We start from the raw sequence: 230,686 nt of genomic DNA, 5'->3' as shown, positions 1-230,686 counted from the left end.
CGTATATACGGGAACACTCAATCGTCAAAAACAAACCGCACAAGGAATCATCGAAAGTTTTTCAAAGGATCAGTTTTGTATTCCGGAACCAGGGGTAAATTCAGCCTGGGACGAATTTGATTCCAAAATGTGGCTCGGTCTTGCAGCTAAGATTCGTCATGCGAATGATAACTTTGCCAAATTATATGAATCTTATAAAAAAGCCTGGGAAGAAGGAAAAGAGGAAACGAGAGATTATTTCCAGGAACTCATCCAAATTGTTTTGAATGATTGGGTTCATGGAGTTTGGGATCCTGTAGAACCCTATACTTTTCAAGAATACGTGGAAAAAGTTTCTTTTGGACCAAAGGAAATTCCAAAAGATGTAAAAAGTACACTTGTTGTTTCTTCGAGTACACCCATTGCGATTATGATGGGTCTATCTTGTAAAATGCAACCGGTTGAGTTCCCGGTCTTTATGAAATCGATTACCAATTCTTCCCTCAGTATTTTTAGAAGAGAAAAAGATCATTGGGAACCTGTAAGTTGGAACAACACACCTCATTTACAAAATCCTGATTTGGTTACCTTAGTATAAACTATTGAGCAAAAGAAGAAAGCAGTTTCATTCTATTTTTTGCTTTTTGTCCCCAACCGGTTCGTGGAAAATTTTTATACAAATGTTCCATAGCTGCCAGTTCTTCTTCGTTAGTTTTACTTTGGCGAACTGTAATTTTTGGTTCTTCTTGGAATTTAAAATCAACAGTGACATGAAAACTTCCAAGAAACACAACGGTTCCCGGTTGTAGATCCACTCGAGATTTTTCAATGTCCTTTCTATCAAAATCGATATCAATTTTTGTAGGTTGTTTGGTACTACCGAAAGCAAAGTCGGATGCACCACGATTCAAAAGATGTACGGCATCATGAATTTCATATTGCCCTTCTTTTAAATTTTGAAAGTAATAGTAGTGTTCCGAACTTTCATTGTATTCAAAAGTTTTCTCCCCTTTTTTTAGGGTTACCTTTTGAAACCTTGGATCTATCAATTCATCTAAAATCATCTCGTCTTTAACAATTGTCATGTGGACAATGATAAGACTGCTCTGTGCATTTTTAGGACCAAAACTGGAACATTCTGGAAATAAATAGGTAATTAGAAATAAAATCAAAAGTTTTCGAAAGATTCCCGAAGTGATCTTTTCAAACTTTGAAATTTTTTTCTCCGATGGATTTGATTCTCCACCGGTATCAGCTTTTTTATCTAAATGATCATCGTAAGAATTAGAACTCATTGATTTTTATTACCTTAACCCATTGGGTATTGGATCTTCTTAGAAACAAGATTGATTTCCGATAGAATTTCCTCAGACAAAACGACATCTGTTGCTTTTAAAGATTCTTCAAGTTGAGCTACCGTATTGGCCCCGATGATAGTGGACGCAACATAGTCATGTTGTTTGCTCCAAGCAACAGAAAGAACGGTAGAACTCATTCCATATTTTTCCGCAATTTTCATTAGTTCTGCAGTCGACGCCAAAGTGTTTTCATTTAGGAATCGGCTGGCCATTCGTTTTTGTCTCTCGCCCTCGGCCATATAACGAACAAATCTAGAACCTTCTGGAGGAACAGATCCGTTGTATTTTCCTGTGAGGACTCCACCAGCAAGTGGTGAGTAAGGTAATAAAGATACACCTTCTTTTCGACAAACTTGCGCTAACTCATCTTCGAAACGACGATTCAGAATTGAAAAATTATTCTGAATGGAATCATACCGAATCAGATTGTATTTGTCTGAAGTCCAAAGGCTTTTCATTAGCCCAAAAGAAGTTTCATTCGAACAACCGGCATAACGAATTTTTCCTTCTTCTTTCAGCTCAGTCAGTGCTTCCATTGTTTCATCATAGGGCATGTCATGGTCTGGCCAATGGGTTTGATACAAATCAATGGTCTCTACACCTAATCTCTGTAAGGAACCTTCAATCGCACGGCGGATATGGTATTTGTCTAATGCAGTTTTTCCTTCGCGGAGTGGGGGACTAAACCAACCGTGGCCAGGACCCGCCACCTTTGTTGCGAGAATGATTCCATCACGAGGTTTTGTTTTGAGCCACTTACCAAAAATTTCTTCCGTTCTGTGAACCCAAGATTTTTGAGGAGGAACAGGATAAATCTCCGCAGTATCATAAAAATCGATTCCGGCATCGTAAGCACGATCTAAAATACGGAACGCCTCATCTTCGTTACACGAGGAGCCAAATGTCATGGTACCCATACAAATTTCGGATACCACCATTCCTGTTTTTCCAAGTCTTCGTTTTTTCATGTTATTTTTTGATCAAAAATGTTCTGAATTGATTTTTGGGATCACTCCATTCAATGACATGATCCTTTACTTTTGCTTTAGTGGGTCCACGTTGCATGGCTCTGTACAAATCTTCTATAAAAAGTTTGTCACCTTCTACAACCGCTTCTACTTCCCCATTGGGTAAGTTTTGAGTATAACCTTTGAGTCTCATCTCTTGGGCTTTTTGGAGGATATAGTAACGAAATCCGACCCCTTGTACAAATCCCCGTACTAATATTCTCGCTCTTGCTTCTTCTGATTTTCCCAAAGATAGTCTCCTTTCTAGAACTTACTTGGATTTTGAATTCTCTGCAATGTAATTTTGGATGGCAGATTTAAAAAGAGGAACAAACTTCGCATACACTTCTTTTTTGAATTCCACAACTGATTGGATGGTATCTTCGATTTCCATAAACTGTATGGTTAAAAATTCTTGTTCGTGGTGGACTAAATCACATTCTTCCAAAGTCCCATCCCAATAGAACAAAATCCATCTTTGTAATTGGCCACGAAATTTTTGGAGATGGGAATTGAGACCGAGGGAGTTGGGAAAGTCGTAAGGAATCCAATCAGGATATTCCGTTACATAGGTTGCTTTTTTGACCCCAATTTCTTCATATAATTCTCGTTTAGCGGCCTCTAAATAATCCTCACCTTCATCTATCCCACCTTGTGGGAATTGCCATGAACCTGGGAATTGTACTCGTTCCCCTACAATCACTTTTCCAGAAGAATTAAAAACCACCATGCCTACGTTTTTGCGGTAGGGTTTGTCTGTCATAATCCTTAGAATGTCTCCATCATCCATTTTCGCAAGAAATTCCTTAATTTTTTGTTTCTCCGCTAGTCCGAAGTTCCAATCTTGGACTTAGGAAGTATTATGAAGATCATTTTGGTTCGTCACGGTGAGGCTGAAAACGCAAGTCCAACCATTTCTGATTCGCAACGAGATCTAACCGACAAAGGTGTCAGTGATATTCATAAAATCGGAAGATTTATTAAAAACTCTGCTTTATCAGTTAAACAGGTATATTATAGTCCTTATAGAAGAACCAAACACACAGCAGAAATCTTGTCGGAAGAATTAAAATACGGCTGCCAAATGTTAGCCTCAGACGACCTAGTTGCTGGAAAAGGTTGTACTGACATTATTTCCTGTTTAGTAAATTTTACAAATTCCGACACAGTTTTGTTAGTTGGTCATAATCCAGACATCACTTATTTTGCCGCAAAACTTTTGGGAAATTCAGGCGCTGCTGAAAATTTAATTTTTCAACCTGGTTCCACCATCGCCATCAATGTAGCCAGGGAAAAATTTGCACATGGTCAAATTATCTGGGCCATTTCACCAGACAATCTCGGACTTTGAATTCTTAATTTATCAGTAAGACTTGACCCAACATAGTTGGTAAGGTTTTTGGATTTCAGAACACGGGGTGTAGCGCAGCGGTAGCGCACTTGTCTGGGGGGCAAGGGGTCGCCGGTTCAAATCCGGTCACTCCGAAGTTCAGTTTAAAAAACCCAGCAGGCCTGCGAACAAACCTGCCGGAAGAAAATTCAGGATGGTGAGATACAAAAAAACTAAAAACTTAAGAAGGTTTGTTTTCGTTTCCTTCTTTTACTTTATCTAAATACTTAACAACATTATCTTTGATTTCGTCAAAACGAACGATTCCCCAAGCAACACCCATTTTTACTTTTAAGGCATTATCACTAGTATCACTTTCACCTTGTTCTTTTAACTTTTGAAAGTTGGTTTCGAATTTGCTTTTTTTCTCGTTTAGGTCAACTACCAGTTTCTCCCAGACTTCTTTGGAAGTTTTAACGGCGCCAATCCCAGCATTTACGATATCTTGTAGCTTGTTTTCCACATTGCTCATCGGATGTTACTCCTTATGTTTCCATTATTTTGCAGTGCACAATAATGTCTAGAAAGATTTTTCTGGAGGAATCTGAAATCCTGGGCTAAAATGGTCGGATGCGCGTAAAAACTCTATGGACTCTTCTTTCCCTTTCGACCCTAGTTTTTCTGTTTGTGAACTGTAGTAGCCCTATCCAAGAAAAACCTATCTCTGGATGCGAACGAATTTCAGGAACTCCTGGCCCTGAAGATTTGGATCTCATCCGTGATACTTCCACTGTCATTGTTTCGTCCCATGAACGTCGCAATGGGCTAAAAGACATTGGAGCTTTGTTTGAGGTTTCGTTGGCAAATCCGAATGGAAAGTTAGAAGCCAAAAAAATTGAAACGAATTATCCTGAAAACTTTCGTCCACATGGAATTAGTTATGCGAAAGTGAAAGGTGTCGATACATTGGCTGCCATCTCGCATACGTTAGCCGATGAGAATCCACATACCATTGAAATTTTCGAAAGATCTGCATCAGGTAAATGGTCACATACAAAAACTTTGAGTGATCCCACCCTTACAAGTCCCAATGATATTTTTATGAACGAAGCCGGAGAAATTTTTACTTCTAACGATAATGGAACCAGCAATACCTTTCGTAAGTATTGGGACATGATCATCCGAAGTGGTCGGGCCGATATATCTTATTATGACGGAAAAACATTCCAGGCGCTAAATGTTCCCGTGATGTTAGGAAATGGAATTTACATTCGTAAAAAAGGAAATGATGAGTTGTTGTATCGATCCGTATTTTCAGAAAAAGCCATTCGGGTCTACCAAGTGGATCGAAGTGCAGGAACGATAAATCTCAAGTATTTGGATTCCATAAACATCGGTGCCGGTCCTGACAATATTTTAGAAGATGAAAATGGAATGTTGTGGCTTGCAGCCCATGATTCCACTTATAAATTCATTCGTCACGTAATGAACCGAACCAATTTAGCACCCACTCGTGTTTTCAAAATCAATCCAGAAACAAAAGAAGTTACGGAAGTGTATGCCAATGAAGGGGCAGAAATTTCTGCAGGTAGCACGGGACTTGTTTTTAAAAACAAACTTTTGATTTCACAAGTGTTTGAAGATTTCCTTTTGGTTTGCCCAAGGCCGTAAAGAAATGATTTTTAGTTAGATTTTGGATACGATGGTCTTGGGTAGGCTGTCGTATTTGTGTTTAACGGGGCTTCGTTGTTGATACTTAGCAGCAAAAGATAAAATATTTATAAACTTGTAAAACGTTCCGATTCAATGTCTAAATTACGTTTATTTTTCCTTACATCATTTTCATTGATTGCCTTTGCAGCAAATTCTCTTCTCTGTCGATTGGCTCTCAAGGGAACCGAAATTGATGCATCAAGTTTTACCAGTATAAGATTATTTTCAGGAGCTTTTACTCTTTGGTTATTAGTTTGTATAACTCAGAGACAAACTATAATATCAGGGAATTGGAAATCAGCTTTTGCATTATTTGTTTATGCTGCTTGTTTTTCTTTTGCTTATGTAGGTTTGACTGCCGCGACAGGTGCACTTTTGTTATTTGGTACAGTTCAAATTACGATGATTGGTTTCGGAATTTGGAAGGGCGAAAGGTTAGATTTTACAAAATTTTTCGGAATTATATTAGCATTCGGAGGTCTGGTTTACTTGTTACTGCCTGGGATTTCATCTCCTTCATTGTTTAGTTCAGTATTCATGATGATAGCAGGTCTTGCATGGGGTATATATTCGCTGCGCGGTGGTGGAAGCAAAAATCCAACTGCTACCACTGCTGGAAACTTTATCAAGGCTGTCCCTTTTTCAATTATATTAAATATTTTTACATTCGAAAAAATCAATATAAACAGTTATGGGTTTATATTTGCCATTTTGTCCGGTGCCCTAGCCTCCGGTGTGGGATACGCAGTTTGGTATTCTGTGTTGCCATTTTTAAAATCCACCAAAGCTTCTGTAATACAGTTAATTGTTCCAGTGATTGCCTCTTTAGGTGGAGTGATTCTTATAGCGGAGCCATTAACATTAAGAATAATTGTTTCATCTGTTTTGATTCTATTCGGTATTGCTCTTGTATTCTTTGATAGATTTCAATCGACTTTAAAATCTTAGTTCTTCTCTACACCACTATGAAATACATCGCACTACTCAGAGGAATCAATGTCGGAGGAAACAGAAAGGTCGAAATGAAAAAACTTCGAACGCTTTTAGAGTCCTTGGGATACACAGAAGTTTCTACCTATATCAATTCAGGGAATATCATTTTTGAATCAGAAGATGATAAAAAAACAGTTCTTCTAAAAATACAAAAGGCTTTTGAGATAACTTTTGATTTCGAAATCCCCACTCTTGTGAAGACAGAAAATGAAATGAAAAAAATTGCGAATGCGATCCCGCGAGGATGGCAAAACGACGCCACTCAAAAGACAGATGTTGCGTATTTATTTCCAGAAGCCGATTCCAAAAAAATCATTGAGGAACTTCCTCTCAAAAAAGAATTTTTGGAGATTCGTTACATTAAAGGTGCTATCATTTGGAATATCAAAAGAGAAAATTTGAGCAAAAGCCAACTAACAAAACTAATTAGTCATAAATTGTATAAAGGGATGACAATACGAAATGTAAACACCGCCAGGTTTCTAGCAGGAGAAAAAGAGTAAAAAAATAAAACAGAACTGATTTTCTTTTTTAGTGATCAGTGGAAAGTTACGTTTCTAAATGGATCACTATCTCAACCGAGTCCCTTCAATACTGCTTCAATCGTATCCACTAACAACGGTTCTCTATTTTCATCCGAATGTTGTGCCACAAGTTTCGGGTGCGTGAAAGCAGTCCCTGCAGAGATCAAAATTTCTGCCACAAGGTTTACATCACGTTTTTTGATTTTTTTTTGGTTAATGGCTTCGGTAACCAACTTCGACATTTGGGTGTGCATATTGGATAAATGAGTTTGGATGAAAGGTTTGGACTCTTCCGCGGCCATATCGAATGCTTTATACAATTCTGGATCTAGTTTCACTTTTTCCAATTTCATTCGGTGGAGGTTTTGAAACCAAGTAAGGATCTTTTGGATGGGGTCTCGTTTTTCTTTTACAAGCAAATCCTGTTTTTCATCTAATTTCACAAGCCAACGTTCGGAAACAGCATCAAAAAGAGCTGTTTTATCTTGAAAATGAGAGTAGAGGGCCGCGTGGCTAATCCCCATTTCTTTGGCCACATCTACCAAACGAACCTTTTCAAAACCCTTAGCCCGCATTTCGCCTATGGCAATTTCCACTGCTTTGTCTTGGATTTCCGTAGCTGTGAGACCGGTTCTTGGCATAGGGAAAGGATCGGATTTGGAACCGGGTGGTCAATCTCAAATTACAAAATGAAAAAAATGTTAGTTTTAAAACTTACGGACTTGACTTTTTGTAACTTACAAAATATCATAAATGTAATCAAGGAAACGGTACAAATTTATGCAATTGAATGGAAATACAATCCTCATCACTGGGGGAACAAGTGGGATCGGCCTTGCTCTCGCCAAACGATTTTCCGATTTAGGCAATCAGGTTCTAGTCTGCGGAACCAGCGCAAAGAAAATGGAAGAGATCAGGAAATCTTATCCTAAATGGGGAACATATCTTTTTGATATCTCTCGCCCAGAAGAGAGGGAAAAGTTGTTTCAACAAACCACAAAGGATTTTCCTGATCTCAATGTGTTATTCAATAATGCAGGCATACAAAGGTATCCAAAACTAAATGAACTAGAACCTTGGGCAGACTTAGGAAAGGAAATTGATTTAAATTTAGGAGCTCCAATCCATCTCTCTATGTTATTCGCTAAACACTTGTTTGCAAAGAAAAATGCAGCGATTTTGAATACAACCTCTGGATTGTCACATATTCCTTTGGCTTATGCGCCTATATACAGTGCGACAAAAGCGGCCTTACATTCCTTCACTTTGACACTACGATTTCAGTTTCGTAACCAACCGATTGAAGTGATTGAGGTTTCGCCGCCAATGGTGGATACAGATTTAGGAATCCCTAACACACATACGGCGGGACTAAACTTAGATGAATATGCTGATAGTGTTATGGAAGGCTTGCGAAATGGAAATTTAGAAATCACCACTGGATTTTCTACCGTCTCTGCTAATGCAAGTCGGGAACAAAAGAATGAAATCTTTTTGTCTATGAACCAAGCAAGGAGTGTTTCAAACTAAAGATCGACCCACAAAGGCACAAGCGATGGCGTCCCATGAGTCGTCGTGGCCTTTCAGATCTTTAAATCCTAAAATCATTTGGATTGCTGCTCTAACTTCTTTTTTCGTGGCATTCCCTTTGGCGGAGATTCCTTTTTTGATTTGTGTGGCGGTTAAAGAAACAACCGGTATTTGTTTTTCTCCGAGGGAGAGTAGAATGACCCCGCGAGATTCGGAAACTTTCATCCCGGTCGTCGTGTTCTGAACAAAGAACAGTTCTTCTACGGCCGCAATTTCTGGCTGGAATTCTGAAAGAATGTCCATCAGTTCCTTTCGAATTTGGAGGAGGTTGTCGGGAGAAGGAGTCTTCGGAGCCACTTCAATCGTCCCGTAAGTTAAAAGCGCTGGATTACGACGTAGGCTCTCAGGAAACGAAAGAATCGCATACCCTACACGGTGGGATCCAGGATCAATGCCTATGATTTTCAATAATTTCTTTCCTTAACCCCAACTTTTGTCCAGTTTGAACCTCCCCGACCCAAAACCTAGTCTAAAAATGAAAATGACAAGGTACTTTCTTTCCGTATAGTGGAAGAAAACCACCGCAGGAACGTTAAACACATGACCGCAACGGCAGTGAAACTCGAAAAATCCCAGGCGGAGAAGGCTCTTAGTGCCCAAGCCGCCCTCCTTAATGAAGTTACCAAACGACTAGCTCAGAAAAATTCCGATAACGGCAAAGTATCCGTAAGCAAAATGGACAAAACACAACATGTGTTTTATCAATTGGCTTGGATGACGGCTCAACAACGTGTTGCTGAGAACTTTATCGTTTATGCTTGGGATGCGTCCAAGGGAACTGGTGAAATGGAACAGAAAATGGCTCTTACTTTTGTAGCCGAAACTGTTTCTAACATTCGTTCTGAACTGGCAGCTCGCCCTGCTGAATATGAACTCACATACCAAGAACTATTCTCCAAACTTTTTTCTGATGAGATCAATGCTTACGTTGAAGCTGCATCAAAAATGGAAAACTACGAAGCCATTGTAGACAAGATCGTTGATCTTGGACACTTCGGTGCGTACGGACTTTCCGAAGACCATGAAAACTTTCGCGGAATTTTCAAAGATTTTGCTGAAAATGTAGTGGTTCCACATGCAGAACATGTCCACAGACATGACGACCTAATCCCACAAGAAATCATCAACGGTTTAAAAGACATGGGTTGTTTTGGACTTTGTATTCCAGAACAGTTTGGTGGAATCCAACCTGATGACCGTCCAGATAACATTTCTATGTTAGTGGTAACGGAAGAACTTTCTCGTGGTTCACTCGGTGCTGCAGGGTCACTCATCACTCGTCCAGAAATTATGTCTAAGGCTCTCCTCAAAGGGGGAACCGAAGAACAAAAAAATAAATGGTTACCACTACTTGCTTCCGGTGAAAAATTCGCTGGAATCATGGTAACAGAACCTAACTACGGTTCTGACGTTGCCGGAGTTTCTGTAACAGCAAAAGAAGTAGACGGTGGATTTGTAATCAACGGTGTAAAAACTTGGTGCACATTTGCAGGTTATGCGAACCTCCTACTTATCCTTTGCCGTACAGAATCTGACCCAAGTCTGAAACACAGAGGTCTTTCCATCCTACTGGCTGAAAAACCTTCTTTTGATGGCCATGAATTCAGTTACAAACAAGACGGTGGCGGAACCATCCAAGGAAAAGCAATCGGAACTATTGGTTACCGAGGAATGCACTCTTACGAAGTATCTTTCGAAGATTACTTTGTTCCTAAAGAAAACCTTCTTGGTGGAGATGCTGGACGAGGAAAAGGCTTCTATTTCCAAATGGAAGGATTTGCTGGTGGACGTATCCAAACAGCAGCTCGTGCCAATGGTGTGATGCAAGCAGCTCTTGAAGCAGCTCTTCGTTATTCCCAAGAACGTAAAGTATTCGCAAAACCAATTTACGATTATACTTTAACAAAGTTCAAAATTGCGAAGATGGCAATGATTGTCCAAGCAACTCGCCAATACACAAACTATGTAGCAACACTACTCGATGAACACAAAGGTCAAATGGAAGCAACACTTGTTAAGTTGTATGCATCCAAAATTGCTGAGTGGGTCACTCGAGAAGCAATGCAGATTCATGGTGGTATGGGTTATGCGGAAGAATATCCTGTATCAAGATATTTTGTTGATGCTCGTGTATTCTCTATCTTTGAAGGTGCGGAAGAAGTAATGGCACTTCGTGTAGTTGCGAAAGACTTACTTGACCAAGCATTAGCTTCTTAATTAGAAACCAAAGTTGAGTTCTTTGTCGAATGGGTGTAATATCCATCGGCAAAACAAAGGAAAAAGCCCGAGAAATCGGGCTTTTTTTATGCCTAAAGACAGGGATATGATGGATGATAGGCATTTTCATTTTATCTTGAACTATTCTCATTTGCTTGTAGATTTGCATTCTTCAGGTACGTCACAAAAATACTGGATCATGTATACATAGCCATCAATGTTCGTACAAATATTAACGCCTAATTTTCGATAACGTTCGGCATCTGGACTTTTTTCGCATGCAAGAACAGTGGTAAGTAAACATTCATAAGACTTTTTCTTTTCTTTGTCACAATTTTTATTCACCTTAGCAATTTCAGAACCACAACTTGATAATAATAAGGCTAAGAAAAGAACACAGTACCTTGTTTTTCTCATCTGTTTATCTATCCATTTTAAAAAATTTCAGTTAATTTGTTAAACATGATGACTAAAATCACATTTATAATTTAGAGCAAATGACTCTTGTTTTACGAAAGAATTCTGTTTCTTTGGAACTAGTCTACATTAAATCTAACTTTCCAGAAAAACAATTTAGAATCTGACTTTACTTAAGGAAGATGTTTTTGAACCTTGGATGGCCCGATATGTAAAACTGGCAATTTATTAAAATTTGGATAGAATATAAAAGTATAAATTTGTATCAAATTTCAATTTTAATGTCTAATATGAGTAATAAAATCTTATCTATGTTAATTGTAATTTTGTTTTACCGATGCTTACAACGTTAGTTTCATGAGAGTTCACAGTATTACCAATTGGAAGATTAAAATTTAAGTAAATATGAATCTAAAATTAATTTCTCCTTTTCTTATTTGTTTGGCTTTAAATCTTTCTTGCAAAACACCGATGCCTGAGTTGAGTTCGGAAGCTAAAATTTCCAAAAATAAAATGATTTCTATTCGATGGACAACTACGGATCCAATTTTAGCCAAAGTATTTAATGAAATTTTTCCAGTACCACCGGCCATCCTTTTAGATGAAAATGCAAATGTAGTTGATTTAACAACAGTTCCTCTCGCAGAACCAAATCCAGACCATGCCCCCAAACCAAAACAAGAAAAACCAATCAATCCTAACGAACTGCCAAGATGGGAACGTGGATTTGAGTTGACCAATATAGAAAACCTTACCATTGTCATCCGAAAAGAAAGTCAAAAACCATTTTATAGTATTGGAGCCAGTCTTCTCGCATTGACAATGTTATATTATGGAACGATGGAAACCGAAGCGGAACTAGTTTGGACATCAGGTGAAACCAATTTGCATCGAATTTCATTTTTATCTACTCATGAATCTATTTGGGCCCCCATGCCATTTTATATTGGGACTGTGTCGAGTATCCTTTCCCCTGCGTTCAATTCTAACCGTTACCCTTCTATTTTACAGAGATATTGTACGCAAGAAAAACCAAGTAAACTAAGAGAGTCATTAAACCAGTCGCAATCAGACAACTGTAAAGAATATGAAACTTTCTTAAAAAGATTATTCCTTCAAAATTATGACAACATTCATTTGCAATTGAAAGAATGGGAACAGAGAAACCAAGATTGGTTCCAACCATAACTAAGGGACAATTCATTTGATTCAGATAAAAAAGATCATATTCCATTACTTTCGTAAATTCGTTGTGATTGGATCTTTCGTTTTCTTGTTTACTACTCTACCTCTAAAAGATCTAAACTCGGTTTCTATTCCAAAAGAAAACTGGAATTTAGTGATGTATGGAGGGATTTTTACCACTACCGATTTGATCCCCATTGTGTTTCGTCAAAAAACTGACTATAAAGACTCTTATATTGGTAGTATAGGAATCTCAAGGCCTTTTGATTATAGGATTCGTTGGTTTGATTTTTTGTGGGAAGGTAATGTTACCAAACATTTCGGTGAGATGAATCATTGGGAAGTAAATGGATTTTATATCGTAAAAATTGACAGGATGTATGGTTCTCCATTCAGTTTATCGTTAGGTGAAGGGTTGTCTCTTGCCTCCGAAAATCCAAAATTAGAAAATAAAGCCAAAGGATATTATCTGGATGGTTTACAAAAGGATGCCATTGAATCCAGATCCTTACTTAACTATATGATGGTGGAATTTAGCTCTTATTTACCTTTCGAAAGAAAAACTGAAATATTTTTACGAGTCCATCACAGATCAGGAATTTTTGGTCTGTATTGCCCGCCGGATCCCAATTGTGGATCGAATTTTGTCAGTTATGGATTTAGGACTGCGTTTTGACTTCAAAGAGAAACTAACAAAAGTTTACTGAGAAGCCAAAATTTCGATTCGGGATATCTAAATAAATCGGCAGTTTATACTAGTTTTTGATAGGTTCTTTAATCCAATCAAATTTAGCATCCTTATGTTTTCCCTCTTCCACTAAAGTTTTTAAATTCAATAGTGATTCATAAGGTGTGTCTGTTAAAACTAAATTGATCACCGATTGGGGAACGGATCCACCTGGTTCAAAGTGAGCTTGGTACTCAATTTTTAGTTTTCCATTGGCTTGCGGAATGATTCGCCAAACACCTTCAAAGTTTTCCATACGAGTGACTCCAGAAGGAACTGCTTTTGCATTGGAATCAAGCCGTTTGATTTTCATCACGGTTGCTAAAGTTTTTTCGTTTTGTTCAAAACTTCGATCCATAATCAAATCTCGATCATTCACTGGCCAAGGTGCACCATTACGAAGATAAACCACGGACTTTTTTTCTGAACCCGATAGAACGGTGAGTTCTTTACATTGGTGATAAAGATTTTTACAAGAACTTGGGTCGGTCAACAAAGTGATGACTTGGGAAATAGAAGCATCCACTTCCGTTCGTCCTAAAAATTCATCTAAGTTAGAACCGGCAAAAGGACGAGTGAATACTTGGATTCCCTTTTTCTTTTTAGACTCGGACCATTCTGGTGACTGAGCAACAAGATTGGATACATTGGATAGGATAGAAATTCCTACCAAAGTGAGTGTGAGGATTTGTTTTTTTGTCATGGTTACTTTCCTATTTGAGTATGTATGAGTGGTCGCACCGTTTCTGCAAAGAATAATGAGGTTGAGGAAGCTGGTAACAAATTCAATCCATTTTTTCTTCCAATATTATTGACTGCTAAGATGGCCATATAACTTCGATTTTTATCTACCCATGGATAGAATCCGTTGATTCCAATGCTATGAGAAATGAGGTCTTTGTCACATTCGGCTGGGACATCCGTTGCGGTACAAAACCTCCAGTTGCCGAGACCGTACTGCCATTTGTATCCGAACGCCGAAAACTGGGAGTATCCAATCTTTGCTCCTTGGTATTGGTCAGCTAAAATTTCTGTCACCGAGGTAGTGGATAAAAAATTGGCGATATTTCCTCCTGATGCATTTTTTGCCGTTCCGTTTGTGAGAAGTGCATTTAGCATTCTCGCATAGTGTTCTGGAGAAATGGAAAGCCCATAAGCACCAGATAAACTTCCATCAGTTAGATCACTAGAGCGAATGTTTCCGCTCCAAACCGCTTGGTTTGCATCCCATCCCAGAGGAGTGAGAATGAGTTGGGTGAAAATGGTAGTCCAAGTTTTTCCACATGATACCTCTAACATACGTTGTGCGACTGCCATATGATTGGAATTGTATTGGAATAAAGCACCTGGTGTTCCTGTGGATTGGTCGCGAATTTCGTTCACACAAGTATCTTTTTGTGTCCCTGTGGCTCCAACGGGTAGGGTAGAAATACAAGCGACTTGTCCAGATCCATTTCCCCCTCCCGCATTCAAACCCGAGGTAAAGGATAATAATTGGCGGAGTGTGATGGTTCCTTTGGTGCCTGTCCATCCAAGAATTTCACCCGTGGTTCGGCTTAAAGATAATGTCCCTCCAGTGGCACAAGTACCTGTTGTTACTGTTCCACAGTTTGCATAAGTCCCACTATTGGAATTACAATCAATGGCACGCATAGCAGTAATGGCAGTCACCCATTTAGAGCCAGAAGCAATCGGACGGTAGCTGCTATAATCTAATATAGATTGCCTCGCATAAATTCTGTTACCTGTGCTATCATAAACTTGAAAACTGGCGCCTTCATCTGTAGTTTTCGCATATTGATCAAAACAAGTATCAATACTAAAACAAGAACCGGCAATCCCTGCGAAAAGTAAGGATTGTGCACCTTTATCTGTAGAAACTGATTTTTGGCAATTTGCGAAAAAGCTAAATGATAAAAGAGATACTAATATTAAATAAAATTTGAATTTCATAAAACTCCTCACTTAAAAACGAACCGGTTCGATTGTGATAATTTTCCCTGTTTTTTCTAAATCACAGGAAGCAAATTCTGGGAGTAATAATGCATCCCGTACCACTCCCCCAACAGTTGTTAAACTATCATAAACACTACCCAGGACTAAAGCACCTTTAGTACGAATATCTGATTCACATTGTAAAACGGAAGATTCCATATAAGACTGGCCATCCTGGATATCCGCGAGATAGGAATAAACGGCCTTTGTCAAAAATCCGTTGATGAGTAACAGTGGAGAAATTGGTCCCTGTCCTCCTTTCATTCCCGTTTGGGCCAACCAATACCCAGAAGCAGTGGATTCAGCCTCAAAAACGGCATCGGAAATTCGTTTTTTTGCTTCTGAACCTTTGATCGCGCCGTAAGTAGGAATTCCAATTCCTTCTGTCACCACACAATTTGTCAAAAAGACAAAGAAAAGAATGGATAGAAAAATTTGTTTCATGAGATTTTTATCCTTAATAGAGAATGAAACGATCTGTAAACTTTTTCTTTCACCACATGGTTCGGATTCCCGAGCCAGAACTTATGGAAGACCCTACTCAAGTAGAATCTTACGATAAGGCTGACTTTGAAACGGCTCATTCGTTTCTCATTCGTAAATTTCAAGACAGACTTCCCCAAAGGTTTTTACCTGAATCCATTTTGGATTTAGGATGTGGCCCAGGTGATATGTCTTCGAGATTGTATTCACAATTTCCGAATGCAAATTTTACGTTTCTAGATGGTTCCGAATTCATGTTGGATCTTTGTAAGAAGCGTATTGACACACTTGTGTCAAAAAAAAGATACAATAAAATTAATTTTAAAAAAGAACTCGTTCAGGACTTTGTTCCCGAATCAACTTATGATTTGGTATTTTCAAATTCTTTATTACATCATTTGTTAGATCCTTTTGAGTTTTGGGGTGCGATTCAAAGATCTATTCATAACGATAGTTTTATATTCATCTCTGATTTGATACGACCTGATTCTCTGAATCAAACCAATCAACTAGTAGAACGTTATGCGAACAATGAGCCGGAAGTGTTAAAGACAGATTTTTATAATAGTTTGCTTGCGGCGTATCGACTGGAAGAAGTAAGAGAAATGTTAGAGATCGTGAGGTTGGATCAAAAATTAAATTTGGAACCAATCACAGATCGTCATTGGATTTGTTATTCTAAGCCAAAACTTTGAGTTTTTAAACAGAAACAATTTTTTCGAGTAACCAATCATTCACTGGGATCTCTTTGTTACAAAAAATACAATGAGTAACATCCAATTCTGGAAATGAGGCACCACAATTTTGACAACTTGTTTCTGAAAAACCAAAAGATGGGGTTTAGTTTTTTTTCAGAAGCAGCACTACAACGAACTTCGCGAACAATGGTTTTTGGCGTAGACTCCATGTCCCATTCTACAAGGTGACAAGATCCGATCCATCGAATTGAACATGAACTTTGTATTGGTGTGTCCGTGTAGCAAAGTAAAGATCGAGAGAAGGGCCAGTGTTAGCGGTGTAAGATGAAGATCGATAAGAATCTCCCATCCCTGGCCTTGCCTCTAAAGATAAGAAAACAAAGTGAAAATATAGGAGGATGCAGAATCGATTACACAAGGTATTTTTTTTCGACTCTGACTTTGTCCATATGGCTGATTTTTAATTCGACCGATAGATCTTCCAAAAAACGTATTTCTTCCTGGTTTAGAGAACCATCGGAGGCAACAATACAGACGGCGTCTTCAAAAAAATTCAATGCATATTCATCGTTATCCGAAACCACTTTGGTAATGGTTTTCATCGGGAGTGGATTTTCGAAGGTTTTGGAAAGGATTTCTAAAACTTGTTTTTTTTGCGCTTGGAATCCACTGAGGAGGCAATCGGGTTCAAACAGTACGTTCACAAGTTCGCCTACAATTTCCCCTTCTTTCTTTTTGAACTGTCCGTCTGCATGACAAGCGTAGGACCATAAACTTAAAAGCACTTTGGCATATTCAATATGAAGGTCACTTTCGATGTCCAGAGTCGATTTGATGGATTCCGGATGTTTCTTTTTGTTTCCCTTGACTTGTTTCAAATTTTGAACGATTTTCTTTGCCATAACAATCAGGAATTTTATTGTCTCGGATTCTCTCTTCAACTTCATTTTTTTGCTCTTTTCTTGATTTTTCCCAAAAATGGGCTGAATTGGAACTTCGAATCAGGAAACTGGAATTAATCTATGTCGAAAAACATACTCGTTACAAGTGCACTTCCTTATGCAAATGGTTCCATCCATCTCGGCCATGTTTTGGAAGCAGTCCAAACAGATATTTGGGTACGTTTCCAAAAGTTAGTTGGGAACAATTGTTATTTATTTTGTGCCGATGACACACATGGAACTCCCATAATGATTGCCGCTAAAAAAGCAGGCAAAACTCCAGAATCCATGATTGAAGAAGTTCAGGCAGAACATTATAAAGACCTAACGTCTTTTGGTGTTTCGTATGATAACTATTATACTACCAATTCAGAAGAGAACAAAAAATTTTCCGAATCCATCTATCTTACTTTGAAGAAAAAAGGTCATATTGTTGCTCGTAACATTGAACAGTCGTATTGCGAACATGACAAGATGTTCCTTCCTGATAGATTCATTAAGGGAACTTGCCCCAAGTGTGGATCCAAAGACCAATATGGTGATTCTTGTGAAGTATGCGGGACTAGTTATTCTCCAAAAGATTTAAAAGATTCTTATTGTTCAATTTGTGGAACAACACCCGTACTCAAAGAATCCAAACATTTATTTTTTAAACTTCAAGACTTTCAATCCCAACTCCAAACTTGGATCGAAGAGGGAAGTCGTATGAATGAAGGTGCTCAGAAAAAGTTAAAGGAATGGTTTACCTCTGGGTTACAAGAATGGGATATCAGTCGTGATGGCCCTTACTTTGGATTTGCGATTCCCGAAGAAGAAAACAAATACTTTTATGTTTGGTTGGATGCACCGATCGGTTATATGGCGTCCGCTATGAACTTTTTAAAAGATGAAAAGAAGTTCAATGAATTTTGGAAAGACGGAAAAGGGGAAATTGTTCACTTCATCGGAAAGGACATTTTGTACTTTCATGGCCTTTTTTGGCCAGCGATGCTTATGGGATCCGATTACCAAACTCCTTCCCAATTGAATGTTCATGGATTTTTAACTGTGAACGGAGAAAAAATGTCCAAATCAAGAGGGACATTTGTCAATGCTTCTACTTTTGCCAAGTATTTGGATGTAGAACATTTCCGTTTTTATCTCGCCTGCCGTTTGGGTTCGGGAATGGAAGACGTAGATATTTCTTTTGATGATTTTGTATCCAGGGTCAATTCGGATCTCATTGGGAATCTTGTGAATTTGGTTTCCCGTGTTTCCACTTCTATTTTAGATAAAATGGATCGTAAGTTAGGTGCTCTTTCAGTAGAAGGAAAATCATTGGTTACGGAACTTTTATCCAAAGAAGGCGAAATTCGCGAGGCTTATGAGTCACGTAATTACTCTAAGGTGATGAGAGAAATCACAGGCCTTGGTGATAAAGTTAATAAATACGTAAATGATTATGCTCCTTGGAATTTAATCAAAACGGATGTGGAAAAAGCAAGAGAGGTGGTGACTACTTCTCTCAATTGTGCAAAGATTTTATTTACATATTTGGCACCAGTCACTCCAAAAATTGTAAGTTCTGTGGCTCAACTTTTCCAAGTAGAAAATTTGAGTTTTCTAAATTTGAAAGGGACACTAGAAAACCAAGTTCTAGGGCCATACCAAATGTTATCGAAACGTGTAGAGGAAAAAAATATTTCACTTATGATTGAGGAAACAAAAGAGGCATTTCTCAAAGCAAATCCAGAGAAAACAAAATCTGAACCTGGAAAAACAGCTCCCACTACAGCAGGTGCAACGACAGTTTCGGAAGATGGGTTCATCACAATTGATGAACTTGCAAAAGTGGAACTTCGTGTGGGACAAATTATAGAAGCAAATCCTGTGGAAGGCGCCGACAAACTTTTGTTCGTGAAAGTAAATCTCGGAGAAAAAGGAATCAAAAATGTTTTTGCAGGTATCAAAGCCAGTTATACGGCAGAAGAGTTGGTAGGAAAAAAAGTTGTTGTGGTTGCTAATTTAAAACCAAGACAAATGAAATTTGGGTTATCAGAAGCTATGTTACTGGCATCAGGAAAAGATAAAACTTTATCTCTATTTGTTCCTGATCGAGATGCAGCTCCAGGAGATCTTTTAAAGTAAAACAATGGCAACAAAGTCAGAACAAATCTTAAGAGAGAAGGAAATCGAAGGGATTAAATTTAGTCTCTATGGTAAAATTATTATCTTTTCCCTTTTGACTATTGGGACTTTCTTTGTTGCCCAGACTCTATACGAGTTATTAACGATCACTTCTATTTCCCTAGTCTTAAATTTAGTCCTTTATATTTTGTCCAAATTTTTGAAACGAGGAAAGTTTGTTTCTTTTATTGGACTTTTTTGTGTGGTCATCGATTTATTCATCATCACCATCCTTCCCTTCATTTGGTACAATGCGGTTGGCGGTGAATCACAAGTTCCACGAACCTACTTAATCAAAACCTATTTACATTTTATCATCGCAGCAACCTTAGTGATGAATGCCTTTAGTATCCAACCGATTTATCCTATGATATATGCTTTGGGAGTTGTGATAAGCCAGGCAGGGATTTTAGTATATGCACAACAAGATCCTCGGTTTGTCAGCACAGAAAGTTTTAAAGAGGCCTTTCTTGGGCCAGCAGCACATGTAAACAATTACATCATGTCTATGGGAATCATCGGTGTACTTGGTTTTTTTCTCGCATATCTCACTTATCGTGTTAGACGAACTGTTCTTTCCGCAGTGACAAATGAAATCAAAATGTCCCAACTTTCTAGATACTTCTCACCCAATGTGGTGAATCAGATGGGCCAGGCTGAAGATGATTTTTTCAAACCTGGGGGAAAGGAATCTACTGTAGCCGTTTTATTTTGTGATATAGCAAATTTCACACAGATATCGGAATCCTTAGGCCCTGAAAAAACCATGTCCTTACTTTCCGAATACCATAGTTTTATGTTGGAAATTGTTTTTGATCACAATGGCACACTCGATAAATTCATTGGTGATGGGATGATGGTGACTTTTGGAACTCCACTTCCCTCAAAAGATGATGCTACCAATTCCGTAAGAGCAGGGATAGCGATGTTACAAGCTTTATCAATTTGGAATCAAAAACGAGAATCCAATGGTGAAAAATCTATTTCCATTCGTTTGGGAATTCATTATGGGCCAGTCATCGTGGGAAATGTGGGTGTAGAGAAACGGTTGGAATACACAGTCATTGGTGATACAGTAAATGCAGCCAGTCGCCTCGAGTCTTTAGGAAAAGAATTAAGAAGAAACTTTCTCATCTCAAAAGAATTGTTCGATCAAATTTCTTTGGAATTGAAACAAAACTTAAAGATTAAATCTATGGGCACTCTTTCCCTTCGCGGAAAAACGAAAACTACTGATATTTTATCTGTGGAGACAATTTGATGATCCAACTTCCCAAAGAAAAAGAGATCACAATCATTTCCAAACCAACATTAAATTCAAAAGATGTTAGTTTAAAAGTGGTAAACTCGAAGATTGCCCAGAAATTTGTAAATCAATTTGAGTTTGGCAATAAGCAGTTGTTTGTTGATTGTGATGAAGATGCATTACTCGAAATCGATCCTAGTCTAAACGTTGTAAACAAACGTCTGTTATGGGAATCTGGAAGTTTAAAAATAACGGAAGAAGAATGGCTTTCTTTTTTAGAAACCATTCCTCCTCTTTCTCCTTTTTTGGCCCAAGATATCTCGGGAAAAGATTTGATGTTGGCATGGGGAAAAAAGGAAAGTCTTATCTCAGCAGTGGAATCTGGACTTGGAACTTACTATAGCAGATCCAGAAACGGAAAGTGGGTGAAAGGGGAAGAGTCTGGCCACCTTCAAAATTTATCTGCGATTTATGTACATTCTAATCCCTTTTTCATCCAGTATATTACAGGTCAAATTGGGGCCGCATGTCATACAGGTTATTATTCTTGTTTTTTTCGTGAACTTGGTGTGAATGAATCTATTTCCTTCGTCTATCCTAATAAAGTAGGGGAGTAATTTTTGAATCGCATTGTTATTATCGTTTTAGTTGTTATTTGTGTTATCTTTCTTGTTTATAAATTAAAATCAGTGTTTGGCGTAAACCAAACCCAATTGAAAGAAAAAATTGATGCCGGTTCATTGGTTGTGGATGTAAGGACCGTAGCTGAATTCCAATCAGGTCACTTTCCAGGCGCGGTTAATATTCCGGTAGACCAAGTTTCGAAACGATTGGATGAATTTGGGGATAAAAACAAAGCGATTATTGTGTACTGTGCATCCGGTGGCCGCAGTGGGAGTGCGAAATCCTTTTTGGAATCAATCGGTTATACCGATGTTACAAACGCTGGTGGCCTCTCCAATATGCCAAATCCTTAAGGCATACAAAATAGACATCAAATAGGGAAAACAATTGGATTTGCGTTAGAAACCAATTTGAATTCCCTATTTAACCAACTAACAAACTACATACGTTTTCTCTTCATATACAATTGTAATCCAGTCACTGCTTCTTTTTTTACCTTGTTTCCAAGAGCTGGCCACCAACCAAGTAGGTAACCCACAGGGCCCATGGCCATCCCGAGCCACTTCCACATAGAAAACTGATCTTTGTGAGTTAGAATTTTTCCATCTTTAAACGTAAAGTTTGCATGGATTTTGTTTTGAACCAGTCTACCGGTTTTACTAAAACTATAATCTGCTTCCCAATCGGCAGAACCTTGCGAGTCGTCTGCTTTGATATTGGAAAATCGAATGGTTAGATTTTGGCTTTTTTCGACTAACATAAGCCACATAGCTCCAGCTTCTTTCCCTTTCAATTGACCAAAGGCAGGATCTTTGAATTCGATATCGGAGTGGTAACAACCCACCATGGTTTGTGCGTCCTTGTTTTGGAAGGCCGTGTAAAACTTTTGAATTAACTCTTCATTTGCATGCATTGTGGAAAAGATTATGATTGATCAATCTACGACATAGCAAGAAAAAAAGTTATGAAACGAATCGTCCTCTTTGCTTTTGGTACCAGCTTTTTACTCATTGGTCTCGTTGTTCTTTTTTTAGCAGTCGGCTTTTTCCAAGATCCCAAATTCCATTCCGAAACCAGTGAATGGTTGAAGGCAGAACCAGAAGACATCTGGGTTTATATCACCGATGTTCGTGACCTCCCCAATCGCCGTAAGGAAGTGGTGGCGATTAAAATTTTAGAATCTAGGCCTGACGGTACGATTACAAAATGGGAAGAAACACCAGATATGGGTGGGTATATGATTTTCGAACTTCGAGAATCCATTCCAAATAAACTTTGGAAAATTGAGCTAACGGATGCGAGTTTTAAAATGCGTGGGACTTGGACTTATACCTTGGAACCAAAAATTCCTGGTACTGTGATCACCATCACGGAAGACTCAGAAATCACAAGCATTCCTGTGAGAGGTGCTTATTTTCTTGCCGGTCGGGATGCCACCCTCCAAAAAGAGATGGAACTCATCCACAACCGGTTTAGCGGACGTTAGGGGAATATTGAGATTATTTTAATCCTTGGATCCATTCATCGATCCCTTTACAAATTTTTCTGACTGTTTCTCCATGAAAAATGATTCCAAGGTGGCCTTGTTCGTAATAAGTGATCACCTTGTTTTCTGATTTCAGGTCTTTTAGTTCCGTTAAACTTTCTTCGGGAACAATTTTATCAACAGTACCAACCACACTGTAAATGGGCATATTGAAATTGTTTAGAAAGTTTTCGGTATAATTGATACGACCATCGTTTGACCAAAAACTTCTTTCGTTAGAGATTTGGCTTTGGAAAAACTGCATAATCACAGAAACCGATTCTTCGCAAAACACATCTTCCATGAGGAAATACCATTCTGGAGGAGTGATTTCTTTATAACCCACAAAGTCTTTGATGGTTAAAACTTTGGTTCCAATATTATAACTAAAACTTCTTAAACTAGAATGAAGGTTCAAAATTAATTTAAAGAATTTTTTTAAGTCAATGGTTTGGATGGTGGCTTGCATGGAAAAACTAGCCATACTCAGAATCATATCCGATATCATTTTGTGTGGAAGCATACTAAATCCACGTTTCAAAGTATCAAGGCCAATGAAGTTGGATTTTAAGCTGATATAGTTAGGCGAAGTGATCGAAACAATTCCTGCAATGTATTCCTCTGGTTGTGGCAAATTGAACTCTTCTTTGAGTTCTTTGATTTTTTCGTAAGAAGATACATAAAAACGAGGAATCATTCCCCCCATACTGTGACCAAGTACCACTGTCCTTTCACTTGGATAGTGCCAACGAATCCAACGTAAAATTTCAGGAAAGTCATCCTGGATGTAATTATCAACCGTCCATCCTTCTTTTTTTCCATGTTTAGGCATGGTTTGTCTGGATCTTCCTCGCATATCCATGAGGAAAACTCGGTATCCATATTTGAGTGCGAGTTCTTTTGCCAGTTTGTCCATCACGGATCGTCTGCAAAAAAATCCAGGAATGAGTAATAGGTTCTTTCCTGTGTTGTTTAATTTCTCAGGTGTAAAACTTTTTAAGGAAACCGCATAACCATCAGTTGTTGGAATGATGAAAGATGCATCCATTCTATATTCGATATTATACTGGTGAGATTTGAAAATGATGGAAGTGACAGGTTCTTTTTGGTCTTTTGTGGTTGTGTAAAATAAGTTTCTAGAATTAGAAACAGTATCCGCTTTTTCGATATTTTTTTGAGCAATGTAATGGTCGTTACCCGATTCCATTTCTTTTGCTACCACAAACTCAATCACATCAAACAAAGAATAAAGTTGGAGAGTGAGGGGGCGAACTTTGTCAGCAGGAATTGGATCCTTTGTGATTCCCCATAAAATTCCGATTGGGTTCTCATTCACAAAAAGTGGAATCCCGATGGCATGATTCATTGTTTCTGAAAGTAAAACTTTTTTCTCAGGATGAATTTCTTCTTCTTTGAGATTGATAAAAATGACTTCGGGTCTTAGACCTTTATTAAAATCTATGATGGATTTACGAATGAACCTGGCTGATTCATTTCTTGGATCTGCCAAATGGATGGGGCGAGATTTTTTGATGTATTCTTCGATCCCAGGAATTCTGCGGCGTTCTGCAATTTCTTTGAGTTTGAAATGGGTGGCTGTGGCCACAATTTTCATTTCTTCTTGGTCAATGACTTCAAAAATAGAAAAATTAAAAATGGGATCATCGTTAAAGTCCACGAGGGAAACCATTTTATTTGTGAAGGATTGCCAAATATTTTCCAGAAATTGGAAGGTAGGTTTTGGCACCGGAAAAATGTAAATTTTATCCGGATTTACCATGAGACTTTTATTGCTGTCTCGGGAGGAAATTTTGATCAGTCGATCTTCCAATGAATTTTCTTCAAGTGCCATTTAGCATCCTTTCTATTTATAAGGCAATACAGTCCGTTATAACTCTATTTTCGACTTTTCATATGCCTGTGAACTAAAAAATAAAGCTAATATGCAACAATCTGATTTCGAATCCATTTCAAGAGTATCCGTTCCCGAATTAGACTCCATTTTAGGAAAACCATTTCCGGTATTGGATGATGGGTTTGTCAGACTCGTTGATTATATGGGATCTGATGAATCAATCGTTCAAGCAGCACGCGTTTCGTACGGAAAAGGCACAAAAAAAGTAAGCGAGGATCGTGGACTCATTCGTTATTTGATGCGCCACCGCCACAGCACTCCGTTTGAAATGTGCGAACTAAAGCTACATGTTCGTGTTCCTATGGACACTTGGCGTCAGTGGATCCGCCACCGTATGGCAAATGTCAATGAATACTCTACGCGTTACTCCGTAGCCATTGACTCCGCACAAACAACTTTGCCAGGTGAATGGAGAGTTCAATCCGTTGGTAACAAACAAGGTAGTGATGGATTTTTAGATATATCCAAAGGTAACCACCTAACAAAAAGAGAAACTGAATTTCAAAAGTTTGCAAATGATCTTTATAATGAAAGATTAGAAATGGGTGTGGCCCGTGAACAAGCTAGAAAAGATTTGCCACTTGCTACTTATACAGAGGCATATTGGAAAATTGACCTTCATAACTTACTGCACTTTTTAGCACTCCGTATGGATGACCATGCCCAATTGGAAGTTCGTCTCTTTGCCAAAACCATTGGGGAACAAATTGTTAAAAAATGGGTTCCAAACGCTTGGGAAGCATTTGTCGACTACCGTTTGTCTGCGCTCAATTTGACTAAATATGACACACTGATCATCAACGCTCTCAACACTTCCGGCAAAGAAGGTGCGAAAAAGAAAGCAATCGAACTAGGTTTGTTAGATGAACAAGGTTCCACTGCTAAAAAAAGCAGAGAACGTGAGGAATTGGAGTACAAATTGAAAGATATGGGTTTTGCCATTCCTTGGTAAAACAATGAGAACATAAATTTATTGATAAAATTGATTGATAAATTTTTTCAATGTGGTTGTTAGAAGGATTATGAGCCTCAGAATCTTTCTAACCCTTTTTTCCATCCTACTAACTAGCGTTTCCCTTTCTGCGGAAGAATTTGCAGTTGCAACATTTACCCGGGGTAAGGTGAGTTTTTTAGCTGCTACTGATTCCTCTAAACTTTGGAAAACTCTCAAAGTTAATGATGTACTGAAACCAGGGGATAGAATCAAAACTGGGAATGGATCTAAAGTGGATTTTTTCTACAAAGAAACAGAGATACGCATCCAACCAAACACAGACTTTACGCTAAAAGAATGGGATTCCGATAAAAAAATTGCAAAAGCTTATGTAGAAAAAGGAGCCGCTTGGTTCCGAGTCAGCAATTTTAAAAAAGGAAGTTTTGAGGCCTCTACTCCCACAACGACAGCAGGTGTACGTGGAACCGCTTTCGGAGTGTTCTACGAAGAAAAAGAAAAAACAGGATATACTTGTGTTTGTGAAGGTCTCGTAAATGTGAATGGAACCGAATTTGCAAAAGGAAGTGGCGGTGCTATGAAAGTGGGAGCTACTGAAATTTCTAAAAACGATTACAAAGAACTCATCACCGAAGACGGTGCCACTCTCAAGTTCAAAGAAAAACGAAAAGACAATCCCATGTTATCTCGTTGCCTTCCTTGCCACAAACCAGTAGGTTGGGAAGATAATAGTTTTACTCCGGACGAAACTTACGGTAAAAAGTGAAATTTGTTTTTAGATTATTTTTCGTATCAATACTCATCACCAGTTCATTGTTTGGTGATGAGGTAATCACAACAAAAAAAGATGAACCAGATGGTTACTATGGATTAAAACTAGGAGCCATCCTCACTCCCACAGTTTCCTACCGAGTTCGAGACAAAGCTTCCGGAACCACAGATTTAACTCCATCAGACAAAGCAGGATTTTCACTCCCCTGGACAATGATTAGCATGTCGAAAGAATGGGAAGAAACTGGAATCAAAGCAGAGTTTTGGGGTGAAATCCTCCGAAATGATGCATTAACCAATGATACTTTAGCCGGCACAGGCAACAAATCGAATCCATATGTATTTTTAGTTAGGCGAGCAAATCTCGGGAAAACCTTTGAGATAGGAAATACAAAACACCAAATTCAATTGGGAATGTTTGAACTACCACATATGTTTTCTGTTTGGTCGGGGAACTATGATTGGCGTTATTTTGATAAATCACCATTGGAGTCTATGGGTTTTGCAAAAGATCCTGTAGATCTTGGAATCAATTATATCCTTCGTTGGAATTCATTTTCTGTCCAAACTGCTATCGTTAACGGAGAAGGTTACCGCAATACACAAAATACAACCAATACAGGTTATGATGTCATTGGAAAAGTAGGTTGGGAACCCACTTGGTCAGAAGATTTAAAAACTGGGTTTCATGTTTTAGGAAGAGCTTCGAATGCTTTTGGTTATGCGAGTGATGAATGCCGAGAAGGAAAAACCAGTTGTCTTGCCAGTGATGGAAATCCAGCCACTAGAAAACAAGGAACGGTTTCTCTGAACCAAGAACAAGTTGTTGCAGTGGAAACCCATCTAGTTTGGAGAGAGATCTTAAATTTAGGACTCGGGGGTATGGCCAAAAAACGCCTTGGGGGTGAAATTGTGGATCGTCTGTCTCCTTACGCACCTGCGGTAAAAGTCCCAGAAGCCACAGGTCGCGGAGCTTACCTTTGGATCGGACTTGGGAACGGAACTCTACGCATTGTCACTCGAGGAGAGATTGCCACTGGTGGTCCCGCGCCCGGCCTTCAGGCTACAGAAACAGTGGAAAAGGAACCTTGGGTCTGGTTCAAACCTGGCACTGCCGATCCCCTTTATTCCAACCAGTCTTATTACATCTCACGCCAAATTTTTGGGGAATGGTTTATGACTCCATCAGCCAGGTTAGCTTTGGGGTATACGGAGGTTCGTTCGTATGATTCTAAAGGAGAACCAAATAAATGGTATGTAGACAGTACCGGTGAGGCATCAAATCGTGTCGAATATATAGAACAGTTTTCAAAACCGGTAACACATCCCATCTCTGAATACGGAAGATTGGATCGTAGTATTGTTTTGAAAGCCACAGCTACGTTCTAAGAATGAGAGTATGGTATCTGAAATCCAAACCTTTATAGAATCACAATTATCTTCTGGTACTTTTTCGATTTATAGTTTTTTCTTTCTGATTTTGGGAGGATTCCTTGCAGGGCTTTTACCTTGTGTTTATCCTCTGTATCCCATCACAGCGGGGATATTAAAGTCTCGTGTTTCGAAACACAAATGGTCGCATCCGCTGGTTTATTATGTGGGTCTTGCGAGTATGTACGCCGTGTTTGGTCTGGTTGCTGGTTTTAGTGGAGGGGCGTTCAATTCTTTTTTACGTTATCCTGAAACCCAAGTTGTACTTTCCATTTTATTATTTATCTTGGGGCTGAGTGTTGCTGAATTTTTATACTTTCCTTTTTTCTCTGGTGATCTTAGAAATTCGGTAAACGTAAGTTATGCGAATACTTTTTTTCTGGGTGCAGGGGCTGGACTTCTCTCTTCCCCTTGTGTTGGCCCTGTGGTTGTTTCCATTCTTGTCCAACTGATCACTTACCAAACAGAGGGAATCAGTATTCTACCCATCTTATTTACTTCATTAAAGATGTTTGTATTTGGATTGGGACTTGGAATTCCATTTTTGCTGATTGGAGTTTTTGGATTTGCCTTACCAAAATCAGGAAAGTGGATGAAGTTTGTCCAATGGATTCTTGCTCTAATGATTTTGTATTTTTCTTATACTTATTTAGAGAAAGCTTTTGGTCTCTGGGGTTTTGATTCAGGACTTTCCATCAAAGTATTTATCCTTTGGACTTTGGCTTTAGGTTTTTTGTTTTTACAAAAGAAAGACGGCCTTCCTTACGAAAAAATGAAATCGGCCCTCCTGCAAATGGGGGTTTATACTTCTCTCATTGTCCTCATCATCATTTTACTAACGGCTGTATGGAAACAACAAGGAGGAAGTTCGGGCTTTGAAATAAACTTGGTTCCCACAGAAATACATGGAAATTTAGAATGGCAAAGGTCAGAAGTAGAGACATATCGGATCGCCAAAGAAACCGGGAAACCGATATTCATTGATTTTTATGCGGATTGGTGTACGAACTGCAAAGAGTTTCAAAAACTAACTCTCACCCATAAGGAATGGAATGAAACCTTTAAAAACAAAGCAGTCCTTTGGAAGGTTTACGATACAGATCCCATTTTTGAAGAGTTTGCAAACAATCCCAATTATCCTGAATTAAAAATAGGATTACCTTTCTTTTTAATATTAGATGCAGATGGGAAAATGATTTATAAATCGAATGATTATTTAGATACGAAAGGAATGATCGAAGCTGTTCGAAAATTATAGATTGTTAATTCAATTTTGAATTGGATGATTTTGCTTAGAGAACCGAAAAAAATTTTAAATCAGTTTTAAGGCTTCCTAATGCGAACCGGTCGATCTAACCGATTCGCATGATCTTTGTTTAGCGAGGAAGGTTGTTTACCGTCTCTAAATACTCACTGGCAATTTCTTTTACAATTTCACCTGCTGGTTTTACTTTTTCGATCTGTGCTACACCTTGTCCAGCAGACCAAATATCTCTCCAACGTTTGTATTCTTGTTCAATGGCTTTTTCCCCACCAGCATGACCAGCGGCGATTTTTTTCGGGCCATCTTCTAAAATTTCTGGAGATCGTTCCACAGATTTTGACAGCCAATTGGCTGGGATTCCTGAGATTTTTTCTGTATAAACAATTTCATCAGGACTAGAATCAATTAACATTTGTTTGTATTCATTCTGTGCTTTTGATTCTGGTGTAGCAATAAATCGAGTTCCGATATAAACCGCATCTGCCCCTAATGAAAGAGCTGCGGCCATTTGTGAACCGGTAGAGATGGCACCAGCGGCAATCACCGGTAAACCTACTTCTTTTTTTAAATAAGGAATGAGAGCAAAAGGAGTGATGGCACCGGCATGTCCACCTGCACCTTGTGATACTGCAATGAGTGCATCTGCTCCGGACTTTGCTACGATGTTCGCATGTTTCAGTGTGGTCACATCACAAAACAAAGTGGATCCATTGGATTTGATTTCTTTCGCAATGGTTCGTGGAGTTCCAAGACTTGTAATGATAAGTTCTACTTTTAAATCCATAACCACTTCGAATTGTTTGGCCCAATTGGGGTTATGTTCTTTGTGTAGGATTAAATTGACACCGATTGGTTTTTTGGTTTTGGAGCGAATTTCCAAGATACCCTCCCGAAGCTGTTCTGGGGTTCTGTAGTTCAGGGAAGGAAAACATCCAATTCCGCCGGCTTCCGATACTGCGACCACTAACTCCGGATAGGAGACGAGGAACATGGGTGCTGCGATGATCGGTAGATCAATTTTCAGCATTTCACTGATTTTTGTTTTGATTTTCATAAATCTCCTGTTATACGATTATGGTTGAGTCGGTTTTGGGGTTAGATTGGGCAACTCGGCAGGATACCTTCCTGTACGAGGGATACAACTCATCGCAAAACCTTGGATAATGTAACAGATGGAATCTTTAGAAATACATTTCAAAGATTTCTGGTATTCTTGCCCGTCAATTTCCGTGGCGAGGGAATAACATTCCAGTTTGTCTTCCACGAATTGTTCTTGGGGAGTTTTCTCTTGGGCCACAAGACCGGTAAGAGACGATAATAGAAAGGTGAGTGGGTAAAAAAATGATAGGAATCGATTGCGATTCATTGAACGTATCATGCTAATCCTATAGGAATCAAATTTTGAAAGAAGTCAAATCATATAAATCGATTCATATTCTCTTACAGTTTGTTCTTTATTTAGGGTTTGTGATTTTATTTTGCGGGTGTTTGGATCTACATTCGGAAACCAAAGCAGATGAGAAATTCCAACAATCCGTTTACCTTTTGGATCGGTTTTACTTTTGGTCATCAGAGGAAATTAGCGACCCAAATTCGATTCCAAACCAGGTTTGGCAAAAATTAGCACCAAACCAATTAGGCCTGTACCCGAAAGAAAATCAGTTTTTATATATCAAATTTAGTGATCAGTTTGTTAGGCAACTCAAAAGCCCTGTCCTTTCCATTGGGATTGGTTTAGAACAGTTTAAACTTTTTCAAGGAGAAGAATTGATCTTTGAATCAAAACTACAGGATCATATTTTTCCTTACATCATTCCTCTCAAACAAAATCCCTCGGGTTCTCTCATCTTTCAATTTCGTTCAAGATACAAAAGTTTTATTGGAATGGATCGCGAAGTTTATTTCAAAGATCACTCTCAAGCCTTAGTGGATTTGTTTTTAGATAATTTTTCTGAAACTTTTTTTGCTCCCATTTTGTTAATTCTTTCTTTTATCTTTTTTGGATTTTATTTTTTAAGGAAAAGAGAAATTATATTTTTTAATTTTTCGATTCTATTATTTTCCGCTTCCCTTATTGAAGTTTTGAATGGGTTTGTTGGTTTTTCCTTAAGTCAGTTTTCTTATTTGATAGTTCCTATTACTTATCTAAATTTTGCTTTTTTTCCCTTTGCTCTTTTGCTTTTTCTAATTGGAATTTTTCCTCCATTTTTTCGGAACTTATTTAAGATACTCGCTGCTCTTCATTTAATTGTTTTTTTTATATCCTTAGTAAATAATTTTGAAGATGGAATTTCTTTCCTTAATAGTGAAAGTGATTACGAGTGGATGATTGCCGTTGAAGGGGTCGTAGCCATTTTTTCTGCTGTTTATGTTTTAATCAAAGGAAACAAAAATCTTCGTACCATAACCTTAGGATTGCTTTTTATTGTCGTTGGTGGACTTCACGACATTTTAGTAGATCTTGAATTTTTAGATTATGGGGTTCGACTCATCCATTATAGTTTTATTTTGATGATGGTATTGTTTGGGTTTTATGTTTTCAAACATTATTGGCAACTTCTACAATCCATCAGTCGAATGAATGCGGAGCTACGCACAAAAAATAAGGAATTACAAAGACTCATCCAAATAGATAAAGATTTAGCATTAGCCCATGCCCTTCAAAAATCATTGTTATCATCCAAATATAATGAAGACGATCGAATTCGGATCATTGGGTTTTCGCAAAACTTAGAGTCGGTGGGTGGAGATTATTTTGACCATACAAAAGATAGTATGGGAAATTGGGCCATTCTGATGGCAGATGTTTCTGGACATGGAATTTCTTCTGCGATGGTGGCAGCTATGTCTAAAATGGCCTTTGTGGGTGCGAGTGCCTATTTACAATTTCCCTCACGAGTGTTTCATTCAATGAACAGACATTTGGTGGGTAAAACAAAAAACTTATTTATCACAGCATCGTATGTTTTCATTGATACAGAATCTTATACAGCTACATTTAGTAACGCGGGCCATCCAGGTTTTTTTCTCATTCGAAATTCAGAGTCAAATATCATTCATTTGAATGTGAAAGGAAAACCATTAGGTTTGTTTTCTCATTTGCCTTATGCGGAAGAAACCGTAACACTCCAGCCAGGTGATAAAATTTTACTTTATACCGATGGAATCTTTGATTTGTTAAATGAGGCAGGTGATAGTTTTGGTGAAGAAAAACTCAAATCGTTGTTATGGGATAACCGGTATCAAAAATTCCAAGATTTGGCCAAGGTCATCCAAGATTCTCTTTTTAAATTCTCGGTTGGATGGAAATACCAAATGGATGATTTGAGTTTCCTACTTTTAGAAATTAAATAAAATAAAACAAATCAAAAAATCCAAAACTTATAATTCTGGATTGATGATGAAGCGAATCGGGTTCCCTTTTTTTTCTTCCAAAGCATGTAAATATTCATTGGTATCTTCCAACTTATGAACTCCACTGATGGATTTAGTAAGACTTAACTTTTTATCCTGATAGAGTTGGATGAGTTCAGGAATGGCCCTTCTGTCCGAACCATAAGAACCTGTGATCCGAATTTGTCTTTCTATTAGAAAAAATGGCATCGGGATTTCTAATTTGTTTCTGCCGATTCCCACGAGGACAATCCGCCCACCACGGTTCATGGCGCGGACTGAATTTTCGATGTTAGGCATATAACCAGAAAAATCGCATAACAGATCAATACCGCCAGATTTTTCTTTTAAAACCTTACCTACTTGCATATTTTTTTCTACAAGTATCAGTTCGTCGGCACCATAAGCCTTTGCATTTTCTAATGACCCACTATCAATATCGACAGCAAAAATTCTTCCAGCTCCTAATGCTTTAGCGATGGCAACCCCATGGATTCCGAGTCCCCCGCAGCCAATGATGGCAACAGTGTCACCAGGTTTGATTTCTCCTTGGTATTTGACAGCATGGTAAGGAGTTGAAACTGCATCTGCAAGTATGGCACCTTCCGTAAATGGAATTCCCTCAGGTAAATGATGGAGGTAACGTTCTTCGATTTGTAAATACTCGGCAAACCCACCTCTTTGGTTGAAACCAAGGACTCCAATTTCTTCGCAAAGATTTTCACGTCCCACCAAACAATGTTTACATTTTCCGCAGGAAGTTCCTGCACTAACAACCACACGATCCCCTTTTTTGAATTTGGTGGTTTGTTCTCCAACTTCTTCTACAACACCGGAAGTTTCGTGGCCAGGAACACAGGGTGTGTAACTTGCTTTCATTTTGCCATGAAGAACCAAATGAATGTCGGAACCACAAATGCCACAAGCTTTGACTTTGATTTTTACTTGGTTTGGAAGTAGTGGTGGAAGATCTAATTCTTGAATTTCAAGAGATCTTGAACCTTGTGGGAGAACTGCTGCTTTCATTGAAAAATTCCATCTAACTCCGTCAACATGTCACTCGCATCAGTTTCGTTTAATTGTTCTAATGTGATTTCGATTGTATCGGTGAGGTAATATTTATAATTTTTATATGTACTTAAAAAATCTTTTAGTTTTTCTTTTTCTTCATCGGAAAGCCTATTTTCCATATTGAGTTTGCATAAAGCCAAAACTCCAAAGGCAGACTTCAGTTCATCCATGTTGGAAGCGATGGTAAACAATTCACGAATGTCTAGTTCTTCAAAAGTAGGCAATAAATCTGAGATAAGTTCCATGGCACCAATGGGGATGGCTCGATCCAAGGATTTGACATAATTCAATAAAACCCGATAACTTTTGGAATCACCTACATAAGAGAGAAGGTAAACCATTCCAGAGAGTAATGGTTTATGATACCCCCAACTGAGTCGACCTGAGTCGGCTTCTCGTATGATTTGGTAGATCAAAGCCCAAGTATTTTTGTCACCATCGGCTGCAAGTTTCATCAAATCTAAAAGACGTGATTCCCAGACCGGTTGGTTCATTTCGGACTTAAGGAGGTCAATGGCTTCCAAAGGGGAAGTTGGTAGTGTTCCTAACTTTTGCACAGGTTCCTCTCGACATAATTCTAAAATATGAGACGTAGATGTCTTTTCTTTTTTATCATGCTAATGTTTTCTGTGTACGGCCGAAACTATTTTCATAGATGAAACGTTTTTCGGTAATATTATTACTCTTCCTCACTGCAATCGGAGAGATGACACCGGACCAGTCCAGTTCTAAAGCTACCCAGTTAATTCGTGTTAGCTACGGACTTAAGGACAACTACGAGTTTCTACGCATTTTAAATTCCACAATTAGCAATCGAGGAACAGAAGACCAAAAAAAATACTTCAAACGTTGTGTCCAACACCATATCGAATCAGAAATTCTCCATTTACAAATGGATTTAGGAAGATCATATTCTGAACTCCGAAGGACACAAAGCCTACTCATCCAACTTTACATTTTAGTTTTAGAGGATGAAATTGAGGAATTAGAAATTGAACTAGGTCGTCTGGCTAGGTTTGCCAATGGAAAAGAAAAAACAGAAACCAAATTATACCTTCGTTTAGGGTATCGTGAGATTGCGGTTGCTAAACAGAAATTACTGGTAGGAAAAAATATCAGACCTTATTTGTATTTGATGAAACTCCAAGAGTTGGCATATTCCTTAAAGTCACTCAAACAAGCAGAAAAATACATTGTCCTACTTGGGTTGTTACATGATTCCATTGGTGACTTTGATAAAGAAACTCGCACCTTTACTGAAATGGTTCATGAAGTAAATCGTATCATTTTTAATGATCGTGAAAAGTATTTACGTTTGCTCTATGATAGCAATTTTGATTCTTATGGATCCTTGGATTATTATGAACTCATTTGGAAACAACCAGATTTACATGAATTGGCATCAGGAATTCCCGGATTTGATCCGTCCTATGTAAGAAATCCAGAAGAAGCCACACCACCAAAATTTCAATAGTTATGCGATCATTCATTTGGGAATTTCCCCTCACTGCCGGATTTTCATTATTCTTATTTTTATTGTATCCGATTGTTTCCATTTTTTTTCCAGATTTGGTAGGGGTTTATTTTATAGCCACTCCCGGTGAATTTGCACCCATCAACTGGATTCTATCTACTTTTTTCCATGGATCGGGAGCTCATTTACTTTCTAATTTATTTTTCCTATTACTGCTCGGTCGCGTAGTGGAAAATCGTGTTGGTAAAGAAAGGTGGTTATTATTTTATTTTATGGCGGGTTTATTATCTGTGTTAGGCGATTCATTGGTTCGGGGTTTGATTTTGGGTGATCGAACTCCGATTGTCGGAGCCAGTGGTGCCATATCTGGTTTGGCTTCTGCCGCAACTTTACTTTCTCCGTTTCGTTTTCCCTTATCCAAAACAAAATCCATTCCTTTTCCGGTATTTTTATTCGGTTGGATGATGGTTTATTCTGATGTGACCAATTTGTTTGCGCGTGACCAAGTGGCACACTGGGCACATCTTGGTGGTTTTTTCTCAGTCTTTGTTACGAGTTATTTACTTGGTGATAAAGAAAGGCGAGAAATCAGGCAGGGCTTTCTATTAAACTTTACCTTTTTTACATTGACTATCATTCTTCTTTTTTTTATCAACAATAGGTAATGAACTTAAAATTTCGAGCTAAGGATTACAAATCCGATGACTCGTTTGAATCTGCAGAATACGAGTATTTTGGCAATGAAACAGAAGGTTGGGAAATCAAACGGAACGGCCAACCCTACCTACATTTAGGCCCTGGTTACATTCCTCTCAAAACCATTTCTTGTGGAGTTTGTTCCACTGATATAGACCGACGTTTTTTACCTTTTCCTTTGCCCCAAATCATTGGCCACGAAGTTCTTGCTGAAGGATTAGGTGAAAACCAAGGCAAACAATTTGTAGTCGAAATCAACGACACCTACGAAGCCAGGGGAGACCAAAACCCTGACCAATTTTGCAAGGAAGGAATTCCCACACATTCACCAGAAAGACGAGTTTTAGGAATCGATAGACTTCCTGGTGGATTTGGTCCTTATATTTTGGCGCCAATTCACGCGGCCATTTCTCTCGAAGGAGTATCTCCCAAAGCAGCTGTTTTAATGGAACCATTTGCGGCCGCCTTACAAGCCATCCTTGCCTCGCCTCCGAAACCAGGTGACCATGTAGCAGTACTTGGTCCACGCAGATTGGGGAGTTTGATTTTAGCGGCACTTGCATCTTATAGAAAAACCAACAAATCTGATTTTCGCATAACGGCAATCACAAGGCATGACCATTTGGTTACCCTATCAAAATCTATGGGGGCAGACGCCGTTGTTGATCTTCGCAAAACAGACATTAGTAACCTGAAAGATCAATTTGATATCGTTTACGACACAACTTCCACAACTTCAGGATTTGAATCGGCAATTCAAATTGCCAAAAGGGAAGTCCATTTAAAAACAACCAATGGACAAATTATGGCGGGGATTGCTCATCTGACAGAACTTGTGGTTGATGAACTTTCGATCCTTCCCTATTCAGATGCCAATGCACGTTTCCATTGGAAAAAAGAAAATCGTCATAACCAGAACGTATTTTTGTTTCCTGGTGTTTCAGAATCCATCAAAGAGAACTTAAAAAAACAATTCACTGTTTTTGAAGGAAGTGCTTCTGATGCTGAGAACATATTAAATTCGGAAAAATTTTCCAATCATTTGCCTCGATTTGATCTGGTAGTTGTTTCAAATCCAGAAGAGTTGAGTTTGGCAATTCGTCCCAATCCCAATCATGAAAATTCATTGGTTCGTCCAAGAGGAGCCATCCTCGTGGATACTAACAATGAAAACAAATGGTCAGAAGAAACAAAACTTGTTTCCAAGTTTTTTTCTGAAGGAAAAGAAATTCATAGCTCCCGTTGTGGAGACTTTCATATGGCGATTTCTTTACTTCGAGACAATCCAGAAATCACCAAGGCTTTAGAAACCAATTTGATTTCTCATCGTTTTTCTTCTGACCAATTGGAATTGGCTTATGCTACTGCAAAAGATCCTTCCAGTGTCAAAGTAGTGGTCGATTTTAATTAAGTTTATGCCAGAAGTGAAAAAAATCCATACATCTCTTGGCCCTGTTCTGAATTTCGTTGAAGATGGGCTTTGGGAAATTGATCTTACCAATCTCAGAATTTTTTTTGGTCTATCGATTTTATCTCGTACCATTGGAGAAGAGATCGGAAACCAATTAAACTCTCTTCCTGGTGATTTGTCTTTTACCTACAAAATCAATCCTAATATCAATCACGAGTTGGTTGATATGCACATCCAACATGTGCAAGTATTTGCCAGAGCCGGAATTTTAAAAGATTGGGTATTGTTCCGAGAAGAATTTGAAGAAAACCTAAGGTTTGTATTTGGTTCTTTCCAACAACAGTCAGTTGCCAAAAAAATTCATCCAGAGTTTTACGGTGAAGATCCAAATAGAAATGCATCCGTTGCTCTTTTATTTCCATTTGAAACTGAGTTTATCCACGAATCTGGGTATTACATATTAATGGAAAGAGTTGCCAGTCAATATCGAATTGGTGATTTTTTTCTTCGCATAACAATTGATACAAGAGAAGACGGATGTTTGAATTTAAGTAATATTAAACATGAAATCATTAGCGATGCGCATACAAGGACTTATATTGCCGGTGCTTCCAAAATTAGTGAATCACTCAGTACTGGAATTATTAACGCCGCACAAAAAGGAGAAACTTTTTACGAAGAGGAAAATAGCCACTTTAGTAAGGTATTTTCACAAATTGAAAAAACGCCTTTGGGCAAACTCACAAACATTAATTTTTATTGGGAAGAACAATACAGAAATTTGATTTTAAGTTCGGATCCAAGTGTTCCTCTTTCGATTCTTAAAAAATTGTTCCTACTTTTGGAAGATTCTTCTGCCTCTAAAAAAATCAAAGAAGGAAATACAATCCGCGCTATCATTGGAAAGGTTTCAGTTTATGTTGATCTTTCGCGTTTGGATCGTGTATTAAATTTTAGTATTAACGGCAAAAGAACCTTACTTGATTCCAATTTTTATCTAAAACGAATGCCTCTTTTGGAAGAGATTGCCAATGGGAAAGGGCATAACTTTAATTTTTATGGTGTTCATATTTTTTTAATCCATCACATTACTTCCGAAATCATTTCTCTAATTGAAACGTTCAGAAGGTTAAAAGTAAGTTCGTTGGATGTCGCCTTTGTTAAGTATGGTGGTAATATCCCACCAGTGTATTTGGATATTTTATTAGACATTCCGACCGAATCTTTCTTTATGGCAGGTCTTGAGTTTAAACTGACAAAAAACAACACTCCTTACTACGGAGTATCTCCTTTGTATAGTGGCTTTGAAAATCATTCTACATTCCGCCACAAATTAGAAGAAGCAAAGTTAGGTTTTTTCGATGCTATGCGAAGATTGGCCATATTTTTGTTTTTAAACAAATTGTTATCCATCATTTCCAAAAATGGAAAAATGCTTTTGATTGAAGATGGGGGTTATGTAGCACCTATTCTAAATGAACGTGCGTTAGATGGTATTTCTTTTGGAGCTGTTTTGGATGAATTTTGGGTAGAATCAAAGGATAATACATTCAGAAACAAACCATTCGGTGAAATTTTAAAATCTTATGTGATTGGAACAGTTGAACACACCAGAAATGGTTATGATCGTTTGGTAAAAGTCAAAGAAGACAAAAAGGAATTATTTTTGCCTGCTTTTTCCATCGCCATTTCAAAAGAAAAAACTCAAGAAGAATCTAAGGAAGTGGCACGTTCGATTCTGAATGCCTTGGACAATACTTTACATGGAGTTGGAAAGGTTCTATCTAAGAGAAAATTACTTCTTCTTGGATCGAAAGGAAACATCGGTGGGTTTTTGAAAAAATACCTAATCGGCGGATTTCTTCACGAAAATAATTTAGATATTTTGGAAGTAGATAAAAAGTTCGAATCTGAATCCACGTATGTGAAATCAGATTTTACTCATGTAACGGATCTAGAGTTTGCCGAGATAGATTTGATCATTGGTGTGACAGGAGAATCCATCATTACGCCAAAACATTGGGAATCTTGGCTTTTGAATAGTAAACACAAACAACTGTTCATTGCATCTGGTTCCACAAAAACTGTAGAGTTTGCCGGTCTGATCAAATGGACCAATGAACTGAATCTTTCGCACGATCCAATGTTAGGTGGTGAAAAAATGGAAATTTCTTTTTCAAGAATTTTAGATCCACAAACTCAAATGGATTTAGGTTCTCGAATTTTATTTAAAGTACCAAAAAAAGAAATTCAAAAAGAAGTATTTTTAATTAGCGATGGAAGTCCGGTAAACTTTTTATTTTTCGGTGTACCGACAGAATCCATGGATCCAATCATTTCTCAACTTGCGAGTGTATCTTTAGGTATGGTAAATGATTATAAAACGAATTTGCTTCCAAAAGCAGATTTATATGCCGTCGACCATCAAATCAATGTTTGGGGAAAGTTTTTGTGAGTAAACATGGATTTTTTCAAATCACTCAGAAGTTATTCCTTCGTAATGGCGAAAACTTACTCGTTTTACGTGATAGGAAATCTGGGCATGGAGATCTTCCTGGTGGCAGGATGAATGAAGATGAATTTTTTACAGACTGGTCTGAAAGTATTTTCCGCGAAGTTTCAGAAGAATTGGGTGAACAAATTAAAATTGATGTAAACCCAGAGCCAATTTTTATTCATAAACATATGGTAAACGAGGGAAATATCCCTTGTGTCATTGTTGCTTATACTGCCAATTTAATTGCCGGTGATATTCAATTATCAGAAGAACATGATTTTATGGACTGGGTAAATATAAAAACCTTTGATCCATCTAAACTTTTTTCGGAGTATATGTTGGAAGCAGTCCAACTCTATTTAAAAAAATATGCATAATTTATACGTTCCACCTTATAAAATTCTTCTATTCATAGTTTTGTTTGGATTCGGTTATTTTTCTGCTTCTTTATTGAAAAATGATCAGACCAATTTGCCGAAGTTTGATTTACCTAAACCAGACATTAGTTTTGATTTTAACATTAATTTAGATTTCAATTTTAGCAAACCAGAAGTTGATGAAGAAATTACAAAACCAACAGTTCCATGGACACAAGTATCCATTCAAACAAACGGAACGGATCGAAAGTATGGAAACTTAGTTGGGATTCAATTAGTTTTAAAACCGGAAGATTTTGTAAAAGAAGAATGGTGGAAAGAACGAATCGAAGAAACCTTAAACAAAGGTAAAACTTCTGGAATTTTTGATCGTAAAACTATCGTTATCTTTCCTGAACATACTGGTACAGGATTATTGTATCTAGATGAAAAATCTAGATTTATAACTGCAGATTCTTTGGAATCAGCTTTAAAAACCAAAGGAGAAAATTTTACATTTTCAGATTTGGTTTATTTAAAAGCCGAAAAAATGGTAGAAGTTTATGTTCGCACTTTTTCTGCATTGGCGAAACAATACAATGTTCCTATTCTAGCTGGAACTATTATTTTACCAAATCCTAAAATCGTAAAAGGTAACCTAGTCATTGATCCAAAAGGTCCGTTGTATAATGTTGCCATTCCATTTTCAGCAGATGGGAAACTTATGGATCCGCTGGTTAAAAAATCCCTTCTTACAGAAGAAGAAATAGGTATTTTTTCCCCTGGTGAACCAACACAAGATCGGGTTTGGATTGTACCTGGATGGAAGGTTGCAATTTTTATTGGCCAGGAAGTTTTTGATCAGAACCTTTACAACCGACTTGTCGGAAAACCAATTGATGGTTTGATCTCACCTTCTTCCTCATTTCCAAATATGAAATGGCAAAACTTTGATTTAGAAGATGTTAATGTTTGGAAACGAGAAGGGATGTCAAAATACATTAAATCAACAAAAGCCCAAGATCTTGTACAAGTGTTTATGTCTGGGCACTTATTTGGAAAATCTTGGAATGGAAAAACATTTAACCTCAGGGACTTTTCCAATGAAGACCAGGTGGGATCGGTAGAAAGCCCTACAATCTTAAATTTGTACTTTTAGTTTTCTGGGCATTGTTCTGGTTTTTTAGATTTTTAATTTTAGGACCAGGCCTAAAATCGATTTGACAGGGCATTCCTTTCCCCAAAAATTTTCAGAGTTATGCCACAGAAGTCCCTTCCCAAAAATGAGTTCTATGTAAAATGCCCTTTGTATTCTAAAGGACTCTCTATTTGTCCTAGTTCCAAAGATCGTTTACAAACAGAGGATTTAGAAAGGCTAACTTCACACTGTATTACGGATACTTACAAAACTTGTGATATCTTTTCTGCTAAAAAAGAAAAGGAACAGGCAGCCTAACCATCACTCAGTTTTCTTACTTTTTTGAAATAGTCGTAAATCATCCAGTCTTCTGCTGAAAAATTAAGATCGTCTAATACTAGTTCGCCTCGTTTACTTTCGTAAACGATTCTATCACCAGCAACTCCCCATAACCTTTCAATAAAAAATGGAAAATGTTCCTTTTTCCCAGAAACCTTCCATTTCATTGGTTGGTTGGGATCGTTTTGGTTGGTGGCGATAAATTCATCTTTTCCACTCATTCTCCAGGAGAAAGCTTCACGAGTGACAATCGGAATTCCTCGATTGATTGAGGGATTTTTTCCCTGATGGTAGATGACTTCTTTCAAATAAAGATCACCAATTTTTCCCCCAACCACATATCCGGAAATTCCATTATTATAATAAAATCTTGGTAAGACAATGTCTTTGGAAAGGAGGTTCACTCGTTTGGATTCTAAGTTTAAAAAAAATAAATTATACGATCCACCAATCCCTGACCAAACCAAAAATTCATTACCAATTGATGTTATGTGAAAATGTGTTTTGAGTTTTGGGTAAGGAGTAGGAAATACATCCCCTACAATATATTTTTCTGGTTTAGAAATTTTGTCTGTTTTTTCGACAAACAATTGGTTTTCAAAAAAATACAATAACAAGTCACCTGAATTGGTAATCGCCATTCCTGTTTTACAAGGGATGTGAACAATTGATTCATGTTCTAGTGAAGAATCAGTAGTGGAATAACCAAATAAGGCACAACCCCCATATTGTTTTAGGGGATATTGAACCGCCACAAACTTTCCGTTAGCTGATATTTGTATCGAATCTGGCCTTAGTTTTAATTCAATGGAATTGCGACTGTCATTTACCAAATCTTTAAAATATAGAGTTTTGTTTTCTGTCCAAATGATTTTGGTTCTATCTTCGGAAAGTGCGAACAAACGAGGTTGGTTTGGTTTATTTTTTGATAGGACTTCTGAGGTTGGGCGATTGGCTGAGAGTCTATCTTGTAATAGAGCCAGGGCTTTTTCGTATTTTTCTTTTGAAATTAAATCTTCGATTTCCGAGACTAAGGATTCATGTTTGGATTGGCAAGAGAAAAGAAATAAAACAAAAACAGAGATTAAAAAAGAAAATAATTTCACTGAGACTCCAAAAATTCTCGAATTTCTTCGGCATGGATTTCTTTAGAAAATAACTCCATAGCAGTTTTGCCAACACGTTTTGTGTCATAATAGGCAAATGTCCCTGTTACTACTGCGCCACCAATCGGAATCCAACGAGCAAATTGTTTACGGATGATGGATTTGGATATCATTAAACCCAATTTTTCCAAAACAGTTTGAAATGCCCTAACAGTCGTTGGGCGAATTAAAATTTTAAGGGACGATTCTTCTATGATTTTTCGAAATACCTGTGTTCCTCCATGTTTGAAAAGACAGTAGAGTAACAATTCTTTTGTGACTTGGACTTCCTTTCCATAGAGGGCAGCAATGTCTAAAATCAAATGCCCTTGGATTCGGTACACCAAAAGTAACTCAGGGAGAATACTGAGAATCCCCAAAGGGCCAGGAGGGAGAGAACATGTGGCGCTCACGAGCCCCGATTTAAAAGAAGCATTTTGAACCAATTCTTGGATGAGATTGTCTGGAGGTTGGATTGTGGGCGCATAAGGACTTCTGTAGTCCTCTAGACCTGCAAATAATTCAATTAGACCCTCTAAAAAACCTTCGGATTTGACCTGAGATGGTGTTTCGTTCACGGGTTTCTGAATTCCACGTTAGATTTTGGTTTATCAAAAACAGGCATTCTATATCCTTTCCATAGACATGATAGATAGATTGAAAAAAATTCAAGAAAAATACCTGCGTATCGAGGATGAGCTCGCCAAAGCCACCGCATCTGATACATTGAAGAATCTATCGAAAGAAAGATCTCGCCTAACGCCCGTATATACAAAAGCTGATGAATATTTAAAAATAACTAAAGATTGCAGTGATGCAAAATCACTTCTTGAATCCGAAAATGACCCTGATATGCATGCCATGTTGAAATCGGAAATCGAAGAAGGTGAAAAAAGGTTAGAAGAGTTAGCCAAAGAACTTGAAATCATGTTATTACCTCCAGATCCAAATTCAGGAAAAAGTATCCTAGTGGAAATTCGTGCTGGAACTGGTGGAGAAGAATCAGGATTGTTTTGTGCAGATTTATTTAGAATGTACAACAAATATGCTGATAAACAGGGAATTAGAGCAGAAATCATCGATGCCAGTCCGACGGGGATCGGTGGATTTAAAGAGATTGTATTTTCATTAGATGACGATAAAGCTTATGATTTATTCAAATTTGAATCAGGCACCCATCGAGTACAAAGGATTCCTGAAACAGAGTCTGGGGGAAGGATTCATACTTCCGCAGTAACGGTTGCTATACTTCCAGAAGCAGAAGAAAAAGAAGTAGAAATTAGAGAAAGTGACCTCAGAATTGACGTATATCGGTCGTCAGGTGCTGGTGGTCAGCACGTCAACACAACGGACTCTGCTGTTAGGATCACACATATTCCTACTGGCATCGTAGTTGCTTCCCAGGAAGAACGTTCTCAAATTAAAAACCGCGATAAAGCAATGCGGGTTTTACGTGCAAGGATAGTTGACCAAATGGCCGATGCCGCAAAACAAAGCGCAGATGCTTTGAAAAAGGCACAAGTAGGGTCAGGGGATCGGTCAGAACGAATTCGAACGTATAACTTTCCGCAAGGACGTTGTACAGATCATAGAATTGGTTTTACAAGCCATAATTTACCTTCCATTATGGAAGGTGATTTAGATGAGTTGATTGATGCTTTAGTACAAGAAGACAGATCCAAACGATTGGCAGAAGCGAAAGCGTAAAAATCTTTCCAAATTTTCTTGGAATTCGATTGATTCGGGCCGGTTGAATGTTATATAAAGTAGGTCAGGAAATTTCTTAAATGAATCAATTGAAAAGTATAATCGTTCTTCTTCTTTTCGTAAGTTTTTTATTTGGGAATTGTAGACCTGTCGATGACAATGATCCATTAAGCGATAACCTGGTTTATTTTCTCCTTTTGAATGCAATTGCCAATGGGAGGGAAGAAAACTGTTTTTTTTCTCCGAATGGTAGCGGAGATGCATTGTATAATGACCAGTGGCATTTACGAAATATTGGTCAACTTGGTGGCACTGTTGGTGAGGATGCTAATGTCAATAGCATTTGGAATCAAGGAACGTCTGGAAACCAAGTCATTGTCAGTGTTGTAGATGATGGTCTGGACATTCGACATGAAGATCTATCTGCAAATATTTCTGTCACCGCTCGCGGGTTAAATCTTCTCAATAGTACAATTTATCCCACACATTCTTATTCTACAAGTTTCCATGGAACTGCTGTTGGTGGAGTGATTGCCGCTAGAGGTAATAATGGGGTTGGTGTTCGTGGAGCTGCCCCTTGCTCAAAGTTAGTTGGTGTTAATATTTTAGAAAAATCTACAATTTATTCTTCTGATGAATATAGGGCTATGATCAATGAGGCGGCTCGCGTTTCCATTTCTAATAATAGTTGGGGTTCACCTGATGGATATGGTTGGCTTTGGCCTGCAAGTTCTCTTTGGCAACAAGGTGTGAGAGAAGGTTTACTCACAGGGAAGGCTGGAAAGGGATCTGTCTATGTTTGGGCTGCAGGAAATGGAGCCAACGGCGGAACCGTTGCTTCACCAGTTCTTGTGGACAATGCGAATTATGACGGCCAAGCGAATTTTTATGGTGTGATGGCCATTGGTGGGATAGGTCAAGATGGAAAGAAGGCCAGTTACTCAGAATCCGGTGCCAATCTTTGGGCTGTGGCACATACACAAGGAAACAATGCGACTGCCTATACCACTGCTATATCAACGACGGATGCAACGGGAAGTTTTGGACTCAATACGGGAGCTAGTTCCGGAGACTATTCACAAGCAAGTTATACAAAAAAATTCAATGGAACTTCATCGGCGACACCTTTGGCAGCTGGAGTGATTGCTCTTTTGTTAAGTCAATATCCCAATTTATCATGGCGTGATGTAAGAGAGTTGGTTGCTTATTCTGCCAGAAAAAATGACCCAACAGATACTGATTGGAGTACGAATGGAGCTGGTTTAAATATCAATCATAAGTATGGTTTTGGTGCAGTAGATGCTACAAGTTTACTCTCAAGGGCTAGTACTTGGACTCCCATCACAGCAAATTCTTCTTCTATTACTTTGACAGCACTCACACCAAATACACCTATTCCTGACAATGATTTAGTGACAGGAGCCACGGTAAACTATCCAGTGAGTACGGGTTTTTCTTATACTGAATATGTTGATCTTGAATTTACTTCAAATCACACATACTTTCCGGAGTTGTATATCCTGGTTATCTCGCCAAGTGGAACGATAAGTTTTTTAGCAGAACCACATGGTTGTGTCAATCCATATAGCAATACTTTTTGTTCAACAGGAAACACATCCATTGCTACGATGACAGGATCTTCCACTTACCGGTTTGGGTTGGCTCGAAATTTAGGAGAGAATCCTAATGGAACTTGGATCATTCGAGTTTATGATGCAAGTGCTACCGATACAGGATCAATTAATTCAGTTCAATTACGAATTTATGGAAGGTAAACCAATGGTTATGTTAAGATCTAAAAACAAACTTTTTAATTATTGGATTTTCCTACTAATATTAGTTTGTTCGACTTTTTTTTCGGTAGGTGCTGAACCGAAAGAACCACCTAACTCAATTACCTTTATAGAAGGTGGAGTTCGGAAAACATTCTATCGAAATCCAAATGTAACTGCTGAATTTGTGACGCCCGAGCAAACACAGAACAACCAACAAAAAAACCAAGGAAAACAGGGAATCAAATCAGGGTGGAATGTTCGACCTTCAGGAAAGGAACTTTTTCCAAAATCATCTAAATCTTCAGTTACCACTAAAGTAACTGAAGTATATACCACTTCTATCGGTTCTGGTCCAAGTATTGTGTTACCTGGAGTTTTAATTGTTACCTTTGCAAGGGATCAAACACCAGAGTCTTTGGAACGAATCTCTAAAAAATATGGAATTCAAATTCAACATCAGTTCTCACCGAAACTCGTAAGTTTTCAAACGGAACCAGGATTTTTGTCTCTAGAAAAAGCTAATGAAGTTCTTTCTGAACCGAATGTATTAGAAGCTTACCCAGATACAGCTGTTGAAAAAAGTCTGAAATAATTTCGCATAATAAGAGTTTGGCTACATTGCTAAATAAAAATACATCAACTTCAAAATTTCCTGTTTTCGGACTGGTTTTGATACATAAGATGTAATCCCAGCTAAAAAACTTTTGCTAATATCTTCTTTTTGAACATTAGCGGAAATAGCAATGATAGGAATGGAATTGGTTGCAGTTGTTTGATTCGCTAATTCAATTTTTCTAATTTCTCTAGTTGCTTCTAACCCATCCATTTCTGGCATTTGCATGTCCATTAAAATGATATCAAACTTCTGCGACTTAAAATTTTCTAAGGCTTGTTTCCCATTATAAGCCGTAATAATTTCAATTGGGTATTTACGAAAAAATGTTTTAATGATAAAAATATTTTCTTCTGAGTCTTCTGCCAACAGGACTTTACAAGTTGGAAAATGTTCAGGTTCTGGTAATTCTAAGTTCAACCAATGTTGGTTGATTCCTGATATACGTTTGATAAATCCTTCGTATGGGATTTCGAAAATAAAGTTGGATCCGGCACCAACTTGGCTGACTACAGAAATGTCTCCGCCCATCAGTTGGATTAATTTTTTTGTGATGGTAAGTCCAAGACCAGTCCCACCGTACTTTCTAGTCGTAGAACTATCTACCTGTGTGAAACTTTCGAATATAGATGTAATTTTTTCTACAGGAATACCAATCCCAGTGTCTTTAACTGAAATTTTAAGATTTTTTTTGTTTTCGCATAACGAAGTAGTGACTGTAATTTTTCCTTTTTCAGTAAACTTCATTGCATTGCCTAATAAATTGATAAGTACTTGTTGTAACCTAGTAGAATCTCCCGCAATACTTTCTGCAATGTCATCTTCCACATGAAATTCAATTTCGATTCCTTTTGCCTTAGCTTTCATTAAAAATAAAGATATAGTTTCACTCATTAGATTTCGGATAGAGAAATGGATATGTTCCATTTCAAATTTACCTGATTCAATCCGAGATAAATCTAGTATATCATTAATGATATTGAATAAAGCCTTTCCTGAATTACGAAGAACGGTTAAATACTCTTGTTGTTCTGTTGTTAACTCAGTTTCGTTTAAAGTGTCTGTCATTCCTAGAATTGCATTTAAAGGTGTTCGAATTTCATGGCTCATCGAAGCCAAAAAATCTGTTTTTGCTTGGGATGCTTTTTGGGCGTCAACTTCTCTTTGGTTGGCTAAAGACATCTGTTCCCGCAAAAGTTTTTCTCGAACCACTTGTTGCGAGACATCAGAAATTTGAATCATACAAAAACGATCTGTTTCACCTTCTATGGAAATAGGAATGATATGTAAATATTGATAAATTCTTTCATTTAGTTCTCTTTTTTTATCGTTATCATAAAGAGGAAATGGAAAAGGATTTAAAGTATGAGTCAAAATAGAGTATTGAGAATAATTTAAACAAAGTTCAATAGACTTGAATGTTCGTGTATCTTTGAGTCCAGGAAAAATATTCAAAAAAGAAGAATGTTCTAGTTCTGCTTCATTGAATCCTGAACTTTTTAAAAACCAGCTATTTGCTAAAACGATATTTAGCTTTTGATCCAGAATTAGAATGCCAATTCCGGATTTTTTTATTATTGTTAATAAGTGTTTTTCGCTAAGAGAATTCACTGTTTTAACTTTTCAATGAGTACTCTAGAAAGGTTTTTGATACTATCGAAGTTTAAGATAAAAAATATATAGCCTTTGATATCTTTACCTTTGAGTTTATAATCAATAAAAACCAAAAGGATGGAATTGTCTTTTTGAGGGCTACGTTGGATGATCAGATCTTGGTATTTACCAGTGAAAAATTCTGGAACCTGCGTTTCTATATTATAATTTGAAAGTTTGGCCAAATTTGATAATATCGCATTTAGGATGATGTTTCCAATTTCACTCAGCGCATCTTTTTCAAACTGAGATACTTCATTTAATGCAATATAATCTTTCATCATCATCCTGACAATTTCCAAACTAGCACTTTTATGAAATAATAAAAAAGCCGATCCGTCTCCAATACCTCCAACAAACTTCTGTTCAATGGTGCATACATCTTGGTTGTATAGATGTTCAATTTTTTTAGCCTCATCGGCTGTTATCAGTTGTAAACTTGGAACAGTAAGTAAAATTTCGTCAGATATCATTTCCCCCATTAATTTTGCGGCACCACCCAAACTGATATTGAATAATTCGCATAACGAGTCTTTTTCTAGAGGTGATAAGGATTTCATGTTAGTCCAAATGTGGGAGAATTTTTTCTGGCGATACTGGTTTTTCTACAAAATCAATACCTATCGATTTTGCCCTATTTTTGATCGCATCCTGTATGTTAGCTGTTACTAAAATGATTTTTGTATTTTTATAACTTTTTTTTAAATCTTCTGCCAAATCCAATCCAGAAAGTTCACCGGGCATATTTTGGTCTAAACTAAAGAAGTCAATATCTTCGTGATTCGCTACCATGGTTTTGGCAGCATCAGCCGAATCTGCCTCTAGAATTTCCCAATTTGGGAATTTATCCAAAATAATTTTTCGAATCATCAAACGAGTGACCGTGCTATCGTCTACGATTAGCGCTTTTTTTTGTGACATATGGATTGCCTTAATTCCGAACTTGTTTATATATGAAATTGCACCTATTAATTGACGGAAAAAATACCTTATCCCCGACCATACATGCGATCCAAAAACTTTATATTTTTATTTTTATACCTCTTTTGCTTTTGTAAGTCGAACCAAAAAATCTGTGAAGGGGAAAATTGCAGAACTGGAAAGTTTCAGGTAACCTATGAAAATGGCGATCGTTTTGATGGAGAGTTTTTAGAAGATGTCAAACACGGTTCAGGAATTTACCATTATTCCAATGGTGATATTTTTGAAGGAGAATATCAGTTTGGTTTTAAAGAAGGATCTGGAATTTATCGGTATGGGAATGGGGATCGGTTTATCGGATCTTACTCCAAAGGGAAAAGAAATGGATCTGGAAAGTATATCTTTGCAGATGGTCTCGTGTTAGAGGGGAATTGGGAGAATAATCAATTGCAAGGCCAGGCCAAAATAGTAAATGCAAAAGGAAGCCTGGTTCTAGAAGGAATTTGGAACAACAGTCGGTGGATGGGTATCACACCGACTTCTCCCTCAACCAATGGTGTCGAAATTTCGAATCCCGAGTGATTCGTATATTTTCCTAGTCGCCTTAGATTTGTTAAGCGTATACATATGAATGCCAGCAATTTTGTTGTCTAATAAATCTCTGACTTGTTCTGTTGCCCAGTGGATTCCCACATTTTCTGCATAAGAATCATCTTCCGCACGGGAAAGAGATTTTAAAAGTTTTGCTGGGAAACTTGTCCCTAAAGACAACTCTGCCATTCGTGCCATTCCTTTTCTGGAAGTGACTGGCATAATTCCAGCAATGATGGGCACTTTGATTCCTGCAATTTCACATCGTTCTACAAAATCATAAAAGTAGTGATTGTTAAAAAACATTTGCGTACAAATGTAATCGGCACCTTGGTCTACTTTCCATTTTAGGTATTCAATTTCTTTCAGTCGATTGGGAGTGGAGGGGTGTCCTTCTGGAAATCCAGCGATTCCAATTCCCATTTTTGGAAATTCCTTTTTGATAAAACCTACGAGTTCCCCTGCGTAAGCAAAACCGTTTTCCGTTTGTTGGAATTCGGTTTGTCCTTTTGGTGGATCTCCTCGGAGGGCCATGATATTATGGATTCCGCTTTTTTCATACCGTTTAAGGATTTCTTTGATTTCATCTTTGGTTGAACCAACACAAGTAAGATGACTAACAATCGTTAACCCTGTTTCTTCTTGGAGTTTTACCACTAAGTCGTGGGTAAGGTCTCTTGTCGATCCGCCAGCCCCATAGGTCACACTGACATAGGCTGGGTTCATTTGGGACAATTCTTGGATGTTTCGGAACAAATCCGCTGAGGCTTCCTCATTTTTTGGAGGGAAAAACTCGAAGCTGATGGTTGTTTGTTTTTTACCGAGTACCTGAGAAATATGCATAAAACCTATCCTCTAAACAGGAATATTTTTCTCAAGTCCCTTGTTTGCCAGAAGCCAACCTTTTGATGCTTTTGTTTTCACTGCCAACCAGAGAGAAAATTTAGGAAACAAGGCTGGAAGGATGACAATTGATGCTCGTAAATAAGAAGGAACCATCACTTCTCCCGGATTCTTTTTGATCGCATAAACAATCGCGTCTGCTACCTGAGGTGGTTCGATCACTGGAGTGAAAAGGGAAGGTTTGACACCGTCAATCATCCTTGTATTGACCATCGTTGGACAAATCCAACTAACGCCAATTTGTGTTTCATAAAGTTCCATTTTTAGAGCTTGGGAAAAACCAACCATGGCATGTTTGGTCGCGGAATAAGTTACCGTTCCTTCTGTACCAAACTTTCCAGCAATACTTGCCAAATTGATAATCGCGGCTTCCTTTTGTTTTTTTAAGATAGGAAGAGAAAGATATACCAATTTCATTGGTGCGCTCACATTGATTTGGATGGCTTTACTCCAAACAGAAAAATCCTTTCCTTCATAAGCACCGCTTGGTGCTATCCCTGCGTTGTTGATTAAAATTTGATATTCTAATCGTTTTTTTTGGATTTGTTTGATGAGAGATTCAATATCAGATTCTTTAGAAAGATCACAAGCGAACCCATAAAATTTTCTGCCGTAAGATTCTACTTTGTTTTGAATTTCATTTAATAATGGTAATTTGATATCAACACCAATGATATCATTTCCTTCTTTTGCCAATCGTTCTGCTGTCAAAGCGCCGATTCCCATGCCACAACCAGTGATAAGAATAGTATTTCCAGAAAGTTTCATATCTTAAAACTAAGTGATTTTTTACTTTCGTCAATCCGAATCGAATGAGAAATGGACGCATGGAATATAGATTGTTAAAAACGGAATTGGGCCAAAGACTCTCCACGGTCACCTCCACAAACGAATGGATTCGTGATGTTTCCATTCCTTTTGGTTCATGGGTGATTGCCGATGAACAAACTGCTGGTAAAGGTCGTGGTCAAAATGTTTGGCAATCGTTAGGCGAAGATCCATTGATTTTTTCAGGAAAAATTAGGATTTCTGCTGCGGAAATTTCCCTTCCCTTATTATCTATATTCGTTTCTTCCGCTGTATTAAAAACTATCTATCATTTTTTCCCAGAACGAGAAGCAGATACCACAGTGAAATGGCCCAATGACATTTATCGTCAAAATAAAAAAGTAGGTGGGATATTGGTTCAGTCTGAATTCATCAACGGAGTTTTTGATATTGTTGTAGGAATTGGTCTTAATTTTTTTGGAACTAGTGTTCCTGAAACTTTAAAAGACAAAGCTACTTTTTTGTGTGAGAAGCCTCTTGAGGAAGGAGTTTTAGAAAGATTCGCAAATCATCTAATCCTAGACCTAAACCAATCTGTGATTTCTTTACTCGACCAAGGACAAGTTTTAAAAGATTTAGTTTGGATTGAGGATCATTCTTTATTAAAGAACAAAGTCATTGAAACAGAATGGTTATCCAGAATGGTTCGTGGCCGTGTTTTGGGAATTGATGAATTAGGATTCCTTCTCATTATGACGGAAACCGGCGAAAAGATTGAATTGATGGATACTTCACCAAAATTTCGGATTATATAAATGTCAGAATCACCATTATTATTAGTAATCGATGTAGGAAATACAAACACCGTATTTGGTGTGTTTCGTGAAGGAGAAGATACTCCTGACTTTCATAAAAGGACAGTCACTCGTAGAGACCGAACTTCTGATGAACTTGGCCTTTTTTTAAAAGGATTTTTGACTCAGGAAAATGTGAAAGCAGATCGGGTAAAAAAAGCAATCTATTCCAGTGTGGTTCCATCTTTAAATCCAATCGTAGAGCGCATGTTAGAAGATTGGTTTGATGTAAATCCTTTACGTGTTCACTACCAAATGAATCTCAACTTTGGAATTAGTTACCCTCGTCCTTTCGAAATTGGTGCCGATAGGCTTGTGAATGCGGCCTACTGTGCAAAAACCTATCCTGGGAAAAAGGCCATCTTAGTGGATTTGGGTACTGCTACCACCTTTTGTGTAATCAGTGAAAAACCGGAATATGTGGGGGGAGTGATTGCTCCCGGTCTTAAAATTTCAATGGATGCCTTAACACGAAACACAGCACAACTTCCTCCAATCGTATTTGGATCTCCAAGTCGTGTGTTAGGCGAATCGACAGTGGAGTCCATCCAAGCAGGGTTTTTCTTTGGTTGGATTGGTCTATTGAAAGAGATTGTAAGAGCGATCAAAGAAGAACACCCAGGAGATTACGTAGTTGTCGGAACAGGTGGTCTGGTTACAACCATTCATGCTTCGCATAACCAAGTGTTTGACGAAATAGATCCTATGATGACTTTAAAAGGTTTAAAAATCCTCGCGGATTTAAATTCCTAATATTTTTTTACGATAGGCCTCACCCATTAGCTCGTAACCAATTTGGTTGGGGTGGATGGGGTCAGAAATTGAGTATAGAGGAAGATTCCCTGAGTAGGACTCAAAGATGGATTCGATCTCCACTAGATCAATCCCAGAGTTGCCGGTTTTTAATTGGCGTAAGGTTTGGTTGTTCGTTCGGATGGTTTCTCGGATAGAACTCATATTGGTCAAAGGGATGGCCGTCAGTAAGACTTTTGAGTTTTGCGAAGATTCTAAATAAGAAATCAATTCTTTGGTTTTTGACTCATACGTGTTTGTTCCATACACCATGGCATCGTTGGTTCCCAGTTCAATGATCCAAAGATCAGTGGGGATTTCATTCATTTGTTCTTTATTTTGCAACCAATCTTCTGTTGTGTATCCCGCCACTGAAATGTCAGTGACTGTAAATTCGGATCCAAGTTTTGTTTTCAGTCCAAAACCATCCGACCATTGACCTAAAGAATCTCCTACAATTGTAATACGGCGTTGCAATGAAAATCCTCCGAGTAATGATAGATACTGATTGGTTGGTTTATCGGAATGATAACACCCAAAACAAAAACTGAAACTAATAATTGGAATTAGAAAGGTTTTGAGAGAAACCAGAGTTTTCATTTTTTTGTGTACACAATGGTTTTATAGTGTAACCAATGATTGCCAGGAACAGGAATTTCCCATTCCTCCCTTTTCCAAGATGACTTTTTTAAAAAATCTTTGATCACGGAATTCATCAATTGGTCATCATAAAAAACAAAACTATCTCGTGATTCAATTGTTCGAATGTATGACTCAGAAGGAATATCCAATTCTCCTGGAATGAATTCTAAGATATCGAGGTCAGGTCTTTTTTTTCTTAAATCGAAATAGGGATCGGGTAGGGCCTGTAAGTAAACAGATTTTGAATGCGCCAAACTCATTTCTAAATTTTGGAAATGTGATTCTAGAATTTTTTTGGAATCTGTTTGAAACCAATGGATATGGTTTATATAAATTAAACTAAGAAGAGATAACAATACACCAACAATTGCTACTTTGGAACCATTCCCCTTGTTTTCGTATAACAAAGACATGCCGAAACCAAGAGGAAATAAAATATGAAAGACATACCATCCTTCGGATGAAGTATACAAAGATACAAAAACCGATAAAATCCAAATCCAAAACAAAATCCATTTTTGATCTAGTTTTCCTGATTCTTTTATAATTCGATAGGACAGTGTAATGAGTAAAACAATTTCTGAAAGGATGATTAACAATCGTAATTTTGAAAATCCAAATCCAAAAGAAAATACTTTTACTTTATCTAAGAGAGTAAAGGTTCCAAGCAAATTGCGTTTTCTGGTGAGTTGGGCACCAAATTGGATTTCAAACCAATTCCAATCGGGATGGATATAATACAACCAACCGAGGATTGGTAAAATTCCGCCCAGAATAAACCACGGAAAAGATTCGAATCCAAAGTTTCTCCAAACTAAATAAGCGGTCACTAGTCCAAAAGAAGCCCCAATGGGATGAGAAAGCGAAGACAGGGAAAGAGAAACTCCCGCTAAAAAAACATAATATAACTTTGATTTGTCTTTGTTCGTTGCAAATAGTAGACTTAAGATAAAGAAAAAAGCAGTGAGACCTTCCATTCGGGCCGCAGTTCCAAAACGAAAGAGAAGAGGTTCCCATAAAACACTTGCAAAAGCAATTTGGCTTGCGATTGGCGAAATAGATTCACGACGTAATAATAAATAAAAACAAACTGCTGTTAGGTAAACGATTGTTACATTGGCTAGGCGAACTGTAGTGAGTGTGTCAGGGAAAATGGATAAGGAAAATCCAGAGAATAAAAAATAAACAGGTGGCATCCAGAGAGTTTTGGATTCCATCCCTGGAATGAGACCTTTCAATACATCGGTTTGTAAACGGCTGTCCCTGGCAATAGACAAGGCTGGTGAAAAAAACAAAACTTCATCCGGCCAAACTACAGGGAAAACATCCAAGTTGATCCAAACCTGGAAAAAAAACAAAGCGGAGATGATGAGAAACGAGGCGTAAGCCACGTGAAATTTATTTAGAAAGGGAATTAACGGCTTCTTGTTCCGTCTCAAAAACTTCAAACAAATCCAAAAGTTCCACTACATCGAATACCTTTTTAACAGGCGGTGTGATGCAGCAAAGTTTCAACTTTCTACCTTGTTTGTCCAACTCCCGAACCATCCCAACAAAGATACGAATTCCCGAAGAAGAGATATAAGAGATGAGTTCTAGGTTGATGATGATGTCACCCTCGCCGTTCTGCACGTCGTCGGCCAATTTGGCCTCCACTTCATCCGAATGGGTAATGTCCAAACGACCGTTAAGGTGAACAAGTGTGTGCTTTCCGATTTTTTTGGTCTTTATTTCCAAAGCGAGCCTACTTGGTGACTAGAATCTCTGAAAACACCAAAGGTTCAAGAAATTTTTACGCTGCCTGGTTTTTGTTTCGGTTAAAAAGTCGCGGATCTGTTCGTTCTTCGACCGGAATGTGTAATAATATTCGTAGCTTTGTGGAACGAGCAGTTCTATGTCCCAAAAACTCTTGGATTTCCCATACAGGAAAACCTTTCTTGAAAAGGTCTAAAGCAATGACATCACGTAAAAAAGGAATGTGGATTTCCTTTGAGATCAAACGACTTGCTGTCTTCAGAATTTTTTGAATGGTTCTTGTTCTTAGTTTTCCGTAACGACCAGGAAATAGATAATCGGAAGGTGAAAAATCGGAGGAATACCGATACAGTTCTAATGCTAAATTGGGTTCAAGAAAGATTTTACGTCTCCGCAAGCGACCACCGTTCTTTAATTTGAATATTGTTCTTTCGGGGTTAAAGTCGGAGATTTTAAGATGAATGATTTCAGGGAGTGATAACCCTGTACAAACTAAAAATTTGATGATTAAATAATGCAGGTAATTTCTCGCCCGAAGTCGAAAGAGTAACGTCCGCACTTCCACTTGGTCAATCAAACGATTGTCAAGTGTCATGGCATCAACCGTCAATACTTGTGGGAGGAGGATTGGTAGATTCAAATCTTGATTTAGCATATTTTTTCTCGCAGGAATGTATCAGTTATAACAATCTATGCAATCAAATTGTCACCAAACTGTGGTTTTGGATCAAAAATTTTAAGAAATAAATTTACTAGTTCATGTTTTCACACCTTCCCGTTTTCTGCTTGATTCATATTCTAAAAACGATCCTATCTTTGGAAGAAAAGGTAAAGGACAGATATTTATGGACTCTTTGGAACTGAAAACGAATGACCCCGAACTCCAACTCACAAAGGAAGATTTACAAAAAGTAGAAGAACTGACAGGGCAAATACAACTCAACAATCCGAATGATATAGTTTCTTACGGTGCCTCTGCCCAAGCAAAAGTTTCTGAATTTGCAGATAAGGTTTTATCGGAAATCAAAACCAAGGATTCGGGTTATGCTGGGGAACTTTTAAACAACCTTTTGTTCAAAATTACAGATTTGAATTTGGATAGTTTTGCAGGCGAAGGGAACACTCTGTCCAAAATTCCGCTGATTGGTGGGCTTTTTGATGCTTCCCGGAAATTTCTTGCTAAGTTTGAAGACCTACAAACCCAGATTGAAAAAATTGTCGAAGAACTTCATACCGCTCGAACCAACCTAACAAAAGACATAACTTTATTACAGGCATTATACGAGAAAAACTTGGAGTATTTTAAGGAAGTTCAAGTGTACATTGCTGCGGGAGATAAAAAGGTTCAGGAATTACGAGACAAAATCCTCCCCGATATGCTCGCAAAGGCAAAAGCCCAAGGGGACACCCTCGCTTCCCAACAATACCAAGATATGGTACAAATGGTGGATCGGTTTGAGAAAAAAATCCACGATCTAAAACTCACACGTATCCTTTCTTTACAGACTGGGCCGCAAATCCGTCTCATCCAAAATGGGAACCAGGTTCTTGTTGAAAAAATTCAAAGTTCAATTTTGAACACAATCCCTCTTTGGAAAAATCAAATTGTAATCGCATTAGGTTTGTTACGCCAAAGAAAGGCTTTGGAAGCACAAAAACAAGTTTCGAAAACTACCAATGACCTAATCCAAAAAAATGCAGAAATGTTAAAAACGGGAACCGTAGAAATTGCCAGAGAATCCGAAAAAGGGATCATTGAAATTGAAACTTTAAAGACGGTAAACCAACAATTGATTTCAACCATCACGGAAACTTTGAAAATTCAGGAAGACGGTCGCCAAAAACGAAAGTTAGCGGAACAAGAAATGATCAAAATTGAATCAGAAATCAAACAAAAACTTTTGGAATCAAAATAGAATGAGCGAAGTGCAATTAGAACAAAATGTAGAGGAAAAAAAATGGGCCAGACGCGCCCATCTTTCTACAATTTTAACTTATCCCATGGCATTGTTGCCATTTCCATTTTTTATCTCATCTCTTGGGGCAATGGTTTATCCCTTTGTCATGTGGCTTTCTCGAAATAAATCTTCTTATTCCGCCAAACAGTCATTAGAGGCAATGTATTTGCAAGCTTTGTTGTCACTTGGATTTTTTGGATTTGGAGCAAAGTTCGGTGATGATCGAGTGTTACTTGTATTTTCTTATGTGTTAATGGCATTCCTGCATGTAGTTTTTTTAGGAATTGCTATTTACAGAACAACGATTGGTAAAGCACATCATTACCCATTTAGTTTTTTCCCTCTCCTTTTTTCTTCCAATCAAACGAAAGAGAATTGGAATGAATTAAAGAAAAAATTTGAAGATAAAGTCGAGTTTACTGAATACAAATCTCAGATGGAACGATTGGATGGCTTTCGTTCTTCTACAGAAAAAGAATCCAAAGCACTTACGGATGGGTCACTACAAGGCTTATGTAATGAATACTTACATTCTTTATCTGATTTACGTGTGAAGCTCGCCGAAGACCCACTTTCTTATCGAAAGGCAAAACAGTTTTTAAATTATTTTCCTGAGACTGTTTCCAAAATATTAGGCCAGTACAACAAATTGAGTGTAGGTTCTCCTGATGCAGAAAAAAGGAAAACGGAACTAAATTCCTTACTGAGTGAAGTGATCAAAACAACTGAACAAGTTCGAAATAAACTCAAAGCAGATGAAACTCTAAATTTAGATGTTGAGATCACCGCGATGAAGAAAAACATCGAATTTGGTGGGTATTGATGCAATCTGAGTTACTGGATAGGTCTTATCATTTTTTAAATTTTCTTCCCAACGTTTCTGACTTCCTTGTGCAAAAACATAAAGAATCAGGTCTCAAGGTAGATGAAAAAAGTTTATACAATCTTGTGACGGAAGCTGATTTAAAAGCAGAGTCCATGATTTTGGATGAGATTCAAAAAAACTATCCAGGTGACGGAATCCTTTCGGAAGAACGAGGCAAAATAGAAGGTAAATCCGGATACACATGGGTTGTGGATCCATTGGACGGAACTACCAATTATACTCATGGACTTCCGTTATACGGTGTTTCTGTTGGGGTAGTCGAAACAGATACGATGACCCCGCTCATTGGGATGGTTTTTTTTCCAGAATTAAATACTTATTATCATGCCATCAGAGGCCAAGGGGCATTTCGAGAAAAAACTCCCATCCAAGTTTCAAGGACAAGTTCTCTAAAAGATTCGTTATTTGTTACTGGATTTCCTTATGATCGAAATTTATCTTTAGATACACTCATGCAATATTATAAATCCATTTTGCAGAAATCTCGAGGCATTCGGAGAACTGGAGCAGCAACTCTCGATTTATGTTGGTTAGCCGAAGGGAAATTTGAAGGATATTATGAACTTGGCCTTAAACCTTGGGATATGGCAGCGGCAGGTCTCATTGTTTTAGAGGCAAAAGGAAGAATCACATCCATGGATGGTAATGATTTTTCAATTTTAATTCCGAGTTTACTCGCAACCAATGGACTTGTGCATGAGTATCTTTTGGCAGAATTTGAAGGTCAAATCAATCGAGTAGTGTACTAACCATTTGGTTTAATTTTTTTCGAATTACTTCTTTGCTGAAATTTGCCAAAACATATTCTCTTCCATTTCTACCTAATTGATTGGCAATTTCACGGTTCTCTAATAAAAAATCCAACGTCCGTTGGAATGAAAGTGAATCTGAATAAAATAGCCCACCTTGGCTTCGTAAACAATGTCCTCGCATAACAGAAGATTTTGCATTAACGAGGACGGTTTTTTCCTGAATCCACGCCTCCATTATGGAAATTGAAAAACTTTCAAAGGCTGATGGATTGAGAAGAAAAAAAGATTTTTGAATTTCTGATATTTTTTCTTCTTCGCTGACAAAACCCGTAAAATGAATTAATGGATCTATTGGTACTTCCATGGAAGCAACCGATCCTAGCGATTTAATAGTCACATCAGTTCGATGAGAATAAGTTTTCCAACTTTGAAAGTAATGGAAAAGTTCGGGATATCCTTTTGCAGGTTCAATCCTACCAACTGTGATCAATTGATTAGAATTAGAATTTCCAAAAGAATTTGGATGGTTTGGATTTATTGGAACCAAATGATCGTTGATATAGGTTCCAATTAAAAAGTAAGACTTAACTTTTTGTTTTGTATACGTTTCGTAAACTTCCATCTCTTCCGGCGCATTGAAGCTGTAAAAAAAACGATTAGCATACGTTTTACGATACATAGGAAGGCGGAATGGTGGTTCGTCATGAAATGTAGGCACAATGACAAAAGGAATTTTTAAATTAGGAATAGATGCAACAACTGGATAATATAGATATCCAATGAGAATTGCTAAATCGAAGTTTTTTTGTTCTTTGGTAACGTATTCCACTAAGTCGGGACAATATGGTCCTTGTTCTTTTAGAAATTCGTATTGTTCTTTTTCTGAAACAGACTCACCTTTTTTCAAACAATGATTTAGTAGGTGATTCATTTTGTTTATGTTTCTCGTTTGTTTCGTAGGAAATCGAAGGATACAAATGGAGTTTTCTTTGGTTTCTCCTTTAGGTAATTCATTTTTCCAACTAACATAATCTTTTGCGGTTGAAGTACAAACAGTGACTTCATTTGATTCCGATAAAATGGAAGCATAATCATAAGCCAGTTTTTCTGCCCCACCGGATGCATGTTCTAAAAACCGAGCAGTGATGATGAGAATTTTTGCCATTCCTAACTTCTTGCCACTTCCAAAATGGGGAGGATACTCGTTGATTCCAAATATTCATCTAATCGAATGTTTTGTGCACCAATGATAGAATTTCGGAAATCTGATTTTTTAAAAACTGCATCTACCTGAGAGACTATAGAATCAAAATTTTTGGATTCAAATAAAATTCCAGAATTACCTAAGGTTTCCGGTACAGCACCTGCAGCAAAGGCAACTACTGGTAGATGAAAATAAATGGCTTCCATAAGAGGAACACAGAATCCTTCATGTTCACTCATCGATAAAAACATATTACTTTCAGCGTAGATTTTTTTTAACATCGAATCATCAACGTAAGAAATGATTTTCACTTCGTTTGTGAGATCTAAGTGGTGAATCATAAAATTGAGTTCATCTAAATAAGATTGTTGGTTTGGATTACAAAACCCCAACATTCGCAAAGAAAATTGATTTCCCATTTTGGATTTCCATGTTCTTGCAAAACGAATTAGATCATCTTGTCGTTTATTTGGCGCTATGCGACCAACGAATAAAAAAGAAGGAAAATCAAAGGATTTTAATTTGAAATTTCTGGGAACATCTTTCCATTTTTGAAAATTCAAATGCAGCGGAAGTAACCGTGCATGATTAAATCCAATTTCTTGTAATTCATTTAAGTTAAAATTTGAAACAGCAAACGAGTGGTGAAACGTATCACGGATGATTTCTAAATCTTCACGACCTTTGCGTAATAGATAGGAAAATTTAAGATCGTACCCTGAGAAAAAATTTTCAGGTGTTACATTGTGATAAATTAGGATTTTTCGATTTGGAAATTTTAGAACAAAGTCTAAAACATCACTATGAATGGAGTGATGATAAACTAACACATCATTTGGTTTGATTTTAGCTTTGGTAATTTTTTCTGCATACTTTCTGTCATAAGAAAAAACGTTTTCTGCAAAAATTTTTCCGTTGTATCCTTCTTTGCCAAGCAAACGTTTTATCTCTAACATTTCTTGGGAGATGGCGTCACCTAATTGGAATCCTGCAGAAAATTGATGTATGTTCATTGGATACCAGTTTTTAGAATTCCAGAAACCACTTCAGAAAATGGAAACTGATTGTATGATTCCAATACTTGGTATTGGTGAGAAATCAAGGAAGCCCGTTTTTCTTTATCAGTTAAAATCTCTTTTATCTGTTGTATGATTTTTGGATAATCCTTTGTTTCCAATAGAACTCCTGCGTCTTTCATCGTGCCAGGAATGGCTCCTTTTGCATAAGCAAATACAGGAATGCCAGAGCCAAATGCTTCTAAAATCGGCAAACAAAATCCTTCATGTTCACTCATGGAAACAAAAGCTCCTGATTCCCTTAAGATTGATAATACTTCTATATCCGTTTTCCCAGTTAAAAATTGAACTTTATCTTCCAATCCAAATTTTCGTACAATTTCCGTTAGTTTATTGAAATATCCATCAAAAGCACCTATGATAGATCCAATACACAAACATTTGGCTTCCGGAAATTCTTTTGTCCAATAAGAGAATAATTCTATCAAATCTTCCCATTTTTTTTGAGGAGAATATCTACCAACAAATACCAAAGATGAATTCCATCCTTTTGCATCTGATTTTATTTTTACATCATAAGATTTACAAATTGGAATCACATAAGGATTTTTGAATTGATATCCAGCGATCGTTTGGAAATTGAAATCTGAATCACACCAAATCGAATCGCAAAAAATAGATAAACTAGCAATTTCTAAGTAAGATAAGGATTCAAATTTTTCCATTGCAAAAAAAATATCGGATGTTGTGGTATCTTTGTAATAGATAGCTGGTGTTATATTGTGGAATCTTAATATTTTTTTGCCAGGTAAATTTTGGAACAAATGGTAAGGGTATCCGGCTCCACCGTAATGTAAAATATGAATATCATCTGGCGATGTTGGATGGTTGAAAGAATTTATCGAGTGAAACTGACTTGGTAAAGGTTTGCCCTTTCTTTCTATTCTGGTAATAAAATGTGATTTGTATCCAAGAGATAAAAATACTTCTGAAAGTCCAATTGCATCATTTCCAACACCATCAGAATCTTTGAGTTCATCTAAATGTTGAAAAACATTCATGTATCGAGTTTTGTATATTTGTAAACTTTCGTATCTTCCGTTGTGGAAAGATCTCGAACTTGTTTGAAACCAAGAGTTCCTAAATATTTTGGTAAAAGATCCAAATCAATTTCGGAAACTTGTAGATCGCGGAACGGACGATTGGCGTCTGTTGGTTTTGTGGAAACGGAAAAATACAAATGTTTTCCAGTATCAATGGACATTGAAATTTCAGCAAAAATTCTTTCGATCCAAAAAGATGGAAATCTTCCTAGAGGTAAGTAGACTAAAACATCAGAAGATGAATTTAGGATTTGTTTTAATGGAAATAGTTTTTTTTCCAATTGGATCGTGGCCGTAATTTTACTTTGAATGAACTTAAACTCTTCTTCATGCGATGTGATACATTGGAAGGGAATTTTGTTCATAGAAAGTTGTTTGAGAATGTCACCCCATTCAGGAAACAATACGGTGATTTTATTTGATTTAGAAATATCTTCTAAGGCAAGTTTCCAACTGGGATTGGATCCTGCGTCTGTAAAATAAGAATTCACTGCCCAACCAAAGTTAGGCAATTCATCTGAAGAACCATTTAGCAAATGGTCTCGATAAAAACCGTCAAATCGATTCTCAATTTGTTCTAATCTTTTCCCTAACCTGACAAGTTCATGCAAAACAGAAAAAAAGGCACGGATCCGATTTTCAGAAAGTTTTTTGTCGATGAGTCCGTAAACAGAGATTAGGCGAGTGATGATGAATTTTATAGGTCCTTTGATGAACCAAAATTTGGGATTAGAGAACTTAGGACTGGAAATCCCTTTTTCAAATAGATGGGCCGTACCAGCAGGATCAAATTTGCGAAAACCCTGAGGTGATTCAGGTTTGTAACTGACTTTTGTGAGTTCTAACCAATCGGGTTTTTGTGTTGGATCGAGTGGGATCTTCGATTCGATTTTTTGTACCAATTCCGATACATTCAACTGTGGGTCGCGGATTTCGACAAAGGGGGAGGGATTGAAATTCTTTTTGTCTTCCACAGTTTTCTTTCTTTTGTTGAGAGGATTTGAAAATTTGGAAGAATGGCAACTAAATCTTAGGGCCGAATCGGAAATTTCCCTTTTCTATGAAAAAAAAACATATTTTAGTCACCGGAGCCACTGGATTTGTCGGAAGTTACCTCCTTCCTGCTCTCGAATCCCAAGGAGAGTCCGAAATCCATTGTTTTCAAGGTGATATTCGTGACCGAAAGGCCGTCACAAAAAATTTAGAAGATATCCAGCCGGATACTCTCATCCATTTAGCGGCCCAAGCTTTTGTACCGATTGCCATAGAAGATCCTTGGGAAACAGAAGAAATCAATGTGGGAGGGACACTCAACCTTCTAGAGACCTTACACCGTTTGCAAAGACCTTGTAAAATGTTGTATGTTTCTTCGGCAGATGTTTATGGAAAACAGGACCTCTCCCTCCTTCCTTTACAAGAATCCTTTTTACCCAATCCAGTGAACCCCTATGCCGGTAGTAAATTGGCAGCCGAAGCATATTGCCGGCAGTACGCGCAGTATAGCCCGTACGTATCAGTAGTGATCGCAAGACCATTTAACCATATTGGAATTGGGCAAAGGAAAGAGTTTGTCATACCTAACTTTTGTTCCCAAATCATTGAAGCCAAACATACAGGAAAAAAAACCATTGCTGTTGGTGATTTAGATCCCACTAGAGATTTTTCTCACGTAGAAGATATTGTGAGCGGTTATCTCACTTTAGTGGAAAAAGGCCAGTCTGGTGAAATTTACAATATCTGTTCTGGAGAAGAAAGAAGCATTCGTTATATGTTGGAAGAGTTGGTTCGATTTTCGGGAGCGGAGATCCAATTTGAAGTGGATTCCACAAGAGTACGCGCCTCAGAAACTTCCAAAGTTTATGGAGACAATTCTAAACTAAAAAACCTTGGTTGGAAAAACAAACATAGCTTAAGCGAAACTTTGAAACAAATTTACAATCATTTAGAATCTGATTTTTTAAAATCTAAACAGACGGACTGAACTTCTTTCCAAGTATTATCCGACACCACTTTTTTGATAGTTCCTTTTTTGCCTGTACGAATCAAAGATTCTAATGTTTTCATTCTTTCTTCTGTTGCAGGATGGGTACTTAAAAAATCGGTAATTGATTTGGTGACCACTTGATCATCTTTGGCATTACTTTCTTTAGGGTTTTCTTCTGATTTGGTCATTTCCTTCTCTAATTCTTGCATCCTTTGGAAAAAGGTAAGAAGACCCGAGGTAGATATATTTTGATTTTTTAAATATTCGATAGATGTGATGTCGGCTTCTGTTTCAAAATCTCTTGAAAACTTTAAAACTAAAATTGTTGATCCAATTTCAGTAAAGGTTTCTAAAAATTCCATATTCCCAAGTCCGGGGCCGATCACCAAACTAATAGCAAGCGAAGTGCCACCAGCTTTCACCAAATTTCTCATATGGTGTCTTTTTTCCACGTGCGCAATTTCGTGAGCCAAAACTCCAATGACTTCTTCTTGTGATTTGGCATCGTTTAACAATCCGGAAAAAAAATAGATTTTGCCATTAGAAAGAGCAAAGGCATTCGGGATGGTAGAAGCAATGACGGAAACGGAAAACTCGTGATGGCTACCTTTAGGAACGACTTTTTTTAAGGCTTCCGCAAAAAATCTGTCTGTGGCTTTGGTATTACATGCTTCAAACTGAGCATCCATTTTGAGTTGAACGGATTCACCTAAAGATTTGTCAGCCGATAAAGGAATGAAGTTGGTTACGAGTTCTAATCCTTTAAAATAGAAAAAACCAATGATGGATACGATGAGGATGGATAAAATTCCAAGCACAATTGGATTCATTTCTCTAATGGAGTAGAAAAAAGCATGGCTGTGGCTTTGGGACTTTTTGGTTTGGATCCAAAGGGATTCTAATTGTTTCCCTTCTTGTTTAGAACAATAAATTTCTAAAACAGGACTTTCTTTCACTTCATCCGGAAGTAGAACCAACTTACAACCCTTATGCGTCAAAGTGAGCTCTGTAAATTGGGAAAGGACAAGTTTGTGATTGGTATCACCTGATGAAAATTCTAAGGTTTGGCCGTGGATCAGAACGGTTCCTTCTTCAGGAACCGCTGATACTCCGTCAAAATATCGGGATGTAAATGTTTGATTTTGAAACAATGTTTATGATAGGAAGGCTTCTAAAGTTTCCGCAATTGCTTCCAATCCTTCCGCGGTAGCGTTTGCAGTTGCATCTGGTTGCGCTGAAATAGTGGAGAAATCAATCTCTGCCTCCAAACTGACCGACTCAATAAAAAGTCTAGTCAATCGGACTACAGCCCAAGCAAATCCAATTCCTAAAGTAAATAGGATGATTAAATATGCGATGAGAAAATTTACAAAAATTTTGCCACCTGTGATATCAGATCTAAATTTTTTCCCTTGGAAACTGGTCCTATTCCAAATGTAGTTTTGAACGTCTGCCAGAAACCAGGAATAGTAAATTCCAAGAGTCACAATGCTCAAAAGGAATCCTTTTAAGTAGAGAAAAAAAATCTCCTTCCCCTCTGCGGAAAATCCAAAATTTGTATTTCCGTATCTAGTTTTGCTTTGGATGTATGCTTCCTTTTCTGCAAAAAACCAAGGATAGTAGATTCCTAATGTAATGATTGTTAGTAGGATTCCTTTTCCGTAAAGTTTTGCCACTTCCAAAATTTTACCATCAAATCCAAATCGGAGATTACGGTAACCAGTACGAGAAGTAAGGTACTTTCTTCCACCTACCACGATGATTGGAACGAGAGCTAAAAACACTCCTAATGTCAGAAGATACCCAACGATCATACCAAAGTAAGGAATGGGAATGAAATTTAAGATGGTTTGGATGATGTAAATTCCAATATAAAGAACTATGAATATTCCTAAAGCCTTGAGAAATCCTATGAATCTCTCTTTTCCTGTTCCATGGAAGGAAAAACGTTCGCCAGCCCATTCCAAATTTTCTGCCATAAATTTTTGAACATTGGTTCTTGCCCAAAAACTATATATTCCTAATGTAACTACGGTCAGAAACATGTTCTTCAACAGTAGAATGAAGAGTTGCCCTCCCGTTGCGTGGTATTGTAATCTTGTATTGCTCATTTGTCTCCCCAAAGGTGGATTAGTGGGGAGATTATATAGGATTCAAGAAATGGGTAAAGAAAAATATTTCCTATCCATTAGAAATACAGATTGCACGATGGAATCAACTCTCGCTTTATTAGAGGAATCACTGAACTTGTCCCTCACACGGCCAGTCTATTTGTATAGAATGCGAATTATCTTCCAACTTATTCTAGTATTTGTAATCTTTGTCTCAGAAAGATTTGCCGATTCAAGGCAAGAATTACCACCTACATTGGGAGATTTAAAAGGACAGGATAAATCGGTGCGTCAACCGCCTGATCGTAAAGACAAAAAAGGATGTTGCAAAATCAAATATCCTGCAGGTGGATATGATTTTTTCCTCGCAACAGAGGATGATTGTCGTGCTAGTTTATACTTTGATAGATATTTAGGAGAAAACAATACTCTATGCTTTCGATGGGAAGGGGAATAGAATTTGGCAATTTTATGGGCGTTCGAGAACAAGTTTTACAAACATTAGTCAAAATCTTTCCTTCCTATGATGTCTCTCTTGCCATTGCTGGTGGTGGCTGTAAGGCATTTTATGCACTCGGTGTGGGAAAAACCCTGCGTGAATGGGGTGTGCGGTTCACAGAACTTTCAGGAGTTTCTGCTGGTGCAGCGATGGCACTTTGTATCCTTTCCCAAACAGAAGAAGAGTCTGTCGAATACTTTGAAGAAATCACAAAACGAAATTCGCGTAACTTCCATTTCTCGAATTTTCTTCGTGGTGAATCCACTTTCCCCCATGAAGATATGTACCGTCGTACCATTCGATTTGGAATGAAGTTTGATAAGGTTTTGGAATCGGGGGCCAAAATTTGGATCCATTCGGTGAAGGCCCATCCCAAGGAAGATTCCTTAAAGAATAAGTTTCGTTTGGCGAGACTCATTTCTGAAACAGGACGAGCTTTTATTCTGGACGATCGGGATCGGTCGGAAGGAATCCCTGCCAATCGAACTGCCGAAATGATCAAAAAATGGAATATGGTAGATGTGGATTTTACAGAAAAAGATTTTGTAAATTCCGAAACTATCGAACAATTCATCATGAATTCTTCCTCCATCCCTCCCATTGTTGACTTTCAATCTGTGGGGAATGAGTATTATTTAGATGGCGGTCTCACCAATAATATGGTCATCGAGACTTTTTCGCATAACGCGAAAATCATTGGAATTCATTATGAACCCAATACCATTGTGGGTAAAGATCCTGATCTTTTGGCAAGATCTTATTTAATCACTCCTTCGAAACCTTTACCTATCACCTCCTTTGACTATACAAATCCCAAAGGGGTTAGAGAAACTTATGAATTGGGCAAGGCGGATGCTTTGGCCCAAAAAAACGCAATCATTGATTATTTGAGAAAGGATTGAAGGGCCGATAGTCCATTTCGTAAAATTTCTTCGTCAGAAATTAAACTAACTACAAGAAAACTCCTGTTATGCGAAAACCCATACCAAGATCCTGGGTGGACAAAAACCTTGGTTTGAGTCAAAATTTCTAGAACTATATCTTCATCTTTTTTTTCCAAATCCAATTCAAATAAAAAATACCAACCGGCTTCCATTCCTGATTTATTTATGATTTTTAGGTTTTCCTCTGAAAACAAAATACACTGAGCCATGTTTCGCATAATTCTTGTTCGAATCCGATTCTGAATCATGGTTTTCCAAGGCAAAAGTTCGGGTGTAGCTAATTGTACTGGTGCGTTGACAGAAAGGTATGTATCGGCAATGAAATCTAAGTTTTTTTGAATTTCGGATCTATATGGCTCTGGACTTTGAATGAGAATCCATCCTAGTTTGAATCCAGGGAGTGCCAACATTTTGGAGAATCCGTTGCAGATGAGTAGAGGGAAGGTTGGTGTTTCTGGAATTTGGTGAGGTTCACCAGAAAATTCGTAACCTACAAAAACTTCATCCAGTAATATGGGAATTTTAATTTCTAAAGCCTCCCATTCCTTCCAAAACTGGGCTGTGGTTTTAGAACCTGTTGGGTTTGCGGGACTCACAAGAACGATGAGTTTTGTTTTTGTGCTAATACAATTGGCAATGGCTTCTGCTGAATACACCCAGTTTCCGGTTTCAGGATCTTCTTTCAGTGGGTAGTGGACTTCTTTTAAATTTTCGAGGCCAATGAGAAAGCTAAATAACGGATAACCAGGGTTTGGTGTTAGTATTTCATCCCCTGGGTTTGCGAATAGTTTAAAAATGTAGGAGTAGGCTTCCGAGGTACTTGCCGTCAAAATCAAATGGGACAAGTCGGTTTGGATGCCTCGATTTTTGTAATCGGAAACAATTACTTGTCTAGCGGATTCCAACCCTTCGGCTTGGGGTTCATATTGACTAAGATCCAAGTTGGAAAAAATATGGGAGAGGGCGGAAGGTGGAAATTCCAACCCTAGTTTTGTAGGATTGGAACTGGTGAGATCAATGATTTCATTTCCCGATTTTTCTAATCTTTGTTTGGTTTGGTGGATTTTGTTTTCTGAGTTCAAATCACCTAACAACTTAAATCGGTTAGAAAATGAAAAATGAGATTCGGTCAAATTATCCTGCTTGGTGTAAAAATTTCGCAATTTTACGAACGAGAAATCTTGGTGAAATTCGAACGGACTGTGCCACGAGAAAATTCATAAAACCTGGAATTTTGATTACTTTCTTACTAAACAAAGCATCGAGTCCACTATCAACTACATCTTGTGATTTCATAATGAGAAACGAAGACTTTACCAAATTGATTTTAGTCATATTGGCTCTTTCAAAAAATTCCGTTTGTGTTGGTCCTGGACAAAGGCAAGTGACGGTAACTCCATAATCTCTTACTTCTTCTGCTAATCCTTCACTGAGCGAAAGGACATAGGCTTTGGAAGCATAGTAACTCGACATGAGAGGGCCCGGTTGGTAGGCGGCAGTCGAGGCAACATTCAGAATATAACCATCCTTTGCTGCTACCATATCTTGCAAAAACAAATGGCAAAGTTCGGAAAGAGTTGTTACGTTGAGTTGGATCAGTTGGGATTCTTTTTCGAAAGAATTTTTATGGAATTCCCCATTGATACCAAAACCAGCATTGTTCACCAAACAGTGAATGGATAATTTTAGTTTTTTAACCGCTTTGTATAAAACCTCTGCGGAATTTGGTTTTGCTAAATCTTGGGCAATGACAACACTTTGGATCCCGAGTTTACTTTTGATCTCAGCAGCCAATGCCTTCAATCGATTTGAGTCTCTAGCAACTAAAACAGGAGTGTATCCTTTTTTAGCCAAAGTCAGAGCAAAATCTTTTCCAAGTCCAGTGGAAGCACCTGTAATTAACGCGTATTTCATAGAGGGAAATTTATTACGGAATGTAAAAGTTGGCAATTCGAAACTAAATAGTTTTGGAAATTTTGAACGGCTGGTCAATATTAGTTTTATGAGCCAACCTTCTACCCATCCGCTTCATACCATCCAAAAAGAAAGAGCCATCATCTTCATCCTCGCCGCCCTCCAATTTTTACACATTTTGGATTTTGTCATCATGATGCCGCTAGGTCCAGTCTTTATGGAAAGTTTCAAAATCGATTCGGCAGCTTTTGGGTTACTTGTTTCTTCCTATTCCATCAGTGCTGGTGTATTCGGACTCATTGGAGCTTTGTTTTTGGATTCTTATGATCGCAAAATGAGCCTTCTTGTATTGTTTTTCGGATTTTCTTTTGGAACTTTACTTTGTGCTTTTGCTCCCAATTATGGATTTTTACTTTTTGCCCGGGTCGTAGCTGGTGGGTTTGGCGGAATGATCGGAGCAACCGTTCTTTCCATCATTGGAGATATCATCCCTGTATTCAGAAGGGGAACAGCAACTGGTGTTGTGATGAGTTCTTTTTCTGTCGCTTCTGTTGTTGGAATTCCCATTGGTTTGTCTTTGGCAAATAAGTTTGGATGGCATTTCCCATTCCTTTCTTTGGCTATAGCTGGATTTTTAATTTTGCCAATCGGATACAAGGTATTACCATCCATTCGTTACCATTTGGATTCGGATGTTCATCCCAAACAGTCTCAACTTAAATCTCTAAAACAAGTAATCACTAAAAAAGACCATTTTGCCCCATTTATCTTTATGGTGTTTTTGATGTTTGGTGGTTTTACCATCATTCCATTTCTTAGTCCATTTTTGGTCTCTAACGTTGGTTTAGCGATTGGTGACCTTCCTTATATTTATTTTTTTGGTGGGTTGTTTACTTTTTTTACAAGTCGATTCATTGGAAAATTATCAGATCGTTATGGAAAATTAATGGTTTACCAAATCATTTCTATTGCTGCAGTGATTCCCATCGTGATTGTGGTGACATTAACAAAAACCTCATTACCTGTTGTGTTAACAGTCACAACTTTGTTTATGATTTTGGTTTCAGGAAGGATGGTGCCTGCTTTTGCTATGATCACATCGGCAGTGGAACCTAGAATTCGTGGTAGTTTTATGTCTGTCAATTCGGCCATCCAACAGATTTCATCTGGGGCCGCTTCTTATGTTGCCGGACTGATATTGGTGCAGTCTCCAGATAACCAACTTGTGAATTACGAACTTGTGGGAATGATTTCTGTATTTAGTTTGTTGTTTAGTGTATATTTAGCGAAAAAAGTTAAAATTGCAGGATAAAGTTTCAAGTATGTAGAATAAACTAGCGAACGTTAGCTTATTCTACAATTCTAATTTACCAGTGTCAAGAAAATCGATGATCATTAGTTTTTGAGATATAGTGACCATTTTTTTTTCGAGTAGTTGGTTTAAAATTTCTGCAGCTGTTCCGATTTCCATTCCATTCAATTCAGAAAAAATAAACTGAAAGTTTTTATCGATTCTGTTTTCACCAATATAGTTAATCAATTTTTCACTTGTTTCTAAAATCAATTGTTGTCTATGAATGAGCCCTTCCATTGTGGAAAGGATAATCGAAACCTCTGGATCTTCGGCAAAGAGTTGCATCATGTGATCATAGATTTTTGGAGATTGGAGTGGTAGTTCGTAGATAGAATCACCAAGAGCTGTGTATAAGGATTTTTCTTCTTCGAAATCGAGCCCGGTGTATTTATTCAGATTGGATACAATTTCTGAAGGTAAAATTACAATAAACTGACAAGCATATTCTGGTTCTTTTAAGTAACGAACAAAATACTGAATCAAATCACAGATTCTCAAATAACTGACAAAAGTCCAGTATTTGAAACTACGAATATCAAACATATGTTTAATGGATTTTTCTCTTTTGATAGAATCACGAATGTTCATATAGTTTTCAAAATCACATTTAAAAAGATAACTGAGAGTGTGATTTGAAAACGATTCGATGATTTCTCTTACAAGAGTAGGCTCACCAATATAAAGAAAATAAGAGATTAATTCTAAATTGTCTTTGGAATTCCAAATGAACTTTTCTAGAGTTTTTGCAGGAATCTGTGAAAAAGCAGAAATTCCAATTTTGAATGTGACTCTATCTTGTAAAAACGCCTCGAGTTTTTCCTTAGCAATACAATCTTCATCTACGTCTTGTTTTGCGAATGTTAGCCTGCAACTGGGAGGGCATGCTTCATAGAGGGATGTACCGAGGAAACATTTTGGCATAGTTTATTGTAATAATTCTCCACAATCTCTCATTTCAGGAGCGTATGGATTTTTTACTTCTTTTCCTGTCATTACCCAAGATTTATCGACCATTGGACAGTAAAATCGATTGTACCGAGATTGGTTTGGCACCTCAGTTTTGATTTGAATCAATATTTCTTGAATTTTGGAAATTTTTTCATAACTCGTTTCCAAATCACTTCCCGCAGCAGGAATCAAAGTACCCAAAGATTCACTCCAGGCTTTCAATTTTGGATGTCCATTTGCCGCTAACGCAGTATTGGCTTCTGAAAAAGTTTTCCAATTGGGTTTTGGATCGTCTTTTAGATACTCTTCCAGAAGGATTTGGTTCTCCGCTAGGAGTTTTGCAGCAAGGTTCTCGTGCGCTGGTTCAAAGGGAACGACCGCTTCCTTGCAAGAAAGGGCAAAAAAGGCTAAAACGATGACTGAAATCCGAAATACATTCATATTTTGATTCTTTTTTCCTAAGTGGGAATTGAAATTCAAATTTTAGTTTCGAGTTTGTGATGGGACATTGCTTTTTTCTCGACAAAGCCGGTTTTTCAAGCATGATGACAGAAAAGTTCACGAAGGTGTAATTCCATTATGATTATTGTAGAAGGCATTGGCCACGTCAGTATCCCCGTCTCCCAACTCGACACCTCTATCGATTTTTATCGGGACATTTTTGACTTCGAATTGGAGACAAAGAAGGCTACTGAGGCGATTCTTTCTCTAGATGCGTTTCGAATTCGTTTGGTGGTAGCAGAGGTTCCGGATAGGACTCTCCCTATCCTTAGTTTTGTGATGGATGTGGATGATTTCACAGAAGCCATCAGCGAACTCGAGGAAAAGAATGTAAAGATCATCAAAGGGCCAGAAGGAACTGATTCTGGGGAAGGTCTTACATTTGCAGACCCAAGCCAAAATTTAATCGAGATTTTCTATTCCAATTAAATCCTGTTGATTTTTTAAAAATCTTACTTACTATCCTCTTGGTATGTCGGCAGAGAACCAAGGGGGTGGGAACGAATTAGACCTACTTACCGATTTCAAAAAAGGTTATGTGTACTTCCTCACTGGATTCCAAAGTTTGGTGGGAAGTTTTCTTCAGTTTCTTAGCACTGGACTTTCGGAAACCAACAAACGCGAAATTTTACCCTTTCGAAAAAACCTAGACCAAGAATTAGACAAAGCTCAGAAAAAAATCAAAGAAATCATCTTTAACTTAGATGAAAAACATATGTTTGCCCTAGTGCGAAAGGAATACTCACGTTATTTTTCGCGTAATATAGATGAGGCGAGTCGAGACGATTATGTTCAGTTTCATTTGATCTTTGAAATGCTTCGTTACTTTTATATTGAAAGTAAGGAGGCATGGGTTTATTTACGTGAAGCTGTATTGAATGCGAAGTTTAGCGAACCTGATTTTCAAACCAATGCCCTTTTAAACTATAGAATTTTGCCTGCATTGGAAAGGTTGAACCAACTTGAGATTTTTCTCAAACGAATGAGTTTTATTTTACAAATTGATAATCCCAATTACTTAACCGAATTCAAACCTACCAAACCAAAGTTTCGTGATCGTATTGTTTACCGACTTTCTTCCGTTTTTGATGAATCTTTATATGATAAACCACCTTCTTTGGAACCAGAAGATTCAGGAATTGTTTACAAAGCCGATGAAGTCATTCAAAAAAATGAGGACGATTCGAATCAAAAAAAAGTTTGGGCAGCACAAAAATCAAAAATAAAGGAAGAGAGTGTTCCTAATTATATCCAAGCCTATGGAAAGTATACTTGGAACTCCGACCAACATTATTTTTTCAGGTACGAACTGGATAAATATTTAGCAGAAAAAAGTTTATTTAAGTCAGCCATTAGTTTGGATTTACATCTTGGGGCCGATGAACAAGTCCTTCGTGCAGAACTCATTCGTTCTATGACAAGTACAGAAAAGAAAAATAAATCTGCTGAAGATTTTGAATTAGAATACCAAAACTTTCTAAAGCAGTTTTTTCTATTTTGCGAAAACATTATTTTAATGAACATGATGATCCCTAACCAAGTAAAATATGTGTTTTTATTTCATTTGGGGCCTTCTCATTTTTATATGATTGCCAAAAAGTTTTTAATGGAAGTAAACACAGGTTATATCCATGCACGCGGAACGGATGGTAAAAAAGTAATTCGAGTGATTCCAGGGGAATATGTAAAAAAACACATAATTGATTATTGGAATGAAGTGATTTTACCAAATGTTGGTGAAGAAAAAAACAACCTGGCTTTATTAAAGAAGCTAACTGAAATGATTGAAGAAAAATATAAAGAAATCTCTAAGTTAACGATTCAAAAGTATGATGAATTGGATGAGGATACGAAAAACTCAAAACCAAGAGATTTAATCTTTCGTGAACATATGAACGAGTGGATGGGTGCTGCAAATATAATCATCTTTAAAAGATTTGTAAAAAATAAATCTTATTAAAGGACTAAACTACAAGTTTTTGAATCTGCTGTGATGTAAAACTGTGTCGCAACTCCCGCGGGAAATGGGATGATTGGGTCGTTTTGTAGAACATAGTCGGTAGCTTTACATGACCGATCAAACACTCGGACGGTCACTGTACTTTCGCATCCAATAGTCAGATTTCTAGAAGCTAATAAGGTATCGGTATGGAAAGCTTTGGTTTCTTGGCCGTCAAATTCAACAGACAAACTACTTCCTTGTTTTAATTCAATTTCTGGGCCGTACTGTTTGCCTGTAACCGCATAGCAGTCGATAAAGTATTCCATTCCAGCACAGTTCACACCTGTTTTTGAGTTTGGCAAACAAGAACCACCTGATTTGGAAACAGTAATAAATCCCGAGTAAGCACCATCGGGAACTTTAGTGTAGAGTTCTGTTCCAAGATTGAGAGTGATGGCGGCAACAATATCGTTAAAACGGACAACGGTATCCACGCCAAAATTTTCTCCTTTGATCACAACTTCAGTAGCAGAATAAAAGGCATTCAGGTTATTTTGCGCAGGAGTACCAATCTGTGGAGTGACAGAGGATATCACCGGTGGTGAAGTGAGGAGAGCGGCCAATGGATCTTCTGAAGAGGAGGATATACAGGAAAAACTGCTTCCAAGTACTAGTGAGAATCCGATTGTGTATAAAATCCTTCTCATGACGGCTACTTCCATTATCGGAAATTCAAAACTGTTTTCATTTCTATTTTTTTGTCCTGGAGAAATTCTATGAACACTGTCACCCTTCAAATTCATCATACTTATGTAGCATTAATAGAATTAAATCGACCAGAAGCAAAAAATGCGATTTCCATCCAACTTCTGGCGGAACTACGAGAGAAAATCCAGGAAGTGAAAGGAAGTTCAGCAAGGGCCCTTGTTCTTATCGGGAAAGGGGATTCGTTTTCATCGGGTGCTGATTTAAAAGAAAGAAAGTCTATGTCTGACTTACAAGTAAAACAGTTCCTAAAAGATATCAACTTATGTTTTTCTGAGCTGGCAAATCTTCCGATTCCTACAATTGCGGCCATCAATGGATTTGCCTTTGGTGGGGGTTTGGAGATGGCAATGTCATGTGATATTCGTTATGCGAGTGATTCGGCACAAATGGGACTCACGGAAACAAAACTCGGAATCATTCCAGGGGCAGGGGGAACCCAAAGACTCGCTCGTATTGTGGGAGAGTCAACAGCTATGGAATGGATATTTTCAGGTAAAAAACTGACGGGGAAAGAAGCAATGGCTCGAGGCCTTGTTTCGCAAAGTTTTGAGCCAGATCATTTAAGGGAATCTTCTCTTGCCTTAGCACGGGAGATATCGGAATCTGCACCTATCGCTGTTTCTGCTGCCAAAAAGGCGGTACGCCATGGGATGGAATTACCAATGAAGTCTGCCCTAGAGTGGGAAAGATTGTGTTATTTTGAGACAATAGGCACTAAAGATCGAGTAGAAGCCTTGCAAGCGTTTGCTGAAAAAAGAAAACCTAATTTTAAGGGAGAATGATCCGTGATTTTAACCGGAAAAGAAATTTTAAAAAGACTGGGTAGCGATATCAAAATCGAACCATACGATGCGAATCTATTAAACCCAAATTCATATAACTTACGATTACACGAAGATTTATTAGTTTATTCTGAATTTCCTTTGGATATGAAAAAACCAAATCCAGTTCAGACCTTAAAGATTCCAGAGGAAGGTTTGTTATTAGAACCTGGTAAACTCTATTTAGGAAGGACAATCGAATTTACAGAGACTCATAACCTAGTTCCTATGTTAGAAGGTCGTTCTTCCATTGGGCGGTTGGGAATGTTTGTTCATATCACCGCTGGATTTGGAGATGTAGGATTCAAAGGATTTTGGACTTTAGAAATCCAAGTAACACATCCACTTCGGGTGTATTCTGGAGTACAGATTTGCCAAATTTTTTACCATACGGTAGAAGGGGAAATCAGCGAATATAAATCAGGTAAGTACCAAGCCAACCAAGGCATCCAGCCATCTTTGTTGTACAAAGACTTTGAAAAGAAATAAGTTTTAGAAGTTCTTCGAAGAGGATTGGAAGGGCCGATTTAAAACCTGCCTCCGAAAGGATGGCAGGTTTGTTAAAGAATGATTATTTTTTAGCTTTGAACGTACAGTCCCATTTCGGGTCATCAAGATTCAAACCACCTAGTTTCACCCAGTTGTTTGTTTTTCCAATAAAGGTAATGGAACAAAGTGTTCCTTTTAAATCCAAACGATTTCCACCTTCAAGGGAAGTAAATTTTCCACAGTAGGTTTTTCCATCACGTGGGTTGTAGATCTTTCCGTTTTTATAAACACCTTCTCCGGCGTAATCAAAACCTGTGATGAAAACCATGCCAAGGTTTGGTCGGTTGCGTAACTTTGGATCTTCGTTGTTGTGGTCTAAATAAGGAGTCCCGGGAACACCTTTGTCTTTTTCTTTTTCCTGGTAAGCATTGTCTTTGATACAAACTGTTTTTCCGCAGTATTTATCACCACATTTGAAAATCTCGATGACTGAGTCTTTTTCAGGTGGAAGGTATCTTCCCACTGCAACGTCAGCCTCTTGGGCAAGTAGAGAACTTCCTGTGAAGAGGATGGCCGTCCATACACTTAAAACAAGTTTTTGATTCATATAGATCCTTATTCTATAAAATTGGGTTCAATCATTCTGACAGAAATTTTTTCTCTGGCAAGCTGGTTTTTTGAAATTCACAGCTACAATTCAGGAAAATACCAAATTGAAACAAATCGGCAAAAGATATAAAAGTATTATGTTTCTTATTCAATCGAAAGATCCTGTTAGAGTATTTCTAACAGGATGTGAGAGAAGAAAGGTTACAGTTTAAGGACTAACCTCAATTAATTGAGGCTAGTCGCTTTTTCTAACAACTTAGAAAGTTTGAGAACGTTTTTGTTTGTTGGGTCAATGGACTGTGCTCGAGTTACATAAGTTACGGCACGGTCAACATTTCCAAGAAGTCGGCTAACGTCTGCAAGGTTAATTAGGTTTTGGAAATTTTCAGAGTCATACTTGAGTGCTTCTTGTGCCGCTTTCAGAGCACTTTCGTAATTCCCAAGTTTTTTCTCAGACATTGCTAAATAATACCAATACTCGCCTGAACCTTCGTTTTCTTTTAAGAATTCAGTTAAAACTTTTGCGGCAATATCGTATTCTTTCCCTTTGTAACTGACAAGTCCAAGAAACTTGTTTAGTTTTTGGTTGGAAGCATCTCCGAAGAAGGCTTTTTTCATGACCGTGATGGCTCTTTCTATTTCGCCATTTTGGTAGAGAACTTTTCCTTCTTCAAAGGCACCGGATGTAGTGAGTGCTTCGTCCCAATCATCACCAGGAGTATCGAAGAAATCATCAACGGATTGGTTTGATAGATCTTCTTTTTCAGGGCTGTGAGAAATAGGGGATTTTTCACTTTTGAAGACAACACTTAACATTGAGATATCGTCTGTCACATCACCAGATTTTTTGACTAACTTTTCAACTTCATAAATATCACCATCAGCTTCTTCCACAAATCGAAGTACCATGGTTTCATCTTCGTTGATGGTTCTTACGTCTTCATCTGGTGTTAAGTCAATATCATCGCGTCCATCGGAACCAAGGATCAATTGGTCACCAGGTAACAGTTGGAAGGTTTGTACTTCGAATGGATATTCAGAATCCAATCCTAGTTTACGTAGTTTCAATTCATCTTCGATGAAACTAGCCTTTCCATCTCGGTATAGTATGCTATAAGGGTGTTCTGCATTGAAATACCAGATTTTTCCTGTTTCATCGTCAATCAACATGACAGTTGCAGAGATGACCATAGTACCACTAAATGATTTGAATACGGCATTGACTTCTTCATAAACGTCTGTTAGCCATTCTTCTGGAGTACGATTGAGAATTCTCTTGTTACCTGCAGACCGTGCCATAATGGAGTTCATGACCACACCCATTACGAGGGAACCACCAGCTCCTTGCATGGATTTCCCCATGGCATCTCCGTTCATCACCATCGTATAACGACGGAAATCTTCAGGTTTTCCTAATTTTAGGTTTCCTGTGATACAAATATCACCACCTAGATCTCCGGTTTTATTCCGGAATTCGAAGGTTTTCTTTTGGTGAACAAAGAAGTCACAACGGATATTATCTGACTTGTTTGCGTTAAAAAATAGCGGTTTCGCAAGAAGTGAAGTGAGGAAGTAGTCACCATCTTGTTGCACTTTCAAACGGTGGATCTCATCCATTTTTTCTTGCAGTTCTTTGGTTCTTTCTTTAACTTTTTCTTCCAAGTTTTCTGCGTAGTCTTGGAGTTCTCGTCTTGCATCTCGAATGGAGGACACCATCCCGTTAAACGATTCTGCCAAATAACCAATTTCATCATTTACTTTGATAGGAACTTCTACTTCTAAATTTCCTTGGTTTACTTTTTCTACCCCAGCAAGGAGTGAATAAAGAGGATTAACAAGTGCTGATCGGAAAAATAATGGGAAAATGATAAGCAAAACAAACATCACAATCGCTAGAATGATAAGTTCTAACTTTGCTGACTTGTGCATGTATGCACGGTAATCGCGGTAATTAAAACCTACTTCCCTGTTGATTTTTTTCTTCGCATCATACGTCATATAAGCAATGTAATGCGAAACTCCGTCTAAATCTTTTCTATAATGTCTAGTTAAATCCGGTTTGAAATAACGGAAGAACTTCAACATCTCAACACGAAGATCCCGTCCTGAAATTTCTTTTCCGTCCCATTTGCAATCATTGACATGTTTGAGAATGGCATCACGGAAACTGTCTACGTTTTTGACTTTTTCAACGTATTTAACACCTTCTTCGCAAAACTGTTCTGGTAAAATGTCTCCCAGTTTGTTTGTGTTGATAAAGGTTCTGCGATTGAGTTTCTCTATTAGTTTAGAAACTTCCGCTTTTAGTTCTGCACCTTCCGAATCCGGATTTTCTTCCAAAAACTGAATGATCGCGTTTTTATATCCTTCAAAATAATAAGGTGTCTTTGCCAAACTGCTTTTGAGTGAATTTCGGTAATCGGCTTCACCAATGGTAACCACTTCATCGTACAAAGCAGTGTTGTAAAGATCTGCTTGAACCAGTGGAAGATCCATATTTACAGAAGATGGTAAATAGGCTTTTTTCAGATTTTGGTTGGACAAGTCATACTCAATGACAAATAAAATGTCCTTCGACCTTTCCCCACCTTCGGCCACACGCAGTGCCTTTTGTATAGCGGTACTGTCATAAGAAGTTTCCTTTTCTTGGTCCACTAAGTAACTGAATGCCTGCATGATGAGTAGGATGGTTACAAAGGAAATTCCTACAATTTTCACCATAAAGGTAGTTCGTTCACTACTGTTGTTAATAAAGGTAATTGTGATAATGAAAAATGTTAAAGTGAAAAGTAATACAAGAGCTGTGAGATAAGTGGAACGTTCCATGGCACCGTCACGGCTCATCACGTTCGTGATGTTTGGTACTACAGCTGCAATGAGAGCAGCAATCAACATGATAAAAAGTGTTCCTCGTTTATCTTTGTTTAGGTGAAAAATTCGATAACCAGGAAGAACTAGGAAGTTGACGAATGAATAAGCTGCGATGAATAAACTTAAAATCCTACTAGCACCTTCGGAATTAAAATCCCAATGGTGCGCAGTGAAGTGGTATTTTCTTTCACCTTGTGATACTGTGACAAGGAACCAAAGAACAACTACGATTGCTACTGCATGAAGGATCGCCAGCATGATGGATGCGGCTTTTGGATTCTCATTATCAGGAAATCGAAAGAAAAACTGACCGAAATGGGTGATCCCAAAGAGAATAAACCCACCAGTGATCCAACGATGGTAGGATGCGATGGGATGGTAATAAAAAGCACCGAGTAGGTATCCAAATTGGAACAAACACAAAAACAGACAGGCGAGAGCCATATGTTTAGTGGAAACGGTTCTATCTTTTAGCAGGAAAAAGAAAGTAGTCAAGACCGCAAGGAGGACAGTGACAATTAAACTACCGAATGTATAATAATTTGTTAGTATGTGGTCAACGGATAATATGCTTTCACTCATAGGGTCTTCTAGTTGCTAATTTAATACGAAATCGTAACAGGCGCAAGTAACGAAATCAATTCATTTTCCTACCTTCCCGAGCAATTCGGTGGAACCACCAATTGCCCGGAAAAAGGGGAAATTTAACGGTTTGCGATGAAACAATCAATCCCATCGTATTTCAATTTAGATTTGAGAGATTCGGCTTTTGTACGGTCTGCAAAATCCCCAACTTGAACTACAAACTTTCCATCTCTGGGAGTCACGAATACGGCTTGGTTGTATTCAGATTTCATGTTTTCTTGGTATTTGATTGCTCTTTCTTTTTCCTGAAACACGCCTACTTGGACAGTGAATCCCTTCCCGGCTGCAATTGGTTTTACAGCACCCGGTTTTACCGGTGTGAGTTTTTCTGGTTTGGTTGGAGCATCATCCAAAAGGTCAGCGTCATCTAAATCATCTGCCAGATCATCTTCGCCTTTTTTGAGAACTTTGATTCCAACTTTAGTAATCCCTTTATCTTTGAACTCTAATAGTTCCGCAGTTTTTTCGGATACATCAACAATACGTTCATCTACAAATGGCCCACGGTCATTGATACGTACCACTGCCTCTTTATTGTTTTCTAAGTTTTGGATTTTGACCACAGTTCCAATTGGCAAGGTTCTATGAGCCCCTGTCATTTTCATTCGGTCGAATGGTTCCCCACTGGCTGTAGGTCTACCTTGGAATTTTTGTCCATACCAAGAAGACAATCCAACTTCATCAAACTGGATTGCCGGTTTTTTTGTTGGAATGGCCGCAGCAGTCACTGGCGCTGCATTTTTCGAATTAGAATCTAAATCATCAATGATGGACCGGGCCACTGGGTCTTCCGACTTTGTGTTGCTCGTCTGTTTTGACTTTCCTGAACGTTCAAAAAATATATCTTCCGGATCGCCGGAAGCGCTATAATCTCTTCGGGTAGCATCTGCAGAACTGCAGGATACTAACCACAATATCATGGATATAAGAATGAGTCTTTGCATAACTTTCCCCTTTCCTCTGGACTCTTGTGTGTACCTTTCGGATGGTTTTTCCAATCTCCTGATAAATTTTCTTTGGGGAGAATCATTTCTGAAACGATAATGGGTCTGTATGGCACAAGAAATCCAATCTCTATTCAATGAGGCTGTCCGTTTAGAGCGAAACGGAGAGTGGGATCGTGCCGAGACCCAATACAAAGTTTTACTGGAAAAAGATCCAAATTATCATTTGGCCTTACAAAACTTAGGGGTTATATACGCCAAACAAGGAAAACATGCAGAAGCCATTCCTTTGTTTTCTAAAGCCTACAAACTCCACGCAAATGTTAAAAATTGTTATAATTTAGCAGTTTCTCTTTACAAACATGAGGAAACAGAAAAAGCCATTAGTTTTTTAAAACAAACACTGACTTTTGAAAAGAAGTTTATTTCTGCGCATCTACTACTCGCACAAGCCTATCAGAAGTTAGGCAATGATGAAAAAACCGAAGTATATCTCACCAATGTCATTAAAATCGAACCAGATCACAAATCAGCTTTAGGAGGGCTTGCGATGTTTTATTATGAAAGGAATCGTTTTCCAGAAAGTTTAAAAATGATTGAACGTTATTTGATTCTTTATCCTGGAAATGCTCAATTAAAAATCATCCAATCCGAAATCCTTTCGAAACAAGGAAATTATAAAGCATCGGCTACTTTACTTGCATCTATGGTAAAAGAAGATGTAGGATTTACAAATTTTAATGATAGTTTGCAAGCAGCTTGGAAAGAAGAAGAGGGAGTGGCTCACGAAAGTTTGGCTCGGATCCAAACCAAAGCAAAAAAGAAATTAAAAGAATTCCAAACCAAATTAGAACTTTCAAAAGAGAACCCAGAAGAGTTTTCCCCGCCCGATGCACAGGAGGCTTTGGATTTAAGTTTGTTATATCTTTTCAACGGCAATCCAGAAAAAGCGATGCAATATTTGGTATTTGCACAAAAGATGAAGGAAACCACAGATCCCGACAGGCCATCTTAGATTGAAATTTCGTATCCCTTATTTTCTATTTCTTTGTTATCTTTTATTTTTATTTGGATGTAGGTATCCCATAGCCAAACAAGATGAATTGGAAACAGATACCTTATTTTTGGAACTCGCAGGTTCCAAGGCCGCTGACTGCAATGCGGAAGGGATTCGGTTGTCCAAAGCCATCCAATTGGACCAAGCGGAAACTGTTTGGGATCAGTGTATCCAGACCAATCCAAACGAAGTGGTTGTTCATTTGAATCGCCTTCGATTCTATTATTTGTTAGATGAATACGAACATCTCAAACAAAAAATTACAAGAGAAGCTCCTTCTCGTTCCTCAGTCACTTACACAACAATTCTAAAAGAATTAGAACTTCGTTTACGAAATGAGGAAAGGGTTGTATTACTGGATGCACTTTCCCGACTGAAAGGTTGGGAGTTATACTCTTACGAAGAACTAGCCAATTATTACTTACAAACAGGTAACTTTGTTTATGCGGAAGGTTATTTTAATCAGATTTTAGAAGTGGTTCCTTTCCATGAAAATGCTTTGTATGGAATGGCCGATATCCAAGTCCAAAAAAATAATTGGTATAGTTTGTTAGATTATGCAAAATCTCTTGAAGTAGCTGCCAAAAAAAATAAAGAATTTCATTATTATTTTGTAAAAGCCAATTACGAACTTGGACGTTATGAATTGGCACTCAAATGGGCGGAGTCAGCAACATCGGAAGAAAAAACACAGGTAGGTTTTTTAGAAGTTTGGCGTGATACATTACTTGTTTTAAAGGATTTTCCTAGGTGGGACAATCTTTTGCCTTACTACCGTAAGGCGGTCGAAAGGGGATACTCCGTCCCTGAGTCCGTTTTTTTTCCTACTTTATCGAAAGAGGGAAAGGATATCCGTAAGGCTTCTCGTTCCGGAAGAAGTTAAATTTAAACTTTTAAATTCTATTTGAGCTATGGATTCATTCCCTTTCCTGGCATAAATTCCAAATTTTTTCTGCTTGCCTGAGCTTAAGAACGTTATGCGTCCGAATGAATGGAATTTTATACCTCAATAGATGAATTTCGCAGGCCAAAGAGGCAAACTCTCTATCTGGAATTGGTAATTCTCCCAAAACATTTCCAAGGAAAGATTTTCTAGAAACTCCTACCATGAGCTGTGGGAATTCTAATTTTAAAATTTCTAATTCTTGTAGGACTCGAAAAGAAACCATAGGATCTTCACTTAAAAAAAATCCCATCCCTGGATCGAAATAAAGCGCCGATTCTGGAATTTCCATGGCAACCAAATCGGAACGACGGTCACGAAAAAAAGCCTGGATTTTTCTAACTACTTTTTCGGACGTTAGGTTAGATTTATTTTTCGCAATATTTCTGTTATGCGAATGCATGATGATGAGTTTTAATTCTGGGTATTTTTTTGTATAAGAACTGAGAAAACTTCGGTCACCTTCGTATGTAAATCCTGAGATGTCGTTGATACACCGAACTCCTGCCTCAATCCCTTTTTTCTGCACTGAAGGGCGGAAACTATCCAAACTGATCCGAACACCTTTCGGAACAAAATGGCGAATCACTGGTTCCACTCGGTTCCATTCTTCTTCTTCGGAAACCAAACTTGCATTGATGTTAGATGACTGACCGGAGACGTCCAACCAATCGGCTCCCTCTTGTAATAGTTTGTTTCCTTGTTGGATAGCATCGTCGGGATTTAAGAATTTTCCCCCGTCACTAAATGAGTCTGTGGTTATGTTTAAGATTCCGAAGATTTCGGCCATGAATGAGAAGGAATATCACGGAACCTACCCCTAAAAGCCTTATTTTTCCCTTGGCAGAAAATTCCGACCTGCCGATACATAGGAGAGACGGCAGATGAAAAAATACCTTATTTCCTTAATCATTTTGGTTTTCCCACTTCTGGCCCAACCTTTACCGAAAGTGAAGGATGTAAGGTTTTACCAGCCTCTGAACACTCAAAATGTGGAATATAGCCCCATCATTTCCCCTACGGGTCGGTATTTGGTTTTTCAATCCAATCGTCCCGGTGGCGAAGGGGGAATGGATATTTGGATTTCAGAAAATTTAAGTTTTCCGGATCGAATGAAATTACCTGTTTGGTCTCCGCCCAAAAATTTCCGTGAACTCAACACTACCAATTTTGAAGGGATGTTTTCCATACTTTTTGATGAAGAGGAAAAACCGTACGAATTGTACTTTACATCAGTTCGAGATAAATCACAAGCCGATCCGAAAAAAAACCGTGAAGGTTACGATGGTCTTAATTTATATTATACAAAAATAAATCAAAGAACGGGTCTTTGGTCAGTGCCGATTCATTTGAATGAGGTAAACTCTCATTTTGAAGACAAAATGCCTGCAGTTTCACCTGATGGTTGTTCGATGGTATTTTCCTCGAACCGACCAGGGGGAATGGGAGGTTTTGATTTATGGATTTCCAAACGAGAGCCAACAACGGTAACAAAAGAAACAAATCCCGATAAACCTAAAATTAGATGTAGGGATGGGGTTTGGCAAAAACCTATTTCAGTGGGAACGGCCATCAATACAAAGGATGATGAAATTAGTCCCAGTTATCACTGGGATGGATTACGTTTGTATTTTAGTTCCAATCGGGAAGATAAAAATCGTAAATTTAGTTTTTATTATTGCGAATACAATCAAATTCAAAACATATTTGAAACTCCGATCCTTTTAGGTTCACCCTTTAATACCAAAGTACAGTTGTCAGGCGAATCGACAGGATTTCCTTTTGATACACCGGCAGATTATTCCACTTATAGTCTCTGGGAAGAAAGTGATAATGAAGGAATTTCTGTTACCTTTGATGATCTATGGTTTTATTTTTCTTCCAACCGGCCAGGTGGCGAAGGTCAATTCGACATTTACCGCACGATGGTTCCAGAAGATTTACGTCGTACTTATGAATTTGTTTTTCGTGGTTTGGTTTTGGATGGATCGGAAGCCATTATGATCGGCCTCGATTCTACACTCAAAATTTATGATGATACAAGACCGATTCAAGTGATTACTTCCAAACGAATTGGTGGTGATCTTAGCACGAGTGATGCCGAAAATTTTAGAACCACAATCAAAACTGGGAAATTATACCGGGTGGAAGTCTCCTCTCCAGGATTTCATCCCACAGAGATACTTCTGGACTTGCGAGGAAATGTAGGAAAGGAAAAAGAACAATACTCTCAAATCATTCTACAACCCATCCGTCCTACAAAAGACGAACGACCTGATAAAACCATCCAAGGAATTCGATTCATCGTTAAGGATAAAAAAACAGATTTGGTGATTCCGAATGCCATTTGTTATTACTTTGATGATCTCACTAGAAAGGGAAAATCATTAGAATCAAAAGACAGCCGTTTTGATTTAGAAAAATCTCCGACTATGGATTTTGAAATTTTGGTCCGTGCCAAGGGGTTTAAGGAAGAAACTTTCCTTTTTTCCAAAGATAAAATTACGGCCATGGAAGGAAAAGAAACTGTACTTTACCTCAGAAATTTAAATGACTTTGACAATTTGTACAATACAATTATTTATTTCCCGTTCAATGAACGAACGTTGAGTGATGAAGATAAGAAAAAATTGGATCTTTTTGCAGACTTCCTCATCCAACATAAGAATGAAAAAGTTGAAATTGGTGGACATACTGATAATGTAGGGAATAAGGAATACAATATCAGTTTGAGTGAAGATAGGGCACTTTCTGTGTATCAGTACTTACGACTGAAAGCTGTTCCTAAGGAACGAATGAAGGTGCAAGCGTACCATTATTCACAGCCGATCGCTGAAAATGAAACGGAAGAAGGAAGATCACGAAATAGACGTGTGAATTTCAAAAAAATAGATTAGTTATGATCAATCGTGTAAAAATTCATTTCGACCAAGAAAGAGATTACCTTCCTTTGGAAGCGGTACGTACTTTGCCTGAGTTTTTCAAACAAATGATGATTGGAAATGGATTGTATCTAAAAGGTTATGATACTTTGATTCGTGTGAAGTTCAAAGGGGAAAGACCGGACGGGGCACATATTTGGGAACTGGAAACCATTCCTGAGTTAATCGAAACTATTTTTACGATCCAAGCCACCCCTCAATTTCATGTTGAAGTGGATTATGAATTGATCAACCAAAAGGACAACCTCCTTCTCGGCAAAATCATTGATAGAAGACAAACGTATACAACTAGACAAGATCCTCGAAATGAAAAGGTTCGTGGGAATGCTGTTGCATCCAATTTTTTAGTTGCAAAAACAAATATAGATTTTTCAAAACTAACTGGCGTTAGCTCGCAGGTAATCCTTTCCGATATCCAACGAACAGTTTTAAAAAATTATCCTCAATCAAAAGTGGTTTTTCTTTCAGGGACAATTCATAGTGATGAAATTGATTTGATGAAGGAACATAAAAAACCTATTTTTATTTTAGATACGGAAACATTCGAATCTTATCCTTCTGAAGATGTATTCGATCCTAAAAAAACTTTTGAAGATGAGTTTTTGTTGGATGATAAAATCCAAGAATACAAAAAGAAAAAAATAAGTTCCTATATTTATTATCCTTTATTCATCCAAATGAAGGACATGCATTTTTTTGCATATCTTTCGCTAGAAACAGAACGGACGGGGATTCCTAGTGAAGTTTTGGATTTGTTTAAAGAGGTTGAACGTACGTTTCAAGAAAGAATTATGGACTCAAACACCCATATTCTTGATATCAAACAAAACGTACTCAATGTTTCCAGAGGCGGAGTAGCCTTGGAAGTCAACGATATGGAAATTATCAAAGCACTGAAAGTGAAACCAACATTTACCCTGGATATCAATTTCAAATTGCAGGCACCGATTCGGATGGCGATAGAATTACGACATCTAGAAGAGGTGAATGACTATTATCGATTGGGTGGAAGGATCACAGGTGTCAGCGGAGATAAAAAGGCCAAAGAGATTTACCACAGTCTCATTGAATTTTTTGGCTGATCTAACGCGGGTTCAATAGGGGCCAAAATTGAAAGAACAAAAACTAACAACAGAAAACTATAAAGGCACTCGGGATTTTTACCCTGAGGATATGCGCCTTCGAAACTACTTATTTTCAGTGATGAAAGATGTCGCGAGGTCATATGGATATGAAGAATATGATGGCCCAATGGTCGAATCTTTGGATTTATACAGGGCTAAAACTGGCGAAGAAATAGTCGGAAAACAGATTTATAATTTTATCGATAAGGGAGATCGTGAAGTAGCGATTCGACCTGAGATGACTCCAACTGTAGCAAGGATGGTGGCAAAAAAATTACGCGACCTTCCTCGTCCCATTCGTTGGTTTTCCATTCCTAACCTTTGGCGATACGAACAACCGGGCCATGGTCGCCTCCGTGAACATTGGCAATTGAATGTCGACATGTTTGGTGTGACAAGTCAGAGGGCTGAATTAGAAATTTTATCTTTAGCTTGTGATATTCTTTTTGCATTTGGTGCACCCAAAAATAGTTTTAAAGTGACTATTTCCCATAGATCCCTTCTCGATGAATTTTTGTTAGATGGTCTTAAGGTAAGTCCGAACCAAGCTCATGAAGTTTCCAAGATTTTAGACAAAAAAAATAAAATTACAGAAGATGAATATACGGCTCTTGTTTCGAAAACCATCCCTAACGACCCAACAGCAGTTTCAAAGATAAACCTGTTTCTTGCAGCCACCACGGATACTCTCGGCCAAATTCCTGGAATCAAAGAAGAAACTAGAAACACAATCCAAACATTGTTTGAGGATTTAAAAACCATTGGATTGGATGATATTGTTTATTTTGATCCTTCCGTTGTTCGTGGTTTTGACTATTATACAGGTTTTATTTTTGAAATATTTGATACTTCTCCAAAAAACAAACGTTCGTTATACGGTGGTGGAAGGTATGATAATTTAATTGGTTTGTTTTCAAACGAAGAACTTTCTGGAATTGGATTTGGACTTGGTGATGTAACCCTTCAGAATTTTTTAACTGCACACAATTTGTTACCAAACTTTGCGAATGATTCTACTGTTTATATTCCTCTTTTGGATGAATCTTCTTTTGCAGAAAATCATAACTTTGCAAAAGCACTACGTAAAGAAAAGATTGCAGCTGAGGTGTCCTTAGTTTCTCAAAAAATGGGAAAACAACTTTCTTATGCCGAAAAAAAAGGATACCGATGGATTTTACTTCGAGGTGAAGATGAAATCAAAGCAGGCACAGTGACCTTAAAAGATATGGCGACTCGCAACCAATGGACTTCTTCTTTTTCGGAAGCACTTCAAAAGATAAAAGAAGAGCTTTCTAAATGAATTTGATTTCTGCTATTGATTTAAAGTTTTCGACTTGGATCCAAAAAAATCTCCACCACCCAAAACTCAGTTGGGTTTTGTCTCGGGTCAACCGTGGAGAAATGTTTGCTCTTGTTTTGTTGCCACTTATGTTTTTAAGTGATCTGTACAAACCAGTTTACATGAGTTTACCCTTTGTCTTGGTTTTTACTTACTTAACCGATCGTTTGGTTTTGGTTCTAAAAAAATACTTCGCTAGAAAACGTCCCCTAGTCAGTGTTATGGGAAAAGTGGATTCTAATCCAGATATGAAACATTCTTTCCCTTCGGCACATAGCGCAAATTCTATTGTTGTCTCAACAATTTTAGTTTTTGCCTTTCATGAGACCCCGTATTTCTTTTTTTTCAGTTTGTTTGCTGGTGTGGGTAGACTTGTTACCTTACACCATTTTGTGAGTGATATTGTGGGAGGATGGATCATTGGTTTTGGAATTGGACTGATTGCCGTTTTAATTCATTTTTACCTTTGGTCTTATTGTTTGACTTTATGAAACAGATTGGATATTTTCTTTCCTTTTTAATTGTTTATTTATTTTATTTTCCATTTAAAATTCTTCCGTATAAATGGTGTTTGGCGTATGGTGTTTTTTTAACCAAACTGATTTATCCTCTGGATAAAAAACATAGAAAGGTCGCAGCGGATAACATTCGTTTTGCATTTCCTGCTTATACTGAAGATCAAATTTTTAACTTGGTGAATGCTCATTATCGTCATTTGGGTATCCTTCTTGCTCATACACTTTGGGCACCACGAATGACTAGAAAGTGGTTACAAGAAAACTTAATTGTTGATGCTGAAAGTTTAAAAATTGAAGAAGAAACTAAAAAACAAGGAGTTGGAGTGATTTTGATTTCTGGTCACTTTGGCACTTGGGAAATTTTAGTTCAATTTTTAGGAATTCGTATGAAGGGTGGGGGAATTTACAAAAAAGTAAGAAACCCTTTCGTGGATCAGTTACTCCGTCGGATGCGTTCTAAAAATGGAGTGGTACTTGTTCCCGTCCAAGAATCTACTCAAGTCATTAAACTTCTCAAACAAGGTTATTGGATTGGATTTGGTGCGGATCAGAATGCTGGGAAAGCTGGAATTTTTGTTCCGTTTATGAATAGACAAGCCTCTACTTTTGTTGGTCCAGCACTTATGGCATACTTAACCGGTGCTAAGATGTTATATTATTCTGTGTTAGCTGGCGAAGGTGGAAAGGTGATTGTTCGTGTTAAGGATTTAGGTTTTGTTGATAAAAAACTCTATCCTTCCAAAGACGATGTGATTCGACATTATACAGAACTTTGGACAAAAACTTTGGAAGAAGAAGTGAAGTTGTTTCCGGAACAATACTTTTGGGTTCATCGTCGTTGGAGAACCCAACCACAAGTCACCGAAAACAACCAATAACGGAAGGGAAAGATTAGAATTTTAAAAGTAAAAGCCTAATCTTTCCAAAGCCAATCTTAAATCTCGGAGTTATTCTCCGAGAAGTGCGAGTGTAGGTTTGTGACGAATGACTCCATTATCAGCAATCATACATGCATTGATGATTTCGTCTTCTAAGTTGATGTTAAATTGTTTTTCCTTATTCACAAAAAGTTTTAGGAAGTTCACAATGTTCTTTGCATACATTTTACTTGCATCCATTGGTTGTGTACTTTGAAGGTTGGAATTTCCAATCACAGTGATGCCTTTGTAAACAATCGTTTTATCGTTTTCAGTCACTTCACAGTTACCACCATTCACAGCTGCTAAGTCAACAATCACAGAACCTTGTCTCATTTTATCTACCATATCTTTGGTGATGAGTAGAGGAGCTTTTTTTCCAGGAATGAGAGCTGTTGTGATAATGATATCTGCTTTTTCAGCATACTTTGCAATGGCTTCTTTTTGACGGCGTTGGTAATCTTCCGATTGTTCAACCGCATAACCACCAGTATTCGATGCATCAGCTGCACCTTCTACTTCCACAAATTTTGCACCTAGTGACATACACTGTTCTTTCACTTCTGGTCTTGTATCAAATACATCAACCACTGCTCCTAGTCGGCGAGAAGTCGCAATGGCTTGGAGTCCTGCAACACCGGCTCCAAGGATAAGAACTCTAGCGGGAGTAATGGTTCCTGCAGCTGTTGTTAACATCGGGAAAAAACGGCTATAGTTGGATGCGGCAAGTAATACTGCTTTGTATCCAGAAACAGTTGCTTGGCTACTCAGAACATCCATGGATTGTGCCCGAGTGATTCGTGGGATTGTGTCCATTGAGAAAATTTTAAACGAAGCGTTTGCGATTTCTTTTACTTTTTTAGGAAAAGCAAGAGGAGAAAGTGTAGCAATGTAGAGTTTGTCTTTCCCAATTTTTTTCGCACTGGTTTCATCCAATGTATGGATAGAAACAACGATGTCTGATCCTGAAAGAATTGAATCTCTGGATTCTACTGTTGCTCCAACATCTTTATAATCTTGGTCGGAGAAAAATGCATTGTCCCCTGCAGTTGTTTCAACGGAAACAGTGAAACCTAACTTTTTTAAAGGATCAACAACATCCGGAGTGATTGCCACTCGGTTTTCATACGATGGTTCTTTGATTACGCCTATTTTCATTTTATACTCTTTTGCTAAAATATTCGATGGTTTTTTTTACGCCTTCCACGAGCGGGACGGTCGTTGAATAATTCAATTTTTCTTTCGCCAAACTTAAGTTTGGTTTTCTCCTGGTTGGATCATCTTGAGGGAGTGGAAGGTAAATGATTTTTGACTTACTTCCTGTTTCTTTGATCACAAGTTCTGCCAATTCCTTTACTGTGAATTCACCTTCATTTCCTAAGTTGACTGGTCCAATGAAGTTGTCTGTGTTCATCATAGTAATGATCCCACGAACTAAATCATCGACATAACAAAAGGAACGAGTTTGGCTTCCATCACCGTAAATGGTTATGTTTTCTCCACGTAACGCTTGTACGATGAAGTTACTCACCACACGGCCGTCGTCAGGAATCATTCTTGGGCCATATGTATTAAAAATACGAATCACGCGAATGTCTACACCATGTTGGCGGTGGTAATCGAAACATAATGTTTCAGCAACACGTTTTCCTTCATCATAACAACTGCGAATTCCTATGGTATTGACATTACCCCAATAGGATTCTGTTTGCGGGTGTTCGAGAGGGTTTCCATAAACTTCGGAAGTACTGGCTTGTAGGATTCGGGCCTTCACTCGTTTGGCAAGTCCGAGCATATTGGTCATACCCAAAACATTGGTTTTGATGGTTTTGATAGGATTACTTTGATAGTGTACGGGAGAGGCCGGACATGCCATATTGTAGATCTCATCCACTTCCAACTTGATGGGATCCGTGATGTCGTGGCGGATCAGTTCAAAGTTCGGATTTGAGAGAAGGTGGGTGAGGTTTTCCTTTCGTCCGGTGTGGAAATTGTCCAATACAATGATTTGGTTCCCAGCGTTCAAAAGAGTTTCTGCTAAATGAGAACCGATGAATCCGGCTCCACCTGTGATAAGGATTCTTTTTGCCATTGAGATTCTATATTTATGAAGTCGGTGTCCTCGGCAAATGAAAATTTGTGAGAAGGACTAGGGGTTGTTGTCTTTGGGAGGGAAGTCCTGGAACAAATTGGGGGGCAAAACGATCCCACTTTCGGGATCCACACCGCGTTTTTCCAACCAAAGTTTTGCTTCTGGAGATAGATCACCCGGGAACCTTTCGAACGACTCTTCCATTTCCGGAAAATCATGAGATTCTTCGTGGCCGAGCGAACTTCGTAGAGACATAAAAATAATTCCGATGCTAAGAAGTGACCAAAGTGTCGCGATCATATAACCAAGTACCACAACCACAGTGGGAACTTCCTGGTTTTGTAAATCTTCTGGTCCAAGACCCGCCATCCAAAAGGCAAGGATTCCGGCGTCGGTTTCTGTTAATCTTTCTGCAAAATCAGAGAGATCATAAAGGGAATAGAGAGAGATACTAGTTCCTAAAAAAACTAAGGAAAGGATGGAAATGGTTTCACCTAACATTCCAGTGACAAGAATTCCCACTCCCCAGAAAATTCCTGTGAGATAAGCAAGGTCACCTAGTTTAGAATAAAGGACACTGACAGAGATCAGAAACAATCCTAACAAAATCATTGTTTGGCGAGCATGGCGGCCTTGGAATCCAAGGCGTAACAAAAAAGCTCCGACAAGCGAAGAACCAATGTAACCGGCAGAAACTACTAAAATAAAGGAACCGCGAAAGGAAGCAGGAACAGCTATGGTTTCCCCACCTTCATTTCCATGAAGGGCGATTCCTTTGACAACACCCCCACTAAATAAGGCTGCTGTGGCATGACAAATTTCATGTATGAGTACAACGAATTCTTTGAGGTAAGAAGTGAATTGGTGATCCCAAAACGCCACTAAACTCAAAATCAAAGAGAGAAAAATGACAAACTTAACCGGTTTTTCTGCCATCATCTATTTAAATATCGGCTAGTTGGGTGTAAAAGAAAGACCAATAAATGTAATATCATCCGATTGTTCCCTGTTCCCGCGAAAATTTGTCATTTTTGTTTCGAGTAGGGGAGGGATTTCTTTTACAGTTTTTTGTGCATTAAAATGTAAAAATTCAATTAAAGTTTCTTCACCAAAAATCTCATCTCGTTCACTAAAGGCTTCGGTGATCCCATCCGAATAAAGGAAAAGTTTGGTTCCAGGGATTAATTTTAATTCTTGGGCATGGTAATCCGTTTCTAAAATTCCGAGAACACGCTGTGTTTTAGAATGTAATTTGATTTGTCCATCGGCCCGCATCTCAATGAGAGAAAGATGACCTGCATTGACATACTTAAAAATATTTTCTTTGGAATCAAAAATCCCACCGAGGAGAGTCATAAATTCGTTTCCTTTATACCTTGCGCGGAAAAACGAATTGATTTCACGAAACAATCCTTCGAGTGAAGTCCCATTTCGTAATTGTTCTCTCACAATTCCTTTGATGGCACTGACTAAAAATCCGGTTCCTAGTCCATGTCCCGCAACGTCACCTAACAAAACAATCATTTTGGTTTGGGAAATAGGAATGATGTCTAAATAATCTCCTGAAATTCCTACAGCAGGTTTAGAAATATATCCGTAATCAATCCCTTTGACTTCACTAGGTAAAATGAGCCTGAGTGTGTTGTCGACAATGGATGCGGTTTGGATGTCCCTTACGATTTTACGTTTTTGAATTTCATCTTCTAACAGACTATAGTTTTCGAGTAACATCCCTGAAATTTTCACTACTTCGTTGATGAATTTTAATTCTCCAATGGAGAAATATTTTTTATCTAACTTCTCACCGATTAAAATCATCGCTTGGATGTTTTTTTTGTTCGAAGAAGAATCATAAGCAGGAAATGCCAATTGGACATTCAGTCCTTTTAAAAAATTATATAATGTTTCGCGTAAGCCAATTCCATATTCAAGATGAGAAGTTACCGTAACACGATCAGTACTTGTAAAAAAATTCCAAATTTCCGACTGAGGTGAGATACGCACAAAATCAATGTTCCGAAGGTCTGTACTTGCGAATTGATCTCCCGGAATTAAGATGATGATGTTGGAAATATTAACCGTTTCTTTTACCGTTCGATTGATGGTAAGGATGGTTTTTCGCATTGAAAGCGGAGAAGATAAAAGTGCTGTGATTTTGTTAATTCCCTCACTTAACTTTGGGTTTTGTTCAAAAAACCAATAATCAAAAAATTCTTTGACCCTTAGTTTGAGAGGGATGAGATAAGCTGTGACTAAAAACAGATAAATTAAGTTAAATACCCATCTATCCTTTAGGTAACGAACAGGTAGAACAAAATCAAAAATAAAAATGGAGCCAATGTAAGTTCCCAAAATGATCAAAACCAAAATGAGAGTTACGATACTGGGTGTAAAAATAACTAATGAGGGAACAAATGTATAACGGTAAGTACCATAAAAGAAAGAAAGTATAAATAAAAAATAGGTAACTATAATAAAAGATCTATGGATAAAAAACCAAGGGTTTCTATCAAAAAAGAGAGTGCTAACCGGAAGTGATACATAAAGAAAAATCGAAAGTACAAGGATGATCCGTTTGACTAATGCTTCCTCTCTTGGTTTTGATTTGATGATCTCGTAAATATTTGCAAAGATATTGATTGAGCCAAATAGGATTGTGATTGCATGTGCCACTAATACGATTCTGTCGATTAATAACATATCGGATTTTTCTTGTGAAGCAATCATTGCCATGATAAATGAAATGAGAATTTGTGGTAACAACCATTTGGAATTGATTTCTTTACCTCTGAGTCTGTAGATCAAATGGTATTGGAGAAAACTTCCTAAATAAAGTGTCAGTATAAACAAAAAGATGGAATTTTTGAATGTGAGTACAAATACATTGGAAAGAATGACAAGTCCAAAGTTGAGAAAAAAACCAAATATTAAAGCATCCCTTGTGGAATAATAAAAGTAAACGGCAATTGCTAAACTAAAAAAAGCCAAAAATAAATCAGAAAAAAAGACTCCGAGAACATCCGTTTTGCGAAGCGTTGTGAGTTTGAAATTTTCCTCATAAATTTCCCCATCGGTTTTTTTGATATGTAAGGGATAAGAATCTATATTTGTAAAATCAGTAATGGATTCAAATTTTTCTAAATCTTCCTGAACCACTGAATTTCCCCAGTGGGCCCGGTTCCCCTCTCCGATATTTACGATCAGACCTGAAGGATAATGATAAAAAGGAAGTCTTTTGTTGTTATTTTGAAACCCAATAAAAGCAAAAAGTAAGATTAAAAAAAACAAAAGAAAAGAGAGTATGGTAATTGTTAGTTCTCTCATTTGATTTCTGGCTCTTCATAATAAAATTTGAGTACGGGTTCACCACGTTGTTGGATGATGATGGGGCCTTTGTCCATATTGATCATGTTTTTCCATCCCATACTCGCAACAACTTCCTCGGAATTTCTAGTAATCCGAAATTGTTTTCCTTCTTGTACTATATAGAGTTCGGAATGTCCAATTTTTCCAATGATCATCTCGTAGTTTTCTTTCCAATCTAACTTTTGAAAGGTGGCTTGGATCAATGCTTTGATATCAGAAAAACCTTTAAGAATCCGAAGCCTAGACTGAGAATACACTACTCCTAAAATATAAGAAAGAATGATTCCAATATGTTGGTAAGATTTACCCGCGTTTAGAATCACGAAAAACCAACTACCATCTTCCACTTGGAAAAACTCGATTAGGTTTCGATTTGTTCTTTTGAATGCTGTAATTTTCCAACCAAGAAGTTCAGGAATGGTTCCTGTTTCCAAAAGGTTTTGTACGCGAACAGCATACTCAGCTTCCTTTTGGTATTTTTTATTTTCCGAAATATGATAAGAGAGAATGTGATTGTGAATGGTAAGTGCCGATTGCCCAGCAAGCAAGGACAAACTATGTGCCGCTTCTTGATTAGGAATGTTGGATACCGCTATAAATCCAAATAATTTTTCGCGGAAAATAAAAGGATAAATATAGTTTGCGTGCAATTCCATAAAGTCGTTATTGATGTTTTCATAAGAATAGGTTTCTGCAACAGAGGCACCGTTTCTTTTGCTAAGTAAGAAAGATTGGAAACTTGCTTTTACCGTAATGTCTTTTGTCGGACTTAGTTTTTTTTGGCGACCTCGAAAGTAAGAGTGAAATGCAAAAGTTCCATTTTGGGTGAGGACACCCATGGTTCCCGAATGACTTCCTGTGATTTTTACCATATCCGGAAAAACGTTTTTCACGAGTGCATCAAAGTTAAATCGTTTGATGGCTTGCCTATAGGATTCCGCATCTTCTGTCAGATACTCTGATAAAAATCTGGTTCGAATGTAACGGGTGAGTCTTTCAATGATGGGAAGGTATAAAATAAGAGCAAATGCACTGGTAAGTAACAATGCAAGTTCCAAACGATAAGACATCTGTTCTGGAATCTGAGAAAGAATCAGAAAGTAAGAAAGGTAAACGAGTAAAATAAACAAAGTACGAGTGAATAGATTAGTCACCGATAGTTTTAATTGATAACTAGAAGGTAAAAAATATTTTAAAGTACTTTTGAATTTGTTAGAATTCATGTTGTATAGTAAGCGTTTTCCTGAATATATCCTTCGGTAAAATCACAACTCCAAAAAGTTTTTTGAAAAGATCCTGTATTTAAAATGACTGAAATATGGATTTCTTCATTTGATTTTAGATATTCGGCTAACTTTGTTTTGGTGTCGTTGTCAGCTCCCTTAACAGAAATTCCACCTAATTGGATTTCTAGATGATCGTAGGGAATGGGTTCATCAAATACTTTTCCGATTGCCATCACAAACCTGCCCCAGTTGGGATCTCCGCCATAAATTGCAGTTTTCACAAGAGGAGAATTGAGGATGGACTTTCCAATTTTTGTGACTTGTGCATCATCTCTTCCTTCAGAAACAGTCAGTTCGATGAGTTTCGAAGCGCCTTCTCCATCACGGGCAATCATTTTAGAAAGGTCGGTTGCGATTTCTTTTAAATGAGATTCAAAAACATCATCAGGGATGGTTCCAAGAACACCCGAACACATCAGTACCACGGTATCACTTGTGGAAGTATCAGAATCAATGGTGACACAATTGTAAGTTACATCCACAACTCGTTTTAAAATCCCTTGAAGGTCACCAGATTCAGGAAGGTAATCGCAAAAAATATAAGACAACATGGTTGCCATATTTGGTTCAATCATCCCCGCACCTTTGGCAATTCCATACATGACACCTTCACTTGTTTGGTTTGTCATTGTACGATAGGAGATTTTTTTACGAGTGTCCGTGGTCATTATGGCTTCCGCCACTTCTTCTAAATTCCCTAATTTTAAATCTGCTTTTGCCGTAGAACAAGCGTTAAGGATTTTTTCGATGGGAAGGGGAACACCAATCACTCCAGTGGAGGAAGGAAGAATGTCTCTTTCAGGGATTCCTAAAGATTTTCCAAGTTCCGTACAAATTGCATAAGAATTTTTGATTCCTTGTTCCCCCGTGGCAACATTGGAGTTTTTAGAATTGATGACAATGGCTTGGAGGTAACCATCTTTGATATGGTCTCGGCCTACATAAATGGGAGCTCCAGGAAAATTATTCCTAGTGAATACAGCGGCAGCCTTACATCGATTTTCCGAATATATAACTGCAAAATCTAAACTTGTGTCTTTGATCCCTATGTTTTTGCCGAAGGAATAAAATCCCAATGGAAACTTCATAAATACCTACCGGATACCAATATTCTATCCGGGGACTTCCCTTACGAGAATCTATTTTTTAGGAAATTCAAAGGCAAAAATGGAGCCACCTTTGGGGTTTGGGGAAACGGAAACTTCTCCTGAATGCAAACGAGCGATGTGTTTGACTATGGAAAGGCCAAGGCCCGTTCCCCCTTCCTTCCTAGAACGATTGGTATCCACTCGGAAAAAACGTTCAAAGATCCTTTCGGCATCTTCGGCAGAAATTCCAATTCCATGGTCAATCACTTGGATTTGATTTTTATTTTCTGTGGATAAAGCCCGGACGATCACACTGGAACCTTCAGGGCTATAAGCCGAGGCATTCGAAATCAAATTTACGAGTAGGTCTTCCAGTAACAAACGATCGGCTTGCACTTTGAAGTCCGAAGGGATGTCCAAAACCAAATTCTGTTTTTTCTGCGAATAAATGACACCTAGTGAGTCCGAAACATTTTTTACTAGATCCAAAAGGGAAAAGTCAGTCAGATTCAAAACTGTTTTGTGGTTTTCCAGACGTGAGACCGTCAACATATCTTCCACAATCCGAATGAGCCTCTCTGTATTCCTAAGAATGGCATCCAAAAATTTCCTTTCATTCGAATCTTGTGGAAGTTTTAGTTTGTATTCCAAAGTCTCAGCATACCCCTTAATCGATGTTATGGGAGTTTTTAATTCATGCGAAGCATTTTGGAAAAATTGTTCACGGATGAGTTGGTTTTGTCTGTCTTCGGTGATGTCTGATAACACACCAATATACAACTGGATCATGGAATCCGACTTGATAGGATAAATTCGGGCTGTATAAAAGTGAATTCCATCTTGGAATTCTGTTTTCCCTTCCACTCCATGATGGATTTTATCTTTAATGAAAGTGAGGAGTTCTTTATTTTTAATTGAAGGAATATAATCTTTAAACTGGGAATTTTTTTGGATCAATGTATCCGAAATATTTCGATTCAAAAATAGAAATTTTTCATTTCGATCAATCGCAAAAACACCTTCCTTTAAATTTTGTAATAAATAATTAAACTTTTCTTTTTCAACTGTCAGATCCAAAAATTGGACTTTGAGTCGTCTTGCCATTTCGTTAATGGAAGAGGTCAGTGTGGCAAGTTCTCGAATGTCAGGTGATGAAAGTTCAACTCCAAAATCCCCCGCATTGATTTCTTTTGTTTTTTTCTCAACAGTGGCTAACGGATCTGTGATTCGCATCGCAATGTTTGTGGAAATATAAAAAGTTCCAAATATAGAAATTAAAACAAATCCAAATAAAATTAACGGACGTACTGCGGGTACAACTAGATCGTAAATATAAAATACACCCAGGGCTAGGGTCAGCAAAACAAGTAAAAGACCCCAGTTGAGTAACAGTAATGTAGAAAAAAAACTACGCATCTCGGAATCGGTAACCGACCCCGCGAATGGTTTCTAATCTTTCTTTTTCAGAAAGTAATTTGTCGCGAAGGCGTTTGATATTTACATCCACAGTTCTGTCAGTTACAAAAACGTCTTTTCCCCAAATTCGATCTAAGAGTTTGTCCCTAGAAAAAGCTACCCCAGGATTTCCAGCAAATAGTTGTAAAAGTTTGAATTCGATTAATGTCAGATCAATTTCTGTTCCTTCTACAAACACTTTGTGTGCTGTTGGGTTGATTTGGATTTTTCCAGTGGAAATGGTGCCTTGGACTTCTTGGTTTGGATCAGTTGTCCTTCGTGTAACTGTTCTTACGCGAGCAACAAGTTCTCTAATGTTGAATGGTTTGCGAATGTAATCATCGGCACCAAGCTCGAGGCCGAGAACTACATCGGTCTCCCCGGTTTTTGCTGTTACCATTAAAATGGGAATGTGCGGGTATTTTTCTTTGATTCGTTTGCAAAGATCCATCCCACCAATTCCGGGTAACATCAGATCTAAGATGATTCCATCCGGGAGATTTTTTTCTAAACGGGGGAGGACTTCCATCCCATTGTGACATACTTCAGTTTGAAATCCTTCTTCCTCTAAATGGAATTGGATGAGTCCTGCAATGTCTTCTTCGTCATCTACAATTAGTATTTTCATGAATTATTCCAAAAGTAACAGGGATTCATTACAAACAGAATACAAAATGATGACAAAGAAACGATATCTATCTATTTCCCGAGCATTTGGTTGATGTCTCGGATGGCTTGGCGTTGTCTGAGTAACAAAAATCCAAGGAATCCAAAAAACAAAAAGAAGGCAAGTCCATAAACCCAAAGGAGGGAACGAAGGCGGGCTTGTTCTTTTTCGATGGCTTGGATTTCTTCCAAATGGGAGATGAGAAAATAAAAATGATCAGCCTTTGGGTAAGATTTTTTGATTTCTGTTCGGAGCTCCGAAACGAGCACCTTGGAATCCTCTTTGGAAAGGGACTCGATAAGCGGTAGAGATTTATCCAAATCCATTTTCAAAAATTCTTCCGCTGATGGCAATGCCTCGGCAGAAAGGGAGATGGCAAAACAAAGAATGGGGAGAACCAATAAACCTTTCACGAATACTCTAAACCTCTTCAAATCCAAGTTTCTCTTTCCATTCATTCAGAAAAGGAATTCTTGTGTTGAGGAGTAAAAAGCCAAGAACAAGTGAGTAAAAACAGAAAAACAAACTGGAACTAATCAAAATCGGTAAAAGTAATCCTGTGTTCTCTTGATAAAAAACGGATAGAAACATTGTCACCATTGGGATAAGGAATAACAAAATAGAAAGCCCTACGGAGGAGAATAAGAACTTCAGTGGCAATATTTGTCCTAACACACGCAAGCGGATCACTGGTGGTGCTTCCGAATGTTTTAAAAACGGATCAGGATGATGAAATGCGTCGGTGTTGCGAATGATTTTGGGATCAACTTTCGATTTCATGTGACCACCATTTTCTGATAAGATCCTTCCCTCTGGAAATATGGCTTTTGATCGTACCCAGTTTTATATTTAAGTCGGATGCAATTTCTTTGAGAGGTTTGTTTTCAAAGTAGTGTAATAGAATCGGCATTTGGTATGATTTTGGTAATTTTGCAATGAGGGATCGCAAGTTGTGGTTTGTTTCTTCTTTGTCTAAAATATCTACTACACTAGGTTTTGAATGATCAGCAACAGAACTGATATCTTCTTTCCAATCAGTAATGGGTAGTTTTTTCTTTTTAAAAACTTTTGTTAGGCGAAATCTTGCGATCTGAAACAACCAAGTCGAAAATTGTGATTCACCGCGAAATTGGCTGAGTGATTCGTATGTTTTTAAAAATACTTCTTGGGTGAAATCTTCTGCTTCTTCATCCGTGAGGAAGGCTTTTTTTGCCTGTGAAAATACCATACCTTGGTATCTTTTCATGAGCACTTCGAATTGGGACACGTCTCCACGTAAGACAGATTGGACAGAATTCCAATCCTCCTCATTGCAGATACGTTTTGTCGATTCTACCGACTCATTTTGTAGAAGGTCAAGAGACCGAGTCCAATTGCGAATGGGATTAACCCTCCTAACATCGCCATAGAACTACCTAAGACGAGTATAAATACAAACGATAAGGCAAAACCAGTGAATGTCAACAAAAGACCTAGGAAAAATGAATACAATCTGATGTCAAAACTCCAAGGTTTGTATTGCCCTGATTGGATCAGAGCCATCTTTTGTTTATGCCACCACTGAAACAAAAAAAACAAAAGTGTGGTACCAAAAATAATTCCTACATTGGGAACCAGATAAAGAACCAATCGATAAGGATCGGATCCTCCTGATTTTTGGATCTCTGTTAATAAATTTAAAATTGTTTCATATTGTTCCGGTGTCATGAAACCGCTTCTCCAATTAAATTAGATGCGTATGTACTCAGTAAAGACATCCCTTCTGGTTTGTCACATTGGAAAATTTGAATTCCTATATTTGTAATATCTGAATCTGCTTTTTTTAGACTTCTGAGACTTCCGTAAAAAGTGTAGGGAGAAGAATTGATGACCATTTGAAAGGATACAGGTGATCCTAATGTTCTGTTTTCGATACTTGTGCCTGCTGGTATGGACATACTAATCCCACGCCCGTCTTGGCTAATGTCTCTAACGGGTGTTGTGCGAATAGCGGTTTCCCAATCTTTAGCATAAGCAAATTCTAATTGGAAAATAAATTCTTCCGCCTTTTGTTCTAAAAAAGTGAGTAAGGGGCCAATTCCTTCTGGACCTTCGATATCGGATTGTAAGGAAGGATTTCCGAGATCTGGCAAATTGCTGATGATTTCAAAATATCCAAGTAATACCTTTCCATTGGAAAAAAATGGGAAAATGAGTGTGGATTTAGTATTGTTTAATAGGAGAGAATCTAAATAAGAACGAATATAAATTTCAGTGAGTTTTTTCGGACTATAAAAACTTCTATCCGTATAAAAAATCCTTCGATTCGCATCACGCACGTAATATGGTGCTTTGGAAGTGGCAAGGGCTTCCATTAGTTGTGTGTCCACCGCATAATAAAAACCAATTTGTACTTTTTTTATAAAGTATCCATAGTTTGTCAGAGTTTGTTCTAAGTGGACTTGCCACTGGGTCAATATTTGATTGATGATCGAAGTTTTTCCATAAATTGAGATGACAGTTCCGAGATCTGCAGTTTGTGCCATTTTGATTTCGTAAGCGGAGATGTCTTCAATGGCTGCTCGTTTGGCAGAACGTTCCAAAGGTTCAATCAGGATTTCGTAAACTTGGAGAAGATCGTCTTGGTAGGGGTTCACTGGTTTGACACGGAGTTCGACTCTATTTTCTTTGAGGACACAGACCAGGGATTTTGGTTTGGAAAGGAGTGGTTCAGTTGCTGTAATTGTAATATGAACCGACTTCAAAATATCATTTACGGCCACCGGATTTGTAAGAGTGAACTTTTGTTTGGAATCTCTCTCTTGGAGGACGGTAGTAGTCAGTTTGGAAACAATTCCTAAAAGTGTCCTTTGGTCGGTCAGTCTGTATTTTTTCATGGTCTAAGCAGTATGATACGTAAAATCCTAATTTTTGCCATAGTTTTTCCATCCTTTTTGCCTCTATGGGCAGAAAAACCAAAGTACCAATACTTCGGCAAGGCATACGACCTAAGTACTGGAAAGTACATATATTCTGACAATCATAAAGAATATTATAATAATGGAAAACACATCTATTCAGACATCCAATACAAAGATGCCGAAGGAAAAGTTTTTGGCACCAAACACATCGAATTTGATAAAAATTCGGAAGTACCTACATTTAAAACAGAAGACTTTCGAGATGGTTATATTGAAGGAGCGGATGTAAAAGGTAAGTCTGTTCGTTTATTTTCCAAACGTAAAAAAGAAGATCCTCTTTCCGAAAAAACTTACACTCCTAAGTCACCCGCTGTGATGGACGGGGGATTTGATTATTTTGTGAGAAACAATTGGGAACCTTTATCCAAAGGAGAAAGATTGTCTTTTCATTTTTTGGCTCCCATCCAACTGGATGATTATCAGTTTGCTGCAGAAAAAATTCGAGACGGAGTCTGGAAAGGAAGACCTGCATTGTATTTACGATTAGAAGTTGATAATTTTCTTTTGAAACAAGTTGTGAAACCTTTCCTTTTGGTTTATGATGTACAAACAAGAAGGATCTTACAATTTGAAGGACTTTCCAATATCAATGATGAAAATGGTAAAAGTTTGAAAGTAAAAATTGTTTACGATTATCCCAAGGAAGTATTGGAAAATTGACACAAAGGACATTTGATCAGTTCTTTAAAAACCCTCGGACTTGGAAGGAAGACCTTGTGGCCGTGGGTGGAGATTTTTCTGTAGAACGTCTGTTATATGCCTATACCCATGGAATTTTCCCATGGTCGGAAGATCCTGTTCGTTGGTATTGTTTAGACCCACGTGCCATCTTTGATTTAAAAAGAGTTCATTTTTCAAAAACCGTCCAACGCAAAGTCAGGCAAGGAAAGTTTCGAATCAGTTTTAATAAAGCATTTCCGATTGTGATGCAAGGTTGTTCCTATAGAGAAAAAGATAATACTTGGATCACACCTGGATTTATCGAAGGTTATGCAGAATTACATCGATTGGGTTGGGCCCATTCCGTAGAAGTGTGGAATGCAGAGAATGTACTCGTTGGCGGGGTGTATGGGGTTGCTATTGGCAAATTTTTTGCCGGTGAAAGTATGTTTTCTTTTGAATCTGATGCAGGAAAGGTCGGCCTTTTTCATTTATTCGAAAAACTGAGGATGTCTGGATTTGAACTTTTTGACACCCAACAACTCAATCATGTGACTTGGCAGTTGGGTGCTTATGAAATTCCAAAACTATCTTATTTAGACCGTTTGGAGCGAGCGTTAGGTGACGGAAAACCTTGGGTCATTCCAACTTAACTCGACTAAATTCATCCAGTTCCACTTTCCATAATTTCTGAATTTCACCTGTGATTTTTTCCCATTCCTTGTCTCCGATTTTGGGAGCAATGTAGGGATCAAAGTTCGGATGATTTTCCCAAAAATTATCGAGTTCCAATTTAGAAATGGTAGTTCTAAAAATTTCGGCTTCTTGGATCTCAGCATCTGGGTTGTTTTCCCCTTGAATGAAAAATGGTTTGGAAAGACTGACAGAAAGCCTATGGAAATGATGTAAGGCTAGGGCATAACCCACTCTTAACATAACCAAACTTTGGTATTCAGTTCCTGTTTTCCTATAATCAGAGTTATCGTTGAAAGTGAGTGCGGAGTTACTTCCATAGGTGATGTTCACTTCGCTTTTTTGGTCTTTATCCACTTCCGATTCAAAACGTTTGAGTTCTGATCCAAGAATTTTTGGTAAAATCAAATTGGCAAAACTTGTCAGACCTTCGTGGTTACCATCCCTCAAAAGAGTGATCTCTTGTTTGGTGATTTCTTTGGGACTACAACCAACGAACAAAACAAGAGTTACAAGGAAGTTGAGAACAAGTTTCATCTTATCCTTTATTTGACTTAATTTTGGCAAATTCTACATCAATGCGACCGGTTAACATTTTGAAATACATGATCCAATCGGAGATGAAAGAATAAAACGGATAGGTAAAGGTTGCTGGTCGGTTCTTTTCTACGAAAAAATGCCCAATCCATGCGAAGAAATACCCACTAACAAGGGCAAAGGCTAAGATATAGAACTTACCTGTTGATAAAAATCCGAGGATACATCCTAATGCTAGACTTGATCCAATAAAGTGAAGAGCACGGTTGAAAGGATGACTATGTTCTTCTAAATAAAATGGGAAAAAATCTTTGAGTGTTTTGTATTTCTTTTCCATACTTGGCTCCAATGATTTGATCTTAATAGATATTTTAACCTCTGCCAACACAAAAATGATTCTAAATATTAGAGTTTATCCCTAGTTTTTTTGTCTATATTCGACAATTCGGATATGATTTCAAAATTGTGTTGCGCGTTAGTGGGTACTGACTAATGTGCATTAACATTTAGAATCTAACAGAGAGTTAAATTTAGCAAGAAAGCAGGAGAATGTATGAAACCTAAATCGATTAAACCGGATGAGCTGAGTAAGATTTTTACCGAACTTAAAAAAGGTGAAGAGACTGCCATCGGAAGCTATTTGGTAAAAGGGGTTCGCCTTCAAATCAGTAAATACAATCTTTCCGGTGCAGAGCGAGTTCAATTGTTATACAAAAGAAGAAGAGCCCAAGGAATGTGTATTGTATGCGGAAAAAAAGTCACAAAGAAAAATCCATCTACAGACCAACTCTATAGATTGTGCGAAGAACACCGCAACAAGATCGATAAAGGTACTAAGTAACCAATTTACCTGAGAGAGTTTCCCGCTTTTCTTTGCGGGAGCTCACTCCAAACTTTTTCTCTCTCCTCTTCGGTCATCACCGACCATTTTCCAATCTCTTCAATGGTTCGAAAACATCCTGCACAGAGTCCTGAGTCGGGATCCATCATACAGACTTTGGTACAAGGCGATTTTAGTGACATAGGCCTGAAAATAGTAAATTTTTATAAATTTTCCTAAGCTAGTTTGGGAATCCGTCGATCCTTCCCATAAGGGAAAAGGAATTCGCATGTTGGATTGGGTAGAATCACTTAGAAGTTTATTTACTAATGAAATAGACTGTTACAAGCGCCTTCTGGAATTGGAAGGAAAAAAAAGAGCGGCCATCCATTCTGCGGATGGAAAATCCCTCGAGTCCCTTGTCAAAGATAGTTACCATATTATGGTAGAAGCGTCTGAATTGGAACGCATTCGGATGAAAACCATCGAAGACGTCTATGAAAAGGAAAAATTCACAAAAGACGAGTCTTCCATCACACTCACCAATTTTTTAAATCAAATGGATCGTGAATCCAATTTTAAACTTAAAACCTTTGCTTTAGAATTAAAGAAGGTAGTGGCAGATCTGAAAGATGCCATCATCATCAATGACAAACTCTTAAAAACAAGAAAAGAGTTTTTGCAAACAACTGTTGACTCTTTGCAAGAGTTATCCAGAGAAAATGTTTATACCTCACACAAACAACCGACAAGGCGTGGGCAGGGCCAAAAAGGCGCGATCATTTTGAACGCGACTGCCTAGGAGTATCGTATGGGATCAACATTCCAAGGAATTGAAATAGGGAAACGAGGACTTTCGGTCCACCAACAAGCGATCCAAACTACAGGTCATAACATATCCAATGCGGATAACAAACATTATGCTCGCCAAAGAGTGGTCATGAATAGTATGGACCCTCTGTATGAACCAGCTTTCAACCGAGCAGAGGTTCCAGGACAAATTGGACAAGGGGTAAAAGTTTCCGAAATTGAAAGAGTTCGGGATAATTTCATTGATGACCGTATCATTGATTCTTCTTCTCTCAAAGAATATTGGGGAAAAAAGAACGATTACTTATACCAAGTAGAAACAGTTTTTAACGAACCAACAGGAACCACACTTCGTTCCATGATGGATCAGTTCTGGTCTTCCTGGGAGGATCTTTCTAACTACCCAGAAGAAACAGCACATAGAGCTGTGGTTCAAGAAAAAGCGGAAGCCCTTGGTTCAAGAATGGAAGATGTGTATCGCAAACTTTCTCTCTTACGTGACCAGTCCAATCGTGAGATCGAATCCAAAGTCAATCATTTGAATACAGTGGCAGAGAATATCAAATCTCTGAACGAAAAAATCACAAAATCACAAGCATTAGGTGATAATCCCAATGACCTTTTGGATAGAAGGGATGAACTTTTACAAGAACTTGCGGGAATGGCGGACATTACCATTGGCCGCAGTGATGAAGATGAACTCATGGTTTTTATTGGCCAACAGATCCTTGTCCAAGGACAAAAGGTTCATAAAATTGATTTGGTCGGAAACCCCAATAACGATGGCCTTCTGGATTTAAAATGGTCAGAGACTGGTGATACAGTCCTTCTTCGTAAGGGAAGCATCCAAGCTTTATACGAAATCAGAGACCGAATCCTTGTCGAAAAAATCAATGCCGTTGATGCCCTTGCCATCAATGCGATGGATGTCATCAACGAAATCCATAAAGATGGATTTGGTTTGAATGGAAAAACCAATCTTAACTTTTTTGAAAGTAGGGCTCTTGCTACCAATACCTTCGGTGAAATTGATACCGATGGAGATGGATTAAACGATAAAACGGCTGTGTTCCGCGTGACTGGTCGCACATCACTTGATGCGGATCGTCCAATTGGAATTTCAGGAACCATGCGTTTTCTAAAAGCAAGTCCTGGTGGGGAAACAGAGATTTTGGTTCCTTACTCTAAAGATGATACTTTGAATGCTGTCATCAAACGAATCAATCGTTCGGAGACAGGTGTTGTCGCTTACATGTCGCATGACAACCAGTTGGCGCTAAAAGCAACCACGAACCCTCTGGATAAAAAAGAAAACTTTATGATCCGCCACTTAGAAGATTCCGGGGAACTACTTGTGGGTCTGACAGGAATCTTAACAGCTACGGGTGTGGCTGGATCTTTTGATTACCGCAAAGTAGGTGAAATCAACAAATTCCAAGCCAATGCCCAGGACATCACTCTCACACCGATGTATCATCCTTCTTCTTTCTTTAAAATGTCTGAAGATGTGAGAAACAATCCGGCAAACATTGCTGCCGCTCGTGGTAAAGATGTCAATGGATCTGGTGATTACAATTCACCTAACGGACAAAAAGACGGATCCAATGCCCTTCTCATTGCCGCAGCCCTCCGCGAAAAACCGGTGATGTTTGATTATTCCAAAACAACAGATGATTTTTATAACTCACTCATCTCTAGACTTGGAACCGAGGCAAGAGAAGCAAAACAAGAGTATACCACTCAAAATGAACTGATGGTGGAACTAGAAAACATGCGTCAGTCTGTGATGGGTGTGAACTTAGATGAGGAGATGGCCAATATGGTTCAGTTCCAACAATCGTATAATGCTTCGGCGAGAATGATCTCCACACTCAATGAAATGTTAGATACCATCATCAATAGGTTAGGTGTATAATCATGATCAGAATCACTAACATGATGCAAAACAATTCCTTGGTGCGAAACTTAAACCGCCACCAAGTGGCGATGGATGAAACCCAAACCCAACTAGGAACCGGATTAAAAATCCGTAAACCATCCGATGATCCGGGTGCGGCCACAAACCAAATGTACTTCAGGTCACGTCTGAACGAACTTTCCCAATACGAAGAAAACATTGGGGATGGATACCAAAGGTTACAACAGATCGATGGTGTCCTCGACAAAATGGGAGAAATTTTCCAAAGGGCTCGTGTCCTTACCGTTCAGGCCGGAAACGGAATTTACCAAGGGGACAAGGGATTTGAATTGGAAGTGGCGATTGGCAAAGAGATCGACCAACATTTACGTGCCATTGTGGATCTTGCGAATGCTCGTGATGCTACCGGACAACCTTTGTTTGGTGGTCATGTCATCGAAAGACCTCCTTTTGAACCGATTGAATCCAAAATTAAAGGTCTGCAAGGCCTAGAACTCAAAAACCAATACGTAGGTGTGGAGTATCGCGGTGATATCGGAGAACAACTCCGTGAAATCGAAAAAGGCGAATACATTCCGATTACCATTCCGGGAAACAAAGTGTTTTGGGGAACAAACGTCAGTGTCACTTCCAAAGTGGATAACTCTGCTTACCAAGCCACTTCCGACCAAAAGTTCAAAATTGATGGAGTAGAAATTCATATCTCTGTGGGTGATACGATTGATGATGTGATTGATAAAATCAATAACTCACCACTTGAAGTCAAAGCAAGTAAACTAGCACAAGATAACATTTCTATTTCTTCTACGGCACCTCACCAAATTTGGCTAGAGGACGTGGATGGAGGAACTGTACTTCGTGACATTGGACTCATTGAACCAAGTGCCAGTGAACCACCGAATAACTTTTCTAAGTCGGCAACGGTCACTGGACTATCTGTATTTGATGTTCTCATCCAACTAAGAAATGATTTAATCCAAAAAGACCAAGAACGAATTGGTGGTAGGGATTTGGGTGATCTGGATTTAGCTCTAGAGAATATCCTTCGTCACCGTTCGACCGTTGGTGCTCGTATGAATCGTTTGGAACAACATGAAGAACGAGTTTCTTACGACAAAATGTATATGACAGAACTTCTTGCTAAAAATGAAGGAATCGATTTCCCGGAAACAATTATGAATATGAAATGGTTGGAAACAATTCATAGTTATGCGTTAAATGTTGGTTCTAAAATTATCAAACCAACTCTTATGGATTTCCTTCGGTAACGGAAACTAAATGACGGTTATATTAGAAAGAAAAGAAAGTACAGGAACTAGAATGTCGGTAACGATTCACACAAAACCTTTCGGAACCATCCAAGTGGACGCAAAACAAATCCTAAAATTCCCACAAGGGTTACTTGGATTTGATGAATTTGATGAGTATGCTCTTATCGAAGAAAGTCCAGAAAGTCCTTTCAAATGGTTACAATCCACGAAAGAATCGGGCCTTGCGTTTATCGTCATCCAACCAGAACTGTTTATGAATGATTATAAACCTGCTGTTTCCGATGAAGAATTACATGACATAGGTCTTAAGTCTTGGAAAGAAGGAATTATTTTTTTAATTGTTACCATTCCTCATGACAATCCCAAAGGAATGACGGCCAACTTACAAGGCCCTATCATTTTGAATGGAAAAGAAGGGAAGGGAAAACAATGTATTTCTCGTGATGAAAATCATCCCATTCGAAAAAACATCATTGAATCTATGGAAGAAATGTCTTCCGAAAAGGTATAATTCGTGTTAGTTCTTGCAAGGAGGAGCAACCAGTCCATTATGATCGGTGATGATATCGAAATTGTGATTGTCGATATCAAAGGTGACCAAGTAAAGATTGGTGTCAAAGCTCCCAAAAATGTTTCTGTCCACCGGGCAGAAGTGTATAAAGAAATTCAGGAAGAAAACAAAAAAGCTGCCGGAACCAATATCAAACCAGAAGATTTGGGCAAACTCGGCGATTTGTTCAAAAAGAAAACTTAACTTGATCTTTCTTTAGAATCACTTTTCCCTGGAATTTGATTTTTAGGGAGAGACATTCGATTTGAAACGTAGATTTTTAGTCTGGTTGTTACCACTCATTGCCGTTTGGTTTCAACGTTTGATTGGCTTCACTTCCAGGTTTCGTTTTTTGACAAACGAACGATACGAAGAATTATTCAAAAACAAAAAACCATTTATCTATTCGATTTGGCATACGAACGTTTTGTACTCTCCTTATTTGCACAGGGGAAAAAATGTAGCCGTTTTGATTTCTGAATCCAAAGACGGAGATTATATCAACCAAGTCGTTCATCGGTTTGGAAACACAAGTATTCGGGGGAGTAGTTCCAAAGGTGGGTCGAAAGCCTTAAAGGCTGTAATCCAACATTTAAAAAAGGGATTACCAGCTGCCTTTACACCTGACGGCCCACGTGGCCCCGCCTTCATTCTCCAACCGGGAATCATTGCTGCAGCGCAGGTCACTCAAGTTCCTATTGTTCCTTTTCATTACGAATGCAGTAGGCAATGGATTTTAGAAAGAGCTTGGGACAAACATCGAGTTCCAAAACCTTTTACAACTTTTGTCGTCTCTTATGGAGAACCCATTTCTGTTCCTCGCAACTTAAATGAAGAAGAGTTTGAAGTTATACGTCTAAAAGTAGAAGAAGCGATGATAAAAAATCGTGACCTTGCCAGAAAAGAAGCCGAACGAATTTTGAATGGAGAATCCCAATGACAGCAGCATTCGAAGATAAGGTGGTTGTAGCCACTGCCAAAACCAAATACGAAACAAAAATTTCCGCAGGAAAACACAGTTGGATTGCTGACGAACCGGCTTCCAAAGAAGGAACCGATCTTGGGCCAATGCCTATGGAATTACTTGCTTCTTCTTTAGGTGCTTGTACATCGATTACAGTGCGGATGTATGCAGATAAAAAAGAATATCCATTGGATTCTGTAGAAGTTCATGTAACGCTCGATAAACGATCTGCCGAAGACCACCAATTTTCAAGAGTTGTGATCCTAAACGGAAATTTAAGCACAGACCAACGAGAGAGATTACTCGCTGTTGCCAATGCTTGTCCGGTTCATAAACTTTTGTCAGGTAAAATTGAAATTCAAACTAGTCTCGGTTAAGTAAATCTCTAAACCCAAAGTGGGATGACTGTCGCCGAACCTCCGTCCCATTCAATCTTTGTATGGAAATGTTTTCCTTCTTGGATTCTTGGGACTTTGGCTCCGTTGACATAAAAAGTTCCCCCAGTGTATTCGTGGGTTTCGCGTTCTTTCTTTTTGCTAATGGAATGATGCATATGGCCCGAAAGCACCAGTGGAACTTTTTTTCCTATGGATTTGGCGTAACTAATGGCTTCTGTGAGATCCATGTCTCCCCAGTCCCCACCTTCTTTTTTAAATTCGGCACCATACATGGAATTTTTTGCCGCACCCAAACCAAAAGGCCCGTTATGCGAAAGAAAGAATAGGTTTTTCTCCTTGGTTCCATCGATCAGGCGTTTGTATTTTTCAATCGATGCATCCATATTAGAGACCATATAGGTTTTTTGCATATTGGGTGCAAAACTAAGGCCGCCACCCATGGCATGAGGTCGTCCAACGATGAGGCTTAAATCTAAATCAGGGGATAAAACTAATGAACTGTATCCCAAAAGGCTAATGGGTTTTACTAGTTCTGAAAGTTTACGCATCCTACGGTTTTGACCAATTTGCCCGGAATGGATGAGGATTTTGGATTGGATCACTTCTCCAATGATGGAGGTGAGACTCATCCCATCCCAATTCCCAGGAATCATATACGCGCGTTTGGTGAGGCCTTGGAAAGAAATTTTGCCAAGTTTGGGATTCCCTCGAAGGTCTCCTGTAAAAAACAAACAATCGTAATCCGATGCATTAAAATACTCGATATCATTTTTGTTCCAATAACCGTGGATGTCTCCAATCAGTGCAAATTTCATTTGGGTATTTTCTCCACTACTTAGTCTTTATTGCGAATGGAACTAATCGAAGAACGGATAAGCCCTTCCGACTTTCCACCGATGCGGATGAAAGCAGGAGGTTTTCCAATCGGTGCTGGCACTTGAACCTTTCTATAACCATCGTAAGTGGTGCCTGTCCAAAGGTGTTGCCATCTCCCACGAGGAAGGTAAACTTCCTGAACAATTTCCCCACTTTCTACCACAGGAGCCACAAGAAGGTCATCTCCTAGGAAAAATTGGTATTTGTATTTTAACAAATTTTTGTCTTCGGGTTCCACAAGGTAATTGTGCCTGACGACTGGGATTCCGGTTTGGGATGCTTCTTCCACCAAACTTTGTATATATGGTTTGAGTGCAAAATGAATTTTTGCTATTTTTGCAAACAAAGATATTGTATCATCGTCTCCCAGAGATCTGGTCCCATCAGGTTTTATATACGTATATACCTGCCAATTTTTGAGAGGTCTATTTCCTTCATGGGTACGGAAAACAGTTGTGAAGGCAGAGGCCTCTGCCCATCGTAACAGAAGTTCTTTCGATCTATGGTAGTTTCTGAGTGGATTGGAAATAGTAGTGTAACCACCAATGTCACTATGATTTAACGCATAACCGCTGATACCTGAACTTGTGAGTCCTATGATGGAAGAAGGAAGGCCATCATTGGTTCCAAAACTTACCATTTGGTCTCCTTCCCAAAAGAGAGTGGAGTGGGCATTGGAATAACTGTAACCGGCTCTTGTAAAAAAAACAATTTTTCCTTCCATTCCAGCTTCTCTTATGGCCTCTCTGTTGACCTTGGCCCAATCTACCGGATAACGGTTGTGATAGATTTTGGCATCAACACCTGAATACAATTTTGCGTCATAAGGCAACCATTCTCCAAAATCGGCCATCCAACCCGAAAGACCCATCCCAATCATATTTTTTTTGATCAGGTCTTTGGTCCAACGAACGGCTGCCGGATTGGTTAAGTCAATGAGGTATGCGGGAAACCCAACCGTTTGGATGAGGTAATCCTCTCCTTTGGAATTTTTGACCAAGTATCCTTTTGACTTTGCTTCCGTTAAGAGGGGATTTGTAAAATCATCTCCCGGTTTTTTGGGATCGGTATCAGCTAAGAAAGAATTGATATAACCTAACACTTGTACGTTTTGGTCATTCATCGACTTTACAAATTTTTTAAAGTCTGGATATAGACTGTCATCTGCATACCAACGCCATTTGAGTTGGTCTCCAAAATTGGTGACTCGTCGTCCACACCAGTCTTGGATCCAAAGTGCTGTGACAGGGTTTCCGGCGTCTTTTGCCTGTTTCACGATGGCAGAAACTTTTTCTGTTCCTCCTTGGACACCGAGCCAAGTTCCATAAGCCCAATCAGGGAGTTTTGGAAATCTCCCGGTTTTTTTGGTGTAAGCTTCGATGAGTGATTTGGGAGACGATCCAATCCAAATCGTTCCGGTAAGAGATTTTTCCGATTGGAAATCCCAAAATTCGACTTTGATTTTTTTGGTGTCACTGAAATCAAAATTCGCATAACCACTGTTATCAAAGAATAGAGAACGGTTGTCGGAAGTGATATAGTGAGGGATCGGTGCATAGGTTGTGTAAGCGTTTCCACCAGCACCAGCCATGATGTTGGCTCCTGCTGTGATCGGTTGGTCACCGCGTCCTACACCTTGTTCTTCGGTAAACAAAAAGGGAGTTTTTCCTTTGAGTTCATCATAAGTGAACTGTTCCCCGAGACCAAAAATTTTTTCATCAGGTGAGGAACTGTAATGGAATTGGATTCTGTTGAGTGTGGGGTCAGAAAGGGTGATTTTGAATTCCACCTCAGTGTCTGATTTAGGAACAAAAATGATTTGGTAATCGGTAGAACAATCGTTACCACTTAACTTTCCTTTGATTGTGACTTTTCCCGTTTCTTTTTTGATCTCGTCTATGGATTGTTTTGTGCAAGATTTTTGGAGACTTTCTTTGAATTGAAAGGATGCCATCCGATATTTGGATGTGGTTTCTTTGGCAAAAGCCAAAAGAAACGGTTCGTTTAACGAGAGTTTGATAAAGTCTTTTGCGAGGGACTGGTTTCTTAATGTGAATTCATTTGTGGATTGAATCCACTGGATTTTTTGTGTTAAGGGAAAGGAATCTTCCGCTATGGGAAGATTCGAAATGACCCGAGAAGCACATTCCAAAAAGAAAATTGAAAATGAGAGAAAAAATAAGCGAGATACCATCGACCCCTCCAGGCAGGAATAAGTGGATCGATGGTTTTGTGTTTCGTAAATCCTTTTTTAAACTTTCTTGCGATCCACTCCACCGACGCGAGGAGCTGCAGCAGCACCTTGTTTGGCACCAAATACGGCGACTGCTTGTTTCGGTAGGCTCGACTTTCTCCATTCAAACCAAGAACCTTGGTAGGTTGTGATGTCGATATAACCTGCTTCACGAAGCATGAGTGCGAGTAAACAAGAACGAGCCCCATTGTAATCGTAGATCACAGTAGGTCTTTCCGGCATAAAAGGAAAACCATTCAGGCGTTTTTTGAAAAGAGAACGTTCGATGAGATTGGCTTCTCCATCATACAAGTTCCTCCAATCCCAAAGAAAAGCTCCTGGCAAACGACCACAGAGCGTTCCTTCTTCTGGAGCAGTGAGGCGTGGCAATCGGCCTTCGTATTCTTCCATGGTTCTTGCATCAAAGATTTGGAGTTTCGTAAGATTTCGCTCCATAAAGGCTTTGTCCACAACACCTTCAATGGGTTTTACTTTATCAGCAATTGGTGGTTCTACTTTTAGTTCCCCTTTTGCTTTATTTCCAGTGGCAGGCCATTTTTGGCCAAGAACATAGGCATCTTTGATTCCCATTCCACGTAGTAAATAAACCATACGAGTGGAAAACATTCCCATTCCCTCATCGAAAACAATGATTCGAGTCTTTTTTGATTTTTGGAATTCTTGTACGACAGCAGTCATTGGCCCGTACAATTTTTTTTGGGATTCTGGATCAGATCCAAATGCTTTTTTGATAAATGGATAGTAGTAAGCACCTTCTAATGTTTCTTCTTCATATGCTGATTGGGAACGACAATCGATGAGGAAGTCACCAGGTTCTATTTCGGTTTTAAGAAAGTTCCAGTTCAAAAAAGTATTCTCCTATTTCTTACATTACTTTTCCACCCCTCGAATTTTTGAAAGTCTGAAAACCAAAAAAAAAGTTCGTCCTAGGTTCGAGACATAATGAGAAAAGAAATCAATGACCTGCCAGTTGATTCTTCCCTGTAGGGAAGCCGATAATCACTATAATCGGTATTCCATGATCAGGCAATTATCTATACACTTCGGATTGGTTTTGTTTCTTTTGGGGACAGGATTTGTTTTTGCAGAGCACACAATGACAAACCCTTCCTTACAATTGCTGAAAGAAGAGGTAAGTGCATGGAAAGAGAGAAAACCATCCACAGAAATTAAAAAACTAATTCGTAACCATCGAAGTTTTCCAATGGACGATGGAAGTTGTCGAGTGGAACCGGCATCACGTATTTCTTCTGTAACGTATTTTCGATTCAGTTGTCAAAACGAATCGGATCCTATGCTCATTCGATTCCAATCCAATCAAAAAAGTCATTTGAAGCCAGATACGTTTCAGTTAAGGGCTGTTCATCGAATTGGAAAAAAACAATATTTAGAAATTGAAACAGGACTTGTGACAAGTGAATCCAAGTCCTCATCCGTATCATTAAAGTTGAATACTGATGACACGGAACTAGATTTTCCTTCTAAAAAACAAATCCCAGTAGTGGCCGAAGGAAAACAAAAGATTAGTTCTTACAAACCAATCCAAAATCCAAATTTATTTTATTTTAAATCCATTTCTGAAAATCCAAAACGTAGAAAAGAAGTTCCTTCTAATATTGAAGTGTTTTTTGATTCGTCTTGCCCTTTGGAATTTATCGAAAAGGATGAGAGTTTTTATTGGGATCAAACTGTTTCTTATGTTTTTCGAATCACTTGCATTCGTGATTCTGTTTATAGTTTGATCCGAGTTCCTTCTACAATATCCGGTGAGTTGGTATCATCCAATACAATCTGGAAAGATCCAAAACCTGGTGACCGAGTTTTAGGAAATGCGGTTTTGAAAAAAATTACCGAAACGCAAACCTTTTGGGAGAAAATCGTTTTGTATTATGAATAAATTATTAAAATTTAGTTTTTTCTTTTTCTTAATGAGTTTTTCTCTCTTGGCTCAAGTTGATCCTGAGCCAGCTGTGGATTCTATTTTTCGTTCCGTAGTTCTCATTCGTAATGAAGGATTCAATACAGAAAACAAAACACAGCCATGGATGAAAAAGAATTTGTATACTGGTTTTGGATCTGGTTTCGTTTTGCCTGGCCAAACCATTTTAACCAATGCTCATGTTGTGCGTGATGCCAAACGCATTCTTGTTAAAAGTAGTTTTACTAAAAAAGAATATTTAGCAGATGTTAAATATATTGGTTACGATTGTGATTTGGCTTTGTTACAAGTAAACGATCCCGATTTTTCGGAACAAACCAATTCCCTTTCCTTTTTGGAAGGAATTCCCAATTTGGGTTCGGATATTCTGTTACTTGGTTTTCCGAATGGGACTGATAGTTTATCTGTGGAAAAAGGTTCCGTTTTGCGATTTGAAAAAAATCGTTACACCTATTCTGGGTTAGATTACCGAAACGTATTAAAAATTAATGCCAATATCCAACCTGGAAATTCCGGTGGCCCCGCCGTACAAAATGGGAAAGTAGTAGGCCTTGTATTTCAAATTAGCACTTTGGAACAAGGAATTGCTTATTTGATATCAAACGATATCATTCGACATTTTTTAGAAGATATAGGTGACGGAAAGTATGATGGATTTCCAAACATAGGTTTTACTTTTCAAAATGGAAATCCAAAAAGTTTAAAACAAGCCATGAAGGTTCCCGCAAGCCAATCCGGAATTTTTGTGAATCGAATTTATCCTTCTTCTACTTTTTCCAAAGTATTAAAAGAAAAAGATTTTGTAACGGCTGTGGATGGACTACCACTCACAAATGATGGTGAAATTTCTCAGGCCAACAAAAAAGAATTCATCATCGATTGGATCGAAAACAAACAACTGAATTCCAAAGTAATAGTTAGTTATTACCGGGCCGGAAAACAGTATGATGCAGAAGTGAATCTGCAAAAAAATTATGCTTTGGATTTGTATCGAGATTCTACAGAAGATTATTTTTTACAAGCAGGGTTTGTATTTCAACCCATCACTAGATCGTTTTTCCATTCGGAAGATGGGGACTTGGATAGTTCTTTAAAATACCATTATAGTTATTTCATTCAAGATTTGTTGTACAGGTATACCGTTCGAGATATTGTACTCAGTTATACATTCAATGATCCTGAAACTTCAAAATATAAAAAATATAAATACAAAGTTGTAGAGTCAATTAACGGACGTATTCCGAAAGACTTAAATGAATTCAAAACCATTTGGAAGGATGGAAAAAAAGGATTCATTGTTTTAAAATTCCGGGGGATGGATTTACCTATCGTAATCCGGCCAGAGTCTGTTTACCAAATGAACCAACGTGTGAAAAAAAGATATGGTGCCAATTATGAAGAGTTTTAAATTGATTTTAGTTATTATTTCGATTTTTGCCACCTTACTTCCTCTTGGCGCTGAAGAGTTTGAAGACAAACGTGTCATTGAATCGAGGATTACCTTCCAAAAAACAAGCCACCAAAATCCTTGGTTAGTGGGTGAACCATTTTCTAGAAAGTTAAATTTGATTTATGTGGGCAAAGGACTTTTTTTTGGAGTCACACTTCCCAAACAAAATCCAGTTTTTGCAGAATTTGAATCTTTTGATTATTCTGTTCCGAAACTGGGAATCAAATCCTATGATGAAGAAACTGGATTTTTACTTTTGGAAACAAAAGAAATTCCCAAACTCCCTAAACCAGTGGTTTTGGATTTTAAATCTTTCAATAAACAATGTGTTGCAGGAAAGTCTCGTTATGTATTCCTTCCATTTTCCAAAACACCTATCAAAGTAGTATTATTAGAAAATAAAACATCAGAAGAACCTAACTTTTTCTTCAAAAATCAAACGTTATGTGGTGTTACTATTTCTGAATATTTAATTCCAACAGAATATGTGGAAACTTTTTATCGTACAGAAGGAAAAGCATTTCCACATCCAGGATTTGTTTTTGATGTAAATTTAACTCCTTCGGAACGCGAATATTATTCTAAAACTTTTAAAAACCCATTACTGGTAACTGAAGTGATTCCGGGTGTGGGTCCTGCTTACAATTTGTTTCCAGGTGATTTGGTGACAGAGATTGGTGCAGTTTCCCTGTCCAAGGTTGACGATTGGGACAGAGCCGATAAAGTATATGATTTGATTTTACGAAAACCAGATGGCAGTTTACGTGGATTAGGCGAAAACGTTCAATTAAAACTACATCGCAATTTTCAAAGCCAAACTGTGAATTATGACTTACGAGCTTATGACTCCAATGACTTTTTAATTCCTGAAGAAGCAAAAAATAGAAAACCTTTGTATCTGATTGCCGGTGGATTTTTCTTTACGGATTTAACCAATGCTTATTTGAAAGAATTTGGTTCCGAATACCGGGTGAAATCGGAAAAAAAGCTAGTTTATCTTTCTGATTATTATCAAAAAAAGGTGCATCCTGTCCGGGAAAAGATCGTGATCCTAAGTCGTGTTTTCCCCCTAGAAGGGAACCTAGGATACCAAGATTTCCAGGATTTAGTTTTGGAAAAGGTAAATGGAACAAGAATTACTTCACTCAGCCAACTAAAAACCCTACTCCAGTCGGAGGACACCACCTATTATGCGTTTGAGCTTTCCGGTGGGAAAATAGCGTTTTTCTCGCGTAGGGAGATTTTGGACTTACAACAAGAGTTACAGCTGACTTATAAATTGGGTCGAGCTTACAACTTGGAAGATTAAAATCTAAAAATAGATTTACAATTGTTATAGATTGAAGTTCCCTTTACCCTAAGACTTTATCTTATGAAAATCCTTTTTGTTGATGACGAAGATACAATCCGCGAATTGTTCTGGGAATACTTCAAAGATGAATTTAATGTAACTCTAGCTTCTGATGGGTTAGAGGCACTTACGATTTCAAATCAAAATACATTTGATCTTATCATTTCAGATATCAGCTTACCAAAATTAAATGGAATTCAGTTCATTCAGAAACTAAGAGCCGAGGGAAACCAAACTCCATTTTTAGTCATCACTGGTGATAGTGACATTCAAATCGCAATCGACGTTTTTAGAATGGGAGCAGTAGACTTTTTTCTAAAACCATTCCGGATGGAAGCTCTCCGTTCTCGAATCAAAAAATTTGAAAACGCCGATGTTGATCTAACACTTTTATTTAATAGTGGAGAGATCATTCAGTTTAGTGACGATTGCAAAATTAAAATTCGTCCACAAATTAAAAAATTAAATTCTTATATTGCCTTTATCGTAAAACAAATATTAAATTCTCCGCTTGCCACTCATGAAGATTTAATTTCCATAAAAATTGTATTGTATGAACTTCTTGCCAATGCTATTGAACATGGTGTTGCAGGTGTCAGTTATGTGGAAAAACAAGAATGTTTGGAAGCCAACGAAGATTATTTTAAATTAGTTGATTCCCGTTGTGCAGAAAACAACTCTTCGGTTTTTATTGAAATTTCTATGGATGATGTAGGAGTCACCATTGTCATTCGTGATGAAGGAAATGGATTTGCTGTTAGCCAAATTCCAAATCCCGTTGTGAATCCAGCAGCCAACTTAGTGAGTGGAAGAGGAATTTTTCTCGCTAAAATGAATATTGATTCTATCGTTTATAATGAAAAAGGCAACGAAGTTCGATTTTTCAAAACTTGGTACCGGTTGATGCAAGCCAACTAAAACTGAATTCCTAAAGATACATAGAATCGAATGTATTCTTTTTTGGATAATTCTTCAGTAAATGGTTCTGTGATTAGAACCCTTGTGGCATTAGGATCCATCACTGTGTAGGAAACACTCATCTGAGAAAATAATTTACCGTAGTCGTTGGATGAAAAACTAAGTTTACCGATGACCTCATTTCCTTTGCCTAAAAGGGAATCGGATCGATTTAAAAAAATATCAGTTCTGAACCAGGAATACCAATCATATCCCATTTGGATTCCATAAATACGATTCCCTTTGTTTTCAAAGTTAGGATTTTCTTTTGTCTGTACATCACGAAAACCTGGTGGGTTTACTAAATCCAAAGATTGATACAATAAAAAAGACGAATAACCACCGAGGACTCTTGGTTCGGCAAAACTAGACGCATAACCATTGCTATTTGAATCCAATCGATCCTTTTCGTCTTTTTTTGTGACAAGACCTGCCAAAGCAAAACTCAATTTTTCACCTTTGGAATGTAAGGACATATAACCTAGGTAGGAATTCGTTGCAGTTTGTTTTTCCAACCAAGGGGAAGAAGATGATTTTGATTCTCCGAGTAAACGGATCCCAACTAAATCGACTGCCCAGGTTTCCCAAAATTTCCTAGATTGAAATTCCATTCCACTGTAGGAATAACGCCCGGAGACTCTTTGGCCGGAGAGGATTTCTCCATTGGTATTATGGTTGGGATCATTATATACGTAATGGAAAAAACGAAACTCTTCCCAAAATAAAGTTTTTTCGGAACCAAGAAGTCCTCCGTAAATCTCTCGTCTGTATCCACTCCAAGGAGGTGCGGACCAATTTTCCAATTCCGGTTTTGCATTTAAGTGAATTCCTGTTATGCGAAAGCCGGAAGAATGAGAAAAAGAAACAGATCCATAATTGGCCATTCCCACAAAAAAGAAACCAAACCTGTCGAGTCGGTTGAACCCACGACCCACTTCCAAAGCCAATTGGATTCCTGAAATATCTTTTGAGGCAAGGGCTGTGATTTCAGAATCGTAAATAGTTCTTATTTCTTTATCTATGATCCTTCCTTCAGAAACACCAACTCGTGGTGCGATTAGGATTCCTAAATTCCAACCTTGTCCTGTGTAATAAAATAAACTGGGTGTGGTTAAAATTCCTTGTGAATAATAACGATTGGCCTTTTCCGAATCCAGTCCCCCTTTTTGGGATTGGAATTTTCCTCCCGCGATGAGTTCTGTATGGAGGCCAAATCCGGGTTTGTCAGATGGTTCGGGTATGGATTGGTTCCTTTCCTTCACTACCACTCGCCCAAACTGACGGTTGGCGCGGTCATCGTCCATTACGGAGTCCGAATAAGACACTGCGAAAAGATTAGAAAAAAAAGAAACTAAGAGAAAGGAAACTATCCCGATACTTTTAGGGATGAAGAAAATACTTTTGAAATACAGACATGGATTTCTTCTCATTTTCCCTCTTCTGTTGGTTATTTTTTCTTATAGAGAAGCTGACACTCGTTTTTCTCATGATTTGAGTCGGTTTTTTGAAAAGACGGATCATAGTAAGGAAGAAGCTGTTATTTTTGCCTATTTGACAGAAGTAGAAAAAACGGAATTTTCTGTTCGCAGAAGGAGAGAACTCTCAAGAGCGATTGTCCGGTTTTCTCAGAAATTGCAATTCCCCGATGGTACTTTGTTAGGTGGATATTCGCCCCAGTCTTCGTTGTTTTTACTTGCATGGGCAAAAACTAGATCGGAGTTTCGTAAAAATAACTCTGAAGGGTATGGAATTTTAGGACTCTCTGAATTATTTGTCCGCCAGTTTGAAATGTCTTCGGGAACCAAAATCAGTCGTGACTACGACATCCAAAATGATTCCATCCAATTCAAAATGGTGATTTTGAAATTAAAGGAATTTTTGGCGGAAGGAAAATCTGTAAAAGAATCCTATATGAAACTCTATGGAGACAAGGTTGCTACAAAAGAGTGGGAAACCTTAGAAACAAACTATAAAAAAATCTATGAGTTTGTTACTTCCGAAAGTAAGCCATAAAGTAACCAGTTAAAATCAACCAAGAAACAATCTGGCCGAGAAAGAGTGAAATGGCAGCTCCATTGGCGCCCCAATCAGGAATGATCCAATAGTCGAAGATAGCACCAAAGATCAGACGGAGAAGGGCAAGGCCCGCAAGGAGTTTTGGCAATCCTAAGGCGAATAATGCTGTTCCAAGTGGAGCAAAAACCAATTGGAGTAAAAAATTAGGATAAAGAATTTTGAATACAGAAATCGAATTTGTGTATTTTGTTCCGAATAACAAGGTTAAGATGGGTTCTGCGAGTAAAATTCCCGGTGATAAAACAATCGCTATCATTCCACCTAAAAACACAGATTTTTTTAGAACATTGGGAAATTCTTCTGTTTCGGCAAGTCTTGCTAATTTTGGAAAAATAATCGAATTAAAAGTAGCTAAAATAATCACAAATCCGCTAAACAACTGCAAGGCGGTTCCGTAGTCGGCTACAATTTCTGGCGGATGGAATTGGTTTAAAAAGAAAATTTCCAATCGATCGGAAAGGATGGCACAAATAGAAGCAGCAAAGGCCCAGAGATTAAAAAGTAAAAGTTTTTTTTGATTGGTTTTGATCTCGTTTGGTTCTGCGCTAAACGAAATCTCTTCTTTTCCAAAGAAGAAAAAAAATAAAAATAAAACGAAGATTGGTGCAATACAAAAAATTGCGAGGATATCCATGTAAGTGAGAGGGTGTGCACTGGATTCAGAAAAAAAGATTAATAATAAAAGTCTGACTACGTTTGGTAAAGGGTTCCAAAGAGACAATGATTTGTATTTGCGATAAGATACAAATAGGCTTTCGAAGTAGGAAATAAACGAGATGATGATCCCACCGAATAACAAAAGTAATAAAACAAAATAGTTTTCATCACTCGTAATATAAGCGACAAAACATACTAAAGATAAAAATAAAAATGAATAAAACTTAATTCGAAGTGAGGCGTTGAGTATCGCACCAGGATTTTCTTTTTTGTCTGCGAGTGGTGAGATGTATTTGATGAGTGCGTTGGGTAGGCCAAATTCCGCAACTGCCAGAACCACTGGCAAAAAACCTAAAAAGTATTGGAGTTTTCCATTTTCCGCTTTGCTTAACAAATTTACGGAATAAATCATAAACACCAAATTGGTGATGGCAGAGAGAGCTTTGGAACTACTAACAAAGAAAGAGTTTTTGAGAACTCCTTCTTTTAATAGTTCTAGTTTTAAAATTTGAAATATCTTTGTTAATTTCTGCATGTATTAGTTTTGCAAAAACTTTCCTTTTTGGATTTTTTGCAGAACCAATGGAACAAAGAAAACAAGAGCAAATCCAACCATTAAGTAACGAATGTATCGGAGAAACAGATCATCTTTCCAAATGGTTTTTTTGATGAGAATTCCTGGGATTACATAAAGTAAAAAGATCACTATCGCTAAAACTAACAATCGAACAAGAACCGTAATCCAAAAATTGTTAAAATTTTTAGTACCGAAGGAAAGATTAAAATGAGGAAGAGACCAATTTAAAAATTCTGGTTTGCTAAATCTTGGATAAAACAGAAGTCCGAGCCAAAAACCAGCAAGGGCCCCACTTGCCGTAAGTACTCCCGACAAACTATGGTGGTGTTCCACAGAAAGAAAAGGAGAATCCAGAGCAATCGGAGACAAAGTAATTACGATTCCCAAAAGACTTAAGGTTCGGTAATTTTCTGTGTGTAAAAAAGTGGGAACAGAATCTTTTTTATAAAATCGATCGAGGAGAAATAAGATGATGAGTAAATGGATGACACCAAGTCCAAATCCTAAACTCACATCACCTAAGTAATGTACTTTGAGATACATTCTGGAAAATGGCATAAAAAGAATGATGAGGATCGAGAGAACTCGAAACCAAAGTTTTGGAATTCGGTAAGCTAATAATCCCCATACGACAACCGCCGAATACGCATGACCAGAAGGCAAACCAAACGCCTTTTCATCAAAGGCTTCTGGATAAGGAAAAGGCCTTGGGCTTTCTAAATAAAATTTTAATAAAGAAATTATGACTGCGGAAGTGAGTAAACCGAGCGAAAGTTCAAAAGCGAGTTTTGGCCGGTAGTAGATATAAACAAAGGAAATGAGGCCGAGGAAAAAACTACTCCCTCCCAAATAATGGCAGATCGTAGAAATGGTAAGGAAAATTCCTCCAAGACTGGGATCCCAAATATGGAGAGAATCCAGGGGAAGGGAGGAAAACCAAAGGGAGCTCTGTGCTAGGAGGAGTTCTTTCATAGGAATTTCCATCTAAGATGAAAATCCAACTTGATTTCATAAAGTTTTATTTTGAAATATGTGATGTTTCTATGGATTCTAACCAAAACCCCGCTGATATTTTAGAAAGTCTCTTTGTCATTCCCAGGGAAGTTCCCAAAACCATCCTTCGTAACCTCCTGGAACTCATTTACGATGTCAAAGTGGCCGGATCGGAAAACATTCCCGAATCTGGTGGGGCTCTCATCATCTCCAACCACACCGATTATCTGGACATTCCGGTTCAAGGTGCCTTTGCTGACCGAAAGATCGTTTATTTGGGCAAATACGAACTTTTCCATCCTCAGGAAGAGATTATGGCCATCATCAATCATAAAAACTCTCCTTTCAGTTATCCTCCATTAAGCCTAACCAAACCAGTCATCGAGGTTTTGGTGAATTCTCTCGGGAGTGTGGTAAAAAAAAACCTGATCAATTGGGGGAGTATGCCCATCATTCGGAATGCCGCTAAGGATTCGGAAATGGACAAACGGGCTGCCATGGACTACTACGAAAAACTGGAAACCTACATGGTGGATCTGATGAAAGAAGGGGAACTTCTTTCCATTTATCCAGAAGGTTCTCGTTCGGAAACGGGGGAATTGCAGTCCTTTCGGGCGATGGCAGCAAAACTGGCCATCCGGGCCGGAGTTCCCATCATCCCATCCGGAATCGTTGGGGCGACCAATATGTCCAAACCCAAGGCTTTCCTCACAGGGGATGCCTTCAAAACCAAAATTCGTTACCAGATTGGAAAACCCATCCTTCCTTCCGAGTTCCCAACAGGCCCAGAGAAAAAAGCGGCCAAAGAACTGACAGAAATTCTGGAAAATCGGGTGCGGGAACTAATGAAACAGGCGGAATCCATACTTTAGTCTCGACCTTTCGAAAAAATATGGCATAGTTTCAAAAGCTATGTCATTCCCGTCACATTTTACAATTGAATCTCCACCAATCATTCTAGAACGTTGTTCTCTATGACCACCGAAATTCTTACTTACACCCCCAAAAACAAAATTCGCTTTGTGACGGCGGCCTCTCTTTTTGACGGACACGACGCCTCCATCAATATCATGCGGAGGATTTTGCAACAAAGTGGGGTGGAAGTGATCCACTTGGGCCACAATCGCAGTGTGCAAGAGATTGTCCAATGTGCCATCCAGGAAGATGTACAAGGGATTGCCATCACCAGTTACCAAGGTGGGCATGTGGAATATTTCCAATACATGATTGATCTTTTAAAAAAGGAAGGGGCAAGTCACATTCGCGTGTTTGGTGGTGGAGGTGGAACCATCCTTCCAACTGAAATTGACGTTTTACACAAATACGGTGTGGCACATATTTATTCCCCTGATGAAGGAAGGACTCTTGGTCTGCAAGGGATGATCAATGATGTGGTCAAAAAATCTGATTTCCCTACACCTTTATCGTTTAACGGAAATTTGGCGTCTCAAATCCAAAACAAAAATTATTTAGCACTGGGGCAAGCCATCACTCAAATGGAATTTTCCCTTCTGCAAGAAAAAACAAATTATTCCATCAATTTAGAATTTCCACCTCCAAAGAAAAACATTCCCGTGCTTGGAATTACGGGAACTGGTGGGGCCGGTAAGTCTTCTTTGACAGATGAACTTGTTCGTCGCTACCTACATGATTTTCCAGACAAAACCATTGCGATTCTTTCGGTGGATCCATCCAAACGAAAAACAGGTGGAGCACTTCTCGGAGACCGGATTCGAATGAATTCGATTTTTAATGAAAGAGTGTATATGAGAAGTTTTGCGACAAGAGAAGCAAACATTGCTCTCAATCGCAGTGTGAAAGGTGCCATTCAAATTTTAAAGTCTGCCGGTTATGATCTCATCATTGTTGAAACTGCTGGAATTGGACAAAGTGATTCTGAAATTACGGAAGTCGCCGATGTTTCGTTATACGTGATGACACCGGAGTATGGGGCTGCCACCCAATTAGAAAAAATCGATATGATCGATTATGCGGATGTGATCTCCATCAATAAGTTTGATAAACGTGGGGCCCTCGATGCTCTGCGCGATGTTAAAAAACAATACCAAAGATCTCGTAATTTATTCAATGATCCAGTCGATGCAATGCCCGTGTACGGAACCATTGCGTCACAGTTCCAGGATGCAGGGACAGATGAACTTTATGCCCATTTGATTGGCGTTGTGATAGGGAAGTGCCAATTAGATTGGAAAACAAACTCGGCGAAAAATCAAAAAGGAGGAGAAGCCTCTGTTGTTCTTCCTCCAGATCGTGTAAGGTATCTCACAGAGATCAAAGAAGAAATTGATAGGAATGCCGATTGGATCACGAAAGAAGCGGAAATCGCAAGATCCGCCTACCAACTGAAAGGTGCTATTTCAGTTTTATCTAAAAAAGGCAAACCAACAACGGACTTAGAATCCGAATACCAATTGTTATGGGATTCATTGTCACTTGATTCACGAAACATTTTAGATACATGGTCTGAAAAAATTGAATCCTTTCGTAAGGAACAGTATTCTTATTTTGTTCGTGGCAAAGAAATCAAAGTTGATAACTATACGGTATCCTTAAGCCATTTAAAAATTCCCAAAATTGCCACTCCTCGTTTTGTGGATTGGGGTGATATTTTGCATTGGTCTTACCAAGAAAACTTCCCCGGTTTTTTTCCTTATACGGCGGGAGTGTACCCTTACAAACGAAGTGGGGAAGACCCAACTCGTATGTTTGCCGGAGAAGGTGGGCCAGAAAGAACCAATCGGCGTTTCCATTATTTGAGTTCGGGAATGCCCGCCAAACGACTGTCAACTGCCTTCGACTCAGTGACATTGTATGGGGAAGATCCAGACATTCGCCCTGATATTTACGGTAAGATTGGAAACTCTGGTGTGAACGTTGCCACACTGGATGATGCTAAAAAACTTTATTCAGGGTTTGATTTATGTGATCCTTCCACTTCTGTATCCATGACCATCAATGGGCCAGCCCCAATGGTTCTTGCATTTTTCTTAAACGCTGCGATTGACCAGGCTTGCGAAAAATACATTCGCGCGGAAGGGAAAACAGAGGAAGTTAAGTCTCAAATCCAAAAGATTTATGCGGCTAAAGGACAAGAGGTTCCTAGTTTCGGGGGGCCACTTCCAGAAACTAACGATGGTTTGGGTCTAATGCTTCTTGGCGTGACGGGTGATGAAGTATTACCGAAAGATGTGTATGCAAAACTAAAAAACGATGCCCTGTCCCAAGTGAGAGGCACGGTGCAAGCTGACATTTTAAAAGAAGACCAGGCCCAAAACACTTGTATTTTCTCAACTGAATTTGCCTTAAAGATGATGGGAGACATCCAACACCATTTCATCCAAAATGCAGTTCGCAATTTTTATTCGGTTTCCATCAGCGGGTATCATATCGCAGAAGCAGGCGCCAATCCCATCACCCAAGTTGCTTTCACATTGGCCAATGGATTTACTTATGTAGAATACTATTTAAGTCGAGGAATGGACATCAACGAGTTTGCTCCTAACCTTTCTTTCTTTTTTTCGAATGGAATTGATCCTGAGTATTCTGTGATTGGGCGTGTGGCTCGTAGGATTTGGGCGAAGGCTATGAAGTTCAAATACCGAGCCAATGAACGTTCCCAAATGTTAAAGTATCACATCCAAACTTCTGGTAGATCACTTCACTCCCAAGAAATTGATTTTAACGACATAAGAACCACATTACAAGCGCTATATGCTATTTATGACAATTGTAATTCCCTTCATACGAATGCTTATGATGAAGCCATCACAACTCCCACAGAAGAGTCCGTGCGAAGAGCTGTTGCCATCCAACTTATCATCAATCGGGAGTTAGGTCTTGCGAAAAATGAAAATCCATTACAAGGTGCTTTCATTATTGAAGAACTTACTAATTTGGTGGAAGAAGCCATTTTAACGGAATTCAACCGACTCACAGAAAGAGGTGGAGTGCTTGGTGCCATGGAGAGGATGTACCAAAGGAATAAAATTCAAGAAGAGTCCCTCCATTATGAAACTTTAAAACATACAGGTGAATATCCGATCATTGGTGTAAATACATTCCTCAATCGAAATGGATCACCGACTGTCATTCCAGGTGAAGTCATTCGATCGACAGATGAGGAGAAAAGACAACAAATTGGAAATTTGAAGGCGTTTCAAAAACGAAATGAAGACAAAACAGAGCTTGCGATTACAAAATTAAAACAAGTCGCTCGTGCGAAAGAAAATATCTTTCAAGAGTTACTGGAAACGGTGAAAGTGGCGTCCTTAGGGCAAATTTCTCACGCGCTTTACGAAGTGGGAGGTCAGTACCGCCGTAACATGTAAACAAAGGAAAGGGTAGTCCATCTACCCTTTGGTGACTCTATGATTTCTTGGGATTTAATCAAAAAACACAAACTAGGAATTCCATTACTCTGGGACATAACGATGGTTTTTGTTGTCCTTGGAAACTTAGCCCTTATCATTTTTGATTTGAGTTATTTGAGTTTACGACCGTTTTATTTTCACAAGTTTCCTGAAATTTTAAAACTATATGACAAATCAATTTTAGGAATTGAAACTCATCGAACTACAGTTGCTTACACTGATTTGGTGGATGATTTAAAATATCTTACTCAGCTTAGAGATGATGGTTTTCGAGAGAACCAAAGAAAAATCACAAGAGAAGAAATTTATAAAACTCTCACTTCCTTAAAATCGCAAGTATCCAATGAAAAGTTTGATTCCTTATACGCTAACTTTGAGTCAGCGATTCAAATTGAAGATGTCCAAGTCCGTCGAAAAAAAGTGGAAGAGACGTTAGTTCAACTCAATGATTTTTTTAGTGTTTTAGAAGAAACGGATGAAATTACAACTCTTAGTGAATTATCCGAAAAATATGCTTTTATCAACCGTTTGAGTGTCGAGGCAAATGAATCCAAAGAAATTTTATCGATTTTTCAAAAGATGGATAAACGGATGTTAGAGATTGTAGAAACCAATCCCTTTGCGATGTCAGGACAAACTCATTTTTTATCTGAAATTCAAACAGGTATAAAAAATGAATACCAAACTCATAAAACAAAAGCACGTGATATCAAATTAAGACAGGAACTAGATCCGGTTTTGAATCGAGATCGGATTCCTTCAACGGTAGTCGCCTTTGCTTGGTTTTGGAGAGATCAAAATAGATCTCTCGAACAAAAAATTGAATTCTTTAATGCTAACTTTAGAGAGTATTTTTCTTTGAACTATTACCGAGCGATTGCCTCAGATGGGAGTCCCGTAAATAACTATTTGTTGTTAGATGCTCCTTTTCTATTTTTCTTTTTGGCTGAATTTATCATTAGTTGGCTCATTGCCATTCGTAATAAATCTTATATCGCTTGGTTTTTATATCCGATTTATCATTGGTATGATGTACTCGGACTCATTCCTGTTGCTACATTCCGCTTTTTTCGTTTGGTTCGGGTTTATAAAATTTATTTGATGTTACAAACCAATCAATTCACTCGTATTTTAGGAAATGATTTGATCAGTAAAACATTACGTTATTATTCTAATATCATCAAAGAAGAAATTTCTGACATTGTTACAATTCAAATTTTGACAGAAACACAAAATGAAGTGAAGTCAGGAAATTCTCTTGACCAACTAGTGAATGCCATTGACCAAAATCGAGATGAATTAAAAAAAGTGGCGATTAAAAATATTGCTAAGTCGGCCCAAAATCCCAACTTGCAAGCGTTAATCCAGAATTTGGTAACAGAAGTTTCAGAACGTGTTTCTGCAAATATGAAACCCATATCTTTATTGCCAAAAGACATGCAAGCCAATCTTACCAAACAAATTAGTTTGACTATTTATTCTGCGATATCACAAGCAACGGTGGCAATGGCAACTGATCCTTCCGGAAGAAAGTCGATAGAGAACTTAATTGATTATATCATCGATGAAATGATTGTTTTTGCACAAGATCCTGATATGGTAAAACTCAATACGAACATTACTGTTGCTCTCATTGAAAATATGAAAAAATCAATTGGCGAGAAAAAATGGCTGAAAGCAGAAATCGGAAATAGTTAGAACTGCAAACTCTATTCACTTCTCCTACTTTCGAACACTGTTTTATGCTGAAAAAAGTCTTGTTTTCTTTGGGAAACAAGATGTGATCAATCCACTTTGATTTCCTTTTTTAGAAATTTATTTTTTGTTTGTTTGGTTTTATTTCCAGGACTTATACTGGTTGCTCAAACTAAAACTACAAAATTACAAACCAAAACCTGGATTCTTAAGGATCAGAAAGGAAATTGGAAACCCATGGAACTTGTATGGGAAGAAAGTTCTGGAGCCATTGCACCTGAATTTCGGTATGGAAAACACTACCGATTGGTAACGAGTAAAAATAAAATTTTACTCACACGGCAACAGTCACGCGCGGGAAAACAGATACTCAATGAAACGAGAGAGATATCGGCTGTAAATTACGAATCTTGGATGCAGAAACTTTTTAATACTGGCATTACTTCTTTAACGATCGAACCTTCTCCCGAGGAGACAATAACTGGAGTTAGTTACAATTTTGTTTCTTTCAAATTCGATTCCACCAAATCAAAGTTTTACTATATGTTGGAAGATAAAAAAAAACCAAGTCAGAAACAAAAAATAAGCATCATACAAATCATAGAGAGGATGAAACCATGAGTTTAAATCAAAATTGGAGAATAATCGGATTATTCCTATTATTTACGAGTGCAGTTTTTACTGAAGAATTTGATCCGAGTAGTGTTCGTTCCCCCGGCTGTAAACCAGGAACTTTTTCTTGTGGTTATATCCCTAGTTCCAAAGAAATTCAAGATAGTATCCCTCTCAAAAGAGATTTTAATTCTTTTGAAGAGTTACCAAAATCTATCGATTTATCTTCCATGATGCCTCCTGTTGGAAACCAAGGAAGGCAAAATAGTTGTGTCGCATGGGCCACTGGTTATGCGATCAAATCTTATTTGTTAAAAAACAAAGATCAAACCACAGAATATGATCCTCCCTTTGCTGGCGGAAAGGGAAACTTTGTTTTTTCACCTGCTTTTATTTACAACCAACAGAATGGTGGAGAAGATAAAGGTTTATATTATTATAAAACAATGGAATTCTTAAAGTCTAACGGTGCCGCTCCTTGGAGTAGTATGCCTTATTCTGATAAAGACTATCTCACGCAGCCTTCTCAAAGTTCTAAAAAAGAAGCTCTCAAATACAAAATTAAATCATTCTCAAGATTAAATTATAAAAACCCAGATGAGATAAAGCGAGTGTTAGCTGGCAAGAATGTTGTGATGGTAGGGATGATCATTGATGATGCCTTTTATAAGGTAAAAGGTTCTGCCGTTTATGACGAAAATAGTGGTCAGAGTTATGGTGGTCATGCCATGACGATCGTTGGTTATGATGATGATAAAAAATCCAAATCTGGAAAAAAGGGAGCTTTTAAATTACAGAACTCTTGGGGAACTAGTTGGGGAGACAAAGGATTCGGTTGGGTGTCTTATTCAATGCTTGCCAAAGTAGGACAAGAAACCTATGCCATTATTGATGAACCTGCGCCACAAAGTACTCCGATTGTCAATGTAACTCCAACAAAAAAACCAATTGCACCTCCAGCAGAAATTAAAGCATCAAAAGGTGAGTTTGACACAAAAATTGTTTTAACTTGGAAACAACAAGATTTGGCCGTTGCTTATTTGATTCAAAGAAAAGAAGAATCTGAATTTTATGATTTAGGATATTCGGATAAACCAAGTTTTACTGATATTTCAGTTTCACCTAACTCTACTTATGTATATCGTATCCTTTCTGTTGGAACGGAAGAAGTGTCGCTAGCATCTTTGGATGTCGAAGGATTTACTGCGGCTGAAGCAAATTCCAATGGAAGTATTGGGCAAGTTGTCGGTCTTACTGGTGTGATATATGTGAGTGGATCGACACCGAATGTGGAATTAAGTTGGTCTGCATTGGATGGGGCGACAAGTTACTCAATTGCGCGATCAGATTCCTCTCTAAAATGGAAAACAATAGGGACAAGTAAAATACCAAATTTTACAGATCCTTCTCCCAAAGTTGGTGAATCCAATTTTTATCGTGTGGTTGCTTTAGTGCAGTCCAAACCATCTGGTGATTGGAGCGAGTCTGTAGTGATTGATGTTGCAGATCAGAATTTATTGCCGAACCAAGTGAGTCAGCTAACAGCAACTCATGGAGATTATTCGAATAAAATTATTTTGAATTGGAATGCGGCACCTGGCGCTAAGGTATATTTTTTATATCGGTTTGATGAAAGGGCAGAACCTTCCGGTCAATTTGAAATTTCAGGAACCAGTTATACAGATACCGATGTTGCCATCCAAAATGGAAAACCATATCTATATACCATTATATCTGCAAATGATCTAGGTTATGCAGAGCCAAGTGAAGTTGCGTTTGGAAAAACAGATCCTGGACTTACAAAAAGAGCAGGTGGTGTGACTTTGGCTCCACCAAAACAATTGGTTTCAAATACCATTGGTAAGGATAAACTTGTCACTTTGAAATGGGATTCTGTAAAAGATAGTTTTGAATACTATATTTATCGCAAACAGATGAAAGGTGGAGGGAAGTTAGGAAAACTAGAATTTGTTTCTGGTGTTGATGCTAAAAAAAATTCCTTTAGTGAAACCTTTCCCGGAAATTCAGGTGATTTGTTTTTGTATTCAGTTCGCTCGAAATCGGAACTCGGTTCTGAATCGAAAGATTCCAATTTTGTATCTGTATTCTGGAATGAACCAAAAACCCAAGTGAAAAAAAGAGCTATGTCATTGGAAGAATTACCAACTTCTTTTGTGGGAAAATGGTCTTCTATGTATTGGAATCCAAAATCTGGTCCACAAACGGTTTGGGTAGAAATTTTAGGGAACGGACAAGATTTTACCGCTAAATTAAAGTTAAATGAAAAGGAAATTCAGCAATTTAAAGGATCATGGACACCCGGTAGCCATTCTTTAAAAACAAATGGATTTTTGTTTGAATTATCTAAATCATTAGAAGGTAATTCTTTGGCTCAGTTCCAATCCATCAAAGATTTTGACAATGGAACGGAACTGAGTTTTACCAAAGAAAAATAATTTAGATTTTCATTTTGTTAGAATGAAAATTTAAATTGTTTGTAAGTACATCCAAAGTGCTTTGAGTTCTGTGTCTGTGAGTTGACCCAAACTTTGCCAAGGCATTGGAAATTTCATTTCTGAACCATCGGGGCGTTTCCCTGTTCTGATGGTTTGGATAAAATTAGACTCCGTATAATTTGTTAAACCAATTTTGCTGATATCTTGAGCAGGTGGCCATTCTGGTGGTGCACCTTGGATCGGCCCTCCTTTTAGATTAAATCCATGACAACCAGTACAAGTTGATGCAACATATTTTCCGTAATCTAAGGAAACAGAAGGTGTAATGTTTGTTAAGTGAACTATGTCATGTTTGATGATTTCAGCAGAAACGAAAATAGGAATTTCTCCGATCAAAAATAGAAATCTTCCTAAAGGACCTGGTTTGATATCTCCTTGCGGCTTGTCAACGGCTGGAGTGGAACGCAAATAAGAAATCAATTTTCCAACGTCTTCGTTGGTCATTCCTTGGAAATCGGTCGAAGGCATAAATATTAAAGCCTTACCGTTTTTGCCTACACCATGTCGGATGGCGATGGCCAGTTCTTCATCAGATCTGTCTGATAAAATTCCACCTTTACCGATTGTTAAGTTAGCTCCGGATAGAGTTCCGATAGCTGGATCCTGAATGAATGTTTTTCCACTTCCATCTACGTCATGGCAATCACCACATCCTCTGGATTGGTAGAGGCGTTTTCCTTCGGCGATGTCTAAGGGTTTCGTAAATTTGGGAATGGGGACAGGTTTTACTTCGTAGGTTTTGTTCATCCGTATGGAACTAATCGTATAGATAGTTGTGACCAAGAGACCGAGAAAGCCCACTAAGGAAAGAAAGGTGATCAAAAGGAATCGGGATATTTTTTTCATAGGTGGTGGAATTAGAATCGAAATCAAAATTTGGTCAAGTGGGATTTGGGTGTTTGTATTCGCGTGTACAGGATTGGATATGAGTATCCCCGCCCGATTAGAGGGTGGGGAACTAGACCCGCCTCCCAATGAGTTCCAAATATCACAGTCTTTAGAAAAAGGAAATTTCTTTCTGAAATCTAAAAATTTTTAGTTCTAGAAAGTTCATATTTCTCTCTATTTGAGTCGTGTTTGTATTGGAATTTTTCCCGCCACCGATCGCAGTGGAAATCCTTTCCCGAAGGGAAAGATTGGAACGGAGAGCGGGATCGCTTTGTAGTAATGATAAGGGTTTACGAACCAATTGCGAGGCACCTAAATATCACCTATAAATTGTTAGGATATGGCATTGTAACAAATCCTTTGAAACCATCTTGGTAAACAGCTAGGTATAGTTTTTCTTTTCCTGGCACAACAACGATGATATAGGAAAATAAACTTCCGTCGTGGACTGAGTAGTATATCGGATTTGTTCCGTTAGGTGAAAGTGCGATGATACTTGTTTTTTTTGATACGGGTTGTAGTTTTTCAGGGATGTAGAGAACGAGACGTTTCCAAAATGGATGTTTGTGTAACCAAGTAATGAGTTTGGATCTTTCTACGGGGATGGCAATCCAAATCCGTCCGCTTGGATCTCTATCCATACCATCGGGAAATCCAGGAAGGCCTTCGATGACTAGTTCGTCTTTTCCGGATTTATCGCCGCTTAAGTGTAATCGAATGAGTCTGGATTTTGAAAGTTCATTCAGTAAGATAGAGGATTCTTGTTCGCTTTCTTTTTGCGAGTATTCCAATAAAATTCCATCCAAGTAAGTATACTGGTGTGCTATCAAGCTTGCGGTGTTATCTTTTAAATCATATTTCCAAAGATGTCCATTTCGTCCTAATGTGAGAACTTCTTGTTTTGATTGTATGCTCACGCCAAGGATTGCATTTGGATGGTCGTAGGGTTCTGTGAAATAGATCCTTTCTCCGTCTTTACTAATCGCCAAGTCGTCTGCTTTTTCCACATTGCGGCTGTTAGTATTATTTAACTCGCTGATTGGGATTTTAGTTTCTTTTCCTTTGGAATAAAAAATACCAATTTGATCATTGGATGGTTCTTTAGTTTTGTCTACAAGGGGAACTCGTGTGCCGATTTTACGAATTTGTTTTGTGGAAATAGTGAGTTCGTAAATTCCAGGTGTTTCGTTGAGGTTACTTTCATGTTGTTTTCCACGTGACAAACACATATAAATGATATCTTGATTTTTTGGATGAAACACCATACCACCAGGTAGAAGCGGAGTTTTCACAAATGGTTCCGCTAGGTTAGTGGTTAGATCAACTTTCCAAATCCATCCATCAATCGAAGCGACAAAGGCTCTGCCTAAATCTTCCTGGAGAAGGATTTCATCCTGCGCCGGTAAATTTGATCCACTAATTGTTATATTTTGTTTGATGGGATCACCTTCAGATTTGATTGATTCTATGGAAGGATTGTAAGGAAGATCAACAGGGCCTTTGATTTGATTTTTAAAATATTCTTCTGGTGTTCTGCAAGAAAATAAAATCAAACATACAAAGAATATAACGATCGGACTTGAGTTTCTATAGTTATGGAATGAAGAAGAGTTTATAATATTTTTTTTCATTTTAGTTGTCACCTAACTTTAAACTATCGGTAGGGATGGAATATAATCCTCTAGAGGTTGCGTCAAAGGATGGAAAATAAAGAGAATTCAAATTGGGAACTGCCACGGAGATATCTTTGATTTTGGAACCATCATGCATTGAATAATATAGAGCTTTTTTACCGGATGGATCAAGTAGTAGAATCCCTGTTTTTTTGGCGATGGGAAGGATTTGTTGGGGAATCGATAATAACAATGGTTTTAGCCACGGGTTGTTATGAACAAAATTAATAAGACCCGAACGAGGTTTGATGATCCCAACCCAAATTCTACCTAATGAATCTCTTTCTAAACCATCCGCAAGTCCCGGAAGATTTTCGAATAAAATTTCAAATGTTCCTTCTTGTTTGCCACTGATGTTTGCTTTGATAATTCTGAACTTTGTTGTTTCCGTGATGATGACTGATTCTTCTTTAGAAGAGGAATGATCGGCAATGACGATGCCATCAACAAAAGTAAATCCACTCATGATGAGAGAAACTGTATTTTGTTTTCTATCATACATCCAAAGTTTTCCATGAGGATAAAGTCCAATCGCCTCGGGAACGGCACCACTTCCCATTGCTGCATTAGGTCTTTCAAATGGTTCGGAAATATAAATTCGATTTCCATCTTTAGATACGGCGAGATCATTACATAGGGAGAAGGCTCTTGAATTGGATTCGTTTAAATTTCGAAGAGAGAAGGTCGGTCTTTTTGTTTCTGGATAAACTGTTTCAAAATCTGATTTTTCTAAATTAGGTAGGTTTAGTAAAAGCGGAACCACTGATTTTGTTTTGATATTAATTTCATATAAACCAACACGATTGTTTGCTTCATAATTAACTCCACCAAGTCTTGAAGCACAAGCGAGTATGGATTCATTGGATTTGTTTGAAAATTGTAATCCGGCTGGATTCACCGGTGGTTTTACCCAAGCTTCTGCTGATTTTGTTTTGAAATCTAATTTCCAAATCCATCCATCCATTCCGGAAGCATAAGCAATTTGATTTTTGTTATCGAAGATAAGATCGTCATGACCAGGTAACTCAGGAAAGTCGATTTTTAAATGGTTCAAAAAGGGATCTGGTTGGTTTACTTCTAGAATTGAATCAGGAACTTTTCCTAGTTTATAGGCTGCACCAATTTTGATATTACCGGAATTACATCCAATGAATAGAAAAAAGATAATTAAATAGATAGAGTTTATAGAAAATAAAAATTTCATATTGTTTCCTTTTGTGTTTTGTATTTGTTTACATGTGGGACATCGTCGTCTAACCAATAGGCTTTGTCTTTTTCCACTACTAAGATTTCTTCAAATTTAAAACCAGTTTTCCCTCTTCCTAAATGTGGTTCGATGGCCCAAAGTCCAACTTTATCTCCTTCATGATCAGGAGTTAAGAGTTCTGGCAAAACTTTGTGTGATAGAAATTCGTAAGATCCTTGTAAACTAAACCAACTTGCAAAACTAATTGGCAACAAAGGAAAGGAAATATTGGGAAGGTTTACTTTATAAACACGATGGCCTAGTACTGCAAAAGGATACAATGCATGTACATTATCGAATCCGGCATTTTTTGCATCGGAATCAATTTTCCACCAAATTTCAGAAGGAGTCATAGGTGAACTAAAATAGTTTGGAATTTCATTTCGAAGTTGTAATAGATAATCCATACCTTTATCGAGTTCAGAATTTTTGATTAGCGATGATGAATATCCAATATCGCCGATGTAACCATCTACCACAGGTGAAACGTCTAGAATAAAAGATTCTTCTTCCTTTAAGATTTTTTTGCCAGGATGGAATTGAGTGAAACGTTTGTATCCATCGAATCTTGCGTGTTCGCCGAACCAAGCAAAAGGTCTATGTAAAAATACTTTAACCCCATGATCCCGTAAAAATTCATCCATACGTTTGGCGGTTTGTTTTTCTGTCCAACCGGGAACCAATTGTTTTTCAACTGTGGTAACACAATCATAAGCAAGTTTTTGAGCTTTTAAAAAGCCGGCTTTCTGTTCTGGTGTAGGAATTCTGATTGATTCAGAATTTAATTTTGAAAATTTCGAGGAGAGTTTGGAAAACAATCCTCTTTCTTTGGTTAAGGGCATTGGTTTTTCTTTTCCTTGGTAGAAAAAGAGAATAACAAATTATAAATATCTCTGCTTGAATGATTCCGGTATTATTAAAAATTATTAAAGAATTTCGTTTGGTTCACAGAAGCGAACTTCTGCTGTTTTGAGATGTCCAAAAAATAAAGAAGGGATAAATCCAAAATTTTCTTTGAATGTTCTGGAAAAATGAGCCGAATCGGAAAAACCTGCTGCATGAGCCGCGTCAGTCAGATTATTGCCTGCTTTTAATTCTTTGACTGCTCGTAGAATTCTCACCCATAACAAATACCTTCGCAGTGGAATACCTAAGTTTTCTTTAAACAATCGAATCAATCTATCTTCTGAAATGGAAAAATCTTTTCCAATTTCTTTCATCCGAATGCTATTCGGAATTTCCATTCTAATTTTTTGAGCAATTTTTTGAATTCTTGGATCAATACTTGTTTCTAAGGTATCAAATGGATAAACCGTACGAAGTAAGTTTAATTGAAGTTTGGTGGCTTCAGTATCATTTAAATCACCATAATACAGTGCTTTAAGAGAATCCATTAAGGGTAAAAAATTTTGGATGTCTAAACGTTTGACTTCACCTGAAGATATATGTTTTGAGATAGAACCAAATTCGTAAGTTTCTGGATCTATCAGTAATGCCACCATTTCCACTCCAGGAGAAATGGTTCTGTGATGGGTGTTTGGGCCAACAAGTGCTACTCGGTAAAATTGTTTACCCAAATGTGTTTCGATCATGATTTCTTTTTCGAGCGAAATGGCGAGTGTGGCAGCATAATGGGAATGAAAATCAGTCTGCATGTTGTTTGTTGCAAACATTACGCGGCTATTCCATAAATAAAGTATGCTTTTGTTTTCAGACTCCATTTCGGATCCTCGTGTTTAAAAAAGAAAGTAGTAACAGCGTAAAACTAATAACTCATCTTTCATCATTTTTTCGAGATCGTTTTTTGGGGATGGGTAGTTTTTTTTTTTTGAGCTTTTTTCTTAGTTTTTTCTAAATTCTCAGCAACTCTAAATTTAACAATTTTTTTGATCAAATCATAGGGAATCGGTTCACTTAACGGAAATTGAATGGAACCTTTTCCAAATTTATATTTTGAAATTTCTTTTTGGAAGGCAATGTTCCCTGAAGGAAGAGCATAAAAACCTATATGTTTTGCATATGCTGCAAAATGAACTAAATTTCCATTCAACGCAAATGTTGGCATTGCGTAACTGATGGTTTCCTTTGCTTCTGGTGCTTCTTTTTGAATTGTACTTCGAATTTTCTGAAGGATGATTTGAACATCCTTCGGAAAATTTTCTATATATTCATCGATTGATTTAGGAATCGTTGCTTTCATCGGTTTCAACTTTCTAAACCTTCGCTTGTTTCCAACTTCCCTTAGTGAACAACCAAAGCGTAAATACACCAACAGAAGTTTCTGAAATCATTATCGCCCAGAAAACTCCAGTAGGACCAAATGCTAAATGTTTTCCTAATATATAAGCCAATGGGATTTGAATGATCCAAAAGAAAACTACATTGATTTTTGTGGGAGTGATGGTATCACCTGCGCCATTAAATGCCTGCCCAGCTGCCATCCACCAAGCGTAAATAAAATACGAATAGGATACAATTTGTAACCATTCTCCACCAATGTGAATTACTTCTTTATCATTAGTAAAGATCGCAATTAAATTTTCACCGTAGAAGTAATAAAGAATCGCAACAATGATCAAATAACCCATGTTACAGAATCCTGTAAACCATACGGATTGTTCTGCGCGCTCTGGTTTTCCAGCTCCAAGGTTTTGGCCCACTAAGGTTGCCACTGCATTGGACATTCCCCAAGAAGGCATCATGGTGAACATCATGGTTCGCATTGCTATTGTTGCTCCTGCAACGGTTTGGCTTCCAAACTCGGAAAGGATTCTCATAATAAAAATCCATGATGTCATTCCCACAATCATCTGGCCAATCCCACCAAGAGAAGTTTTTAATAAACCTTGGATTGTCTCCCATTCAATTTTTAGATGAGACTTAAGAATTCGAATGTGTTTTCCACCTTGGAATAATAACCATAATTGAAACAATACACCTATACCACGTCCTAAGTTTGTGGCAATGGCTGCACCTGTGATTCCGTATGCAGGAATGGGGCCCCATCCAAAAATCAAAATAGGATCTAAAATTATGTTTAGTCCATTAGAAATCCACAATACTCTCATGGAAATTGCGGCATCGCCCGCACCACGAAATACTGCATTGATGAGAAATAATAGAACAATTACGATATTTCCGCCTAACATCCATTGCATATAGCGATAACCTTCTGTAATTACCCATTCATCTCCACCCATGAGTGCCAAAAGTTCTTTTGAGAAAAAGATACCGGCTATGGCAAAGGGAAAAGATGCAATGATCGCGATCCAAATGGATTGGACTGCTGCAATTCCTGCTTTATCTTTTTCCTTTTCGCCAATCCTTCTTGCAACAATTGCTGTGACAGAAAAGGAAAGACCCATTGCTACAGAATACAATAGGAATAAATAAGTTTCCGTAAGACCTACTGTTGCAACGGCGGAAGCACCTAAAGCACTTACAAAGTATATATCTACAACAGCAAATACAGATTCTAATACAAGTTCCAATACCATCGGTACTGAAAGGAGAAATAGCGCCTTACGAATGCTAACTTCTGTATAGTCTTCTTCTGAACCGGCAAGAGCCTTCTTTAAATCATTCCATAAACTAGCGCTGGTCATTTTGAATTTTCCTGCCATAGATAAATTTTACCGCCTAAGTAAGAAATTGGTAGAGTTAGGATTACGAGAGACCAAGCATACCACCAAGGCCCCAAATGGCCGGCAAAAACGGCTCCAGTAATTCCTAATACAAGTCCAATCCCACCCAAAACAAAAGAGTGAAACATTGGATTTTTTGGTGCTAATTTTGCTGTTAAGTAACAACCAAAGATACTAAATACAATTCGATAACCTAACACAAATAAAACCAGAGGTGTTGATACGAATAAATTGTCATAAGGTATGATTCCCAAAATTTTTAGAATTGTATCCATTAAGACGGAAAGTATCACGTTGGAAAAGAATCCAGCGAGAACGGCGATAAAACTTTTTAACATATCGATAAATTTCCTTTAAAATCGGTTGTTTGGTTCAACGAAATTGATTTTTGACCTTATATTGAAAATTGGAAAAAAATTTCTTTAATTAAATCCTTCTTAAAATGAGTGATTGATTAAGAATTACCTTTCTTATCTAAATATAGATTGAGTCTTGAAAGTGTTTCTTTCCCACCTTCTATTGCCCCAATACCTAACTTCGCATTTCGAACGTTTGTATCAGAAAAAGTCATTTGCATCTTAATGATTGTACGGTTCGGTTCGAGAACTATAAGAAATATCTTCACTAAAAAATCATCTTTTTTATTTATATTGCCTGATCCATGTGTGTATTCCATGTAATCGAATTTTCTGATTTCTTTATATTCGATTACATTTGGGTAGTTTGTCCCGTCTGGTCCAAGCATATTAAAAATCCATTTTCCACCAACGCGAAAGTCTTTTGATTGTGTAGTGGTTTTGAACCCGTTAGGCCCCCACCATTGTCCTACGGATTCGGAATCCGCAAATGCATTGAATACTAATTCTTGTGGATGGTTTAAAGTTTTTTCTATATAAATTTCGTTGGATTTTGGCAGGGCATTTTCATCTAACTTTTCAAAACTTTCTGACCAACCTTCTTTCATTCCAGAATTTGCAAAGCCATCACGAATTTGATTGTTTGCAAATTCAGTAAGAAGAGTGACTTTTGTTTTACCATCAGTTTCTTCGAATAGAACTTTTAATGTTGAGTTTAAAAGTTCTTTGTTACTAATGGGTCCTGTTAATTTCTGAATATCATTTACCCATTCTTCCGGATGTTCATCTACCAAATCACTAATCACAAAACTTTGAAAAGGATTGATTTCTAAAAATTTACCAATGACAGGGTAATCCACTCCATCAGGAGATCGCATAACAATTCTATACGATCCACCCACTTTAAAATCAAATTCGACAGTAGGGTTTGTGAATCCTTTTGGACCCCACCATTTTGAAATGTGCAAAGGGTTTGTCCAGACTTCCCAAACTAATTGGATTGGAGCATCAAACATTCGTTCGATACGAACTATATTTTCTTCTAATGTAAGAATTGATTCTGATTTAAACATTTCAGTTTTTCCCTTTTGATTTTTGTAATTCTATTAAGTAGGCATCCAAACGATCCAATCGTTCTTCCCATAACTTCTTGTATTGTTCTAACCAATCATTGGCTTCTTTGAGTGCTTCCACCTTCAACCGACAAGGTCGGAATTGGGCTGCCTTACCTTTTTCGATTAACCCTGCTTTTTCCAGGACTTTTAGGTGTTTAGAAATTCCAGGTAAACTCATCTGAAAAGGTTCTGCCAGTTGTATCACTGTGGCCTCTCCTGAGACCAGTTGCATGAGGATCTTTCGGCGGGTGGGGTCTGCCAATGCTTGGAAAGTTGCATTTAAAGTTTCTTCGGATTCTAGTAATTTAACCATATAGCTAATTAACCTTTTGGTTAAATTGGGGGGAGTGGTAGATTTTGTCAAGGGAGATTTGTGGGTTTTGGATGGGGGGTGGGGGTACAGGATTGGATATTGGTATCCCCGCCCGATTGAGGGTGGGGAACTAGACCCGCCTCCCAATGACTACCTTCTATCACACCTACTCAGTTTCGCGAGCAGATCTTCCCCAAACAAAAAAAATCTCTCGGAAAGTTCATAGTTTCGAAAAGGAATGTAACTTCAAGATTGAAGCAACACTAAACGTTTAGTGTTAGATTCTTAAAAGATATATCCCAATCAACATTGACGAAAAATGCTTGTAAGCTTATGAGATATGCATAAACAATTGTTAGGTATTTGGTATGGTAATTCTTTAAATTGGCAATATCGAAGACGGGAATTATGAATGATTCAAGAAATGAATGCGAATGGAATGTTGTTTTGTCGGCCAGAAACTTATATGACTAGCATAGACATTTAAAAAGTGTTATACGACATTCGTCGGATTAAATTTTAAAAAAGAGAAAAATATGAAAGAAAATATTAAGAAAATCTTATTTGCAGGTCTACTAGTCATCTATTCAAACGTCACTAGTTTAACTGCACAATCGTTACAGCCCATTCTTATTCGACCTTTCGGTGATTCTATCACTTATGGTGTTGGTTTTTCTGATTGGGGTTATTGTTACGTTTCACAAATTAACCAACAACTTTGTATGCCTCCTGCTTTGGCTGGAGGTGGATATAGAGGATGGTTGACTTTACTTGCTACTCAAGGTTTAGGATTATATTTTACTACTGAAGGTTACCAAAGCGGTGGTTCCTATTATTTACAATGGATAACTAATACTCAAACTCATGATGGTTATCCAGGTTATCGAACTGACCAGCTAATTCAAATCTCAACCTTCGCTAGTTTTTCCAACTTTACATTATTACATGTTGGTACAAATGACATTCTACAAAATAAGTCTTACGAAACCGCTGCAAATAACCTATTTATTATTATTAATAACATTCTAGCAGCAAATACAAATACTACAGTTGTTGTTGCTAAAATAATTCAAATTTCATCCATTAATCAACTGTTTTCAAATCTAAATTCGCAAATACAATTATACAATAGTCTTATTGATAGTAAATATAACGCTCTACCGCCAATTATAAAAGCTAGAGTCAGGTTAGTAAATATGTTTAACCTCTTAAATGATCAAAATGATTACTCTCAAGACGGCATTCATCCAAATGCCAGCGGATATTTCAAAATGGCATGTAATTGGATGGCGGGAATAAACAATTCAAATCCTTCTGGACCATGCAGTGGATTAAATTTTGAAAAATTAAAAATGCAAATGAATTCTAAAGGTTTCGATGACAATGATTATAAATCGCCAAAAGATAAAATAGAAAAACTAATAAAAGGAGAACTGTAGCTCCCCTCTCTAACGCCGAACGTCGTCTCCCCAAGTTCGTTATGCGGAAGTCAGTAAAAAAATAAGGAAAGTATATATGACAAAAAAGATTCCAATAATATTCATTCTTACATTGATTGTATTTACAATATTTAATAATTGTAAGAAAACCATTGCAAGCTCTAGCCCGACTTTCCATGTAGAATGGTTAAAAGAGTATATAAAGGAAGAAGATTTATTAACAGAAGAAGGAAAATTGTTAGAAGATATTGCCTCTTTCCACTATCAAAGATTCGTAATTGATAGAATTAGAGGCGAAAAGACTTCATATGTAGAAAGTGATATACCAAAAATCATTTCATTTATTAAAAATACCAAAACCAATCTAAAATTTAATAGAATAAAAGATAATCTTGTTTTGGTTCATCATTTAGGATTTGATTCTTCAAGTGATATCGTTAATGGTTCTCAACTTTGGATAAAGACAAAAAATTCATGGAAAATATTTGATAATGAAGATAATGTTAAAAGTATAAATTACCAGAATGTTTATTTAGGTTCTATTGCAAATTTACAAGGAGAAAAATTAATTGTTAATGGAGGATGTTGCGACACTGACACATTAGTCATTTTTGACGTTCTTGGAAATGGTGATTTCAAAAATATATATTCAAACACCCTCTATGGAAACAGTTATTCAATTGAAAAAGAAGGTGATTTATACGTAATATATGAAGTGACTGTCGAAGGTGAAAAAACTAAAATCGAATTTTAGAATTGCTGACATTCGCATAATTGCATTAGTAAAAATTAATAGTTTAGTTAAAAATGAATAAGATATCGGGTGAAATACTTGGCTTTTTAAAAAAAGAAACAACAAAAACGATGTTGTTAAATGCAAAGAGTTTTATTGAATTATTGGAAAATCAAAATATCCCTCTAACTGACTTTTATCCTAAATTACATGAAAACTTAATTAATTTATATTTATCTGGTCACTTATTTGATTCAATTCCTTTAAATCACTTTAATGATGAAAATAACCTAGATGACGATAAATATTTCAAAAATTTAAATTGTTCACTGATTTCAAATTTAAAAGAGGGTTCTTTGTATTGGGAAATTTTTGATCCTACATACTCTGAAACTAATGGTGTACCTAGTTTAGGATGGAGAGAAGAAGACAAGATGCCAGTTCAAGGTTGGCTAGATGATGACATGTCAGATATCTATCGTGATTTAAAAACTCAAATAACCAAAATTGAATCACTAGAAAGTAACGAAATTGTTGAAGATGGTCTTTGGACTTTAAAATGGAGTTTTCTCCATCATTGGGGAAAACATTGTATTGATGCGCTAAGATACCTTCACTATTTTATTTATGATGGGAAAAAATATCCTATTTGAATTTATATGAAAAAATATTCACTCACGTCTCCGCTAGTCCGTTTTACGACATTACTTAAATGAAACAAAAGATATACAAACTTACAATAATCCTAGTATCCTTTCTCATAATAATCTATACTATTCTATTTATATATACTGTTGGTAACGCTTATTACATAAGAGAAAAAGCATCGGTAATTAATGAATTGAAAATCTCAAAGTCAATACTTTCCGATAAATCATTTGAACCTATTTATATTTTTAAATGTGAATCAAATTCCGTCACTTTACCTTTGGAAGTTTGCGAAAATTTTAAACAAAAATATCCAAAACTATGTTCTGAATCCTACTTTTCGTTTGTTTTAGACCAATATGACTTCTGCGATTCAATAGACTATAAAGACAAAGTCCAATTTGGGAACGTATCTTGCCCTGAGCACTTATATAATTTGTTTCACAAGAATTATGATAATTCTTTTTTCCTACCATTTGATGAATTTATTCATGACACAAGTAACATACTTCTGTTAGAATCTTTTTTCGCATTTCATAAAGACTATTCCATTGATTTATTGAGACTTGAAAACGGACAACTAGAAGTAATTTCGAAGACAAATATCTCAATAATTACTAAAAGTGGAAGTCTGCTACGCCTAGAGCTACCAAGCGAAGTCAATAAAAGTCTAGAATCTATATTGGAATATTCAAAATTTATAGGATGTGATGTAGTTAAATACTAGGCAAATTAAAGTCACATAATATTCATTATTCGGGATCGAAAAAATATAATCTAGGGCAAATAAAATGATAAACCAATTAAAATACATCGCGATTTTGCTTACCACACTTTCGTGTATGACAATTCCAATAGAAAACTACGAATTAAATCATCTTGATTATGATAAAATTAGTATAAATAAAACGGCAAAAATTTTTATCTTTGAAGACCTTAGAAAAGGTGAAAATAAGGATGATTCAATACTTGCCATGATCCCTTTGGTTTTTTCAGCTGGAGCCAAATTGAATTTTCCTGAGGCAGATACATTAAGCGTAAATTCACCGATCAAATACTATATAGCTGATATTATCAAAAAAGAATTGGCTAACCAATATCAGTTTAAAAAGATCTTTATTTCTGAAAATACTTCCGATAATGAAGATTTCAATATTTTTGGAAAAATTAATACCTATACATGTAATAGATATAATACTACGTATGGATTGGGACTTTTTGGAGTATTTACGTGGTATTTTGGCGCGCCGATTTTTAAGACAGAGTGTATTTTAAATCTAGAAATTATAATTAAAAATAAATCAGGAGGAGTTATTTTCAATAATAGTTACCTTGAAAATGAGACCAATTATATTGGTTTGTATTACAACCTAACTACTTCCTCAAAAATACATCCTATGCTAATGAAAAAAGTTATGTATAAAATAAATTTAGATTTGAAATCAATCCTTCGTTAGTTTTCAAAAATTCGTTTAACTTGTGCTAACTGTTAAGAAATGCATTCTCTTTAATGCTCGGTGTTAGATTTAGGGCGAGCATATTTCGATTCGTTGGAATTGCTTTCCCAATTTGGGGAAGCATGTTTCCCATTAAAACAGAAAGGAATAAAATTCATTTCAGAATTAAAATCTTGACTCTTTCGAAATTTACCAATCTTTTAAGTAAAAACAAATAAAGGTACAAAATGAAATATCTCAAAATAATAGGTTTAGTCTTTCTTATGAGTTTTCTAAGTCAGTGTATTACTTACTTAAAAAACGATTACCCTGCATATAATCCTGCAAAAATTGATAAAAAAATCGCGAACGTAGATTTCATACTATATTTTAACCACTACAACGCAATTAATGAACGTTCGGAAGTCAGTTATGCAGTTCATCAAGCGAATAAACAAGTATTTACAAATATCATTGCTGGCTGTAATTGCATAAACAAGTTTACTGTTTACGTGGATGGTCTTGATGATGTTAGCAAAATTAAAAGTAAAAATTTAGTCAATATTGAAGTAACTACTAGAGTGCAACCAAATGTTTCTCTCTATTTGACTGCCACTCTTTTTGTCCTTTCCGGTACAATGTTTCCCATTTTCGGAGAGATAAACGGAAAAACTGAATTCGTTGCATTCAATCAGGGAAAAGAAATTAAGAGATATACTTATGAAAACGATGTCATTGAAGTTAGACAAGGGTTACTACTTTTTGTAATGCCATTCAGAAGATTGAATTATATTACAAATCAAAATGTTCCAGACAATTTTGTTAATGATATCTATAGAGACAAACTTTACCCAACCGAATGATTATAAATAGAAATCCAATCTCTGTTTTTTGTTTGGAATGGAGATTGGTTTTGTTCAGTAAAAATCAGATAAAATAATCCTTAACCTGAATCCACTTTCTCTATTTCTCTTCCGCCACTGCATCATCTGCAACGACTAGGTGTTTGTATTTTTCTGGTTGGTTGGTTTTCAGATAATATTGTAAAATAGTTTCTACATCGGCTTCGGTTTTCATAGCAAACCATTTCCCTTCCGGGTAAGAAACTTGGATGGGCCCAAGTTCACAACGATCCAAACAGCCAGATTTTTGAACTCGAAACTTGTATTCGATTCCTGCTTTGGCAGCTTTTTGTTTGAGGAGTTTTAATAGTTCGATGGAACCTTGGTTTCCGCAAGACACCCGTTCGCCGGGTGCCCTTTGGTTTTCACAGACAAAAACATGTTTTTCATAAAACATTGGTTTCTCTTTTCCTTAATTTTCTAAACCGCGTAGTCTTCCATGGGAATACAAGAACAAACCAGGTTGCGATCTCCGTACACATTGTCCACGCGACCAACACTTGGCCAAAATTTACGTGTGCGTAACCAAGGTAATGGGTAAGCCGCTCGTTCTCTTGGATAGGAATGGTTCCAAGAATCACTAATGACCATATCTGCCGTGTGAGGAGAATTTTTAAGAGGGTTATCTTCTTTAGAAAGAACACCAGATTCAATATCACTGATTTCTTTTGCAATCGCTAACATAGAATCAATGAACCTGTCGAGTTCTTCTTTTGATTCTGATTCTGTAGGTTCTACCATAAGAGTTCCAGGAACAGGGAAGGACATGGTAGGCGAATGGAATCCGTAGTCAATCAGTCGTTTGGCGATATCTTCTACTTCTACACCACTGCCTTTTTTAAATCCACGCATATCCAAAATACACTCGTGAGCTACAAGACCTTTGTTTCCACGATATAAAACTGGGAAGGAAGATTCTAATTTTTTAGCAATGTAGTTTGCATTGAGAATGGCAATCTTTGTAGCAAATTGTAATCCTTCAAATCCGAGCATGGCAATGTATGCCCAAGAAATCACAATGATGGATGCAGATCCCCAAGGAGCAGCAGAGACCGCCCACTGGCTGTTATTTGATCCATTTTCTACAAGGCTATGCCCAGGAAGGAAAGGTGCTAAGTGTTCGGCAACACCGATTGGTCCAACACCTGGCCCACCACCACCGTGTGGAATACAAAAAGTTTTATGAAGGTTTAAATGACAAACATCAGCACCAATATCGCCAGGTCTTGTGAGACCTACTTGTGCATTCATATTGGCTCCATCCATATACACTTGCCCACCATTGTCATGGATGGTTTGGCAAATTTCTTTGATGGAAGCTTCAAACACACCATGTGTGGAAGGATAGGTTACCATAAGGGCACCTAAACTGTTTTTGTATTCGGTTGCTTTTTTCTTTAGGTCATCTACATCGATGTTTCCATTGGAATCACAATTCACTGGAACCACTTTGAACCCAGCCATCACTGCGGAGGCGGGATTCGTTCCGTGGGCAGAAATAGGAATGAGACAAATGTCTCTATGCATATCATTACGGCTTTGGTGGTAGTTTCGAATGGCAAGTAAACCTGCATATTCTCCTTGCGAACCAGCGTTAGGTTGGAGAGAAACCTCAGCAAACCCAGTGATTTCACAAAGCCATTTTTCTAATTGGCTAAAAAGTGTTCTATATCCTTCTGTTTGGTTTTCAGGAACAAAAGGATGGATATTAGAAAGTTCAGGCCAAGTAACAGGATACATCTCAGTCGATGCATTGAGTTTCATGGTACAGGAACCAAGTGCAATCATGGATGTAGTCAGAGATAAATCTTTTGATTCCAGCCTACGAATGTATCTTAACATTTCTGTTTCTGTATGGAAACTGTTGAAGACAGGATGAGTCAGATATTGTGATTTTCTTTCTAATAATTCAGGAATTTTCCATTCTTCTTTTTTAGTTAGATCTTCTAGTGGAAAATGAAGCGCCTTGTTTTCATTAAAAATTTCAAGAAGGTCGTTTATATCTTTTAGGTTTGTTGTTTCATCTAAAGAGATGCTGATCACATGACCAGAAACCTGTCTGATATTGATTTCTCTTTCTTCTGCATAGTGAATGATCTCTGCAGAGGAAATTTTAGACAATTCCACACGAATGGTATCAAAGTAAGGATTAGAAATAATTTTGTATCCGAGTTTTTCAAGACCAGTGGCAAGGATCGTTGTCATCCGGTGGACTCGTGATGCAATTTGTTTTAAACCTTTTGGCCCATGATAAACTGCATACATAGAAGATAAAACAGCAAGTAACACTTGCGCTGTACAAATGTTAGAAGTTGCTTTGTCGCGGCGTATGTGTTGTTCTCGTGTTTGAAGGCTTAGGCGGTAACCAGGTTTTCCTTGCGAATCTTTGGATACTCCAATGAGGCGGCCTGGCATATTTCGTTTGTATTCTTCTTTGGTAGCAAAGTATCCGGCATGTGGACCACCAAATCCAAGTGGCAATCCAAATCGTTGTGTGGTTCCTACAACCACGTCGGCATTCATCTCACCAGGTGCTTTTAAAATGGTAAGTGCTAATAGATCAGCAGCAACAACGGTTTTTCCTCCCACTTTGTGGAGGTTTTCTATAAATTCACTAAAGTCGTAAATGGTTCCATCAGTAGAAGGATATTGTACTATCGCTCCAAAAAAATCATTGGAAGGAACCATCTTTTTAAATGAACCAACAACAATATTGATTCCGAGTGGAATCGCACGAGTACGGATCACATCCAATGTTTGTGGATGAACCGATTGTGATACAAAGAATGATTTTCCTTGTGAATCTTCTTTTAAAGAGAAAAGCATGTTCATGGCTTCTGCCGCAGCTGTCCCTTCATCTAGAAGAGATGCATTGGCAATTTCCATTCCTGTTAAATCAGTGATCATGGTTTGGAAGTTGATGAGGGCTTCCATACGACCTTGGGCAATTTCTGCTTGGTAAGGAGTGTAAGCCGTATACCAACCTGGATTTTCCAAAATATTTCTTTGGATCACGGCAGGTGTGATACAAGAATAATAACCAAGTCCTAAATAAGATCTGTAGATTTTGTTTTTAGAAACAATTTTCTTAAGTTCTCTTTGGAGAGCGTATTCTCCAATCGGATTTGGTAAGTTGAGTTCCTTTTTTAACCGAATGTTTTCCGGAACCGCATCGTTGATTAGATCATCCAAAGCCTTATAACCAATGGTACTAAGCATCGAAGAAACAGTTTCTTCTGTTACACCGACATGGCGACGGAGAAAGGTATCACTTGGTTCTAATGTTTCTTCGTAAGGGGAATGGAGAGGTGATGTAGGCTTTTGGGAACTCACTTTAGAAAACTCCTGTTAATCTAATTTCGATACGTATTCTTTGTACTGCGCTGCGGATAAAAGATTTCCGAGTTCGGATGTTTGGATGTTTTTTAATTTTACCATCCAAGTATCAAATGGTTCCGCATTCACTGCAGCTGGGTTGGAACCAAGACTTGCATTTGTTTCTACCACTTCACCAGAAATGGGTGAATACAAATCTTCGGCAGCTTTGACCGATTCAATGGTTCCTAGACTGTCTTTGGATTTGATTTGTTTTCCTGGTTTAGGAAGGTCGATGAATACAATATCACCTAGTGCATTTTGTGCAAAGTCAGTGATTCCAATCAGAGCCACGTCACCTTCGACTTTGACCCATTCATGTTTTTCAGTATAATAATATCCATCTCTTGCTTGTGTATCTGCCATGATTTTTCCTCTTCGATTCTACTCTCGGTTTAGCGATTGTTTCGGACACTGCCTTGGATGAAGGCACCAGTCTCTACTTTAGCCAATTTCTTTTGTCCACGAATCTCCACAAATACTTCCATTTGGTTTTTGGCGAATTCGGTGTCGAGAATGGCAAGTCCTAGGGATTCTTTCCTGCTGGGTGAGTGGGTTCCAGATGTGGATTTGCCAATTTCTTTCCCATCTGCAGAGAAAATGGGGAAATTTTCTCGTAAAACACCGGGTTCTAAAAGGCGAATCCCCACAACTTTTCGTTTGGGACCATTCTTTTTATCCGCAATGATGCGCGTATATCCCAAGTAAGGGGCAGGTTTTTCTTTGACGATAAAGTTGATTCCGGATTCTACAGGAGTCCATTCTGCATTCAGTTCATGGCCATACAGCGGGTATTTTGCTTCAAGTCTTAGTGTGTCACGAGCGCCAAGACCTACAGGAACCAGACCAAAATCTTTTCCAATTTCTAACAAATCTTTCCAAATGTTGACACCGAGTGTGTTGGATGTATAAATTTCAAATCCATCTTCTCCCGTATAACCTGTGCGAGATACGATGATGGTTTCACCTTTCCAATTCATTTCTTCAAAATGATAATAGAGGATAGAACTTAAATCCTTACCAAGATACTTAGAAAAAATTTCATCTGCTTTTGGGCCTTGTAATGCAATTTGATGCCAGTTTTTACTATCATCAACAACAGTAACGTTCCCTTTTTTATATGTTTCTAAATGTTTTGTTACTGCTGGATAATTGGATGCATTCGAACAAATCATATACTTTGAATCACTGAATTTATAAACAGTGATATCATCCACAAGCCCACCATTTTCATTTACCACTGCATTGTACTGCACTTGGCCTACTTTCATCCCAGTGATGGTGTTACAAGTGACTGATTCTAAGAAAGAAAGAACATCGGCTTCGTTCCCTGTGACAAAAATTTCACCCATATGGGATACATCAAAGAGTCCCGCAGCGGATCTTGTAGTTAAATGTTCTTGGATGATCCCCGTATATTGCACAGGCATGTCCCAACCGCCAAAAGGAACCATCTTGGCTCCCATTTCTTTATGGATTGTATGTAAAGGGGTTTGTTTTAATTCCACGGCACTCTCTCATTCAGACTCTGGAACCATGGAAAAATGGTTTCATCGTTATGGAATAGAATTTTTTTTAAGATATTATGTTAAGAGAAGTCTACCGCATTGAAAAAACCGGATCACTAGATCATCTGCAAAGGAAATCAGAATCACTAAGTGAACCAGAAGGTGATGAAGTTACCGTTGAAGTGAAAGCCATTGGTCTGAACTTTGCCGATGTATTTGCAATTTATGGTTTGTACTCAGCAACTCCAAAGGAAAGTTTCATTCCCGGATTGGAATTTGCAGGAAAAATCGTGAAAAAAGGCCCAAAAGTTAAGGATTTTGAGATCGGCGACTCTGTGTTTGGTGTGACAAGGTTTGGCGCATACGCAACTCATCTAAACATTTCAGAAAAAACAGTATTCCCTCTGCCTAAGGGTTGGTCGATGCAAGATGGCGCTGCATTTGTGGTACAAGCACTCACTGCATACTATGCACTCGTTCCACTCGGACAAGTGAAAGAAGGAGATCATGTTCTGATTCATAGTGCTGCTGGTGGTGTCGGAATCATGGCAGGACATATTGCGAAGAAAAAAAAAGCAATTACCATCGGTCTTGTTGGTGATTCCGTTAAGTTTTCTATCTTAAAAGACGTTGGTTATGATTATTTTCTCATTAGATCTCCTAAATTTAAACAAGAGATGAGGAAAATTTTATCAGAACATCCGTTAAAAATAGTTTTAGAATGTTTAGGTGGTCGTTATTTTCACGACAGTTATGATCTCTTGGCACCAATGGGAAGACTTGTTACCTATGGCAGTGCGAACTTCACACCATCACATTCATTCCGAAATTGGTTATCCATCGCATATTCTTACCTCACAAGACCAAAAATTGATCCATTATCCATGATTTCAGACAATAAATCGGTGATGGGATTCAATTTAATATGGTTGTGGAATGAAATTGATGAACTTCGAAAACATTTTTCCGATTTAATGATGTTATCACTACCAAAACAAACCATTGGGTATGAGTTTACCTTTGATTCGATACACGATGCACTCCGTACATTTCAATCGGGACAAACAATTGGTAAGATCGTTATCACAGTTTCGTAGAATGTGTATTAGTCTGTTTTTTATTTTGAATAAAAATTCATGCAAAAAATAAAATTTCTTTACATTAAAATTGATATGATTTAATTATGTCGTATCAATTCACTCTCTGTTTGCCAAGGACAGCCGTGTTTTGAAATCAAAAGATAAGGACGATCACAATGGTTGCTAAAAAGAAAGCCGCAAAAAAGAAAGCCGCTAAGAAAAAAGCTGCAAAGAAAAAATCTAAGAAATAACTTAGATTCGATTCTTCCTTCGAAACTATCGAAGTAAGATTGTGTGAACCCGCAAAACCTGCGGGTTTTTTCATTTATAGAGGTAAAGTCAGACGAAATTTAGGCAATTGCCTTTGTAAAACCCCTACGACTCATCAAAAATCCCGATTTTTTATCTGAATTGGCTCTTTCCATGCCAATAAATTGGAAATGATCCTTCTTATTGATCGAATCAAAGAGTGCTTTCATCAGTGATTCGATGTTAGGATGCACTACGTTTTTATAACTTTTACGCGAATGATCCTTGCCCCAGATCTCTAAATGGTCTGTATCAGGCATTTTTAAGATGAGAGAAGGGAGATCATATCGTTTCATGAGAACGTTGCAAACATCTTCGAATCCATACTCAGTGATGGAATTAAAATCAAAAAATACAAGTAAGTAGAGGATATTGGTTGGTTCGAGTCTTCCATTTTCATCAGAAATTTTCTGAATCCCATCTAAAACAACGTAACGAAGATTTTTGGTTTGGATCCAAAGTTTCTGATCTTCGTGGCGTTTGAGGTTCACTTCTTCTGAAAACCGCTTTTGGAATACGGTAGAGAGGAAAAATCCGGAAGATTCTTGTTTTTCTTCGAGGATTCGTTCTAAAGAAAAGGGTTCAAACTCTAAATTGAAGTACTTTGTATACGTCTCTGCCATATCATTTAGAGTAACGGTCAGATTTTAGAGTTTGAATCGGATTTTTTTAAAATTAAAATCTAGAAAATTAGAATTCTAACATCCTTCGTTCGCTGTCGTGAAAGAAACTATATCCTTCTTTTTTCCACGTTTCCCAAAATTTTGCAGAACCTTCTCGCATAAAACAAATTCGTTCTTCTGTTGCGATGGGTGTTAATACAAGAAAATTAGCGCGTTTCCCATTCTCCGTAGTGAGTCCGTGAAGGTTTGGTAGTGATTCCTTAGAACCTTGCTCTATTTCGTCTGTGACGTTACGTAGAACGAACCAATTGAAGTCTAGATAGAGTTGGTCAGGATCTTTTCTTGGATTTTGAATTGTATGTGAATGTCCAAACCAAATTCCTGTGTTCCAAGGAAACTTTACCATTTCTCCGAGTACATGTTGGATCCATGTTTCTGATTTATCTTCTGTATCTTTTAGAAGTTGGATGGCAAATACGAGTTCGATTCTTGAAAAGTTTTCATAATCTTTATGATAGAGTTCAATGGATGGTTGGTTTTGAACACTCATCCCAATCGTGGAAAAGATTTTGATCCCAGGAAATTCTTTCGGTAAAAAAGATGCGATTCCTAAAGAAGGATACTTTCCGCCATCAGCAGACCAATACTTTTCATGTTTCCCAAGTTTTGATTCTAAAAAATCCAATCTCAGTTTTTGTGCTTTCTTCCAATGATCTTTTTCAGCAACAGATTCCCAAAATTTTCGATTGGCCCGCACTCGTTCGGCAATCACTCCGTTTTCTGGATCACCAAGGGGAGAGGCAGTAGGGGCTTCTTCTTTTGCAAACTTTGCATATCCATGAATCCCTTTGATCCCTGACCAAGAAGGAAGATAAGCTTGAAGTTCTTCTTCCACAAACAATGCCACTCCATCACCTTCTTCTGACCAAATAAAATGGATTTGGTCTTCGGTAAGAGAAGTTTGTGCATTTGGATCTGTGATTTCTGATTTGGTTAACACGGGAGCAAGACCAACATCAAAATCCTCATCCACACGGGCGTCGGGTGCATCAATTAAGTTACGAACCCAAAGTGTTTTCATTGGCCACTCAGGGTTGTTATGTGATTGTAAGTATAAATAAATGGTTCTTCCATCATCTTCTAAAAAGGCAGTAAAAGAACCGTAAGGATTTGCTTCTTGGTATAAAACTTTAGGGGTAATGGGATTCATTAAAATTTATGCGGTACAATTCTCTCTTGGAATTTTGCGAGCAATTTGGATATGGTTTCATCCATTCCCGTTTCAAAATAAATATCAGGATAATAACCAGAGGCATTTCTTAGACCAATGAGTTCTGGTTCGTTCCACTTCCTGTAACCTTTGAGTGAGTTCCAAACTTCTTCCGAAGGAGATTGGTTTTCCTTTTTAGCGTCGATGAAAGATTGAATCGTGCGTGTTGGGGTCATACGAGTATAGATTCCTTGGTCTCCAAGGGAAACCAACTAAAATTTTAGGCTGTTTCGACAGTCGGTGTCGATTTTCATTGGATTTCTTTGGTAAGTCGGTGAAAAATTACAGTGACTTACTTTTTTCAGGCCACCCATTTCGAAATCCATGCACTTATTTCACCGAACTGAATCCGAAAATCTTTTACCTTATGATGGGGTTTTGTTGTACATCCGGGATTTTCTCCCCACCGAGGAAGCAGATCTGTTTTTTCTCTCCCTTCTGGACGGGATCGAATGGAAACCAGATGAAGCCATCCTCTATGGAAAACACATCACCACCAAACGAAGTGTGGCTTGGTATGCGGAAAAAGGATTTTCTTACCGGTATTCGGGAACTACAAAAACTGCCTTACCTTGGTCTCCTGCACTTTTAGAATTAAAAACGAAGGTGGAGTTGGCATCGAAAGAAAAGTTCAACTCCTGCCTTTTGAATTTATATCATGATGGAAGTGAAGGGATGGCTTGGCATAGCGATGACGAAACATCTTTACGTCCTAATTCAACAATTGCATCAGTAAGTTTGGGAGCCGAACGAATCTTTCGATACAAACATAAAAAAACGGGAGAGCAGGTGGAGTTGCAGTTAGAACATGGGAGTTTGCTTTTAATGAAAGATGTCATCCAAAGGTTTTGGTTGCATTCCCTTCCTAAAGCAATGAAGATCAAACGACCAAGAATTAATTTGACCTTTCGTCAGTTTGGAATGGTTTGAAACCCTCTTTGCAAAAGTAGTTCTTTAAACTGTTCATCCGATTTTTGATTCCATAAAACTAATGTTTTATAAGGATCTCCCTTTAAATCCAAAATTTGACAAAAGGCAGGTTCTGTTTTGATACCTTGTTTTTTTAAATTACGAATTTCCTCTCGGAATGTTGGATCCGCCAATGTTAAAAATCGATTTTCTACCATCATATGTATCCATCCAAATTGTTCAGTTGGTTCCACTGATTGTCCAAAGATTTCATAATGAAAATTTTTAGTTTCAAATCGACAAATCAAAGTGACTCGAAGTGCAACTGTTTTTTCAGAAAAACTATAGTTTGGTAAATTGCGAAACTTAGCATAACAAATCTTTTGTAAATGAGCAGGAATATTAAATTTAACTAATATATCTACATCACTAGAATCCGTATCGATATCCAAAGGAATTGTTCCGACGAGAGTCGGTTTAAAACCATGTAGAGATTTTAGAATTTTCCATTCTTCTAAATCCTTTGCCAATGCCTGTTGTTTGGAATTACCGAACTGTAAGTAGTCTGTACCGAGAAACGGATTGGTTTGGAGGGATTGCATATTATGTCTCGTACGCTCGGTCTCGGCCCCCACCCTGAATGGGTGGTGGAGGTGGGCTTGTGAGGGTTCATTCCCGGCCCAACTCCTACCATAAAATCTAACTCTTGTCTCTTGGGAATCGAATCTTGCTTAAAAATTTAAAGAAAACTTCGCAGTTTCACTAGTATCCCAATTAGGATTGTTAAAATCGAATCACAACAATCCCGCACTTTCCATTTGATTTACATGATCCACAAAAGTTTCTTTTAACGGCCGATAGGTTAGAGATAAATCTGTTTTGCTAAACTCGTTATTTAAATTTAATGGTTGGCCAATGTTATTTTTTGTATAACCCCAGGATAATCCAAAAAAGGGACCAATCACATAAACCAGAGCCTTAGGAAGATTTCCTGTGGGAACAGAATATTTGTTTCCAAAATTTTCTTTAATGATTTTTGCGGCACCTAACATCGGCATTACTTCGGCGGAAGTAATATGCCTTCCCTTTGCACTCGGTGTAAAACCCGCCAAAATATGTGCTTTTGCAACATCTCTTACATCAACAAATCCCATCTTTGTATCAGGAACACCAGTGCGAAAAACTCCCTTCAACATATTTTTCATAAACTCCACACTCGTTCCATCCATACGTTTAGAAAGAGATGGCCCCATCACAAAAGATGGATTGATCACAACCAAATCCCAACGGGATTGTCTTTTTTGAATTTCCCATGCTTCTTTTTCAGCCAAAGTTTTCGAATAGGCATAAGGTTGGTGATTCAGGTTGCTTGTTGTATTCCAATGTTCTTCTGTGAAAGTTTGGTTCGGAACTTGTAATGAATCGATATTATCTCCATGAATCGCTGCCACACTCGAAGTTAAAACAACTCGCTTAACAGACAAAATACGATTGCAGGATTCAAGAACATTTCTTGTGCCTTGTAATGCCGGATCAATTAATTGTTTTTGTGCATCTTTAATCCCGGCAACAAAAAAAGGAGAAGCTGTATGAATGACAAGTTCTGTACCTTCAATGGCTTTATCAAAACTTCCATCTAACAAAAGATCCGCTTCAAACAAAGTGAGTTTGTCTTTATACTTTTCTTTTAACTCGAGTAAATGTTCAATTTTGGAAGTATCTTTTAGGCTGCGAACTGTCGCCCTTACGTTCTTTCCATCTTCTAACAAATATTTAACGATCCAAGATGCAATGTATCCTGAACCTCCAGTGACAACAACGGGTAATTCTGAATTGATAGATTTCATATTGAACTTTAGACGAAGCCTCAACCTATGTTGCAGACAAATCCCCCCAGGAATCTGTCAAAACAGAAATCAAATTTCCAATCATCCCTACAAAAACAAAAAATAAATCCTTCTGAATCAATAATTCTATTTCTGTTCTTTTTTGGGCGAGGCCCAAGGGCCCGGGCTTTTCCGGAGTCCGCGTTCGCTCCCGTCTCGATGCGTGCACTTTGTGCAGGCATCGAGACCAAGTCCTGCAAATCCCTCTCGCTAAAAATCTTACCTTACACCAAAATAGAAATGGTTTGCCATGATAGATTCTTTGTTATATTTTTGATGGTTATGGCAGAGAAAACAAATCTTCTTAAAAAACAAAATCTTTCCTCAATCCTTCTCTATGTTTCCTTCGTTTTCTTTTTTTCCCATTGTGTCCTTAGTCCTTCTGGGAATTTAACCAATTACGATTCTTACTTCCCGCATCATAATGGAACGGATCCCATTCCAAAAGGAAAAGTCCGAGCCACATTTTTAGGAACCTCCTCTATTCTGTTAGATGATGGAGAAACTCAAATTTTAACCGATGGATTTTTTTCTAGACCATCCATTTGGAAAACAGCATTTTCCAAAATAGAATCAGATCCTAAGACAGTTTTGTCAGTCATCGAAAAGGCAAAAATCAACCGACTCCAAGCAATTTTTGTCTGTCATTCCCATTATGATCATGTGATGGATGCACCATTTGTCGCCAAACAAACAAAGGCGAAATTATACGGTTCTTCTTCCACTCTCAATGTAGGAACGGGAGCTGGACTTACTTCAGAACAAATGCAAAAGTTTATACCAGGAAAACCGATCACAATCGGAAAGTTTACCATCACTGTTTTGGAATCCAAACACACACCTCCCTTCCGAATCCTTGGCAAAACAAATGCAACAGATCCCAATCATCCAAATATTGAATCACCTCTCATTCAACCTGTAAAAGCTATGGATTTTATCGAAGGAGGAACTTTTGATTTTTTCATCCAACATGGAAAAAATAAAATTTTAATCAAAAGTAGTACAAACTTTGTAGAAGGTGCATTGGACAAATTCAATGCGGATGTTTTGTTTTTAGGAATAGCGCAAATTTCTCTTCAAAGCATTTCCTTTCAAGACGAGTATTTGAATCAAACCATACAAACTTTAAAACCCAAACTAATCATTCCTATCCATTGGGATAATTTTTTCAAATCCCTTTCGGAACCACTAGAACCCAATCTGCAATTGGGAGATGATTTTGATGCCAATATGAGTTCTATTTTAAAAAGAACGGAAGGACAAAAAATGGAAATCAAGTTGTTACAAGGTTTTGAATCCATCGATTTGTTTTAGAGAGTACTAAAAACTTGTTAGTCCTTCTACTTTCTGTTTTTGAATTTTGGAGGGAAGTAGTATCCTTTTTTAGAAATTTTAACTTAGGTTAAAAATAAGTTCAGGATTTGCGGCCTCTACTAGAAGAGTCCTTACTTTTTTGGTAATGGACTCATTCGATCAAAATTATGAGAGCCATCACCATGCAAAACCAAACTTGGAACCAAAACCAATTTATTTTTTTCTCCAACCAGTTTTTAAAACGATTCCAACCTAACCTTTCTAAGTTATTTAGAGGGATCGTATTTTCAATGGCATTGATTATTTCTATGGTAGTAAACCATTCGTCCATCTTTCCAAACTCAGAACCAAAACCAAAAGTTTTAATCGTTATGAGTGCCGCCAATACACTTTTGTTAGATGAAAATCATAAACACCCCACTGGAGTGTTCTTAAACGAACTTTACCATCCTGCCATTCGTTTGAACCAATCAGGTTTTGATTTAGAGTTTGCCACACCCAATGGCAAAAAGGTTACACTTGATCCAGAAAGTTTAAAAGATAAATACTGGAATTCGAAAGAAGAAAAAGAAGAAGCCATTCGTTTTTTAAATTCACTCAATTCCTTTCAAAAACCAATCTCACTCGAACTTGCCATCCAAAAGAATCAAAGTTATGTAGGTTTACTCATACCTGGTGGACAGGGGCTTATGACTGACTTGTTGTATGATACAAATCTTACCATTTTACTTTCCACATTTCAAAAACAGGAAAAAACAATCGGTTTGGTCTGCCATGCACCAGCTTTATTAATCACACTTCCATCTGGCCCCAATGGAGACGGATTTTTATTTCATGGTTATCGTGTGAATTCTGTTACCAAAATAGAAGAATGGTTTATCGAAACCTTTGTGATGAAAGGTAAACCCAAAGTTCGAAAAATTTCTGATTTATTAAAAGAACGCGGAATGTTGTACGAATCTTCTATTTTTCCTGCAAGCGGATATGCCATAAGAGATAGAAACTTAGTCACTTCCCAAAATCCATTCTCAGGAGAAGAGTTCACCAAACTATACTTAGATGCCCTTAAGGATTCCCTAAAAAAATCCTCTTTTTGATTCGGCTGAGAGCCACGTTTGTGATTCCCAAATAGGCAGCTTGGTCTATTTGGGAAATTCGATCTAAAACAAAATAATATTCTTGAATGAACTTTTTGTATCTTTTTTCAGGTTCCAGGAGTAAAAAATCGGCTACCCGTTCTTCTTTTTTTAAATACAATTTCGAAAGAAATTGAATGAGAAAATTTTGATAACCGTTTTCTTTTTCCATTTTTGATTTGAATTCGTTTGCTGTTAAAACAATCACTTCACTCGGTTCAATCGCAATGATGGAATAGGGAATGGGTTGGTTTTCAAAGATACTTGGTAAACTTCCCAGAAGTCCATCTTCGAAGATAAAGGATTTGATCCATTCTTTTTTCCCATGTTTGTAAATGAGTTTGAATCCTCCTGAAACAACCAAACCCACGCTATAGGAAGGAATTCCCTTCTTTGCAAAAATTTCTTTTTTCTTTAGTTGGATGGTCTTGCCGTGGGTCATAAAAAACTGACGGATTTCAGAGGATCCAAATACTTTGGGTAACAAAACTTTCATTTGGTATGAGTTTTAAGTTCATTGATGTTCAGAGTTTGTCTACCGATTCTTTTCAATTATCATTTAAGAGACCAGACAAAAGATATCTGTTTCTTCGGTTCATTCATAAAAAGTAAACCGATGAGATCTAACAAAAAGGATTCAGTAGAAGGATCTAAGATCGGTCAATTTTTTACTTGTCTCGATCGAAAGAGTTTTGGATTCTTTGAATCTGCCGAGGTACAACCTTTGAAAAAAATAATCCTAACACTTTTGGTTTTTCTGATTCTATTTTGTAAAAATAGTCCAATCGAAAATTCAATTGTCATAGAACGAATCCAAGCTGCCTCTTCAGCTGAAGGCACAAGTCCCATCAATGTATTCAAACCCGGCAAATATTGGAAACCCGAATCCAGTTTGGATGGAATTACTATTTTTTTCTCGAATGGAGCCAAATGGAACCAAATCGGAAAAACGGACGGTCGTGCTTTTTTTAATGAAATCTCCGTTGAATGTAAAGAGAAAAAAGGATATGTCGCTTTTTATAAGGACGGAAGTTATGCGACAAATTTTGACTGCTCCAAAGAAACTCCCCAAAAGATAAAATCGAGTGGAGTGCATGTTGTTTATTTGTTACCGGACTCTGGGAATGGGATCCAAACTGTTTCTTTTTTCCAAAATGGAAAAAAATTGGATGTATTGTATCCTGAACCAGTCGTGGGAGAAGTTTCTGCAAGTAGCACACTCCCCAATTATCCCGCCTATAGTTTGTTTGATGGCAGTATCGATTTTGCTTGGGTAGAAGGAGTCCCTACTGATGGAGTTGGTGAATCCTTCGAAATTGAATTAGAGGATGAAATTAATTTATCTGGAATTGAAATTTTTAACGGTTACCAAAGGTTAGATGCACTTTTTCATAAAAATGGATCCGTGACAGAGTTACTCGTATCCAATGATTCAGATTCTTTTTCCATCAAAGTGGCAGACAAACAAGGGGGACAAAGGATTTTTTTTCCAAAAAGTCTTTCAGGTAAAAAGTTTAAATTTTCCATTCAAAAGGTTCGTCCTGGAAAAACTTGGAAAGACACTGTCATTGCCGAAATCATCTTACTCGGTGAAAAGGGAAAACGATTTACGGTAGTTGATAAAAATGCAGATGAATTCAAAAAATCTGTAATTTCAAAAACAAAAAATACCATTCTATCTGGATTTGTAAACAAAGCGGTTTTTGGAGATGTATCGGAAGGTAGATTGGATTATGTATTTCGTTCCAATGGTTCCTTTGTGATTTGGAAAGATGATGTGTCCGAAAAACGAGTATTAGATGGAACCTGGGTTTTGCTTGAAGCCAATGCAACAGAAGCTAAAATCAAAATTTTTGGAAGGGATCATAAGGTAGTCACACAAAGTTTAGATTCCAATAGTCCGTATGCAGAAACCACAGAAGAAAAATCGACAGTTATCTTTGGAGATACACTCACGGTGAAAAAGTCTGCCAACGGATTACAGATGATTGGCAAAAAAGTCCAAATTACAAACTAAATTCCATTGTTTGGTAAGGATATTTATTGGTATGGTGTCCAAGCAGTTTCCCTTTTAGAATCGGGGAAATTGCATTCACCAGACCATTCCCCTGTATTTCATATCGTTGCTTTATTGTTTCGGATTTTCGGAGTTAGTGACGAAACATTATTAGGTTTTCAGATTCTAACTTGCGTTTGGCTGGTGTTTTCTGTTTTTCTGTCTCGGTTCCTAATCATGGAGGCAAAAAAAGGCATTGGAGTCCTTTCATTGGGGATACCTAGTATTGTGGTTTTTGTTTTGGGTTTTTTATATCCCAAACAAAGTTGGGCCTTAGGGTTTTTAATTCTTAGTATTGGATTCTCTTCACCCATTCCAACATTATCATCATTTTTTTCAAAAACTACACTATCGCCATCAACAACATCATCGTCGTTGTCGCAATCATCTTCTTCTTCATTTCTTTCTACTTCACTACTTCGATTTCGCCTGCGTTGGATTGCTTCCGCGGTCTTTTTCTTATTTGCGCTTTGGTTCCATCCCATGGTGGCTCTTATTGGCTTTGGGATTTTGGTATTCTATTGGATGCCTGAAAAGTTCTATCCAGTGATTTTCTGTTTTGCCATTATCCTTCCTTTTTTACTCCCTCAAAATCCGAATGGAAGGTTTTATCATGATAAAGATATTTTTCCATTGTCCGCAGCTTTTTCGTTAGCTGGCTTTGGGATTCTTGGGGACTGGGCTTTTTTGGTATTTGGAAAATCAGAACCAAAGTTTTATCGAATGCGTAAGGCCTTGGCGTTTTTTGGATTTTTATTATTAATTCCTATCTTTCATTTCGCGGACATACAATACCGAATTCTTTTGAGTTTGATCCTTTTAGTGCAAGTTTTTGTTCCATGGAATCGTTTCCAAATTTTGGTTTGGACTGCGAGTGCGGGGCTTTGGATCTTTACCCTATTTACAAATCCTAACCAATTTCGTTATTCTTATGAACAAATGTGGATTCCTGGTGAATCCATGGCCGCTGTACCAAACAATGGCTTGCTTGTGGCCCACCACGGTTTTTGCGAATACTACCATTTTCAATTTCACAAAGACTGTCTTTCCTTCGAACCAGATACAAAAGCCATTTCTGAATTGCCACAAAATACAGAAATTTATCGCGCTGTATATGGAATTCGATATGAAAACTTGTTAGTTAGCAAAGATGAAAATAAAAAACCTATTTTTAATTTTATCCGACCTTTAGGAGAATACCAACTCGTTCGAGAAGAGGATTGGAAAAAATACCGTTTGTTGTTAGAAAAACGAAATTCAAAACTTTTACAAGTAGCTAAGTCTTGGAAAAATCCTTATAAAGAACGTCCTGATTTTATAAAGAGAAAACACACGAATGGGATTTAGTTTCAAAAAAAAACCGATCCTTGGAATGAATCAAAGAGTTCATCGAGGGAACTTACGTTTATTTTTCGGTAAAATTTACTTCCAGTGGAAACGGTATCTAATTTGGTTTTTGGAACAAAAATCATTTACTACAAATAAAGCCGCTCCGACTGAATTCAAAGAAAAATATCCTATTTCTGTTTTTAAACACTCGTCTCCCATCTATCGCAAACTCAAAGACGTACCCATGTATCTCCAAGAGAACAAGAAGGTAAACCTTAGTATCGCCATTTCAAAGTTAAATGGAGTTATTCTCCAGCCAAACCAAGTCTTTTCGTTTTGGTATCTTGTGGGGAAACCTACCAAAAGAAAAGGGTATTTGCCGGGAATGCAACTTCGGAATGGTAGTTTTATCGAACGTACAGGTGGCGGGCTTTGTCAAATGGCCAATTTGATTTATTGGATGACCTTACACAGTCCTTTGGAAGTAAAAGAAAGGTGGCGTCATAGTTTTGATATTTTTCCTGATTCGGAAAGAACTCTTCCTTTTGGATCAGGTGCCACTTTGTCTTATAATTATATCGACTTACAAATTAAAAATACAACCAAACAACCATTTGTTTTGCATCTATGGATTGAGGATGATCTTTTAAAAGGGGAATGGCTAACAGATATAGAAATACCTTTTTTATACCAAGTTTACGAATCGTACCATGGTTTTCATGCAGAACCTTGGGGAGGATATACCAGAAGGAATACCATTCGTAGAAAAAAAATTTCCAAAGACACAAAAGAAATTTTGGAAGATGTGTTGGTAACAGAAAATACTGCTTGGATGATGTATGAACCACTTTTGGAATCCAAGATGGATTCGAGGAGAAACAACTAATCACAAAGTAACCCCCTGATTCTTCGGGTGTTATGTCAAAATAAAGTTTTTTCAGAAACAAACCCAAGAACTTCCCCTAAATTTATCTACCATAAAGGCAATACAATCAGTCTCATAAAAGAACCAGCCTGTTAGATGTTTAAAGTTGACCATCTGGTCAGTTTTTATTTTTATTTGCCTTGCCGAGGACTGGGGAAAATTATGTTTTTAGACCCCTGGAGAATAAGATGAGCTTTGCTGAGCTTTCGATAAAACGACCCATTTTCATTACCTGTACAATCGTTTTGATTTTGATTACAGGTTATCTGTCCTTAAACAAATTGGGAGTCGACTTATTCCCCAATATTACAATTCCAGTAGTGACTGTTACGGTTCCTTATCCCGGAGCGGCACCAAACGAAATCGAAACACTGATTGCAAAACCAGTCGAAGACGAATTGTCTACGATTTCTGGTGTGAAGCGAATCAAGTCCATCTGTAACGAAAGTTTGGGGACTGTGGTTGTTGAATTCACAATGGAAACAGACGTGAAATATGCAGAACAACAGGTCCGCGATAAAATTTCAGCAGTAAAACCGAAGTTACCCGATGATGCGAAAGAACCTATTATTAGAAGGATTGACCCTGCAGACCAACCCATTATTATCTTAGCATTAAGAGCTGATCTTCCTGAAGCACAAATTTACGATATTGCAAACGAAGAGATCAAACAGATATTACTCACAACACAAGACGTGGGAAACATCACCATCTATGGCGGACGAAAAAGAGAAATCCATGTAGAATTGGATCGGGACAAATTAAAATCCCATATGATTTCTGCTTCTATGGTTTCCAATCGTTTGGCTTCTGGTGGAACCAACATCCCAGCAGGAAAAGTAAGCCGCTCCGACAACGAATTAGTATATAGAACCATCAATGAGTTCAAATCCCCTGATGAAATTCGTGACACACCACTTTCTCTTTTTGGAAACGAAGTACCGATTAAAATAGGTCAGTTGGGAGAAGTAAAAGATACAATGGAAGATGAAGCTTCCCGTGCCTACTTTAACGGGAAAAAGGCGGTCTTTCTTCTTGTATATAAACAATCGGGAGCAAACACGGTTGCCGTTGCCAAGGCGATTAAAAAAAGGGCAGCTGATATCAATAAAGATTTATCAAGAAGAGATGGTTCTCTTTTCCTTGCCATTGCAAACGACAACTCCACTGCTATCGAAGACAATATCTATGATGTAAATGAAACAATCTTTATTGGGATTGCACTCACCATCATCGTAGTTTTGTTATTTCTTGGTAGTGTTCGTTCCACTCTGATCACTGGCCTTGCGCTTCCAAACTCGCTACTCGGTGCCTTTATTTTGATGGCGATTGCTGGATTTACAGTCAATGTAATGACACTACTCGCACTCAGTTTGGCAGTTGGACTTCTCATCGATGATGCGATTGTGGTTCGGGAAAATATTTTCCGCCATAGAGAAATGGGAAAAACCGCAAGGCAGGCATCCATTGACGGAACCAAAGAAGTAACTCTTGCCGTCATTGCAACAACAATGGCTGTCATCGCAGTGTTTATGCCGATCGCGTTTATCAGTGGGGTTGTTGGGCAGTTCTTAAGAGAATTTGGACTTACAATTTGTTTTGCCTTACTCATCTCCCTTTATGACGCCCTTACCATTGCGCCTATGTTATCTGCTTATTTTGGTGGAGCTGTTGCGGGTCATGGCGGTGGTCACGGAGGAGGACATTCTCATGGTGAACCAACTACTTCCAAATCGAAGAAAAAATCCAAAGAAGAAGAACTGAATTACGTTTCGATTCCCGCCGAACGAGGAAAAGTTGCTCAAATTTTGTTTCTAGTTTTTACCCCTGTTCGTATCGTTCTCAATGTATTAAATCTTGGATTGGAAAAAGTTTTGGCTGTATTCAACCGATTCCAAACAAAACTAGAAAATCTTTATGCAAAAATCTTAAAATTCACTCTTCGTTTCCCAATTCTCATTATTTCTGGTGCGATCTTTTTATTCGTATTTAGTATTTACCTTACTAAATATGTTACAAAAACTTTCTTACCAGCCCAGGATCAAGGAAAGTTCCAAGTAACTTTGGACATGCCTCCAGGTACATCTGTTGATAAGATGGCTACAGTTGCAAAAGAAGTGTATGAAAGTATTTCAGCACACAAAGAAACAAAACAAGTAGCGATGTTCAATACGAACCGAACCACTTCTATGTTTGTGGAAATGGTGCCTTCGAAACAAAGAAATGTCAACACTAGCCAATTCAAAGATATTTTAAGAAAGGAACTAGCAACCACTCACCGTTATGCAACTCCGATCGTAAAAGATATTGATAACGTCGGTGGAGGACAAAGACCTTTTGTACTTGTTGTGAGCGGACAAAAAGGTGAGGAAGTACAAGAATACGGTTTAAAACTCTTAGAAAGATTAAAAAAATCAAAAGCTCTACTCGACGTAGATACAAGTTACAGAGCAGGATCTCCTGAATTTCGAGTGATTCCTGATCGCGCCAGAGAAGTAATGTTAGGTGTTTCTGGTTCTGCTATTGGTATGGAACTTAGAACTTTGATTGAAGGAACAACTCCTGCTGTTTATAGACAAAACGGTGTGGAATATGATATCCGGGTTCGATTGAAAGAAGGCCAAAGGAACTTAAAAGAAAGTTTCTATCAATCCTATGTGCCGAACTTCAACAACATCATGATCCCAATTAAAAACGTTGCTACTTCCGAAGAAACAACGGGACTTGCAACCATCAACCGATTGAACAGAAACCAGTCGTTAGAAATTTATGCGGATATGGCTCCAGATGGTCCAGGGATGGGTGGTGCGATTGAAGAGATAACCAAAATCACTGAAACAGAACTTCCACTTCCATCTTCCGTAAGAATCAATTATCTGGGACAGGCGGAAAACTTCAAAGAGTTAGGTTCTTCGATGGCGATTGCAATGGGTCTTGGTATCCTATTCATCTACATCGTACTTGCTTCACTCTATGAAAGTTTCATCACTCCGATTGCCATCATGTTGGTGTTACCGCTAGCGTTATGTGGTGCCTTCATTGCACTCTTCCTTGCCAACGAGTCTATGAATCTCTTTTCCATGATTGCGCTGATTATGCTCATCGGTGTCGCTACCAAAAACTCAATTCTACTTGTGGACTTTACAAACCAGTTGATCCAACAAGGAACTGAGATGAAAGAAGCGATCATTGAAGCGGGCCGAGAAAGACTTCGTCCGATCCTTATGACCTCATTCGCGTTAGTTGCCGGATTTTTACCGATTGCCATTGGTTTGAACGAAGCATCAAAACAAAGAACAAGTATGGGTTGGGCTCTCATCGGTGGTGTCATTTCATCAACGTTACTCACTCTGGTTGTGGTTCCCGCTGCCTTCTCTTATATTGAAAGATTAAACAATTTCATCAGAAGACATTCACCAAACCCAGACGCAAAATAAAAACATAGAAATTTCATTTAGAAAATTCTTTTTACAAACCCCACTTTATGTGGGGTTTTTTGTATTCAGATCATCATCCACAAAATCATTCTGAAACTTTGGGCACCATCTCCGGCCATCAGTCGACGAGGGCGCTCCTTCTGTCCGGGGTGCGCGTATCAGTACAATCTAACCTGAAATTTCTATAAAAAATCTTGAAGATTGTATAAATATTACGAAAATTATTTTCTAAGTTATGAAAATCATCACGATTGCCATTTGTTTGGGATTTCCTTTTTTATCTTTGGTTTCCCAATCTACAGAAAATAAACTCAATGTTCTAGATCGGAAGGCCTACGAACGATCGATACAAAAAAATTCCAATAAAGAACTTATTAACTTAGAAAAGAAAATTCCTGGCATTACTTTGGATATCAAATACGCAACTCGCGATAATTTTACCAAACAAGTTATCTATAAGGAACCCAAAGCTTTTGCCAGAAAACCAGTCGCAGAAGCACTAAGAAAAGCAAACCTTGAGTTTTTACAACTTGGCTATTCCATAAAAATATTCGATGCGTATCGACCTTATGCAGCCACAGTCAAATTTTTTGAGATTGTGGGAGATACAAGGTATGTGGCCTCACCCAAAACCGGTTCACGGCATAACAAAGGTTGTGCGATTGACTTAACTCTTGTGGATCAAAAAACAAAACGGGAACTTTCCATGCCAACGGAATACGACTCCTTTCGAAAGGAAGCTTGGGCCGAAGCCTCCGTTTCTGATCCAGAGATTTTAAAAAACCGAACGATTCTAATCAGTACACTTAGTCAATATGGATTTCGTGTGAACAAAACCGAATGGTGGCATTATGATTTTTTGGATTGTTCTGGGTTTGAAGTATTGGACATTCCTTTTGAAGAATTGGAGTAGGGGTTTAGATTTCTACCCAGATAACATTCGTTTTTTGATAGTAATCCTCCCGCGCCAGCGATTGGAGTGGAAATCCGAAGGATTGGAACGAAAAGCGCGGTCGTTACTAGGATAAAATTTAGATCAACTAACGAATTCGAGGCGCCCTGAGAAAAATGGAAAATTATATTTAGAAAATAAAAAAGCACCGAAGTTTCCCCCGATGCTTTCAAAGTTTTTGATTCCGTTTTGATTCTGTATTAACAAATCAGAAAGAAATCAAATTGTGAATTGTAAATTATACTGCGTTGACGACTAAATCTCCACCGGCTTTTACTTCGCCCGCTTCGTTTTTTGCTTCTACCAGTACAGTCACAGTTTTTTTACCATCTTTTTCAAATTTCTTTTTGATGGTTCCAACGATGGTTAGTTTTTCGCCGAGTTTCGTCATGGCTTTGAAAGTCACACCAAAGTATGCGATGTCTTTTTGTTCTGCCCAAGAAGTACAAAGTCTTCCTACTTGTGCCATAACATACATACCATGAGAGATGGTTCCATCAAGGCCTGCTTTCCTTGCGAAATCAGGATCGTTGTGGATGGGGTTAAAATCTCCAGATGCTCCCGCATAACGAACTAAATTTGCATGTTCGATGACTGGGATGTCGAGGGATGGAAGGGACTGACCAACTTCTACTTTATCAAATTCGATTTTTGCCATTGTTAGCCTCCTGTATTAATCCTTACGTATGAAGATCGCCATCTCAGCAGAGAGAATAGGATCATTTTTTTCATCATAGATGGTTGTTCTGAATGTTACGATTTCTGCTCTTCCCGATTTTACATCGGCAATTTCGGACTGTGCGTACACTTTGCCCGGATACAGAATTTTGTGGTACGTATATTCTTCTTTTAAGTGAAGGATTTTGGATAGATCGATGCCGAGTTCGGCCATATCGTTCCAAATCTTTGGGTATCCCCAAAACATAATGACTGTAGGGAAAGTCGGTGGAGCAGGAACATCAGAGTATCCAGCTTTTTTTGCTTCTTCTACGTCAAAATAGATTGGGTTTTTTTCGTTGATGGCGAGGCAGAATTCTTTGATCTTTCCTCGTTCCACTGTGAAATCAAAACGATCTAGTTTTTTTCCAACTATATCTTTGGTTATTGCCATTGGCATTTATCTCCTTAGTGTTTGTCGATCCAAGCAACTAAATCTTTGAAGACGATAGCTCTGTCTTGTGGGAGTTCGTTCATGGTTTCGTGGTACAATCCGTCATAAATTTTCATTGTTTTGTCTTTGGAATTTACCTTTTCAAAGGCATCCAAAGTTCCTTGGACAAGGGCGATTTGGTCATCCTTTCCATGGAACATATAAATTGGTACATTGATTTTGGTAGCCGATTCCAATGCGAGACCATAACAGTTAAGTAAATAATCACCAAGATAAGCTCCTACGTTTCCGTGGACTAATGGGTCTTTTACATACTCATCTACTATAGACTTGTCATGAGAAATCATTTTGACATCGAGTCCTGTGGGAACAGTCAGAGTGGGTGCTAGTTTTGCTAAAAATCCACCGGCACCTTTTTTGATGTCCATCACTAGGTCTGTTTTGACTTTGATGGGAAGGGCACTACAAATGTAAGCATCTAAATCATTTTGATAATTGTCTGTTGCTGTGTAAAGAAAGGTAACAGCAGCCCCCATAGAGTGACCAAGTAAAGTTACCTTACTGACACCTTCGTTGCGTTTGGCGATATCGATCAGTTCTTTGAGGTCAGCAAAAAAATCAGAGAAGTGAGTGATGACACCGCGACGTCCATCGGATTTTCCATGACCTCTGGCATCGATGAGGTAAATGGCGTAATTGCGTTCTGCCATTGCTTCTAACAAAAACTTGTATCGACCACCGTGTTCCCCAATTCCGTGGTGGACAACGAGTACACGTTTGACTCCCGATTTTGGACGATAGACTTGGTAATAAATCGATCCGCCGTCTTTGTTTTGAAAGGTAGACTCCTCACGGGAGTAGGCTTGTTCCCAATTACTCATAGATGTCAATGATGAATGATAGAAACCTAAAAAGAAAGAACTTTTCCTGTTCGTCGGAAACGAGTTTTCCAAACTGGTTCCATATGCGAGCGACCGTTCCTTTCGCCCTTACGATCTGTTTTTGTCTCCTCAGCTGTTTGAACAAATCGGAAAGACGTTTCCCGGTGGATTTGGTTTTGGAATTACGAAATGCCAAATCCAAAATCTCGATTTCCAAAGATCCCTTACCCTACCATTGGAAAAAAAATCCCGGTCGCCAAAGTAACCTTCCCCTCTCTCGCAAATGGGAAAATACACAAATCACATTCAATACAGACAAAGAGATATTTTTAAACCATTCCCTGGATTCTCTTTTTTTTCCCCCGGGCCAGGAGTATGAATTTAAAGTTTCAAAAGGGAGTTACGAGTTTTCTTCGCTAGTGGGTTTGTTAGGCGAAAAAGAATTTCAAACTCAAATTTCTGGAAAATTCAAAATTTATTCAGGTGATATACTTTTAAAGGAATGGGATCGCTCTGGATCAGAAAAGGAGAGATGGACTTCCAAAAAAGAAATTTTGGAAATTGGAGAATCGGGATCACTCAGATTTGTTTGGGAAAGTGGAGACAGTTATCTTTTTGTCGGTGAACCTTTGTTATATCCAGTGGATGAGAGTCCATCCGGAAAAAATGGAGTCGGACAACCAAAATCTGTGATTCTCATTGTCATTGATTCGGCAAGGAAGGATTTTTTTGGATCTTATGGGTATCCTCATTCTGTTACACCCGTGATGGACCGGATGGCAAAGGAATCGGTGTTTTTTGAAAATCCTTTTGCCAATGGGAACTGGACCAAACCTTCGATGATGTCATTTTTTCATTCGGAATATTCATCTAACCTCGGTTTGGGGAATTCTTGGTTTTCCACAAAACCCTACCAGAGAAAAGTTTATTATGGAAAAAAACGTGACAACTTAGCCAAAACCTTTCGTGAAGCGGGTTACTTTACCCAAACGATTATGAATAATGTTTTCTTTTTGGATTACACTACGGTTGGTTTGGATTTGGGATTTCATAATTCTTTCCAAGTGGGAATGGACATTGTAGACACAGAGGTTCTCACAAACAAGGCGATCCAATTTGTTTCCGAATACAAAGACAAACCTTACTTTCTACATTTCAATTTGAACACTCCTCATGCTTCTTACTCTCCACCACCAGAGGATATGGCTGTGGTTCGTTCCCTTGTTCCTTCCGATGTATTTTACAAATATGAATCTCCGGTGCAGAGATATTTGGGAGAGATGCATTATACGGATCGGGAAATTGGCAAGCTCGTGGAGGCGCTAAAAAAACAAGGAACCTATGATGAAACCATGATCATTGTCACAGGCGATCACGGGGAATTATTCAGTGCCCATCATGATTATAGTTATCATTTCATTATGCAAACCAGGTTTGGTCATGGGGAAACTCATTATGATGAAGAAATCAATGTTCCTTACTTTATCAAACTCCCCAAATCCATCCAAGGGAGTTTAGGATCAGAACTTGCGAAAAATGCAAACACTGGGCAAATCCGAATTTCGGGCCAGTCTTCCTTGTTGTCCCTCGCTCCCACCATTCTTGGTTTTTTAGATTTATTACCCAAAGAATCCACTTACAAAGGGGTTGATTATTCTTCTTGCATTCGCATAACAAATATTTGTCCCAAAGAAAGTTTTATTTATACCGAAGGGAGGATGTCGGAATCGGTTCGGACAGAAAATTATAAATACATTCGTCGTTATCCTGGATTTACGACGGTTAGGCGAACATCGGCAGGGGAACCCCATACCATGGCCGAAGAATTGTATGATTTAAAAAAAGACCCAGAGGAAAAAACCAACTTAAGTCCTTTACCAGAAGGGGAAAAACTTTTACAAATCGCAAGAACCGACTTCCGTCGTGAGAATTTTTTAAAACGAAATCATTTGCGTGTTTTGATTCCACCTTGTTCGGAATCTCTTTGTCGTGATTTTCTTTCTCTTAATGTCCAAGGATCCATTTACGATTGGGAAGTTTCGGATGCCATCCAACTGATTTCCGGTTCGGCAAAAACAATTTCCTTACAAAAGGAATCGAAAGAGACACCAACAAATAAACGCCTCGGTGAAGAAGTCGTATTCAAAACGGTGAATCCAGAACTGGGAGCTAACTTTAGTTTTTCCCGCAATGGAAAAACGATTCCTGTTCGTTTTGGAAGGTATGGATTGGAATACCAAAGGTCAATGCATCACCTAGAAGACTTGATTGTTTCAGAAAGACAACCGGAAGGATTCCCTACTTCAAATTTGCCTTGGGTGTATAACGATGGTGCCTTTAGTGGAACCAGAGAATCCGAAGTACAACGAGAGATGGGCAAAGAAGTAAAAAAAATATTAGAAACTTGGGGTTATATTCACGAATAATTGCTCGTATTGGTAAAGGGGTTTGGCTTACTTATCAAGACAATTGTATGAAAGATTCTTTTATCCCTCCTCGTTTTGAATTTCCCTTTGCCTTGGGGTTGGACTTAGGTTTCCCCATTCTTTCCAAACTCCTCTTCAATATTGATGGAGTAGAAATAACAAAAGAAGATGAACTCCATCTCAAAGAAATCAAAAACAAAAGGGTGATGTATTTATCCAACCAACCGAGTGAAATCGAACCCATCATTGCTTATCATGTTGCCAGTAAAATGGGAACTAGATTCCATTTTATGACCTCACGTAGTATTTTTAATTGGGGTTTTGGTTTGGTGGGAGAGATCATCAAACGAGTGGGTGCTTTTTCTGTCATTGCGGGAACTCTCAATCGTGATGCGATTAAGGTCGCTAAACAGATATTATCCGAACCAGATGGCAAACTTGTGATGTATCCAGAAGGGATGGTCTCCGGTGAAAATGATAACTTGGTATCATTTATGCCAGGTGTGGCCCAAGTTTCTTTTTGGGGATTGGAAGCAGCTCTTACAAAAGATCCGAAAGCAGAGTTATGGATCCAACCTAGCTTTGTGAAGTATAAAATTTCTGGTTCCCGTGATTCGATCCTTGCCGATATTGAAACTTCTCTTTCTCGGATTGAACGAAAACTCAAACTTTATCCAGGTGGAAGAACCTTACTCCGTAGGTTTTTAACCGTTGGTCGCGTGATGTTGGAAGAAACCGAATTTGAACTAGGAATTCCAAGGGCGGAAACCGATGGAAAGGATTTTGATTACCGGTTGGGTAGGGCAAGGCATACGGCTCTCAATTTGGCGGCTTCCATTTTAAATGTGAAGTTTCATGAATCGGACAATGCCATCCAAAAAATTCGAATTCTTTTTATGTCATTGGATAGTTTGGCTGCAGGGGCTCCACTTTCTTCTACACCAAAAAACCTTACTGATCAAAATATCCGTCGTGCCAAACAGCTTGTGGACACAGCTTACGCCTTTATCATCACCAAACCCAAAAACTTAATCCAATGGCCGTCAGCGGAACGTTTGATGGAATGGATTTGTAGTTTTGAAAAACATATTTTTGGAAAAACAGAAGCAAGAGCAAGGGTTGCCCATGTGGTTGTGGCACCTGCCTTTTCCTTGGCACCATACTACCAAACTTACCAGTCGAACAAAAAAGAAGCCATCCAAAGTTTACTCGGGGAGATTCGGAAAGAAATGGAAGTCCTTATGGAACGAGGGAAAAAGATTAGCGAGCCTATCGTCCCACCTTATTCTGTGGGACTTGATTTACAAATCGGTTGATCCTTTAGTCCAAAACTAAAGTAATTTCTACGCGGCGGTTTTTGTGTCGGTTTTCTTCTGTATCATTGGGAACCATCGGAACATCGTCAGCGTATCCTTTGAAAGATATATGTTTTTCATCCATTTTGTAGTTATCAACTAACGAATGAAGTACGGACTTGGCTCTGTCTTCGGATAGTTTTTGATTGTATTCTTTTTTTCCGATATTGTCTGTATGACCAGAAACTCGAATCTCCCGATCAGGATATTTTTTTAAAATTTCCGCAATTTTTGCGACCGCGGTTTCTGCATCGGGTTTCAGTTTGCTATCATTAAAATCAAAAAGAATAGAATCTAATGAAAACACAATTCCATCTTCCGAAGTTCGTACTGTGATAGGAAGTTTCCCTTGGACATCTTGGTTTTCTGGCGCAGTATTTTTATCAGGTGTCGGTACTTCGCCTGTATCTGTGATTCGTCCTATGTTTTCCCCATTCGGTTCTTTTCCATTGGTCGGAACTCTGTTATGATCACCTAACTTCGCATTATTTGGAACTCCCGAGTAGCCGACAATCAAATCTTCCAAAATATCTTCCCGAATTGTTTCTTTGTCTTTAGCGTTTACTTGGTTGCGGAGGAAATAAATTCCTTTGATATGAAAGTTTGCTTCCTGAACGGTTCCATTGGGATATATAAATGTATAAGATAATTTAACTTCTTTGAATTCAGGAACACCTCTGCTTGCATTAAAGAAAACTGTTCCCGAAGCAAAACCAAAAATTTTGTATGGTACGTTTGGTACCATTTTTTCACCTTCTGGTTTGGTATAAAAGATGGGATAGGTGTAAGTGATCTTTTCACAATTTCCTTTGTAGTTTCCTTCTGACCAAGGATGAATGCCTTGGAAGGTATATTCAGGAAGGACTTTGACACGGATACGTTCTGCACTGAAATCGAAAGACTCTTCTGCAGGTAATTTCCAAATATCAGAAACAGAAACTGGAGTGTCGGGAAAACTGGGAAAACTTCTCAGGTTTGGCATAATGAATTCGTTTGGAACTTCATACTTACCATTACGAAAGAGAGTGAAGTCAGATAAAAACTCTTTGTCCTTCCAAAAAGGGCCAGATGTTTTTCCATACCGAATGTATGTATCAAAAAATGCATTCACCAAACAAGAATCAGATGAACATTTTTTAGGTTTCATCACCACTCTGTTTTTATCTTCTCTTTCCACCGTTTTAGTTCCTACGCGGAAAAATACATCATGGTATTCATTCAGTTCTAAAACTTGGTTTTCTTTCCATTTCCACTGGAAGGTGGTTTTCCCTGTTTCTTTTGCAGTTGAGGTCACAAAAGGGAGAAAAATGACAAAACAAAATACGAGTCGTCGGATTGTCTTCACATTGAAAAGATCGGGGTATTTTTTGAAAAACTGAGAGGAGAAAGAGAAAAAACTAGCGGTTTTTGCGATTGACGAAGGATTGATTTTTGGCTTTACCTGAATTACCATGAAAAACCTTTCTCTGCTTTTTTACATTTTGATTACAATTAATTTTGTCGCTTGTAAGGACAAACAAACCCTAAAAGTGGCTGGTTCTGAAACTATGAACAGTATGATGCGGTATTTAGGGACCGAATATGAAAAGGTAAATTCAAATGCTCGTGTAACAGTCGAAGGCGGTGGATCCGAATCAGGGATTGACCGTTTGCGAAAAGGGGAAATTGATATGGCAGTTTCTTCGCGTGACTTAAACCAAGCTGAATTTGATGACCTTCGTAAAACAGGAAATTTAGAAAAAGTAAGACTGGCTTACGACGGTGTCGCACTTGTTGTAAATCCAAAGAATACTGTAACCAAACTTAACTTAAGCCAAACCTCCGATATCTTTTCCGGCAAAATTAAAAACTGGAAAGAAGTGGGTGGTGTCGATGCTCCCATTTCGATTGTCATTCGTAACGATAAATCGGGAACTCAAGATTATTTCCAAAACCATATCCTCAAACGAAAGGATTTGGGTTTAAATGAGTTCAATGAATACAAATCCAATGTATTCTCAAAAGACGCTAAAATCGTAAAAGACAATGCGGAAATGTCAAAATTCATCCAAGAAAATCAAAATAGCATTGGTTATATGGGAATGGGATCTGCCATTGTGGAAAACAAAGACAAACTAAAAACTTTGGATTATGCAAAAACTAACAAAGATCCTTATATTTCTCCTTCCATCAGAAATGTTTATGATCGTAAATACAAACTAGCTCGCGAATTATTTATCATTTATAAAACCGATCAAGGTGATAAAATTGATGCCTTTGTTACTTTCCTTACCAGCGAACAAGGGCAAGTGGCCGTTTTACAATCGGGATATTTAAGAGCATCTTTGCCAGAAGTGGAAGTTTCGGCGGAGCCGGTGAAGTAGGATAATTAACCTAACCCCCGCGCCAGGGACCCGAAGGGCTTGGTCACCTGCCATCGTTAGATGGCTGGGGACGGGAGCGTAAGCGCACCCCGGAGGAGCCCGGTCGGTTTATGATTGGATTTGGTTCCACTAACCAATGCGAGGCGCCTGGAAAATAAAAACGGATACTCAGCTTTTTAATACACTAAGATTTGATTATTTTGTTGGTCAGCGATGTGTAGTTTAGTTGGCCCAGTTGGTTGAAGGATATTCCACAAATGATTTTCCTTAATTAAGAATTTGAATCCATCCCTTCCAATTTCGCCACATAAGGTAAGTTACGATACCGGCCTTGGTAGTCCAAACCATAACCTACAAGAAAATCATCCTCGATGATAAATCCTGGATAATCGACAGGGATATGTGGGTTTGCTTTTGATTTTTTCCAGAAGAGGGTAGCGACTTTCAAGTCTTTGGGATTTTGTTTTCCCACTTCTTCGAGTAAGTATTCTAAAGTTTTTCCTGTATCTACAATGTCTTCCACAAGCAATACAGATTTATTTTTGACTGAGTGTTTGAGCTCTTTAGTGATTTTTAAATCTCCAGAAGTGGTTGTGTCTCCATAAGAAGAGGCGGCCATAAAGTCTACTTCGTGTGGGATGGCAATGCTACGGCAAAGGTCAGCTGTGAAGATAAATCCACCGTTGAGGATTCCAATCACAACTAAATCTTTGCTTAGGAAATCACGAGAAATTTCTCTCGCTAGTTCTTCTACACGTTGGTGGATTCTTTCTTCTGAATATAAAGGTTTCATTCTTTGCCTATTTGTCCAGGGATCCAAAAAACTGCCAATTGGCAACTGCCCCAGACAAGATCTTTCCATGAATCTTGTGGAAAACTCAAGCCGAGAAATGAGGCCGTAGGAAATTTCTGAAATTTTGTGTGAGAGGATTCTCCAAAAAGTAAGGCAGATCCAAGTTCTTCCAACCCAGGATTGTGGCCCACAAGACAAACAGAACGTACGGAAGGAGAAAGGCCATGGAGTAAAAACAAAAGATCTTCCTTGTCCGCATCGTAGATGGCTTCTCGTAAATCCGGTTTGGGAAAACGAAGGATTTCTTTGCGTAGGAAGGCATAGGTTTTTTGCGTTCGTTCGGCGGGTGAAACCAAACATTGGTCAAATTCAAATCGACTTTCTTTTAAGTATTCGCGTAAGGCTTTGGATTGTTCCTTTCCGCGTCTGGATAGAGAACGTTCCAAATCAGAATCATAAGGTTCATCCCATTCTGATTTGGCATGACGAAGTAAATAAATATGTTTCATACCATTAGTTTAGTCGAAACAAATGACTAGGAAATCACGAAACGACTATTTTTGTATTTCTTTTTCGTATTTGGAAATGAGTTCGTTGTTGTTTTTACAAGAGAATTTTGTCCGCATTTGGTTGAGATGGTATTCTACTGTTTTTCTCGATTTTTGAATTCGATCTGCTACTTCGTTTTGAGACAAACCTTGCACAAGTAAATTCAAGATTTCCATTTGGAATGCGGAGAAAGGAAGTTGTACTTTACTCACTCCATCGGATACAAAAGAGCCACCTTTCATCACAAGATCAATGACTTCTGGCAATTTGGAGATGGGATCTGATTTTAACATATACCCATCAGCCTTGGCTTTGAGGGCATCTTCTACGTAGACTCGGCTTCCATGCAAAGAAAAGATGATGACTTTTGTGGGTTGGTGTTTTTCTTTAATTTCACGTAAAACGTCGATGCCATTCCGATCCGGTAAGTCGATGTCCAGAACCAAAACATGGATGGGATTAGATTCCAAAAAATGAAACAAATCAGCAGCAGTTCGAAATTCTCCGGCAAGAGAAAAGAAAGGATTGGATTTCAGGATAGATATGATTCCTTCAGTGACAACGGAATGATCTTCTAAGATGGCAATTTTAACGGATTCCACAGCCTCATGATTCTCAGCGCATTCTTCTCATCCATCCAAAAATCTTTCTGGGACTTACTTATTTTTTGTAGTTATCCCTTAATTTTACTCTTCATCATTTTTGGCACCACCTCCTGCCGGTTTGATGCTTATCCAACCTTACTGGCAAAAGATGGTATTCTTGATGCTCGCACTGCCAACTTTTCAGGGGAAACCATAAACTTAACGGGAAAATGGGAATTCTATTGGAACGAATTTTTAGATCCAAAACAAACGTCTCCAGAACGTAAATCTTATTTAAAAGTAGGAGTTCCATGGTTTTCTCAGGAGAACGAAGATGGTGAGGATTACCCTAGTTTTGGATTTGCTACTTACCGCCTAACGGTTCTTTTGCCAGAGGTAGAAGATACTTCGGATAAAGAACCGTACGCACTTCTGGTTCCGGTTTTACATAGCGCCTATAAGATGTATTTGAATGGGGAACTAATTGCTGAGAACGGAAACCTGGCAAAAACGGCAAAAGATCACATTCCTTCTTTTCAAATCAAAATTGTTCCTTTAAAGGGAATCTCTAAAAAATTAGATTTGGTGGTTCATGTTTCCAATTTCTCTCATAAGTATGCAGGTATTCACGGAATCATTCGTTTTGGAAAATTACAAAATATCATTCGTATCTGGAATGTAAATTATACAGTCACATGGATTCTTATGATTTTCATGGCACTTCTTGCCATATATCATGCGTTAGTGTATTTTATCAATCGATCCGAACGAAATGCACTTAGGATGGCTTTTGTTTATTTGGGAATTTTGATTTTAGCATCCACGCTCATCGAAACAAAAATTCTATTTAACCTTTTTCCCGATGAATACTGTGTTCCTTTGTTTCGACTCTCTCGCCTTGGTATTATTTTGATTATGTATTTTGGGGCATACATTCTCCTGAATTTAACCCAAATGCGTTTTTTCAGACGGGTGATCAGTTTTTTAAAACTTTATGCTTTGGTATTTTTTGGGGTTGCCGTTTTGACTCCTGTTTCGCATCTCGCAGAGATTTCTTTTTATTTTGAATCGGCATCCGCTGTATTTGTATTTTTAGGTTTGATCTCTGTGTCCGTTGCTTTGTATTTCCAAAGAAAAGAAAGTCGATTGTACTTCTTTAGTTTACTTTTGGCAATTATCGGTGGACTCATTGATTTGTTTTTGATCACCAATCCCAACTTTGGGTATAGGCCAATGGGTCTTGTTTCTCTGTATTTGTTTATTTTTCCACAAACACTCGGTGTGACTTTTGGTTTGGTTCGTGTTTACAAACGATCCGAATCTTTATCAAAGGAATTGTACAAAAGAAAAGAAGCCCTCGAGAAAAAAGTAAAAGCACGTACTTTAGAACTAGAAAAAGCAAATCGTTGGAAAGCAAACTTTGTTTCTCTCATTTCGCATGACTTACGTTCGCCGCTCAATAGTGTGAATCAAATCTTAGATGTAATCGATTTTAGTTTTAGTGAATCTACCGAAGAAGAAAAAAAGAAATTTTTAGAGATCTGTAAAACGGGTGTCACCCAATCCCTTCGGATGTTGGAACAACTTCTGGATGTCAGTCGGTTTGATGCCATTGGAACCAAACTCATCCAAACTCGGTTTTGTGTGAACGAACTCTTAAACGAAATCATTGAATCAGTCGAACCACTCGCTACTCTCAAAGGGATTCGAATTCAGAAAGAAACTCCCATCCAAGCAGAAATCATTGCTGACAGAACTTTAATTGGAGAAGTGTTTAAAAATATCCTAACCAACTCGATCAAATATTCTTATCTCAATTCCGAAGTTTGGGTCGGTGTTTCTTACAAAGGGAAATGGTTATCTGTCGAAATTCGTGACCGTGGACTTGGGATGAGCGAAGAACAAATTCACAAACTGACAGGGGAAGAAAATATCAAAAGCCTTCCAGGAACGGCTGGGGAAAGGGGAACAGGGCTCGGTTTACAACTTTGTATGAATATCCTCGAAGCCCATTTTGGAAAACTTAGAATCAAGTCTGTACTGGGAGTGGGATCTTCTTTTGAAATTTCTTTATCTAAAAGTACAAAATCTGTTCTTCTTGTAGATGATTCTGGAAACTTCAGGTCAGACTTAGCGGAGGTTATGCGAAGAAATCAGTGGATTGTGATCGAAGCAGGAAATGGGGAAGAGGCTTTGTCACATCTCTCTCGGATCACACCGACACTACTCATCACCGATTTACAAATGCCTGGGATGACCGGGATCTCACTGATTCATGAATGGGAAGGGCGTCGCCACAAAGACCAAAAAATTCCAATCATTTTGATTAGTTCCGACGCCCCTCTATCTGGTGGCGATAAATTTCTGGAAGAAGAGGGATTGGAATCTATTGTTTCTGCTTACCTTTCGAAAATGTATAAGGCAGAGGATCTCTGCCAACAAATCGAATTTATTTTACCCTAACACACGTTCCATGTGATTTTTGATATGAAGGCTATGTGCCACATCATATTCTTCTTTGGTGAGTTCTCCATATGCGAAATGAGGTCTTAAAGACGATTCTTTTGTTTTGGAAAAATCATCAATGGCTTGGATGAGTCGTTTGATTCCAACTTTGACTTCTGTGGCATTGGAAATGTCTTCTCCACCAGGAATGGGTTCTTCTAGTCCATGACTCATTTTGTTTTTGAATGCAAAAATAGAAAAAGCTACCTTCCCAACAGAACCACGAAAGATAGCGGACTTCATTTCCGGATATCCTTTGAGAGAATACTCAATGCTTTGGGCACAGTGAGCAAATACCTTCCCCGCACTCCAGTTTCCAGAAAGTTTGATCCCTTCGGGATCGGATTGTAAATTCACTAACAATTCACGAAGGTCAGCAAGATCATCTGCTTCCGCCCAAGGGGATTCTTTGGATGGATCGGATTTTGAATCTTCTTTTGTTGTCCCTTCCGCACGAAGAGGTACTTGGAGGAGGGTGTAAGACAGGGCTGTTTTTTTTAAGAATTCTTTACGTTTCATTAGTATTTTCCTTTTAGACTGATTGGTTTTTCTGGTTTTCCGCGGAGTTTCATATTTAGGAATTCAACGATCACAGAAAAACACATAGCAAAGTAAATATAACCTTTAGGGATGTGTAATTCCAGTCCTTCCCCAAGAAGTGCCACTCCAATCAAAATTAAAAAACTAAGGGCCAAAATTTTAATTGTAGGATGTCTATCCACAAAGTCGGAAATACTCCCACTGGATAACAACATAAATCCAACAGACAAAACAACGGCGGTAATCATCACACCTAACTGGTCAGTCATTCCCACAGCGGTGATGACGGAATCCAAAGAGAACACAATGTCCAAAATCATAATTTGGATGATGACTTTCGTAAAGGAAACAGGTTTGCCATTTCCTTCCGCGGAATCAGACTCTCCTTCTAATTTGTGATGGATCTCTGTAGTGGACTTGGCGATCAGAAAGAGCCCTCCCAAAATCAGAATGATGTCTCGGCCGCTAATGGCATGGTTGATGATTGTAAAAATAGGAGCCGTGAGTTTCATAATGAGAGATAAAGAAAAGAGTAAAAGGATTCTTGTTCCCATGGCGAGTATCAGTCCAATTTGGCGAGCAGACTTTTGTTTTGTTTTTGGCAACCGAGAAGATAGGATGGAGATGAAGATAATATTATCGATCCCCAAAACAATTTCTAAAGCAGTTAGGGTAAAGAGGGCAAGCCATACCGATGGGTCGGAGAGAATTTCAATCATAACGTATCCTAAGGTGCAAAAAATAAAAAATGAATCAATCTAAATCTATGGTTAGGGACAGGTAAGTGTAAAACTACCGTCTGTAAAAATACCAACCCGCACATTCTTCCACGAGCCTTGTTCCCTTCCACAAATCCAAATTTTCTTTGTTATCTGTAATCCCCCAAGAAAATTCATCGAAAGGTTTTCCCCCTAGGCCCTTGTCCCAAGTTTGGTTGGAAATCCAGGGATAGTAGACCCCTTCTTTGGTAAAAGGAACCAGAGTCCAATTATTGTCGGAAAAGGCATAACTGTATTTGATGGGCCAATAAGTGGCAGCTCCTGGAACTTTTGAATCAAACTTAGATAAACATTCCATTCGATGGGCTCGTTTGGTTTCTCCTTCCTGGATCTTTTTGGCGAGAAGGGGGTATTTATGGTTATAAAAGAAAACGATCCCGATAAACAAAACGAAGGTGGCGATGCGCCGAACGAGTGGTAACATAAGAACCAATCGAACGATGATAAAGATCATACAAAATGGCAAAAACAACAAGTAGCGAAAGTTAGGTTCTATTTGAAAAATAAATAAAGCAATCACCGAAAGGAAAGGCAAAAAAAGAAAAACCAAATCTAAAAAATGTTTTTTCAGTTCTAAACGAAGGAATAAAAATAAAATATAAATGACACAAAGGGAAAAATATAAATAAAACCAATCGGAAAATAGCGGATGTTTGGTGATGGACTCAACCACTCCTGAAATCCAAAGTTTGGGATCTTTAGAAACCAAATCAATTGCAGTTTGGATTCGTTCCATCGTGGGAAGTTCTTTGGAGGTCAAAATTCCAATGCCTAACTTTCTGATTCCTTGTTGCCAAACCTTACCCAAACCAAATCCAAGAAAAACGAGTCCAATTGGATAAAGGGATTTTTTTTGCAAACGAACCATCGCATAGATCAGTAAAAAAGGCGCCACATTCACAAAGTACCAATATTCAGAAATCCAAATGAGGGAAATCAGAATGAGAAATCGGAAACCTTGGATGCGATTTTTGGAATCCCAACGGTGGATTTCATACAAGGTGTAAGCCGCAAAGAAAAAGGTCATGGCATGAAAGGCCGGCAAAAAAAACTGACCGAGGCTATTTGGCAAAACCCCAGCCAAAGTCAAAAATCCCAAAGAAAACAAATAGGCCTTTTTTTCTTTGAAACCAAGGGCTTTGGCTAAATAAAAAGGCATTACAAAGGACAAAAATCCAAAGGCAAAATGAAACCAGTATACCGATTTTAGAATCGGATACACGAGGATCGCAAGCACCATCTCAGGGAAAAGATAGGAACAAGGCGGAAGATTCCAACCGCGAACCCCCGTCCATCCACCGGCCCAAAAATCCCGAGCAAACAAATAGGGATAAAACACATCGCTATTGGTTCCCTCACCCAAATGGTGTTCGTAAATGGCGTCGTAAAATAAATGAAAGGCGCCAAATAGAACCAAAAGGACAAAAATCGGTTTTAAGTTTTTCAGTAACTCGGACATTTCCTTTCGAAAGTTTTGAACCTTTCTGGAAAATCAAGTTCCACTAAGATTCGTTTGTCGGCAATGAAAGGATGAGGGAATTCTAATCGTTTGGCAAAAAGTAAAAGTCCATATTGGGTATAGTCTTTTGCCGACCGAGAGTACAAAGTGTCCCCTACAACAGGACAACCCATCTTTGCCATATGAACACGAATTTGGTGGGTACGGCCTGTTTCCAATCCCAGTTTCATCAAACTAAATTTACGACCTGTTTGTGTTTGGACAATTTTTTCTGTTTTGTAATGCGTGGTTGCCATTCGTCCATCTTCACGCACACACATCTTCACTCGTTCGACGGGATGGCGACCAATGGGTAAATTGATGGTTCCTTCTGCTTCCACTGGGGCTTGTAAAACCCAAGCATAGTAAGTTTTATCCACGAGTCTGTCTTGGAACATTTTAGAAAGTGCTGCATGGGCACGGTCGGTTTTCGCAATGATGAGAACTCCTTCTGTGGGTTTGTCGAGCCTATGCACGATCCCTGGACGACGTTCACCGCCTGTGGCTGATAGGTTCTTGAATTGGTGTAACAATCCATTGACGAGCGAAGGTTGGTCGTCACCGGGACCGCTGTGGCAAGCAATCCCAGCTTTCTTATGGATAACCATAAATTCGTCCTCGTCATAGAGAACAGGAATGTCCATGGGGATGGGTTCGAGTCTAGAAGGTGGCCTTGCGATCACATTCACGACGTACTCTTCACCAAGAGTCACCTTATATCCGTTTTTAGTGGCCAGTTGTTCTTTGGTTTTGTTTGTCACAAATCCAGAATCAATCCACTTTTGAACGGTAGAACGGCTGAGATCGTCTCCGGCATTGTCTTTTAGAAAGACATCCAGGCGACTTTGGTCATAATCTTCGGAAACGGTTACAAATATTTGCATTTTCGGTTGTTATCTAATGAAAAGAACTAAACTATGGAAACATTAAGGTAGGTCAACTGATGAAAAAAGGATTTTTTTTAAGCCTCATCCTCCTCGCAGGTCTTTCGCTTTCATTAACGAATTGTTCGTCTTCTGAAGAAAAAGAAACTCCGAAAGACACAACTTCCACTACGGGAACAACATCCACTGTATCTTCCAGAGATCTCAATGCAGCTCTTTTGGATGAAATCAATGTAGCACTCAAAGACTACCGTTATCCAGATGGTGTTCGTCGCAGAGGTTTTAGCTACAAACAAGCGGACATCCAAGCAGAAGATTTCAAAACTTGGGCAAAAGACAACGTTTCTTACATCAAAGACGCTCTTGCAAAACTTCCTGAAGGATACGCTTTGGAAGTGACTGGCCACGCAGACGCATCTGGTCCAGAAGAAGCAGAAGGTGCTAAAAAAGGAAACGGATACTATTCACAAATTCGTTCTGATGCAGTAAAGGACGCACTTGTAAAACAAGGAATCCCAGCTGACAGAATCGTAACAAAAGCATCTGGTTCTGCTAAACCAATCTCTGGTTTTGATGAAAAAGACGGAATCAACCGCCGAGTGACTTTCCAAGTCGTTTCTAAATAAGAAAGTAACCTTTCTCAATTAGAGATTTTTCTCTAAATCAAACCCACCATTTGGTGGGTTTTTTTATGCCCTAAAAGTTTGGGCGCCTCGCATTGGTTATGCGAATAAAAATTCCATTCTATCACGACCGCGCTTTTCGTTTCAATCCTTCGGATTTCCACTGCAATCGCTGGCGTGGGGTGGAAACTAACAAGAAAATGGTTATCTTTTTTTGGAAATTTGTGATCCTATGGTTGTTAAAACAACTGTAAGATGGTGGAATTAGTCCTGAATTGATAAGGTTTATGAAAAGAAGCACAATTTTATTCTTCATCCTTCTACTTTCTTCGTATTGTATTTCTTACAAAAGTAGTTTTAAAGAGATTTCCATTATAGAAAAATTTGCATCATCAAAAATGATCGAAGTGAAGGTAAATGCACCTTATGATCTAAAAATTGTAAATATTTTTCAATCTCTTAAAAAAGAGAATCAACAGGTCACTTTATCTTTTGACGGTCATAGTATCTTGGGATTCGAAAACCGAAACAGAGTCATCTTAGATGCAAATATAAAAATAAATGAAAAAAACATAACTTATTATTCTATCAATCTTTACAAAGTTGCTGGAAAAGAAATATTAATTTATCCATTCAATTACTCAAAGTTATTGTGGAGTGTAACTTTTTTTTCATTGGGACTCATTCCAACCGATGAAGAATTTGAAGTAATATTTGAACTTTCTGTTTCAAAATCTGAGCGAGATACAAAAAAACAAAGTTGTTAAAGCTTCCTCTATAATTTACGTTCATAATGGAATCAATTACAGCAATTCCAATTTTTCTGATGAATTTAACCGTAATGGTAATTTACAAGCTTATGAATTCTTTGCGAGATACATTCTAAATTAATCTTCAAACCATCTAATCAATTTATATCCAGAATTTTTTTATCATCAAAAAGATTCTTTGTTTGTATATTTTGATTGAAACAATTTCTTTACGATGACAGGCTACTTACCGGAAATCTAAAATCTATCATGCCAAACACTGCTGAAGAATACATCCAATCCTTACCAGAAGATCGAAAAGAAACGTTCTCCAAACTTCGAGACATTGTCAAAAAAAATCTTCCCAAAGGTTTTGAGGAAACCATCCAATACAAGATGATTGGCTTTGTTGTTCCTAAAAAAACTTATCCTGCTGGTTATCATGTAACCCCGGAACTGGCCCTTCCCTTCCTACATATCGCTTCCCAAAAGAATGGCCTTGCCCTCTATCATATGGGAATCTATGCCGATTTAAAATTACTCAAGTGGTTCCAAATCGAATATCCCAAACATTGCAAAACCAAACTAGATATGGGAAAAAGTTGTATCCGTTTTAAAAAGTTAGATGATATTCCATGGAAATTGATTGGAGAGCTTGTATCGAAGATGGATCCTAAAGATTGGATTGCCTTATATGAAAAAAATCTACCAAAGAAAGTTACTTCTAAAAAGAATTAGACATTATCTACTATCGTTGTGTCTCTCGGCTCGGTGGGTATTCCCAGAAGAGGTTGTAAACCTATAGTTGACATATCTATATAATCTTCAAAAATCATATTTATGAAATCCATACTTAGACTATTTTGTTTAACTGTATTTTGTACTTTCTTTTCCTGTGTTTCCTCTGTCGAAAAACCAGATAGTTATACCAAAGTTTCGCATTGGCATAGATACCAACACTTTCTTCCTGATAATTTAAGGTTTAGAAAGAACAACTTACCAAAAGAAGAATTTGTCACCACTTTGGATTATCAAGTTCATCTGGATCGATATACAAAAAAAGATGCCGACTGCAAAATCATACTCATCCACGGAGGTGGGGGGAATGGTCGAATTCTCGGAACTTTAGCTGTTGCTTTGGAATCACTGGGTTGTGAATGGGTGGCTCCCGACTTACCAGGATTTGGTCTTACAAAAATCCCAGCTGATAAAAGATATGTTCCTTATGAAGATTGGGTTTTGGTATTAAATGAACTGATACAAAAGGAAAAACAGAAAAATCAAAAAATAATTTTGTTTGGACTGAGTATTGGTGGAATGCTGGCTTATCAAACAGCTGCTTACAATGGTGAGGTGGATGGGCTGATCGCAACAACTCTTGCCGATCCAAGAAATCCAAAAGTACGAGATGCAATTGCTTCCCACTGGTTTTTCAGTAGAATCGGAATGCCAATCAATTCAGTTTTTTCGTTTTTGACAGACGGAATGTATTTTCCCATCAAATGGTTTAGCAAAATGCAATACATTACAAATGATCCAAGTTTTTCAAAAGTATTTGCTGAAGATCCTTATGCTGGTGGTTCCAAAGTCAGTATGGGTTTTTTGAATACATTTTTGAACTATAGTCCAAAGTTAGAGCCTGAAAAATTTCAAGTATGTCCTGTATTACTAGCGCATCCAAACATTGACCCGTGGACTCCAAAAGAATTGAGCAAATCTTTTTTTGATCGAATCCCAACTAAGAAAGAATATGTAGAACTGACGGGAGCCGGGCATTTCCCGTACGAAGAACCAGGGGTCACCGAGTTAAAGGAATCCATCACGAATTTTGTTGGTCAGTTGAGATCGAAAAAGGAATAAAACAGAAACAATTGAATATCATAAAAACAATGAGATCAAAGGGATTCGGTAAACTCTTTGAAGTTTCGTAAATCTTGAACGGATTGTTTTTGAAACATAGGTTGTAACTCCCTTAAAAATTCACCATCATACCCAAATAAATTCCTCGGAGTGTATCAAAGTTTTCTGATTTTTTAGGGAGGTTCCATTCCCAAGCGCCGGTGACGGAAGGATTTTGCGAACCTAAGTTTTCTGTGCTCCGACTGAGTTGGATTTCGTTGTAGTTTAAATAAGAAAACTTAGAAACAATCAGATTGTAGCCCACAAAGAATTTCATATTAGGATGAAAGGAATAGGAGAGGGAACCATCCAATTCATAACCTCGAAAAATTCCTTCTGTACCTGCTGTGGACAATGAATATTGGAAACGGTCTTCCATTAAGTTTGGTTGTTTGAAAAACCGAGTGCCCTGTGTATAGAATACATCCATTGTTATGCGAATTGCAAAATCATAGGGAAGCTGATATACGGTTTGGATAGAGGTTTGTGGGCCGTAAGTGAAAAAATATTCCTTAAAGGTTCCTTGTCCTAAATAATTTCCATATAAGTAACGGTTGATATTCCGAACCCCACCTCCCAAGTAAAATTTCCAATCTTTAGTGGGCGTAAAGGTTTTGTAAAAATTAAGTTCAAATTCGGACCGAGCCATTGGCGAAAGATAAAACCGAGATAGGTTTCCGCCTTGGGCCGACTGCTGATAGAGCAAGGTGTTTGCATTTACGATTTCAATTTCAAAATAAGAAAGCTCCACTTTGAATCCTTTCTCTATGTTTTCGTAACTGAAAACAAAAGGGATGAGAACCTTTCCATTTTCTTTCAATGAGGAACTGGAACGAGTGGGAACAATGGATTCATTTTTATCGGTCAGAGAACTGTACTCGTAAGGAAGGTACTGGTAGGTTTGTCTTTTTAATAACAAACTCCATTCTGATTTTTTACTGTGCCCTTCTGGTAAGGGTCTTTCTGTTTCCCGACTTTCGCCCTCAGCAAAAATCGTGGAAGAGACAAAAACAAGAAATATGTAAAATAGGTTCTGCTTCATTTTCCTTTGTTATAGACTGATTTTGGAGAATGAAAACGCTTTTTTCCCTTCCCGTTTTCCTCTTTCCATTAAGTGTTTCAAACAGTCTCTGCAAAAATTCATTTACGAATGGAGGAATCTCCCGAAATTAGAAGTTATAAATAGAGGTTCCCATGCCAGAGTTTTTTTACGCCGATCCTTTTCCTTTAAAAGAAGACACTACCGAATACAAATTATTAACAAAAGATTTTGTAAGCACTGTCCCATTTGGTGATAAAGAAATTTTAAAAGTAGAACCAGAAGGTCTGACCTTCCTTGCCGAAAAAGCAATGGAAGACATCTCTTTTTATCTGAGAACTGCTCACCTAGAAAAAGTGCGTAAAATTTTAGATGATCCGGAAGCAACATCTAATGATCGTTTTGTGGCAATGGCCCTTCTTAAAAATGCTGTGATTGCCGCAGACAAACAACTTCCTTCCTGCCAAGATACAGGAACAGGGATTGTGATGGCAAAAAAAGGCGAGTATGTGATCACCGGTGGCGATGATGCAGAAGCACTTTCTCGTGGAATTTATAATACGTATGTAAACCGAAACTTACGTTATTCACAAGTGGTTCCTCTCACTATGTATGACGAAGTCAATTCCGGCTCTAATTTGCCAGCCCAGATCGATATTTACTCCACACCTGGTGACAAATACAGTTTCTTATTTTTGGCAAAAGGTGGTGGGTCAGCAAACAAAACCTACCTTTTCCAAGAAACAAAGGCACTTCTCAATCCGGCCTCCCTCGAAAAATTCATCACGGAAAAAGTATCCAATTTAGGAACAGCTGCCTGTCCACCTTACCACATCGCTGTGGTGATTGGAGGAACATCAGCAGAAGCCAATTTAAAGACCGTAAAACTAGCGTCAGCTGGATATTTGGATCATTTGCCAACCAAAGGAGATAAATTTGGATCTGCTTTCCGTGACATAGAACTCGAAGAAAAAATGTTACTTGCGGCTCAAAAATCGGGGATTGGAGCTCAGTTTGGTGGTAAGTATTTGGCCCATGATTTTAAGGTCATTCGCCTTCCTCGCCATGGTGCTTCTTGCCCAGTGGGACTTGGTGTGAGTTGTAGTGCCGATCGTAACATCAAAGCAAAAATTACAAAAGATGGAATCTATATAGAAAAACTAGAATATGATCCATCTAAATTTTTACCAACAATTGATGATGTTGATTCTAATACAGAATCTGTTCATATCAATCTCAACCAACCAATGCCTGAAATTTTAAAAGTTCTTACCAAGTATCCTGTAAAAACACGTGTTATGTTGTCGGGCCGTCTCGTTGTGGCTCGTGACATTGCTCATGCGAAGTTAAAGGAAAAATTGGATAAGGGCGAACCTCTTCCTGACTATTTTAAAAACCATCCAGTGTATTATGCAGGCCCTGCGAAAACTCCAGAAGGAATGCCATCAGGTTCATTCGGCCCAACCACTGCAGGTCGTATGGATAGTTACGTTCCTCTTTTTCAAGAAAAAGGTTATTCGATGATCTCACTTGCCAAAGGGAACCGTTCCAAAGTGGTTACCGATAGTTGCAAAAAGAACGGTGGGTTTTATCTCGGCTCCATTGGTGGCCCTGCTGCATTACTTGCCAAAGAAAATATCAAAAAAGTCGAAGTCCTCGACTTTCCAGAGTTAGGTATGGAAGCAGTTTGGTCCATTGATGTGGAAAACTTTCCTGCCTTTATCGTAGTGGATGACAAAGGAAATGACTTTTTCCAAATGTTGAATTAGGTAATCAATGTAAATTCACTGTTTTAGCTGGGTCAAAAATTAGAAATACCGTACAAAAGGTACGGTATTTCAGAATTTAAAAACTCATACAAGGGTAGGCAAGTTAAGATGTGCAAAACAATTAAACAGAAAGTAAAATTTAAAGCCTCACCTATGACAATTTACCAGTGCATTTCTGATTCAAAGAAAGTCACTTCCCTCACAGGGGAAACGGCTTTGATTAGCAAACAGATCGGTGGAACATTTTCCACCATGTCTGGAAAGGTTTCCGGAATCATCGTCGATCTAGCACCTTCAAAAAGAATTGTGCAAGCATGGAGAAGATCCGATTTTCCCGAAGGAATTTTCTCAATGGCTACGTTTACGTTAAAAGAAACTTCTGAAGGCGGAACAGAAGTTGTACTCACACACCGCGGTGTTCCGAAGGAACTGATCCCTGATGTGGAAGAAAGTTGGCGCCAAAACTATTGGGATAAAATTCGGATTACTTTGAAAACTCAGTCTAAATGAGATTAAAAACAGAAAACCATATCCACTCAATGCACTCTATATTTTAGAATAGAAAGTGATTTTAAATCATCTCTTCCGGTTTTACCCACTGATCAAACTGTTCAGCCGTTAAAATTCCTAATTTGATCCCAGCTTCTTTTAAGGTAGAATTTTCTTTGTGAGCAAGTTTTGCAATTTTAGCAGCATTGTCATAACCGATGTGCGGATTCAGCGCTGTCACAAGCATCAGCGACCGGTTTAAATTTTGATCGATCGTTTCAAGGTTTGGTTCAATGCCCCTGGCACAATGTTCCTCAAATGACAAAGTCACATCAGCTAACAGTCGTATGGAATTGAGTACATTAAAAATAATCATAGGTTTGAATACATTTAGTTCAAAATTTCCAGAAGCACCACCCACGTTCACCGCCACGTCATTTCCGATGACCTGTGCGGCCACCATAGTCATGGCTTCGGATTGGGTAGGATTGACTTTTCCCGGCATAATTGAAGAGCCAGGTTCATTTTCGGGAATGGAAATTTCGCCAATCCCTGCGCGTGGGCCAGATGCCAACCACCTGATATCGTTTGCTATTTTCATGAGGGAACAAGCGATGGTTTTCAAAACTCCGCTGACTTCGACTAACGAATCATGCGCGGCGAGTGCCTCAAACTTGTTTTCTGCAGTGATAAAAGGAAGTCCTGTTTCTTTCGCAATGGCCTTTGCCGCTTCCGCTGCAAATTTAGGATGAGTATTGAGTCCGGTTCCTACGGCAGTTCCCCCTATAGCCAATCGGTAAACAGAAGGTAAGACTTGTTTGACTCTGTCTATAGAATATGAGAGTTGTTGTACATAACCCGAAAACTCTTGCCCTAATGTGAGAGGAGTGGCATCTTGCAAATGGGTTCTTCCGATTTTGATGATGTTTGTAAACTCTTTAGATTTTTGATCTAGTGTATCATAAAGCGTTTGTAAGGCGGGAATGAGTTTATGTACGAGTTGTTCGGCACAGGCAATGTGCATGGCAGTGGGAAAAGTGTCGTTCGAACTTTGGGCTTTATTGACATCATCATTCGGATGGATGGGTGTTTTTGAACCAAGAACACCACCTGCCATTTCGATGGCACGGTTAGATATGACTTCGTTCACATTCATATTGGTTTGTGTTCCCGATCCCGTTTGCCAAACCACAAGAGGGAAGTGGTCATCCAATTTACCTTCGATGACTTCTCCGGCAGCGTTTACGATGAGTGCCGCTTTTTCTTCGGATAAAATTTCCAAATCTTTGTTTGTGAGAGCTGCGCATTTTTTTAAAATCCCGAATGCTCGAATCATTTCTCTTGGAAATTTGTCAGTGCCTATATGAAAGTGGTGGAGGGATCGTTCAGTTTGTGCACCCCAATAACGAGAGTTTTCCACTTCGATTTCACCCATAGAGTCGGTTTCGATTCTTGTTTTCATATACCCTCACAAATCAATTGAGTTCCATTGTATTCTTTAAGTAGACAGGGTTTGTTTGGAGAATCGAAAAAGAAAAAGGTAAGAATGAAAAAATGATACTCTCCCGAATAAGATTTTCCGGGAGAGTTTTGTTTTAGAAAATTAAAACGGTTGGTAAAAAGCTAAGTAAGCTGCCGCGAGTCCTAAAAGAGGAAATACAAACCAAAGGATTTTGGCAAATTTTTCTTTTTTAGATGCCATTGCCAAAAGTCCACCAAACGCAAGCCAGATGACGATTTTCAAAATCACCCAAACTGGGAGTGCCGAATGAGAAATTCCTCGGAACTTCATGAGTCCAAATCCAGCAACGATTAAAAGTAAAAGTCCTATACCATGAAAGATGGCTGCCGCTGCTTTGAATTTGTTTTCCGATTTTTTTCCCCCATTGATGGTATAGAGGGTGATTCCGCCGAGGGATAAAAATAAAAGATACATTCCGAAAATATGGATGAGTTTATACGCTTCGTATGACACAAAAGTCTCCTTGTTTCTGCTCTATTCTTTCAGATAGAATCATTCTAGGCTAGATTTTTCTCTTTCCCTACTAGGAAAAAGAACCAAGATTTGGAAAATGGAATCTAAGAATTCAGAAGATTTGAGAATAAATCTCACTTCTATCGATCAAACAAAAACATTACTCACCTTACGAGGAATTCCCGGTTCAGGAAAAACGAGTTTAGCAAAAGCTATTTCTATTACCAATGGTGCACCTATTTTTTCGATTGATTCCTATTTTGAAGATGAAGCTGGTAATTATCATTTTGATTATCAAAAAAACCACTTAGCTTACAAAGAATGTGAATCGAAAACGAAACAAGCTCTCGAACAAGGAATCCCTTTTGTGATTGTGGACAACACTTTTACTTTAGATTGGGAACTGAAACCTTACATCCGTTTATCGGAAGAGTATGGATATAAACTTTTTGTTGTTACAGTGGAAAATCGACATGGTGGAAACAATGTACATCAGATTCCGGAAGAACAAATCGAGAAGATGAAGGGGAAATACCAGGTGGTTTTGTAGGGAGGATTGAACTTGACATTTCCTTACTTTTTCTATTAATGTAAGGTATGAAGCTGAGATCAAAAATAACTTCAAAATATCAGATAACGATACCCAAAGAGATTAGAGAATCGTTAAAACTTTCAATGGAAGATGTGATTGAATGGTCAATTGATGAAAAAGGGATTCATATCGAATCAGCAAACAAACCCTTTTTGAAATATAAGGGGTTTCTCAATCAAGGATCCTCTGATATTAAATCAGATATCGGAAAAGCCTGGGAAGAAAGGGCAAAAAGATATTCAAAATGAAATTGATTTTAGATACAAATTGTTACATTTCGTTTTTGAATCAAAGAAATTTAGAACAACATACAAAGATGGTGCAATTTTGGAACGAGATATCTCGTTTGGAACATGAAGTCATTTTGACTTCACATAATATTTCTGAAATAGTCTTTGTTTTCAAAAGTATTTACTCTATTGAACAAAACGAAATCAATCAAATGATAAGAGACTTGATTGCAAATCCAGGTGTAAAATATGAAGCAGCCTATGATCCAGAACTAATATTCCAATTTTGGCCTCACAACATTAAAGATTATGGAGATGCAGTACTTGCGGCAGCCTGTCAAAATTTAGATGCAAAAATTGTTACATTCGATCAGAATTTTTCCAAGGCCTTAAAAAAATTGAATTTGGAAGTGCATTCAATTTAAAATTTATTTAACGAAAAACTTCGCCCCTGGTAGACCCCTGAAATCATTGTCTTGTGTCCAAAGTGTTGCTTTATTTAATTGAACCCTCGCATAAATAACGCTATACGCAATAAGGAAAAATTAAATAACTATATGAAAATGATCTCATTATTCATTTCACACTCCAAGAAAGATTATGATTTCGCACATCGTTTAGCTTTAGATCTACAAAAAAATAATTTTCAAATCTGGTTTGATGAATGGTCAATAAAGATAGGCGAAAATATTGTTGAAAAAATATCCGATGGATTAAAGAAAACTGACTACATAATTGTTGTTCTTTCCAAACAGGCAGTGCAATCGAAGTGGGTTGAAAAAGAATGGCAAACAAAATATTGGAATGAAGTAAAGAAAGACGAATACAGGTTCTTCCTGTTAAAATTGATGAGTGCGAAGTACCCGAGCTTTTGAAAACAAAAAGATATGCTGACTTTTATGAACAAAATTATAATGATTCTCTACTTCTTTTGATACGACATATTCAACAGCTAAGTAAAGAAGTTCCCGGATTGAATTTTCAAGCTGCTAATTTTATTAGTACAAAACAAAATATAGAAAATGAAAAACAAGGATTCATTGAAACTTTTGTAAATTTACATAATAGATTTAAGCCAAAAGAAAGTAAATGGGCGAAATTTATTTATTATAGCTTTCTCATTGGGTTTCCTCTTTACCTGATGCAAATCTGCTCATCATATTCCTTCTACCATGAAAAAATTTTTGTTAAAAATCCTTTGAAAACATATAAATCATATGAAATTGACCAGAGGGTTGACTCTCTAAATCTAAAATCCATTGATATAAGCAATGAACCCAAATTAAACTGGGCTGTAACAGTCCGAAAAAAATCGACAGGAGATAAGAAGCAAATAAATATTGAGTTGCCTTTATACATTCTTAGAGCACAAAAAATTACCAGAGAGAATCTGGACGGAGAACTTAATATAATAGGATTTAAAATAGCTCCAATGTATCAGGGAGAAGACTTTGTTAATATCAATGATGTGATTACAACAGAGTCAAAAGAATTTAAACAAATACTAAGACAATCGGCAGATCAACATAGAGTTAAATTCAAATCTGATTTTACAAACTGGGAATTTGACTTTTCTGAGTAGTTATCACTAAGTATAGTAGCAGTTATTATCATTTTCAAAAACGAATTGGGCAAAAAAAAACCGCCGCCAAACCTAGGTTAAGCGACGGTCTTTCAGCAAACTTGGATTATCTCCAGTTGTTTGTTTTAGGTTTTGCGATGTTTACTTTCATCTCACGGTTAAGAATGTTCTTTCCGTTAAGTTCTTTAATTGCGTTATCAGCTTCTTTTCCATCTTTCATTTCGATGAATCCGAAACCTTTAGAACGGCCAGAATACTGGTCAGTGATGATTTTTGCAGAAGTTACTGCTCCGTGTGCTCCGAAAAGCTCACTGAGTTTACCTTCAGTCATATCGTAAGAGAGGTTGCCAACGTAAATGTTTACTGACATAGTTTTTGTCCTGTTTGTTAAAGTTGACTCGGGAATTCTAGATTTACAATCGTCGGAACCCTAAAAGGGATTTTGGGTAAGAACTCCAGAAAAATGCAGGGAAAAACTTGGGAAAGCTACCAGCGTGCAAGCTTGAAAGGACTACTTCGGCGGTGAAAATCAACAATACTCTGAATCTTCTGTCAGTGTAATTACCCTTTCTAAAAAAAGCAATCTGAAAGAAGACCCAGAGAGAAAATTACGAAAAAAGAGATTTTTAGTGGTGGTGGTGTCCGCCTGGGCCATGTACGTGGCCGTGTTGTAATTCTTCTTCCGTTGCTTCACGAATCGATTTGATGGTCACTGCAAAATGGAGGGTTTCTCCAGCTAACGGATGATTGCCGTTCAGAATGACATCTGCATCACGAACTTCTTGTAAGTATAGAACCATTCTACCTTCGGGAGTGTCCGTTTGGAATTCCATTCCCACTTCTAACTCCGCTTCCGCAGGAAGTTCTGTTTTGGGAACTTGAAAGATCAGAGCTTCGTTATATGTCCCATAACCATCTTCAGGTGGTACAGTTACATTTTTAGAATCTCCGTTCACTAATCCTTCTAGTTCTTTTTCCAAACCTGGAATTATGTTTTGCCAGCCGTGGAGATATAATAGTGGTTCGTCCGATTGGTCCAGAGTTTCTCCCTGGGCGTTCTTTAGGTGATAGGAAAATCCTACAACCATTCCTTTGCTGATGGTTTTTGACATATTGGTTACAAAGTACCAACGGAAAAAAATACTGCAACCGAATAAAAGGTTGGTACCAAATTGTAATCAAAGAAATTAAACCTTGGAAATATTACATCTATGAATTGGTCACTACTTATTCAAGTTTTAGGTGGACTCGGGATTTTCATCTACGGGATGAAATTACTAAGTGAGTCCTTACAACGTGTGGCGGGAGATCGGCTTCGTTCCTTTCTTTCGTCTATGACGAGAAATAGAGTTTCTGCTGTTTTCAGCGGACTATTTATTACATCTACAATACAATCTAGTTCGGCAACCACCGTTCTTGTGGTTGGATTTGTGAATGCTGGTTTAATTTCACTCGCACAAGCCATCGGTGTCATTATGGGGGCCAACATTGGAACCACCATCACTGCATGGATTGTATCTTTTTTAGGATTTAAGTTTAACATTGCATCGTTTGCATTGCCAGCTGTGGCAGCAGGGGTGATCTTAAATTTTTCACGCAAAGAAAGCAGATCCGGTTGGGGAAGTTTCCTCATTGGTTTTGGATTTTTATTTTTAGGACTAGATTATTTAAAAACATCCGTTCCTGATAGCGCAAAAGATCCGGATAGTTTTCTCTTTTTACAACAATATACAAATATGGGATTCAACTCCATATTGTTATTTGTTCTGATTGGAGCCTTACTTACAATTGTCATCCAATCATCTTCTGCCTCTACTACCATCACCATCACACTCGCATTCTCTGGTTATATCCCAATTGATGCCGCTTATGGTATGATCCTTGGTGAAAACATTGGAACTACCATCACTGCAAACCTTGCTGCCATTCCAGGAAATCGAAATGCCAAAAAAGCAGCACTTGCACATACCTTGTTCAATGTGTTCGGTGTGGTCTGGGCACTTGTGTTTTTCAAAATGTTCACAGGTATCGTAGATGAATTGATTCCTGGAGATCCGCTCACAGATAAAGAATCAACTAGATTCCATATCTCTTTATTCCACACAATGTTTAACATCACGAACACTTTAATCCTTATTTGGTTTGTGAATACAATCTCCAAAGTGGTAAGTGCCATTGTAGATGGATTTGCATCTAAAACAGGCAAAGACAAAGATTCCATTCGACTTTTGCAAGCTGGTACTGTAAAAACCACTGAACTGGCGATGGTGGAACTGGTTGAGTTCACGAAAAAAATCATTCGCGATACGTATGATTTCCTTCGATTGACAGAACAAATTTTGTTACAACCTTACGATGCCACTCGTATCCTACAGGTATTAAAAAAAGAAGAAGAATTAGACCAAGTTCGAACGGAAGTTTTGACTTACCTAAACCAAATCCAAGAGACTGGTGTGACTGGTAACTATGCGAAAGATGTTTTGGGTATTATGGAACGTGTAAAAGCTGTAGAAGAAATGGGTGATAACTTTGCATCCATTGCCAGAAAAATGAGAAAATCACACCGCCAAAAAGTATCTTTGGACAAAACATTCGGTCATTCTGTAAAAGACCAAATGGATTTACTCAAACACCACTACGATATCTTACTCGTGAACTTGGACCAAAGTGAAACCTTTGACATCCTTGGAAATCCACAGATTCGTAACCAAAGTCGTGAGTATCGTTTCCAAATGATTCGTTCTGTGAAAAAGAATGATTCTAAGGTGAAGAAGAAAAAGTATCAGAAAAAAGACAATTTGATGCCAGCTCTTCTTTATCGTGATATTTCTCGTAACTTGGACAATATTTCCAGATTACTGAATGCGGCAATTTATGCGGACGTTTAGTCCGCATTTGTTTGTTATTTAATTTCAAATAGAATAAAAGTTATATCATCGTCTGCGGGACCGCCTTGGTTTCGTAGACGAATGTGTTCATCAATCCCACCATACAATGATTCAACGGATTCTGACTTTCTTCTTAGTAACCAATTGAGGAGTTCTCCTTCTCCCGAATCACCATTTTCCCATAAATCCCAAATTCCATCGGTAAAAAGTAAAATTTTATCTCCTGTGGAAAGTTTATGGGTTTCTTCTAAGTATTGAACTTCTTTCGAATATCCAATGAGTTTGCCTTTTGGGCGGATGACTTCAATGGTTGTGGAATTTTCGTTGAACTTATATAAGGCGGGGTGTCCTGCATTTGCTACTTTTAAAAGTTTATGTTCCAAATCGATAAAGATGGCACTTGCTGTTAGAAATTGATTTTTATAATTTCCCGCAAGAGAAACATTGATACTTTCCAGAACTTTACCTGGTTTGTTAGCAAAAGCCAAGGTTTGCATATAAGCAATTTTTAACATGGCAGCTTCTATGGCCGCAGGTACTCCATGTCCAGTGACATCGGCAATCAAACAGCAGATTTGGTGTTTGCCAAATACCGTGAGATCGTAAAAATCCCCACCCACCAAAGAAGCAGGGAAATAACCAGTTTTGATGATAAGGCCAGGGAATTTGGGTAGGACTTGCGGTAAGGTTGACTCTTGTAGTTTTTGGGCTAATTTTAGTTCTTTTCCATAGGCGATTAACTTTTGTTTGTCGATTTCGGCTTTGAGTTGAATTTTGTCTTTTTCTTTGCGAACCACGGATATCCGATCACCCAAACCAAATGCCATTAGTAATACTTCGATAGCAGTTCCGATTTGAAATGCATTTTCAGTAAAAACATTAACAGGAAAAAAACCCATGTACCTGAGAACCGTAGCAAGTCCACCAACAATCACAAAGAAAAACCCAAAGAAATAAAATCTAGCTGGTGGGAATTTTTTAATGTAAGCAATGTAAAAAGAGACTACCAATGCAAAAAAAGCGAGTAAAAATGAAAATATATCTCCTGCCCTGTTCATCAAACGATAAGGAAAAAATGGCAAAAGGCAAAAACTAACAATCGGAATGATACTCAATGCTAAAAACCATTTGTAAATGAAAGGAGAGTTTTCCTTTAAGTTCATGAAGGTGATACTTAGCGGAAAACAGGAGATTAAAAATAAAAAGTAAAGTGGATTGTGAATTTTATAAACTAAATCAGGCGAAGACGGAAAAAAAAGTGCAGGTAACAATCCTTGCATAGAAAATTGAAATAAAATTGCTGATAAAAATAAATACAAAACATAAAAAATATAAGCTTTGTCTCGAACCATGAAATATACAAAAAGATTGTATAATGTCATCACTCCCACAATTCCGAAATAAAAACCTTGTAGTAAGGTATCCAAAGAAACAAAACTATCAAAATCTTTTTCTTCTGCGATCATGAGTGGCACAGAAATGGAACTATCTGTTTTGACACCTACGAAGTAAGTGACTGTTTCACTTGGCAAAAGGTCAGTTCCATAACTGAATCCTCGATAATCTCTTTCTCTGTTCCTAAAAGGATAGAGTCTGCCTTGTGTGTTTCCTGAAATTTCACCTGATTCTCGTAAGGCGAAAAATTTAACCTCATCCAATAATGGGTATTTTATAAAAGTGATGATTCGTTTGTAATAATTTTCATCGTTATGAATGATAAAACAAAACCAATACTGTTTGTCAGTGTTTCCAAAGTTAGGGACGATACCTTCAGATTTTTCTGTAGGATATGTTTGGAAGTGGATTAAAACCTCAGATAACGTTTGGAGGGAAGGGTTTTTAGAAAAATAAGTTAGGTGATGGGATAGGTCAAAAGTTTTGCCTTGTAGAGAGGAAAGCGCAACAGGAGTTGTGTTCGGGCAAGATTTTGGTTCAGCAAATAAGTTAGTATGAAAGAGACATAACAGAATGAAGGTGAGGGTCTGTTTCATACAGGAAGGTCACAGTATAAGACGAAGACCTTCCTTTGTAAATCTGTTTGTATTAGAAAAAAAAGGAATTAAGCGGTGACTGCAGGAATTCCTGCAAGGATACGAAGGGAGTCGTAAGCCTTTTCTTTTTGTTCTACTTTGGTTTTGTTCACAGCCTTGCGGATGATCACGTCCCATTGTTTTTCTGGGTGTTCCATTTTCATGTTTTCCAGAAGTTCTAGAATGTTTTCATCATCGGCTGCATTAAAAATCTCATCCGAATCATAACGAAACATTCCAAAAAGGGAGTCGATATAATCGCCCACGCTCATGGCTTCTTTCTCTCCGGGTAGGATCTTTTTCTTTTCTGCTTTTCGCAGTTCTCGTTCCCTGCGTTCAAGTTCCGTGCGTTTCATCTGATGGCCTCTAGCTCGTTTGCATTGGTTCCAAGACCATGTTTTCAAAGGGCAGGAGAGGGGACACTAAATTTGTCCAAAAATGGCTCGATTTTTGGGTTGGGTGGCCAATCATGGGGTAGATGCTCTGCAAACGGTGGATTGCCGGTAGTCTGGCCTTGTTCCTTTGCACCCAATTCTTATTTTTAGGGAGTGGGTTACTCGGGTATTGTGTAGAGTCCGCGTCAAAAATCTGTCAATGCAACCATGGATCCAAAAAAGAAAAACATGGGAATGTAGAAGACAAACTTTTTTCTGAAGATAAGGCAAACTCCCTCTCCTTAGTTTCCTCGCATGACCACGGAACCAGTCCGGAAGAAACTCTAAAACCCAGTTGCCATGATGCAAAATCAGGAGAGACCCATCTTTGTTCCTGTAAAAAACAAAAAAAAGATGCTCTCAATCTCCGTACACACCACCAAACAATGGATAGACCAAGTTTAACTTTTCCATTGGTTTCCTTAACTGATATCATTTACAGAATGACTGAGTCTCCTTCCACTCTTGAGGATGGAAAAATCCCTTCTTTACTCCGACCACCCCGTATCTAAGATTCTAAACATTTACATTTAGTAGATTGGTAGGCAAATGTTTGAATGATTTTTCATTCCTGCTTTTTCCATCGATCGATATCAAAATAACAATCGTATTTTAGAATATTAGGTATTTATGAACATATTTAAAAAGTTTTTTATTTTTCTTTCGGTACTCGGGGTTATTTCCTGTGATCCGAATTCCAAATCAGACGACAACCAAACCTTGGCATTATTGGCTTTGGCGATGCCGCAAGCAGTGAATCTAAACTTTGAGGCATTGGCGAATGGGCAATCATTGGTCACTGGTTCGAATATCACCGCAGATAGTCGAACCGTTCAGTTTCGTGACTTTCGATTGTATATTTCGGAAGTGAAACTGGTAAAAGCGGACGGTACAACTGCAGATGTGACCTTGTCCACTGACAATGTTTGGCAATCCAATGGATTAGCCCTTGTGGATCTGGAAACAACGCAGACTACTGAAACAAATGCTAAAGTCTCTGGAACTGCACCTGCAGGAAGTTATACTGGAGTTCAGTTTACTGTCGGTGTACCTGAGGCATTAAATCATTTGGATCGAACTAATCAGGCAGCACCATTAAACAACGGAGCAATGTATTGGTCTTGGACAGGTGGATATAAACATTCAAAGATTGAATTCACATATAATGGTAGTGATTGGACTAGTTTACATGTAGGATCGACTACCTGTAGCGGAGCACCTAACTATGGTAACTGCTCAAAAAAGTTTAGAGCATCAATACAGTTGACTGGTCAATTTAATCCAAGTAGCCAAAAGGTTTCCTTTGATGTAGATAAGTTACTGAACGGACATACATTCGGAGCGATGGGTATGTGTATGCCTGGTACTGGAGCACCTTGTGATACTTTGGTTCAAGCATTTGGATTGAATATTAGTTCTGGTGCGGTTGATAGTTCGATCACACAACGAGTGTTTAGTCTCAAATAAGTTTTTTCTAGGTTGGTATGTATTTACCAACCTAGGTTTTATAGGATACATTTATGAAGTATTTTCATTTTCCTTTTTTTGTTCTTTTTGTTTTTTTCCTTGGTTGTAACATTCTTCCGTTCCAGAAAAAAGAAAACAACCAAGACATGTTACTGGCAGCTCTTGGAATATTGGCGAATGCCTCTGATTGGGTTTGGGATTTGCCACCCGGTTTTCCGGTACCAATTGTTCCTTCGGAAAATCCTATGTCCAAAGCAAAGGTAGAACTGGGAAGGCATTTGTTTAATGAAAAAATACTTTCAGGTAATGAGACCATGTCTTGTGGGAGTTGCCATATTCAATCCCTCGCCTTTGCAGATGGAAAGGATTTTCCTGCTGGAATTACAAATGTCTCTCATCCTAGAAATTCACAACATTTATCCAATGTTGCTTATATGCCAAGACTCACTTGGAGTAATCCAAAAATGACGAGTTTAGAAATCCAAGCACGTGCACCTATGTTTGGTGAGTCTCCGATTGAACTTGGACTTTCTTCCAATGTTTTTTTAGATAAACTAAAAGCCAAATCGATTTACCAATCTTTGTTTACAAATGCGTTTGGAAATGCGGATACTGCTGTGAATGAACAGAACGTACGATTTGCCATCGCGAGTTTCCAAAGATCAATGATTTCAGGAAATTCAAGATACGACCAATACACATTTAGAAATAACAAATCAGCTTTAACTGCCTCCGAGATACGTGGACTCAATATATTTAATGGCGAAGTGGCGGAATGTTTTCATTGTCACGGTGGATTTAATTTTACAGACACTTCGTTTCATGGTGGGGCAACGGAAGAATTCTTTTACCATAGCAACGGAATTCATACGGATGCTTATTACGCAGGCCTTCCTAGCAACAAACGAGGGTTATTTGACTTAACAGGTGTCGCATCCGATACAGGGAAATTTAGAGCACCGTCATTGCGAAATATTGGGGTCACTTATCCATACATGCATGATGGCAGTTTTATGTGTGCTGATGCAAATAATCCGGATAAAGCTGCAGGAGCGGCTGCTGGGAAAACAAAAGTGGATTGCGCCAGAGATGCTTTAACGCAGGTGGTGGATCATTACCGTTCGGGTGGTCAAGCGCATACGGCCAAGGACGTTACACTCATTCGAGCTTTTACCATTACCGATTCACAAAGAAATGATATGGTAAATTTTCTTTTGGCTCTAACGGATGATGAGTTTTTAACCAATCCTAAGTTTGCGAGTCCTTTTTGATGAGAGAACGAATTTATAGACTAAGTTTCATTGCAATGAATTGTTTATTACTCTCCCACTGTACTTTTGGTTCGGTGGGTGATAGCAATAAGGATAAACTGACGATTTTGCAGAACTTAATTTTTTTTAATAATAACCAAATGGTAGCAGTGGGAACGAATCTTCGCGGTTATGATGACCAAGCAGATGATAACCTAAACCAGTTTAGTTTGACAAGTAATGCGGTGAGTTATAATATCACAATCCAAAGTAGTTCTTATATCAATTGGGAAATGGGAACTTATCGGATCAACCCACCAAGTCAAACGTTAGGTGTATCTACCTCTAGTTCGGAAAAAAGTTCTAACGCAACGGCGAAAACACATACTCCTTATACGGTGCCTTTGGATTTGCCAGCGGATGATTTGTATGGTAAGTCGTATGCATTTTTATCCGCATCGACTGTGACCAACATCACTCAGTACAATAGTACGATGGAAACGGGTGCTAGTTTTCTTTATCCAAATACAAGGATGTCGAGTATGCCACTGGGAGTGGTGGCGGTTGCGAATGTTAGTTGGGAAGAAATTTACATTCGGATGGATGTGGGAGGAAAAGATGTGACGATTCTACTTCCGCAAGGAAATAAATCCATCACTCCTAAATGTAAGATCCCGATTAAACTGGGTCGGTCTGGAAATATAGAAATTTTAATTTCGTTATCTTCACTTTTCCAAGATCGGACAGTGTCTGGATCACCACTCCGGTTTTTACAACAATTGTCACTTGTGGCCGGGCCCGTGGTCATTTCCAAAGTTTCGAATGTTAATTTATACAATATCCTTCTTCAGAATCTCCAAGCAGAAGATATCGTTTTTAGTTTTCCTGGATGTTTTCCTGGAGTGGAACGATGAAACAAAGTTTTTTAGTTTTAATTCTATTTTTAATTTCGTTTCAATCAATAAATTCGCATCACACTGGTTCGTCGGATAGTCCGAATGCAACTGCAAGGTTTGTGGATCCGTTTACGGGAAAGAGGGAAAAACCAACTAACTATTTGGTAATGACCCAAGATTATTACCAGTCCACTCGTGAAAATAGTCATCTCTTCACTACGACTGCATTCGCAGAGATGAATTTTTTTGATGGAAGGTTTGCACTGAATGCTTCTGTTCCTTGGAACTACTACCAACAAAGAGGAAGGGAAGATGCGGCAAGGATTGGGAAAACTTATCTTGGTTTTAAATTCCAACCTTTTTTTGATTTAGATAAACCTTACTTTTTTGTGATCGAAGGTTCCGTTGGATTTCCCAGTGGACCTGATACAGACCGTTTCACTGGTGGAAATTATTATACAGGTTCTGGGTTTATTAAACTTGGTTATTTGTATGAGAAGTGGTCTTTTGTGACTAAGATTGGTGGATTAAATCCACTTTCTCGTCCCCAACCAAACAACTTACAAGACAATGACGGCGTTCCTTACTATGTTCGTAAACCTTCTGCTTCTCCTCCGGAACCAGAATATGAATTCAAAAAAACTACCCTCATTTCTGCTTATGTGACGTATTATTTGATGCCAGAGATTTCTCTTTTTACCGGACTCTTGTATCGTAATCCATACAATGGAGTCGATTATTCCAAAGAAAAAGACAAAGCAAATCCATCTTATTTTACAGAAGCAAGCACTGGATTTTCTTGGAATTTTTCTGAAAAATACAATATGAGTATAGCCTATCGTTATCCATTACAAAGGGATCGTGAGTATCGACTCTATCAATCGGCATGGACATTTGCCTTCTCTATGGAGTGGGGAAGCGATTGACAATTGATGCCTTTTTTAAAACGTTCTAAGAAACTCTATAAATTTTTAATCGTAAAAGGTAATCTATGAGCAACGTAGAAATCGTACCAGTAGGGGAACTCCCTCCTATTGGAGTTGTGCCCAAAAAAATGCACGCGCAGGTCATTCGCCCGGAACGTTACGGCGAACCGAAAACTTCTTTCCAATCAGAAGTCATTGATGTTCCGGAGATCGGTCCGAACGAAGTTCTCGTAGCCACTATGGCTGCTGGAGTTAACTATAATAACGTTTGGGCAGCCCTTGGATATCCCGTTGATGTGATCGCAGCTCGTAACAAAAAAGGGGAACCAGAAAAATTCCACATCGGTGGATCTGATGCTTCTGGTATTGTCTACAAAGTCGGAGCTGAAGTTAAAAATGTGAAAGTGGGTGACGAAGTTGTTGTCCATTGTGCTATGTGGGATCCAAAAGATCCATGGGTTCTTGCTGGAAAAGATCCAATGTATGCACCTTCTCAAATCATTTGGGGATATGAATCCAATTGGGGTTCCTTTGCACAGTTCTGCAAAGTACAAGACCATCAGTGTCTTCCTCGACCACAACACCTAACATGGGAAGCATCCGCTGCATATATGTTAGTTGCTGCAACTGCTTATAGAATGTTACACCACTGGAAACCAAACGATGTAAAACCTGGTGATGTTGCTTTGATTTGGGGTGGAGCCGGTGGACTTGGTGCTATGGCGATCCAAATTGTAAAAGCAGCTGGTGGAATTCCAATCGCTGTTGTTTCTTCTGACGACAAAATTGATTTTTGTAAAAACTTAGGTGCTGCTGGTGTGATCAACCGTAACAAGTTCAAACACTGGGGTGGACTCACTTCTGATATCAATAAACCAGAAGCATTTGTTGAGTGGACCAAACAAGCTCGTGAATTTGGAAAAGCGATTTGGGACATTGCTGGTAAAGGCAAAAACCCACAAATCGTATTTGAACATCCGGGTGAAACGACACTTCCTACTTCCGTATTTGTTTGTGAAACCGGTGGTATGGTTGTGATTTGTGCTGGAACTACTGGTTTCAATGCAACAGCTGACTTACGTTATCTGTGGATGAGACAAAAACGTCTGCAAGGTTCTCACTTCGCAAACGACGACAACTGTCGTGATCTCAACCAACTCGTGATTGATAAAAAAGTGGATCCAGTTTTAGCAGAAACTTACAGTTTCGAACAAACAGGTGAGTGCCACCAATTGATGCGCGAAAACAAACATCCATCAGGAAACATGTCAATCCTCGTTGGTGCAAAAACTACAGGTCTTGGGAAGAAGTAATTCTTTCCAGGTGAGTATTTAGATTACATGTCCCCGCCCTATTTAGACTGGGTGGGGTTAACCACCCGCCACCCAATGGCTCCATCTACCATGAAACATCCGTTTTGTGAATCCAAATTCCCTTATCATATTTTTTATTTCTAAAAAGTTCATATTTAAACAAAAGGAGATCCTTTATGTATCCAAGAATCAATTTAATCACCCTAGGTGTTTCCGATTTAAAACGTTCCATCGACTTCTATGAAAAGGGACTCGGTTGGAAACTTTCAAAAGAAAGTAATGATAGTGTGGCTTTTTTTCAAATTGGAGCCCTTGTTTTTGGTTTATTCGGTGAAGAAGCTTTGGCTGAAGATATTGGAATTCCTTTTCAAAAACGTCAAAAGTTTTCCGGAATCACTCTCGCTCAAAACCAAACAAGTGAAGCCGAGGTGGATGCCGTAATCAACAAAGTGCGGGCATTAGGTGCAGAAATTCTCAAAGAACCTACAAAAGTTTTTTGGGGAGGATACAGTGCTTATTTTAAAGATTTTGATGGTCATATTTTTGAAGTAGCTTTTAATCCATTTTTTCCATTGAATGCAGATGGCGAAATTGTTCTAAGTAAATAGTTCGCATAACATTTGTTATGATTTTTTTTGTTTTTAAGTTTTAATTAGGGGAAAGTATGAAACAAGCACAAATCAATAGTTTTGGTTTGGATCATTTGAAAATTGAAGAGGTTCCGGAACCTACAAGTCCTGGCACAACAGAAGTGTTAGTTCGAATGCGGGCCGCTTCCTTAAACTATCGAGACTCTTTGGTTGTTGAAGGAAAATACAATCCCAAGTTCCCTCTCCCCTTAGTTCCTTGCAGTGATGGGGCTGGAGAAGTGGTGAGTATAGGTTCTGGGGTGACAGAATGGAAAGTGGGAGACCGAGTGCTTCTCACTTTTGCCCCCAAGTGGATTGCAAAAGAAGCAACCCATGCCGAAATGCGCCACACCATTGGAGGTCCATTACCAGGCACCTTACGCGAGTTTGCCTTGGTTCCAGAGACTGGCCTTGTTCGGATTCCCAACCATTTGTCTTTTGATGAAGCGGCCACCTTGCCATGCGCTGCCCTCACTGCTTGGTCAGGATTATTTCAATTTAGCCAATTAAAACCGGGTGAATTTGTCGTAGTACAAGGAACTGGCGGTGTATCGATATTTGCCTTACAATTTGCAAAACTTGTTGGAGCCAAAGTCATTCTCACTTCATCCAGTGGCGAAAAGTTGGAAAGGGGAAAAGAGTTAGGGGCTGATTACCTAATCAATTACAAAGAAACTCCCGAATGGGGAAAAGAAGTCCGTCGGATCACTGGAAAAGTCGGAGCCGATCATATCATTGAAGTGGGTGGGGCCGGAACATTGGAACAATCCATTGCCGCCTGTCGACCATTTGGTGTGATCCATTTGATTGGGATCCTTGCCGGTAAATCGGGCGAACTCAATTTGCTTCCCGCAGTTATGAACAATTTAAAAATTCAAGGGTTAGTGGTCGGTGGCAGAAAAGCATTTATCGAAATGAACCAAGCGATCGAGGCATCTGGATTACGTCCGGTGGTTGATAAAGTTTTTACTTTAGAGGAATCTGCTGATGCCATTCGATACTTACGATCCGGATCTCATTTTGGAAAAATAGTGATTCGAATTTAGGTTATTTTCACCTTTCTCCTTACTTTTTGTCTCAACTAACAGAAGTCACGATTGGGCCTTTCCCTTAAAACAGGGATTTTGTGCTAAACTATGAACTTATAACGAAAATTATGCTGTATTCGTTCGTTCCATTAAAAAGGTTAACCAATTCTCGTTGACGATAAACTAACGTTTGGTGCATTCTGCGTCAGGTTTTTATATGAAAAAAATGATTCAGTTCACTGTGTTTTTGGTTTTTGTTTTAAATTGTTCTTCTAAGCCTGAAAATTCTTCAGAAGACTCTTTATTGTTACTGTTACTTGCCGCTCCAAGGTCTACCTCAACTGGCTCAGGTACCGATGGCGTTGCCTGTACTTCGAATGCAAATTGTGCTTCGGGATTTTTGTGTGTCAGCGCATTTAATTTAAACCAAACGAATACAACTGACAGGTGTAAAGCTATCCCTACTACGAGCGGGAGTATCACGATCAATGGAACCTCATCTAGTGGAAATATCCTAACAAATAGCCCCTTAGTTGACTTTGATCTAAATGTAACATCGCCTGGAAATCATCTCATCACGGCTTTTACATCTACAAGTACAGTGGATTTGGTTTTGGAGTTAACAAATTCTACTGGGACAGTAGTCATCACTAAAACTGATACGAATCCCTCTAGTTCTAGTAGAGAAAGGTTATTGGAAAATTTGGCAATAGGTTCATATCGTGTTAGGGTAAAAAGTTTTTATGTATCTGGAACGTTTGGCGGAAATATTAAAGTACAAGCTGCCAATAGTCCCACTTTAGTCGGCAGTGGAGGTAGTTGTAATTTTATCGCAAATGGTTCCTGTTATGATTTTTCCGTGGGTGGCAATCATAATGCTGGAGTTTGTTCCGGAGGAACTTATAGTTCTACTAATAGTTGTGCCACTGTTAATGCAGCTGCCTCTCCAACGATCAGTGGACGATGTTTGTTTTCAATTAATGCAGCAACTACCAATGGGCAAGGTTTAGTAACAAGAGTTTATTATAGCGCAGGGACTGGGGTTGCTGCTCCAGTTAGTAATTCAGCTGGTTCTGGCGATTGTAATAGTGGTACGATCGATAACTTGGGAAGAGTTATCTTTCAATAAAGAGGGAATATACACACCATTCCACTCAATGGATTCTGTTTGTTTGATATTCAATATCCAATAAACAATTTGAATTCTGAAAGTTAAGGAAACAATTCTTTAAAATAAGATTATCAAAACGGGTAATCTTATTTTTTTAAACTAGTCTTTTATTTAGAACCTGATTGCAAAATTGAATTTCTTTCTATATCCAATGCAATCACCGATAAATGAATTTCAATCAGCGCTAAGATAAGCGAGATCACCATAAACAAAAGTGATGAAGCAAATAATATCCAAGCCACAATATTATAAAATGGGATCATTCCCATAGAACAAGTGCAAAGAATCAAACTAAAGATTCCGGCACTTTGAGAATATAAAATGAGAGAAATGCGAAAACGTAGATTGTGAATTTGTTTTTCTAAAATTTCTGATTTGGAAGTTTCATATTCACTGAGGAGTTGTCGCGAAAGTTTGGCCAACCCAAAAAAACGATTGGTATAGGCGAGCATTAGTAAGGAAATCGCTGGAAATAAAAGACCAGGTATACTATATGTTAGGTTGTCCAACTAAATTGACCTTGTTTGATCTGGAGAATTGACTTGCCCGAACTCATGTTTTCATCAGCAACAAGTCCCCAATCAATTTTATTTTTATATTGGAAACTTACAAATTGTTTTGCCAACGTAAACCTACGAAACTATAGCTGGGTGGATAGAAAAAACACAAGGGCCAAAATGGCCCGGTGCGGGTAGGAAAAGTTTTTTTAGTCTATTCTTCTGCGAAAAGATTGTTTAAGGAATCGATAAGAGTATCTACTTCAACACCATAACCCATACAAACTTGTTCAATTGTTTCTACTTCGTTAATAGAGCAGTGTGAACAGCCACCTAAATGGTAGCTAGAGAAAACTAGACCTGCTTCCGGGTGAATGGCAATTGCCTCTCCCACAGTCATTTCTTTAAAAAAACGCGGTTTTGTTGTTTCAGTCATCTTAAGAACCCTCAGGAAGGAAATTACTATACAAATATTGGACTATGCTCTATTCGTCAATGGAATGTTTACCCAAGAAAACGGGAAATTTTACGTCCGCATCGAGGGAAGGTTTGAATCGGCCCATTTCCTCTACCAGTACTTTGCCGATGGCTCTGACGAGCCCATCCACGGCCATTCCTGGAAGGTAGAGGTGTTTTTAGAGGGAAATACGAACATTCGCCCTGACGGTATTTCTTACGATTTCCTTACCGCTCGCACGAAACTGATGGAACTAGTTCATTCCATAGACCATATCCTCATCAATGACCATCCTGACTTTAAGGGGATCAATCCTACTTCTGAAAATGTGGCGCGTTGGTTCTACTCAGGTTTGAAGGCAGATGTAAAATCTTCTGAAGGGAAAATTCGACGGATCGTCATCCATGAAGGACCAGAAAACCTCGCTTTCTTTGAGCCATAAAAATTTCTTTTACCAATTACTTTATAACAATAGTTAGGTACTAGTCCTCACTCACTGGCGATCCTAGGACAGATTGGTAAACGGAAACCTCTCAAAGAGTATACTAATTGTTCTACCAACACCCAGTTGAAAAAAGAACAGGTGATATAAAAAACAATCCGTAGTTTGGATTCTTACATAAAATTTACTCAAACAAACAGATGTTTGTGATAAAAAATCGACATAATGTATTTGTCATTGCTCAGTCTAACGATTACGACTACAAAAACACAACATAATGCTCTCTGTTTTTATTGCACAAGATTCGTTTTTTTTTCATAAAAAATTGTCACCTTAATCGATTGCTTTTCTACCTGCTCATTATGAAAATCGGTAGTAGACTCTATGCCACTTACAGAACTCAAACATAGTTTAGGTCATATTCTGCTTGTGGAAGATGAAGCCATCTTGGCCATCTCACAATCTGAATTTTTGAAAAACAAAGGGTATTCTGTACAATACGTTTCCAATTCAAACGATGCTTATGATTTTATTTTATCTGGTGAACGAGTCGATTTAATACTAATGGACATCAATCTTTCTGATGGTATGGACGGAATCCAACTTGCAGAAAAAATTCTTTCTCGCCGCGAAATCCCAATTCTATTTCTGAGTGGTTATTCGGATCATAAAATTTTAGATCGTGTTTGTAAGGTAAAACATTACGGATATGTTACCAAAATTTCGAGTCCAGACATAGTTGAATGTATGATTAAATCTGCCCTTCAACTTTACCAAGCTGAACAATCGTTAGCTTTCCGTGAAAAAGAACTTCGTATCACTTTTGAAGCAATGGGTGATGGTGTGATTGTATTAACACCAGAAGGATTGATTCGAGAAATCAATCACAAAGCTTTAGATATGTTGGGATACCAAAAAGAAGAAGTATTGGAAAAAAATCTGACTTCTTTTTTATATTTAGTTCAAACAGATGCTAGAACTCGAATATCTTATCCTTTTTTAAATTCAAACACCAAACTCGTTCATACGGAACGAAGGAATGATTTAATTATTGTTTCTCGCAGTGGTCGTGAAACAAATGTTACAGAAACTATTTCACCAATTTTGGATGATGAAAAAAATCTGAATGGAATTGTAATTATTTTTAGAGAAACTCCAAATGCCTCGGTAATGGTTCCACCAAAGGATGGAGAAAGTGTATATGCAAAAGTATTCCAACTAAGCCCCATACCTATGGCGATTTCTACTTTGAAAGATGGTACGTATTTGGATATGAACTCAGCCATGGAAACTCTTTTCCAATTAGAGAAATCAAAAGTCATCGGTAGAAAAACGGAAGAGTTTAAGGCTTGGAGTAATCCAGAAGAAATTGAAAGGTTAAACAGAGCATATCAGGAAAATGGAAGGATGTCCGGCGAAAGGATGACTGTCCTACATAATGATGGAAAAAAGTTTGATGTTTTAGTTTTTAGCCAGGCTTTTGAAATTGCAGGAGAACGTTTTATTTTATGGATTAACTTGGATGTCACAAAGATTCTAGATATGGAAGGTCGACTCGCTAAGTCAGTAGAAGAAAAAGATGTTTTACTGAAAGAGTTACAACACCGAGTTAAAAATACCCTCGCCATCATTTCTGGACTTCTCAATCTAGAATCATTCAAAGTTGAAAATGATGTCGCCAAACAATCGTTCCTGAATGCGCAATCGAGAATCATGTCAATGTCAAAGGTTTATGAAAACCTTTACCAATCGGAAGATTTAGAATCTGTAGATCTTCGTAAGTACATAGAAGATTTAGTATTTAGTCTTCATGATATTTTTGTCCTCAATCCTACAAAAATTAAGTTCGATGTAAAGTTAGAAGAAATTCGTTTGGATCTAAAACGAACTTTGCCACTCGGTTTGATTTTGAATGAATTACTCACCAACGCCTTAAAGTATGCTTATCCCAGTGAAAAAGGTGGAGATGTAAGGATTCATCTTTCTCGTACCAATGAAAATATCATTTTATCAGTGGGAGATGATGGAGAAGGATTACCTGACTCAGTGAATATCGAAAAAGGAAATCATTTTGGTTACGAATTGATTCGTAGTTTGACTTCTCAATTAAAAGGTGTATTTTCTTCTGTTTCTAAAAAAGGAGAAGGGTTGAACATTATGATTTCCTTTCCTGTAAAATCAAATGACAAGTGAAAGAGTGATTAGGCAAGGAATCATTTGACCTAACTTCGTTTCAAATTTTCTTTTATCTCTTTTTCCTTCCTCTAATCGTTCCAATAAAAACCAAACGAACTTGTTTGATGGTTTGTAATTTTAGTTTTCGCATCTCAGAATGTGCATCTGTAGCAAGATCTAAAAAGTCAGAAGCCATAAGAAAACAAATACTAACAATTAACTCAGAAGCAAACTGAATGTCTAGTTGTGGGATCATTTTGGGCATTCGCATGTCTTTAGCGAGTTCGAAAGCAATGGCATTCATCGATTCACGAATTTTTTCCCGAATCTTTCGATTGCCTCCCGTACGTTCTCTGGAAATAAACCGAAAGAGAGAGCGGTTATGCGTAACATAGTCAAAAAAGAAACCGATGGTCAGCTGTAAGGCCGATCGATAAGCTCCTTTGTTCCTCGCATCCCCAACGATGGTTTGGATCCTCCCTCCGCATTCGTCCACAAGTGACAGTCCCAGTTCTTCCATATTTTTGAAATGCCTATAGAAGGCCGCAGGGACGATTCCTGCTTCTCCTGCCACCTCACGTAGGCTTAAGTCGCCTAGCCCCTTTTCTTCGCCCATCAATCGTAAAGCACTTTCGAGCAAATTGTCATGGGTGCGAAGTTTTTGGGCGTATCGTTTGTTGAGTTTCATGACTGAATTCAGTAAACGGTCGTTCACTTTTTTTTAAAAAGCAAGGACAAAAAGTCCAATTCGGAGTTGACATACTTAACGATGTAAATTAACACTATTAAATATCTCCGTGAACGAGTGTTCACTTAAATGCGAAATACGAGGCTAAAATGAAAACATTTCCTTTTATCTACAACGAACCAAGACAATTCCTAAGTTCGCTTCAGGGCAAACAATGGGCCGATTTTCTTTTGGGGGAAATCAATCCGAGATTTTCTGTCACTACCATCAAAGCGAAAGTAGTTGCTGTTCGGGAAGAAACGGCTGATGCAAAGACAATCGTGTTAAAACCCAACTGGTTGTGGAAGGGGTTTCGTTCCGGCCAACATGTTCCTGTCACTTTAGAAATTGCAGGTAGGAGAGTGACCCGGTATTATTCTTTATCTTCCTTACCAAAGGATAAATACTTAAGTATCACCGTAAAACGCCAAAAAGGCGGACTTGTATCCAATTTTATCAATACAAACATTAAAAAAGGCGACGTCCTAGAGTTAGGTGATCCAACGGGTCATTTTACCCTTCCCAAAACTTTGCCTTCCAAATTTTTGTTTTTGGCTGGTGGAAGTGGAATCACTCCCATCCATTCCATTCTAAAACAACTCGCAGCAAATCAATTCAAAGGCAAAGCGACACTTCTATACTTTGTTAGGTCATTCGAAGATATCATTTTACATTCTTCGTTAGAAGAAATCGCAAAATCAACTGGATGGTTAGAAATCAAATATATTTTTTCAGATGTTCCTAAAGAAGGATATGATTCTGGATTTTTATCCAAAGAGATTTTGCAAAAGTATACAGAAGATTTAAAATCCTATTCGGTATATGTATGTGGGCCTGCGCCCATGCAAACCAAAGCACTTTCTCTTCTGGAAGGAATTGATGTAAAATCAGAACTCTTTTTGTTACCTGGACAAACTTCCTCAAAAGTAAAAAAAACGGGAACGGTAGATGTCTTTTTATCTCTTAGTCACAAAACCATTCAGGTAAAAGGGGAACGTTCTTTACTCGAAGAACTTGAAGACCAAGGAATTTACCCACAAAGCGGATGCCGTATGGGAATTTGTCATACTTGTGTTTGTAAAAAGGCAGTAGGTTCTGTCACTGATCTATCAAACGGTGAAGTATCTGAGTTGGGTGAAGAGAACATCCAAATCTGTGTGTCTCGAGCTGAATCAAATCTGGAATTAGAACTGTAATCGGGAAAACCAGGAATTGAATCACTAAAATTTACAAAATGAATGTTTTGATCATAGGAAAATAAAATGAGAACAATTAGCAAAAAATTAAATCACGAAGAAATTGAAGCTTTTGGAAAAGAAGTAGATGCACTCCGAGAAGAAGTGATGGCAAAAGTAGGTAAAGAAGATGCAGATCATATCAGATCCATTTATAAAATCTACCGTTACACGGAAATTTTAGGTCGTGGTCTCATCCACTTTAGTTTTGAACCAATTTCTTTTGTGGCAGGCAGTTTGATTTTAGGTGCCTCCAAAATTATCAACAATATGGAACTTGGTCATAACGTCCTTCATGGACAGTATGATTGGATGAATGATCCTCGATTTAACTCCCGTACTTTTGAATGGGACATTGTGAGTGATTCACACCAATGGAAGTTCTATCATAATTATATGCACCATACATATACCAACGTTCTTAACAAAGACCATGATTACGGGTATAATTTTACTCGGTTAACGGAAGCTCAAAAGTGGAAACCAGTCCACCTAACACAGCCTTTCACAAATATGTTTTTGGCGATGAACTTTCAGTGGGGTGTGGGCGCTCACGGTTACCGAGTGGAATATATGGAAATTCCTAAAAAACAAAGAAAGAAAAAATCACTGAAAGATTATAAGGCAGTGTTCTTTAAAAAAATTGAACTACAACTTGTAAAGGATTACCTTTTCTTTCCACTCCTTGCTGGTTTGAATTTTCCAAAAATCATTTTAGGAAATTTGATCGCGAATTTGATACGAAATCTTTGGACTTATGCTGTGATCTTCTGCGGCCATTTTACAGAAAATGCAGAGTCTTTTTCGGTAGATGACATTACAGGAGAAACGAAAGCGCAGTGGTACTTGCGACAACTCAAAGGTTCTTCTAACTTAGATGGTAGTAACTTTTTTTATACGATGACTGGTCATTTGAGTCACCAAATCGAACACCATATGTTTCCAGACATGCCTGCAAAACGTTACCGTGAAGTGGCACCTCGTTTGAAAGAAATTTGTGCTAAGTATGGCCAACACTACAATACAGGACGTTTCGTGAAACAGTTTGCATCTGTTTGGAAACGAATTGTGGCTTATTCTTTTCCTGATTCCATTGCAGGAAAACTAATGGGAAATAAAAAGAAATATTTGGAACCAACTGGGTTACTTTCACAACCAAGTTTTCAGATCTCCCTTCCAAATGAAGAGAAATCAGCAACTCTCATCTAACCTGAACTTTACGAATTCCCCACTTGCGCATTGTGGGGAGTTCATCCCTTTCCTTTCTTAAGGGTCCTCAAAAAGAGGGCCCTTTTTTTTAGTCCTTCATATGTTTCAGTCTGATCTGGTTTGCAGAAAGGATGGCTAAACTATCCAAATGGAATCCTTTACACCAAGTAGTACGTAATTCTTTTCTGTTAGTGGATTTGTTTTTTGCTCTTTCCATCAAGTATCCTACCACAAGTCTTGCCGCCGATTCCACCACTTCAAAACTATGAGCTTCTTTTGTTTCTTGTTTTTCTATGGATTTGTAAGTTTCGACAATGGATTCGAAAAGTGCTCGAACCTCTTGGAGTTTGGAATTGGATTCAGATCCTTTTGCTAAATGATCTAAATAACTACGGAAAGTACCTGTAGCACTCATTCCAGAAGTAATCCCACCGATGGCCGCATTCACTTGAATTTGAGTGGTTCCATCATAGATATTGGTGATTCGTGCATCACGGTAAAGTCTAGATAGATCGTAATCTTCTGTATATCCTGCACCACCTAGTACTTGTAATCCGTCGTATACCAAATCATTACACATTTCTGAATTGTAGTATTTGGAAATAGGAGTGAGTGTGTTTGCCACCTTTTCCCAAAATTTTCCAATTTTGGATTCTTCCGGAGAAACAGTTCTTCCATCTTCGTACCAATAGTATTTATCAACGGAAAAAGCAGCTTCTACCATTAAGCAACGCATTCCCGCAAGTTCGCGTTCCATTCGATCCAACATACGGCGGACAGCGGGAATTTCATAAATTGGTTTTCCAAATTGGATTCTTTCTTTTGCGTATTTGAGAGCTTCTTCGTATGCGGCAGTGACAATTCCCGTTCCTTGTGAGGAAACACTGAGACGGGCACCGTTTAACATTCCCATTACGTATTTAACAAGACCAAATCCTTCTTTACCAACTAGATATCCTTTGCTATTTTCAAAAACAGTTTCACAAGTGGCGGAAGCTTTGATTCCTAATTTTTTTTCGATACCTTGCACCGCATAATCTTTGTTCTCTACGATAAAAAATGAAAGTCCCCGGGCTCCACTTTCTTGGGTGCCCGTTCTCGCCAATGTAAGAGTAATTCCAGGGATTCCGTTCACTCCACAAGCAACAGTTTGGAATCTTTTGGTTCCAGTGAGATACCATTCATCATCTTTTTTTGTAGCTTTGGTGGTGATGTTTGGTAAGTCAGATCCAAAATCTGGTTCTGATAATCCCATCGTGACTGTATAATTTCCTGAGATTAATTTTGGAATCCATTCTTCTTTCATCGATTCAGAAGCACAGACTTCCAAAATGGCGGCAAGGCCCATACTTCCCACAGCAATGGTGATGGAACTATCCGATCTATACATCAATTCTGCAATCATCGCTTTGATGATGCTAGGTGCTCCTAGTCCACCATATCTTCTTTTGAATGCAACAGGTCCAAGCCCTGCATCGTGATACATTTTGATTACATCTACCATTTCTTGTGGATGGATTACGTTTCCATTCTCAAATTTTAGACCTTTGGAATCCACAGTGGCAGCTACTTGGGAAACATACATTCCACTAATTTCTCCGCAAGACTTTAGAATCTCGTCGTAAAACGATTTCGCCTCATCAATATTAGATGGAGCATACTCTAACCTAGGATTGTTGTTTTCAGAATAAAGTTTTGAATCAGAATAATTATTTTCATAAATAGGAACAATTTCATTCCAATCAATTAATTCATAAAAATGTTCTTTTAGGTCTTCGTTGGTTTGAAAGTAGTTACTTTGGATCATAAAAATTCCTTTTGAGTTAGAAGATAAATTTTAGGAATGTGAGGCGATTAAAAAAAATCGTATAACAAAAAAATTGGAAAAAAAGATAAATGGTGAACCGATTGGTCTTCTTTTTTTGAGTCAACTGGGTCAACAAAAACGAACGAAGGTATTGTTTTTGGATTGGTTCAAATCTTTCTATAATTGTAAGAAATTAAGGTTTCTTTTTTACGAGTCCCAATTAGAATTCAAAATCTATCTCCGCAGAAAGAATTAGTGCCCGATTTTTTTAGCGGAACAGGAGACGTATGAAACAACTTATTTCAATTTTTGCACTCGTTTTTGCCGTTCAATGCGCGAGTGTACCAACAGCACAACTTCCAGTAAAGTCTTCCGTATCGGGAACTCCGGTGGAATACAAATTGGATGGGAAAACCTATGAGGGATTTCTCGCCGTTGATTCTTCTGTTACAGGAAAACGTCCCGGTATTCTTGTGATTCACGAGTGGTGGGGACTCAATGATTATCCGAAACAAAGAGCCAAACAACTAGCTGATTTAGGTTATGTAGCTTTTGTTATGGATGTTTATGGAAAAGGAATTATTGCCAAAGACCATGTGGAAGCTGGGAAACTTTCCGGTGCCAATGGAGATCCTAAAGTGATGCTCAAAAAAATCTACAAAGCTCTCGAAATTTTAAAATCAAACCCGAATGTAGATACTAGTAAAATTGGAGCCATTGGGTATTGTTTTGGTGGCGGTGGAGTCATTGAACTCGCATTAGATGGTGCTGACTTAAGAGGTGGAGTTGTTTCTTTTCATGGTATGCTTGGTAGCAAAAACTTGGCTTCTGGTGCAAAGAAAATAAAATCAAAAGTTTTAGTGCATCATGGTGCTGATGATCCTTTTATTCCTAAAACAGTAGTAGATACCTTTATCAAAACAGTAACTGATGCAAAAGCTCCTGTTACTTTTATCTCTCACCCAGGAGCCGTTCATGGATTTACAAGACCTGGAGCTGAAGGTCACGGACTTCCTGGCCTTGCATATAATGAAAAAGCAGACTATGCATCTTTTGATAGTATGAAAGCTTTTTTTGCAGCAAACTTTAAATAGACGAGAGGGAGAACAAAAAGCGTAAGGGCACTCGCTGATATCAATCCTCCAATCACTACGGTTGCTAGAGGTCTTTGGACTTCGGCACCTGGTGAGGAACTAACTGCCATTGGAATAAACCCAATGGATGCCAGAAGGGCTGTGGTGAGTACAGGTCGAAGTCTTGACAACGCTGCTTCTTTTACAGCTTCTTTTTTACTTTTTCCCTCATGTTCCAAACTTCGAATGAAACTAATGAGTACAAGTCCATTCAGAACAGCAATTCCAAACAAAGCAATAAATCCAACACCGGCTGAAATGCTAAATGGCAAACTCCGTATATAAAGAGCAAATATCCCTCCTGTGATGGCAAAAGGAACATTAAGGAAAATGATGATTGCCGCCGATAGTTCGTTAAATGCAAAATATAAGATTAAAAAAATAATAAGAAGTGTGATAGGCACAACAATGTATAAAGTTTTTGTTGCGGATTCAAATTTTTCAAATTCACCACCAGTTGTATAATGATAACCAGACGGAAATTTAATTTCTTTTTCTAAAACGGATTGGACTAATTTTACAGTACTCACCATATCACTTCCGCGAATATTAAATTGAACCAAAGCATAACGATTTTGGTTTTGGTGATAAATTTGTACAGGACCATCTTCGATATAAATTTCTGAAAGTTCATGTAAGGGAGCAAAACTATTTTTTCCAACTTTTATTGGTATGTTTTTGATTTGTTCTGGGTTTCCACTTACATCTGTTTTCACGACAATATCGAATCGTTTCATTCCTTCGTAAATAATACCAGCTGGAACTCCTGAAGAAATAGATCCGGTAACACGGCCTACATCAACGATTGATTGGTCATATCTTGCCAACTTTTCTCTGTTAGGTTTGATTCGTAAGTATTCCAATCCATACAATTGTTCGATCCGTAGGTCAACGACACCGGGAATGTTTTTGATTTTTTTCGAAATTTCTTCTGCTAAGGATTTTAGTTTTGTTAAATCATCTCCAAAAATTTTGATTCCCACATCGGCCCGAATCCCAGCCATAATTTCGTTGTTCCGCATTTCGATGGGTTGAGACAAACCGAAGGCCACTTGTGGGGCCACTCTTTCAATGATCTCTTGTAACTTGAGTTCAAGTTCCATTTTACTTAGTTTCCATTCGGATCTTGGTTTCATATCCATATACATATCGGTTTTTTCTACACCCATCGGTTCAATGGCAAGTTCTGGTGATCCTGTTCTCGAAACCACTTCTGTGATTTCTGGAATTTCCTTTAGAATGGCTTTTTCAATTTTCATAGAAGATTGTAATGATTCTGTTAAAGTTGTGGATGGATACCGACTAATTTCGATTAGGAGATTTCCTTCGTCTAATTTTGGTAAAAATTCTCCTCCCAATCGAAAGAATAATATGATCGAAAGAACAAGAACTCCAATACTGGAATAAGTGACTTTTTTAGATTCCTTTAGACAATATTCTAATTTTGGAGTATACCATTCGTGGATTTTTTGGAAAAACTTTGTTTCTCCTTCGGCGATATGACCTCCTTTTAAAAAATACGAAGCAAGCACGGGAATGAGTGTGAGTGTTAAGAAGAACGCACCAAGTAAAGCAAACAAAACAGTAGTTGCCATTGGGATAAACATTTTGCCTTCGGTTCCACTTAATGTAAGAATCGGAATATAAACAATTCCTATGATGATTTCTCCGTAAATAGTGGCTTTTCGAACTTCTATTGTCGCATTTAGAATGGTTTCTTTTTGTTCTTTGTCGGTAAGGTCTCTTTTTAATTCTTTTCGTTTTAATCCCAATCGTCTATGCGAATTTTCAATCAGAATGACTGCCCCATCCACAATAAGTCCAAAATCAATCGCACCCATAGACATTAAGTTTGCCGGAAGGTCTCGTAAAAACATAAGTGAAATGGCAAATAACATCGCTAGTGGAATTACTGAGGCAATGACAAGACCTGATCGGAAATCACCAATCATCAGAAACAGTATGATGATAACAAGAATGGCCCCTTCTGATAAATTCCAAACGATCGTGTTTAAGGTGTTTTTCACCATGATCGAACGGTCATAATACGGTTTGATTTTCATTCCTGTCGGAAGAGTTTTTTCTATCTGGGTGATTTTTTCTTTTACAGCAGTAGTTACTTCTAATGAATTTTCACCAAGTAACATGAGTGTTACGGCACCTACCACTTCTGATTTTCCTGTAGCAGTGGCCGCTCCTTTTCGTAATCTCGATCCTTCCTCAATTTTGGCGATACTACTTAAATATATAGGAAACCCATCTCCCATTTTCCCTACTTGGATTTTTTCAAAGTCAGTGATTTCTTTTAAAAGACCATCACTACCAACTATCAATTGTTCACCGGATCGCTCAATATATCCACTTCCTATCGATAGATTATTTGATTCTACTGCGCTTACAATTTGATTCAGTGAAACACCAAGTGAAGCTGCTTTAAAGGGATCCACAATGACCTGGTATTGTTTTGTTTTTCCTCCAAAACTATTCACTTCCACAATTCCTGGAACTGTTTTGAGCGTTGGATTGATGTACCAATTCAAATAAGTGGTGAGTTCCATTTGAGTATGGAATTCACTCTCCAAGGTGAATTGAAATACTTCCCCTAGACCTGTTGTGATAGGGCCAATGACTGGTTTTCCAAAAATGGCGGGAATGTTTTCTGATGCTTCTGTTAGTCTTTCACTGACAAGTTGTCTACTTTTCCATAAATCAGTTCCATCTGCAAATACGGCAGTCACAAGAGAAAATCCATACCGAGAAACAGACCTTACTTCTATTAAGTTTGGAATTCCTGTGATGGCTCTTTCTACAGGCAAGGTAATATACTGTTCAATTTCTAAAGTCGAGAGAGAAGGGGAAGTTGTGATCACTTGTACTTGAACATTGGTAATGTCTGGCACTGCATCTACTTTTAAGTGATTCAGTGAATAAAAACCACCAAACACAAGTAATACTGTTAGAATAATTACTAAAAGTCGATTTTGTAGAGAGAATTGAACAATTTTTGTTAAAAATTCCATACTTATTCTCCACCAAATGTTGATTTGAATAAAATGGCTTTTAGTTCGAATGCAGATTTTGTGACTACTTTATCTCCCGGTGTAATTCCCGAAAGAATTTCTACATTTCCATCATTCACACTTCCTATTTTAATTTTTACCCAATGAAACTCGTTTGGTTTGGATTCTATAAAAATATACTTTTGATCTTGGTAAGATTGAACAGCTTCTTCCGAAACTTGTATTCCTTCTCTTTGATTGACCATAAGAATGGCTTTTCCAAATAAACCAATCTTTGCTTTACGATTTTTATTTTTAAAAACAACTCTTGCATGGACTGTTCGAGATTCAGGATCCACCTTTTCACCAATATGTTCTAATATTCCGTCAAATTCCAAATCAGGATAAGCATTCAAAATAATTTTTCCGGAATCACCTTCCGAAAGATATTTTAAATCGTTTTCAAATATTTTTGCTTGGAACCAAAGATCTGAAAGTTCTGCAATGGTTGTTAGGATTTGGTTTCCCAAAACCATAGAACCAGGAATAGCATTTCTAGAAAGAGCAAGCCCTGCCCTTGGTGCAAATACAGTATACACACCAGATGCTGAGTTATCAATGGATAAGCCGTTGGCCCTTAAATTTTCTACAGCTGCATTTTTTTCTGATTCAACCACTTTTAGATTTGATTCAGCATCAATAAACTCTTGTTTTGCGGCTAGATTCATTTTTACCAACGATTCAATTCGATTTAGATTTTGTTCTGCTGCGGTAAATTTAGATTTTGCTACTAGAAAAGTTGATCTAAGTTTTGCAAGTTCTGGTGAATCAATTGTTACTAGTTTTTGGCCTTTTTTGATTGTATCTCCTTCTACAAAAAAAACTGAAGTAATTCGTCCTGAAATTCTAGTTGGTACATCAATGATGGCATCAGGTACAGCTTCTGTTTCTCCAATCAGTTCGATTTTTGTTTGGATGGATTCTCTTTGGATAATTTCAGTTTCTATTCCTAAACTTTTTCGATTTTCTGAAGAAAGTTTGACTATGTCATTTGTTTCTTTTGTTGATTCCAAATCATTGTTTGTTTTTCCAAACTTCCAAAAGTATACGGAAGCAGAAATCAATAGAATGGACACGATTAAGATAAGTGTTTGTTTTTTCATGGTTTGATCCCTAATGAGTCGCTAGGTAATCCGAGAACACGAACGAGTTCAATTTGAGATAATTCAAATTCTGTTTTTGTGTTCAGATAGTTTAGTTTTGTTTGTAAAAGAATTCTTTGTTGGTTGATGGCATCTATAATTTTTATCTTTCCAAATCGAATCGCTTCCTGAAGATTTTTTAAATCTGATTCTGCCCGTTCCATTTTGGATTCATCATAGAATTTAATTTCTTCTGACAGAGTTAGGTAATTCGTTATTGCAAATAAAACTTCTTGTTTGATATTTCTGGAAACAGATTCTTTTAGTTCTTTGGAATTATCAATTTTTGCAGATGCAATGATGGTTTCTCCTTCATAATCTCTCCAAATGGTCATAGGGAAACTGACCATCCCTCCTACTACTTTTTCATTGAACCCATCGTTTTGGGCAAAAGCTCCTAAGGATACATTTGGAATTTTTTGTCGCCTCACTTCATTTTGGCGAAGGAGTGCTAACTCAATTTCTTTTTCTGAAAGCATTAGTTCTGGACGTTTTTCCATTGCCAGTTGGATTAACTCAGTTTTTTCTTTGGGTAAATCTTTTGGTAAAATCCAATTTTGAGTTTGGATGGTTTCTTTTTCTAAAGGAAATCCAAGTAAAACTTCCAATTCCGAATTTGTATTTTCTGAAAGTCTATGGATTTGGCTCCAGATTTTGTAGATTCTGATTTCTTCTGATTCCGACAAGGATTCATCGATTCCTGGAGAAAGCCCTTCATTCACTCTTGCTTTTGAGATTTTTTTTAATTCTTTAACAAGGTTTAAATTATCACGACTGTTTTCTTCTTCTAAGTAAAGATATCGAAACCTCGTCATTTTTTTTAGAGCTTCAAATTCTAAGGATCGCCTTACAGACTCTAATCGGAAAACTTGCGCTTTAAATTCTTCGTCAGCAATTTGGACGGCAATTTCTTTTTTCCCATTAGTAAAGATCTCTTGGTTGACCATGACTTGAAAGTTATTAGCTGCATTTGGCCCACTGAGAAAAGAATTGGATGTTTCTCCTTTCCTTGTGGCTATGTAACTACTAAAAGTTGGATTTGATGGAAAATAGTAAGAAGCAATTTTTTTCCTACCTGAGATTTCCTTTAATTTAATTTCTTCGATTCGATAGTCAGGATGTTTACTAACAATACAACGACTGAGTTCTAATATTGAATTGTCTTTTCGACAACTGTTCATCGAAAATTCATTAGGTTCTCCATGTATTGGAAAAACATAGAAATGGATATAAACCAAACAAAATAGAAATACATCCCAATGTTTGGTGATAAAAAAATAATTCATAAAACCTCCAAAGTGATTACGCAAATAAATTGCGAATTAGCTAAGTAAGGTTGTGTTTGGGTGGTCGGAAAAAAGTGTTTACAGTGACAAGTTTTGGAATTTGAAGTTCTGGTTGGTGGATATAAACTTTATGTAATTGGATGAGGATGTGGGAAAGATACAAGTCCCAAGAACAGGAAACAATTAAATTACAAGGGCAGGAAAAACAAACATGATCTTCGTGTTCCCCATCTTCAGTTAACGTATGGCCTGGATTGACACCTAAGGCATGATCCAAAAAAGCGTAAGGACATCCACTTTCGGGAGAACCGATCAGTCCACAATTGACCTCATTGTCAACAATGCGTTGGTACATAAAGTTGGTAGAAAACAGGAACACAAAGCCAAATAATAAAAATTGGCGTAAGTATTTAGCTTTTTTCTGTCCGAACTTCATAAGATTACTTATAGTTTGGAATTTCCTTTGCGATTTGCAATAACTTATCTGCAATTTCTGGCACACAAATTGGAGAAACATGGCTACAATCCACATAAGTCTGACAATTTGTGTTCCCTTCATTCAAACTTATATAACGAATATTTTTTGAATTTGGATCGATAAATTGTTTAATATTTTTATTAAAAAGTTCGCCACCAGTGATTTTTTTTCTTATGTCTTGAAAGTAAGGGTGGATCTGCGGTTCCCAAATGACCATGGGAATATTATGTTTTTCTGCATGATCTATGATCTTACGAAAGAAATTGATTTCGGGATTCGAAATTCGGTAATTGTTTAAAAAATAGAGTTTTCGAGACTCCGCATAACCAACGATTCGATCTTGGTATTCTTTCTCCGGAAAATTATTTACATGGTAACCAATGTGATCCGGTGCAAAAGGTTTTTTTTCATTCATATAAGAAGATAAACCAATGAAATAATCATCATTAGCGACTCTTTTGCCTGAGACTAAATTTTTTACCGCAAGGATTGGATTGAAATGGTAATTGTAACCTAAAAACAAAAGTCGAGCAATGATATCCCGTTTGAATTGTGGGTTCATTGCATCGTAGATGTCCAGAAGCTCATCTTCGTGTAACATAAGTTCTGCCCACTTTGTTTTGTATGTGTACACATTGTTTTCATTGAACATTTCTTCTGAAAACTCTAGAAATAGAACATCCGGTTTGAATCCAGAATCCGTCATAGACTTTATGATTAAATAATATAATAAAAATTCAGATGCTTTAATGGCTGTTCTGGTTTCAAAATAAACTGGTTCTTGGATGATCGACTTGGATATTGGAATTTCTTTCCATTGGTGGAAACTTTCTGAACGAGAAGTCCCCGTAACCACCACGACTCGTTTACCACTTTTTTGGATGGTTTTATTTTCTTCCCAAATGGTAGGCATACCCAAAACCAAATTCTGGCCGGCTTTATAAGTCCTTCTGCCACTTTCGCGAATATCAGGAATACAAATTAACTTATCTACTAAAATGACCAGGAGTAAAAGTAAGAAGGGGATAAAATAAAGGCGAATTTCTTTCATAAGTTCTCTTTAAAATTGGAAGTAAATGAATGTTTCCACTGGGGATTCGATTTTGATGATAGCAAAATAAACTAAAAAGATAAGAACTGGAATGATCCAATTTACGTAAGGTTTTAGTTTGTCTGAAAAATAATTTTTGAATTCCAAAACTTGTAAAAGATAACTAACAGCTAATAGTCCCCAAAAATCCGGACGATATATAAACTTACCTGTTTGGTTCAATGCAGAAGACCAAAAGATATATATTTTGTTTAACGAATCGATTCGAAAAAAAGTAGCAAGGATACAAAAAATGGCAAAAATCCAAAGAACTGCCAAAATCTTTTTTCCAAAACTCATGGATTTGCGATCTGGTTTTCCAAAAACAATTCGTTCTATAGATAAAAAGATCCCGTGAAAAAATCCCCATAAAAAGAATGTATAAGTATTCCCATGCCATAATCCAGATAAAGACATAACAACGATGGTGTTGATATTATATCTTATTTCTGAAACTCGATTGCCACCTAACGGGATGTACAAGTAGTCACGAATCCAGGTAGAGAGAGTATAATGCCATCTAGACCATAGTTCACTAAAACTCACTGATAAAAATGGAGATCGGAAGTTTTCAGGAATTTCGTAACCTAACAAAAAGGCAGAACCTCTTGCTAAATCCGTATAACCAGAAAAATCTCCATACACTTGAAAAGAAAAAGCAACGGTAGTTAGCAAAATAGAAATTCCATCGTATTCACCTGGATTCATATAAACAGGATTGATAATTTTTGCTAATTGGTCAGCGATTAAAACTTTTTTGACAAGTCCAGAGATGATGTGAAGGATTCCTCTCTGTAAAAAATCAACGTTAAGTTTTGCATTATCGATTTGCCCATAAAAATCATCATGGCGCATGATTGGACCTGCGATGAGTTGTGGGAAAAATAAAATGAATAAAAGAAAATTCATAAATGGAGATTCGGTGAATTTTCCTCTCCACGCATCAACAATGTAGGCGATCATTTGAAATGTATAAAAACTAATTGCAAGTGGCAAAACAAACTCAGATAAAGATTGGAGGAAAGGTATTGATAATTCACCTTCTTTCATCAGGTATTGAAGGTAGGTCAAAATGTACTTAAAAAAACAAAGATTGAGCAGGTTGAGCCCTACACCTAGGTATAAGAATATTTTTTTTCTAGTTTTTAAAATCCCCAATACACAAAAATGAGAAAGAACGATGAATATAACAAAATGGATTAAAAAAGAACCACTCCAATATCCGTAGAATAACAGTGAGAAAATGATAAGAACGTATTTGCGAAACTGAGAAGGTAAAATCCAATAAATAGAATAACAAGCTATAAAAAAGTAAAGATAGTCAATGGAATTGAACAGCATTTTCCCTAGAATTTCTTCGATATTTTTTTCTGCCAGCCATTTTACACAATCATACTTGCCTCTAAAATCAAATCCGGGAAGATCAGTCCTCATGGCGACTCAAAATATACTTTGGATACCTCATTCAAAAGAGACAAACCTATCCCGTTTTTTAGGTCATTTAGAAACTAAGTTTCACAAGTCATTTTCTGATTATGTTTCTTTGCATAAATTTTCTGTAGAAGAATACCAATTGTTCTGGAAGGAATGGTTGTCTTATTCCGGTTTTAAGTTACACCGTGAACCGGATCAAACGATAGAAACAGGTGATCATTTTTCTAAATCAAATTGGTT

General features: G+C 37.9%; 229 protein-coding genes and 1 tRNA gene (2 of these 230 only partly in view). 117 read left to right on the top strand and 113 right to left on the bottom strand.

Going from position 1 to position 230,686, the window contains the following annotated elements:
- A protein-coding gene (locus tag EHQ24_RS10585; RefSeq protein WP_135601606.1) for a histidine phosphatase family protein crosses the window boundary here: on the top strand, positions 1–577 show its 3' portion. It extends 137 nt beyond the left edge of the window; 577 of the gene's 714 nt are visible here — the last part of the coding sequence; the start codon falls outside the window, past its left edge; its stop codon occupies positions 575–577.
- A gap of 1 nt (position 578) precedes the next feature.
- On the opposite strand, the gene EHQ24_RS10580 is transcribed toward EHQ24_RS10585, so the two are convergent.
- Genes EHQ24_RS10580 through EHQ24_RS10565 form a run of 4 tightly spaced genes read right to left on the bottom strand, consistent with a single transcriptional unit; the run spans position 579 to position 3,134 of the window.
- Complete coding sequence (locus EHQ24_RS10580) at positions 579–1,274, bottom strand: hypothetical protein (protein ID WP_135601605.1); 696 nt, start codon at positions 1,272–1,274, stop codon at positions 579–581.
- A 14-nt stretch (positions 1,275–1,288) separates the two neighbouring features.
- Positions 1,289–2,305 carry an aldo/keto reductase gene (locus EHQ24_RS10575; RefSeq protein WP_135601604.1) on the bottom strand — a complete coding sequence of 339 codons (1,017 nt, stop codon included), beginning with the start codon at positions 2,303–2,305 and terminating at the stop codon, positions 1,289–1,291.
- A gap of 1 nt (position 2,306) precedes the next feature.
- Complete coding sequence (locus EHQ24_RS10570; protein WP_135579934.1) at positions 2,307–2,594, bottom strand: acylphosphatase; 288 nt, start codon at positions 2,592–2,594, stop codon at positions 2,307–2,309.
- A 21-nt stretch (positions 2,595–2,615) separates the two neighbouring features.
- Complete coding sequence (locus EHQ24_RS10565) at positions 2,616–3,134, bottom strand: RNA pyrophosphohydrolase (RefSeq protein ID WP_135601603.1); 519 nt, start codon at positions 3,132–3,134, stop codon at positions 2,616–2,618.
- A 72-nt stretch (positions 3,135–3,206) separates the two neighbouring features.
- On the opposite strand from EHQ24_RS10565, the gene sixA reads away from it, so the two are divergent.
- On the top strand, positions 3,207–3,695 hold the full coding sequence (sixA, locus tag EHQ24_RS10560) for a phosphohistidine phosphatase SixA (protein WP_135601602.1): 489 nt from the start codon (positions 3,207–3,209) through the stop codon (positions 3,693–3,695).
- 63 nt (positions 3,696–3,758) lie between these two features.
- Positions 3,759–3,830: transfer RNA gene (locus EHQ24_RS10555), tRNA-Pro, on the top strand.
- An 85-nt stretch (positions 3,831–3,915) separates the two neighbouring features.
- Here EHQ24_RS10555 and EHQ24_RS10550 read toward each other — a convergent pair.
- Positions 3,916–4,206 carry an LIMLP_16025 family protein gene (locus EHQ24_RS10550; protein ID WP_100789028.1) on the bottom strand — a complete coding sequence of 97 codons (291 nt, stop codon included), beginning with the start codon at positions 4,204–4,206 and terminating at the stop codon, positions 3,916–3,918.
- A 98-nt stretch (positions 4,207–4,304) separates the two neighbouring features.
- Between EHQ24_RS10550 and EHQ24_RS10545 the strand changes: the two genes are divergently transcribed.
- The 3 genes from EHQ24_RS10545 (at position 4,305) to EHQ24_RS10535 (ending at position 6,883) form a co-directional block, all read left to right on the top strand.
- Positions 4,305–5,345, top strand: coding sequence for an arylesterase (locus EHQ24_RS10545; protein ID WP_135601601.1), 1,041 nt, complete (start codon positions 4,305–4,307; stop codon positions 5,343–5,345).
- A gap of 135 nt (positions 5,346–5,480) precedes the next feature.
- Positions 5,481–6,335, top strand: coding sequence for a DMT family transporter (locus EHQ24_RS10540; protein WP_135601600.1), 855 nt, complete (start codon positions 5,481–5,483; stop codon positions 6,333–6,335).
- A gap of 17 nt (positions 6,336–6,352) precedes the next feature.
- Complete coding sequence (locus EHQ24_RS10535) at positions 6,353–6,883, top strand: DUF1697 domain-containing protein (protein WP_135601599.1); 531 nt, start codon at positions 6,353–6,355, stop codon at positions 6,881–6,883.
- Positions 6,884–6,954: 71 nt separating this feature from the next.
- Here EHQ24_RS10535 and EHQ24_RS10530 read toward each other — a convergent pair whose 3' ends face one another.
- A complete protein-coding gene (locus tag EHQ24_RS10530; protein WP_135601598.1) occupies positions 6,955–7,545 on the bottom strand; it encodes a TetR/AcrR family transcriptional regulator in 591 nt (196 codons plus the stop codon).
- A gap of 139 nt (positions 7,546–7,684) precedes the next feature.
- On the opposite strand from EHQ24_RS10530, the gene EHQ24_RS10525 reads away from it, so the two are divergent.
- Positions 7,685–8,434, top strand: coding sequence for an SDR family oxidoreductase (locus EHQ24_RS10525; RefSeq protein WP_135601597.1), 750 nt, complete (start codon positions 7,685–7,687; stop codon positions 8,432–8,434).
- Here EHQ24_RS10525 and EHQ24_RS10520 read toward each other — a convergent pair.
- Complete coding sequence (locus tag EHQ24_RS10520) at positions 8,426–8,902, bottom strand: crossover junction endodeoxyribonuclease RuvC (protein ID WP_135601596.1); 477 nt, start codon at positions 8,900–8,902, stop codon at positions 8,426–8,428. The genes EHQ24_RS10525 and EHQ24_RS10520 overlap by 9 nt on opposite strands.
- Before the next feature lie 132 nt (positions 8,903–9,034).
- Here EHQ24_RS10520 and EHQ24_RS10515 point away from each other — a divergent pair, with 132 nt between their 5' ends.
- The 3 genes from EHQ24_RS10515 (at position 9,035) to EHQ24_RS10505 (ending at position 12,989) form a co-directional block, all read left to right on the top strand.
- A complete protein-coding gene (locus EHQ24_RS10515; protein ID WP_135601595.1) occupies positions 9,035–10,711 on the top strand; it encodes an acyl-CoA dehydrogenase family protein in 1,677 nt (558 codons plus the stop codon).
- A gap of 822 nt (positions 10,712–11,533) precedes the next feature.
- Positions 11,534–12,316 carry a hypothetical protein gene (locus EHQ24_RS10510; RefSeq protein ID WP_135601594.1) on the top strand — a complete coding sequence of 261 codons (783 nt, stop codon included), beginning with the start codon at positions 11,534–11,536 and terminating at the stop codon, positions 12,314–12,316.
- A 16-nt stretch (positions 12,317–12,332) separates the two neighbouring features.
- Entirely contained in the window at positions 12,333–12,989 is a 657-nt protein-coding gene (locus tag EHQ24_RS10505; protein WP_135601593.1) for a hypothetical protein, read from the top strand.
- Between the two features lie 79 nt (positions 12,990–13,068).
- Here the strand turns inward: EHQ24_RS10505 and EHQ24_RS10500 are convergent, their stop codons facing one another.
- The 3 genes from EHQ24_RS10500 to EHQ24_RS10490 are packed head-to-tail and all read right to left on the bottom strand — an operon-like array spanning position 13,069 to position 15,479.
- On the bottom strand, positions 13,069–13,743 hold the full coding sequence (locus EHQ24_RS10500) for an START domain-containing protein (RefSeq protein WP_135601592.1): 675 nt from the start codon (positions 13,741–13,743) through the stop codon (positions 13,069–13,071).
- A 2-nt stretch (positions 13,744–13,745) separates the two neighbouring features.
- Entirely contained in the window at positions 13,746–14,993 is a 1,248-nt protein-coding gene (locus tag EHQ24_RS10495) for a serine hydrolase domain-containing protein (protein WP_135601591.1), read from the bottom strand.
- A gap of 12 nt (positions 14,994–15,005) precedes the next feature.
- Complete coding sequence (locus EHQ24_RS10490) at positions 15,006–15,479, bottom strand: TIGR04452 family lipoprotein (protein WP_135601590.1); 474 nt, start codon at positions 15,477–15,479, stop codon at positions 15,006–15,008.
- Between the two features lie 23 nt (positions 15,480–15,502).
- On the opposite strand from EHQ24_RS10490, the gene EHQ24_RS10485 reads away from it, so the two are divergent.
- Positions 15,503–16,213, top strand: coding sequence for a class I SAM-dependent methyltransferase (locus EHQ24_RS10485; protein WP_208725748.1), 711 nt, complete (start codon positions 15,503–15,505; stop codon positions 16,211–16,213).
- 413 nt (positions 16,214–16,626) lie between these two features.
- On the opposite strand, the gene EHQ24_RS10480 is transcribed toward EHQ24_RS10485, so the two are convergent.
- Positions 16,627–17,118 carry a TerB family tellurite resistance protein gene (locus EHQ24_RS10480; protein WP_425270092.1) on the bottom strand — a complete coding sequence of 164 codons (492 nt, stop codon included), beginning with the start codon at positions 17,116–17,118 and terminating at the stop codon, positions 16,627–16,629.
- Between the two features lie 120 nt (positions 17,119–17,238).
- Between EHQ24_RS10480 and metG the strand changes: the two genes are divergently transcribed.
- Genes metG through EHQ24_RS10460 form a run of 4 tightly spaced genes read left to right on the top strand, consistent with a single transcriptional unit; the run spans position 17,239 to position 21,546 of the window.
- Positions 17,239–19,284, top strand: coding sequence for a methionine--tRNA ligase (metG, locus tag EHQ24_RS10475; protein ID WP_135601588.1), 2,046 nt, complete (start codon positions 17,239–17,241; stop codon positions 19,282–19,284).
- 4 nt (positions 19,285–19,288) lie between these two features.
- Entirely contained in the window at positions 19,289–20,584 is a 1,296-nt protein-coding gene (locus EHQ24_RS10470) for an adenylate/guanylate cyclase domain-containing protein (protein WP_135601587.1), read from the top strand.
- On the top strand, positions 20,584–21,186 hold the full coding sequence (locus EHQ24_RS10465; RefSeq protein WP_135601586.1) for a phosphoribosyl-AMP cyclohydrolase: 603 nt from the start codon (positions 20,584–20,586) through the stop codon (positions 21,184–21,186). Before EHQ24_RS10470 ends, EHQ24_RS10465 begins: the two co-directional genes overlap by 1 nt.
- A gap of 3 nt (positions 21,187–21,189) precedes the next feature.
- On the top strand, positions 21,190–21,546 hold the full coding sequence (locus EHQ24_RS10460) for a rhodanese-like domain-containing protein (protein ID WP_135601585.1): 357 nt from the start codon (positions 21,190–21,192) through the stop codon (positions 21,544–21,546).
- An 86-nt stretch (positions 21,547–21,632) separates the two neighbouring features.
- Here EHQ24_RS10460 and EHQ24_RS10455 read toward each other — a convergent pair whose 3' ends face one another.
- The gene (locus EHQ24_RS10455) at positions 21,633–22,106 is read right to left on the bottom strand and encodes a nuclear transport factor 2 family protein (RefSeq protein ID WP_135601584.1); all 474 of its coding nucleotides are present in this window, start codon (positions 22,104–22,106) and stop codon (positions 21,633–21,635) included.
- A gap of 51 nt (positions 22,107–22,157) precedes the next feature.
- Between EHQ24_RS10455 and EHQ24_RS10450 the strand changes: the two genes are divergently transcribed.
- Entirely contained in the window at positions 22,158–22,679 is a 522-nt protein-coding gene (locus tag EHQ24_RS10450) for an SRPBCC family protein (RefSeq protein ID WP_135601583.1), read from the top strand.
- A 13-nt stretch (positions 22,680–22,692) separates the two neighbouring features.
- On the opposite strand, the gene EHQ24_RS10445 is transcribed toward EHQ24_RS10450, so the two are convergent.
- Positions 22,693–24,570, bottom strand: coding sequence for an alpha/beta fold hydrolase (locus EHQ24_RS10445; protein WP_135601582.1), 1,878 nt, complete (start codon positions 24,568–24,570; stop codon positions 22,693–22,695).
- A 91-nt stretch (positions 24,571–24,661) separates the two neighbouring features.
- On the opposite strand from EHQ24_RS10445, the gene thyX reads away from it, so the two are divergent.
- The 4 genes from thyX to EHQ24_RS10425 all read left to right on the top strand — a co-directional run bounded on the left by thyX (position 24,662) and on the right by EHQ24_RS10425 (position 29,045).
- A complete protein-coding gene (gene thyX / locus EHQ24_RS10440; protein WP_135601581.1) occupies positions 24,662–25,585 on the top strand; it encodes an FAD-dependent thymidylate synthase in 924 nt (307 codons plus the stop codon).
- Between the two features lie 70 nt (positions 25,586–25,655).
- Positions 25,656–26,351, top strand: coding sequence for a FecR family protein (locus EHQ24_RS10435; RefSeq protein WP_244310379.1), 696 nt, complete (start codon positions 25,656–25,658; stop codon positions 26,349–26,351).
- Positions 26,348–27,745: a hypothetical protein gene (locus EHQ24_RS10430; RefSeq protein WP_135601580.1), complete on the top strand. Its 1,398-nt coding sequence runs from the start codon at positions 26,348–26,350 to the stop codon at positions 27,743–27,745. The genes EHQ24_RS10435 and EHQ24_RS10430 overlap by 4 nt, the downstream gene beginning before the upstream one ends.
- 10 nt (positions 27,746–27,755) lie before the next feature.
- Complete coding sequence (locus EHQ24_RS10425; protein WP_135601579.1) at positions 27,756–29,045, top strand: protein-disulfide reductase DsbD family protein; 1,290 nt, start codon at positions 27,756–27,758, stop codon at positions 29,043–29,045.
- Positions 29,046–29,163: 118 nt separating this feature from the next.
- On the opposite strand, the gene EHQ24_RS10420 is transcribed toward EHQ24_RS10425, so the two are convergent.
- Complete coding sequence (locus EHQ24_RS10420; protein WP_135601578.1) at positions 29,164–30,105, bottom strand: NAD(P)H-dependent flavin oxidoreductase; 942 nt, start codon at positions 30,103–30,105, stop codon at positions 29,164–29,166.
- 18 nt (positions 30,106–30,123) lie between these two features.
- Positions 30,124–30,417: a hypothetical protein gene (locus EHQ24_RS10415; RefSeq protein WP_135601577.1), complete on the bottom strand. Its 294-nt coding sequence runs from the start codon at positions 30,415–30,417 to the stop codon at positions 30,124–30,126.
- 35 nt (positions 30,418–30,452) lie between these two features.
- On the opposite strand from EHQ24_RS10415, the gene EHQ24_RS10410 reads away from it, so the two are divergent.
- Positions 30,453–32,405 carry a PP2C family protein-serine/threonine phosphatase gene (locus EHQ24_RS10410; protein ID WP_135601576.1) on the top strand — a complete coding sequence of 651 codons (1,953 nt, stop codon included), beginning with the start codon at positions 30,453–30,455 and terminating at the stop codon, positions 32,403–32,405.
- Positions 32,406–32,432: 27 nt separating this feature from the next.
- Here EHQ24_RS10410 and EHQ24_RS10405 read toward each other — a convergent pair whose 3' ends face one another.
- Positions 32,433–33,470, bottom strand: coding sequence for a zinc-binding dehydrogenase (locus EHQ24_RS10405; protein ID WP_135601575.1), 1,038 nt, complete (start codon positions 33,468–33,470; stop codon positions 32,433–32,435).
- Positions 33,467–34,009, bottom strand: coding sequence for a hypothetical protein (locus EHQ24_RS10400; protein WP_244310452.1), 543 nt, complete (start codon positions 34,007–34,009; stop codon positions 33,467–33,469). Before EHQ24_RS10400 ends, EHQ24_RS10405 begins: the two co-directional genes overlap by 4 nt.
- A gap of 161 nt (positions 34,010–34,170) precedes the next feature.
- Here EHQ24_RS10400 and EHQ24_RS10395 point away from each other — a divergent pair, with 161 nt between their 5' ends.
- The 7 genes from EHQ24_RS10395 to EHQ24_RS10365 all read left to right on the top strand — a co-directional run bounded on the left by EHQ24_RS10395 (position 34,171) and on the right by EHQ24_RS10365 (position 41,405).
- Positions 34,171–34,989 (top strand): adhesin OmpL37 family surface protein, encoded by an 819-nt coding sequence (locus tag EHQ24_RS10395; RefSeq protein WP_135601573.1) that lies wholly within the window; start codon positions 34,171–34,173, stop codon positions 34,987–34,989.
- Between the two features lie 2 nt (positions 34,990–34,991).
- Positions 34,992–35,654 (top strand): rhomboid family intramembrane serine protease, encoded by a 663-nt coding sequence (locus tag EHQ24_RS10390; protein ID WP_135601572.1) that lies wholly within the window; start codon positions 34,992–34,994, stop codon positions 35,652–35,654.
- Positions 35,654–37,096 carry an MDR/zinc-dependent alcohol dehydrogenase-like family protein gene (locus EHQ24_RS10385; RefSeq protein ID WP_135601571.1) on the top strand — a complete coding sequence of 481 codons (1,443 nt, stop codon included), beginning with the start codon at positions 35,654–35,656 and terminating at the stop codon, positions 37,094–37,096. Before EHQ24_RS10390 ends, EHQ24_RS10385 begins: the two co-directional genes overlap by 1 nt.
- Positions 37,097–37,100: 4 nt before the next feature.
- On the top strand, positions 37,101–39,551 hold the full coding sequence (locus EHQ24_RS10380) for a hypothetical protein (RefSeq protein ID WP_135601570.1): 2,451 nt from the start codon (positions 37,101–37,103) through the stop codon (positions 39,549–39,551).
- Positions 39,548–39,970 (top strand): NUDIX hydrolase, encoded by a 423-nt coding sequence (locus tag EHQ24_RS10375; RefSeq protein ID WP_135601569.1) that lies wholly within the window; start codon positions 39,548–39,550, stop codon positions 39,968–39,970. The genes EHQ24_RS10380 and EHQ24_RS10375 overlap by 4 nt, the downstream gene beginning before the upstream one ends.
- Positions 39,963–41,108 (top strand): carbon-nitrogen hydrolase family protein, encoded by a 1,146-nt coding sequence (locus EHQ24_RS10370; protein WP_135601568.1) that lies wholly within the window; start codon positions 39,963–39,965, stop codon positions 41,106–41,108. The genes EHQ24_RS10375 and EHQ24_RS10370 overlap by 8 nt, the downstream gene beginning before the upstream one ends.
- A 99-nt stretch (positions 41,109–41,207) precedes the next feature.
- Positions 41,208–41,405 (top strand): hypothetical protein, encoded by a 198-nt coding sequence (locus EHQ24_RS10365; RefSeq protein WP_135588290.1) that lies wholly within the window; start codon positions 41,208–41,210, stop codon positions 41,403–41,405.
- On the opposite strand, the gene EHQ24_RS10360 is transcribed toward EHQ24_RS10365, so the two are convergent.
- Together EHQ24_RS10360 and EHQ24_RS10355 are read right to left on the bottom strand one after the other, a co-directional pair.
- Entirely contained in the window at positions 41,402–42,532 is a 1,131-nt protein-coding gene (locus tag EHQ24_RS10360) for a hypothetical protein (protein WP_135601567.1), read from the bottom strand. The two genes, EHQ24_RS10365 and EHQ24_RS10360, sit on opposite strands and share 4 nt — an antisense overlap.
- Positions 42,529–43,149: an EcsC family protein gene (locus tag EHQ24_RS10355; RefSeq protein ID WP_135601566.1), complete on the bottom strand. Its 621-nt coding sequence runs from the start codon at positions 43,147–43,149 to the stop codon at positions 42,529–42,531. The genes EHQ24_RS10360 and EHQ24_RS10355 overlap by 4 nt, the downstream gene beginning before the upstream one ends.
- 67 nt (positions 43,150–43,216) lie before the next feature.
- Between EHQ24_RS10355 and prfA the strand changes: the two genes are divergently transcribed.
- From prfA to EHQ24_RS10340, 3 genes are all read left to right on the top strand, one after another.
- Complete coding sequence (prfA, locus tag EHQ24_RS10350) at positions 43,217–44,278, top strand: peptide chain release factor 1 (RefSeq protein ID WP_135601565.1); 1,062 nt, start codon at positions 43,217–43,219, stop codon at positions 44,276–44,278.
- Positions 44,279–44,358: 80 nt separating this feature from the next.
- Complete coding sequence (locus tag EHQ24_RS10345) at positions 44,359–46,053, top strand: S8 family serine peptidase (protein ID WP_135601564.1); 1,695 nt, start codon at positions 44,359–44,361, stop codon at positions 46,051–46,053.
- A gap of 10 nt (positions 46,054–46,063) precedes the next feature.
- Positions 46,064–46,645, top strand: coding sequence for a hypothetical protein (locus tag EHQ24_RS10340; RefSeq protein WP_135601563.1), 582 nt, complete (start codon positions 46,064–46,066; stop codon positions 46,643–46,645).
- A 21-nt stretch (positions 46,646–46,666) separates the two neighbouring features.
- Here the strand turns inward: EHQ24_RS10340 and EHQ24_RS10335 are convergent, their stop codons facing one another.
- Genes EHQ24_RS10335 through EHQ24_RS10325 form a run of 3 tightly spaced genes read right to left on the bottom strand, consistent with a single transcriptional unit; the run spans position 46,667 to position 49,240 of the window.
- Positions 46,667–48,277 carry an ATP-binding protein gene (locus EHQ24_RS10335; RefSeq protein WP_135601562.1) on the bottom strand — a complete coding sequence of 537 codons (1,611 nt, stop codon included), beginning with the start codon at positions 48,275–48,277 and terminating at the stop codon, positions 46,667–46,669.
- On the bottom strand, positions 48,274–48,879 hold the full coding sequence (locus tag EHQ24_RS10330) for a chemotaxis protein CheX (protein ID WP_135601561.1): 606 nt from the start codon (positions 48,877–48,879) through the stop codon (positions 48,274–48,276). The genes EHQ24_RS10335 and EHQ24_RS10330 overlap by 4 nt, the downstream gene beginning before the upstream one ends.
- 1 nt (position 48,880) lies before the next feature.
- On the bottom strand, positions 48,881–49,240 hold the full coding sequence (locus EHQ24_RS10325; RefSeq protein ID WP_135601560.1) for a response regulator: 360 nt from the start codon (positions 49,238–49,240) through the stop codon (positions 48,881–48,883).
- An 84-nt stretch (positions 49,241–49,324) separates the two neighbouring features.
- On the opposite strand from EHQ24_RS10325, the gene EHQ24_RS10320 reads away from it, so the two are divergent.
- Positions 49,325–49,822 carry an MORN repeat-containing protein gene (locus EHQ24_RS10320; RefSeq protein ID WP_135601559.1) on the top strand — a complete coding sequence of 166 codons (498 nt, stop codon included), beginning with the start codon at positions 49,325–49,327 and terminating at the stop codon, positions 49,820–49,822.
- Here the strand turns inward: EHQ24_RS10320 and metF are convergent.
- The gene (metF, locus tag EHQ24_RS10315; RefSeq protein ID WP_135601558.1) at positions 49,787–50,674 is read right to left on the bottom strand and encodes a methylenetetrahydrofolate reductase [NAD(P)H]; all 888 of its coding nucleotides are present in this window, start codon (positions 50,672–50,674) and stop codon (positions 49,787–49,789) included. The genes EHQ24_RS10320 and metF overlap by 36 nt on opposite strands.
- A gap of 12 nt (positions 50,675–50,686) precedes the next feature.
- Complete coding sequence (locus EHQ24_RS10310; protein WP_135601557.1) at positions 50,687–51,502, bottom strand: SDR family NAD(P)-dependent oxidoreductase; 816 nt, start codon at positions 51,500–51,502, stop codon at positions 50,687–50,689.
- A gap of 59 nt (positions 51,503–51,561) precedes the next feature.
- On the opposite strand from EHQ24_RS10310, the gene EHQ24_RS10305 reads away from it, so the two are divergent.
- Complete coding sequence (locus EHQ24_RS10305) at positions 51,562–52,317, top strand: biotin--[acetyl-CoA-carboxylase] ligase (RefSeq protein WP_135601556.1); 756 nt, start codon at positions 51,562–51,564, stop codon at positions 52,315–52,317.
- On the top strand, positions 52,318–53,109 hold the full coding sequence (locus EHQ24_RS10300) for a type III pantothenate kinase (RefSeq protein WP_135601555.1): 792 nt from the start codon (positions 52,318–52,320) through the stop codon (positions 53,107–53,109). It abuts the gene before it with no gap.
- On the opposite strand, the gene EHQ24_RS10295 is transcribed toward EHQ24_RS10300, so the two are convergent.
- From EHQ24_RS10295 to EHQ24_RS10280, 4 genes are read right to left on the bottom strand one after another with little or no spacing between them, the layout of a single operon-like run.
- Positions 53,098–53,748, bottom strand: coding sequence for an SGNH/GDSL hydrolase family protein (locus EHQ24_RS10295; protein ID WP_244310378.1), 651 nt, complete (start codon positions 53,746–53,748; stop codon positions 53,098–53,100). The genes EHQ24_RS10300 and EHQ24_RS10295 overlap by 12 nt on opposite strands.
- Positions 53,745–55,181 carry an ArnT family glycosyltransferase gene (locus tag EHQ24_RS10290; RefSeq protein ID WP_135601554.1) on the bottom strand — a complete coding sequence of 479 codons (1,437 nt, stop codon included), beginning with the start codon at positions 55,179–55,181 and terminating at the stop codon, positions 53,745–53,747. Before EHQ24_RS10290 ends, EHQ24_RS10295 begins: the two co-directional genes overlap by 4 nt.
- Before the next feature lie 7 nt (positions 55,182–55,188).
- The gene (locus EHQ24_RS10285) at positions 55,189–55,527 is read right to left on the bottom strand and encodes an STAS domain-containing protein (RefSeq protein ID WP_002975971.1); all 339 of its coding nucleotides are present in this window, start codon (positions 55,525–55,527) and stop codon (positions 55,189–55,191) included.
- A gap of 55 nt (positions 55,528–55,582) precedes the next feature.
- Positions 55,583–56,200, bottom strand: coding sequence for a site-specific integrase (locus EHQ24_RS10280; protein ID WP_135601553.1), 618 nt, complete (start codon positions 56,198–56,200; stop codon positions 55,583–55,585).
- A gap of 190 nt (positions 56,201–56,390) precedes the next feature.
- Between EHQ24_RS10280 and EHQ24_RS10275 the strand changes: the two genes are divergently transcribed.
- From EHQ24_RS10275 to EHQ24_RS10265, 3 genes are read left to right on the top strand one after another with little or no spacing between them, the layout of a single operon-like run.
- A complete protein-coding gene (locus EHQ24_RS10275) occupies positions 56,391–57,461 on the top strand; it encodes a toxic anion resistance protein (protein ID WP_135601552.1) in 1,071 nt (356 codons plus the stop codon).
- Between the two features lies 1 nt (position 57,462).
- Positions 57,463–58,326: a magnetosome magnetite crystal formation protein family gene (locus tag EHQ24_RS10270; RefSeq protein WP_135601551.1), complete on the top strand. Its 864-nt coding sequence runs from the start codon at positions 57,463–57,465 to the stop codon at positions 58,324–58,326.
- A complete protein-coding gene (locus EHQ24_RS10265) occupies positions 58,326–59,138 on the top strand; it encodes an inositol monophosphatase family protein (protein WP_135601550.1) in 813 nt (270 codons plus the stop codon). Before EHQ24_RS10270 ends, EHQ24_RS10265 begins: the two co-directional genes overlap by 1 nt.
- On the opposite strand, the gene EHQ24_RS10260 is transcribed toward EHQ24_RS10265, so the two are convergent.
- Genes EHQ24_RS10260 through EHQ24_RS10245 form a run of 4 tightly spaced genes read right to left on the bottom strand, consistent with a single transcriptional unit; the run spans position 59,119 to position 63,438 of the window.
- Entirely contained in the window at positions 59,119–60,306 is a 1,188-nt protein-coding gene (locus EHQ24_RS10260; RefSeq protein ID WP_135601549.1) for a glycosyltransferase family 4 protein, read from the bottom strand. The two genes, EHQ24_RS10265 and EHQ24_RS10260, sit on opposite strands and share 20 nt — an antisense overlap.
- Positions 60,307–60,308: 2 nt before the next feature.
- Positions 60,309–61,358, bottom strand: coding sequence for a glycosyltransferase family 4 protein (locus EHQ24_RS10255; protein WP_135601548.1), 1,050 nt, complete (start codon positions 61,356–61,358; stop codon positions 60,309–60,311).
- A complete protein-coding gene (locus EHQ24_RS10250; RefSeq protein ID WP_135601547.1) occupies positions 61,355–62,422 on the bottom strand; it encodes a glycosyltransferase in 1,068 nt (355 codons plus the stop codon). Before EHQ24_RS10250 ends, EHQ24_RS10255 begins: the two co-directional genes overlap by 4 nt.
- A complete protein-coding gene (locus tag EHQ24_RS10245; protein WP_135601546.1) occupies positions 62,419–63,438 on the bottom strand; it encodes an LIC_10202 family protein in 1,020 nt (339 codons plus the stop codon). The genes EHQ24_RS10250 and EHQ24_RS10245 overlap by 4 nt, the downstream gene beginning before the upstream one ends.
- A gap of 86 nt (positions 63,439–63,524) precedes the next feature.
- Between EHQ24_RS10245 and EHQ24_RS10240 the strand changes: the two genes are divergently transcribed.
- Positions 63,525–64,445, top strand: coding sequence for a GDP-mannose 4,6-dehydratase (locus EHQ24_RS10240; RefSeq protein WP_135601545.1), 921 nt, complete (start codon positions 63,525–63,527; stop codon positions 64,443–64,445).
- Here EHQ24_RS10240 and EHQ24_RS10235 read toward each other — a convergent pair.
- On the bottom strand, positions 64,403–65,599 hold the full coding sequence (locus EHQ24_RS10235) for a M48 family metallopeptidase (RefSeq protein ID WP_135601544.1): 1,197 nt from the start codon (positions 65,597–65,599) through the stop codon (positions 64,403–64,405). The two genes, EHQ24_RS10240 and EHQ24_RS10235, sit on opposite strands and share 43 nt — an antisense overlap.
- 3 nt (positions 65,600–65,602) lie before the next feature.
- Positions 65,603–66,559, bottom strand: a complete 957-nt coding sequence (locus EHQ24_RS10230; protein ID WP_135601543.1) for a YjgN family protein — start codon at positions 66,557–66,559, stop codon at positions 65,603–65,605.
- 49 nt (positions 66,560–66,608) lie between these two features.
- On the opposite strand from EHQ24_RS10230, the gene EHQ24_RS10225 reads away from it, so the two are divergent.
- Complete coding sequence (locus EHQ24_RS10225) at positions 66,609–67,016, top strand: LIC_11321 family protein (RefSeq protein ID WP_244310377.1); 408 nt, start codon at positions 66,609–66,611, stop codon at positions 67,014–67,016.
- Entirely contained in the window at positions 66,992–67,960 is a 969-nt protein-coding gene (locus tag EHQ24_RS10220; RefSeq protein ID WP_135601542.1) for a patatin-like phospholipase family protein, read from the top strand. The genes EHQ24_RS10225 and EHQ24_RS10220 overlap by 25 nt, the downstream gene beginning before the upstream one ends.
- Here the strand turns inward: EHQ24_RS10220 and EHQ24_RS10215 are convergent.
- Together EHQ24_RS10215 and EHQ24_RS10210 are read right to left on the bottom strand one after the other, a co-directional pair.
- Complete coding sequence (locus tag EHQ24_RS10215) at positions 67,942–69,135, bottom strand: pyridoxal phosphate-dependent aminotransferase (protein ID WP_135601541.1); 1,194 nt, start codon at positions 69,133–69,135, stop codon at positions 67,942–67,944. The genes EHQ24_RS10220 and EHQ24_RS10215 overlap by 19 nt on opposite strands.
- A gap of 1 nt (position 69,136) precedes the next feature.
- Entirely contained in the window at positions 69,137–69,916 is a 780-nt protein-coding gene (locus EHQ24_RS10210; RefSeq protein WP_135601540.1) for an SDR family NAD(P)-dependent oxidoreductase, read from the bottom strand.
- An 88-nt stretch (positions 69,917–70,004) separates the two neighbouring features.
- Between EHQ24_RS10210 and EHQ24_RS10205 the strand changes: the two genes are divergently transcribed.
- Positions 70,005–71,228, top strand: a complete 1,224-nt coding sequence (locus tag EHQ24_RS10205) for an MFS transporter (RefSeq protein WP_135601539.1) — start codon at positions 70,005–70,007, stop codon at positions 71,226–71,228.
- 42 nt (positions 71,229–71,270) lie between these two features.
- Here EHQ24_RS10205 and EHQ24_RS10200 read toward each other — a convergent pair whose 3' ends face one another.
- Complete coding sequence (locus EHQ24_RS10200; RefSeq protein ID WP_135601538.1) at positions 71,271–72,191, bottom strand: hypothetical protein; 921 nt, start codon at positions 72,189–72,191, stop codon at positions 71,271–71,273.
- 3 nt (positions 72,192–72,194) lie between these two features.
- On the bottom strand, positions 72,195–72,698 hold the full coding sequence (locus EHQ24_RS10195; protein WP_135601537.1) for a DUF3347 domain-containing protein: 504 nt from the start codon (positions 72,696–72,698) through the stop codon (positions 72,195–72,197).
- A 99-nt stretch (positions 72,699–72,797) separates the two neighbouring features.
- On the opposite strand from EHQ24_RS10195, the gene EHQ24_RS10190 reads away from it, so the two are divergent.
- The gene (locus EHQ24_RS10190; RefSeq protein WP_135601536.1) at positions 72,798–73,148 is read left to right on the top strand and encodes a VOC family protein; all 351 of its coding nucleotides are present in this window, start codon (positions 72,798–72,800) and stop codon (positions 73,146–73,148) included.
- Between the two features lie 43 nt (positions 73,149–73,191).
- Positions 73,192–74,679 carry a hypothetical protein gene (locus EHQ24_RS10185; protein ID WP_135601535.1) on the top strand — a complete coding sequence of 496 codons (1,488 nt, stop codon included), beginning with the start codon at positions 73,192–73,194 and terminating at the stop codon, positions 74,677–74,679.
- Here EHQ24_RS10185 and EHQ24_RS10180 read toward each other — a convergent pair.
- Positions 74,676–75,368: an LIC10067 family putative lipoprotein gene (locus tag EHQ24_RS10180; protein ID WP_135601534.1), complete on the bottom strand. Its 693-nt coding sequence runs from the start codon at positions 75,366–75,368 to the stop codon at positions 74,676–74,678. The two genes, EHQ24_RS10185 and EHQ24_RS10180, sit on opposite strands and share 4 nt — an antisense overlap.
- 69 nt (positions 75,369–75,437) lie before the next feature.
- Between EHQ24_RS10180 and EHQ24_RS10175 the strand changes: the two genes are divergently transcribed.
- The gene (locus tag EHQ24_RS10175) at positions 75,438–76,211 is read left to right on the top strand and encodes an enoyl-CoA hydratase-related protein (RefSeq protein WP_135601533.1); all 774 of its coding nucleotides are present in this window, start codon (positions 75,438–75,440) and stop codon (positions 76,209–76,211) included.
- 3 nt (positions 76,212–76,214) lie between these two features.
- Positions 76,215–76,739, top strand: coding sequence for a dCTP deaminase (gene dcd / locus EHQ24_RS10170; RefSeq protein WP_135601532.1), 525 nt, complete (start codon positions 76,215–76,217; stop codon positions 76,737–76,739).
- An 82-nt stretch (positions 76,740–76,821) separates the two neighbouring features.
- On the opposite strand, the gene EHQ24_RS10165 is transcribed toward dcd, so the two are convergent.
- From EHQ24_RS10165 to mpl36, 3 genes are all read right to left on the bottom strand, one after another.
- Entirely contained in the window at positions 76,822–77,346 is a 525-nt protein-coding gene (locus EHQ24_RS10165) for a DUF2147 domain-containing protein (RefSeq protein WP_100789103.1), read from the bottom strand.
- Between the two features lie 227 nt (positions 77,347–77,573).
- Positions 77,574–80,801, bottom strand: a complete 3,228-nt coding sequence (locus EHQ24_RS10160) for a SpoIIE family protein phosphatase (RefSeq protein ID WP_135601531.1) — start codon at positions 80,799–80,801, stop codon at positions 77,574–77,576.
- Between the two features lie 122 nt (positions 80,802–80,923).
- Positions 80,924–81,808 carry an RlpA family plasminogen-binding lipoprotein MPL36 gene (mpl36, locus tag EHQ24_RS10155; RefSeq protein ID WP_135601530.1) on the bottom strand — a complete coding sequence of 295 codons (885 nt, stop codon included), beginning with the start codon at positions 81,806–81,808 and terminating at the stop codon, positions 80,924–80,926.
- Between the two features lie 109 nt (positions 81,809–81,917).
- Between mpl36 and EHQ24_RS10150 the strand changes: the two genes are divergently transcribed.
- Both EHQ24_RS10150 and EHQ24_RS10145 read left to right on the top strand, forming a co-directional pair.
- Entirely contained in the window at positions 81,918–82,823 is a 906-nt protein-coding gene (locus EHQ24_RS10150; protein ID WP_135601529.1) for a tetratricopeptide repeat protein, read from the top strand.
- Between the two features lies 1 nt (position 82,824).
- Positions 82,825–83,748 (top strand): tetratricopeptide repeat protein, encoded by a 924-nt coding sequence (locus tag EHQ24_RS10145; protein WP_135601528.1) that lies wholly within the window; start codon positions 82,825–82,827, stop codon positions 83,746–83,748.
- A 34-nt stretch (positions 83,749–83,782) separates the two neighbouring features.
- On the opposite strand, the gene folP is transcribed toward EHQ24_RS10145, so the two are convergent.
- Positions 83,783–84,598, bottom strand: coding sequence for a dihydropteroate synthase (gene folP / locus EHQ24_RS10140; protein WP_135601527.1), 816 nt, complete (start codon positions 84,596–84,598; stop codon positions 83,783–83,785).
- A 94-nt stretch (positions 84,599–84,692) separates the two neighbouring features.
- Here folP and EHQ24_RS10135 point away from each other — a divergent pair, with 94 nt between their 5' ends.
- Genes EHQ24_RS10135 through EHQ24_RS10115 form a run of 5 tightly spaced genes read left to right on the top strand, consistent with a single transcriptional unit; the run spans position 84,693 to position 90,609 of the window.
- Positions 84,693–86,705: an OmpA family protein gene (locus EHQ24_RS10135; RefSeq protein WP_135601526.1), complete on the top strand. Its 2,013-nt coding sequence runs from the start codon at positions 84,693–84,695 to the stop codon at positions 86,703–86,705.
- A 2-nt stretch (positions 86,706–86,707) separates the two neighbouring features.
- A complete protein-coding gene (locus tag EHQ24_RS10130; RefSeq protein ID WP_135601525.1) occupies positions 86,708–87,832 on the top strand; it encodes a DUF1577 domain-containing protein in 1,125 nt (374 codons plus the stop codon).
- Positions 87,833–87,860: 28 nt separating this feature from the next.
- A complete protein-coding gene (gene hisS / locus EHQ24_RS10125; protein ID WP_135601524.1) occupies positions 87,861–89,174 on the top strand; it encodes a histidine--tRNA ligase in 1,314 nt (437 codons plus the stop codon).
- Entirely contained in the window at positions 89,171–89,704 is a 534-nt protein-coding gene (locus EHQ24_RS10120) for a phosphatase PAP2 family protein (protein WP_135601523.1), read from the top strand. The genes hisS and EHQ24_RS10120 overlap by 4 nt, the downstream gene beginning before the upstream one ends.
- A complete protein-coding gene (locus EHQ24_RS10115; RefSeq protein WP_135601522.1) occupies positions 89,701–90,609 on the top strand; it encodes a lysophospholipid acyltransferase family protein in 909 nt (302 codons plus the stop codon). The genes EHQ24_RS10120 and EHQ24_RS10115 overlap by 4 nt, the downstream gene beginning before the upstream one ends.
- A gap of 69 nt (positions 90,610–90,678) precedes the next feature.
- Here EHQ24_RS10115 and EHQ24_RS10110 read toward each other — a convergent pair whose 3' ends face one another.
- The 13 genes from EHQ24_RS10110 to EHQ24_RS10050 all read right to left on the bottom strand — a co-directional run bounded on the left by EHQ24_RS10110 (position 90,679) and on the right by EHQ24_RS10050 (position 103,478).
- Positions 90,679–91,806, bottom strand: coding sequence for a Re/Si-specific NAD(P)(+) transhydrogenase subunit alpha (locus EHQ24_RS10110; RefSeq protein WP_135601521.1), 1,128 nt, complete (start codon positions 91,804–91,806; stop codon positions 90,679–90,681).
- A gap of 1 nt (position 91,807) precedes the next feature.
- Positions 91,808–92,740, bottom strand: coding sequence for a UDP-glucuronic acid decarboxylase family protein (locus EHQ24_RS10105; RefSeq protein WP_135601520.1), 933 nt, complete (start codon positions 92,738–92,740; stop codon positions 91,808–91,810).
- 57 nt (positions 92,741–92,797) lie between these two features.
- Positions 92,798–93,676: a M50 family metallopeptidase gene (locus EHQ24_RS10100; RefSeq protein WP_244310376.1), complete on the bottom strand. Its 879-nt coding sequence runs from the start codon at positions 93,674–93,676 to the stop codon at positions 92,798–92,800.
- Between the two features lie 18 nt (positions 93,677–93,694).
- Entirely contained in the window at positions 93,695–96,064 is a 2,370-nt protein-coding gene (locus EHQ24_RS10095; RefSeq protein ID WP_135601518.1) for a PP2C family protein-serine/threonine phosphatase, read from the bottom strand.
- Positions 96,061–97,329 carry a hypothetical protein gene (locus tag EHQ24_RS10090; RefSeq protein WP_135601517.1) on the bottom strand — a complete coding sequence of 423 codons (1,269 nt, stop codon included), beginning with the start codon at positions 97,327–97,329 and terminating at the stop codon, positions 96,061–96,063. Before EHQ24_RS10090 ends, EHQ24_RS10095 begins: the two co-directional genes overlap by 4 nt.
- On the bottom strand, positions 97,326–98,480 hold the full coding sequence (gene argJ / locus EHQ24_RS10085) for a bifunctional glutamate N-acetyltransferase/amino-acid acetyltransferase ArgJ (RefSeq protein ID WP_135601516.1): 1,155 nt from the start codon (positions 98,478–98,480) through the stop codon (positions 97,326–97,328). The genes EHQ24_RS10090 and argJ overlap by 4 nt, the downstream gene beginning before the upstream one ends.
- Positions 98,481–98,531: 51 nt before the next feature.
- Entirely contained in the window at positions 98,532–99,896 is a 1,365-nt protein-coding gene (locus EHQ24_RS10080) for a HAMP domain-containing sensor histidine kinase (protein WP_135601515.1), read from the bottom strand.
- Positions 99,889–100,563 carry a response regulator gene (locus EHQ24_RS10075; protein ID WP_004787594.1) on the bottom strand — a complete coding sequence of 225 codons (675 nt, stop codon included), beginning with the start codon at positions 100,561–100,563 and terminating at the stop codon, positions 99,889–99,891. The genes EHQ24_RS10080 and EHQ24_RS10075 overlap by 8 nt, the downstream gene beginning before the upstream one ends.
- Before the next feature lie 71 nt (positions 100,564–100,634).
- Positions 100,635–101,015: a hypothetical protein gene (locus EHQ24_RS10070; RefSeq protein ID WP_135601514.1), complete on the bottom strand. Its 381-nt coding sequence runs from the start codon at positions 101,013–101,015 to the stop codon at positions 100,635–100,637.
- 7 nt (positions 101,016–101,022) lie between these two features.
- The gene (locus EHQ24_RS10065; protein WP_135601513.1) at positions 101,023–101,382 is read right to left on the bottom strand and encodes a hypothetical protein; all 360 of its coding nucleotides are present in this window, start codon (positions 101,380–101,382) and stop codon (positions 101,023–101,025) included.
- Positions 101,366–101,848: an RNA polymerase sigma factor gene (locus tag EHQ24_RS10060; RefSeq protein ID WP_135601512.1), complete on the bottom strand. Its 483-nt coding sequence runs from the start codon at positions 101,846–101,848 to the stop codon at positions 101,366–101,368. The genes EHQ24_RS10065 and EHQ24_RS10060 overlap by 17 nt, the downstream gene beginning before the upstream one ends.
- Positions 101,849–101,934: 86 nt before the next feature.
- On the bottom strand, positions 101,935–102,309 hold the full coding sequence (locus EHQ24_RS10055; RefSeq protein WP_135601511.1) for a hypothetical protein: 375 nt from the start codon (positions 102,307–102,309) through the stop codon (positions 101,935–101,937).
- Positions 102,306–103,478: a hypothetical protein gene (locus tag EHQ24_RS10050; RefSeq protein WP_135601510.1), complete on the bottom strand. Its 1,173-nt coding sequence runs from the start codon at positions 103,476–103,478 to the stop codon at positions 102,306–102,308. The genes EHQ24_RS10055 and EHQ24_RS10050 overlap by 4 nt, the downstream gene beginning before the upstream one ends.
- Before the next feature lie 12 nt (positions 103,479–103,490).
- Between EHQ24_RS10050 and EHQ24_RS10045 the strand changes: the two genes are divergently transcribed.
- Positions 103,491–104,222, top strand: coding sequence for a hypothetical protein (locus EHQ24_RS10045; RefSeq protein WP_135601509.1), 732 nt, complete (start codon positions 103,491–103,493; stop codon positions 104,220–104,222).
- Positions 104,219–104,875: a leucyl/phenylalanyl-tRNA--protein transferase gene (gene aat, locus EHQ24_RS10040; RefSeq protein WP_135601508.1), complete on the top strand. Its 657-nt coding sequence runs from the start codon at positions 104,219–104,221 to the stop codon at positions 104,873–104,875. Before EHQ24_RS10045 ends, aat begins: the two co-directional genes overlap by 4 nt.
- Here the strand turns inward: aat and EHQ24_RS10035 are convergent.
- Positions 104,862–105,452, bottom strand: coding sequence for a hypothetical protein (locus tag EHQ24_RS10035; RefSeq protein ID WP_135601507.1), 591 nt, complete (start codon positions 105,450–105,452; stop codon positions 104,862–104,864). The genes aat and EHQ24_RS10035 overlap by 14 nt on opposite strands.
- Before the next feature lies 1 nt (position 105,453).
- On the bottom strand, positions 105,454–105,789 hold the full coding sequence (locus EHQ24_RS10030; protein WP_100789130.1) for an Mpo1-like protein: 336 nt from the start codon (positions 105,787–105,789) through the stop codon (positions 105,454–105,456).
- A gap of 216 nt (positions 105,790–106,005) precedes the next feature.
- Between EHQ24_RS10030 and EHQ24_RS10025 the strand changes: the two genes are divergently transcribed.
- Positions 106,006–106,293, top strand: coding sequence for an LIC10235 family protein (locus EHQ24_RS10025; RefSeq protein ID WP_135601506.1), 288 nt, complete (start codon positions 106,006–106,008; stop codon positions 106,291–106,293).
- A gap of 5 nt (positions 106,294–106,298) precedes the next feature.
- Here the strand turns inward: EHQ24_RS10025 and EHQ24_RS10020 are convergent, their stop codons facing one another.
- The gene (locus EHQ24_RS10020; protein WP_135601505.1) at positions 106,299–106,475 is read right to left on the bottom strand and encodes a DUF1289 domain-containing protein; all 177 of its coding nucleotides are present in this window, start codon (positions 106,473–106,475) and stop codon (positions 106,299–106,301) included.
- A gap of 86 nt (positions 106,476–106,561) precedes the next feature.
- Between EHQ24_RS10020 and flgN the strand changes: the two genes are divergently transcribed.
- From flgN to EHQ24_RS09985, 7 genes are all read left to right on the top strand, one after another.
- Positions 106,562–107,074, top strand: coding sequence for a flagellar export chaperone FlgN (flgN, locus tag EHQ24_RS10015; RefSeq protein ID WP_135601504.1), 513 nt, complete (start codon positions 106,562–106,564; stop codon positions 107,072–107,074).
- A 9-nt stretch (positions 107,075–107,083) separates the two neighbouring features.
- The gene (gene flgK / locus EHQ24_RS10010; protein ID WP_135601503.1) at positions 107,084–108,997 is read left to right on the top strand and encodes a flagellar hook-associated protein FlgK; all 1,914 of its coding nucleotides are present in this window, start codon (positions 107,084–107,086) and stop codon (positions 108,995–108,997) included.
- A gap of 5 nt (positions 108,998–109,002) precedes the next feature.
- On the top strand, positions 109,003–110,268 hold the full coding sequence (locus EHQ24_RS10005; protein WP_244310451.1) for a flagellar hook-associated protein 3: 1,266 nt from the start codon (positions 109,003–109,005) through the stop codon (positions 110,266–110,268).
- Between the two features lie 52 nt (positions 110,269–110,320).
- Entirely contained in the window at positions 110,321–110,782 is a 462-nt protein-coding gene (fliW, locus tag EHQ24_RS10000) for a flagellar assembly protein FliW (RefSeq protein WP_208725800.1), read from the top strand.
- A gap of 3 nt (positions 110,783–110,785) precedes the next feature.
- Positions 110,786–111,025 (top strand): carbon storage regulator CsrA, encoded by a 240-nt coding sequence (gene csrA, locus EHQ24_RS09995; RefSeq protein ID WP_012390131.1) that lies wholly within the window; start codon positions 110,786–110,788, stop codon positions 111,023–111,025.
- 61 nt (positions 111,026–111,086) lie between these two features.
- Positions 111,087–111,761, top strand: a complete 675-nt coding sequence (locus EHQ24_RS09990) for a lysophospholipid acyltransferase family protein (protein WP_135601500.1) — start codon at positions 111,087–111,089, stop codon at positions 111,759–111,761.
- Positions 111,758–112,162, top strand: a complete 405-nt coding sequence (locus tag EHQ24_RS09985; RefSeq protein ID WP_135601499.1) for an OsmC family protein — start codon at positions 111,758–111,760, stop codon at positions 112,160–112,162. Before EHQ24_RS09990 ends, EHQ24_RS09985 begins: the two co-directional genes overlap by 4 nt.
- Before the next feature lie 8 nt (positions 112,163–112,170).
- Here EHQ24_RS09985 and EHQ24_RS09980 read toward each other — a convergent pair whose 3' ends face one another.
- From EHQ24_RS09980 to EHQ24_RS09970, 3 genes are read right to left on the bottom strand one after another with little or no spacing between them, the layout of a single operon-like run.
- Complete coding sequence (locus EHQ24_RS09980) at positions 112,171–112,998, bottom strand: metallophosphoesterase (RefSeq protein ID WP_135601498.1); 828 nt, start codon at positions 112,996–112,998, stop codon at positions 112,171–112,173.
- A gap of 20 nt (positions 112,999–113,018) precedes the next feature.
- The gene (locus tag EHQ24_RS09975; protein ID WP_135601497.1) at positions 113,019–115,253 is read right to left on the bottom strand and encodes an alpha-glucosidase; all 2,235 of its coding nucleotides are present in this window, start codon (positions 115,251–115,253) and stop codon (positions 113,019–113,021) included.
- A gap of 57 nt (positions 115,254–115,310) precedes the next feature.
- Positions 115,311–116,159 (bottom strand): sulfurtransferase, encoded by an 849-nt coding sequence (locus tag EHQ24_RS09970; protein ID WP_135588423.1) that lies wholly within the window; start codon positions 116,157–116,159, stop codon positions 115,311–115,313.
- A gap of 250 nt (positions 116,160–116,409) precedes the next feature.
- On the opposite strand from EHQ24_RS09970, the gene EHQ24_RS09965 reads away from it, so the two are divergent.
- The 4 genes from EHQ24_RS09965 to EHQ24_RS09950 all read left to right on the top strand — a co-directional run bounded on the left by EHQ24_RS09965 (position 116,410) and on the right by EHQ24_RS09950 (position 120,971).
- A complete protein-coding gene (locus EHQ24_RS09965; RefSeq protein WP_244310375.1) occupies positions 116,410–117,210 on the top strand; it encodes an LIC11113 family protein in 801 nt (266 codons plus the stop codon).
- Positions 117,203–118,660, top strand: coding sequence for a S1C family serine protease (locus EHQ24_RS09960; RefSeq protein WP_135601496.1), 1,458 nt, complete (start codon positions 117,203–117,205; stop codon positions 118,658–118,660). The genes EHQ24_RS09965 and EHQ24_RS09960 overlap by 8 nt, the downstream gene beginning before the upstream one ends.
- On the top strand, positions 118,647–120,011 hold the full coding sequence (locus tag EHQ24_RS09955) for a PDZ domain-containing protein (RefSeq protein WP_135601495.1): 1,365 nt from the start codon (positions 118,647–118,649) through the stop codon (positions 120,009–120,011). The genes EHQ24_RS09960 and EHQ24_RS09955 overlap by 14 nt, the downstream gene beginning before the upstream one ends.
- 63 nt (positions 120,012–120,074) lie before the next feature.
- On the top strand, positions 120,075–120,971 hold the full coding sequence (locus tag EHQ24_RS09950) for an ATP-binding response regulator (protein WP_135601494.1): 897 nt from the start codon (positions 120,075–120,077) through the stop codon (positions 120,969–120,971).
- Here the strand turns inward: EHQ24_RS09950 and EHQ24_RS09945 are convergent.
- The gene (locus tag EHQ24_RS09945; RefSeq protein ID WP_135601493.1) at positions 120,968–122,314 is read right to left on the bottom strand and encodes a hypothetical protein; all 1,347 of its coding nucleotides are present in this window, start codon (positions 122,312–122,314) and stop codon (positions 120,968–120,970) included. The two genes, EHQ24_RS09950 and EHQ24_RS09945, sit on opposite strands and share 4 nt — an antisense overlap.
- 82 nt (positions 122,315–122,396) lie before the next feature.
- Here EHQ24_RS09945 and EHQ24_RS09940 point away from each other — a divergent pair, with 82 nt between their 5' ends.
- A complete protein-coding gene (locus EHQ24_RS09940; protein ID WP_135601492.1) occupies positions 122,397–123,023 on the top strand; it encodes a hypothetical protein in 627 nt (208 codons plus the stop codon).
- Here the strand turns inward: EHQ24_RS09940 and EHQ24_RS09935 are convergent.
- Complete coding sequence (locus EHQ24_RS09935; RefSeq protein ID WP_135601491.1) at positions 123,001–124,278, bottom strand: oligosaccharide flippase family protein; 1,278 nt, start codon at positions 124,276–124,278, stop codon at positions 123,001–123,003. The two genes, EHQ24_RS09940 and EHQ24_RS09935, sit on opposite strands and share 23 nt — an antisense overlap.
- Before the next feature lie 3 nt (positions 124,279–124,281).
- The gene (locus tag EHQ24_RS09930; RefSeq protein ID WP_244310374.1) at positions 124,282–125,292 is read right to left on the bottom strand and encodes a phosphatase PAP2 family protein; all 1,011 of its coding nucleotides are present in this window, start codon (positions 125,290–125,292) and stop codon (positions 124,282–124,284) included.
- A gap of 71 nt (positions 125,293–125,363) precedes the next feature.
- Here EHQ24_RS09930 and EHQ24_RS09925 point away from each other — a divergent pair, with 71 nt between their 5' ends.
- From EHQ24_RS09925 to EHQ24_RS09905, 5 genes are all read left to right on the top strand, one after another.
- Positions 125,364–126,185 (top strand): lysophospholipid acyltransferase family protein, encoded by an 822-nt coding sequence (locus EHQ24_RS09925; protein WP_208725799.1) that lies wholly within the window; start codon positions 125,364–125,366, stop codon positions 126,183–126,185.
- A gap of 102 nt (positions 126,186–126,287) precedes the next feature.
- Positions 126,288–129,662 carry a methylmalonyl-CoA mutase family protein gene (locus EHQ24_RS09920; protein WP_135601488.1) on the top strand — a complete coding sequence of 1,125 codons (3,375 nt, stop codon included), beginning with the start codon at positions 126,288–126,290 and terminating at the stop codon, positions 129,660–129,662.
- A 39-nt stretch (positions 129,663–129,701) separates the two neighbouring features.
- A complete protein-coding gene (locus EHQ24_RS09915) occupies positions 129,702–131,402 on the top strand; it encodes a hypothetical protein (RefSeq protein ID WP_135601487.1) in 1,701 nt (566 codons plus the stop codon).
- A 234-nt stretch (positions 131,403–131,636) separates the two neighbouring features.
- Positions 131,637–132,020 carry a permease gene (locus tag EHQ24_RS09910; protein ID WP_244310373.1) on the top strand — a complete coding sequence of 128 codons (384 nt, stop codon included), beginning with the start codon at positions 131,637–131,639 and terminating at the stop codon, positions 132,018–132,020.
- Positions 132,017–134,467: a C1 family peptidase gene (locus EHQ24_RS09905; protein ID WP_135601486.1), complete on the top strand. Its 2,451-nt coding sequence runs from the start codon at positions 132,017–132,019 to the stop codon at positions 134,465–134,467. The genes EHQ24_RS09910 and EHQ24_RS09905 overlap by 4 nt, the downstream gene beginning before the upstream one ends.
- A gap of 30 nt (positions 134,468–134,497) precedes the next feature.
- Here EHQ24_RS09905 and EHQ24_RS09900 read toward each other — a convergent pair whose 3' ends face one another.
- From EHQ24_RS09900 to EHQ24_RS09855, 10 genes are all read right to left on the bottom strand, one after another.
- Positions 134,498–135,274 (bottom strand): c-type cytochrome, encoded by a 777-nt coding sequence (locus tag EHQ24_RS09900; protein ID WP_135602432.1) that lies wholly within the window; start codon positions 135,272–135,274, stop codon positions 134,498–134,500.
- A gap of 464 nt (positions 135,275–135,738) precedes the next feature.
- Complete coding sequence (locus EHQ24_RS09895) at positions 135,739–137,046, bottom strand: SMP-30/gluconolactonase/LRE family protein (protein WP_135601485.1); 1,308 nt, start codon at positions 137,044–137,046, stop codon at positions 135,739–135,741.
- A 1-nt stretch (position 137,047) separates the two neighbouring features.
- The gene (locus EHQ24_RS09890; RefSeq protein ID WP_135601484.1) at positions 137,048–138,292 is read right to left on the bottom strand and encodes an SMP-30/gluconolactonase/LRE family protein; all 1,245 of its coding nucleotides are present in this window, start codon (positions 138,290–138,292) and stop codon (positions 137,048–137,050) included.
- A complete protein-coding gene (locus EHQ24_RS09885) occupies positions 138,289–139,176 on the bottom strand; it encodes a M24 family metallopeptidase (RefSeq protein ID WP_135601483.1) in 888 nt (295 codons plus the stop codon). The genes EHQ24_RS09890 and EHQ24_RS09885 overlap by 4 nt, the downstream gene beginning before the upstream one ends.
- Positions 139,177–139,260: 84 nt before the next feature.
- The gene (locus EHQ24_RS09880) at positions 139,261–140,007 is read right to left on the bottom strand and encodes a helix-turn-helix transcriptional regulator (RefSeq protein WP_135601482.1); all 747 of its coding nucleotides are present in this window, start codon (positions 140,005–140,007) and stop codon (positions 139,261–139,263) included.
- Between the two features lie 110 nt (positions 140,008–140,117).
- A complete protein-coding gene (locus EHQ24_RS09875) occupies positions 140,118–140,534 on the bottom strand; it encodes an iron chaperone (protein ID WP_135601481.1) in 417 nt (138 codons plus the stop codon).
- A 13-nt stretch (positions 140,535–140,547) separates the two neighbouring features.
- Positions 140,548–141,939, bottom strand: coding sequence for an MATE family efflux transporter (locus EHQ24_RS09870; RefSeq protein ID WP_135601480.1), 1,392 nt, complete (start codon positions 141,937–141,939; stop codon positions 140,548–140,550).
- Positions 141,936–142,316 (bottom strand): hypothetical protein, encoded by a 381-nt coding sequence (locus EHQ24_RS09865; protein WP_135601479.1) that lies wholly within the window; start codon positions 142,314–142,316, stop codon positions 141,936–141,938. Before EHQ24_RS09865 ends, EHQ24_RS09870 begins: the two co-directional genes overlap by 4 nt.
- A gap of 116 nt (positions 142,317–142,432) precedes the next feature.
- The gene (locus EHQ24_RS09860) at positions 142,433–143,407 is read right to left on the bottom strand and encodes an SRPBCC family protein (RefSeq protein ID WP_135601478.1); all 975 of its coding nucleotides are present in this window, start codon (positions 143,405–143,407) and stop codon (positions 142,433–142,435) included.
- 1 nt (position 143,408) lies between these two features.
- Positions 143,409–143,762 carry an ArsR/SmtB family transcription factor gene (locus EHQ24_RS09855; RefSeq protein WP_135601477.1) on the bottom strand — a complete coding sequence of 118 codons (354 nt, stop codon included), beginning with the start codon at positions 143,760–143,762 and terminating at the stop codon, positions 143,409–143,411.
- Between the two features lie 536 nt (positions 143,763–144,298).
- On the opposite strand from EHQ24_RS09855, the gene EHQ24_RS09850 reads away from it, so the two are divergent.
- The 5 genes from EHQ24_RS09850 to EHQ24_RS09830 all read left to right on the top strand — a co-directional run bounded on the left by EHQ24_RS09850 (position 144,299) and on the right by EHQ24_RS09830 (position 148,881).
- Complete coding sequence (locus EHQ24_RS09850) at positions 144,299–145,201, top strand: GDSL-type esterase/lipase family protein (RefSeq protein WP_135601476.1); 903 nt, start codon at positions 144,299–144,301, stop codon at positions 145,199–145,201.
- A 76-nt stretch (positions 145,202–145,277) separates the two neighbouring features.
- Positions 145,278–145,955 (top strand): hypothetical protein, encoded by a 678-nt coding sequence (locus EHQ24_RS09845; RefSeq protein ID WP_135601475.1) that lies wholly within the window; start codon positions 145,278–145,280, stop codon positions 145,953–145,955.
- Positions 145,956–146,008: 53 nt separating this feature from the next.
- A complete protein-coding gene (locus tag EHQ24_RS09840; RefSeq protein ID WP_135601474.1) occupies positions 146,009–146,587 on the top strand; it encodes a DUF5063 domain-containing protein in 579 nt (192 codons plus the stop codon).
- Positions 146,588–147,373: 786 nt separating this feature from the next.
- Positions 147,374–148,039, top strand: a complete 666-nt coding sequence (locus EHQ24_RS09835; protein ID WP_135601473.1) for a hypothetical protein — start codon at positions 147,374–147,376, stop codon at positions 148,037–148,039.
- Between the two features lie 227 nt (positions 148,040–148,266).
- Positions 148,267–148,881 (top strand): hypothetical protein, encoded by a 615-nt coding sequence (locus EHQ24_RS09830; protein ID WP_135601472.1) that lies wholly within the window; start codon positions 148,267–148,269, stop codon positions 148,879–148,881.
- A 100-nt stretch (positions 148,882–148,981) separates the two neighbouring features.
- Here EHQ24_RS09830 and EHQ24_RS09825 read toward each other — a convergent pair whose 3' ends face one another.
- Genes EHQ24_RS09825 through gcvT form a run of 4 tightly spaced genes read right to left on the bottom strand, consistent with a single transcriptional unit; the run spans position 148,982 to position 153,803 of the window.
- Complete coding sequence (locus EHQ24_RS09825) at positions 148,982–149,317, bottom strand: (2Fe-2S) ferredoxin domain-containing protein (RefSeq protein WP_135601471.1); 336 nt, start codon at positions 149,315–149,317, stop codon at positions 148,982–148,984.
- A 23-nt stretch (positions 149,318–149,340) separates the two neighbouring features.
- Complete coding sequence (gene gcvP / locus EHQ24_RS09820; protein ID WP_135601470.1) at positions 149,341–152,253, bottom strand: aminomethyl-transferring glycine dehydrogenase; 2,913 nt, start codon at positions 152,251–152,253, stop codon at positions 149,341–149,343.
- Between the two features lie 15 nt (positions 152,254–152,268).
- Complete coding sequence (gene gcvH, locus EHQ24_RS09815) at positions 152,269–152,661, bottom strand: glycine cleavage system protein GcvH (RefSeq protein ID WP_135601469.1); 393 nt, start codon at positions 152,659–152,661, stop codon at positions 152,269–152,271.
- Positions 152,662–152,690: 29 nt separating this feature from the next.
- Positions 152,691–153,803, bottom strand: coding sequence for a glycine cleavage system aminomethyltransferase GcvT (gcvT, locus tag EHQ24_RS09810; protein ID WP_135601468.1), 1,113 nt, complete (start codon positions 153,801–153,803; stop codon positions 152,691–152,693).
- A 77-nt stretch (positions 153,804–153,880) separates the two neighbouring features.
- Between gcvT and EHQ24_RS09805 the strand changes: the two genes are divergently transcribed.
- Positions 153,881–154,900 carry a synaptic vesicle VAT-1 family membrane protein gene (locus EHQ24_RS09805; protein WP_135601467.1) on the top strand — a complete coding sequence of 340 codons (1,020 nt, stop codon included), beginning with the start codon at positions 153,881–153,883 and terminating at the stop codon, positions 154,898–154,900.
- Positions 154,901–155,232: 332 nt separating this feature from the next.
- Here EHQ24_RS09805 and EHQ24_RS09800 read toward each other — a convergent pair whose 3' ends face one another.
- From EHQ24_RS09800 to EHQ24_RS09790, 3 genes are all read right to left on the bottom strand, one after another.
- Complete coding sequence (locus EHQ24_RS09800; protein ID WP_135601466.1) at positions 155,233–155,814, bottom strand: hypothetical protein; 582 nt, start codon at positions 155,812–155,814, stop codon at positions 155,233–155,235.
- A 67-nt stretch (positions 155,815–155,881) separates the two neighbouring features.
- The gene (locus EHQ24_RS09795; protein WP_135601465.1) at positions 155,882–157,024 is read right to left on the bottom strand and encodes a suppressor of fused domain protein; all 1,143 of its coding nucleotides are present in this window, start codon (positions 157,022–157,024) and stop codon (positions 155,882–155,884) included.
- Complete coding sequence (locus EHQ24_RS09790) at positions 157,024–157,260, bottom strand: hypothetical protein (protein ID WP_135601464.1); 237 nt, start codon at positions 157,258–157,260, stop codon at positions 157,024–157,026. Before EHQ24_RS09790 ends, EHQ24_RS09795 begins: the two co-directional genes overlap by 1 nt.
- 148 nt (positions 157,261–157,408) lie before the next feature.
- Between EHQ24_RS09790 and EHQ24_RS09785 the strand changes: the two genes are divergently transcribed.
- Positions 157,409–158,014 (top strand): alpha-ketoglutarate-dependent dioxygenase AlkB family protein, encoded by a 606-nt coding sequence (locus tag EHQ24_RS09785; RefSeq protein WP_135601463.1) that lies wholly within the window; start codon positions 157,409–157,411, stop codon positions 158,012–158,014.
- Here EHQ24_RS09785 and EHQ24_RS09780 read toward each other — a convergent pair.
- Positions 157,996–158,595, bottom strand: a complete 600-nt coding sequence (locus EHQ24_RS09780) for a DUF4269 domain-containing protein (protein WP_135601462.1) — start codon at positions 158,593–158,595, stop codon at positions 157,996–157,998. The genes EHQ24_RS09785 and EHQ24_RS09780 overlap by 19 nt on opposite strands.
- 192 nt (positions 158,596–158,787) lie before the next feature.
- Positions 158,788–159,840, bottom strand: coding sequence for an SDR family oxidoreductase (locus tag EHQ24_RS09775; protein WP_135601461.1), 1,053 nt, complete (start codon positions 159,838–159,840; stop codon positions 158,788–158,790).
- A gap of 315 nt (positions 159,841–160,155) precedes the next feature.
- Here EHQ24_RS09775 and EHQ24_RS09770 point away from each other — a divergent pair, with 315 nt between their 5' ends.
- Together EHQ24_RS09770 and EHQ24_RS09765 are read left to right on the top strand one after the other, a co-directional pair.
- Positions 160,156–161,193, top strand: coding sequence for an MBL fold metallo-hydrolase (locus EHQ24_RS09770; protein ID WP_244310448.1), 1,038 nt, complete (start codon positions 160,156–160,158; stop codon positions 161,191–161,193).
- Positions 161,194–161,360: 167 nt separating this feature from the next.
- Positions 161,361–162,290, top strand: a complete 930-nt coding sequence (locus EHQ24_RS09765; RefSeq protein ID WP_244310371.1) for a type 1 glutamine amidotransferase domain-containing protein — start codon at positions 161,361–161,363, stop codon at positions 162,288–162,290.
- On the opposite strand, the gene EHQ24_RS09760 is transcribed toward EHQ24_RS09765, so the two are convergent.
- Positions 162,259–162,825, bottom strand: coding sequence for a Crp/Fnr family transcriptional regulator (locus EHQ24_RS09760; protein ID WP_135601459.1), 567 nt, complete (start codon positions 162,823–162,825; stop codon positions 162,259–162,261). The genes EHQ24_RS09765 and EHQ24_RS09760 overlap by 32 nt on opposite strands.
- A gap of 228 nt (positions 162,826–163,053) precedes the next feature.
- Here EHQ24_RS09760 and EHQ24_RS09755 point away from each other — a divergent pair, with 228 nt between their 5' ends.
- The 5 genes from EHQ24_RS09755 to EHQ24_RS09735 all read left to right on the top strand — a co-directional run bounded on the left by EHQ24_RS09755 (position 163,054) and on the right by EHQ24_RS09735 (position 170,989).
- Positions 163,054–164,346, top strand: a complete 1,293-nt coding sequence (locus EHQ24_RS09755; RefSeq protein ID WP_135602430.1) for a discoidin domain-containing protein — start codon at positions 163,054–163,056, stop codon at positions 164,344–164,346.
- 6 nt (positions 164,347–164,352) lie between these two features.
- Complete coding sequence (locus EHQ24_RS19480; RefSeq protein ID WP_135601458.1) at positions 164,353–165,732, top strand: hypothetical protein; 1,380 nt, start codon at positions 164,353–164,355, stop codon at positions 165,730–165,732.
- Positions 165,722–166,600 (top strand): VanW family protein, encoded by an 879-nt coding sequence (locus EHQ24_RS09745; protein ID WP_135601457.1) that lies wholly within the window; start codon positions 165,722–165,724, stop codon positions 166,598–166,600. The genes EHQ24_RS19480 and EHQ24_RS09745 overlap by 11 nt, the downstream gene beginning before the upstream one ends.
- 227 nt (positions 166,601–166,827) lie before the next feature.
- Positions 166,828–170,076: an efflux RND transporter permease subunit gene (locus EHQ24_RS09740; protein ID WP_135601456.1), complete on the top strand. Its 3,249-nt coding sequence runs from the start codon at positions 166,828–166,830 to the stop codon at positions 170,074–170,076.
- A gap of 235 nt (positions 170,077–170,311) precedes the next feature.
- Positions 170,312–170,989 (top strand): M15 family metallopeptidase, encoded by a 678-nt coding sequence (locus tag EHQ24_RS09735; RefSeq protein WP_135601455.1) that lies wholly within the window; start codon positions 170,312–170,314, stop codon positions 170,987–170,989.
- A 277-nt stretch (positions 170,990–171,266) separates the two neighbouring features.
- Here EHQ24_RS09735 and EHQ24_RS09730 read toward each other — a convergent pair whose 3' ends face one another.
- The 3 genes from EHQ24_RS09730 to EHQ24_RS09720 are packed head-to-tail and all read right to left on the bottom strand — an operon-like array spanning position 171,267 to position 173,020.
- Complete coding sequence (locus EHQ24_RS09730; RefSeq protein ID WP_100743941.1) at positions 171,267–171,686, bottom strand: MaoC/PaaZ C-terminal domain-containing protein; 420 nt, start codon at positions 171,684–171,686, stop codon at positions 171,267–171,269.
- Positions 171,687–171,701: 15 nt separating this feature from the next.
- Positions 171,702–172,139 carry an FAS1-like dehydratase domain-containing protein gene (locus EHQ24_RS09725; RefSeq protein WP_002988441.1) on the bottom strand — a complete coding sequence of 146 codons (438 nt, stop codon included), beginning with the start codon at positions 172,137–172,139 and terminating at the stop codon, positions 171,702–171,704.
- Positions 172,140–172,153: 14 nt separating this feature from the next.
- Positions 172,154–173,020, bottom strand: coding sequence for an alpha/beta hydrolase (locus EHQ24_RS09720; RefSeq protein ID WP_135601454.1), 867 nt, complete (start codon positions 173,018–173,020; stop codon positions 172,154–172,156).
- Between the two features lie 11 nt (positions 173,021–173,031).
- Between EHQ24_RS09720 and EHQ24_RS09715 the strand changes: the two genes are divergently transcribed.
- Positions 173,032–175,446: a sulfatase family protein gene (locus tag EHQ24_RS09715; protein ID WP_135602429.1), complete on the top strand. Its 2,415-nt coding sequence runs from the start codon at positions 173,032–173,034 to the stop codon at positions 175,444–175,446.
- 47 nt (positions 175,447–175,493) lie between these two features.
- Complete coding sequence (locus EHQ24_RS09710) at positions 175,494–176,762, top strand: lysophospholipid acyltransferase family protein (RefSeq protein WP_135601453.1); 1,269 nt, start codon at positions 175,494–175,496, stop codon at positions 176,760–176,762.
- 4 nt (positions 176,763–176,766) lie between these two features.
- Here EHQ24_RS09710 and EHQ24_RS09705 read toward each other — a convergent pair whose 3' ends face one another.
- The gene (locus EHQ24_RS09705) at positions 176,767–178,254 is read right to left on the bottom strand and encodes an OmpA family protein (RefSeq protein WP_135601452.1); all 1,488 of its coding nucleotides are present in this window, start codon (positions 178,252–178,254) and stop codon (positions 176,767–176,769) included.
- Here EHQ24_RS09705 and EHQ24_RS09700 point away from each other — a divergent pair.
- Complete coding sequence (locus tag EHQ24_RS09700) at positions 178,253–179,164, top strand: phosphate ABC transporter substrate-binding protein (protein ID WP_135601451.1); 912 nt, start codon at positions 178,253–178,255, stop codon at positions 179,162–179,164. The two genes, EHQ24_RS09705 and EHQ24_RS09700, sit on opposite strands and share 2 nt — an antisense overlap.
- Before the next feature lie 271 nt (positions 179,165–179,435).
- Here EHQ24_RS09700 and hpt read toward each other — a convergent pair whose 3' ends face one another.
- From hpt to EHQ24_RS09685, 3 genes are read right to left on the bottom strand one after another with little or no spacing between them, the layout of a single operon-like run.
- The gene (gene hpt / locus EHQ24_RS09695; RefSeq protein WP_135601450.1) at positions 179,436–179,957 is read right to left on the bottom strand and encodes a hypoxanthine phosphoribosyltransferase; all 522 of its coding nucleotides are present in this window, start codon (positions 179,955–179,957) and stop codon (positions 179,436–179,438) included.
- Positions 179,954–180,466 carry a SixA phosphatase family protein gene (locus EHQ24_RS09690; RefSeq protein WP_135601449.1) on the bottom strand — a complete coding sequence of 171 codons (513 nt, stop codon included), beginning with the start codon at positions 180,464–180,466 and terminating at the stop codon, positions 179,954–179,956. Before EHQ24_RS09690 ends, hpt begins: the two co-directional genes overlap by 4 nt.
- Positions 180,467–180,511: 45 nt before the next feature.
- Complete coding sequence (locus EHQ24_RS09685; RefSeq protein WP_135601448.1) at positions 180,512–181,108, bottom strand: response regulator transcription factor; 597 nt, start codon at positions 181,106–181,108, stop codon at positions 180,512–180,514.
- Between the two features lie 6 nt (positions 181,109–181,114).
- Here EHQ24_RS09685 and EHQ24_RS09680 point away from each other — a divergent pair, with 6 nt between their 5' ends.
- Positions 181,115–183,553 carry a hybrid sensor histidine kinase/response regulator gene (locus tag EHQ24_RS09680; protein WP_167483072.1) on the top strand — a complete coding sequence of 813 codons (2,439 nt, stop codon included), beginning with the start codon at positions 181,115–181,117 and terminating at the stop codon, positions 183,551–183,553.
- Here EHQ24_RS09680 and EHQ24_RS09675 read toward each other — a convergent pair.
- The 4 genes from EHQ24_RS09675 to EHQ24_RS09660 all read right to left on the bottom strand — a co-directional run bounded on the left by EHQ24_RS09675 (position 183,545) and on the right by EHQ24_RS09660 (position 187,296).
- Entirely contained in the window at positions 183,545–184,114 is a 570-nt protein-coding gene (locus tag EHQ24_RS09675; RefSeq protein WP_135601447.1) for a DUF1569 domain-containing protein, read from the bottom strand. The two genes, EHQ24_RS09680 and EHQ24_RS09675, sit on opposite strands and share 9 nt — an antisense overlap.
- The gene (locus EHQ24_RS09670) at positions 184,114–184,851 is read right to left on the bottom strand and encodes a TerC family protein (protein WP_208725798.1); all 738 of its coding nucleotides are present in this window, start codon (positions 184,849–184,851) and stop codon (positions 184,114–184,116) included. The genes EHQ24_RS09675 and EHQ24_RS09670 overlap by 1 nt, the downstream gene beginning before the upstream one ends.
- A gap of 76 nt (positions 184,852–184,927) precedes the next feature.
- Positions 184,928–186,373 (bottom strand): hypothetical protein, encoded by a 1,446-nt coding sequence (locus tag EHQ24_RS09665; protein WP_135601445.1) that lies wholly within the window; start codon positions 186,371–186,373, stop codon positions 184,928–184,930.
- Positions 186,358–187,296, bottom strand: coding sequence for an RluA family pseudouridine synthase (locus EHQ24_RS09660; protein WP_135601444.1), 939 nt, complete (start codon positions 187,294–187,296; stop codon positions 186,358–186,360). The genes EHQ24_RS09665 and EHQ24_RS09660 overlap by 16 nt, the downstream gene beginning before the upstream one ends.
- Before the next feature lie 56 nt (positions 187,297–187,352).
- On the opposite strand from EHQ24_RS09660, the gene loa22 reads away from it, so the two are divergent.
- The 4 genes from loa22 to EHQ24_RS09640 all read left to right on the top strand — a co-directional run bounded on the left by loa22 (position 187,353) and on the right by EHQ24_RS09640 (position 190,528).
- On the top strand, positions 187,353–187,922 hold the full coding sequence (gene loa22 / locus EHQ24_RS09655; protein ID WP_207762288.1) for an OmpA family outer membrane lipoprotein Loa22: 570 nt from the start codon (positions 187,353–187,355) through the stop codon (positions 187,920–187,922).
- A 284-nt stretch (positions 187,923–188,206) separates the two neighbouring features.
- Positions 188,207–188,686: a hypothetical protein gene (locus EHQ24_RS09650; RefSeq protein WP_135601443.1), complete on the top strand. Its 480-nt coding sequence runs from the start codon at positions 188,207–188,209 to the stop codon at positions 188,684–188,686.
- 198 nt (positions 188,687–188,884) lie between these two features.
- A complete protein-coding gene (locus EHQ24_RS09645) occupies positions 188,885–189,406 on the top strand; it encodes a DUF1801 domain-containing protein (protein ID WP_244310370.1) in 522 nt (173 codons plus the stop codon).
- A gap of 102 nt (positions 189,407–189,508) precedes the next feature.
- Positions 189,509–190,528 carry an alpha/beta hydrolase gene (locus tag EHQ24_RS09640; protein WP_135601442.1) on the top strand — a complete coding sequence of 340 codons (1,020 nt, stop codon included), beginning with the start codon at positions 189,509–189,511 and terminating at the stop codon, positions 190,526–190,528.
- 112 nt (positions 190,529–190,640) lie between these two features.
- Here EHQ24_RS09640 and EHQ24_RS09635 read toward each other — a convergent pair whose 3' ends face one another.
- Positions 190,641–191,609, bottom strand: coding sequence for an LA_2444/LA_4059 family outer membrane protein (locus tag EHQ24_RS09635; RefSeq protein WP_135601441.1), 969 nt, complete (start codon positions 191,607–191,609; stop codon positions 190,641–190,643).
- 152 nt (positions 191,610–191,761) lie between these two features.
- On the opposite strand from EHQ24_RS09635, the gene EHQ24_RS09630 reads away from it, so the two are divergent.
- Together EHQ24_RS09630 and EHQ24_RS09625 are read left to right on the top strand one after the other, a co-directional pair.
- Positions 191,762–193,375: a fumarate hydratase gene (locus EHQ24_RS09630; RefSeq protein ID WP_135601440.1), complete on the top strand. Its 1,614-nt coding sequence runs from the start codon at positions 191,762–191,764 to the stop codon at positions 193,373–193,375.
- A 108-nt stretch (positions 193,376–193,483) separates the two neighbouring features.
- Positions 193,484–193,885, top strand: coding sequence for an SRPBCC domain-containing protein (locus tag EHQ24_RS09625; protein ID WP_135601439.1), 402 nt, complete (start codon positions 193,484–193,486; stop codon positions 193,883–193,885).
- A 61-nt stretch (positions 193,886–193,946) separates the two neighbouring features.
- On the opposite strand, the gene fumC is transcribed toward EHQ24_RS09625, so the two are convergent.
- Positions 193,947–195,326, bottom strand: a complete 1,380-nt coding sequence (fumC, locus tag EHQ24_RS09620) for a class II fumarate hydratase (protein WP_135601438.1) — start codon at positions 195,324–195,326, stop codon at positions 193,947–193,949.
- A 141-nt stretch (positions 195,327–195,467) separates the two neighbouring features.
- Positions 195,468–195,800, bottom strand: coding sequence for a hypothetical protein (locus EHQ24_RS09615; RefSeq protein WP_208652779.1), 333 nt, complete (start codon positions 195,798–195,800; stop codon positions 195,468–195,470).
- A gap of 136 nt (positions 195,801–195,936) precedes the next feature.
- On the opposite strand from EHQ24_RS09615, the gene EHQ24_RS09610 reads away from it, so the two are divergent.
- The 5 genes from EHQ24_RS09610 to EHQ24_RS09585 all read left to right on the top strand — a co-directional run bounded on the left by EHQ24_RS09610 (position 195,937) and on the right by EHQ24_RS09585 (position 198,243).
- Entirely contained in the window at positions 195,937–196,389 is a 453-nt protein-coding gene (locus tag EHQ24_RS09610) for an AAA family ATPase (protein WP_135601437.1), read from the top strand.
- Between the two features lie 47 nt (positions 196,390–196,436).
- Positions 196,437–196,679, top strand: a complete 243-nt coding sequence (locus EHQ24_RS09605; RefSeq protein WP_135601436.1) for an AbrB/MazE/SpoVT family DNA-binding domain-containing protein — start codon at positions 196,437–196,439, stop codon at positions 196,677–196,679.
- A complete protein-coding gene (locus EHQ24_RS09600) occupies positions 196,676–197,086 on the top strand; it encodes a type II toxin-antitoxin system VapC family toxin (protein ID WP_135601435.1) in 411 nt (136 codons plus the stop codon). The genes EHQ24_RS09605 and EHQ24_RS09600 overlap by 4 nt, the downstream gene beginning before the upstream one ends.
- A gap of 132 nt (positions 197,087–197,218) precedes the next feature.
- On the top strand, positions 197,219–197,536 hold the full coding sequence (locus tag EHQ24_RS09590) for a toll/interleukin-1 receptor domain-containing protein (RefSeq protein ID WP_135601434.1): 318 nt from the start codon (positions 197,219–197,221) through the stop codon (positions 197,534–197,536).
- The gene (locus tag EHQ24_RS09585; protein WP_135601433.1) at positions 197,533–198,243 is read left to right on the top strand and encodes a hypothetical protein; all 711 of its coding nucleotides are present in this window, start codon (positions 197,533–197,535) and stop codon (positions 198,241–198,243) included. The genes EHQ24_RS09590 and EHQ24_RS09585 overlap by 4 nt, the downstream gene beginning before the upstream one ends.
- A gap of 106 nt (positions 198,244–198,349) precedes the next feature.
- Here EHQ24_RS09585 and EHQ24_RS09580 read toward each other — a convergent pair whose 3' ends face one another.
- A complete protein-coding gene (locus EHQ24_RS09580) occupies positions 198,350–198,613 on the bottom strand; it encodes an RNA recognition motif domain-containing protein (RefSeq protein WP_035983131.1) in 264 nt (87 codons plus the stop codon).
- 256 nt (positions 198,614–198,869) lie between these two features.
- Positions 198,870–199,355, bottom strand: coding sequence for an FKBP-type peptidyl-prolyl cis-trans isomerase (locus tag EHQ24_RS09575; protein ID WP_135579545.1), 486 nt, complete (start codon positions 199,353–199,355; stop codon positions 198,870–198,872).
- Between the two features lie 99 nt (positions 199,356–199,454).
- Here EHQ24_RS09575 and EHQ24_RS09570 point away from each other — a divergent pair, with 99 nt between their 5' ends.
- The gene (locus tag EHQ24_RS09570) at positions 199,455–201,131 is read left to right on the top strand and encodes a Na/Pi cotransporter family protein (protein WP_135601432.1); all 1,677 of its coding nucleotides are present in this window, start codon (positions 199,455–199,457) and stop codon (positions 201,129–201,131) included.
- 14 nt (positions 201,132–201,145) lie between these two features.
- On the opposite strand, the gene EHQ24_RS09565 is transcribed toward EHQ24_RS09570, so the two are convergent.
- Entirely contained in the window at positions 201,146–203,122 is a 1,977-nt protein-coding gene (locus tag EHQ24_RS09565; RefSeq protein ID WP_135601431.1) for a 7TM diverse intracellular signaling domain-containing protein, read from the bottom strand.
- A 68-nt stretch (positions 203,123–203,190) separates the two neighbouring features.
- Positions 203,191–203,517 (bottom strand): LB_289 family protein, encoded by a 327-nt coding sequence (locus EHQ24_RS09560; RefSeq protein ID WP_135601430.1) that lies wholly within the window; start codon positions 203,515–203,517, stop codon positions 203,191–203,193.
- Between the two features lie 122 nt (positions 203,518–203,639).
- Between EHQ24_RS09560 and EHQ24_RS09555 the strand changes: the two genes are divergently transcribed.
- The 9 genes from EHQ24_RS09555 to EHQ24_RS09515 all read left to right on the top strand — a co-directional run bounded on the left by EHQ24_RS09555 (position 203,640) and on the right by EHQ24_RS09515 (position 212,233).
- On the top strand, positions 203,640–204,107 hold the full coding sequence (locus EHQ24_RS09555) for an LIC_11090 family protein (protein ID WP_135601429.1): 468 nt from the start codon (positions 203,640–203,642) through the stop codon (positions 204,105–204,107).
- A gap of 118 nt (positions 204,108–204,225) precedes the next feature.
- Positions 204,226–205,062 (top strand): MbnP family copper-binding protein, encoded by an 837-nt coding sequence (locus EHQ24_RS09550; protein ID WP_135601428.1) that lies wholly within the window; start codon positions 204,226–204,228, stop codon positions 205,060–205,062.
- 53 nt (positions 205,063–205,115) lie between these two features.
- Complete coding sequence (locus tag EHQ24_RS09545) at positions 205,116–206,333, top strand: MbnH family di-heme enzyme (protein ID WP_135601427.1); 1,218 nt, start codon at positions 205,116–205,118, stop codon at positions 206,331–206,333.
- Positions 206,333–207,226: a hypothetical protein gene (locus EHQ24_RS09540; RefSeq protein WP_135601426.1), complete on the top strand. Its 894-nt coding sequence runs from the start codon at positions 206,333–206,335 to the stop codon at positions 207,224–207,226. Before EHQ24_RS09545 ends, EHQ24_RS09540 begins: the two co-directional genes overlap by 1 nt.
- A complete protein-coding gene (locus EHQ24_RS09535; protein WP_135601425.1) occupies positions 207,223–208,134 on the top strand; it encodes an LIC11086 family outer membrane transporter in 912 nt (303 codons plus the stop codon). The genes EHQ24_RS09540 and EHQ24_RS09535 overlap by 4 nt, the downstream gene beginning before the upstream one ends.
- Before the next feature lie 65 nt (positions 208,135–208,199).
- A complete protein-coding gene (gene ccrA / locus EHQ24_RS09530; RefSeq protein WP_135579527.1) occupies positions 208,200–209,447 on the top strand; it encodes a crotonyl-CoA carboxylase/reductase in 1,248 nt (415 codons plus the stop codon).
- 176 nt (positions 209,448–209,623) lie between these two features.
- Entirely contained in the window at positions 209,624–210,055 is a 432-nt protein-coding gene (locus tag EHQ24_RS09525) for a VOC family protein (protein ID WP_135601424.1), read from the top strand.
- Between the two features lie 56 nt (positions 210,056–210,111).
- The gene (locus EHQ24_RS09520; protein WP_135601423.1) at positions 210,112–211,122 is read left to right on the top strand and encodes a zinc-dependent alcohol dehydrogenase family protein; all 1,011 of its coding nucleotides are present in this window, start codon (positions 210,112–210,114) and stop codon (positions 211,120–211,122) included.
- Positions 211,123–211,321: 199 nt separating this feature from the next.
- Entirely contained in the window at positions 211,322–212,233 is a 912-nt protein-coding gene (locus EHQ24_RS09515) for a hypothetical protein (RefSeq protein WP_135601422.1), read from the top strand.
- Between the two features lie 149 nt (positions 212,234–212,382).
- Here the strand turns inward: EHQ24_RS09515 and EHQ24_RS09510 are convergent, their stop codons facing one another.
- Together EHQ24_RS09510 and EHQ24_RS09505 are read right to left on the bottom strand one after the other, a co-directional pair.
- Positions 212,383–212,784 carry a DUF2721 domain-containing protein gene (locus tag EHQ24_RS09510; RefSeq protein ID WP_135601421.1) on the bottom strand — a complete coding sequence of 134 codons (402 nt, stop codon included), beginning with the start codon at positions 212,782–212,784 and terminating at the stop codon, positions 212,383–212,385.
- A 202-nt stretch (positions 212,785–212,986) separates the two neighbouring features.
- Positions 212,987–213,208, bottom strand: a complete 222-nt coding sequence (locus EHQ24_RS09505; RefSeq protein WP_100789227.1) for a DUF1858 domain-containing protein — start codon at positions 213,206–213,208, stop codon at positions 212,987–212,989.
- Between the two features lie 64 nt (positions 213,209–213,272).
- On the opposite strand from EHQ24_RS09505, the gene EHQ24_RS09500 reads away from it, so the two are divergent.
- Together EHQ24_RS09500 and EHQ24_RS09495 are read left to right on the top strand one after the other, a co-directional pair.
- Positions 213,273–213,671, top strand: a complete 399-nt coding sequence (locus EHQ24_RS09500; RefSeq protein WP_135585653.1) for a 6-carboxytetrahydropterin synthase — start codon at positions 213,273–213,275, stop codon at positions 213,669–213,671.
- A 384-nt stretch (positions 213,672–214,055) separates the two neighbouring features.
- Positions 214,056–215,864, top strand: coding sequence for a PAS domain S-box protein (locus EHQ24_RS09495; RefSeq protein ID WP_135601420.1), 1,809 nt, complete (start codon positions 214,056–214,058; stop codon positions 215,862–215,864).
- Positions 215,865–215,916: 52 nt separating this feature from the next.
- On the opposite strand, the gene EHQ24_RS09490 is transcribed toward EHQ24_RS09495, so the two are convergent.
- Positions 215,917–216,534, bottom strand: a complete 618-nt coding sequence (locus tag EHQ24_RS09490) for a TetR family transcriptional regulator (RefSeq protein WP_135602426.1) — start codon at positions 216,532–216,534, stop codon at positions 215,917–215,919.
- Between the two features lie 149 nt (positions 216,535–216,683).
- Here EHQ24_RS09490 and EHQ24_RS09485 point away from each other — a divergent pair, with 149 nt between their 5' ends.
- The gene (locus EHQ24_RS09485) at positions 216,684–217,769 is read left to right on the top strand and encodes a ferredoxin reductase (protein ID WP_135601419.1); all 1,086 of its coding nucleotides are present in this window, start codon (positions 216,684–216,686) and stop codon (positions 217,767–217,769) included.
- Between the two features lie 66 nt (positions 217,770–217,835).
- Positions 217,836–219,017: a fatty acid desaturase family protein gene (locus tag EHQ24_RS09480; RefSeq protein ID WP_135601418.1), complete on the top strand. Its 1,182-nt coding sequence runs from the start codon at positions 217,836–217,838 to the stop codon at positions 219,015–219,017.
- A gap of 88 nt (positions 219,018–219,105) precedes the next feature.
- Here the strand turns inward: EHQ24_RS09480 and EHQ24_RS09475 are convergent, their stop codons facing one another.
- The gene (locus EHQ24_RS09475; protein WP_135601417.1) at positions 219,106–220,824 is read right to left on the bottom strand and encodes an acyl-CoA dehydrogenase family protein; all 1,719 of its coding nucleotides are present in this window, start codon (positions 220,822–220,824) and stop codon (positions 219,106–219,108) included.
- A 287-nt stretch (positions 220,825–221,111) separates the two neighbouring features.
- Here EHQ24_RS09475 and EHQ24_RS09470 point away from each other — a divergent pair, with 287 nt between their 5' ends.
- Positions 221,112–221,918 carry a dienelactone hydrolase family protein gene (locus EHQ24_RS09470; RefSeq protein WP_135601416.1) on the top strand — a complete coding sequence of 269 codons (807 nt, stop codon included), beginning with the start codon at positions 221,112–221,114 and terminating at the stop codon, positions 221,916–221,918.
- Here the strand turns inward: EHQ24_RS09470 and EHQ24_RS09465 are convergent.
- The 6 genes from EHQ24_RS09465 to EHQ24_RS09440 are packed head-to-tail and all read right to left on the bottom strand — an operon-like array spanning position 221,867 to position 230,353.
- Positions 221,867–224,977 (bottom strand): efflux RND transporter permease subunit, encoded by a 3,111-nt coding sequence (locus tag EHQ24_RS09465; RefSeq protein ID WP_135601415.1) that lies wholly within the window; start codon positions 224,975–224,977, stop codon positions 221,867–221,869. The genes EHQ24_RS09470 and EHQ24_RS09465 overlap by 52 nt on opposite strands.
- A 2-nt stretch (positions 224,978–224,979) precedes the next feature.
- Positions 224,980–226,119 carry an efflux RND transporter periplasmic adaptor subunit gene (locus tag EHQ24_RS09460; protein ID WP_135601414.1) on the bottom strand — a complete coding sequence of 380 codons (1,140 nt, stop codon included), beginning with the start codon at positions 226,117–226,119 and terminating at the stop codon, positions 224,980–224,982.
- Positions 226,116–227,444, bottom strand: coding sequence for a TolC family protein (locus EHQ24_RS09455; protein WP_135601413.1), 1,329 nt, complete (start codon positions 227,442–227,444; stop codon positions 226,116–226,118). The genes EHQ24_RS09460 and EHQ24_RS09455 overlap by 4 nt, the downstream gene beginning before the upstream one ends.
- Before the next feature lie 40 nt (positions 227,445–227,484).
- Positions 227,485–227,880 carry a hypothetical protein gene (locus EHQ24_RS09450; protein ID WP_244310369.1) on the bottom strand — a complete coding sequence of 132 codons (396 nt, stop codon included), beginning with the start codon at positions 227,878–227,880 and terminating at the stop codon, positions 227,485–227,487.
- Between the two features lie 4 nt (positions 227,881–227,884).
- Positions 227,885–228,973, bottom strand: coding sequence for a DUF1574 family protein (locus EHQ24_RS09445; protein WP_135601412.1), 1,089 nt, complete (start codon positions 228,971–228,973; stop codon positions 227,885–227,887).
- Positions 228,974–228,982: 9 nt separating this feature from the next.
- Complete coding sequence (locus EHQ24_RS09440) at positions 228,983–230,353, bottom strand: MBOAT family O-acyltransferase (RefSeq protein ID WP_135601411.1); 1,371 nt, start codon at positions 230,351–230,353, stop codon at positions 228,983–228,985.
- A 91-nt stretch (positions 230,354–230,444) separates the two neighbouring features.
- Here EHQ24_RS09440 and EHQ24_RS09435 point away from each other — a divergent pair, with 91 nt between their 5' ends.
- Positions 230,445–230,686, top strand: partial view of an acetoacetate--CoA ligase gene (locus EHQ24_RS09435; protein WP_135601410.1) — the start only. It continues 1,723 nt past the right edge of the window; 242 of the gene's 1,965 nt are visible here — the first part of the coding sequence; the start codon lies at positions 230,445–230,447; its stop codon lies off the right edge, out of view.

The sequence above is a fragment of the Leptospira noumeaensis genome (assembly GCF_004770765.1).
Lineage (GTDB): Bacteria > Spirochaetota > Leptospiria > Leptospirales > Leptospiraceae > Leptospira_A > Leptospira_A noumeaensis.
Note: the sequence above shows the minus strand (reverse complement) of the source record. Positions and strands in the feature narration are given on the sequence as shown.

Excerpts from the sequence above, each read along its gene's own strand:
- EHQ24_RS09640 (WP_135601442.1), top strand. The coding sequence starts at position 189,509 with ATGAAATCCATACTTAGACTATTTTGTTTAACTGTATTTTGTACTTTC.
- EHQ24_RS10580 (WP_135601605.1), bottom strand. The coding sequence starts at position 1,274 with ATGAGTTCTAATTCTTACGATGATCATTTAGATAAAAAAGCTGATACC.
- EHQ24_RS09835 (WP_135601473.1), top strand. The coding sequence starts at position 147,374 with ATGATAAACCAATTAAAATACATCGCGATTTTGCTTACCACACTTTCG.
- EHQ24_RS09795 (WP_135601465.1), bottom strand. The coding sequence starts at position 157,024 with ATGAATCCCATTACCCCTAAAGTTTTATACCAAGAAGCAAATCCTTAC.
- EHQ24_RS09955 (WP_135601495.1), top strand. The coding sequence starts at position 118,647 with ATGAAGAGTTTTAAATTGATTTTAGTTATTATTTCGATTTTTGCCACC.
- thyX (WP_135601581.1), top strand. The coding sequence starts at position 24,662 with ATGCAACAATCTGATTTCGAATCCATTTCAAGAGTATCCGTTCCCGAA.
- EHQ24_RS09515 (WP_135601422.1), top strand. The coding sequence starts at position 211,322 with ATGAAAAAAATGATTCAGTTCACTGTGTTTTTGGTTTTTGTTTTAAAT.
- EHQ24_RS09600 (WP_135601435.1), top strand. The coding sequence starts at position 196,676 with ATGAAATTGATTTTAGATACAAATTGTTACATTTCGTTTTTGAATCAA.
- prfA (WP_135601565.1), top strand. The coding sequence starts at position 43,217 with ATGATAGATAGATTGAAAAAAATTCAAGAAAAATACCTGCGTATCGAG.
- EHQ24_RS09465 (WP_135601415.1), bottom strand. The coding sequence starts at position 224,977 with ATGGAATTTTTAACAAAAATTGTTCAATTCTCTCTACAAAATCGACTT.
- EHQ24_RS09580 (WP_035983131.1), bottom strand. The coding sequence starts at position 198,613 with ATGTCAGTAAACATTTACGTTGGCAACCTCTCTTACGATATGACTGAA.
- EHQ24_RS09660 (WP_135601444.1), bottom strand. The coding sequence starts at position 187,296 with ATGCAAATATTTGTAACCGTTTCCGAAGATTATGACCAAAGTCGCCTG.
- EHQ24_RS10575 (WP_135601604.1), bottom strand. The coding sequence starts at position 2,305 with ATGAAAAAACGAAGACTTGGAAAAACAGGAATGGTGGTATCCGAAATT.
- EHQ24_RS10160 (WP_135601531.1), bottom strand. The coding sequence starts at position 80,801 with ATGAGTGAAAGCATATTATCCGTTGACCACATACTAACAAATTATTAT.
- EHQ24_RS09745 (WP_135601457.1), top strand. The coding sequence starts at position 165,722 with ATGGGATTTAGTTTCAAAAAAAAACCGATCCTTGGAATGAATCAAAGA.
- EHQ24_RS09625 (WP_135601439.1), top strand. The coding sequence starts at position 193,484 with ATGTGCAAAACAATTAAACAGAAAGTAAAATTTAAAGCCTCACCTATG.
- EHQ24_RS09910 (WP_244310373.1), top strand. The coding sequence starts at position 131,637 with ATGGAACTTGTATGGGAAGAAAGTTCTGGAGCCATTGCACCTGAATTT.
- EHQ24_RS10385 (WP_135601571.1), top strand. The coding sequence starts at position 35,654 with ATGAACTTAAAATTTCGAGCTAAGGATTACAAATCCGATGACTCGTTT.
- EHQ24_RS09930 (WP_244310374.1), bottom strand. The coding sequence starts at position 125,292 with ATGAAAGAACTCCTCCTAGCACAGAGCTCCCTTTGGTTTTCCTCCCTT.
- EHQ24_RS09505 (WP_100789227.1), bottom strand. The coding sequence starts at position 213,208 with ATGACTGAAACAACAAAACCGCGTTTTTTTAAAGAAATGACTGTGGGA.
- EHQ24_RS10295 (WP_244310378.1), bottom strand. The coding sequence starts at position 53,748 with ATGAAAACTCTGGTTTCTCTCAAAACCTTTCTAATTCCAATTATTAGT.
- EHQ24_RS10525 (WP_135601597.1), top strand. The coding sequence starts at position 7,685 with ATGCAATTGAATGGAAATACAATCCTCATCACTGGGGGAACAAGTGGG.
- EHQ24_RS09845 (WP_135601475.1), top strand. The coding sequence starts at position 145,278 with ATGACAAAAAAGATTCCAATAATATTCATTCTTACATTGATTGTATTT.
- EHQ24_RS10540 (WP_135601600.1), top strand. The coding sequence starts at position 5,481 with ATGTCTAAATTACGTTTATTTTTCCTTACATCATTTTCATTGATTGCC.
- EHQ24_RS10425 (WP_135601579.1), top strand. The coding sequence starts at position 27,756 with ATGGTATCTGAAATCCAAACCTTTATAGAATCACAATTATCTTCTGGT.
- EHQ24_RS10130 (WP_135601525.1), top strand. The coding sequence starts at position 86,708 with ATGATCAATCGTGTAAAAATTCATTTCGACCAAGAAAGAGATTACCTT.
- EHQ24_RS10390 (WP_135601572.1), top strand. The coding sequence starts at position 34,992 with ATGCGATCATTCATTTGGGAATTTCCCCTCACTGCCGGATTTTCATTA.
- EHQ24_RS09445 (WP_135601412.1), bottom strand. The coding sequence starts at position 228,973 with ATGAAAGAAATTCGCCTTTATTTTATCCCCTTCTTACTTTTACTCCTG.
- EHQ24_RS10220 (WP_135601542.1), top strand. The coding sequence starts at position 66,992 with ATGCTTTCGATGGGAAGGGGAATAGAATTTGGCAATTTTATGGGCGTT.
- EHQ24_RS10455 (WP_135601584.1), bottom strand. The coding sequence starts at position 22,106 with ATGCATGCAAATGAAGAGTTAATTCAAAAGTTTTACACGGCCTTCCAA.
- EHQ24_RS09615 (WP_208652779.1), bottom strand. The coding sequence starts at position 195,800 with ATGTATCTTTTATTTTTATCCCTCGGCGGAATCACCCTCTATACCATC.
- EHQ24_RS09860 (WP_135601478.1), bottom strand. The coding sequence starts at position 143,407 with ATGTTTAAATCAGAATCAATTCTTACATTAGAAGAAAATATAGTTCGT.
- folP (WP_135601527.1), bottom strand. The coding sequence starts at position 84,598 with ATGGCCGAAATCTTCGGAATCTTAAACATAACCACAGACTCATTTAGT.
- EHQ24_RS09540 (WP_135601426.1), top strand. The coding sequence starts at position 206,333 with ATGAGAGAACGAATTTATAGACTAAGTTTCATTGCAATGAATTGTTTA.
- EHQ24_RS10395 (WP_135601573.1), top strand. The coding sequence starts at position 34,171 with ATGAAACGTTTTTCGGTAATATTATTACTCTTCCTCACTGCAATCGGA.
- EHQ24_RS09945 (WP_135601493.1), bottom strand. The coding sequence starts at position 122,314 with ATGGACGATGACCGCGCCAACCGTCAGTTTGGGCGAGTGGTAGTGAAG.
- EHQ24_RS09905 (WP_135601486.1), top strand. The coding sequence starts at position 132,017 with ATGAGTTTAAATCAAAATTGGAGAATAATCGGATTATTCCTATTATTT.
- EHQ24_RS10500 (WP_135601592.1), bottom strand. The coding sequence starts at position 13,743 with ATGACAAAAAAACAAATCCTCACACTCACTTTGGTAGGAATTTCTATC.
- EHQ24_RS10280 (WP_135601553.1), bottom strand. The coding sequence starts at position 56,200 with ATGCTAAATCAAGATTTGAATCTACCAATCCTCCTCCCACAAGTATTG.
- EHQ24_RS10365 (WP_135588290.1), top strand. The coding sequence starts at position 41,208 with ATGCCACAGAAGTCCCTTCCCAAAAATGAGTTCTATGTAAAATGCCCT.
- EHQ24_RS10470 (WP_135601587.1), top strand. The coding sequence starts at position 19,289 with ATGGCAACAAAGTCAGAACAAATCTTAAGAGAGAAGGAAATCGAAGGG.
- EHQ24_RS10030 (WP_100789130.1), bottom strand. The coding sequence starts at position 105,789 with ATGGAAAAGAAATACAAAACACTCAAAGATTTTTTCCCATTTTATTTA.
- EHQ24_RS10190 (WP_135601536.1), top strand. The coding sequence starts at position 72,798 with ATGATTATTGTAGAAGGCATTGGCCACGTCAGTATCCCCGTCTCCCAA.
- EHQ24_RS10345 (WP_135601564.1), top strand. The coding sequence starts at position 44,359 with ATGAATCAATTGAAAAGTATAATCGTTCTTCTTCTTTTCGTAAGTTTT.
- metF (WP_135601558.1), bottom strand. The coding sequence starts at position 50,674 with ATGCATATTTCTCAGGTACTCGGTAAAAAACAAACAACCATCAGCTTC.
- EHQ24_RS09630 (WP_135601440.1), top strand. The coding sequence starts at position 191,762 with ATGCCAGAGTTTTTTTACGCCGATCCTTTTCCTTTAAAAGAAGACACT.
- EHQ24_RS09980 (WP_135601498.1), bottom strand. The coding sequence starts at position 112,998 with ATGAAATTTGCACTGATTGGAGACATCCACGGTTATTGGAACAAAAAT.
- EHQ24_RS10405 (WP_135601575.1), bottom strand. The coding sequence starts at position 33,470 with ATGAAAGCAGCAGTTCTCCCACAAGGTTCAAGATCTCTTGAAATTCAA.
- EHQ24_RS10340 (WP_135601563.1), top strand. The coding sequence starts at position 46,064 with ATGTTAAGATCTAAAAACAAACTTTTTAATTATTGGATTTTCCTACTA.
- EHQ24_RS09720 (WP_135601454.1), bottom strand. The coding sequence starts at position 173,020 with ATGAGTAATTGGGAACAAGCCTACTCCCGTGAGGAGTCTACCTTTCAA.
- EHQ24_RS10265 (WP_135601550.1), top strand. The coding sequence starts at position 58,326 with ATGCAATCTGAGTTACTGGATAGGTCTTATCATTTTTTAAATTTTCTT.
- EHQ24_RS09710 (WP_135601453.1), top strand. The coding sequence starts at position 175,494 with ATGAAAGATTCTTTTATCCCTCCTCGTTTTGAATTTCCCTTTGCCTTG.
- EHQ24_RS10240 (WP_135601545.1), top strand. The coding sequence starts at position 63,525 with ATGAAAAAAAAACATATTTTAGTCACCGGAGCCACTGGATTTGTCGGA.
- hpt (WP_135601450.1), bottom strand. The coding sequence starts at position 179,957 with ATGAAACCTTTATATTCAGAAGAAAGAATCCACCAACGTGTAGAAGAA.
- EHQ24_RS09680 (WP_167483072.1), top strand. The coding sequence starts at position 181,115 with ATGATTCTCAGCGCATTCTTCTCATCCATCCAAAAATCTTTCTGGGAC.
- EHQ24_RS10465 (WP_135601586.1), top strand. The coding sequence starts at position 20,584 with ATGATCCAACTTCCCAAAGAAAAAGAGATCACAATCATTTCCAAACCA.
- EHQ24_RS10300 (WP_135601555.1), top strand. The coding sequence starts at position 52,318 with ATGTCAGAATCACCATTATTATTAGTAATCGATGTAGGAAATACAAAC.
- EHQ24_RS09550 (WP_135601428.1), top strand. The coding sequence starts at position 204,226 with ATGAACATATTTAAAAAGTTTTTTATTTTTCTTTCGGTACTCGGGGTT.
- EHQ24_RS09735 (WP_135601455.1), top strand. The coding sequence starts at position 170,312 with ATGAAAATCATCACGATTGCCATTTGTTTGGGATTTCCTTTTTTATCT.
- EHQ24_RS10325 (WP_135601560.1), bottom strand. The coding sequence starts at position 49,240 with ATGTCACAAAAAAAAGCGCTAATCGTAGACGATAGCACGGTCACTCGT.
- EHQ24_RS09765 (WP_244310371.1), top strand. The coding sequence starts at position 161,361 with ATGAGAGCCATCACCATGCAAAACCAAACTTGGAACCAAAACCAATTT.
- EHQ24_RS09950 (WP_135601494.1), top strand. The coding sequence starts at position 120,075 with ATGAAAATCCTTTTTGTTGATGACGAAGATACAATCCGCGAATTGTTC.
- EHQ24_RS09475 (WP_135601417.1), bottom strand. The coding sequence starts at position 220,824 with ATGATCCAAAGTAACTACTTTCAAACCAACGAAGACCTAAAAGAACAT.
- EHQ24_RS09830 (WP_135601472.1), top strand. The coding sequence starts at position 148,267 with ATGAAATATCTCAAAATAATAGGTTTAGTCTTTCTTATGAGTTTTCTA.
- EHQ24_RS10480 (WP_425270092.1), bottom strand. The coding sequence starts at position 17,118 with ATGGCAAAGAAAATCGTTCAAAATTTGAAACAAGTCAAGGGAAACAAA.
- EHQ24_RS09555 (WP_135601429.1), top strand. The coding sequence starts at position 203,640 with ATGCTCTGCAAACGGTGGATTGCCGGTAGTCTGGCCTTGTTCCTTTGC.
- EHQ24_RS10165 (WP_100789103.1), bottom strand. The coding sequence starts at position 77,346 with ATGAATCAAAAACTTGTTTTAAGTGTATGGACGGCCATCCTCTTCACA.
- EHQ24_RS10380 (WP_135601570.1), top strand. The coding sequence starts at position 37,101 with ATGCCAGAAGTGAAAAAAATCCATACATCTCTTGGCCCTGTTCTGAAT.
- EHQ24_RS10495 (WP_135601591.1), bottom strand. The coding sequence starts at position 14,993 with ATGAAATTCAAATTTTATTTAATATTAGTATCTCTTTTATCATTTAGC.
- EHQ24_RS09940 (WP_135601492.1), top strand. The coding sequence starts at position 122,397 with ATGAAGAAAATACTTTTGAAATACAGACATGGATTTCTTCTCATTTTC.
- EHQ24_RS10270 (WP_135601551.1), top strand. The coding sequence starts at position 57,463 with ATGAGCGAAGTGCAATTAGAACAAAATGTAGAGGAAAAAAAATGGGCC.
- EHQ24_RS09875 (WP_135601481.1), bottom strand. The coding sequence starts at position 140,534 with ATGAAAGCAACGATTCCTAAATCAATCGATGAATATATAGAAAATTTT.
- EHQ24_RS10445 (WP_135601582.1), bottom strand. The coding sequence starts at position 24,570 with ATGGCACTTGAAGAAAATTCATTGGAAGATCGACTGATCAAAATTTCC.
- EHQ24_RS10535 (WP_135601599.1), top strand. The coding sequence starts at position 6,353 with ATGAAATACATCGCACTACTCAGAGGAATCAATGTCGGAGGAAACAGA.
- EHQ24_RS09450 (WP_244310369.1), bottom strand. The coding sequence starts at position 227,880 with ATGAAGTTCGGACAGAAAAAAGCTAAATACTTACGCCAATTTTTATTA.
- EHQ24_RS09700 (WP_135601451.1), top strand. The coding sequence starts at position 178,253 with ATGAAAAACCTTTCTCTGCTTTTTTACATTTTGATTACAATTAATTTT.
- EHQ24_RS09520 (WP_135601423.1), top strand. The coding sequence starts at position 210,112 with ATGAAACAAGCACAAATCAATAGTTTTGGTTTGGATCATTTGAAAATT.
- EHQ24_RS10090 (WP_135601517.1), bottom strand. The coding sequence starts at position 97,329 with ATGAATTCTAACAAATTCAAAAGTACTTTAAAATATTTTTTACCTTCT.
- EHQ24_RS09885 (WP_135601483.1), bottom strand. The coding sequence starts at position 139,176 with ATGCCCTTAACCAAAGAAAGAGGATTGTTTTCCAAACTCTCCTCGAAA.
- EHQ24_RS09545 (WP_135601427.1), top strand. The coding sequence starts at position 205,116 with ATGAAGTATTTTCATTTTCCTTTTTTTGTTCTTTTTGTTTTTTTCCTT.
- EHQ24_RS09960 (WP_135601496.1), top strand. The coding sequence starts at position 117,203 with ATGAATAAATTATTAAAATTTAGTTTTTTCTTTTTCTTAATGAGTTTT.
- EHQ24_RS10450 (WP_135601583.1), top strand. The coding sequence starts at position 22,158 with ATGAAACGAATCGTCCTCTTTGCTTTTGGTACCAGCTTTTTACTCATT.
- EHQ24_RS10045 (WP_135601509.1), top strand. The coding sequence starts at position 103,491 with ATGATACGTAAAATCCTAATTTTTGCCATAGTTTTTCCATCCTTTTTG.
- EHQ24_RS10200 (WP_135601538.1), bottom strand. The coding sequence starts at position 72,191 with ATGCCAAAATGTTTCCTCGGTACATCCCTCTATGAAGCATGCCCTCCC.
- EHQ24_RS10250 (WP_135601547.1), bottom strand. The coding sequence starts at position 62,422 with ATGAATGTTTTTCAACATTTAGATGAACTCAAAGATTCTGATGGTGTT.
- EHQ24_RS09635 (WP_135601441.1), bottom strand. The coding sequence starts at position 191,609 with ATGAAGCAGAACCTATTTTACATATTTCTTGTTTTTGTCTCTTCCACG.
- EHQ24_RS10530 (WP_135601598.1), bottom strand. The coding sequence starts at position 7,545 with ATGCCAAGAACCGGTCTCACAGCTACGGAAATCCAAGACAAAGCAGTG.
- EHQ24_RS09895 (WP_135601485.1), bottom strand. The coding sequence starts at position 137,046 with ATGAAAAAAAATATTATAAACTCTTCTTCATTCCATAACTATAGAAAC.
- EHQ24_RS10255 (WP_135601548.1), bottom strand. The coding sequence starts at position 61,358 with ATGAACATACATCAATTTTCTGCAGGATTCCAATTAGGTGACGCCATC.
- EHQ24_RS09480 (WP_135601418.1), top strand. The coding sequence starts at position 217,836 with ATGAGAACAATTAGCAAAAAATTAAATCACGAAGAAATTGAAGCTTTT.
- EHQ24_RS09790 (WP_135601464.1), bottom strand. The coding sequence starts at position 157,260 with ATGACCCCAACACGCACGATTCAATCTTTCATCGACGCTAAAAAGGAA.
- EHQ24_RS10150 (WP_135601529.1), top strand. The coding sequence starts at position 81,918 with ATGGCACAAGAAATCCAATCTCTATTCAATGAGGCTGTCCGTTTAGAG.
- EHQ24_RS09900 (WP_135602432.1), bottom strand. The coding sequence starts at position 135,274 with ATGAACAAAACCTACGAAGTAAAACCTGTCCCCATTCCCAAATTTACG.
- EHQ24_RS10080 (WP_135601515.1), bottom strand. The coding sequence starts at position 99,896 with ATGCGTAGTTTTTTTTCTACATTACTGTTACTCAACTGGGGTCTTTTA.
- sixA (WP_135601602.1), top strand. The coding sequence starts at position 3,207 with ATGAAGATCATTTTGGTTCGTCACGGTGAGGCTGAAAACGCAAGTCCA.
- EHQ24_RS10305 (WP_135601556.1), top strand. The coding sequence starts at position 51,562 with ATGGAATATAGATTGTTAAAAACGGAATTGGGCCAAAGACTCTCCACG.
- EHQ24_RS10050 (WP_135601510.1), bottom strand. The coding sequence starts at position 103,478 with ATGAAAAAATACAGACTGACCGACCAAAGGACACTTTTAGGAATTGTT.
- EHQ24_RS09675 (WP_135601447.1), bottom strand. The coding sequence starts at position 184,114 with ATGAAACGTAAAGAATTCTTAAAAAAAACAGCCCTGTCTTACACCCTC.
- EHQ24_RS09800 (WP_135601466.1), bottom strand. The coding sequence starts at position 155,814 with ATGGCAGAGACGTATACAAAGTACTTCAATTTAGAGTTTGAACCCTTT.
- EHQ24_RS10415 (WP_135601577.1), bottom strand. The coding sequence starts at position 30,417 with ATGAATCGCAATCGATTCCTATCATTTTTTTACCCACTCACCTTTCTA.
- EHQ24_RS09965 (WP_244310375.1), top strand. The coding sequence starts at position 116,410 with ATGACAAACCCTTCCTTACAATTGCTGAAAGAAGAGGTAAGTGCATGG.
- EHQ24_RS09610 (WP_135601437.1), top strand. The coding sequence starts at position 195,937 with ATGGAATCTAAGAATTCAGAAGATTTGAGAATAAATCTCACTTCTATC.
- EHQ24_RS10115 (WP_135601522.1), top strand. The coding sequence starts at position 89,701 with ATGAAACAGATTGGATATTTTCTTTCCTTTTTAATTGTTTATTTATTT.
- EHQ24_RS09825 (WP_135601471.1), bottom strand. The coding sequence starts at position 149,317 with ATGTTTTATGAAAAACATGTTTTTGTCTGTGAAAACCAAAGGGCACCC.
- EHQ24_RS10175 (WP_135601533.1), top strand. The coding sequence starts at position 75,438 with ATGAACACTGTCACCCTTCAAATTCATCATACTTATGTAGCATTAATA.
- ccrA (WP_135579527.1), top strand. The coding sequence starts at position 208,200 with ATGAGCAACGTAGAAATCGTACCAGTAGGGGAACTCCCTCCTATTGGA.
- EHQ24_RS10100 (WP_244310376.1), bottom strand. The coding sequence starts at position 93,676 with ATGGCAGAAAAACCGGTTAAGTTTGTCATTTTTCTCTCTTTGATTTTG.
- EHQ24_RS10435 (WP_244310379.1), top strand. The coding sequence starts at position 25,656 with ATGAGCCTCAGAATCTTTCTAACCCTTTTTTCCATCCTACTAACTAGC.
- EHQ24_RS09920 (WP_135601488.1), top strand. The coding sequence starts at position 126,288 with ATGACCACCGAAATTCTTACTTACACCCCCAAAAACAAAATTCGCTTT.
- EHQ24_RS09500 (WP_135585653.1), top strand. The coding sequence starts at position 213,273 with ATGTTTACCCAAGAAAACGGGAAATTTTACGTCCGCATCGAGGGAAGG.
- EHQ24_RS10320 (WP_135601559.1), top strand. The coding sequence starts at position 49,325 with ATGCGATCCAAAAACTTTATATTTTTATTTTTATACCTCTTTTGCTTT.
- EHQ24_RS10275 (WP_135601552.1), top strand. The coding sequence starts at position 56,391 with ATGGACTCTTTGGAACTGAAAACGAATGACCCCGAACTCCAACTCACA.
- EHQ24_RS09915 (WP_135601487.1), top strand. The coding sequence starts at position 129,702 with ATGATTTCTTGGGATTTAATCAAAAAACACAAACTAGGAATTCCATTA.
- EHQ24_RS09715 (WP_135602429.1), top strand. The coding sequence starts at position 173,032 with ATGAATGATAGAAACCTAAAAAGAAAGAACTTTTCCTGTTCGTCGGAA.
- argJ (WP_135601516.1), bottom strand. The coding sequence starts at position 98,480 with ATGAAGTTTCCATTGGGATTTTATTCCTTCGGCAAAAACATAGGGATC.
- EHQ24_RS09650 (WP_135601443.1), top strand. The coding sequence starts at position 188,207 with ATGAAAAGAAGCACAATTTTATTCTTCATCCTTCTACTTTCTTCGTAT.
- EHQ24_RS09525 (WP_135601424.1), top strand. The coding sequence starts at position 209,624 with ATGTATCCAAGAATCAATTTAATCACCCTAGGTGTTTCCGATTTAAAA.
- EHQ24_RS10260 (WP_135601549.1), bottom strand. The coding sequence starts at position 60,306 with ATGGCAAAAATTCTCATCATCACTGCTCGGTTTTTAGAACATGCATCC.
- EHQ24_RS10515 (WP_135601595.1), top strand. The coding sequence starts at position 9,035 with ATGACCGCAACGGCAGTGAAACTCGAAAAATCCCAGGCGGAGAAGGCT.
- EHQ24_RS09870 (WP_135601480.1), bottom strand. The coding sequence starts at position 141,939 with ATGACCAGCGCTAGTTTATGGAATGATTTAAAGAAGGCTCTTGCCGGT.
- EHQ24_RS09760 (WP_135601459.1), bottom strand. The coding sequence starts at position 162,825 with ATGAAAGTTTTGTTACCCAAAGTATTTGGATCCTCTGAAATCCGTCAG.
- EHQ24_RS09775 (WP_135601461.1), bottom strand. The coding sequence starts at position 159,840 with ATGAAATCTATCAATTCAGAATTACCCGTTGTTGTCACTGGAGGTTCA.
- EHQ24_RS10120 (WP_135601523.1), top strand. The coding sequence starts at position 89,171 with ATGAATTTGATTTCTGCTATTGATTTAAAGTTTTCGACTTGGATCCAA.
- EHQ24_RS09560 (WP_135601430.1), bottom strand. The coding sequence starts at position 203,517 with ATGAAACGCACGGAACTTGAACGCAGGGAACGAGAACTGCGAAAAGCA.
- EHQ24_RS09460 (WP_135601414.1), bottom strand. The coding sequence starts at position 226,119 with ATGAAAAAACAAACACTTATCTTAATCGTGTCCATTCTATTGATTTCT.
- EHQ24_RS09890 (WP_135601484.1), bottom strand. The coding sequence starts at position 138,292 with ATGAAATTTTTATTTTCTATAAACTCTATCTATTTAATTATCTTTTTT.
- EHQ24_RS10550 (WP_100789028.1), bottom strand. The coding sequence starts at position 4,206 with ATGAGCAATGTGGAAAACAAGCTACAAGATATCGTAAATGCTGGGATT.
- EHQ24_RS09490 (WP_135602426.1), bottom strand. The coding sequence starts at position 216,534 with ATGAAACTCAACAAACGATACGCCCAAAAACTTCGCACCCATGACAAT.
- EHQ24_RS10310 (WP_135601557.1), bottom strand. The coding sequence starts at position 51,502 with ATGAAACTTTCTGGAAATACTATTCTTATCACTGGTTGTGGCATGGGA.
- EHQ24_RS09725 (WP_002988441.1), bottom strand. The coding sequence starts at position 172,139 with ATGGCAATAACCAAAGATATAGTTGGAAAAAAACTAGATCGTTTTGAT.
- flgN (WP_135601504.1), top strand. The coding sequence starts at position 106,562 with ATGTTGGATTGGGTAGAATCACTTAGAAGTTTATTTACTAATGAAATA.
- metG (WP_135601588.1), top strand. The coding sequence starts at position 17,239 with ATGTCGAAAAACATACTCGTTACAAGTGCACTTCCTTATGCAAATGGT.
- EHQ24_RS10020 (WP_135601505.1), bottom strand. The coding sequence starts at position 106,475 with ATGTCACTAAAATCGCCTTGTACCAAAGTCTGTATGATGGATCCCGAC.
- EHQ24_RS09880 (WP_135601482.1), bottom strand. The coding sequence starts at position 140,007 with ATGTTTGCAACAAACAACATGCAGACTGATTTTCATTCCCATTATGCT.
- EHQ24_RS09565 (WP_135601431.1), bottom strand. The coding sequence starts at position 203,122 with ATGAAACAGACCCTCACCTTCATTCTGTTATGTCTCTTTCATACTAAC.
- EHQ24_RS09535 (WP_135601425.1), top strand. The coding sequence starts at position 207,223 with ATGAAACAAAGTTTTTTAGTTTTAATTCTATTTTTAATTTCGTTTCAA.
- EHQ24_RS09975 (WP_135601497.1), bottom strand. The coding sequence starts at position 115,253 with ATGGTATCTCGCTTATTTTTTCTCTCATTTTCAATTTTCTTTTTGGAA.
- EHQ24_RS10485 (WP_208725748.1), top strand. The coding sequence starts at position 15,503 with ATGAAACGATCTGTAAACTTTTTCTTTCACCACATGGTTCGGATTCCC.
- EHQ24_RS09985 (WP_135601499.1), top strand. The coding sequence starts at position 111,758 with ATGACAGCAGCATTCGAAGATAAGGTGGTTGTAGCCACTGCCAAAACC.
- EHQ24_RS10075 (WP_004787594.1), bottom strand. The coding sequence starts at position 100,563 with ATGAAAATACTAATTGTAGATGACGAAGAAGACATTGCAGGACTCATC.
- EHQ24_RS09740 (WP_135601456.1), top strand. The coding sequence starts at position 166,828 with ATGAGCTTTGCTGAGCTTTCGATAAAACGACCCATTTTCATTACCTGT.
- EHQ24_RS09570 (WP_135601432.1), top strand. The coding sequence starts at position 199,455 with ATGAATTGGTCACTACTTATTCAAGTTTTAGGTGGACTCGGGATTTTC.
- EHQ24_RS10400 (WP_244310452.1), bottom strand. The coding sequence starts at position 34,009 with ATGAACCAACCGGTCTGGGAATCACGTCTTTTAGATTTGATGAAACTT.
- EHQ24_RS10565 (WP_135601603.1), bottom strand. The coding sequence starts at position 3,134 with ATGGATGATGGAGACATTCTAAGGATTATGACAGACAAACCCTACCGC.
- EHQ24_RS10490 (WP_135601590.1), bottom strand. The coding sequence starts at position 15,479 with ATGAAACAAATTTTTCTATCCATTCTTTTCTTTGTCTTTTTGACAAAT.
- EHQ24_RS10510 (WP_135601594.1), top strand. The coding sequence starts at position 11,534 with ATGAATCTAAAATTAATTTCTCCTTTTCTTATTTGTTTGGCTTTAAAT.
- EHQ24_RS09470 (WP_135601416.1), top strand. The coding sequence starts at position 221,112 with ATGAAACAACTTATTTCAATTTTTGCACTCGTTTTTGCCGTTCAATGC.
- EHQ24_RS10055 (WP_135601511.1), bottom strand. The coding sequence starts at position 102,309 with ATGACACCGGAACAATATGAAACAATTTTAAATTTATTAACAGAGATC.
- EHQ24_RS10180 (WP_135601534.1), bottom strand. The coding sequence starts at position 75,368 with ATGAGAAGGATTTTATACACAATCGGATTCTCACTAGTACTTGGAAGC.
- EHQ24_RS10095 (WP_135601518.1), bottom strand. The coding sequence starts at position 96,064 with ATGAGAGAACTAACAATTACCATACTCTCTTTTCTTTTGTTTTTTTTA.
- EHQ24_RS10420 (WP_135601578.1), bottom strand. The coding sequence starts at position 30,105 with ATGAAAATCAAAACAAAAATCAGTGAAATGCTGAAAATTGATCTACCG.
- EHQ24_RS10105 (WP_135601520.1), bottom strand. The coding sequence starts at position 92,740 with ATGGCAAAAAGAATCCTTATCACAGGTGGAGCCGGATTCATCGGTTCT.
- EHQ24_RS09935 (WP_135601491.1), bottom strand. The coding sequence starts at position 124,278 with ATGCAGAAATTAACAAAGATATTTCAAATTTTAAAACTAGAACTATTA.
- fliW (WP_208725800.1), top strand. The coding sequence starts at position 110,321 with ATGTCGGTAACGATTCACACAAAACCTTTCGGAACCATCCAAGTGGAC.
- EHQ24_RS10060 (WP_135601512.1), bottom strand. The coding sequence starts at position 101,848 with ATGAAAAGATACCAAGGTATGGTATTTTCACAGGCAAAAAAAGCCTTC.
- EHQ24_RS09605 (WP_135601436.1), top strand. The coding sequence starts at position 196,437 with ATGAAGCTGAGATCAAAAATAACTTCAAAATATCAGATAACGATACCC.
- flgK (WP_135601503.1), top strand. The coding sequence starts at position 107,084 with ATGGGATCAACATTCCAAGGAATTGAAATAGGGAAACGAGGACTTTCG.
- EHQ24_RS09590 (WP_135601434.1), top strand. The coding sequence starts at position 197,219 with ATGAAAATGATCTCATTATTCATTTCACACTCCAAGAAAGATTATGAT.
- EHQ24_RS09575 (WP_135579545.1), bottom strand. The coding sequence starts at position 199,355 with ATGTCAAAAACCATCAGCAAAGGAATGGTTGTAGGATTTTCCTATCAC.
- mpl36 (WP_135601530.1), bottom strand. The coding sequence starts at position 81,808 with ATGCAAAGACTCATTCTTATATCCATGATATTGTGGTTAGTATCCTGC.
- EHQ24_RS09855 (WP_135601477.1), bottom strand. The coding sequence starts at position 143,762 with ATGGTTAAATTACTAGAATCCGAAGAAACTTTAAATGCAACTTTCCAA.
- EHQ24_RS10025 (WP_135601506.1), top strand. The coding sequence starts at position 106,006 with ATGAAACCTAAATCGATTAAACCGGATGAGCTGAGTAAGATTTTTACC.
- EHQ24_RS10545 (WP_135601601.1), top strand. The coding sequence starts at position 4,305 with ATGCGCGTAAAAACTCTATGGACTCTTCTTTCCCTTTCGACCCTAGTT.
- EHQ24_RS09485 (WP_135601419.1), top strand. The coding sequence starts at position 216,684 with ATGAAAACATTTCCTTTTATCTACAACGAACCAAGACAATTCCTAAGT.
- EHQ24_RS10065 (WP_135601513.1), bottom strand. The coding sequence starts at position 101,382 with ATGAAATCGAAAGTTGATCCCAAAATCATTCGCAACACCGACGCATTT.
- EHQ24_RS10205 (WP_135601539.1), top strand. The coding sequence starts at position 70,005 with ATGAGCCAACCTTCTACCCATCCGCTTCATACCATCCAAAAAGAAAGA.
- EHQ24_RS09770 (WP_244310448.1), top strand. The coding sequence starts at position 160,156 with ATGGTTATGGCAGAGAAAACAAATCTTCTTAAAAAACAAAATCTTTCC.
- EHQ24_RS10110 (WP_135601521.1), bottom strand. The coding sequence starts at position 91,806 with ATGAAAATAGGCGTAATCAAAGAACCATCGTATGAAAACCGAGTGGCA.
- EHQ24_RS09440 (WP_135601411.1), bottom strand. The coding sequence starts at position 230,353 with ATGCTGTTCAATTCCATTGACTATCTTTACTTTTTTATAGCTTGTTAT.
- gcvH (WP_135601469.1), bottom strand. The coding sequence starts at position 152,661 with ATGGCAGATACACAAGCAAGAGATGGATATTATTATACTGAAAAACAT.
- EHQ24_RS10370 (WP_135601568.1), top strand. The coding sequence starts at position 39,963 with ATGCATAATTTATACGTTCCACCTTATAAAATTCTTCTATTCATAGTT.
- EHQ24_RS09840 (WP_135601474.1), top strand. The coding sequence starts at position 146,009 with ATGAATAAGATATCGGGTGAAATACTTGGCTTTTTAAAAAAAGAAACA.
- EHQ24_RS10225 (WP_244310377.1), top strand. The coding sequence starts at position 66,609 with ATGGGTAAAGAAAAATATTTCCTATCCATTAGAAATACAGATTGCACG.
- EHQ24_RS09730 (WP_100743941.1), bottom strand. The coding sequence starts at position 171,686 with ATGGCAAAAATCGAATTTGATAAAGTAGAAGTTGGTCAGTCCCTTCCA.
- EHQ24_RS09785 (WP_135601463.1), top strand. The coding sequence starts at position 157,409 with ATGCACTTATTTCACCGAACTGAATCCGAAAATCTTTTACCTTATGAT.
- EHQ24_RS09665 (WP_135601445.1), bottom strand. The coding sequence starts at position 186,373 with ATGTCCGAGTTACTGAAAAACTTAAAACCGATTTTTGTCCTTTTGGTT.
- EHQ24_RS10230 (WP_135601543.1), bottom strand. The coding sequence starts at position 66,559 with ATGAGCAATACAAGATTACAATACCACGCAACGGGAGGGCAACTCTTC.
- EHQ24_RS10210 (WP_135601540.1), bottom strand. The coding sequence starts at position 69,916 with ATGAAATACGCGTTAATTACAGGTGCTTCCACTGGACTTGGAAAAGAT.
- EHQ24_RS09780 (WP_135601462.1), bottom strand. The coding sequence starts at position 158,595 with ATGCAATCCCTCCAAACCAATCCGTTTCTCGGTACAGACTACTTACAG.
- EHQ24_RS10185 (WP_135601535.1), top strand. The coding sequence starts at position 73,192 with ATGTCGGCAGAGAACCAAGGGGGTGGGAACGAATTAGACCTACTTACC.
- EHQ24_RS09705 (WP_135601452.1), bottom strand. The coding sequence starts at position 178,254 with ATGGTAATTCAGGTAAAGCCAAAAATCAATCCTTCGTCAATCGCAAAA.
- EHQ24_RS09495 (WP_135601420.1), top strand. The coding sequence starts at position 214,056 with ATGCCACTTACAGAACTCAAACATAGTTTAGGTCATATTCTGCTTGTG.
- EHQ24_RS10135 (WP_135601526.1), top strand. The coding sequence starts at position 84,693 with ATGAAAAAATACCTTATTTCCTTAATCATTTTGGTTTTCCCACTTCTG.
- EHQ24_RS10035 (WP_135601507.1), bottom strand. The coding sequence starts at position 105,452 with ATGAAACTTGTTCTCAACTTCCTTGTAACTCTTGTTTTGTTCGTTGGT.
- EHQ24_RS09805 (WP_135601467.1), top strand. The coding sequence starts at position 153,881 with ATGTTAAGAGAAGTCTACCGCATTGAAAAAACCGGATCACTAGATCAT.
- EHQ24_RS09865 (WP_135601479.1), bottom strand. The coding sequence starts at position 142,316 with ATGTTAAAAAGTTTTATCGCCGTTCTCGCTGGATTCTTTTCCAACGTG.
- EHQ24_RS09690 (WP_135601449.1), bottom strand. The coding sequence starts at position 180,466 with ATGAAACATATTTATTTACTTCGTCATGCCAAATCAGAATGGGATGAA.
- EHQ24_RS09455 (WP_135601413.1), bottom strand. The coding sequence starts at position 227,444 with ATGAATTATTTTTTTATCACCAAACATTGGGATGTATTTCTATTTTGT.
- fumC (WP_135601438.1), bottom strand. The coding sequence starts at position 195,326 with ATGAAAACAAGAATCGAAACCGACTCTATGGGTGAAATCGAAGTGGAA.
- EHQ24_RS09925 (WP_208725799.1), top strand. The coding sequence starts at position 125,364 with ATGGATTCTAACCAAAACCCCGCTGATATTTTAGAAAGTCTCTTTGTC.
- EHQ24_RS10330 (WP_135601561.1), bottom strand. The coding sequence starts at position 48,879 with ATGAAATCCTTATCACCTCTAGAAAAAGACTCGTTATGCGAATTATTC.
- EHQ24_RS09850 (WP_135601476.1), top strand. The coding sequence starts at position 144,299 with ATGAAAGAAAATATTAAGAAAATCTTATTTGCAGGTCTACTAGTCATC.